The sequence below is a fragment of the Kitasatospora sp. NPDC004615 genome (assembly GCF_042873545.1).
In the GTDB taxonomy this organism is placed as follows: Bacteria; Actinomycetota; Actinomycetes; order Streptomycetales; family Streptomycetaceae; genus Kitasatospora.
On sequence record NZ_JBIALQ010000005.1, the window covers coordinates 505,091 to 690,135 of the forward strand.

The 185,045-nt window shown below is 72.1% G+C and carries 170 protein-coding genes, 6 tRNA genes, 2 rRNA genes, 3 pseudogenes and 2 riboswitches (1 of these 183 cut by a window edge); of the genes and pseudogenes, 54 read left to right on the forward strand and 127 right to left on the reverse strand.

Annotated elements, in window-relative coordinates:
* The 14 genes from ACFYS8_RS20240 to pyrR all read right to left on the reverse strand — a co-directional run.
* Positions 1-1,374 carry the 5' portion of a primosomal protein N' gene (locus tag ACFYS8_RS20240; RefSeq protein WP_387642879.1) on the reverse strand. The gene continues 723 nt to the left of window position 1, outside the view, so only the first 1,374 of its 2,097 coding nucleotides appear in the window; it begins with the start codon at positions 1,372-1,374; its stop codon lies off the left edge, out of view.
* Positions 1,375-1,439: 65 nt separating this feature from the next.
* Positions 1,440-2,651, reverse strand: coding sequence for a methionine adenosyltransferase (metK, locus tag ACFYS8_RS20245; protein ID WP_387642880.1), 1,212 nt, complete (start codon positions 2,649-2,651; stop codon positions 1,440-1,442).
* 236 nt (positions 2,652-2,887) lie between these two features.
* Complete coding sequence (gene coaBC / locus ACFYS8_RS20250) at positions 2,888-4,093, reverse strand: bifunctional phosphopantothenoylcysteine decarboxylase/phosphopantothenate--cysteine ligase CoaBC (protein ID WP_387642881.1); 1,206 nt, start codon at positions 4,091-4,093, stop codon at positions 2,888-2,890.
* A 307-nt stretch (positions 4,094-4,400) separates the two neighbouring features.
* Complete coding sequence (gene rpoZ / locus ACFYS8_RS20255) at positions 4,401-4,667, reverse strand: DNA-directed RNA polymerase subunit omega (protein ID WP_100835243.1); 267 nt, start codon at positions 4,665-4,667, stop codon at positions 4,401-4,403.
* A gap of 52 nt (positions 4,668-4,719) precedes the next feature.
* The gene (gene gmk, locus ACFYS8_RS20260; RefSeq protein WP_387642882.1) at positions 4,720-5,277 is read right to left on the reverse strand and encodes a guanylate kinase; all 558 of its coding nucleotides are present in this window, start codon (positions 5,275-5,277) and stop codon (positions 4,720-4,722) included.
* A gap of 48 nt (positions 5,278-5,325) precedes the next feature.
* Complete coding sequence (mihF, locus tag ACFYS8_RS20265) at positions 5,326-5,652, reverse strand: integration host factor, actinobacterial type (protein WP_030459182.1); 327 nt, start codon at positions 5,650-5,652, stop codon at positions 5,326-5,328.
* Positions 5,653-5,881: 229 nt separating this feature from the next.
* Positions 5,882-6,721, reverse strand: coding sequence for an orotidine-5'-phosphate decarboxylase (gene pyrF, locus ACFYS8_RS20270; protein ID WP_387642883.1), 840 nt, complete (start codon positions 6,719-6,721; stop codon positions 5,882-5,884).
* 56 nt (positions 6,722-6,777) lie between these two features.
* Entirely contained in the window at positions 6,778-7,875 is a 1,098-nt protein-coding gene (locus ACFYS8_RS20275; protein WP_387642884.1) for a quinone-dependent dihydroorotate dehydrogenase, read from the reverse strand.
* 82 nt (positions 7,876-7,957) lie between these two features.
* Positions 7,958-11,266 (reverse strand): carbamoyl-phosphate synthase large subunit, encoded by a 3,309-nt coding sequence (gene carB / locus ACFYS8_RS20280; RefSeq protein WP_387642885.1) that lies wholly within the window; start codon positions 11,264-11,266, stop codon positions 7,958-7,960.
* Positions 11,259-12,416 (reverse strand): glutamine-hydrolyzing carbamoyl-phosphate synthase small subunit, encoded by a 1,158-nt coding sequence (gene carA, locus ACFYS8_RS20285; protein ID WP_387642886.1) that lies wholly within the window; start codon positions 12,414-12,416, stop codon positions 11,259-11,261. The genes carB and carA overlap by 8 nt, the downstream gene beginning before the upstream one ends.
* A complete protein-coding gene (locus tag ACFYS8_RS20290) occupies positions 12,413-12,970 on the reverse strand; it encodes a hypothetical protein (RefSeq protein ID WP_387642887.1) in 558 nt (185 codons plus the stop codon). Before ACFYS8_RS20290 ends, carA begins: the two co-directional genes overlap by 4 nt.
* Positions 12,970-14,262: a dihydroorotase gene (locus ACFYS8_RS20295; protein ID WP_387642888.1), complete on the reverse strand. Its 1,293-nt coding sequence runs from the start codon at positions 14,260-14,262 to the stop codon at positions 12,970-12,972. The genes ACFYS8_RS20290 and ACFYS8_RS20295 overlap by 1 nt, the downstream gene beginning before the upstream one ends.
* Entirely contained in the window at positions 14,259-15,251 is a 993-nt protein-coding gene (locus ACFYS8_RS20300; protein WP_380488112.1) for an aspartate carbamoyltransferase catalytic subunit, read from the reverse strand. Before ACFYS8_RS20300 ends, ACFYS8_RS20295 begins: the two co-directional genes overlap by 4 nt.
* Positions 15,252-15,257: 6 nt before the next feature.
* Positions 15,258-15,869, reverse strand: coding sequence for a bifunctional pyr operon transcriptional regulator/uracil phosphoribosyltransferase PyrR (pyrR, locus tag ACFYS8_RS20305; protein ID WP_387642889.1), 612 nt, complete (start codon positions 15,867-15,869; stop codon positions 15,258-15,260).
* A 273-nt stretch (positions 15,870-16,142) separates the two neighbouring features.
* Here pyrR and ACFYS8_RS20310 point away from each other — a divergent pair, with 273 nt between their 5' ends.
* Positions 16,143-16,646 carry a transcriptional regulator gene (locus tag ACFYS8_RS20310; protein WP_380488108.1) on the forward strand — a complete coding sequence of 168 codons (504 nt, stop codon included), beginning with the start codon at positions 16,143-16,145 and terminating at the stop codon, positions 16,644-16,646.
* A gap of 252 nt (positions 16,647-16,898) precedes the next feature.
* Here ACFYS8_RS20310 and ACFYS8_RS20315 read toward each other — a convergent pair whose 3' ends face one another.
* Positions 16,899-17,783, reverse strand: a complete 885-nt coding sequence (locus ACFYS8_RS20315) for a hypothetical protein (RefSeq protein WP_387642890.1) — start codon at positions 17,781-17,783, stop codon at positions 16,899-16,901.
* A 289-nt stretch (positions 17,784-18,072) separates the two neighbouring features.
* On the opposite strand from ACFYS8_RS20315, the gene ACFYS8_RS20320 reads away from it, so the two are divergent.
* Entirely contained in the window at positions 18,073-19,137 is a 1,065-nt protein-coding gene (locus ACFYS8_RS20320; protein WP_387642891.1) for a 2,3-butanediol dehydrogenase, read from the forward strand.
* A gap of 22 nt (positions 19,138-19,159) precedes the next feature.
* Here ACFYS8_RS20320 and ACFYS8_RS20325 read toward each other — a convergent pair whose 3' ends face one another.
* From ACFYS8_RS20325 to ACFYS8_RS20340, 4 genes are all read right to left on the reverse strand, one after another.
* Positions 19,160-19,981: a thioesterase family protein gene (locus ACFYS8_RS20325; RefSeq protein ID WP_387642892.1), complete on the reverse strand. Its 822-nt coding sequence runs from the start codon at positions 19,979-19,981 to the stop codon at positions 19,160-19,162.
* 108 nt (positions 19,982-20,089) lie between these two features.
* On the reverse strand, positions 20,090-20,527 hold the full coding sequence (gene nusB, locus ACFYS8_RS20330; RefSeq protein ID WP_387642893.1) for a transcription antitermination factor NusB: 438 nt from the start codon (positions 20,525-20,527) through the stop codon (positions 20,090-20,092).
* A gap of 2 nt (positions 20,528-20,529) precedes the next feature.
* The gene (gene efp / locus ACFYS8_RS20335; protein ID WP_387642894.1) at positions 20,530-21,093 is read right to left on the reverse strand and encodes an elongation factor P; all 564 of its coding nucleotides are present in this window, start codon (positions 21,091-21,093) and stop codon (positions 20,530-20,532) included.
* A gap of 69 nt (positions 21,094-21,162) precedes the next feature.
* Positions 21,163-22,269, reverse strand: a complete 1,107-nt coding sequence (locus ACFYS8_RS20340; RefSeq protein WP_387642895.1) for an aminopeptidase P family protein — start codon at positions 22,267-22,269, stop codon at positions 21,163-21,165.
* Between the two features lie 132 nt (positions 22,270-22,401).
* On the opposite strand from ACFYS8_RS20340, the gene rpmG reads away from it, so the two are divergent.
* Both rpmG and ACFYS8_RS20350 read left to right on the forward strand, forming a co-directional pair.
* Positions 22,402-22,566 carry a 50S ribosomal protein L33 gene (rpmG, locus tag ACFYS8_RS20345; RefSeq protein ID WP_387642896.1) on the forward strand — a complete coding sequence of 55 codons (165 nt, stop codon included), beginning with the start codon at positions 22,402-22,404 and terminating at the stop codon, positions 22,564-22,566.
* Between the two features lie 57 nt (positions 22,567-22,623).
* Positions 22,624-22,866: a type B 50S ribosomal protein L31 gene (locus ACFYS8_RS20350; RefSeq protein ID WP_387642897.1), complete on the forward strand. Its 243-nt coding sequence runs from the start codon at positions 22,624-22,626 to the stop codon at positions 22,864-22,866.
* A 45-nt stretch (positions 22,867-22,911) separates the two neighbouring features.
* On the opposite strand, the gene ACFYS8_RS20355 is transcribed toward ACFYS8_RS20350, so the two are convergent.
* Positions 22,912-23,490 (reverse strand): XRE family transcriptional regulator, encoded by a 579-nt coding sequence (locus ACFYS8_RS20355; protein WP_387642898.1) that lies wholly within the window; start codon positions 23,488-23,490, stop codon positions 22,912-22,914.
* A 124-nt stretch (positions 23,491-23,614) separates the two neighbouring features.
* Here ACFYS8_RS20355 and ACFYS8_RS20360 point away from each other — a divergent pair, with 124 nt between their 5' ends.
* Complete coding sequence (locus ACFYS8_RS20360) at positions 23,615-24,460, forward strand: EamA family transporter (protein WP_387642899.1); 846 nt, start codon at positions 23,615-23,617, stop codon at positions 24,458-24,460.
* A 22-nt stretch (positions 24,461-24,482) separates the two neighbouring features.
* On the opposite strand, the gene ACFYS8_RS20365 is transcribed toward ACFYS8_RS20360, so the two are convergent.
* The 9 genes from ACFYS8_RS20365 to ACFYS8_RS20405 all read right to left on the reverse strand — a co-directional run bounded on the left by ACFYS8_RS20365 (position 24,483) and on the right by ACFYS8_RS20405 (position 33,429).
* A complete protein-coding gene (locus tag ACFYS8_RS20365) occupies positions 24,483-25,595 on the reverse strand; it encodes a HoxN/HupN/NixA family nickel/cobalt transporter (RefSeq protein WP_387642900.1) in 1,113 nt (370 codons plus the stop codon).
* A gap of 30 nt (positions 25,596-25,625) precedes the next feature.
* Positions 25,626-25,822: riboswitch (cobalamin riboswitch) on the reverse strand.
* Positions 25,823-25,902: 80 nt separating this feature from the next.
* Positions 25,903-26,595 (reverse strand): DUF6445 family protein, encoded by a 693-nt coding sequence (locus tag ACFYS8_RS20370; RefSeq protein ID WP_387642901.1) that lies wholly within the window; start codon positions 26,593-26,595, stop codon positions 25,903-25,905.
* 95 nt (positions 26,596-26,690) lie between these two features.
* Positions 26,691-27,497, reverse strand: coding sequence for an Fpg/Nei family DNA glycosylase (locus ACFYS8_RS20375; protein WP_387643038.1), 807 nt, complete (start codon positions 27,495-27,497; stop codon positions 26,691-26,693).
* Positions 27,498-28,286: 789 nt separating this feature from the next.
* The gene (locus ACFYS8_RS20380) at positions 28,287-29,123 is read right to left on the reverse strand and encodes an AAA family ATPase (RefSeq protein ID WP_387642902.1); all 837 of its coding nucleotides are present in this window, start codon (positions 29,121-29,123) and stop codon (positions 28,287-28,289) included.
* Positions 29,124-29,196: 73 nt separating this feature from the next.
* A complete protein-coding gene (aroQ, locus tag ACFYS8_RS20385) occupies positions 29,197-29,643 on the reverse strand; it encodes a type II 3-dehydroquinate dehydratase (protein ID WP_387642903.1) in 447 nt (148 codons plus the stop codon).
* The gene (aroB, locus tag ACFYS8_RS20390) at positions 29,640-30,728 is read right to left on the reverse strand and encodes a 3-dehydroquinate synthase (RefSeq protein ID WP_387642904.1); all 1,089 of its coding nucleotides are present in this window, start codon (positions 30,726-30,728) and stop codon (positions 29,640-29,642) included. Before aroB ends, aroQ begins: the two co-directional genes overlap by 4 nt.
* Complete coding sequence (locus ACFYS8_RS20395; protein WP_387642905.1) at positions 30,721-31,242, reverse strand: shikimate kinase; 522 nt, start codon at positions 31,240-31,242, stop codon at positions 30,721-30,723. Before ACFYS8_RS20395 ends, aroB begins: the two co-directional genes overlap by 8 nt.
* Complete coding sequence (aroC, locus tag ACFYS8_RS20400) at positions 31,239-32,423, reverse strand: chorismate synthase (protein WP_387642906.1); 1,185 nt, start codon at positions 32,421-32,423, stop codon at positions 31,239-31,241. The genes ACFYS8_RS20395 and aroC overlap by 4 nt, the downstream gene beginning before the upstream one ends.
* A 181-nt stretch (positions 32,424-32,604) precedes the next feature.
* Positions 32,605-33,429, reverse strand: coding sequence for a shikimate dehydrogenase (locus ACFYS8_RS20405; RefSeq protein WP_387642907.1), 825 nt, complete (start codon positions 33,427-33,429; stop codon positions 32,605-32,607).
* Between the two features lie 197 nt (positions 33,430-33,626).
* Between ACFYS8_RS20405 and ACFYS8_RS20410 the strand changes: the two genes are divergently transcribed.
* Positions 33,627-34,031 (forward strand): peptidoglycan-binding protein, encoded by a 405-nt coding sequence (locus ACFYS8_RS20410; RefSeq protein ID WP_387642908.1) that lies wholly within the window; start codon positions 33,627-33,629, stop codon positions 34,029-34,031.
* 113 nt (positions 34,032-34,144) lie between these two features.
* Here the strand turns inward: ACFYS8_RS20410 and ACFYS8_RS20415 are convergent, their stop codons facing one another.
* Both ACFYS8_RS20415 and mltG (ACFYS8_RS20420) read right to left on the reverse strand, forming a co-directional pair.
* Positions 34,145-34,957: an ABC transporter ATP-binding protein gene (locus tag ACFYS8_RS20415; protein WP_387642909.1), complete on the reverse strand. Its 813-nt coding sequence runs from the start codon at positions 34,955-34,957 to the stop codon at positions 34,145-34,147.
* A gap of 95 nt (positions 34,958-35,052) precedes the next feature.
* Entirely contained in the window at positions 35,053-36,432 is a 1,380-nt protein-coding gene (gene mltG, locus ACFYS8_RS20420; RefSeq protein ID WP_387642910.1) for an endolytic transglycosylase MltG, read from the reverse strand.
* Between mltG (ACFYS8_RS20420) and ACFYS8_RS20425 the strand changes: the two genes are divergently transcribed.
* Positions 36,409-37,059, forward strand: a complete 651-nt coding sequence (locus ACFYS8_RS20425; protein ID WP_387642911.1) for a hypothetical protein — start codon at positions 36,409-36,411, stop codon at positions 37,057-37,059. The genes mltG (ACFYS8_RS20420) and ACFYS8_RS20425 overlap by 24 nt on opposite strands.
* Positions 37,060-37,167: 108 nt before the next feature.
* Here ACFYS8_RS20425 and mltG (ACFYS8_RS20430) read toward each other — a convergent pair whose 3' ends face one another.
* The 5 genes from mltG (ACFYS8_RS20430) to ACFYS8_RS20450 form a co-directional block, all read right to left on the reverse strand.
* Positions 37,168-38,361: an endolytic transglycosylase MltG gene (mltG, locus tag ACFYS8_RS20430; RefSeq protein WP_387642912.1), complete on the reverse strand. Its 1,194-nt coding sequence runs from the start codon at positions 38,359-38,361 to the stop codon at positions 37,168-37,170.
* Between the two features lie 89 nt (positions 38,362-38,450).
* Positions 38,451-38,939: a Holliday junction resolvase RuvX gene (gene ruvX, locus ACFYS8_RS20435; protein ID WP_387642913.1), complete on the reverse strand. Its 489-nt coding sequence runs from the start codon at positions 38,937-38,939 to the stop codon at positions 38,451-38,453.
* Positions 38,936-41,602, reverse strand: a complete 2,667-nt coding sequence (alaS, locus tag ACFYS8_RS20440) for an alanine--tRNA ligase (protein ID WP_387642914.1) — start codon at positions 41,600-41,602, stop codon at positions 38,936-38,938. Before alaS ends, ruvX begins: the two co-directional genes overlap by 4 nt.
* Complete coding sequence (locus ACFYS8_RS20445) at positions 41,602-42,036, reverse strand: DUF6167 family protein (RefSeq protein ID WP_387642915.1); 435 nt, start codon at positions 42,034-42,036, stop codon at positions 41,602-41,604. Before ACFYS8_RS20445 ends, alaS begins: the two co-directional genes overlap by 1 nt.
* 6 nt (positions 42,037-42,042) lie before the next feature.
* The gene (locus tag ACFYS8_RS20450; RefSeq protein ID WP_387642916.1) at positions 42,043-42,519 is read right to left on the reverse strand and encodes a DUF948 domain-containing protein; all 477 of its coding nucleotides are present in this window, start codon (positions 42,517-42,519) and stop codon (positions 42,043-42,045) included.
* A gap of 263 nt (positions 42,520-42,782) precedes the next feature.
* Here ACFYS8_RS20450 and ACFYS8_RS20455 point away from each other — a divergent pair, with 263 nt between their 5' ends.
* A complete protein-coding gene (locus tag ACFYS8_RS20455; RefSeq protein ID WP_387642917.1) occupies positions 42,783-44,828 on the forward strand; it encodes an ATP-binding protein in 2,046 nt (681 codons plus the stop codon).
* A gap of 57 nt (positions 44,829-44,885) precedes the next feature.
* Here the strand turns inward: ACFYS8_RS20455 and rpsD are convergent, their stop codons facing one another.
* From rpsD to ACFYS8_RS20495, 8 genes are all read right to left on the reverse strand, one after another.
* Positions 44,886-45,500, reverse strand: a complete 615-nt coding sequence (gene rpsD, locus ACFYS8_RS20460; RefSeq protein ID WP_035860039.1) for a 30S ribosomal protein S4 — start codon at positions 45,498-45,500, stop codon at positions 44,886-44,888.
* A 306-nt stretch (positions 45,501-45,806) separates the two neighbouring features.
* Positions 45,807-47,156 (reverse strand): replication-associated recombination protein A, encoded by a 1,350-nt coding sequence (locus ACFYS8_RS20465; protein ID WP_387643039.1) that lies wholly within the window; start codon positions 47,154-47,156, stop codon positions 45,807-45,809.
* A 205-nt stretch (positions 47,157-47,361) separates the two neighbouring features.
* Complete coding sequence (locus ACFYS8_RS20470; protein ID WP_387642918.1) at positions 47,362-47,973, reverse strand: hypothetical protein; 612 nt, start codon at positions 47,971-47,973, stop codon at positions 47,362-47,364.
* Positions 47,974-48,046: 73 nt separating this feature from the next.
* Complete coding sequence (ppk2, locus tag ACFYS8_RS20475; protein ID WP_387643040.1) at positions 48,047-48,835, reverse strand: polyphosphate kinase 2; 789 nt, start codon at positions 48,833-48,835, stop codon at positions 48,047-48,049.
* A 150-nt stretch (positions 48,836-48,985) separates the two neighbouring features.
* Entirely contained in the window at positions 48,986-49,492 is a 507-nt protein-coding gene (locus ACFYS8_RS20480; RefSeq protein WP_387642919.1) for a GNAT family N-acetyltransferase, read from the reverse strand.
* 154 nt (positions 49,493-49,646) lie between these two features.
* A complete protein-coding gene (aspS, locus tag ACFYS8_RS20485; RefSeq protein ID WP_387642920.1) occupies positions 49,647-51,437 on the reverse strand; it encodes an aspartate--tRNA ligase in 1,791 nt (596 codons plus the stop codon).
* Positions 51,434-52,705, reverse strand: a complete 1,272-nt coding sequence (gene hisS / locus ACFYS8_RS20490; protein WP_387642921.1) for a histidine--tRNA ligase — start codon at positions 52,703-52,705, stop codon at positions 51,434-51,436. The genes aspS and hisS overlap by 4 nt, the downstream gene beginning before the upstream one ends.
* Before the next feature lie 11 nt (positions 52,706-52,716).
* Complete coding sequence (locus tag ACFYS8_RS20495; RefSeq protein WP_387642922.1) at positions 52,717-53,424, reverse strand: MBL fold metallo-hydrolase; 708 nt, start codon at positions 53,422-53,424, stop codon at positions 52,717-52,719.
* 225 nt (positions 53,425-53,649) lie between these two features.
* Here ACFYS8_RS20495 and ACFYS8_RS20500 point away from each other — a divergent pair, with 225 nt between their 5' ends.
* Positions 53,650-54,399, forward strand: coding sequence for a peptidylprolyl isomerase (locus tag ACFYS8_RS20500; protein ID WP_387642923.1), 750 nt, complete (start codon positions 53,650-53,652; stop codon positions 54,397-54,399).
* 205 nt (positions 54,400-54,604) lie between these two features.
* Entirely contained in the window at positions 54,605-55,834 is a 1,230-nt protein-coding gene (locus tag ACFYS8_RS20505) for a DUF349 domain-containing protein (protein ID WP_387642924.1), read from the forward strand.
* Positions 55,835-55,897: 63 nt separating this feature from the next.
* Here the strand turns inward: ACFYS8_RS20505 and ACFYS8_RS20510 are convergent, their stop codons facing one another.
* From ACFYS8_RS20510 to pgsA, 17 genes are all read right to left on the reverse strand, one after another.
* Positions 55,898-56,689, reverse strand: coding sequence for a hypothetical protein (locus ACFYS8_RS20510; protein WP_387642925.1), 792 nt, complete (start codon positions 56,687-56,689; stop codon positions 55,898-55,900).
* 89 nt (positions 56,690-56,778) lie between these two features.
* Positions 56,779-59,070 carry a RelA/SpoT family protein gene (locus ACFYS8_RS20515; protein ID WP_387642926.1) on the reverse strand — a complete coding sequence of 764 codons (2,292 nt, stop codon included), beginning with the start codon at positions 59,068-59,070 and terminating at the stop codon, positions 56,779-56,781.
* A gap of 202 nt (positions 59,071-59,272) precedes the next feature.
* Positions 59,273-59,827 (reverse strand): adenine phosphoribosyltransferase, encoded by a 555-nt coding sequence (locus ACFYS8_RS20520; RefSeq protein ID WP_387642927.1) that lies wholly within the window; start codon positions 59,825-59,827, stop codon positions 59,273-59,275.
* A gap of 26 nt (positions 59,828-59,853) precedes the next feature.
* Positions 59,854-60,954: a protein translocase subunit SecF gene (secF, locus tag ACFYS8_RS20525; protein WP_387642928.1), complete on the reverse strand. Its 1,101-nt coding sequence runs from the start codon at positions 60,952-60,954 to the stop codon at positions 59,854-59,856.
* A gap of 3 nt (positions 60,955-60,957) precedes the next feature.
* Positions 60,958-62,742 (reverse strand): protein translocase subunit SecD, encoded by a 1,785-nt coding sequence (gene secD, locus ACFYS8_RS20530; RefSeq protein WP_387642929.1) that lies wholly within the window; start codon positions 62,740-62,742, stop codon positions 60,958-60,960.
* A gap of 154 nt (positions 62,743-62,896) precedes the next feature.
* The gene (gene yajC / locus ACFYS8_RS20535) at positions 62,897-63,298 is read right to left on the reverse strand and encodes a preprotein translocase subunit YajC (RefSeq protein WP_387642930.1); all 402 of its coding nucleotides are present in this window, start codon (positions 63,296-63,298) and stop codon (positions 62,897-62,899) included.
* Between the two features lie 184 nt (positions 63,299-63,482).
* Positions 63,483-64,556: a Holliday junction branch migration DNA helicase RuvB gene (gene ruvB / locus ACFYS8_RS20540; protein WP_387642931.1), complete on the reverse strand. Its 1,074-nt coding sequence runs from the start codon at positions 64,554-64,556 to the stop codon at positions 63,483-63,485.
* Between the two features lie 83 nt (positions 64,557-64,639).
* Positions 64,640-65,251, reverse strand: coding sequence for a Holliday junction branch migration protein RuvA (gene ruvA / locus ACFYS8_RS20545; RefSeq protein ID WP_387642932.1), 612 nt, complete (start codon positions 65,249-65,251; stop codon positions 64,640-64,642).
* Between the two features lie 127 nt (positions 65,252-65,378).
* Positions 65,379-66,053, reverse strand: coding sequence for a crossover junction endodeoxyribonuclease RuvC (gene ruvC / locus ACFYS8_RS20550; protein WP_387642933.1), 675 nt, complete (start codon positions 66,051-66,053; stop codon positions 65,379-65,381).
* A 121-nt stretch (positions 66,054-66,174) separates the two neighbouring features.
* A complete protein-coding gene (locus ACFYS8_RS20555; RefSeq protein ID WP_014134592.1) occupies positions 66,175-66,930 on the reverse strand; it encodes a YebC/PmpR family DNA-binding transcriptional regulator in 756 nt (251 codons plus the stop codon).
* Between the two features lie 91 nt (positions 66,931-67,021).
* Positions 67,022-67,630, reverse strand: a complete 609-nt coding sequence (gene pdxT, locus ACFYS8_RS20560; RefSeq protein WP_387642934.1) for a pyridoxal 5'-phosphate synthase glutaminase subunit PdxT — start codon at positions 67,628-67,630, stop codon at positions 67,022-67,024.
* A 123-nt stretch (positions 67,631-67,753) separates the two neighbouring features.
* Positions 67,754-68,665 carry a pyridoxal 5'-phosphate synthase lyase subunit PdxS gene (gene pdxS, locus ACFYS8_RS20565; RefSeq protein WP_073817016.1) on the reverse strand — a complete coding sequence of 304 codons (912 nt, stop codon included), beginning with the start codon at positions 68,663-68,665 and terminating at the stop codon, positions 67,754-67,756.
* 159 nt (positions 68,666-68,824) lie between these two features.
* Positions 68,825-69,370: a hypothetical protein gene (locus ACFYS8_RS20570; protein ID WP_387642935.1), complete on the reverse strand. Its 546-nt coding sequence runs from the start codon at positions 69,368-69,370 to the stop codon at positions 68,825-68,827.
* 20 nt (positions 69,371-69,390) lie between these two features.
* Positions 69,391-69,753 (reverse strand): isomerase, encoded by a 363-nt coding sequence (locus tag ACFYS8_RS20575; protein ID WP_387642936.1) that lies wholly within the window; start codon positions 69,751-69,753, stop codon positions 69,391-69,393.
* Between the two features lie 27 nt (positions 69,754-69,780).
* Positions 69,781-70,953 (reverse strand): glycosyltransferase family 4 protein, encoded by a 1,173-nt coding sequence (locus tag ACFYS8_RS20580; RefSeq protein WP_387642937.1) that lies wholly within the window; start codon positions 70,951-70,953, stop codon positions 69,781-69,783.
* On the reverse strand, positions 70,950-71,855 hold the full coding sequence (locus ACFYS8_RS20585; RefSeq protein WP_387642938.1) for a phosphatidylinositol mannoside acyltransferase: 906 nt from the start codon (positions 71,853-71,855) through the stop codon (positions 70,950-70,952). The genes ACFYS8_RS20580 and ACFYS8_RS20585 overlap by 4 nt, the downstream gene beginning before the upstream one ends.
* Positions 71,852-72,508, reverse strand: coding sequence for a phosphatidylinositol phosphate synthase (gene pgsA, locus ACFYS8_RS20590; protein WP_387643041.1), 657 nt, complete (start codon positions 72,506-72,508; stop codon positions 71,852-71,854). The genes ACFYS8_RS20585 and pgsA overlap by 4 nt, the downstream gene beginning before the upstream one ends.
* A gap of 127 nt (positions 72,509-72,635) precedes the next feature.
* Here pgsA and ACFYS8_RS20595 point away from each other — a divergent pair, with 127 nt between their 5' ends.
* Positions 72,636-74,651 (forward strand): elongation factor G, encoded by a 2,016-nt coding sequence (locus ACFYS8_RS20595; RefSeq protein WP_387642939.1) that lies wholly within the window; start codon positions 72,636-72,638, stop codon positions 74,649-74,651.
* Between the two features lie 4 nt (positions 74,652-74,655).
* Here ACFYS8_RS20595 and ACFYS8_RS20600 read toward each other — a convergent pair whose 3' ends face one another.
* The gene (locus tag ACFYS8_RS20600) at positions 74,656-75,078 is read right to left on the reverse strand and encodes a thiol-disulfide oxidoreductase DCC family protein (protein WP_387642940.1); all 423 of its coding nucleotides are present in this window, start codon (positions 75,076-75,078) and stop codon (positions 74,656-74,658) included.
* Positions 75,079-75,243: 165 nt separating this feature from the next.
* On the opposite strand from ACFYS8_RS20600, the gene ACFYS8_RS20605 reads away from it, so the two are divergent.
* Positions 75,244-76,887 (forward strand): hypothetical protein, encoded by a 1,644-nt coding sequence (locus ACFYS8_RS20605; RefSeq protein ID WP_387642941.1) that lies wholly within the window; start codon positions 75,244-75,246, stop codon positions 76,885-76,887.
* 74 nt (positions 76,888-76,961) lie between these two features.
* On the opposite strand, the gene ACFYS8_RS20610 is transcribed toward ACFYS8_RS20605, so the two are convergent.
* Together ACFYS8_RS20610 and thrS are read right to left on the reverse strand one after the other, a co-directional pair.
* On the reverse strand, positions 76,962-77,519 hold the full coding sequence (locus ACFYS8_RS20610; protein ID WP_043908607.1) for an HIT domain-containing protein: 558 nt from the start codon (positions 77,517-77,519) through the stop codon (positions 76,962-76,964).
* A gap of 82 nt (positions 77,520-77,601) precedes the next feature.
* Positions 77,602-79,581, reverse strand: coding sequence for a threonine--tRNA ligase (gene thrS / locus ACFYS8_RS20615; protein WP_387642942.1), 1,980 nt, complete (start codon positions 79,579-79,581; stop codon positions 77,602-77,604).
* 257 nt (positions 79,582-79,838) lie between these two features.
* On the opposite strand from thrS, the gene ACFYS8_RS20620 reads away from it, so the two are divergent.
* Positions 79,839-80,612 carry an exonuclease domain-containing protein gene (locus tag ACFYS8_RS20620; RefSeq protein ID WP_387642943.1) on the forward strand — a complete coding sequence of 258 codons (774 nt, stop codon included), beginning with the start codon at positions 79,839-79,841 and terminating at the stop codon, positions 80,610-80,612.
* Between the two features lie 62 nt (positions 80,613-80,674).
* Here ACFYS8_RS20620 and ACFYS8_RS20625 read toward each other — a convergent pair.
* Both ACFYS8_RS20625 and ACFYS8_RS20630 read right to left on the reverse strand, forming a co-directional pair.
* Positions 80,675-80,746 (reverse strand) — tRNA-Val (locus tag ACFYS8_RS20625).
* A 213-nt stretch (positions 80,747-80,959) separates the two neighbouring features.
* Positions 80,960-81,031 (reverse strand) — tRNA-Val (locus ACFYS8_RS20630).
* A 399-nt stretch (positions 81,032-81,430) separates the two neighbouring features.
* On the opposite strand from ACFYS8_RS20630, the gene ACFYS8_RS20635 reads away from it, so the two are divergent.
* From ACFYS8_RS20635 to ACFYS8_RS20645, 3 genes are all read left to right on the forward strand, one after another.
* Positions 81,431-81,844 (forward strand): SsgA family sporulation/cell division regulator, encoded by a 414-nt coding sequence (locus tag ACFYS8_RS20635; protein WP_030056266.1) that lies wholly within the window; start codon positions 81,431-81,433, stop codon positions 81,842-81,844.
* A gap of 258 nt (positions 81,845-82,102) precedes the next feature.
* Entirely contained in the window at positions 82,103-82,684 is a 582-nt protein-coding gene (locus ACFYS8_RS20640) for a CGNR zinc finger domain-containing protein (protein WP_387642944.1), read from the forward strand.
* Positions 82,685-82,741: 57 nt separating this feature from the next.
* Positions 82,742-83,230 carry a DsbA family protein gene (locus ACFYS8_RS20645; protein WP_387642945.1) on the forward strand — a complete coding sequence of 163 codons (489 nt, stop codon included), beginning with the start codon at positions 82,742-82,744 and terminating at the stop codon, positions 83,228-83,230.
* A 55-nt stretch (positions 83,231-83,285) separates the two neighbouring features.
* Here ACFYS8_RS20645 and ACFYS8_RS20650 read toward each other — a convergent pair whose 3' ends face one another.
* From ACFYS8_RS20650 to ACFYS8_RS20660, 3 genes are all read right to left on the reverse strand, one after another.
* Positions 83,286-84,128, reverse strand: a complete 843-nt coding sequence (locus ACFYS8_RS20650) for a GNAT family N-acetyltransferase (RefSeq protein ID WP_387642946.1) — start codon at positions 84,126-84,128, stop codon at positions 83,286-83,288.
* 62 nt (positions 84,129-84,190) lie between these two features.
* A complete protein-coding gene (locus tag ACFYS8_RS20655) occupies positions 84,191-85,009 on the reverse strand; it encodes an aminotransferase class IV (protein WP_387642947.1) in 819 nt (272 codons plus the stop codon).
* A 20-nt stretch (positions 85,010-85,029) separates the two neighbouring features.
* A complete protein-coding gene (locus ACFYS8_RS20660) occupies positions 85,030-86,046 on the reverse strand; it encodes a chorismate-binding protein (protein ID WP_387643042.1) in 1,017 nt (338 codons plus the stop codon).
* Positions 86,047-86,348: 302 nt separating this feature from the next.
* Between ACFYS8_RS20660 and ACFYS8_RS20665 the strand changes: the two genes are divergently transcribed.
* The 4 genes from ACFYS8_RS20665 (at position 86,349) to ACFYS8_RS20680 (ending at position 86,779) form a co-directional block, all read left to right on the forward strand.
* Positions 86,349-86,421, forward strand: a tRNA-Gly gene (locus ACFYS8_RS20665).
* 65 nt (positions 86,422-86,486) lie between these two features.
* A tRNA-Cys gene (locus ACFYS8_RS20670) sits at positions 86,487-86,560 on the forward strand.
* 37 nt (positions 86,561-86,597) lie between these two features.
* Positions 86,598-86,669, forward strand: a tRNA-Val gene (locus ACFYS8_RS20675).
* 35 nt (positions 86,670-86,704) lie between these two features.
* Positions 86,705-86,779 (forward strand) — tRNA-Val (locus ACFYS8_RS20680).
* 240 nt (positions 86,780-87,019) lie between these two features.
* Here the strand turns inward: ACFYS8_RS20680 and ACFYS8_RS20685 are convergent.
* Positions 87,020-87,202 carry a hypothetical protein gene (locus tag ACFYS8_RS20685; RefSeq protein WP_387642948.1) on the reverse strand — a complete coding sequence of 61 codons (183 nt, stop codon included), beginning with the start codon at positions 87,200-87,202 and terminating at the stop codon, positions 87,020-87,022.
* Positions 87,203-87,673: 471 nt separating this feature from the next.
* Here ACFYS8_RS20685 and ACFYS8_RS20690 point away from each other — a divergent pair, with 471 nt between their 5' ends.
* The 3 genes from ACFYS8_RS20690 to ACFYS8_RS20700 all read left to right on the forward strand — a co-directional run bounded on the left by ACFYS8_RS20690 (position 87,674) and on the right by ACFYS8_RS20700 (position 90,631).
* A complete protein-coding gene (locus tag ACFYS8_RS20690; protein ID WP_387642949.1) occupies positions 87,674-89,578 on the forward strand; it encodes a serine/threonine-protein kinase in 1,905 nt (634 codons plus the stop codon).
* Positions 89,579-89,635: 57 nt separating this feature from the next.
* Entirely contained in the window at positions 89,636-90,193 is a 558-nt protein-coding gene (locus ACFYS8_RS20695) for a hypothetical protein (RefSeq protein WP_387642950.1), read from the forward strand.
* A gap of 69 nt (positions 90,194-90,262) precedes the next feature.
* The gene (locus ACFYS8_RS20700) at positions 90,263-90,631 is read left to right on the forward strand and encodes a hypothetical protein (RefSeq protein WP_387642951.1); all 369 of its coding nucleotides are present in this window, start codon (positions 90,263-90,265) and stop codon (positions 90,629-90,631) included.
* On the opposite strand, the gene ACFYS8_RS20705 is transcribed toward ACFYS8_RS20700, so the two are convergent.
* From ACFYS8_RS20705 to ACFYS8_RS20755, 11 genes are all read right to left on the reverse strand, one after another.
* The gene (locus tag ACFYS8_RS20705) at positions 90,628-91,389 is read right to left on the reverse strand and encodes a hypothetical protein (protein ID WP_387642952.1); all 762 of its coding nucleotides are present in this window, start codon (positions 91,387-91,389) and stop codon (positions 90,628-90,630) included. The two genes, ACFYS8_RS20700 and ACFYS8_RS20705, sit on opposite strands and share 4 nt — an antisense overlap.
* 64 nt (positions 91,390-91,453) lie before the next feature.
* Positions 91,454-92,257 carry a TrmH family RNA methyltransferase gene (locus ACFYS8_RS20710; RefSeq protein ID WP_387642953.1) on the reverse strand — a complete coding sequence of 268 codons (804 nt, stop codon included), beginning with the start codon at positions 92,255-92,257 and terminating at the stop codon, positions 91,454-91,456.
* Between the two features lie 162 nt (positions 92,258-92,419).
* Positions 92,420-93,652 carry a uroporphyrinogen-III C-methyltransferase gene (cobA, locus tag ACFYS8_RS20715; RefSeq protein ID WP_387642954.1) on the reverse strand — a complete coding sequence of 411 codons (1,233 nt, stop codon included), beginning with the start codon at positions 93,650-93,652 and terminating at the stop codon, positions 92,420-92,422.
* Between the two features lie 101 nt (positions 93,653-93,753).
* Positions 93,754-97,587 carry a nicotinate-nucleotide--dimethylbenzimidazole phosphoribosyltransferase gene (cobT, locus tag ACFYS8_RS20720; protein ID WP_387642955.1) on the reverse strand — a complete coding sequence of 1,278 codons (3,834 nt, stop codon included), beginning with the start codon at positions 97,585-97,587 and terminating at the stop codon, positions 93,754-93,756.
* A 405-nt stretch (positions 97,588-97,992) separates the two neighbouring features.
* Complete coding sequence (gene cbiE, locus ACFYS8_RS20725) at positions 97,993-99,231, reverse strand: precorrin-6y C5,15-methyltransferase (decarboxylating) subunit CbiE (protein ID WP_387642956.1); 1,239 nt, start codon at positions 99,229-99,231, stop codon at positions 97,993-97,995.
* A 179-nt stretch (positions 99,232-99,410) separates the two neighbouring features.
* Positions 99,411-100,037, reverse strand: a complete 627-nt coding sequence (locus ACFYS8_RS20730) for a GNAT family N-acetyltransferase (protein ID WP_387642957.1) — start codon at positions 100,035-100,037, stop codon at positions 99,411-99,413.
* A 153-nt stretch (positions 100,038-100,190) separates the two neighbouring features.
* Positions 100,191-101,030: a MetQ/NlpA family ABC transporter substrate-binding protein gene (locus ACFYS8_RS20735; protein WP_387642958.1), complete on the reverse strand. Its 840-nt coding sequence runs from the start codon at positions 101,028-101,030 to the stop codon at positions 100,191-100,193.
* 69 nt (positions 101,031-101,099) lie between these two features.
* Positions 101,100-101,870, reverse strand: a complete 771-nt coding sequence (locus tag ACFYS8_RS20740; RefSeq protein ID WP_387642959.1) for a methionine ABC transporter permease — start codon at positions 101,868-101,870, stop codon at positions 101,100-101,102.
* Complete coding sequence (locus ACFYS8_RS20745) at positions 101,867-102,892, reverse strand: methionine ABC transporter ATP-binding protein (RefSeq protein ID WP_387642960.1); 1,026 nt, start codon at positions 102,890-102,892, stop codon at positions 101,867-101,869. Before ACFYS8_RS20745 ends, ACFYS8_RS20740 begins: the two co-directional genes overlap by 4 nt.
* Positions 102,893-103,300: 408 nt before the next feature.
* On the reverse strand, positions 103,301-103,792 hold the full coding sequence (locus ACFYS8_RS20750; RefSeq protein WP_387642961.1) for a GNAT family N-acetyltransferase: 492 nt from the start codon (positions 103,790-103,792) through the stop codon (positions 103,301-103,303).
* 281 nt (positions 103,793-104,073) lie between these two features.
* On the reverse strand, positions 104,074-105,438 hold the full coding sequence (locus ACFYS8_RS20755) for an FAD-binding oxidoreductase (protein ID WP_387642962.1): 1,365 nt from the start codon (positions 105,436-105,438) through the stop codon (positions 104,074-104,076).
* 126 nt (positions 105,439-105,564) lie between these two features.
* On the opposite strand from ACFYS8_RS20755, the gene ACFYS8_RS20760 reads away from it, so the two are divergent.
* Positions 105,565-106,827 (forward strand): VanZ family protein, encoded by a 1,263-nt coding sequence (locus ACFYS8_RS20760; RefSeq protein ID WP_387642963.1) that lies wholly within the window; start codon positions 105,565-105,567, stop codon positions 106,825-106,827.
* Positions 106,828-106,874: 47 nt separating this feature from the next.
* Here the strand turns inward: ACFYS8_RS20760 and argH are convergent, their stop codons facing one another.
* The 8 genes from argH to ACFYS8_RS20800 form a co-directional block, all read right to left on the reverse strand.
* A complete protein-coding gene (gene argH / locus ACFYS8_RS20765) occupies positions 106,875-108,296 on the reverse strand; it encodes an argininosuccinate lyase (RefSeq protein WP_387642964.1) in 1,422 nt (473 codons plus the stop codon).
* 91 nt (positions 108,297-108,387) lie between these two features.
* Positions 108,388-109,581, reverse strand: coding sequence for an argininosuccinate synthase (locus tag ACFYS8_RS20770; protein ID WP_387642965.1), 1,194 nt, complete (start codon positions 109,579-109,581; stop codon positions 108,388-108,390).
* A gap of 109 nt (positions 109,582-109,690) precedes the next feature.
* Complete coding sequence (locus ACFYS8_RS20775) at positions 109,691-110,236, reverse strand: arginine repressor (RefSeq protein WP_387642966.1); 546 nt, start codon at positions 110,234-110,236, stop codon at positions 109,691-109,693.
* A gap of 25 nt (positions 110,237-110,261) precedes the next feature.
* Positions 110,262-111,479, reverse strand: coding sequence for an acetylornithine transaminase (locus ACFYS8_RS20780; protein ID WP_387642967.1), 1,218 nt, complete (start codon positions 111,477-111,479; stop codon positions 110,262-110,264).
* Positions 111,476-112,408, reverse strand: coding sequence for an acetylglutamate kinase (gene argB, locus ACFYS8_RS20785; protein WP_387642968.1), 933 nt, complete (start codon positions 112,406-112,408; stop codon positions 111,476-111,478). Before argB ends, ACFYS8_RS20780 begins: the two co-directional genes overlap by 4 nt.
* A 22-nt stretch (positions 112,409-112,430) precedes the next feature.
* Positions 112,431-113,585 (reverse strand): bifunctional glutamate N-acetyltransferase/amino-acid acetyltransferase ArgJ, encoded by a 1,155-nt coding sequence (gene argJ, locus ACFYS8_RS20790; protein ID WP_387643043.1) that lies wholly within the window; start codon positions 113,583-113,585, stop codon positions 112,431-112,433.
* 14 nt (positions 113,586-113,599) lie between these two features.
* Positions 113,600-114,628 carry an N-acetyl-gamma-glutamyl-phosphate reductase gene (argC, locus tag ACFYS8_RS20795; RefSeq protein ID WP_387642969.1) on the reverse strand — a complete coding sequence of 343 codons (1,029 nt, stop codon included), beginning with the start codon at positions 114,626-114,628 and terminating at the stop codon, positions 113,600-113,602.
* 120 nt (positions 114,629-114,748) lie between these two features.
* A complete protein-coding gene (locus ACFYS8_RS20800; protein WP_387642970.1) occupies positions 114,749-115,447 on the reverse strand; it encodes a hypothetical protein in 699 nt (232 codons plus the stop codon).
* An 87-nt stretch (positions 115,448-115,534) separates the two neighbouring features.
* Between ACFYS8_RS20800 and ACFYS8_RS20805 the strand changes: the two genes are divergently transcribed.
* Complete coding sequence (locus ACFYS8_RS20805; RefSeq protein WP_387642971.1) at positions 115,535-116,713, forward strand: hypothetical protein; 1,179 nt, start codon at positions 115,535-115,537, stop codon at positions 116,711-116,713.
* A gap of 11 nt (positions 116,714-116,724) precedes the next feature.
* Here ACFYS8_RS20805 and ACFYS8_RS20810 read toward each other — a convergent pair whose 3' ends face one another.
* Positions 116,725-117,159, reverse strand: a complete 435-nt coding sequence (locus ACFYS8_RS20810) for a hypothetical protein (RefSeq protein WP_387642972.1) — start codon at positions 117,157-117,159, stop codon at positions 116,725-116,727.
* Positions 117,160-117,319: 160 nt separating this feature from the next.
* Here ACFYS8_RS20810 and ACFYS8_RS20815 point away from each other — a divergent pair, with 160 nt between their 5' ends.
* Positions 117,320-117,625, forward strand: coding sequence for a hypothetical protein (locus tag ACFYS8_RS20815; protein ID WP_387642973.1), 306 nt, complete (start codon positions 117,320-117,322; stop codon positions 117,623-117,625).
* Between the two features lie 41 nt (positions 117,626-117,666).
* Positions 117,667-118,803 carry a hypothetical protein gene (locus tag ACFYS8_RS20820; RefSeq protein WP_387642974.1) on the forward strand — a complete coding sequence of 379 codons (1,137 nt, stop codon included), beginning with the start codon at positions 117,667-117,669 and terminating at the stop codon, positions 118,801-118,803.
* Between the two features lie 167 nt (positions 118,804-118,970).
* On the opposite strand, the gene ACFYS8_RS20825 is transcribed toward ACFYS8_RS20820, so the two are convergent.
* From ACFYS8_RS20825 to ACFYS8_RS20835, 3 genes and pseudogenes are all read right to left on the reverse strand, one after another.
* On the reverse strand, positions 118,971-119,426 hold the full coding sequence (locus tag ACFYS8_RS20825; protein ID WP_387642975.1) for a hypothetical protein: 456 nt from the start codon (positions 119,424-119,426) through the stop codon (positions 118,971-118,973).
* 123 nt (positions 119,427-119,549) lie between these two features.
* Complete coding sequence (locus tag ACFYS8_RS20830) at positions 119,550-120,092, reverse strand: substrate-binding domain-containing protein (protein ID WP_387643044.1); 543 nt, start codon at positions 120,090-120,092, stop codon at positions 119,550-119,552.
* Positions 120,089-120,259, reverse strand: a pseudogene (locus ACFYS8_RS20835) (LacI family transcriptional regulator); the annotation flags it as partial. The gene ACFYS8_RS20830 and the pseudogene ACFYS8_RS20835, both read right to left, overlap by 4 nt.
* Here ACFYS8_RS20835 and ACFYS8_RS20840 point away from each other — a divergent pair.
* On the forward strand, positions 120,212-120,658 hold the full coding sequence (locus ACFYS8_RS20840; protein WP_387643045.1) for a suppressor of fused domain protein: 447 nt from the start codon (positions 120,212-120,214) through the stop codon (positions 120,656-120,658). The pseudogene ACFYS8_RS20835 and the gene ACFYS8_RS20840 overlap by 48 nt on opposite strands.
* 176 nt (positions 120,659-120,834) lie before the next feature.
* On the opposite strand, the gene ACFYS8_RS20845 is transcribed toward ACFYS8_RS20840, so the two are convergent.
* Entirely contained in the window at positions 120,835-121,683 is an 849-nt protein-coding gene (locus tag ACFYS8_RS20845; RefSeq protein ID WP_387642976.1) for a universal stress protein, read from the reverse strand.
* Positions 121,684-122,002: 319 nt separating this feature from the next.
* Between ACFYS8_RS20845 and ACFYS8_RS20850 the strand changes: the two genes are divergently transcribed.
* The 4 genes and pseudogenes from ACFYS8_RS20850 to ACFYS8_RS20865 all read left to right on the forward strand — a co-directional run.
* A complete protein-coding gene (locus tag ACFYS8_RS20850) occupies positions 122,003-122,875 on the forward strand; it encodes a universal stress protein (protein ID WP_387642977.1) in 873 nt (290 codons plus the stop codon).
* Positions 122,876-123,026: 151 nt separating this feature from the next.
* Positions 123,027-124,043: an alcohol dehydrogenase AdhP gene (gene adhP / locus ACFYS8_RS20855; protein WP_387642978.1), complete on the forward strand. Its 1,017-nt coding sequence runs from the start codon at positions 123,027-123,029 to the stop codon at positions 124,041-124,043.
* Positions 124,044-124,097: 54 nt separating this feature from the next.
* Positions 124,098-124,646 carry a universal stress protein gene (locus tag ACFYS8_RS20860; protein WP_387642979.1) on the forward strand — a complete coding sequence of 183 codons (549 nt, stop codon included), beginning with the start codon at positions 124,098-124,100 and terminating at the stop codon, positions 124,644-124,646.
* A 73-nt stretch (positions 124,647-124,719) separates the two neighbouring features.
* A pseudogene (locus ACFYS8_RS20865) lies at positions 124,720-125,223 on the forward strand (cation transporting ATPase C-terminal domain-containing protein); the annotation flags it as partial.
* Between the two features lie 166 nt (positions 125,224-125,389).
* Here the strand turns inward: ACFYS8_RS20865 and ACFYS8_RS20870 are convergent.
* Positions 125,390-126,382, reverse strand: a complete 993-nt coding sequence (locus ACFYS8_RS20870; RefSeq protein ID WP_387642980.1) for a LacI family DNA-binding transcriptional regulator — start codon at positions 126,380-126,382, stop codon at positions 125,390-125,392.
* 209 nt (positions 126,383-126,591) lie between these two features.
* On the opposite strand from ACFYS8_RS20870, the gene ACFYS8_RS20875 reads away from it, so the two are divergent.
* From ACFYS8_RS20875 to ACFYS8_RS20895, 5 genes are all read left to right on the forward strand, one after another.
* A complete protein-coding gene (locus ACFYS8_RS20875) occupies positions 126,592-127,500 on the forward strand; it encodes a ribokinase (RefSeq protein ID WP_387642981.1) in 909 nt (302 codons plus the stop codon).
* Positions 127,501-127,590: 90 nt separating this feature from the next.
* Positions 127,591-128,937, forward strand: coding sequence for an NtaA/DmoA family FMN-dependent monooxygenase (locus ACFYS8_RS20880; RefSeq protein ID WP_387642982.1), 1,347 nt, complete (start codon positions 127,591-127,593; stop codon positions 128,935-128,937).
* A 110-nt stretch (positions 128,938-129,047) separates the two neighbouring features.
* Positions 129,048-129,596, forward strand: coding sequence for a flavin reductase family protein (locus tag ACFYS8_RS20885; protein ID WP_387642983.1), 549 nt, complete (start codon positions 129,048-129,050; stop codon positions 129,594-129,596).
* Positions 129,589-130,023, forward strand: coding sequence for a riboflavin kinase (locus tag ACFYS8_RS20890; protein ID WP_387642984.1), 435 nt, complete (start codon positions 129,589-129,591; stop codon positions 130,021-130,023). Before ACFYS8_RS20885 ends, ACFYS8_RS20890 begins: the two co-directional genes overlap by 8 nt.
* A gap of 392 nt (positions 130,024-130,415) precedes the next feature.
* Positions 130,416-131,096, forward strand: coding sequence for a nicotinamide riboside transporter PnuC (locus ACFYS8_RS20895; RefSeq protein WP_387642985.1), 681 nt, complete (start codon positions 130,416-130,418; stop codon positions 131,094-131,096).
* Positions 131,097-131,165: 69 nt separating this feature from the next.
* On the opposite strand, the gene ACFYS8_RS20900 is transcribed toward ACFYS8_RS20895, so the two are convergent.
* Entirely contained in the window at positions 131,166-132,329 is a 1,164-nt protein-coding gene (locus ACFYS8_RS20900) for a serine hydrolase domain-containing protein (RefSeq protein WP_387642986.1), read from the reverse strand.
* Between the two features lie 111 nt (positions 132,330-132,440).
* Between ACFYS8_RS20900 and ACFYS8_RS20905 the strand changes: the two genes are divergently transcribed.
* The 4 genes from ACFYS8_RS20905 to ACFYS8_RS20920 all read left to right on the forward strand — a co-directional run bounded on the left by ACFYS8_RS20905 (position 132,441) and on the right by ACFYS8_RS20920 (position 136,620).
* Positions 132,441-133,895, forward strand: a complete 1,455-nt coding sequence (locus ACFYS8_RS20905; protein ID WP_387642987.1) for a hypothetical protein — start codon at positions 132,441-132,443, stop codon at positions 133,893-133,895.
* Positions 133,896-133,937: 42 nt separating this feature from the next.
* A complete protein-coding gene (locus ACFYS8_RS20910; protein ID WP_387642988.1) occupies positions 133,938-134,438 on the forward strand; it encodes a GNAT family N-acetyltransferase in 501 nt (166 codons plus the stop codon).
* A 136-nt stretch (positions 134,439-134,574) separates the two neighbouring features.
* Positions 134,575-136,002, forward strand: coding sequence for a hypothetical protein (locus ACFYS8_RS20915; RefSeq protein ID WP_387642989.1), 1,428 nt, complete (start codon positions 134,575-134,577; stop codon positions 136,000-136,002).
* Between the two features lie 27 nt (positions 136,003-136,029).
* Complete coding sequence (locus tag ACFYS8_RS20920; protein WP_387642990.1) at positions 136,030-136,620, forward strand: hypothetical protein; 591 nt, start codon at positions 136,030-136,032, stop codon at positions 136,618-136,620.
* A gap of 19 nt (positions 136,621-136,639) precedes the next feature.
* On the opposite strand, the gene ACFYS8_RS20925 is transcribed toward ACFYS8_RS20920, so the two are convergent.
* The 3 genes from ACFYS8_RS20925 to ACFYS8_RS20935 all read right to left on the reverse strand — a co-directional run bounded on the left by ACFYS8_RS20925 (position 136,640) and on the right by ACFYS8_RS20935 (position 140,424).
* Positions 136,640-137,176 carry an SMI1/KNR4 family protein gene (locus ACFYS8_RS20925; protein WP_387642991.1) on the reverse strand — a complete coding sequence of 179 codons (537 nt, stop codon included), beginning with the start codon at positions 137,174-137,176 and terminating at the stop codon, positions 136,640-136,642.
* Positions 137,177-137,534: 358 nt separating this feature from the next.
* Entirely contained in the window at positions 137,535-139,052 is a 1,518-nt protein-coding gene (locus ACFYS8_RS20930; RefSeq protein ID WP_387642992.1) for a hypothetical protein, read from the reverse strand.
* 136 nt (positions 139,053-139,188) lie between these two features.
* Entirely contained in the window at positions 139,189-140,424 is a 1,236-nt protein-coding gene (locus tag ACFYS8_RS20935; protein WP_387642993.1) for an erythromycin esterase family protein, read from the reverse strand.
* A 79-nt stretch (positions 140,425-140,503) separates the two neighbouring features.
* Between ACFYS8_RS20935 and ACFYS8_RS20940 the strand changes: the two genes are divergently transcribed.
* Positions 140,504-141,298 carry a MerR family transcriptional regulator gene (locus tag ACFYS8_RS20940; protein ID WP_387642994.1) on the forward strand — a complete coding sequence of 265 codons (795 nt, stop codon included), beginning with the start codon at positions 140,504-140,506 and terminating at the stop codon, positions 141,296-141,298.
* Here the strand turns inward: ACFYS8_RS20940 and ACFYS8_RS20945 are convergent.
* Positions 141,289-142,203: pseudogene (locus tag ACFYS8_RS20945) on the reverse strand (amidohydrolase); the annotation flags it as partial. The gene ACFYS8_RS20940 and the pseudogene ACFYS8_RS20945 sit on opposite strands and share 10 nt — an antisense overlap.
* A 315-nt stretch (positions 142,204-142,518) precedes the next feature.
* Between ACFYS8_RS20945 and ACFYS8_RS20950 the strand changes: the two are divergent.
* Positions 142,519-143,739, forward strand: coding sequence for a beta-ketoacyl-[acyl-carrier-protein] synthase family protein (locus ACFYS8_RS20950; RefSeq protein WP_387643046.1), 1,221 nt, complete (start codon positions 142,519-142,521; stop codon positions 143,737-143,739).
* Between the two features lie 79 nt (positions 143,740-143,818).
* Here the strand turns inward: ACFYS8_RS20950 and ACFYS8_RS20955 are convergent, their stop codons facing one another.
* Positions 143,819-144,805, reverse strand: a complete 987-nt coding sequence (locus ACFYS8_RS20955) for a hypothetical protein (RefSeq protein WP_387642995.1) — start codon at positions 144,803-144,805, stop codon at positions 143,819-143,821.
* Between the two features lie 155 nt (positions 144,806-144,960).
* Here ACFYS8_RS20955 and ACFYS8_RS20960 point away from each other — a divergent pair, with 155 nt between their 5' ends.
* Together ACFYS8_RS20960 and ACFYS8_RS20965 are read left to right on the forward strand one after the other, a co-directional pair.
* A complete protein-coding gene (locus ACFYS8_RS20960; protein WP_387642996.1) occupies positions 144,961-146,130 on the forward strand; it encodes a methyltransferase in 1,170 nt (389 codons plus the stop codon).
* 180 nt (positions 146,131-146,310) lie between these two features.
* Positions 146,311-147,255 (forward strand): rhomboid family intramembrane serine protease, encoded by a 945-nt coding sequence (locus tag ACFYS8_RS20965; RefSeq protein WP_387642997.1) that lies wholly within the window; start codon positions 146,311-146,313, stop codon positions 147,253-147,255.
* Positions 147,256-147,306: 51 nt separating this feature from the next.
* Here the strand turns inward: ACFYS8_RS20965 and ACFYS8_RS20970 are convergent, their stop codons facing one another.
* The gene (locus tag ACFYS8_RS20970) at positions 147,307-148,716 is read right to left on the reverse strand and encodes a PLP-dependent aminotransferase family protein (protein WP_387642998.1); all 1,410 of its coding nucleotides are present in this window, start codon (positions 148,714-148,716) and stop codon (positions 147,307-147,309) included.
* Between the two features lie 163 nt (positions 148,717-148,879).
* On the opposite strand from ACFYS8_RS20970, the gene ACFYS8_RS20975 reads away from it, so the two are divergent.
* The 3 genes from ACFYS8_RS20975 to ACFYS8_RS20985 all read left to right on the forward strand — a co-directional run bounded on the left by ACFYS8_RS20975 (position 148,880) and on the right by ACFYS8_RS20985 (position 151,833).
* Positions 148,880-149,854, forward strand: a complete 975-nt coding sequence (locus tag ACFYS8_RS20975; RefSeq protein WP_387642999.1) for an EamA family transporter — start codon at positions 148,880-148,882, stop codon at positions 149,852-149,854.
* 82 nt (positions 149,855-149,936) lie between these two features.
* Positions 149,937-150,779, forward strand: a complete 843-nt coding sequence (locus tag ACFYS8_RS20980) for a polysaccharide deacetylase family protein (RefSeq protein WP_387643000.1) — start codon at positions 149,937-149,939, stop codon at positions 150,777-150,779.
* A gap of 61 nt (positions 150,780-150,840) precedes the next feature.
* Complete coding sequence (locus ACFYS8_RS20985) at positions 150,841-151,833, forward strand: ketopantoate reductase family protein (protein ID WP_387643001.1); 993 nt, start codon at positions 150,841-150,843, stop codon at positions 151,831-151,833.
* 31 nt (positions 151,834-151,864) lie between these two features.
* On the opposite strand, the gene ACFYS8_RS20990 is transcribed toward ACFYS8_RS20985, so the two are convergent.
* Entirely contained in the window at positions 151,865-152,683 is an 819-nt protein-coding gene (locus ACFYS8_RS20990; protein ID WP_387643002.1) for an SDR family NAD(P)-dependent oxidoreductase, read from the reverse strand.
* Between the two features lie 239 nt (positions 152,684-152,922).
* Here ACFYS8_RS20990 and ACFYS8_RS20995 point away from each other — a divergent pair, with 239 nt between their 5' ends.
* A complete protein-coding gene (locus ACFYS8_RS20995; protein ID WP_387643003.1) occupies positions 152,923-153,786 on the forward strand; it encodes a 3-hydroxybutyryl-CoA dehydrogenase in 864 nt (287 codons plus the stop codon).
* Positions 153,787-153,859: 73 nt separating this feature from the next.
* Here the strand turns inward: ACFYS8_RS20995 and ACFYS8_RS21000 are convergent, their stop codons facing one another.
* Positions 153,860-154,246, reverse strand: a complete 387-nt coding sequence (locus ACFYS8_RS21000) for a hypothetical protein (protein ID WP_387643004.1) — start codon at positions 154,244-154,246, stop codon at positions 153,860-153,862.
* A gap of 205 nt (positions 154,247-154,451) precedes the next feature.
* A complete protein-coding gene (locus ACFYS8_RS21005; RefSeq protein WP_387643005.1) occupies positions 154,452-155,276 on the reverse strand; it encodes a chitosanase in 825 nt (274 codons plus the stop codon).
* Positions 155,277-155,466: 190 nt separating this feature from the next.
* Between ACFYS8_RS21005 and ACFYS8_RS21010 the strand changes: the two genes are divergently transcribed.
* Positions 155,467-155,955, forward strand: a complete 489-nt coding sequence (locus ACFYS8_RS21010; protein ID WP_387643006.1) for a GNAT family N-acetyltransferase — start codon at positions 155,467-155,469, stop codon at positions 155,953-155,955.
* Here ACFYS8_RS21010 and ACFYS8_RS21015 read toward each other — a convergent pair.
* A complete protein-coding gene (locus ACFYS8_RS21015) occupies positions 155,936-157,174 on the reverse strand; it encodes an MFS transporter (protein ID WP_387643007.1) in 1,239 nt (412 codons plus the stop codon). The two genes, ACFYS8_RS21010 and ACFYS8_RS21015, sit on opposite strands and share 20 nt — an antisense overlap.
* A 152-nt stretch (positions 157,175-157,326) precedes the next feature.
* Between ACFYS8_RS21015 and ACFYS8_RS21020 the strand changes: the two genes are divergently transcribed.
* Positions 157,327-157,716: a hypothetical protein gene (locus ACFYS8_RS21020; protein ID WP_387643008.1), complete on the forward strand. Its 390-nt coding sequence runs from the start codon at positions 157,327-157,329 to the stop codon at positions 157,714-157,716.
* Positions 157,717-157,794: 78 nt separating this feature from the next.
* Here the strand turns inward: ACFYS8_RS21020 and pheT are convergent, their stop codons facing one another.
* The 7 genes from pheT to infC form a co-directional block, all read right to left on the reverse strand.
* The gene (gene pheT / locus ACFYS8_RS21025; RefSeq protein WP_387643009.1) at positions 157,795-160,305 is read right to left on the reverse strand and encodes a phenylalanine--tRNA ligase subunit beta; all 2,511 of its coding nucleotides are present in this window, start codon (positions 160,303-160,305) and stop codon (positions 157,795-157,797) included.
* Positions 160,305-161,426, reverse strand: coding sequence for a phenylalanine--tRNA ligase subunit alpha (gene pheS / locus ACFYS8_RS21030; protein WP_030464253.1), 1,122 nt, complete (start codon positions 161,424-161,426; stop codon positions 160,305-160,307). Before pheS ends, pheT begins: the two co-directional genes overlap by 1 nt.
* Before the next feature lie 129 nt (positions 161,427-161,555).
* Complete coding sequence (locus ACFYS8_RS21035) at positions 161,556-162,650, reverse strand: ATP-binding protein (protein ID WP_387643010.1); 1,095 nt, start codon at positions 162,648-162,650, stop codon at positions 161,556-161,558.
* Between the two features lie 50 nt (positions 162,651-162,700).
* A complete protein-coding gene (locus ACFYS8_RS21040) occupies positions 162,701-163,561 on the reverse strand; it encodes a TrmH family RNA methyltransferase (protein WP_387643011.1) in 861 nt (286 codons plus the stop codon).
* Positions 163,562-163,678: 117 nt separating this feature from the next.
* Entirely contained in the window at positions 163,679-164,065 is a 387-nt protein-coding gene (gene rplT / locus ACFYS8_RS21045; RefSeq protein ID WP_387643012.1) for a 50S ribosomal protein L20, read from the reverse strand.
* A gap of 104 nt (positions 164,066-164,169) precedes the next feature.
* Positions 164,170-164,364 carry a 50S ribosomal protein L35 gene (gene rpmI / locus ACFYS8_RS21050; RefSeq protein ID WP_030268653.1) on the reverse strand — a complete coding sequence of 65 codons (195 nt, stop codon included), beginning with the start codon at positions 164,362-164,364 and terminating at the stop codon, positions 164,170-164,172.
* Positions 164,365-164,497: 133 nt separating this feature from the next.
* Complete coding sequence (gene infC / locus ACFYS8_RS21055) at positions 164,498-165,208, reverse strand: translation initiation factor IF-3 (protein WP_387643047.1); 711 nt, start codon at positions 165,206-165,208, stop codon at positions 164,498-164,500.
* A 463-nt stretch (positions 165,209-165,671) separates the two neighbouring features.
* Between infC and ACFYS8_RS21060 the strand changes: the two genes are divergently transcribed.
* A complete protein-coding gene (locus tag ACFYS8_RS21060) occupies positions 165,672-166,046 on the forward strand; it encodes a DUF1844 domain-containing protein (RefSeq protein ID WP_387643013.1) in 375 nt (124 codons plus the stop codon).
* A gap of 589 nt (positions 166,047-166,635) precedes the next feature.
* Here ACFYS8_RS21060 and gcvP read toward each other — a convergent pair.
* Positions 166,636-169,506, reverse strand: coding sequence for an aminomethyl-transferring glycine dehydrogenase (gene gcvP / locus ACFYS8_RS21065; RefSeq protein WP_387643014.1), 2,871 nt, complete (start codon positions 169,504-169,506; stop codon positions 166,636-166,638).
* Between the two features lie 218 nt (positions 169,507-169,724).
* A riboswitch (glycine riboswitch) is annotated at positions 169,725-169,831 on the reverse strand.
* A gap of 153 nt (positions 169,832-169,984) precedes the next feature.
* On the opposite strand from gcvP, the gene ACFYS8_RS21070 reads away from it, so the two are divergent.
* Together ACFYS8_RS21070 and ACFYS8_RS21075 are read left to right on the forward strand one after the other, a co-directional pair.
* Entirely contained in the window at positions 169,985-170,998 is a 1,014-nt protein-coding gene (locus ACFYS8_RS21070; RefSeq protein ID WP_387643015.1) for a PRC and DUF2382 domain-containing protein, read from the forward strand.
* 158 nt (positions 170,999-171,156) lie between these two features.
* A complete protein-coding gene (locus ACFYS8_RS21075) occupies positions 171,157-172,632 on the forward strand; it encodes an MFS transporter (protein WP_387643016.1) in 1,476 nt (491 codons plus the stop codon).
* Between the two features lie 593 nt (positions 172,633-173,225).
* On the opposite strand, the gene ACFYS8_RS21080 is transcribed toward ACFYS8_RS21075, so the two are convergent.
* The 13 genes from ACFYS8_RS21080 to ACFYS8_RS21140 all read right to left on the reverse strand — a co-directional run.
* Entirely contained in the window at positions 173,226-174,638 is a 1,413-nt protein-coding gene (locus ACFYS8_RS21080) for a DNA polymerase IV (protein ID WP_387643017.1), read from the reverse strand.
* A 148-nt stretch (positions 174,639-174,786) separates the two neighbouring features.
* A complete protein-coding gene (locus ACFYS8_RS21085; RefSeq protein ID WP_387643018.1) occupies positions 174,787-175,506 on the reverse strand; it encodes a vancomycin high temperature exclusion protein in 720 nt (239 codons plus the stop codon).
* Positions 175,507-175,560: 54 nt separating this feature from the next.
* Entirely contained in the window at positions 175,561-176,238 is a 678-nt protein-coding gene (locus ACFYS8_RS21090; RefSeq protein WP_387643019.1) for a MerR family transcriptional regulator, read from the reverse strand.
* 313 nt (positions 176,239-176,551) lie between these two features.
* A complete protein-coding gene (locus ACFYS8_RS21095; RefSeq protein ID WP_387643020.1) occupies positions 176,552-177,025 on the reverse strand; it encodes a bifunctional nuclease family protein in 474 nt (157 codons plus the stop codon).
* Positions 177,026-177,113: 88 nt separating this feature from the next.
* Entirely contained in the window at positions 177,114-177,854 is a 741-nt protein-coding gene (locus ACFYS8_RS21100) for a MerR family transcriptional regulator (protein ID WP_387643048.1), read from the reverse strand.
* 65 nt (positions 177,855-177,919) lie between these two features.
* Positions 177,920-178,462 (reverse strand): FHA domain-containing protein, encoded by a 543-nt coding sequence (locus tag ACFYS8_RS21105; protein WP_387643021.1) that lies wholly within the window; start codon positions 178,460-178,462, stop codon positions 177,920-177,922.
* Positions 178,463-178,967: 505 nt separating this feature from the next.
* Positions 178,968-179,903 (reverse strand): DUF881 domain-containing protein, encoded by a 936-nt coding sequence (locus ACFYS8_RS21110; RefSeq protein ID WP_387643022.1) that lies wholly within the window; start codon positions 179,901-179,903, stop codon positions 178,968-178,970.
* 10 nt (positions 179,904-179,913) lie between these two features.
* A complete protein-coding gene (locus ACFYS8_RS21115; RefSeq protein ID WP_043908904.1) occupies positions 179,914-180,246 on the reverse strand; it encodes a small basic family protein in 333 nt (110 codons plus the stop codon).
* Positions 180,243-181,229 (reverse strand): DUF881 domain-containing protein, encoded by a 987-nt coding sequence (locus ACFYS8_RS21120; protein WP_387643023.1) that lies wholly within the window; start codon positions 181,227-181,229, stop codon positions 180,243-180,245. Before ACFYS8_RS21120 ends, ACFYS8_RS21115 begins: the two co-directional genes overlap by 4 nt.
* A gap of 195 nt (positions 181,230-181,424) precedes the next feature.
* Complete coding sequence (locus ACFYS8_RS21125) at positions 181,425-183,920, reverse strand: sugar phosphate nucleotidyltransferase (protein WP_387643024.1); 2,496 nt, start codon at positions 183,918-183,920, stop codon at positions 181,425-181,427.
* 125 nt (positions 183,921-184,045) lie between these two features.
* Complete coding sequence (locus tag ACFYS8_RS21130; RefSeq protein WP_387643025.1) at positions 184,046-184,657, reverse strand: CDP-alcohol phosphatidyltransferase family protein; 612 nt, start codon at positions 184,655-184,657, stop codon at positions 184,046-184,048.
* A 100-nt stretch (positions 184,658-184,757) separates the two neighbouring features.
* A 5S ribosomal RNA gene (rrf, locus tag ACFYS8_RS21135) occupies positions 184,758-184,874 on the reverse strand.
* A 78-nt stretch (positions 184,875-184,952) separates the two neighbouring features.
* Positions 184,953-185,045: ribosomal RNA gene (locus ACFYS8_RS21140) — 23S ribosomal RNA — on the reverse strand; the annotation flags it as partial.

The following is a 185,045-nucleotide window of genomic DNA, read 5'->3' on the forward strand; positions in this document are numbered from 1 at the left end:
CTCTGTCCCGCACCACGCGCACACCAGCGCCGCGTCCGCCGCCGGAGACTCCAGCGGCCCCCCGCACGCACGACACCGCGCCGGCTCGCGGCAGCGCCCGCACGCCAGCCGGGGCGCGTAACCCCGCCGCGGGACCTGAATCAGCACCGGGCCGCGCGAAAGCGCCTCGCGCGCCGTCTCCCACGCCACCGAGGGCAGCCGCGCGGCCTGCGCCGCCGCGTCCCGGCCCTGGTCGTGCTCGGTCACCGTCCGCACCCGCGGTGCGACCTGCCGGACGACCTCGCGCGGAGCGGCCAGCGGCCGCGCCCACCCACTGCGCAGCAGCTGCGCGGCCTCGACGGTCATCGAGACGCCGCCGAGCAGCATCGCGGCGCCCTCCTCGGCGGCCCGCAGCAGCGCCACCTCCCGCACGTGCGGGTACGGCGCGTTGGGATCGCTGTGGCTGCTGTCGCCGTCCGACCACACCACCACCAACCCCAGGTCACGGACCGGCGCGAACACCGCCGCGCGGGTCCCGATCGCGGCGTGCACCGAGCCCCGACTGACGGCCAGCCACCGCCGGTACCGTTCCTGCGGGCCCGCCTCGGCGGCCAGCACCGCGTGCCGGCCCTCCCCGAGCACGCCCCGCAGCGCGGCGTCGACCCGGGCGACCGAGCGCCCGTCCGGCAGCACCACCAGCGCACCGCGCCCGGAGGCGAGCGTCGCCGCCACCGCCCGCGCGATCTCGAACGGCCACTCGGGGCCGGGCAGCGCCGTCCACACCGCACGCGGCGCATGGCCGCCCGCCAGCGAGGCCAGGAAGTCCGGCCCGTGCGCGTACCGCTCCCAACTGCCCGCCGCCGGAGCGCCGGGCGGCGGCAGCGGCCGCGGCGAGTCCTCGCCCTCGGCCCCGGCGTGCCGCGGCGGGATCGCCAGCTGCAGCACATCGGCAAGGGTGCCCGCGTACCGGTCGGCGACGGCCCGGCACAGCCGCAGCAGCCCGGGTGTCAGCACCACCTCGGGCGAGAGCACCCGGGCCAGCGGCGCCAGCGGGCCCGCGTAGTCGGAGTCGTCCCGCCGTTCGACGATGAACCCGTCGTGCAGCGCCCCGCCCTCGCGCCGCCCGTGCGCGCCGACCCGCCCGCCGAAGCGAACCCGGACCCGGACGCCGGGCCGGGCGTCCTCGGACATCGCCTCGGGCACCGCGTAGTCGAAGTACTGGTCGAGGCTCAGCACGCCCTTGTCGACCAGCACCCGGGCCACCGGCTTCCGCTCCGCCAGGACGACGCCGCGCGCGGCCCGAGGCTTCGCCCGGCGCACTGTCTCCCGGATGAACGCCAACTGCTCCCCGGCCCCGTCCGCGCTGCTCACGCCCCCAAACCTAGCGGACCGCACCGACACAACGACAAAGCCGCCCGCCGAGGAGAATCCCTCGACGGGCGGCAGCGTCAACAGCGAGCTCAGGCGGCGACAGCGGCCTTCAGCGCGTCCACGCGGTCGGTGCGCTCCCAGGTGAAGTCCGGCAGCTCACGGCCGAAGTGGCCGTACGCGGCGGTCTGGGCGTAGATCGGCCGCAGCAGGTCCAGGTCGCGGATGATCGCGGCCGGGCGGAGGTCGAAGACCTTGCTGACGGCTTCCTGGATCTTCTGCACCGGAACGGTCTCGGTGCCGAAGGTCTCCACGAACAGGCCGACCGGCTCGGCCTTGCCGATCGCGTACGCGACCTGCACCTCGGCGCGGCCGGCGAGGCCGGCGGCGACGATGTTCTTCGCCACCCAGCGCATCGCGTACGCGGCGGAGCGGTCGACCTTGGACGGGTCCTTGCCGGAGAACGCGCCGCCACCGTGGCGGGCCATGCCGCCGTAGGTGTCGATGATGATCTTGCGACCGGTGAGGCCGGCGTCGCCCATCGGGCCGCCGATCTCGAAGCGGCCGGTCGGGTTGACCAGCAGGCGGTAGCCCTCGGTGGTGAGCTTGATGCCCTCGTCGGCGAGCGCCTTGAGCTCCGGCTCGACCACGAACTCGCGGATGTCCGGGGTGAGCAGCGACTCCAGGTCGATGTCCGAGGCGTGCTGCGAGGAGACCACGACGGTGTCCAGGCGGACGGCGCGGTCGCCGTCGTACTCGATGGTGACCTGGGTCTTGCCGTCGGGGCGCAGGTACGGGATGGTCCCGTTCTTGCGGACCTCGGTCAGGCGGCGGGAGAGCCGGTGCGCCAGGGTGATCGGCAGCGGCATCAGCTCGGGGGTGTCGTCGCAGGCGTAGCCGAACATCAGGCCCTGGTCGCCGGCGCCCTGCCGGTCCAGCTCGTCCTCGACATCGCCCTCGACCCGGTGCTCGTGGGCGGTGTCGACGCCCTGCGCGATGTCCGGGGACTGCGAGCCGATGGACACCGACACGCCGCAGGAGGCGCCGTCGAAGCCCTTCTTCGACGAGTCGTAGCCGATCTCCAGGATCTTCTCGCGGACGAGCTGGGCGATCGGCGCGTACGCCTTGGTGGTGACCTCACCGGCGATGTGCACCAGGCCGGTGGTGATCAGGGTCTCCACGGCGACGCGGGAGGTCGGGTCGTCCTTGAGGAGGGCGTCCAGAATCGTGTCGCTGATCTGGTCAGCGATCTTGTCGGGGTGGCCCTCGGTGACGGACTCCGAGGTGAACAGGCGGCGAGACACAGCGCTCCCTGGGGTTGCAGCGGCTGCTGACTGAATGCGCTCGGAAGTCCCGAGGCATCCGGAAAGACTTGATTCCTGCTGTGGAGTGTAACGGTCGGCTACCGATCACGGACACTCTCTGTGCGCCCCGAACATGTCCGCGATGTGAATCACATCCGGGTGAAACCGGCGGAAACACTCCCGGAACACCCCGAGCCGATCCCCAACTGCCCGGGCCGCTCGGGGTTTTGCAGAAGTCAGTCGGCGAGCCGGACGGCGACCTGGTCCCAGATCGCGTCGGCCAGCATCTCCTTCGGACCATCCGCGATGTGGACCTCCGAACCGTCCGCGCCGAGCAGCACCGCGCTGTTGGTGTCCTGGCCGAACGCCTTGCCGTCGCCGACCTCGTTGACCACCAGCAGATCGCAGCCCTTGCGGGCGAGCTTGGCGCGGCCGTTGGCGAGCACGTCGTCGGTCTCGGCGGCGAAGCCGACCACCAGCTGTCCGGGGCGGGCCCGGTCGGCGGAGATCTCGGCCAGGATGTCGGGGTTGCGGACCAGCACGATCGGCGCGGGCTCGACCCCGTCCACCTTCTTGATCTTGCCGGTGACGTACTCGGCGGGCCGGAAGTCGGCGACCGCGGCGGCCATCACCACGGCGTCGGCCCCGGCGGCGGCCTTCAGCACGGCGTCGCGCAGCTGCAGCGCGGTGCCGGCCCGGACCACGTCCACCCCCGCCGGGTCGGGCAGCGCGGTGTTCGCGGCGATCAGGGTGACCCGGGCGCCGCGGGCGGCGGCGGTGGCGGCCAGCGCGTAACCCTGCTTGCCGGACGAGCGGTTGCCGAGGAAGCGCACCGGGTCCAGCGGCTCCCGGGTGCCGCCGGCGGAGACCACCACGTGCCGGCCGGCCAGGTCCTGCTCCAGCGAACCGCGGGCCAGCACCCGCCGGCAGGCGGCGAAGATCTCGCCCGGATCGGGCAGCCGGCCCTTGCCAGTGTCCACGCCGGTCAGCCGGCCCACGGCGGGCTCGATGACGATCGCGCCGCGGCGGCGCAGCGTGGCCACGTTCTCCTGGGTGGCCGGGTGCTCCCACATCTCGGTGTGCATGGCGGGCGCGAACACCACCGGGCAGCGGGCGGTCAGCAGGGTGTTGGTGAGCAGGTCGTCGGCGAGGCCGTGGGCGGCCTTGGCGAGCAGGTCGGCGGTGGCCGGGGCGACCACCACCAGGTCGGCCTGCTGCCCGATCCGCACGTGCGGGACCTCGTGCACCCGCTCCCAGGTCTCGGTGGCGGCGGGCCGCCCGGACAGCGCCGCCCAGGTCGCCTCGCCGACGAAGTGCAGCGCGGCGGCGGTCGGCACCACCTGCACCTGGTGCCCGGACTCGGTGAACCGGCGCAGCAGTTCGCAGGCCTTGTACGCGGCGATCCCGCCGCTGACACCGAGGACGACACGGGGCGCGGTCATGGCGGTCGATTCTCCTAACGACGGGTCAACCAGCCCACCTTACGACCCGCCGCCGGACCGCTGCGACGTGTCTCCGCGCACACCACCGGCCCACCCGCGCACACCCCGGGGGAGGCGGCGGCTGTTCGCAAGTGATCGCACCCGGTCATAAGTGATCACGCGCCGGAGATTGTCTACGCGGAGATTATCTGCGCATAGACCAACTCCGCCCCGGCCATCCAGACGCCACCGGCCCGCCCGCGCACATGCCGAGGGCCCGCCCGACGCACATGGCATCGGACGGGCCCTCGAAGGAAATGCTGGGGGCTCAGGCGCCCTCGATCGCCTCGGCGGTGAGCAGGCCGGCGTTGATCTCGCGGAGCGCGATCGACAGCGGCTTCTCGTGCACGTGGGTGTCGACCAGCGGGCCGACATACTCCAGCAGGCCCTCGCCGAGCTGGGAGTAGTACGCGTTGATCTGGCGGGCACGCTTGGCCGCGTAGATCACCAGGCTGTACTTGGAGTCGGTGGCCTCGAGCAGCTCGTCGATCGGCGGGTTGATGATGCCCTCGGGCGCGGTCATCGAAGAGGACACGCTGAACCTTCCGAAGTGGTTTTCATGGATTGGCTGGATGCAGCCGATCCGGTCAGGCTACACCGAGCAAGGCTAGCAGTTCGGCCGCTACCTGCTCGACGGAGGTATTGACAAGCGTCGTGTCGAACTCCGCCTCGGCGGCGAGCTCGATCCGGGCCGCTGCCAGCCGCTCGTCGATGACGGCCTGCGACTCGGTGCCGCGGCCGGTGAGCCGGCGCACCAGCTCGTCCCAGCTCGGCGGGGCCAGGAAGACCAACTGGGCCTCGGGCATCGACTCCTTGACCTGCCGGGCACCCTGGAGGTCGATCTCCAGCAGCACCGGCTCGCCCTTGTCGAGCTTGTCGACAACGGCCTGCCGGGGGGTCCCGTACCGGTTGCCGGCGAACACTGCCCACTCCAGCAGTTCGCCGTTGGCGACCAGCTTGTCGAACTGCTCGTTGTCGACGAAGTGGTACTGCACTCCGTCGCGCTCACCCGGGCGCGGGTGGCGGGTCGTCGCCGACACCGACAGCCAGACCTCGGGGAACTGCTTCCTCATATGAGCGACGACCGTGCTCTTGCCGACCCCGGAGGGGCCGGAGAGCACGGTCAGCCGCGGACGCTCACTCATGTACCGATTATCCCGGATCGCGGAGGTTCCGCCGACACCGGCCTCCGTTCAGGAGGCGGCGCCGCCGAACTCCCGCTCCAGGGACGCGATCTGGTTCGTACCGAGGCCCCGCACACGACGGCTCTCGGAGATGCCGAGGCGCTCCATGATCTGCTTGGCGCGGACCTTGCCGACACCCGGCAGGGACTCCAGCAGAGCGGAGACCTTCATCTTGCCGATGACCTCGTCGTCGGACTTGCCGGCCTTGATGACGTCGTGCAGCGAGGCGCCCGAGTGCTTCAGCCGGTTCTTGACGTCGGCACGCTTCCGGCGAGCCTCGGCGGCCTTGGCGAGCGCGGCGGTGCGCTGTTCGGGAGTAAGGGGCGGAAGAGCCACGCCGTTCACCTCAGGTGTGGATGGAAGGGATGTTCCATGACTGGGTTGTGCCCGGACGCCACAGGCTCTGACCTGCGACGGTGGCCGGAACCACCGCCAACTGGCGTCCTACCGCCGGACACTACCCAACTTGGGCCGCCACGTCAGGAAAAGAACACGAAAAGTCCAGGTCAGCAGGGGCCGACCCGGGACTTTTCCGGGCAAATCAGCCGAGTTGGCCACCCCTGGGTCACGCGTTTGTGACGGCCCTCACATCATCGACGAACACCTGCGCGGCCTGTCGCAGTGCGACGACCGACGGTCCGTGCTTCAGCACGTCGCGGCTCACACTGGGCACCACGTTGCGCACCTGGTCGCCGAACACCCGCGGCAGGTCCTGCGCGGTGGCGCCCTGCGCACCCACGCCGGGGGCCAGCAGCGGGCCGTTGATCGCCAGGTCCACGCCCGCGTCGGCGAGCGTCGCGCCGACCACCGCACCGAACGAACCCAGCGGCGCCGCACCGGAGTTCTCCGCCGCGAGCCGCCGCAGCACGGCCTGCGCGACGCTCTCGCCGTCCGCGCCGATCGCCCGCTGCACCTCGTGGCCCTCGGGGTTGGAGGTCAGCGCCAGCGCGAACAGACCGCAGCCGTTGGCGTGCGCCAGGTCGACGGCCGGCTGCAGCGAACCGAAGCCCAGGTACGGGCTGACGGTGAGCGCGTCGGAGAACAGCGGGCTGTCCGGCGACAGGAAGGTCTCCGCGTAGGCGGCCATGGTGGAGCCGATGTCGCCGCGCTTGGCGTCCATCAGCACCAGCGCGCCCGCCTCCCGGGCCTCGGTGACGGTGCGCTCCAGCACCGCGATGCCGCGGCTGCCGAAGCGCTCGAAGAACGCCGACTGCGGCTTAAGCACGGCGACCCGGTCGGCCAGCGCCTCCACCACGGTGCGCGAGAAGCTCTCCAGGCCCGCGAGGTCGTCGTTCAGGCCCCAGGCGGTGAGCAGCGAGCCGTGCGGGTCGATGCCGACGCAGAGCTGGCCGCGGGTGTCCAGGGCGGTCCGCAGGCGGGTGCCGAACGGCGTGATGTCAGTCATCGGTGTCTTTCCTCAGTCTCAAGAATGTGGTCGGCTGCCCGTTTCGAGGAACAGGCTCAGCGGATGCCCTTGCCGACCGCCTCGCCGATGGACGCGTAGCCGGCGGCGCGCAGGCGCGCGGACAGGCCCTTGTGGACCTTGCGCATCCAGAACGGGCCTTCGTAGATGAACGCGGAGTAGCCCTGGACCAGGTCGGCGCCGGCCAGGATGCGCTGCCAGGCGTCCTCGGCGGTCTCGATGCCGCCGACCGAGATGATCGCCAGGCGGCCCTCGGTGCGCTTGCGCAGCCGCTCCAGCACCTCCAGCGAGCGGGCCTTCAGCGGGGCGCCGGACAGGCCGCCCATGCCGATCTCCTCGATCCGCGCGGCAGGGGTCTTCAGGCCTTCGCGGCCGATGGTGGTGTTGGTGGCGATGATGCCGTCCAGGCCGAGGTGCAGCGCCATGTCGGCGATCTCGTCGATGTCCTCGTCGGCGAGGTCGGGGGCGATCTTCACCAGCAGCGGCACGTGGTGGGTGGTGACCTCGTCGGCGGCCTTGCGGACGTCCCACAGCAGCGGGCCGAGGATCTGCACGGCCTGCAGGTTGCGCAGCCCGGGGGTGTTCGGCGAGGAGACGTTGACGACCAGGTAGTCGGCGTAGGGCGCCAGCGCCTTGGCGCTCTTCAGGTAGTCGGGCGTCGCCTGGTCCTCGGGAACGACCTTGGTCTTGCCGATGTTGATGCCGACCACGGGGGTGCTGCTGGTGCGCGCGCGGCCGGCCAGGCGGGCGGCGACCCGGGCGGAGCCCTGGTTGTTGAAGCCCATCCGGTTGATCAGCGCGCGGTCCTCGATCAGGCGGAACAGGCGCGGCGCGGGGTTGCCGGGCTGGGGCTCGCCGGTGATGGTGCCGATCTCGACGTAGTCGAAGCCGAGCATCGACAGGCCGTCGATGCCGATGCCGTTCTTGTCGAAGCCGGCGCCGAGGCCGAACGGGCCGGGCAGGTCCAGGCCGAGGGCGGTGGTGCGCAGCTTGGGGTCGCGCGGGGCGAGCACGGCCCGCACCAGCGAGCGCAGGCCGGGCACCGAGCTGGCCAGCCGGATCCAGAAGAACGCCAGGTGGTGGGCCTTCTCCGGGTCCATCTTCTTGAACAGCAGGTTGAACAGCAGCTTGTACACGTGGGGCCTCCGACGGCTGGCTGGGCTCGGGCATGGACGTGGGGGGCACCCGGCGTGCGGTGTGCCCCCCACGGTTGTCGACCTAGTTGCGGCCGGAGTTGATCAGCGCCGCGTGTTCCTGCAGCGACATCACGCCGACCTCGCCGCGGTGCAGCGCGTCGATGCCCTGCACGGCCGCGCCCATCGCCTGCACGGTGGTCAGGCAGGGGACGGCGCGGGAGACCGCGGCGGTGCGGATCTCGTAGCCGTCCATCCGGCCGCCGGTGCCGTACGGGGTGTTGATGATGAGGTCGATGCCGCCCTCGTGGATCAGCTGGACGATGGTCTTCTCGCCGTTCGGGCCCTCGCCCTCGGAGTGCTTGCGCACCACGGTGGCGGGGATGCCGGCCCGCTGCAGGACCTCGGCGGTGCCGGTGGTGGCGAGCAGTTCGAAGCCGAGCTCGACCAGCGCGCGGGCCGGGAAGACCAGGTTGCGCTTGTCGCGGTTGGCGACCGAGACGAACACCTTGCCGCTGGTGGGCAGGGCGCCGTACGCGCCGGTCTGGGACTTCGCGTAGGCGGTGCCGAAGACCCGGTCGATGCCCATGACCTCGCCGGTGGAGCGCATCTCCGGGCCGAGCACGGTGTCCACGCCGCGGCCGTGCACGTCGCGGAAGCGCGACCACGGCATCACGGCCTCCTTGACGGAGATCGGCGCGTCGGCGGGCAGCGTGCCGCCGTCGCCCTCGCGCGGCAGCAGGCCCTCGGCGCGCAGTTCGGCGATGGTGGCGCCGAGCGAGATCCGGGCGGCGGCCTTGGCCAGCGGCACGGCGGTCGCCTTGGAGGTGAACGGCACGGTGCGGGAGGCGCGCGGGTTGGCCTCCAGCACGTACAGGATGTCGCCGGACAGCGCGAACTGGATGTTGATCAGTCCGCGGACGCCAACTCCCTTGGCGATGCCCTCGGTTGCGGAGCGCAGCCGCTTGATGTCATACCCGCCGAGGGTGATCGGCGGCAGCGCGCACGCCGAGTCACCGGAGTGGATGCCGGCCTCCTCGATGTGCTCCATGACGCCGCCGAGGTACAGCTCCTCGCCGTCGTACAGGGCGTCCACGTCGATCTCGACGGCGTCGTCGAGGAAGCGGTCGATCAGCACGGGGTGCTCGGAGATCAGGCCAGCGTGCCGCTCCAGGTAGGAGGCGAGCGAGGCCTCGTCGTAGACGATCTCCATGCCGCGGCCGCCGAGCACGTAGGACGGGCGGGCGAGGACGGGGTAGCCGATCTCGTCGGCGATGGCCTTGGCCTCGTCGAAGGAGAAGGCGGTGCCGTGCTTGGGGGCGGGCAGGCCCGCGTCCTTCAGCACCCGGCCGAACGCGCCGCGCTCCTCGGCGAGGTGGATCGCCTCGGGCGAGGTGCCGACGACCGGCACGCCGTTGTCCTTGAGCGCCTGCGCCAGGCCCAGCGGGGTCTGGCCGCCGAGCTGCACGATGACGCCGGCCAGCGGGCCGGCCTGCTGCTCGGCGTGGACGATCTCGAGCACGTCCTCCAGGGTGAGCGGCTCGAAGTACAGCCGGTCGGAGGTGTCGTAGTCGGTGGAGACGGTCTCCGGGTTGCAGTTGACCATCACGGTCTCGTACCCGGCGTCGGCGAGCGCGAAGGACGCGTGCACGCAGGAGTAGTCGAACTCGATGCCCTGACCGATCCGGTTCGGGCCGGAGCCCAGGATGATCACGGCGGGCTTGGTGCGCGGCGCGACCTCGTTCTCCTCGTCGTAGGACGAGTAGAAGTACGGGGTCCTGGCGGCGAATTCGGCGGCGCAGGTGTCGACGGTCTTGAACACCGGGCGGATGCCGAGCGCGTGCCGCACCTCGCGGACCACGTCGGTCTTCAGGCCGCGGATCTCGCCGATCTGCTGGTCGGAGAAGCCGTGCTGCTTGGCGTGGCGCAGCAGCTCCGGGTCGAGCTTGTCGCCCTCGGCGAGCTCGACGGCGATCTCGTGGATCAGGAAGAGCTGGTCGACGAACCACGGGTCGATCTTGGTGGCCTCGAACACCTCCTCGGGGGTGGCGCCGGCCCGGATCGCCTCCATGACGGTGTTGATCCGGCCGTCGGTGGGGATCTGAGCCTTCTCCAGCAGCTCGTCCTTCTCCCCCACCTCGCCGACGAAGCTGAACTGCGAGCCCTTCTTCTCCAGCGAACGCAGCGCCTTGTTCAGCGCCTCGGGGAAGTTGCGGCCCATCGCCATGGCCTCGCCGACCGACTTCATGGTGGTGGTCAGCGTGGCGTCGGCGGACGGGAACTTCTCGAACGCGAACCGCGGCACCTTGACGACCACGTAGTCCAGGGTCGGCTCGAAGGAGGCCGGGGTCTGCTCGGTGATGTCGTTGGGGATCTCGTCCAGCGTGTAGCCGACGGCCAGCTTGGCGGCGATCTTGGCGATCGGGAAGCCGGTGGCCTTCGACGCCAGCGCCGACGACCTCGACACACGCGGGTTCATCTCGATGACGATGACCCGGCCGTCGACGGGGTTGACGGCGAACTGGATGTTGCAGCCGCCGGTGTCGACGCCGACCTCGCGGATCACGGCGATGCCGATGTCGCGCAGGATCTGGTACTCGCGGTCGGTGAGGGTCATCGCCGGGGCGACGGTGATCGAGTCACCGGTGTGCACGCCCATCGGGTCGAAGTTCTCGATCGAGCAGACGACCACGACGTTGTCGTGCTTGTCGCGCATCAGCTCGAGCTCGTACTCCTTCCAGCCGAGGATGGACTCCTCCAGGAGCACCTCGGTGGTCGGCGAGAGGGTCAGGCCCTGGCCGGCGATGCGGCGCAGGTCCTCCTCGTCGTGCGCGAAGCCGGAGCCGGCGCCGCCCATGGTGAAGGACGGACGGACCACGACCGGGTAGCCGCCGAGGGTGTCGACGCCGGCGAGCACGTCCTCCATGGAGTGGCAGATCACCGAGCGGGCGGACTCGCCGTGGCCGATCTTGGCGTTGACGGCCTCGACCACGCCCTTGAACAGCTCGCGGTCCTCGCCCTTGTTGATCGCCTCGACGTCGGCGCCGATCAGCTCGACGTCGTACTTGTCGAGGGTGCCGGCGCTGTGCAGGGAGATCGCGGTGTTCAGCGCGGTCTGGCCGCCGAGGGTCGGCAGCAGCGCGTCGGGGCGCTCCTTGGCGATGATCTTCTCGACGAACTCCGGGGTGATCGGCTCGACGTAGGTGGCGTCGGCGATCTCCGGGTCGGTCATGATGGTCGCCGGGTTGGAGTTGACCAGGATGACCCGCAGGCCCTCGGCCTTGAGCACCCGGCAGGCCTGCGTACCCGAGTAGTCGAACTCCGCCGCCTGGCCGATGACGATGGGGCCGGAGCCGATCACCAGGACGGACTTGATGTCGGTGCGCTTAGGCACGCTGGGCCTCCATAAGGCTGACGAAGCGATCGAAGAGGTAGGCGGCGTCGTGCGGGCCGGCTGCCGCTTCGGGGTGGTACTGCACGCTGAAGGCGGGGATGTCGAGTGCCTGCAGGCCCTCGACCACGTCGTCGTTGAGGCAGACGTGGGAGACCTCGACCCGCCCGAAGGGGGTGTCGCTCACCTTGTCCAGCGGCGCGTTCACGGCGAAGCCGTGGTTGTGGGCGGTCACCTCGACCTTGCCGGTGGTGCGGTCCTGCACCGGCTGGTTGATGCCGCGGTGGCCGTACTTGAGCTTGTAGGTGCCGAACCCGAGGGCCCGGCCGAGGATCTGGTTGCCGAAGCAGATGCCGAAGAACGGGGTCTTCTTGGCCAGCACCTCGCGCAGCACCTCGACCTGCCGGTCGGCGGTGGCCGGGTCGCCCGGGCCGTTGGAGAAGAACACGCCGTCGGGCTGCACCGCGTAGATGTCCTCGGCGGTGGAGTTGGCCGGCAGCACGTGCACCTCGATGCCGCGCTCGGCCATCCGCTGCGGGGTCATGCCCTTGATGCCGAGGTCGAGGGCGGCGACGGTGAACTTCTTCTCACCGATCGCGGGGACGACGTAGGTCTCCTTGGTGGCGACCTCGGCGCACAGGTCGGCGCCCTTCATCTCGGGGGCCTGCTGCACCTTGGCCAGCAGCGCGGCCTGGTCCTCGACGGCCGGGCCGGAGAAGATGCCGACCCGCATCGCGCCGCGCTCGCGCAGGTGGCGGGTGAGCGCGCGGGTGTCGATGCCGCTGATGCCGACGACGCCCTGGCGCTCCAGCTCCTCGTCCAGCGAGCGCTTGGCGCGCCAGTTGGAGGCGACCCGGGAGGGGTCGCGGACCACGTAGCCGGCCACCCAGATCTGCTGCGACTCGTCGTCCTCGTCGTTCCAGCCGGTGTTGCCGATCTGCGGGGCAGTCATGACGACCACCTGGCGGTGGTACGACGGGTCGGTCAGGGTCTCCTGGTAGCCGGACATGCCGGTGTTGAAAACCGCCTCGCCGAAGGTCTCGCCGACCGCGCCGTAGGCCTGGCCGCGGAACGTCCGGCCGTCCTCCAGGACGAGCACGGCAGGCACTCGCTCCCGCCTGGTGCGCGTGGTGGTGGGGGCAGGTGCGGTCATTTCGCGGCCTCTTCCGTCTTCTTCGTGCTCGTACGTGTTACCAGTGCCTCGACGGCCTCGACCCAGGCGTCGTGCTCGGCGGCGGCGTCCAGCCGGAAGCCGCTTTCCAACTCCCGCTCCCCGATCGTCCAGCCGACCACCAGCAGGCCCGAGGGGACCACCTTGCCGGCGATGCCGGAGTCGGTGCGGGCGCCGGTGAGGGCTTCGGCGGGGATCCACAGGTCGTCCGCGCCGGGGCGGCGGGCCAGCAGGCCGTGCTCGGTGAGGGTGAGCTCGGCCAGGCTGCGGGTACCCAGGCCGTGCGCGACGACCCGGTCCAGCCAGTTCCCGGCGGTGGTGGAGCCGTGGTACCGGCCGGGGGCGGCCAGCAGGGTCTCACCCGGCTGCGCGGGCACCGCGGGCAGTTCCGGCAGGTCGGACTGCAGGGTCCGGCGCCAGTTCCAGCCCTGGCGCATCAGCCAGTAGACCAGCGCGACCAGGATCAGCAGGCCGACCGTCGCACCGATGTACCCGGGCCAGTTGGTCACCTGGCCCTTCTCGGTGGCGAGCAGCATCAGCGCTCGACCAGTTCGCCCGCGAGGACGGTGGCCTCGCCGCGCAGGAAGGTGGCGTGCACCCGTCCGGGCAGGTCCATGCCCTTGAAGGGGCTGTTGCGGGAGCGGGTGGCGAAGGTGTCGGGGTTCACGACACCACGGTACGCGGGATCGAAGAGCACCAGGTTGGCGGGCTCACCCACCGAGACCGGACGTCCGTGGCCGGTCAGCCGCCCGATCCGGGCCGGGCGGTGCGACATCCGGTCCGCGACGCCCTCCCAGTTCAGCAGGCCGGTCTCGACCATGGTCTGCTGCACGACCGACAGCGCGGTCTCCAGGCCGACCATGCCCATCGCGGCGACCGCCCACTCGCAGTCCTTGTCCTCCGCCGGGTGCGGGGCGTGGTCGGTGGCGACGGCGTCGATGGTGCCGTCGGCCAGCGCGCCGCGCAGCGCCTCGACGTCCGCGGCGGTGCGCAGCGGCGGGTTGACCTTGTACACCGGGTCGTAGCTGCGGACGAGTTCGTCGGTGAGCAGCAGGTGGTGCGGGGTGACCTCGGCGGTGACGTTCCAGCCCTTGCCCTTGGCCCAGCGGACGATCTCCACCGAGCCGGCCGTGGACAGGTGGCAGATGTGCACCCGGGAGCCGACGTGCGCGGCCAGCAGCACGTCCCGGGCGATGATCGACTCCTCGGCGACGGCGGGCCAGCCGCCGAGGCCGAGCTCGCCGGAGACCAGGCCCTCGTTCATCTGGGCGCCGGCGGTCAGCCGCGGCTCCTGGGCGTGCTGGGCGACGACGCCGTCGAAGGCCTTCACGTACTCCAGCGCGCGGCGCATGATGACCGCGTCGTCCACGCACTTGCCGTCGTCGGAGAACACCCGCACCCCGGCGGCGGAGTCGTGCATCGCGCCGAGCTCGGCGAGCTGCTTGCCCTCCAGGCCGACGGTGACGGCGCCGACCGGCTGCACGTCGCAGTAGCCGTACTCCTGGCCGAGCCGCCAGACCTGCTCGACGACGCCGGCGGTGTCGGCGACCGGGAAGGTGTTGGCCATCGCGTGCACCGCGGTGTAGCCGCCCATGGCGGCGGACTGGGTGCCGGTCAGCACGGTCTCGGCGTCCTCGCGGCCGGGCTCGCGCAGGTGGGTGTGCAGGTCGACCAGGCCGGGCAGGGCGATCAGGCCGGTGGCGTCGATCTCGATGTCGGCCTGCACGTCGAGGTGCTCGCCGATGGCGGCGAAGACGCCGTCCACGAGGTGAATGTCCTGGGGGGCGCCGCCGAGGATCTGGGCGTTGCGGATCAGGTAGGTGGTCACTGGGCGGCCTCCGGGGTTTCGGTGGTGCGGGCTGCGTCGGCTGAGCCATCGGCGAAAACGGCGCCGCCGAGCAGCAGGTAAAGGACGGCCATCCGGACCGAGACGCCGTTGGCGACCTGCTCGACCACGGTGCAGCGCGGCGAGTCGGCGACGTCGGCGGTGATCTCCATGCCGCGGACCATCGGGCCGGGGTGCATCACGATGGCGTGCTCCGGCATGGTGGCGAGGCGCAGCCCGTCCAGGCCGTAGCGGCGCGAGTACTCGCGCTCGGTGGGGAAGAACGCGGCGTTCATCCGCTCGCGCTGCACCCGCAGCATCATCACGGCGTCGACCTTCGGCAGCACGGCGTCCAGGTCGTAGGAGACCTGGCAGGGCCAGGTCTCGATGCCGATCGGCAGCAGCGTCGGCGGGGCGACGAAGGTGACCTCGGCGCCGAGCGTGGTCAGCAGGTGCACGTTGGAGCGGGCGACCCGGCTGTGCAGGATGTCGCCGACGATGGCGATCTTCCGGCCGGCCAGGTCGCGGCCGGGGCCGGGGTTGAGGTGGCGGCGCATGGTGAACGCGTCGAGCAGCGCCTGGGTGGGGTGCTCGTGGGTGCCGTCACCGGCGTTGATGACGCTGCCGTGCAGCCAGTCGGAGCCGGCCAGCCGGGCGGCGGCACCGGAGGCGTGGTGGCGGATCACCACGGCGTCGGCGCCCATCGCCTGGAGGGTCAGCGCGGTGTCCTTGAGGCTTTCGCCCTTGGAGACCGAGGAGCCCTTGGCGGAGAAGTTGATGACGTCGGCGGACAGCCGCTTCTCGGCGACCTCGAAGGAGGTCTTGGTGCGGGTGGAGTCCTCGAAGAACAGGTTGACGACGGTGCGGCCGCGCAGCGTGGGGAGCTTCTTGACGGCCCGTCCGGAGAGCTGGGCGAGCTCCTCGGCGGTGTCCAGGATCAGCAGCGCGTCGTCGCGGCTGAGGTCGGCGGCGGAGACGAGGTGGCGCTTCACGCGGTTTTACTCCGAGAGCTGGGGATCGGCGGCAAGAGCCTGGGAACTGCGGGCGGCGTAGTCGCGGTCGCCGAGCAGGACGGCGTCGCGGCCGTCGGTCTCGGAGAGCTGGACCTGCACGGCCTCGCGCAGCGAGGTGGGCAGGTTCTTGCCCACGTAGTCGGCGCGGATCGGGAGTTCGCGGTGTCCGCGGTCGACCATGACGGCCAGCTGCACGGCGCGCGGGCGGCCGATGTCGCCGAGCGCGTCGAGGGCGGCCCGGATGGTGCGGCCGGAGAACAGCACGTCGTCGACCAGGATCACCAGCTTGCCGTCGATGCCGTCGGCGGGGATCTCGGTGTGTTCCAGGGCCCGGGCGGGCTTCAGCCGCAGGTCGTCCCGGTACATGGTGATGTCCAGCGTGCCGAACGGGATCTCCCGGCCGGTGATCTGGGTGAGCTTGGCGCGCAGCCGGCGGGCCAGGTGGACGCCGCGGGTGTGGATGCCGAGGAGTACGACGTCCTCGGCGCCCTTGGCGCGTTCCACGATCTCGTGGGCGATCCGGGTGACGACCCGGGCGACGTCGGTGGCGTCCAGCACCTGGTGCGGGGCGCGGGGAGCAGAACTGGGTGTGGTCATGCCGAAGCGGACCTCCTTCCCCGCCTCACTGGACGGGTCTTAAAGGATGTCGGGAAGGGTTTCCGGCCGCAGCCAGAACCTTGCTCATCGTAGCAGTGCGCTGATCTCGGCCCGTTCGGCACGCGTTCGCACGAGTGCCCCATTCGGCTTGACGCGCCACCCTCACTCTACGTAACCTCACAGTGAGTTACGAACGTGCTCCACTGCGGGCCTCGTGGCTCCCATTCAGCGTCCCATTCAGCGCACGCGAAGCAATCTCGTCCGGGGAGATCCATGTCCAGCGACTATGCAAAGCAGCTCGGGGCCAAGCTCCGGGCGATCCGCACTCAGCAGAATCTCTCCCTGCACGGTGTGGAGGAGAAGTCCACGGGCCGCTGGAAGGCCGTCGTGGTCGGCTCCTACGAGCGCGGCGACCGTGCCGTGACGGTGCAGCGCCTCGCCGAGCTGGCCGATTTCTACGGCGTCCCGGTGCAGGAGCTGCTGCCCGGCGGCACCCCGGGCGGCGCGGCCGAGCCGCCGCCGCGTCTGGTGCTCGACCTCGAGCGGCTGACTCAGGTCCCGTCCGAGAAGGCCGGCCCGCTGCAGCGCTACGCCGCGACCATCCAGTCGCAGCGCGGCGACTACAACGGCAAGATCCTCTCGATCCGCCAGGACGACCTGCGCACCCTCGCGGTCATCTACGACCAGTCCCCCTCGATCCTCACCGAGCAGCTGATCAGCTGGGGCGTGCTGAACCCGGACGCGCGGCGCGCCGTCCGCGAGGACGACGCGAGCTGATCTCCGCTCCCTGAGCGTTCGCACTGAAGAAACGTCACAGCGGGGCGGGGGGGGGGGGGGGCCGGCCCCCCCCCCCCCGGGGCCCCCCCCCCCCCCCGGGGCCCCGGGGGCGGCCCGCCCCCCCCGGGCCCCCGGCCACCCCCCCCCCCCCCGCCGCCCCGCGCCCCCCCCCGCCCGGGCGCCCCCCCCCCCCCCCCCCCCGGGGGGGGGGGGGGGGGGGCCCCCCCCCCCCCCCGCCCCGCTGTCGCACGCTCAGACCACGGTGCCCAGGCTGAAGCCCGGACCGGCCGGGACACCGTGCATCGCCACCTCCGCCGGCGTCCAGTCGAAGCCGGTGCTGCGCCAGGCCCAGGCGACCTGCCGGTACTCGCCGCACAGCGAGCCGGAGCCCTGCGTCCCGTGCAGCACCGCGGCGCCGGGCAGTTCGCCGTACAGACCCGCGCAGAGCACCGCCGTGATCAGGTCGAGGTCCTCGTCGTTGATCCGGACGGCGCCGTCCTCCCAGTGCAGCACCCGGGCGTGCGCCTCCAGCGCCCCGCCGGGGGCGTCCACCGCGACCCGGAACTCGTACGCCCCGCAGCCGGCGCCGACCATCACCCGGCGGAACACCTCGGACGCCTGCTGGTACGTCCAGCGCGCCCGCGGATCGGCGGCCGCCTTCCCCCAGCCCAGGGGGCTCGGAGGTACCCCCACGGCGGCGCACAGCGCGCCGTCCATCACCAGGTCCGCGTGCCGCAGCGTCAGACCGCCCTCGCGGGCCCGGACCAGCCGGGGCACGAAGTCGGCGAGCTCCTCGCCGCGGTAGGTGACCAGCTGGGTCTGCAGCGGCGGGTTGACCAGGTAACCGTCCCGGGCGGCCTGCTCGCCCGGGTCGACGCCGTGCAGCAGGCAGTAGTCCGCGAAGTCCGCGGGGTGGAACATCCGGGCCCGGACCGTCCCGTAGCACTCCACGGCCTCGGCCAGCAGGTCGGCGGTCTCGCGCAGGTAGGTCTCGTAGTCCGGCGCGTCGGTGAGCTGCCACTCCCGCGCCCGGGCGAAGTCGGCCTCGTCGGTCAGGATCCCGGTGACGAACGCCTCGTCGCTGCGGCGCGAGGACTCGGCACCGCAACGGCGCGGCCGACGGCTGTTCCTGGACATCGGTGGCTCCCGGGGATCTCGGTCGAGCAACTGCTGACCGACTTCTCCCCTCCCACACCCGTCCCACACACACGGGCTGTCACAACTCTGCAACTGACCGTCAAGTCCGGCGCGCGCCCCGCCGAGATGGGACCGCCGGGGCGCGGGGCGGCCCAGGAGGCCGATCCGGGCCCGATGGCGCAAGGTTTTGACTATTGACCGCATGGGGCCGCGCTGCGGCAGGCCCCGGCTCACGGCCGGGCGCGAGACCGCCGCAGTGAGCCGAAACCAGCCGAAGGAGCGGTTTCAAGTGAAGGCTGCACGCTACTACGACCGCGGCGACATCCGGATCGAGGACATCGCGGAGCCCGCCGTCCGGCCGGGCACGGTGGGCATCGACGTCGCCTACTGCGGGATCTGCGGCACCGACCTGCACGAATACCTCGACGGCCCGATCTTCGTCCCGCCCGCCGGCCACCCGCACCCGATCTCGGGCGAGAGCGCCCCCGTGACGCTCGGCCATGAGATGTCCGGCGTCGTGTACGCGGTGGGCGAGGGCGTCGACGACCTGAAACCGGGCGACCGCGTGGTCGTCGAGCCCTACATCCTGCGCCCCGAGGTCGACACCGGCGAGAACAACCCGGTCTACCACCTGTCGCCCGACATGAACTTCATCGGCCTCGCGGGGCGCGGTGGCGGACTCGCCGAGAAGATCGTCGTCGAACGCCGGTGGGTGCACCCCGTCGGCGACCTCCCGCTCGACCAGGCGGCCCTGATCGAGCCGCTGTCGGTCGGGTACCACGCGTTCCAGCGCTCGGGCGCGAAGGCCGGCGACTTCGCCCTGGTCGGCGGCGCCGGACCGATCGGGCTGCTCACCTGCGCGGTGCTCAAGGCGATGGGCGTCGAGGTCGCGGTCTCCGAACTCAGCTCGCTGCGGCGGCAGAAGGCGCTGGATTCCAAGGCCGCCGACCACGTCATCGACCCGGCCGCCACCGACGTCGTCGAGGAGGTCCGCCGCCTCACCGCCGGCCGGGGCGCGGACGTCGCGTTCGAGGCGACGTCCGTCAACGCCGTCCTCGACACGCTGTTCGACGCGATCAAGCCGGGCGGGGTGATCACCGTCATCTCGATCTGGGGCAAGCCGGCGTCGCTCGACATGCAGAAGCTCGTCCTCAAGGAGGTCGATCTGCGCGGCACCATCGCCTACGTCAACTCCCACCCGCAGACCATCAAGCTGGTGCAGGAGGGACGGATCGACCTGGCGCCGTTCATCACGAAGACGATCGGGCTGGACCACCTCGTCACCGAAGGCTTCGAGACCCTCATCCACCACAACGAGACGGCCGTCAAGATCCTGGTCGACCCGCGCCGCTGACCTGCCCCGAGCCGGCCCCCGGTCAGCGCGGGGTCTTGGCGAGCTGGCGGGACTGAGCGACCAGGCGGCCGTCCTCGTCCCAGATCTCGCAGTCCTCCTCGAAGTAGCCGCCGGCCAGGTTGCGGGTGGCGTGCGAGACCCGCAGCCAGCCGTCGGCGGGCAGGGCGCGCAGGTGGACGGTCAGTTCGATGGTGGGGGCCCAGCCGGGGCGGCCCAGGTCGAAGGTGACGGGGGGCAGCGCGTCGGCGGTGAGCAGCAGCGAGAGCGGGTCGGCGGGGCGGCCGTCGGCGAGCCGGAACCAGCCCTGGATGCGGCCCTCCTTGGACGGCTGGCCGAGCGCCCAGCCGACGGTGGCCGGGTCCAGGCGCAGGTCGAGGCGCTCCAACAGGGCGGCCTGGGCGATGAGTTCCCTGGGCGCGAGCTCGATGCCGACGCACTGATCGGGGGCGGGCAGCACGGGCGGCAGCGCGGTGGTGGCGACCTCGTCGTCGAGCGCGCCGAGGTCGGTGAACGCGGCGGTGACCCGCAGCCGCTCCTCGCCGTCCTGGGAGAGGATCGCGCTGCCGGTGGCCAGGGTGCGGCCGCGGCGCATGATCTCGGTGCGGACGGTGGCCGGCCCGGGGCGGGACGGCGAGACGTAGGTGCCGCTGACGGTCAGCGGGTGCGGGTGGCCGGGCCCGGCCTCCAGGGCGAGGGCGTGTGCGGCGAAGGCGAGCAGCAGTCCGCCGTTGACGCCGCCGCCGATCTGCCAGCCGTCGCCGAGTTCGCCGTCGTAGCGGCCGGGTTCGTCCGGGTGCGGGGTGAGCGCGATGCCCCGGTCGAACTCGCTGGTGGTCTCCGGCATGGCTGAGGCCCTTCTGCGCAGACGCCAAAACACATTACTAGCCGGTAGCTTACGCGCGAAGGCCGCCGGACCAACAGGTCCGACGGCCTTCGAACAGGCAGTGCGAGCTCAGCGACGAATGGTCGGCTTGAGCTCCAGGAAGCGGGCGAGCAGGCCGTTCACGAAGGCCGGCGACTCGTCCGTGGAGTACTCCTTGGCAATCTCGACGGCCTCGTCCAGGACGACCGCGTCGGGGGTGCCGTCTTCCCAGATCAGCTCGTACGCACCGAGCCGGAGCACGTTGCGGTCCGCGATCGGCATCCGGTCGAGCGTCCAGCCCACCGCGTAGGTGGAGATCAGGTCGTCGATGGTGCGCGCGTGCTGCGAGTAGCCCTCGACCAGCTGCATGGTGTACTCCGCGACCTGCGGAATACCCTCGTCCGGACGGGGGTCGCGCGAGCGCGCGACCCAGTCGGCGAGCACCCGCTCGGGGGCCACGCCGCGGTGGTCCGCCTCGAACAGGATCTGAAAGGCCCGGGTGCGGGCCTTGGTGCGAGCAGAGGCCACGATTACTTGACCCGGCCGAGGTAGCTGCCGTCGCGGGTGTCGACCTTGACCTTCTCGCCGGTGGTGACGAACAGCGGCACCTGGATCTCGGCACCGGTCTCCAGGGTGGCGGGCTTGGTGCCACCGGTGGAGCGGTCGCCCTGCAGGCCCGGCTCGGTCTCGGAGATGACCAGCTCGACCGCGGCGGGGAGCTCGATGTACAGCGGGACGCCCTCGTTCTGCGCGACCAGGGCCTCGAAGCCCTCGAGCAGGTACTTGGCGGCGTCGCCGACGGTGGCGGCGTCGACCGGGACCTGGTCGTAGGTGTCCATGTCCATGAAGATGAAGGTCTCGCCGTCGCGGTACGAGTACTGCATCGTCCGCTTGTCGACGTTGGCGGTCTCGACCTTGACGCCCGCGTTGAAGGTCTTCTCGACGACCTTGCCGGAGAGGACCTCCTTCAGCTTGGTGCGAACGAAGGCCGGGCCCTTGCCGGGCTTGACGTGCTGGAACTCGACGACGGACCAGAGCTTGCCGCCGTCCAGCTTGAGGACCATGCCGTTCTTGAGATCATTCGTGGAAGCCACGGGCGCACTTACTCCTGATATGTCCGCTGTCAAAGAACACCAAGCAGTGCGCCGCCGGAGCCCGTTGGGCTACAGCGCGAGGAGCTCCTTGGTGGTGATGGTGAGCAGCTCGGGCCCGCCCTCCTCGGGAGGCCGCACCACGAGCGTGTCCTCGATCCGGACGCCGCCCCGGCCCGGGAGATGCACTCCTGGACCGACGGTGACCGGCACGCGATTGTCCAGTTTACCCATGTCGGCGGGCCCGAGGCGCGGCGCCTCCCTGATCTCCAGGCCGATGCCGTGCCCGAGCGGGTGGACGGCGTGCTCGGCGTGGCCCGCGGCCTGCAGGATCGAGCGGGCCGCGTCGTCCGGGACGTGCTGCTCGACGCCCGGCCCGAGCGCCTCCCGGCCGGCCCGCTGGGCGCGGAACACCAGGCGGTGCAGCTCGACCTGCCAGGCGGCGGGGGCGGCCCCGATCACGAAGGTGCGGGCGGTGGAGATGCCGTAGCCGCGGTACTGCGCGCCCAGCGCGACGGTGAGGAAGTCGCCCTCCTCGACCCGGCGGTCGGTGGGCTGGTGGCGCTCCAGGCCGGAGTGGCTGCCGGTGCCGACGGAGACCGGGAAGGCGGCCCGGTCGGCGCCGTGGTCGATCATCCGGCGCTCCAGCTCCATCGCCAGGTGGCGTTCGGTGCGGCCGACCAGGATCGATTCGAGCAGCTCGCCGAGCGCCTGGTCGGCGATCTCGGCGGCGATCCGCAGGTCGGCGAGCTCGTGCTCGTCCTTGACCACCCGCAGCCGCTCCACCGCCCGGTCCAGGTCGAGCAGCCGGGCCGGCTCGACCTGCCGGGCGATGGCGCGGTGCCGGGCGACCGTCAGGTCGTGCTCCTCGACGGCGAGGTCCCGCACCCGCAGCCGGGCGGCGGCCTCGGCGGCGGCCACCGCGGCGTCCGTCTCGGCGGGCGCCGCCAGCCGGGTGACCTCCTCGTCCACCTCGCGCTCCACCGACTCCTCGGGCGGCACGTCCTGCGGCAGCGCCAGCACCGCGCGTTCGCGGGTGAGCAGCAGCGCGGCGCCGCACGGCGGGCAGCCGGTGAGGTAGCGGACGTTGGCGGCGCGCGTGATCAGCGCGGCGTCGGCTCCGGAGGCGCTGCAGTACTCGCGGAGGCGTTCGCGTCGGGCGGCGTGCGCGTCGGACATGTCTCCGAGCCTACGAACGGGGCCCGGGGGCCGCCCGTCGGAACGGGCCCGATCGGGGCGGGAATGCGGCGGGGCAGGGGCGTGTTGTGGCCACATGAAAACGGCAATCGTTGCCGAGAGTGGAGGTTCGAGATGGCGCGCAGCGAGCTGCGACCGGTGATCACGCTCCGGTCGGCGGCGGGCACGGGCTTCAGCTACGTGACCCGCAAGAACCGGCGGAACAACCCCGACCGGATCGTCCTGCGGAAGTTCGACCCGGTGGCCGGGCGGCACGTGGAGTTCCGCGAAACCCGCTGACCACAGGGCAGTTGAGGGCGTTCGAAGGCTGTTGAAGGCTTGGCGAAGGAGGAGCAGATGAAGCAGGGAGTGCACCCCGAGTACCGTCCGGTGGTGTTCCGGGACAAGACGGGCGGCCTGTCGTTCCTGACCCGATCCACGGCCACCAGCGGCCGGACGGTCGAGTGGACGGACGGGCGGGCGTACCCGGTGGTGGACGTCGAGACGTCCTCCGCGAGCCACCCGTTCTACACCGGCAAGGCCCGCCTGCTGGACACCGCGGGCCGGGTGGAGCTGTACCGGCGCAGGTACGGCCTCTGACAGACGTGCGGCGAAGGGCCCCGGGAGCTTCCCGGGGCCCTTCGCTCACTTGCCGGCCGGCGGGGGTACGGAGACCACCAGGGTGAGCCGGCAGTCGCCGGCGCCCTCGTTGCGGTAGCTGTGGGCGGTTCCGGCCTCGTAGGAGGCGGTGGAGCCGGCCGGGATGCGGTGGGCGCGGCCGTCGAGGACGAGGGTGAGTTCGCCCTCGTCGATCCGGGCGATCTCGACGGTGCCGGCCGGGTGCGGGTCCGAGGCGTGGGTCTCGCCGGGGCGCAGGTGCCAGGTCCACAGCTCCAGCGGGCCGGGGGCCTCGATGCCGTTCAGCAGGACGCCACTGCCGCCGTCCGGGCCGCTCCACAGCCGCACGGCGTCCTCGGCGGGGATGATCCGCACCACCGAGGTCTCGTCGTAGTCGAGCAGCCGGGCGATCGAGACGCCGAGGGCGTCGGCGAGCCGGACCACGGTGCCGACACTGGGGTTGGTGCGGGCCTGCTCGATCTGGACCACCATGCCGCGGCTGACGCCGGAGCGGGCCGCGAGGGCGTCCAGGGTGTGGCCGCGTTCGGTGCGCAGCCGCTTGAGGTTGCGGGCGAGGGCCTGGGTGACGAGATCGGGTTCCGGCACGCTGAGTCCAATATTTTAGTTGGGTCGGTTGAATGGGTTGAACTATGCTGCGGCAGCACGACAGATCCATCGACTGTACTGCGGAGTCCATCATGCTGCCCCCCGCTCACCGCCCGACGACCTCATGAGCGCCGCCTTCGCGCTGCTCGCCAGCCTGCTCTGGGGCGTCGCCGACTACGGCGGCGGGGCGATCACCCGCCGCCTGCCCGCGCTCGGCGTCGTGGTCCTCTCGCAGACCGCCGCCGCCCTGGTCCTCGTCCTGGCCGTCACCGCCACCGGCGGCTGGGCCGACGCGGGCCCCGCGCTCTGGTACGCCGTCGCGGCCGGCGTGATCGGGCCGATCGCGCTGCTCGCCTTCTACAAGGCACTGGCGCTCGGGCCGATGGGCGTGGTCTCACCGCTGGCCACCGTCGGCGTGCTGGTGCCGATCGGCGTCGGCCTGTTCCTCGGCGAACGGCCGGGCGCCGTCCAGGGGTTGGGGATCCTGGTGGCGATCGCCGGGGTCGCGCTGGCCGGCGGCCCGCAGCGCGGCGGACCGGCCGTGAGCCGCCGGGTCCTCGTCCTCACCCTCTCCGCCGCGTTCGCGTTCGGCGCGGTGCTCGCCCTGATCGCGCATGCCAGCGCCGGCGGCGGACTGCTGCTGACGCTGTGCGTGCAACGACTGACCAACGCGGTGGTCGGCATCGGCATGCTGGCCGCCGCCGCCCGCCGGGAGCCGGTCGAACTGCGCGGCGCGGCCCGTTCGTTGCCCTCACTGACCGCCGTCGGCGTCGCCGACGTGGCCGCGAACGGCCTGTACGCCGCCGCCACCCACCTGGGCTCGGTCGCGGTGGCGGCGGTGCTGGCCTCGCTCTACCCCGTGGTGACGGCGCTGATGGCGCGCGGCCTGCTCAAGGAACGGCTGCTGCGGGTCCAGGTGGTCGGCGCCGGACTGGCCGTCGCCGGAACGCTGATCCTGGCCGCAGGTTGACTTCCCGTCAGGCCGCGCGTTCTCAGGCCCCTGCCCCCGCGAAGGCCTTGGACCGCCGGGCGATCCGCCAGTAGCCGATCGCCGCCGCCCAGACCACCACGAACAGGCCGACGATCACGAAGCCGACGTTTTCCAGACCGAGTCCGGCGATCCAGCCGGACACCGGATCGTCCAGGCCGAACTTGTCGTGCAGCACCGCGACCAGCTCGATGGTGCCGATCACGAAGGCCACCGCGATCGACAGCCCCGTAATGGTCAGGTTGTAGTACACCTTGCGGACCGGGTTGGAGAACGCCCACTGGTAGGCGAAGTTCATGAACGTGCCGTCCAGCGTGTCGAACAGGCTCATCCCGGCCGCGAACAGCAGCGGCAGGCAGACGATCGCGTACCAGGGCAGGCCGGACGCCGCACCCGAACCCGCCATCACCATCAGAGTCACCTCGGTCGCGGTGTCGAAGCCCAGGCCCAGCACCATGCCCACCGGGAACATCTGCCCGGGCCGGGTGATCGAACGGGTCGCCCGGCCCAGGATCCGGGCCAGGAAGCCCCGCGAGTCCAGGTGCTTCTCCAGCTCGGCCTCGTCGTACTCACCGGCCCGCATCGCCCGGAACACCCGCAGGATGCCCAGCAGCGCCACCAGGTTGAGCGCCGCGATCAGGTACAGGAACGCCCCCGACGCGGTGGTGCCGATGGTGCCCAGCACCTGATGGGTCGTCGAACCCTCGTCCATCAGGGTGCCCGCCAGCGCCGCCCCGCCGGCCACCAGCGCAGCCATCAGCACCACCATCGAGGAGTGCCCGAGCGCGAACCAGAAGCCCACCGAGACCGGCCGGCGGCCGTCCGCCATCAGCTTGCGGGTGGTGTTGTCGATCACCGCGATGTGGTCGGCGTCGAAGGCGTGCCGCATGCCCAGCGTGTAGGCCGTGATGCCCAGGCCCACGCCGAACACCTGGGTACCCACCTGGTACTTCTCCGGCACCACCAGGAACAGCAGCGTCCCGAACGCCGCCACGTGCAGGGCCAGGATCACCGCCATCAGGCCGGCGGTGCGCAAGGTGTCCTCGCGCCGCCAGCGGAAAGCAGGAAGAGGGGAGCCCGGGACGTTTCCGGGCATGGTCGAATCGGACGCGGTCATCCGCGCATCACGCTCCAGCACCTCGTGGATCACTTCGTGAGATGCCGTGGCCGGTCTCCTGGCTGACGGGGTGTTCGGCGTCGGCGCCCGGCCTTCCCGGCCGCGAGCGGCCAGTGGCACGAGGTGGGAGCCGACGACTCCCCGATCACAGTGGCGAGGGCCGCTCCGGACTCCTGTGACGAGCACAGTGCACCGGCTTCCCGAACACCACGGCCCGCCCACCGTAGATCCGGCCACCACGCGGCGGCAAGAGCGTCACACCGCGCAGGTGTCGAAGATCACGCCCGCCCGGCGGGCTGACGGCGCGTCACGCCATCCAGAAGAACACGCAGGTCATCCGCTTCTCGTCCAGGGTGGAGCCGTAGTACTCGGTCGCGGTGTGCATCAGGTTGGCGGTGTACAGCAGCAGCCGGTTGTAGCGGTGCGGAACGGCCAGATCCTCGGTGAACGAGTCCGGCGGGACGAAACGGGTGCCCAGCGCGTCCACCAGATTGTTGTGCGGGGCGACCACGGTGTTCCCGCCGAGCCGGCCCCCCGGCAGGCTCTGCCGGTAGAAGCTCGTCCCGCACCGCTTCGGCACGTTCGGGTTGAGGTACAGCACGGCGGCGTACCGGCACAGCGACCGCGAATCGGTGTGCGGCCGCGGCTCGCACTCCCCCTCCCCCACCACCTGCACGCAGTTGTGGTTGAACGTGCCGCCCTCGGCCTCGCTCAACGCCCAGATCCGCGGCACCTGCACGGTCTCCCGCACCAGCTTCTCGACGTGCGCCAACTCCTCCGGCTCCAGCCCGGGCATCGCCCGCAACCCCGGCCAGGGCTCCGGCCTGTGCGGATACCCCTCGTCCCAGTCGGTACGCGCCAGATGCCGGGCCCGCACCGCATCCGGATCCGGCAGGACATCGTCCAGCACCCAGTAGTCACGCCCCTTGGTGGGCTTGCGGTACGGGAGGACCGGAAGGGCCGGAGTCGGGCGCGGGCCCTGGAACGGTTGCACGGGCATGGACCCGACAATAGGAGCGCGCCCCGAACCCCTCGCCCAAGGGCCGGTCAACCTTCCGTCAAGGCTTCCCCACTACCCTCCGTGATGACGACCCGTCATGCCTGCTGGCAGCGCGGACACCAGAACAGGTTCCGGGCCGCCAACTCCTCGGTCCGCACCGGGGTTTCACACACCAGACACGGCTGATCCTGCCGCCGGTACACGTACACCTCACCACCGTGGTCGTCCACCCGCGGCGGACGCCCCATCGCCTCCGGCGTGTGCTCCGGCCGCACGGTGTCGATCCGCCCCGCCGCGACACCGTCATGCATCAGCGCCACCAGATCCGCCCAGATCGCGTCCCACTCGGCCCGGCTCAGATCCCGCCCCGCCCGGTGCGGACTGATCCCCAACCGGAACAGCACCTCCGCGCGATACACGTTGCCGACACCCGCCAGCACCTTCTGATCCATCAGCAACGCGGCCACCGTCGTCCCGCTCCGCGAGATCCGCTGCCACGCCGCATCCCCCACCTCCCCCGGCCGCAACGGATCCGGCCCCAGCCTGCGATGCACCGCCGCCTTCTCCCCCGGCGTCAGCACCTCGCACGCCGTCGGCCCCCGCAGATCCGCGTACCCACTCCCGTTCTCCATCCGCAACCGCACCTGCCCGACCGGCTCCGGAGCCTCCCCCACCCCGAACTCGTACTTCCCGTACAACCCGAGATGCACATGCAGCCAGTCGTCGCCGAACCCCAGGAACAGATGCTTCCCGTGCGCCTCCGCAACCTCCAACACCCGCCCGTCCAGCAGCCCCGCCCCCTCCACGAAGCGCCCCTGCGGCGACGAAACCCGCACCGCCCGCCCCCCGAACAGCTCCCCGTTCAACCCGGCCAACCGATGCACCACATGCCCCTCGGGCACCCGCGCCACCTCCACATTCGTTCCCGTCCAACACCCCCATTCTCCCCGCCCCCACCGACACCCCGGCAGAGCCAAAGGTCCACCCCCACCACGGGCCAGAACGACACCAAGCCTGCGGCGGACGCCCGCACAAGGCGAACCTGCGCAGCGAAAGCCCGTACAGCGAAACCCCACGCAGTGGAGGCGCATACACCCGAAGCCCGCACAACGAAGCTCTCCCAGTGGAAACCCACATGACAAAGACCCGCGCAGCGAGGCCAGCGCCACCGAAGCCCGCGCCACCGAAGCCAGCGCAGCGAGGCCAGCGCAACGAGGCCAGCGCAACGAAAGCCCACACAGCGAAACCCCATGCAGCGGAGACCCGCGCCACAAAAACCCGCACCGCGAAAGGCGGCGCAGCGGAACCCCCTGCACAGCCCTGCCCGGCGAAGGCCCGCGCCGCCGACGCCCGCGCAGCTAGAGCCCCCCAGTGGAAACCCACTCACCGAACCCGGGCAGCGCAGTCCCGCGCAGTGGAAACCCGCGCGGTCAAAGACCGCGCAGCGAAGCTCCGCGCAGCGGAACCCTCCCCATCACAACCCACGCAGCAAAAACCCCTCCGCATCACGGCCCGCCCGGCGAGGACCACGCCGCCGAAGCCCCCGCAGCAAAAGTCCCCGCCGCCGAAGCTCCGCGCAGCGGAAACTCCTCACGCCCAAGCCCCGCGCAGCGGGTTGCCCCCGGCCTGCGCGCAGCGCTCGTCGCGGGTCGGGTTGCGCGGCGCGGGTGGAGGGAGCTCCCCGCAGGGGGTCAGCGTTGGTGGAGGCGGGAGAGGATCGCCTGGTCGAGCGCGGCGGCCGTCTCGGGGACGGTGAGGTTGGAGTTGTCGATGATGGGGAGGCCGGAGGTGCGCCAGCCGGCCATGCGGCCGTGGATGCGGGCCACTTCGTCGTCGGAGAGGCGGCGGTTGCCGGAGCGTTCGGCGTTGCGGGCGAGGACGCGGTCGAGGCCGGGGAGGAGGACGACGGGGATCATGCCGGGGCCGATGTGGCGCTTCCAGCCGCCGAGGCCGATCGCGGGTCGGTCGGGGAAGACGGCGTCGTCGATGATGCAGGAGATGCCGTTGGCGAGGTAGTTGCGGCAGGCGAAGCCGCAGGTGCGCCGGGCGAGGCGGTACTGGGCCTCGGAGGCGGTGTTCCAGCCGGACTGCGGGTTGGCGAACCCGGCCTGGACCCATTCGCGGACGTCGTCGAGGCTGATGTGCGCGGTGGGGGTGGGTCGGCGCTCGGCCCAGTAGCGGGCGACGGTGGTCTTGCCGGCGCCGGCCGCGCCGATCAGCAGGACGGCGATCGGTCCGACGGGCAGCGGGGCGGCCGGTGCGGGCATCGGCGGTGGCGCGGCGGGGAGTTGGACGGTGCCGCCGCTGGGGAGCAGGAAGTGCCCGGTACCGCCGGGCGCGACGGCCTTGAGCGGGACGGTCGGCCGGTCGGGGCGGGTGGCGATCGGCCCGAGGGTGGGTATGGCCTGGGTGGTGGCGGGCAGTACCGGTGCGGGGTACGGCTGTTGAGGGGCCGTCGGATACGGGGGCGTCCCCGGGCGGGGCGGCACCTGGCCCCCCGGATGGTGGCTCTGCGCGTACTGGCTCACCGTCACCTCCCTGCGCCGAATGTACACGTCGGCCCGGTGGCGGGCACAAGTCCGCCACCGGGCCGCGCGGTGCTCAGCGGGTGGTCAGCTGTTCGGCGAGTGCCCGCAGGGCGAGTTCGTACGAGCCGAGACCGAAGCCCGCGATGGTGCCGGAGGCGACCGCGGCGATGACCGAGGTGTGCCGGAAGGTCTCGCGGGTGTACGGGTTGGAGATGTGCACCTCGATGAGCGGGGCGGTGCGCTGTGCGGCGGCGTCCCGCATCGCGTACGAGTAGTGGGTGAACGCGCCGGGGTTGATCACCACGGGGGTCTTGGCGTCCGCCGCTTCGTGCAGCCAACCGACCATCTCGGCCTCGGAGTTGGTCTCCCGGACCTCGACCGAGAGCCCGAGCTCCGCGCCCAGGGCAGCACAGCGCGCAACGAGCCCCGCGTACGACGTGGAGCCGTACACGTCGGGCTCGCGGGAGCCCAGCCGGCCCAGGTTGGGGCCGTTCAGGACGAGCACCGGGACGGCGGTCATCCGGAGACCTCCGCGTACGCGGCGACCAGCAGCGACGGGTCGGGGCCTTCGAGGACGGAGGTCTTGGCGAGGCCGTCGAGGACGATGAAGCGCAGCAGGTCGCCACGCGACTTCTTGTCGATCTTCATGGCGTCCAGCAGCTTCGGCCAGGCATCCGCCCGGTAGCTGAGCGGCAGGCCGACCGAGGCCAGTACGGTGCGGTGCCGGTCGGCGGTGGCGTCGTCCAACCGCCCGGCCAGGCGGCCGAGTTCGGCGGCGAAGACCATGCCGATGGAGATCGCCGCGCCGTGCCGCCACTTGTAGCGCTCGTTGCGTTCGATGGCGTGGCCGAGGGTGTGGCCGTAGTTGAGGATCTCACGGCGGCCGGATTCCTTGAGGTCGCCGGAGACCACGTCGGCCTTGACCTGGATGGCCCGCCGGATGAGTTCCAGGGTGTGCGGGCCGGCGGGGGTGGTGGCGGCCGCGGGGTCCTGCTCGATCAGGTCGAGGATCACCGGGTCGGCGATGAAGCCGGCCTTGATCACCTCGGCCAGGCCGGAGACGTAGTCGTGCTTGCCGAGGGTCTCCAGGGTGCCGAGGTCGGCCAGCACGCCCGCGGGCGGGTGGAAGGCGCCGACCATGTTCTTGCCTTCGGCGATGTTGATGCCGGTCTTGCCGCCGACCGCGGCGTCCACCATGCCGAGCAGCGTGGTGGGCACCGAGATCCAGCGCACCCCGCGCAGCCAGGTGGCGGCGACGAAGCCCGCCAGGTCGGTGGTCGAGCCGCCGCCCAGGCCGATGATGACGTCGCTGCGGGTGAAGCCGGTCTGGCCGAGCACCGACCAGCAGTACGCGGCGACCTCGACGCTCTTGGCGTCCTCGGCGTTCGGGACCTGCAGGACGATCGCCTCGTAGCCCTGGTCGACCAGGTCCTCGCGGATCGCCTCGCCGGTGGCCTCCAGCGCCTCCGGGTGGATGATCGCCACCCGCTTGGCCTTCGGGCCGATCAGCGGGGCGAGTTCGCCGAGCAGCTGGTGCCCGATCAGCACCTCGTACGGGGCGTGGCCGTCACTACCAGCAACGGCAATCCGAACGATGTCACTCATGGGGGTTCTTCAGCTCCAGTGCTTCAAGTACGGCGTCGGCGACCTGCTCGGGCGTGCGGCCCTCGGTGTCGACCACGGCGGTGGCGACCTCCAGGTACAGCGGGCGGCGGGCCTCCATCAGTTCGCGCCAGCGGGCCCGGGGGTTGACCGCGAGCAGCGGGCGGGGGGCGTCCAGGCCGACCCGCTTGACCGCGTCGCCCAGCGCGACCTCCAGGAACACCACGGGCAGCGGGGCGAGCACTTCGCGCGTGGAAGGGGCCATCACGGCGCCCCCGCCGAGCGCGAGCACGCCCTCGAAGTCCGCACAGGCTGCCTCGACAGCTTCGCGCTCCAGCTGCCGGAAGTGCGGCTCGCCCTCGTCGACGAAGATCTCCGGGATGGGCTTGCCGGCCGTCCGCTCGATGTCCTCGTCGGTGTCGCGGAACGGCAGGCCGAGGCGCTCCGCGAGGACCCGCCCGACGGTGGACTTGCCACTGCCGGGCGGGCCGACCAGCACAACTACCGGGGCGCTCATCGGACGATCAGGTTGTCGAGGTACGACTGCACGTTGCGACGGGTCTCGGAGACGTTGTCGCCACCGAACTTCTCCGCCACCGCGTCGGCCAGCACCAGCGCCACCATCGCCTCGGCGACGATGCCGGCGGCCGGCACGGCGCACACGTCGGAGCGCTGGTGGTGCGCCTTCGCGGGCTCGCCGGTGCGCACGTCCAGCGTCTGCAGGGCGCGCGGGACGGTCGCGATCGGCTTCATCGCGGCCCGGACGCGCAGCAGCTCGCCGGTGGACAGTCCGCCCTCGGTGCCGCCGGAGCGGCCGGTGGCGCGCTTGACGCCCTCGGGGGTCGGCAGGATCTCGTCGTGCGCCTGGGAGCCGGGGATCCGGGCCAGTTCGAAGCCGTCGCCGACCTCGACGCCCTTGATCGCCTGGATGCCCATCAGCGCGGCGGCCAGCCGGGCGTCCAGGCGGCGGTCCCAGTGCACGTGCGAGCCGAGGCCGACCGGCACGCCGTACGCCAGCACCTCGACGACGCCGCCCAGGGTGTCGCCGTCCTTGTGGGCCTGGTCGATCTCGGCGACCATCGCCTTCGACGCGTCGGCGTCCAGGCAGCGCACCGGGTCCTCGTCCAGCCGGGCCTCGTCGGCGGGCAGCGGCAGCACCCCGGCCGGGGCCTTGGCGGCGGCCAGCTCGACCACGTGACTGACGATCTCGATGCCGCAGGTCTCCTTCAGGTAGGAGCGGGCGACCACGCCGAGCGCGACCCGGGCGGCGGTCTCCCGGGCGCTGGCGCGCTCCAGGATCGGCCGGGCCTCGTCGATCGAGTACTTCTGCATGCCGGCCAGGTCGGCGTGGCCCGGGCGGGGGCGGGTCAGCGGCTCGTTGCGGGCCAGGCCCGCGAGCACCTCGGGGTCGACCGGGTCGGCCGACATGACCTGCTCCCACTTCGGCCACTCGGTGTTGCCGACCATGATCGCCACCGGCGATCCCATGGTCTCGCCGTGCCGGACACCGCCGAGGAACGTCACCTCGTCCTGCTCGAACTTCATCCGCGCGCCGCGACCATAACCGAGCCGCCGGCGGGCCAGCGCGTCGGCCACCATGGCGGTGGTGACCGGCACTCCGGCCGGCAGGCCCTCCAGCGTCGCGACCAGAGCGGGGCCGTGCGACTCCCCCGCCGTCAGCCAGCGCAAGCTACCCACCGAAAAGCTCCTTCGTCAGCGGCCCGCTCGCCGCGAACGGCGGCCGGTCCGGCGTCTCGTGCTGCCCGGCCGCGGAGCGCGGCGGGGCAAGCACCGATCCTTTCACGTCCGGCGCGCCACCGGGGGCACGGTCCGCGTGGCGGACAGTGAACGTCCGCAATCGCCGTGCCGAAGCCGCAGCTCAGGACGCCAGCGCCGCCTCGCCCGCGGCCCGCATCTCAGCCAGCGGGCCCCGTTCGACGCCCGTGAACCGCTCGAACTGGAGCACCGCCTGGTGCACCAGCAGGTCCAGCCCGCCGAGCACCGTGCCGCCCCGCTCCTGGCAGGCCGCGGCCAGCGCGGTCGGCCACGGGTGGTACAGCACGTCGAACAGCACCCCGGGAGTACCGGTCAGCTGCGCGGCGAAGCCGTCGGTGGCCCCGACCGGCGTGGTGGAGACCGTCAGCGGCCCGGCCAGCGCCTGCGCCGAGTCCGCCCAGTCGGCGGTGCGCACCGCCACCCCGAGCTTCTCCCCCAACTCCCGCATCTCGGCGGCCCGTTCGGCACTGCGCACATACACGGTGACGTCACCGTCGCTGATCTGCCCGAGCGCCGCCAGCGCGGACGAGGCGGTCGCCCCGGCGCCCAGCACCGCCGCCGATTCCACCCGTTCGACGCCCCGCTCGCGCAGCGCGTTGACCAGCCCGGGAACGTCCGTGTTGTCACCGTGCCGCCGCCCGTCCGGCCCGAACACCACGGTGTTGACGGCGTCCACGGCCCGCGCGGTGTCGCTGACGGTGTCCAGCAGCGGCAGGATCGCCCGCTTCAGCGGCATGGTCAGCGACAGCCCCGCCCAGTTGGCGTCCAGCGCGATGACGAACGCCTCCAGCCCGGCCTCGTCGACCTCGTACCGGTCGTAGCGCCACTCGTCCAGGCCGAGCGCGGCATAACCGGCCCGGTGCAGGACGGGCGAGAGCGAGTGGGCGATCGGCGAGCCGAGCACGGCGGCCCTTCTGAGGTCGGTCACGCACCCGGCCCTTCCTGACTTGACGATGCGCTCGCGCCGATCTTCGCACGCGGCATCGACGGATATGAAGTGGATCAAGCCACTCCAGGCCGCAAACAGGCCACTTCGAACACAGAGCACTACCTCACCAACCACACAACCAACACACTAATGCCACTGGTCATACCAATCGCTCCAGAGTGCTCAAGGAGACCTTCATGCGCCGCATAGTCCCCGCTTCACTCGCCACAGCAGCCCTCGCCGTCGGCCTGCTCGGCATCGGCACCGGCACCGCGCAGGCCGCCACCGCCTCGTGCACCACATCCATGCTGGACATGGGGGTGATCGTGCCCGCCACCAGTTCCTACTCGACCGACTGCCTGCTGGGCCAAGGCAACCAGAGCGAGGCCGTCCAGGTGCTGCAGGGTGCCCTGAACGTCTGTTACGGCCAGAACATCTCCAGTGACGGAGTCTTTGGCCCGGCCACCAAGTCCGCGCTCATCGCCGTTCAGCGGCAAATCGGAGTAAGTGCGGACGGGACGTACGGACCCAACACTCGCGATCACATGAAGTTCATCAAGGGCAGCATCAACACCGGGGACTCCGTCTGCCGGGTCTACTGATCCGCGGCCCGGCTGCCCATCGGGTCACCGGCGGGCAGCCGGGCACATCGCTACCGCCTTGAGCTCGACCGGCGGTTCGAGGTCGGCAGCGGTAGCGGGGCGCAGCATCCGGGTCACTCGTGATCCCGGCGGGTGCGGGCGTGCCAGCGGCCCTCGCTGTGGCTGATCCGGATCGGGTGGCGGAAGCAGTCGGAGACCAGCTCGGTGGTGAGCACCTCCGCGGCCGGGCCCGCAGCGGTGACCAGTCCGTCGCGCAGCAGCAGCGCGTGGCTGGTGGTCTCCGGCAGCTCCTCCAGGTGGTGGGTGACCAGCACCGAGGCCACCTCGGGAAAGCGGCGACGCAGTTCGTCCAGGCTGTCCAGCAGCTGCTCGCGGGCGGTGAGGTCGAGCCCGGTTGCGGGCTCGTCGAGCAGCAGCAGCCGGGGCTCGGGCATCAGCGCGCGGGCGATCAGGGCCCGGCCGCGCTCGCCCTGGGAGAGGGTGGTCCAGGGGTTCTCGGCGCGGTGCGCGATGCCCAGGGTAGCGATCAACTCCTCGGCGTGGTCAAGCTGTTCGGCGGTGGGCTTGTGCCACAGGTCAGGCTCGATGGTCTGCGTGGTGCCGGTCAGCACCACCTGGCGCACGGTCAGCGGGGAGCGCAGCGGGTGCCGCGGGTTGACGTGCCCGAGATGCGCCCGCAACTCCCGCACATCGACCCGGCCCAACTGCCGCCCGAGCACCTTCACACTGCCCGCGGTGGGGTGCTCGACCGCACCCAGCAGCGACAGCAGGGTGCTCTTGCCGGCACCGTTGGCACCGAGCACCGCCCAGTGCTCCCCGGCCCGAACGGTCAGCGAGACGTCCCGTAGCAGGTACTGCCCGCCGCGCACCACGTCGACGTGCGCGGCCTCCAGCAGCGCGGGGTCCAGGTTCTGCAAGATCTCCATCCGGATCACGCTACTCGCACCCCCCACCGGCCCGGCAAAGCCGTTCCGCCCACCGGACACCCCTGATTCCGGGGACTCCGGTGGGCTGCACGCGGTCAGGACGTGCAGACGACGTGCTTGGCGTCGTACTTCATCCCGCGGGAGATGCACCAATCCTTGGTGTTCTTGGCGTGCTCGGCGTCCGTCACCGCGAACTTGGTCTCCCTCGGCGAGACGGCCAGCCAGTACGCCCAGTCGCCCGGGGTCGGGTTGAGGACGGCCCGGAGCGCCTCGTCACCGGGGTTGCCGATCGGGGTCGGCGGCAGGCCGGGGTTGAGGTACGTGTTGTACTTGTGCGAGCTGTCGTTGATCTCCTGGTCGGTCAGCTTGGTCCGGCCCAGCTCGTACTGCAAGGTCGTGTCCACTCCGAGCTTGTGCCCGGTGACGTTGGTGGTCAGACGGTTGTACATGGCCCGGGCCATCTTGCCGAAGTCCTCGGAGTTGTTGCCCTCGGCCTGCAGGATGCTGGCCTCGGTCACCACCTCGTACGCGTTCCTCAGGCCGATCTTCTGCGCCGCCTCGTCCAACTTGAGGTCGTTGTAGTGCTGGACCGAGTTGGTCACCATCTGCTTCAGCAGTTCCTCGGGCTTCATGCCGTCGGCGACCGAGTAGCGGGCCGGCCAGAGGAAGCCCTCCGGGTTGTTGTTGGCGTACGCGGGCAGGCCCAGGTTGCCGACCTGGTCCTTGGCGACCTTGGCGGTGGTGCCCTTGTCAAGCTTCAGCTTCTCGTCGATCTTGGCGTAGATGTCCGTGGACTTCAGGCCCTCGGGGATGATCAGCGCGTTGCCGCCGTTCGACTCCACCAGCTCCTTGAACGCGGAGGCGGCGGACATCTGGTGCTTCATCGTGTAGACGCCGGGCTGGATGCCCCGTCCTCGGGGGTCCTTCTCGTACGCGGCCCGAAACGCCTTGAGGCTCTTGACCACGCCGGCGTCCATCAGGATCTTGCCGATCGCGTCGCCACCGGCGCCGGGGGTGACGGTGATGTTGACCGAGCCGGTGCCGTCACCGGCGAAGTCCGGCGGCGGGCCGAAGCGCTGCTGGTACTGGCCGTAGCCCCACCAGCCGGCGCCGCCCGTCGCACCGAGCAGCACCAGGGCGACCACCAGGCAGGCGCCGCTGTTGCGGCGGCCGGACTTCTTGCCCTTCTCCTTGCGCTTGCGCTCGGCCTCGCGGGAGTTGTCCTGTTCGGAGAGGAACGAACCGCGCTCCTCCTCCTCGGCGTACTCGTCCTCGGCCCACTGCTCGGGCTCGCCCGCACGCTCGTCGAACGCGTCCGGCTCGGCCACAGCAGGCGCCCCCGGGTTGTCGAGCGCGGCGGCCTCCGCCTCCCAGTCGATGCCGTCCGGACCGGGCCCCCCGGCCGGCTCGGCCCGCCGGGCCTGCGGCTGAGCGCCCTGGGCCTGCACCGGTTGCGCCATGCCCTGCTGGGACATGCCCGGCTGCTGAACGACCTGCTGCTGCACGCCCTGCTGGGGCATGCCCTGCTGTATCGGCTGCTGCATGCCCTGCTGGACGAACTGCTGCTGACCGCCCTGGGTGCCACCGCGCTGCTGCGGGTAGCCCTGACCGCCCATCTGCATCTGCTGCTGAGGCACACCCTGCTGCGGCATCTGCTGTTGCGGCATCTGCTGCTGCGGAACGCCCTGCTGCGGCATCGCCTGCCCGGGCACGAAGCCCTGCTCCTGGCCGAACTGCTGCTGCACGAACTGCTGCTGACCGCCCTGCGTCATCCCCTGCTGGGGCATGACCTGCTGCGGATACCCCTGCGGCTGCTGCTGGACGAAGCCCTGCTGCTGCGAATAGCCCTGGCCACCCATCGGCGCCTGCTGCTGCGGTACCTGCTGCATCTGCTGCTGCGGCACACCCTGCTGAGGCATCTGCTGCTGCGGGAACCCCTGCTGCGGCACGCCTTGTTGCGGCACACCCTGCTGCTCGAGGTACCCCTGCGGGTACTGCTGCCCGAGGTCCTGCTGACCGTACTGCGGGGGCTGCTGCTGTTCTCCGGGGAACCACGCCTGGTCGCCCTGGGCACCGTAGCGCCCGCTCTGATCAGTCATTGATCCCCTTACCGCGTCCAGGGTGTCCGTCGAACGGGCGCGCTAGTAAACGCCCGTGCTGGGAGACGTTACCGTACCGCAGCGTAGCCAACGGGCGTCGCTCCCTGTTGATCAGGGGACGGAAGGTGCGGGGGCGGAGTCGGTCGGGGACGGGTTCTGTGCACGGTGTGCGTTGAACTCGTCGACGTTCTTCCGTTGTTGGTCGGAGCTGTCGGTGAAGCGGGTGTCGCCGGGTTGGACGGTCACGAAGTACAGCCAGTCACCGTCGGCGGGGTGGATCGCGGCGCGCAGCGCGTCCCGGCCGGGGTTGCCGATGGGGGTGGGTGGCAGGCCGGGGTGGGCGTAGGTGTTGAACGGGGAGTCGAGCCTGGTGTCGGCCACGGTGGTGGTGAGGGTGGAGCGGCCGAGCGCGTAGTTGATGGTGGAGTCGAGCTGCAGCGGCATGTTCTTCGCCAGCCGGTTGTAGACGACCCGGGCGACCTTGGCCATGTCCTCGGGGTTGTCGGCCTCGGCCTGGGCGAGGCTGGCGACGGCGAGCACGCCGTAGGGGGAGATGTTGTTCGCGGCGGCGGCGTCGGCGATCGCGCCGCCGCCGAGCTCGGTGTCGGCTTCCTTCACCATTTCCTGGAGCAGGCTGAGTGCCGTGGTGTCGCCGGTGACGGGGTAGGTCGCCGGGAACAGGTAGCCCTCGGGGTGACCGCTCGCGTCGGCGGGCAGCCCGAGTTCGGCGAGGTGCTCTTCGACGGTGGCCTTGGTGGTGCCGGCGGCCAGGCCGAGCCGGGAGTCGATGGCGGCGTAGACCTGGGTGGAGCGCCAGCCTTCGGGGATGGTCAGGGCGTTGGCGTTGGCGGGGTCGAGCAGCATGTTGAGTGCCGCGGTGGCCGACATCTTCTCCTTGAGGGTGTAGGTGCCGGGTTGGATCCGGTTGCTGGCCGGACTCTTGGCGGCGGCCTCGGTGAACGCCCTGGTGGAGGCGACGACGTGTTTGGCCGTCAGGGTCTTGCCGATCTGGGTGACGCTGGCGCCCTGGGCCACCGACACCTGTACCCGTCCGGTGCCGGCGCCGGCGAAGTCGGGGGCGGGTTTCTTGCCCTCGGGCCAGACCAGGAACAGCGCGACGGCGCCGGCGGTCGCCACCCCGAGCAGGCCGGCCACGCTGAGGCAGCAGGCGGCGCCGGTGCGCAGTCGGCCGGGGTCCGGCGGCTCGACGCCGTACGGCAGGCCGGGCGGGGCGCCCTCGGGTTCGAGGACGGGAGCGCCGAGGTGACCGGGGGTCAGTCCGGGGGCGGTGTACGGGTCGGTCACGGTGGGGCCTCCCGGCGGCGGGCAAACGATCGGGGCCCGTGCGGACGCGCGTCCGCACGGGCCCCGATCGGGAACCTAGACCTGGCCGGTCAGGCCACCGGCTCGACACTCTCGCCGGGTGCGCGTCCGCTCACCCGTTCGGTCTCAAGCGCGGACTGGAGGATCACCACGGCCGCGGCCTGGTCGATCACCGAGCGGCCCTTCTTCGAGGACCGGCCGGAGGCGCGCAGCCCGGCGGCGGCGGTGACGGTGGTCATCCGCTCGTCCACCAGCCGCACGCCGACCGGGTAGGTCAGCATGGCCAGCCGGCCCGCGTACTCGCGGACCTTGGCTGCGGCCGGGCCTTCCTTGCCGCTCAGTGAGCGCGGCAGGCCGACCACCACCTCGATCGCGTCGTACTCCTCGACGATCGCCTTGAGCCGGGCCTGCGAGCGGCCCCCGGCGGGGACGGTCTCCACGGGTGTGGCGATCAGCCCGTCGGGGTCGCAGACCGCGACCCCGATCCGGGCGTCACCCACGTCGACGGCGATCCGCCGGCCGCGCCGGAAGACCTTCTCTTCGGTGTGCTCCTCGCTCACGCGCGCTCGGCCACCAGTGCCCGGACGGCCTCGATCGCCTCGCCGACGGCGGCCGGGTTGGTGCCGCCGCCCTGCGCCACGTCGTCCTTGCCGCCACCGCCGCCGCCGAGCGTCTTCGCCGCGGTGCGGACCAGCTCGCCGGCCTTGATGCCGCGGGCGCGGGCGTCCTCGCTGGTGGCGATGACGGTCAGCGGGCGGTCATTGGCGACGGTGAACGCCGCGACCACGGCCGGGCGGTTGCCGAGCCGGGCGCGGACGTCCAGCACCAGCTTGCGCAGCTCGTCCGCACCGGTGCCGTCACCGACCCGGGCGGCGACCAGGGCCACGCCCTTGACGTCCTCCGCGCCCTCGGCGAGGCCCGCGGCGGCCTGCAGCACCTTCTCGGCGCGGAACTTCTCGATCTCCTTCTCGGCGTCCTTGAGCTTGGCGAGCATGCCGGAGATCTTCTCCGGGAGCTCCTCCGGACGGCCCTTGACCAGCTCGGTGAGCTGGGAGACCACCGTGTGCTCGCGGGCCAGGAACTTGTACGCGTCGACGCCGACCAGCGCCTCCACGCGGCGCACGCCGGAGCCGATCGAGGACTCGCCGAGCAGCTTCACCAGGCCCAGCTGGGCGGTGTTGCCGACGTGCGTGCCACCGCACAGTTCCTTGGAGAAGTCGCCGATGGTGACCACGCGGACCGAGTCGCCGTACTTCTCGCCGAACATCGCGATGGCGCCCTGCTTGCGGGCCTGGTCCATCGTCATGACCTCGGCGGTGACGTCCAGCTCGCGGGTCAGCACGTCGTTGATCTTCTGCTCGACGTCGACCAGCACGCTGCCGGGCACGGCGGCGGGCGAGCCGAAGTCGAAGCGGAAGCGGCCCGGCGCGTTCTCGGAGCCGGCCTGGGCGGCCGTCGGGCCGAGCGCGTCGCGCAGCGCCTGGTGGGTCAGGTGGGTCGCCGAGTGGGCGCGGGCGATGGCCCGGCGGCGCTCGGTGTCGATGGTGGCGTACGCGGACGCGCCGAGCACCACCTCGCCGAACAGCACCCCGCCGGAGTGCACGATGACGCCCGGCACCGGCTGCTGCACGTCGCGGATCTCGACGACCGCGCCGGAGTCCAGCCGGATCCGGCCGTGGTCGGCGAGCTGGCCGCCGCCCTCGGCGTAGAACGGGGTGCGGTCGAGGATCAGCTCGACCTCGTCGCCCTCGCTGGCGGCCGGCGACGGGACGCCGTCCACCAGCAGGCCGACCACGGTGGCCTCGCCCTCGGTGTGGTTGTAGCCGGTGAAGACGGACGCGCCGGCGCTGTCGGCGACCTCGCGGTACGCGGCGACGTCGGCGTGGCCCATCTTCTTCGCCTTGGCGTCGGCCTTGGCGCGGTCCCGCTGCTCCTGCATCAGGCGGCGGAAGCCGGCCTCGTCGACCTGGAGGCCCTGCTCCTCGGCCATCTCCAGGGTCAGGTCGATCGGGAAGCCGTAGGTGTCGTGCAGCTTGAACGCCTGCTCGCCGGAGAGCACCACGCTGCCGCCGGCCTTGGTCTCGGTGACGGCGGCGTCCAGCAGGTTGGTGCCGGAGCGCAGGGTCTGCAGGAAGGCGTTCTCCTCGGCGACCACGACCGTCTCGATGCGCTTGCGGTCGGTCTCCAGCTCCGGGTACTGCGGGGCCATCGCCTTGATCGAGATGTCGATCAGGTCCTTGGCGACCGGCCCGGTGGCGCCGAGCAGGCGCATGTTGCGGATCGCGCGGCGCAGGATGCGGCGCAGCACGTAACCGCGGCCCTCGTTGCCGGGGGTGACGCCGTCACCGACCAGCATCAGCGCGGTGCGGAAGTGGTCGGTGACCACGCGCAGCGAGACGTCCGACTTGTGGTCGGCGCCGTAGGTGTGGCCGGTGAGCTCGGCGGCGCGGTCGAGGATCATCCGGCTGGTGTCGATCTCGAACAGGTTGTCGACGTCCTGCAGGACGGCGGCGAGGCGCTCCAGGCCGAGGCCGGTGTCGATGTTCTTGCTCGGCAGGTCGCCGAGGATCTCGAACCCGTCCTTGCCGTCGCCGTGGCCGCGCTCGTACTGCATGAAGACCAGGTTCCAGATCTCCAGGTAGCGCTCGCCGTTGACCGCCGGGCCGCCCTCCTCGCCGTACGCGGGGCCGCGGTCGTAGTTGATCTCCGAGCACGGGCCGCACGGGCCGGGAACGCCCATCGACCAGAAGTTGTCCTTCATGCCCAGGCGCTGGATCCGCTCGGACGGGACGCCGATGACGTCACGCCAGATCTGCTCGGCCTCGTCGTCGTCCTTGTAGACGGTGATCCAGAGCTTCTCGGGGTCCAGGCCGTAGCCGCCGTCCGCGACGGAGCTGGTGAGCAGCTCCCAGGCGAACTTGATGGCGCCTTCCTTGAAGTAGTCGCCGAACGAGAAGTTGCCGCACATCTGGAAGAACGAGCCGTGCCGGGTGGTCTTCCCGACCTCCTCGATGTCCAGGGTGCGGACGCACTTCTGCACGCTGGTGGCGCGCGAGAACTGCGGCTTGACCTCGCCGAGGAAGTACGGCTTGAAGGGCACCATGCCGGCGTTGACCAGCAGCAGGGTGGGGTCGTCGGCGACCAGCGAGGCCGACGGTACGACGGTGTGGCCGCGCTCCTCGAAGAAGCGCAGCCAGCGGCGGCGGATCTCTGCCGACTCCATCAGTGGGGGTCCTTCCGATCGGTCGTGCTGCCCGGCAGCTCGCGCTGACGGGGCTTGGCAACGATTGTCTGGGGGGTGGTGCGGCGGGTGCCGCGGGACGTGGGCAGGGCGGCGGCCGGGGAGCCCGGGGCCGCCGAGATAGCTCGGCCACCGCTCGACCCGGCCGCGCCGCTGAGCGTGCGGCGGCGGGGCGGCTCGACGACCGCGGTGCCGTCCAGGCCGAGGTCGGCGCGCAGCTGCTGCTCGCGCTCGGCCATGCCGGCCTTCACGTCGCGGGCGAACTGCCGGGCGGCATCGCCGAGTTGGAGCGCGCCGCGGGCGGCGGTGCCGGACAGTGAGTCGGGCGTGAGGCGGTGCACCGCCTCGTTGGCCTTGTTCATGGCCCAGACGGTGGCGCCCGCGCCGACCGCCATCCAGAAGATTCTGCGCACCATCGCCGGTCAGCCCCTCACGGCCCGGCGGACCCGGGCCAGCAGCCCGCCGCGCGGCGCGGTCGCGGCCCGAACCTCGGCCCGGATCAGCCGGGCCAGCTCCTCGCGCTCACCGCTCTGCTGCGGCACCACGGGCCCGGCCTGCTGCCGGTTCACGGCCCGGCGCACGCCGTAGCTGAACGCGGCCAGCTTCACCAGCGGCCCGCCGACGGTGGCGGCCACCGTCGAGGACAGCGCCTTGGCGTCGGCCGCCGCGTCCTGGACGTTGGCGGTGATCTCGTCGACCCGCTCCAGCTGCTCGTGCGCGCTGCGGACGGCGGCGTTCGCGTCCTGCAGCAGCGGCACGGCCTGCTCGGTGACGGCGGAGACCAGGACGGTCGCCTCCCGCAGCACCTTGGACAGCCGGATCAGGACCACGGCGAGCAGGGTGACCAGGACCGCCCAGAAGACGGCGACCAGCAGCCCGGCCAGCTCTCCCACGGACACCTTCGCGCGCTCCCTCGCCTGTCGCTGCGACACTCTTGCAATCCGGGGTTGCGCAACTATCACAATCCCAGAGCTGAACCCTACCGTGGCGGCCGACCGCTCCCCGACCGGATATCGGCAGGTACGCCCGCCCCCGAACCGGTCGGATGTGCGAACACCGCGCGTAACCTACCGCCCGGTCACCTCGTTGGGGAGTTGGCTCGCGGAAGCGCGCGCCCACCGGTGAACGGGTTCCTAGCGACGGGGGCGTCCCTATGGATGGCATGGCGGCAGCGCCGAGAGAACCGGGCCGACTGCCCGCCGAAGCCACCCCGTTCATCGGCCGGGCCGCCGAACTCGAGGCCCTGACCGCCCTGTTGGGCCGCTCCCGGCTGGTCACCGTGACCGGCCCGGGCGGGGTCGGCAAGTCCCGGCTGGCGCTGCGGGCCGCCGCCCGGCTCGCCCCCGACTTCCCGGACGGCACGCGGCTCGCCGACCTCGCGCCGGTCCGTGATCCGCTGCTGCTCGGCCCCGCCGTACGGGCCGCCCTGGACCCCACCGGCCGGTTGCCGCTCGCCGACCGCCGCGTGCTGCTGGTGCTGGACGGCTGCGAGCACCTGGTCGACGCCTGTGCCGAACTGGTCGACTCGCTGCTGCGCGCCGCGCCCGGGCTGCGGGTGCTGGCCACCTCCCGCCAGTCGCTGCGGGCGGCCGGCGAGCACCTGCTGCCGCTGGCCCCGCTGCCGGTCGAGCCGGGAGGCGGCGGGGCCGACTCGGAGGCGATGCGGCTGTTCGCCGACCGGGCCGCCGCCGCCCGGCCCGGCTTCCGCCTGGCGGGCGCCAACCGCGCCGAGGTGGCGCTGCTCTGCCGCCGCCTGGACGGCCTCCCGCTGGCCCTGGAGCTGGCCGCCGGCCGGTTGCGCGCGCTGTCCGTGGAGCAGCTGCTGGCCCGGCTGGACGACCGCTTCCGGCTGCTCACCGGCGGCGGCCGCACCGCTCCGTCCCGGCACCGGACGATGCGCACGGCGATCGGCTGGAGCCACGAACTCTGCACCATGCAGGAACGTTTACTCTGGGCCCGCCTGTCGGTCTTCGCCGGCGACTTCGACCTGGACGCCGCCGAATACGTCTGCGGCGGCCACGGACTGGACCTCGACGACGTCCTCGCCCTGCTCGACTCGCTGGCCGACAAGTCCGTCCTGGAACGCCACGACGGCGAACCCGCCCGGTTCCGGATGCTCGACACCCTGCGCGACTACGGCGGCCACTGGCTGCGGGCCGGCGACGACCACCGGCGGCTGCTGCGCCGCCACCGCGACTGGTATCTGGGCGTCGCCACCTGGGGCGAGGTCGAGTGGTTCGGCCCCCGGCAGGCCGAGACCGCCGAACGCACCCGGCTCGCCCACCCGAACCTGCGCGCCGCCCTGGAGTTCTCGCTCACCGAACCCGGCGAGGAACAGCCCGCCCTCACCCTGGCCGGCGCCCTCTGGTACTTCTGGCTCGGCACCGGCCTGCTCGGCGAGGGCCGCCACTGGCTCGACCGCGCCCTCGCCCGCGCCCCCGAAGCGACCGAAGCCCGCGCCAAGGCCCTCTGGGTCACCGGCCACCTCGCCACCCTCCAGGGCGACCCGGCCCGCGCCCGCCCCGCCCTCGACCGGTGCCACCGCCAGGCCCTGGCCACCGGCGACCGCCGGGCCCTCGCCCACGCCGTCCACCGCCAGGGCTGCGCCGCCCTGATCGGCGACGACCCGGCCCGCGCCGCCGAACTCCTCGACGAGGCCCTGCGGCACTACACCGCCCTCGGCGAGCTCGACACCCACGTCCTGATGGCCATGGCCGAACTCGCCCTGGCCCACCTGTTTCTCGGCGACGACCCGGGCGCCGCCGCCTGGGCGGAACGCGTCCGGCAGACCTGCGAGGCGCACGGCGAGCAGTGGGCGCACGCCTACGGCCTGTACACGCTGGCCCACGCCCGCCGGCAGTCCGGCGAACCGCGGGCCGCCCGGGGCTTCGCCCGCGACTCGATCCGCCTCACCCACCCGCTGGGCGACCCGCTCGGCCTCGCCCTCGCGATGGACCTGCTGGCCCTGCTCACCACCGAGGACCCCGCCCCCGACCCGTACGAGGCACGCGTCCTGCAGGGCGCCGCCCACCGGCTCTGGACGGCCCTCGGCACCCCGTTCCTCGGCTCCCGCACCTTCCGCGGCCCGCACCGCACCTGCGAGCAGCGCGCCCGCGCCGCCCTCACCGCGCAGCAGTACGAGGAAGCGTTCCGGCTCGGCACCCGCCTCGACCTCGACACCGTCGTCCACCGCGCCCTGAACACCTGACCGGAAACGGGAAACGCCCCCGCGGTCCGAAGACCGAGGGGGCGTTCCGCTCGCGGGTCAGCGCGAGTAGTACTCGACGACCAGCTGCTCGTCGCAGACAACCGGAACCTCGCGGCGCTGCGGCGCGCGGTCCAGGCGGAAGGCCAGGGCCTTCAGGTTGACCTCGAGGTACTTCGGGGTCTGGCCCTCGCCGGCGTTGCCACCCTCGCGAGCCACCTGGAAGGGGACCTTCTCCTTGGACTTTTCCTTCACCGTGACGACGTAGCCCGGCTTCATCTGGAACGACGGCTTGTTGACCTTCGAGCCGTTGACCTCGATGTGACCGTGCACGACCATCTGGCGGGCCTGGTAGATGGTGCGGGCGATGCCCGAACGCAGAACCAGGGCGTCGAGGCGGACCTCCAGCAGGGCGACGAGCGCCTCACCGGTCTTGCCCTCGACCTTCTTGGCGGCCTCGAAGGCACGCGCCATCTGCTTCTCGCTGAGGTCGTACTGCGCGCGCAGACGCTGCTTCTCGGTCAGACGGACCTTGTAGTCAGAGTTCTGCTTGCGGCCACGGCCGTGCTGGCCGGGCGGGTACGGGCGGGCCTCGAAGTACTTGACGGACTTCGGGGTCAGCGGAACGCCGAGAGCACGGGCGATCTTGACCTTGGGGCGCTTCTGGTTCGCCATGTTTCCTTTTCCTGTTCAGATACGGCTGTCACCAGGTGTTGACGGAGGACGCTTCTCGCGGCCCGGAGAAAAACCGTCCGTCGCCGGATGGTCAGCCGCTCTCCGCGACCGGGCACTATGTGCTTGCACACGAGACGCCCACCGACCGGGAAAGGTGGCGGGCTGCCCGCGACACCGAAAACCGGTGCGCGCCGCTCCTGGAGAACTCCCTTGCGGGAGGCCTCCGTTGGTTGCCCCGCTGGTGCGGCCGGTCGTTCCTCGCGGAACCCCGGGCCCGGGACACACTGCGGACAGTCTACAGGCTGTTCACTCGCCCTTGAGCCGGGCCCTGGTCCACTCCGCGATCTCCGCGTACCGGGCCTCGCCACCCCGCCTGGTCGGCTTGTAGTACTCCTTGCCGTGCACCGCGTCCGGCGCGTACTGCTGCGCCGCGATGCCCTCCGCCAGGTCGTGCGGGTACTGGTATCCCTTGCCGTGCCCGAGCTTCTTCGCCCCGCCGTAGTGCGCGTCCCGCAGATGCGGCGGCACCGCGCCCGCCAGCCCCTGCCGGACGTCCGCCAGCGCGGCGTCGATCGCCAGGTACGCGGCGTTCGACTTCGGCGCCAGCGCGAGCGCGATCGCCGCCTGCGACAGGATGATCCGCGCCTCCGGGAACCCGATCAGCGCCACCGCCTGCGCCGCCGCGACCGCCGTCGACAGCGCGGTCGGATCGGCCAGCCCGATGTCCTCGCTCGCCGAGATCATCAAGCGGCGCGCGATGAACCGCGGGTCCTCCCCCGCCTCGATCATCCGCGCCAGGTAGTGCAGCGTGGCATCCACATCACTGCCCCGGATCGACTTGATCAGCGCACTCGCCACGTCGTAGTGCTGATCGCCGTCCCGGTCGTACCGCACCGCCGCCTTGTTCACGGCCGTCTCGGTCGCCGCCAGCGTCAGCACGCCCCCGCCCTGCTCCAGCGCCGCCCCCGCCGCCGCCTCCAGCATGGTCAACGCCCGCCGGGCATCACCCCCGGCCAACCGCACCAGGTGGTCCTCCGCCTCCTCCGCCAGCTCCACGCTCCCGCCGAGCCCGCGCTCGTCGGTGGTCGCCCGGCGCAGCAGGACGCGAATGTCCTCGTCGGTCAGCGACTCCAGGGTCAGCAGCAACGACCGCGACAGCAGCGGCGAAATGATCGAGAAGTACGGGTTCTCGGTGGTCGCCGCGATCAGCGTCACCCACCGGTTCTCCACCGCCGGGAGCAAGGAATCCTGCTGTGCCTTCGAGAACCGGTGGATCTCGTCCAGGAACAGCACCGTCTCCCGCCCGGTCATCCCGACCGCCCGACGCGCCCCCTCGATCACCGCCCGGACTTCCTTGACCCCGTGCGTGATCGCTGAAAGCTCGACGAACCGCCCCTCCACCGCCTGGCTGATCACATGCGCCAGCGTGGTCTTCCCCGTCCCCGGCGGCCCCCACAGAATCACCGAACTCGTCGCCGCCGGCCCCTTGGCCCCCGCCACCAGCCGCCGCAACGGCGACCCGTCCTTCAACAGCTGCTGCTGCCCCGCCACCTCGTCCAACGTCCGCGGCCGCATCCGCACCGCCAGTGGGGCGCGCCCCGGCTCGGCACTCTGGCGTTCCTCGGCTGCATGCGTGAAAAGGTCGGGCTCGTCCACGGAACGCAACCCTATACGGTGCGAAATCAGGGGCGCGGGGAACTGCGCGAAGGGGAACGCACCCGTCAGCCAGATCGCGACGCAGGACAATGACCTGCACGTGATCGCGACCTTGCGGACATGATGTGCGCTTGTCACGCAGTCCCCCTGCGCCCCTGTTCTCACGCCCCTCCGCTCGCGCAGGTCTCCCCGCGCCCGCCTGCTCTCAGCCCTCCGACGGCCGGTGCAGCAGGACGACGTCGAACTCCTCCATCCCGTAGATCACCGTCCCGGAAGCCTTGCTCGCCGCCCCCCGCACCGCCGCCTGCGCCCCGCGCGAGGCCTCGAACGCCCCCCGGTCCGCGAAGATCGTCCCGACCACCCCTACCGACCGCCCGCGGTCGATGAGCATGGCGGCGCCCACATACCCGTCGATCTCCCTGATCGCCGGGAGGCCGCTCTCCTCGAAGCCCTTCACCACCCCGTCCAACCCGGCCGCGTCGTACGCGAAGCGAGTCAGCCGGAAGCCCCCGTTCTCCACCGCGGGCCCGGGCTCCGCCGCGACAACGTCCCAGCGGTTGACGGCAACGGTCGCGGCGAACGGCACCAGCAACGTGTCCCGCCGGTCGGCCAACGCGGTGTCACTCGCGGCTTCGTGTTCGGGGCTGTCCCACCAGGAGCCCATGGTGAGCGTGCCGAGCGCCCGGTTGGCGAACAGCCCGTAGCCGCGGTAGCCGGGCTGGGCGGAGAGGAGTTCGACGGACTCGCCGCGCAGCGCGTCGAGGCTGTCCTCCAGCAGGGCGGGGTCTCCGGTGGCGTAGACGGTGCGGACATACATGGGAGTGCCTCCAGCCGTTGCGGGATCCCCTCCATCGCACGCCCGCCCCCTCGGCCGGGTCAACCGGGGGCGGTCACCGGGCGAGCAGTGTCGCGGTGTGGTCGAAGACGTACTTCTGGAGGTCGCGCGGCGGCCGCTGGTACCCGCGTGGTTCGGGCCGGGCCGGAAGTGTGATCGCCGGGCGGACCACCTCGTGGTACGGGACGGAGGACAGCAGGTGGGCGATCATGTTGAGCCGGGCGCGGCGCTTGTCGTCGCTGTCGACGACGTTCCACGGGGATTCGGGGATGTCGGTGTAGACGAACATCTCGTCCTTGGCCCGCGAGTAGTCCTCCCAGCGGGTGATGGATTCGACGTCCATCGGGGAGAGCTTCCACTGCCGCATGGGGTCGTCGAGGCGGTCGCGGAAGCGGCGTTCCTGTTCGATGTCACTGACCGAGAACCAGTACTTGCGCAGCACGATGCCCGCTTCGATGAGCATCCGTTCGAAGGTGGGGCACTGGTGGAGGAACTGCCAGTACTCCTCCTCGGTGCAGAATCCCATCACCTTCTCGACGCCGGCCCGGTTGTACCAGGACCGGTCGAACAGCACCATCTCGCCGGCCGCCGGGAGCTGCTCGACGTAGCGCTGGAAGTACCACTGACCGCGCTGGCGTTCGGTGGGGGCGGGGAGGGCGACGATCCGGGCGATGCGGGGGTTGAGGTATTCGGTGACGCGTTTGATCGCGCCGCCCTTGCCGGCGGCGTCCCGGCCCTCGAAGATCACGACCATCCGGATGCCCTCGCTGCGCACCCACTCCTGCATCTTGACCAGCTCCTGCTGGAGCCGCAGCAGTTCGGGTTCGTAGATCCGCTTCGGGATGCGCGGGGCGCTCTTGGCGCCGCGGGGCTTCCTGCCTCGCTTGGGGTCCGCCACTTCATGTGCCTTTCTCACCGTGCCGCCGACGAGCACTCACGCTACGGGCCGCCGGTGGTCGACGCAGGTCGGCCGACGGCCAGTGGCGGGCGTCGGTCAGATTTCGTCGAACGGCGCCGCGTAGCGGCAGACGCCGTGCGGGGCGCTGTCCGCGCCGGACAGCAGGAGTACCTGGAAGTACACGTCAGGGACGTCGTACGGGCCGCTGATGCGGTGTCCGGAGGCGGGCGCGAAGCCGAACCGCCCGTAGTAGCCGGGGTCGCCGAGGACCACCACGACGCGCTCGCCGGCTTCCGCGGCGGCGGTCAGCGCGGCCCGGACCACGGCGGTGCCGACGCCCTTGCGCTGCCATTCGGGGGCGACGGCGACGGGGGCGAGGGCGAGTCCCTTGCCGTTGCCGATCTTCAGCCGGGTGAGCAGGGCGTGGCCGATGACGACCTCGCGGTCGTCGACGGCGACCAGGGAGAGTTCCGGCAGCCAGGCGGGGTCACGGCGCAGCGCGTCCACCAGGTCCGCCTCTTCGGGGCCTGGGAAGGCCGCCATGTGCACGCGCCGGGTCTCGGCGGTGTCGGTGGGGAGTTCAACTCTGGTTCGTACGGTCATCCTTGACCCCTCTTGCGCCCTGCACCCCGTCGTGCAGCGTTCCGGCCCCGGGCGGTGCGAGCCTACTCCTGGTAGGCGGGCACCGGCCGGGGCCGGAACGAATCGTGATCTTTGTGATGTGCCGTCAGTTTTCGACGGTGCGTCAGACGGTGGGTCAGGCGGTGGGCTCGGCCTCCGCCTTGGCGCCGTCCTTGGCCTTCGGCTTGGCGTCCACGCCGGCCTCCCGGCGCTGGGCCGGGGTGATCGGGGTGGGGGCACCGGTCAGCGGGTCGCCGCCGGTGGAGGTCTTCGGGAAGGCGATGACGTCCCGGATGGTGTCGTAGCCGCCCAGCAGGGTGACCACGCGGTCCAGGCCGAGCGCGATGCCGCCGTGCGGCGGCGGGCCGTAGTTGAAGGCGTCCAGCAGGAAGCCGAACTGCGAGGCGGCCTCCTCCTCGGACAGGCCGATCGCGTCGAACGCCCGCTTCTGCACGTCGCGCTGGTGGATACGGATCGAACCGCCGCCCAGCTCCGAGCCGTTGAGCACCAGGTCGTACGCGTTGGAGAGCGCGCTGCCCGGGTCGGTGTCGAAGGTGGCGAGCGACTCGGCGGTGGGCGCGGTGAACGGGTGGTGCACCGCGTGCCAGCCCTGGAACTCGCCCTTGTCGTCCTCGATCGGCTCGAACATCGGGAAGTCCACGACCCAGAGGAAGGCCCACTGGGACTCGTCGATCAGGTTGCAGCGGCGGCCGATCTCCAGGCGGGCGGCGCCGAGCAGCTCCTGCGAGGCGGTCTTCTTGCCGGCCGCGAAGAACACCGCGTCGCCGGGCTTGGCGCCGGCGGCGGCGGCCAGGCCGGCCAGATGCTCCTCGGACAGGTTCTTGGCGACCGGGCCGCGCAGCTCGCCGGTCTCGGCGTCCACCAGGACGTACGCGAGGCCGCGGGCGCCGCGGGCCTTCGCCCAGTCCTGCCAGGCGTCGAGCTGCTTGCGGGGCTGCGAGGCGCCGCCGGGCATCACGACCGCGCCGACGTACGGCGCCTGGAAGACCCGGAACTCGGTGCCCTTGAAGTACTCGGTCAGGTCGGTGAGTTCCTGGCCGAAGCGGACGTCCGGCTTGTCGGAGCCGTAGCGCGACATGGCGTCGACGTACGTCATCCGCGGCAGCGGGTTGGGGATCTCGTAGCCGTGCACCTCGCGCCAGATCGCGGCGATGACCTTCTCGCCGAGGGCCAGGATGTCCTCCTGGTCGACGAACGACGCCTCGATGTCCAGCTGGGTGAACTCCGGCTGCCGGTCGGCGCGGAAGTCCTCGTCGCGGAAGCAGCGGGCGATCTGGTAGTAGCGCTCCATGCCGGCCACCATCAGCAGCTGCTTGAACAGCTGCGGGGACTGCGGCAGGGCGTACCAGTGGCCGGGCTGGAGGCGGACCGGGACCAGGAAGTCGCGGGCGCCCTCGGGGGTGGAGCGGGTCAGGTACGGGGTCTCGATGTCGAGGTAGTCGTTCTCCTCCATCACCGTGCGGATGATGTGGTTGACCTTCGAGCGCAGCCGCAGCGCGCGGGCCGGGCCCTCGCGGCGCAGGTCGAGGTAGCGGTAGCGGAGCCGCACCTCCTCGTTGACCGAACCGGGCTCGTACTCGGCGACCTGGAACGGCAGCGGCGCGGCCTCGGACAGCACCTCGATGGACTCGACGACGACCTCGACGGCGCCGGTCGGGATGTCCGGGTTCTCGTTGCCCTCGGGGCGGACCCGGACGTCGCCGATCACCTTCACGCAGTACTCGGAGCGCAGCCCGTGCACCGACTCCAGGTCGCGGACCACGACCTGCACGGTGCCGGAGGCGTCCCGCAGATCGATGAAGGCCACGCCGCCGTGGTCACGGCGGCGGGCCACCCAGCCGGCCAGGGTGACGGTGGTGCCGGCGTGCTCCGGTCGGAGCGTGCCCGCGTCGTGCGTGCGGATCACAGCTGCTTCTCCTTCAGGGTGGTGACGAGCGCCTCGAGGGCGACGGGGGTCTGCTCGCCGGACTCCATGTCCTTGAGCTGGACCACGCCCTCGGCGAGGTCCCGGTCGCCCGCGATCAGGGCGAAGCGTGCTCCGGACCTGTTCGCGGACTTCATGGCGTTCTTGATGCTCTTGACGCCGAACGCGAGGTCGGTGGCGACGCCGGCCCGGCGCAGCTCGACGGTCTTCGCGAACAGCACGTTCTTGGCTTCCTCGCCGAGCGCGACCGCGTACACCTCGGTGGTGACGGGCAGGTCGAGCTCGATGCCTTCGGCCTCCAGCGCGAGGAAGGTGCGGTCCACACCCAGGCCCCAGCCGACCGAGGGCAGCGCCGGGCCGCCCAGCATCTCGGACAGGCCGTCGTAGCGGCCGCCGCCGCCGATCGCGGACTGCGAGCCGAGGCCGCCGTGCACGAACTCGAAGGTGGTGCGGGTGTAGTAGTCCAGGCCGCGCACCAGCTTGGGGTCGTCGACGAACGCGACCCCGGCGGCGGTGAGCAGCTCGCGGACCTTCTCGTCGTACGCCTTGCAGTCCTCGCACAGGTAGTCGCGCAGCATGGGCGCGTCCACCAGCTGGGCCTGCACCTCGGGGCGCTTGTCGTCGAGGACGCGCAGCGGGTTGATCTCGGCGCGGCGGCGGGTGTCCGCGTCCAGCTCGAGGCCGGTCAGGAAGTCCACCAGCGCGGTGCGGTAGACCGGGCGGCACTGCTGGTCGCCGAGCGAGTTCAGCAGCAGCTTGTACTCGCGCAGGCCGAGCGAGCGGAAGGCGTCGTCGGCGAGGATGATCAGCTCGGCGTCCAGCGCCGGGTCCTCGGCGCCCAGCGCCTCCGCGCCGACCTGCGAGAACTGCCGGTAGCGGCCCTTCTGCGGGCGCTCGTAGCGGTAGAAGTTGCCGGAGTACCAGAGCTTGACCGGCAGGTTGCCGAGCTTGTGCAGGTTGGCTTCCAGCGTGGCGCGGACCACCGACGCGGTGCCCTCGGGGCGCAGCGCGAGGTCCTCGCTGCTCTCGGGGCGCTTGGCGAGGGTGAACATCTCCTTGGTGACGATGTCGGTGGACTCGCCGACGCCGCGGGAGAACAGCTTGACGTCCTCGAACACGGGGGTCTCGACGTAGCCGTACCCGGCGCGGCGCAGCGGCGCGGACAGCCGCTCGCGGATCGCCAGGTAGGCCGCGGAGTTGACCGTGGGCAGCAGGTCGTAGGTGCCCTTGGGGGCGGTGAAGGTGCTCAACTTCTCTTCCGTCACATTCCTCGTCGCGGGAAAGCCTGGGCGCCGACCGCCCCTGCTGCCTGCTGGAGGTAGGGGTTGGTGGCGCGCTCTCGGCCGATGGTGGTCTGCGAGCCGTGGCCGGAGAGCACCACGGTCGCGTCGTCGAGGGGCAGGCACACCCGGGCCAGTGAGCGCATGATCGCGCCGCTGTCTCCGCCCGGGAGGTCGGTACGCCCGATGGAGCCGGCGAACAGCAGGTCGCCCGAGAACAGCACCGGAGGGATGTCCTGTGCGGCGGGCGTCCTGAACGTCACCGACCCCTTGGTATGGCCGGGGGCGTGGTCGACGGTGAGCCGCATGCCCGCGAGTTCCAGCACGCTGCCGTCGGTCAACTCGCGGACGTCGTCCGGTTCGCCAACGGTGATCGAGCCCATCAACTGCTGCCCGAGGGAGCGCCCGAGACCCTTCTCGGGGTCGGCCATCATGTACCGGTCCTCGGGGTGGATCCAGGCCGGGACACCCTGCGCGCCGCAGACCGGGACCACCGAGGCGATGTGGTCGATGTGCCCGTGGGTGAGCAGGACCGCGACCGGCTTGAGCCGGTGCTCGCGGATCAACTCCTCGACGCCGCTTGCCGCTTCGTGCCCGGGATCGACGATCACGCACTCCTCACCTGCGGCGGGAGCGACCAGGTAACAGTTGGTGCCCCAGGCCCCGGCGGGGAATCCGGCGACGAACACGCGAGTCCTTCGTTTCGTAACGGTGGCGGTCTTGTTTCCCCCGCAGCCTACCGGCGGCACCGGGCCGCGGGCGAACCGGTTCCCGCGCGCGTTCAGGCCTTTCTCATGTGGCACTGATCCCCTGCTGACGCGCGGGGTCCCTACACTTGGCCGCCGACGGGTGCGACGATGCGCACACGACAGTCACAAGTCCCTCGCCCCACAGCGCATTAGGAGACACGTCCGGTGGTCAGCAGCGAACAGCGTCGGCGACAGCTCGCCCGCGAGAAGTACGAGCGCCAGATGCAGGCGCGCGCCGAAGCGGCGACCAAGCGCAAGAAGCGCAACGTCGTGGTGGCCTCGGTGGCGGCCCTGGTGGTGCTGGCGGGCATCGGAGCGACCGCGGCCGGTGTGTTCAGCTCGGACAAGAAGGACGACAAGAAGGCGTCCGCCGCGCCGACTCCGTCCGAGAGCGGCAAGAAGTGGGCGGCCGAGCCGGCCATGTCGATCGACGCCGCGTCCCCGTACACCGCGACGCTGGACACCTCGGCGGGCAAGGTGACCCTCTCGCTGGACGCGAAGAAGGCGCCGCACACCGTCAACTCCTTCGTTTTCCTGGCGGGTCAGCAGTACTTCGACGGCTCCACCTGCCACCGGCTCACCACCGACGGCATCTTCGTCCTCCAGTGCGGCGACCCGACCGGCACCGGCCGCGGCGGCCCCGGCTACCAGTTCCAGGACGAGAACCTGACCGGCGCGACCTACCCGGCGGGCACCGTGGCAATGGCCAACGCCGGCGCCAACACCAACGGCAGCCAGTTCTTCCTGGTCTACAAGGACACCCAACTGCCGCCCCAGTACACCCCGTTCGGCAAGATCACCGGCGGCCTGGACGTGCTCCAGAAGGTCGCCGAGGCCGGCGTCAAGGGCGGCAAGACGGACGGCCCGCCGGCCACCCCGGTCGACCTCAAGGCCGTCACCGCGACCAAGGGCTGACCCGCCGCGAAAATCGACCGGCGCCGGATGCGGACAGCACCGGCGCTGGTCGCCTATGTTGCTGTTGTATAGGGTGCCCAGACCGTCGGCCGTCACCCTCGGCACGACAACGACGGCTCGGGACGGCGGACTCCATCGGTCCGCCGCACATCAACTGTGGACGACGCTCCCGCCCGTGGGCGTGGCGTCATGTGGAGGAGGCGCTGTGAGCAGCGACCCGTGGGGCCGTGTCGACGAGCAGGGGAACGTCTACGTGAGGACGGCCGACGGCGAACGCCAGGTCGGCTCCTGGCAGGCCGGCTCTCCCGAGGAGGCCCTCGCCTACTTCGAGCGCAAGTTCCAGGGCCTGGAGGCGGAGACCGCCCTCCTGGAGCACCGGGTGCGCAAGACCGACCTGGCCGCCAAGGAGGCGCAGGCCGCGCTGGAGCACCTGCGCGCGCAGGTCGTCGAGGCGCACGCGGTCGGCGACCTGGAGTCGCTGGCCAAGCGCCTGGACACGCTGGCCGGCGAGATCGAGACCCGGCAGACCGAGCGCAAGGCCGCCCGGGCGAAGGCCCAGGAGGAGACCCGCACCGCCAAGGAGGCGCTGGTCGCCGAGGCCGAGCAGCTCGCCGACTCCAACCAGTGGCGGGAGGCCGGCGACCGGCTGCGCGCCCTGGTCGACAGCTGGAAGGCGCTGCCGCGCCTGGACCGCAAGAGCGACGACGAGCTGTGGCACCGTTTCTCGCACGCCCGCTCGGTGTTCTCCAAGCACCGCAAGGCGCACTTCGCGGCCCTGGACTCGGAGCGCGACCACGCCCGCGCGGTCAAGGAGAAGCTGGTCGCCGAGGCCGAGCAGCTCGCGAACTCCACCGACTGGGGCCCGACCGCGGCTGCCTACCGCGACCTGATGACCCGCTGGAAGGCCGCCGGCCGCGCCCAGCGCGAGGCGGAGGAGGAGCTGTGGGCCCGCTTCCGCGGCGCCCAGGACGTCTTCTTCCAGGCCCGGTCCGCGGTGTTCACCGAGCGTGACGCCGAGCAGGGCGAGAACCAGAAGGCCAAGGAGGCGCTGCTGGTCGAGGCCGAGGCGATCCTGCCGATCACCGACCTGAAGGCCGCCAAGGCCGCGCTGCGCGAGGTCTCCGAGCGCTGGGAGGCGATCGGTCACGTCCCGCGCGACGCCCGTCCGAAGCTGGACGGCCGGCTGGCCGCGGTGGAGCGCGCCGTCCGCGAGGCCGAGGAGGCCGAGTGGCAGCGCTCCAACCCGGAGGCCCGCGCCCGCGCCACCGGCATGACCGCGCTGCTGCAGTCCGCCGTCGACAAGCTGCAGTCCGACCTGGACAAGGCCCGCTCGGCCGGCAACGCGTCGAAGGCCGCCAAGCTGGAGGCCGAGCTGGCGGGCCGTCAGGCACTGCTCGACCAGGCGCAGAAGTCGCTGCAGGAGTTCAGCTCCTGACGCTTCGTCGAGGAAGGGGCCCGGTCGCCGTCACGGCGGCCGGGCCCTTCTGCGTGCGGGCGCTCAGACGGTGGTCGGGCTGGCCTCGGGCTGGAGCTGGTCGATGTCCATGCTCTGGTCGGGGCCGGGGGTGGCGGAGGGCACCGGGGTGCCGAAGTCGCTGAAGTCGACCGCGCCGACGGACTGTTCCAGCCGCAGCGGCACCGGCGGGCCGGAGGTGGCCACGTACAGGGTGGCGGTGCCGCTGTCGGTGCTGCGGGTGAGGGCGACCGCCGGGCGGCCCTGGACGGTGCTGGTGGCGCCCTTGGCGAGGTCGCTCGCCGCGCTGCCGAGCTGGTCGGCGAGGGCGCCGAGGTCGCACAGGCCGGCGATGTCGCCGAAGTCGGGGTCGTCGCTGGTGGTCTTCAGGTAGCGGTCGCCGACGGCGTCGGCCAGCGCGGCTCCGCCGTGGCTCTGCCAGAACGCCTGGTCGGGTTTGACCCACAGCTGCTGGCCGGCCTTCACCACCTGGAAGCTGCCCACGCCGCTCTGGCCCAGCGTGCCGGTGCAGTTGCCCGCGGTGTCCAGGCGCAGGTCGATGGTGATCGCCGGGCCGTCGCCGCCGACCGTGCCGACCGCCCGTACCGCGTGGGCGTCGGTGAGGGCCTGGACGGACTGCCGGAGGATTTCGTCGGCCGGTCGGCCGGCCACCCCGTTGTCGGTGCCGGGTGCGGGGGCGGTGGCGGTCGCGGTGGCCGCCGCCGGGCTGCCGGCGGCGCCCGGTCCGGTGGAGTGGCCCGAGCCGCAGCCGGCCGTCAGGGCCGCGACGGCCGCCGCCGCGCCGGCCATCGCCGTCGTCGTCCGAATCGCGTGCACGGTGCCTCCGGGAATGAGCGGGCCGCCCCCACCCGGCCAGTGTCTGCGGGGTGGGGGCGGCCTGCACCCGGAGGGCCGGGCGCGGAGGGCTACTTGTTGCGGGCCGAGGTGACCCGGTAGACGTCGTACACGCCTTCGACGCCGCGGACGGCCTTCAGGACGTGGCCGAGGTGCTTCGGGTCGCCCATCTCGAAGGTGAACCGGCTCATCGCCACCCGGTCGCGGGAGGTCTGCACCGCCGCGGACAGGATGTTGACGTGCTGGTCGGAGAGCACCCGGGTGACGTCCGACAGCAGTCGGGAGCGGTCCAGCGCCTCCACCTGGATGGCCACCAGGAACACCGAGGACTGGGTGGCCGCCCACTCGACGTCGATGATCCGCTCGGGCTGCTGCTGCAACGACTCGACGTTGACGCAGTCCGCACGGTGCACCGAGACGCCGTTGCCGCGGGTGATGAAGCCGACGATCGGGTCGCCGGGCACCGGCGTGCAGCAGCGCGCCAGCTTCACCCACAGGTCGTCGACGCCCTTGACGATGATGCCCGGGTCGCCCTTGGCCCGGCGGCGCATCGAGCGCGGCTGGTGGGACGGGGTGGTGGTCTCGACGAGGTCCTCGACCGCGCCTTCCTCGCCGCCCATCGCCTGGACCAGCTTCTGCACGATGGCCGGCGCGGCGACGTGGCCCTCGCCGATCGCCGCGTACAGCGAGGAGATGTCCGGGTAGCGCATCTCATGGGCCAGCGTGACCAGCGAGTCCCCGGTGAGGATCCGCTGGATCGGCAGGCCCTGCTTGCGCATGGTCCGGGCGATCGCCTCCTTGCCCTGCTCGATCGCCTCCTCGCGGCGCTCCTTGGAGAACCAGGCGCGGATCTTGTTCCGGGCCCGCGGCGACTTGACGAAGTTCAGCCAGTCCCGGGACGGGCCGGCGTTCTCCGCCTTCGAGGTGAACACCTCGACCGTGTCGCCGTTCTCCAGCGTCGACTCCAGCGGCACCAGCCGGCCGTTCACCCGGGCGCCGATGGTCCGGCAGCCGACCTCGGTGTGCACCGCGAACGCGAAGTCCACCGGGGTGGCCTTCGCGGGCAGCGCTATCACGTCGCCCTTCGGGGTGAAGACGAACACCTCGTTGCTGGACAGGTCGAAGCGCAGCGACTCGAGGAACTCGCTGGGGTCCTCGGTCTCCTTCTGCCAGTCCAGCAGCTGGCGCAGCCAGGCCATCTCGTTGACCGCGTCGGCCTTGTCGTGCTGCCGCTTGTGGGTCGGGGTGTCGGTGCGCACCTTGGACGCGCCGGCCACCGCCCGCTGCTTGTACTTCCAGTGCGCGGCGATGCCGTACTCTGCACGGCGGTGCATGTCGAAGGTGCGGATCTGGAGTTCGACGGGCTTGCCGCCGGGACCGATCACCGTGGTGTGCAGCGACTGGTACATGTTGAACTTGGGCATCGCGATGTAGTCCTTGAACCGCCCCGGCACCGGGTTCCACCGCGCGTGGATGGTGCCCAGTGCCGCGTAGCAGTCGCGGACGGTGTCGACCAGGACCCGGATGCCCACCAGGTCGTAGATCTCGGCGAAGTCCCGGCCCCGGACGATCATCTTCTGGTAGACCGAGTAGTAGTGCTTCGGGCGGCCCGTCACCTGCGCGGTGATCCGCGCCCCGCGCAGGTCGCCCTGCACCTGGTCGATCACGGTCGCCAGGTACTCGTCGCGCTTCGGGGCGCGCTCGGCCACCAGCCGGACGATCTCGTCGTACATCTTGGGGTAGAGGATGGCGAACGCCAGGTCCTCCAGCTCCCACTTGATGGTGTTCATGCCCAGCCGGTGCGCCAGCGGGGCGTAGATCTCCAGCGTCTCGCGGGCCTTCTTCTCCTGCTTCTCCCGCTTCAGGTAACGCATGGTGCGCATGTTGTGCAGCCGGTCGGCGAGCTTGATCACCAGGACCCGCGGGTCCTTGGCCATCGCGACGACCATCTTGCGGACGGTCTCCGCCTGCGCCGCCTCGCCGAACTTCACCCGGTCCAGCTTGGTGACGCCGTCGACCAGCAGCGCCACCGAGTCACCGAAGTCGTGCCGCAGCGTCTCCAGGCCGTAGTCGGTGTCCTCGACGGTGTCGTGAAGCAGCCCCGCCATCAACGTCGGCGCGTCCATCCCCAGCTCGGCCAGGATGGTCGCCACCGCCAGCGGGTGCGTGATGTACGGATCGCCGCTCTTGCGCTTCTGCCCGCGGTGCCACTTCTCGGCCACCGCGTACGCCCGCTCGATGTCCTTGAGCAGGGCCGGGTCGGCCTTCGGGTCGTTGGCCCGGATGGTCCGGAACAGCGGTTCCAGCACCGGGTTGACCATCGAACTGCGCTGTCCGCCCAGCCGAGCGAGGCGAGCCCGCATCCCGCCGGGGGAAGGGCGGGAACTGGCAGTCGCAGCCGTGGGCACAACCTCGTCGGGCAAGGACACTCCTACGTGCAGACGGATCAATCTTCATCGTACCGGCGGCGCGACGGGCTTCCGCGCCCGGCCGACCCCACCTGTGCGAAAAGCCGCCCGGGAACAGGATCTGTTCCCGGGCGGCTTCCGAAAGCGGTCTTCCCGCTCAGACCACGACCAGGGTCTCCAGCGGCGCACCGTGCAGGTGCGGCTCCAGGCGCTCACGCCCAGTCAGGAACCCGAGCTCCATCAGCACCACGACGCCCACCAGCTCGGCGCCGGCCTCCTGGACCAGGTCCAGCGAGGCGGAGATGGTGCCGCCGGTGGCCAGCACGTCGTCCACCACCAGCACCCTCTCGCCGGGGGCGAACGCGTCGCACTGCACCTCCAGCGTCGCCGACCCGTACTCCAGGTCGTACGAGCGGGAGAACACGTCGCCGGGCAGCTTGCCCTTCTTGCGGATCGGGACGAACCCGAGTCCGGCCGCGACCGCGGCGGGCGCGGCCAGCACGAACCCCCGCGCCTCCAGGCCGACCACCTTGGTGGCGCCGAGTTCCTTCGCCCGCTCGGCCAGCGCCCGGGTCAGCGCGCCGAACGCCTCGGCGTCGGCCAGCAGGGGGGCGATGTCCTTGAACAGGACGCCCGGCTTCGGGTAGTCCTGCACGTCCCGGATCCGGCTGTTGAGCAGCTCGGACAGGGCGGGGTCGGTGGTGGAGGTCACGGGGGTTCCTTAACTGACAGCGGGGTTCAGCGCTTGCCGGACGGCCGTCCCTTGCCCCGGGAGCGGCTGGTCGGCTGGTTGCGCTGTCCGACCATACCTGCCGCGAGCTCCTCGTCGATCATCCCGTCCTCGCCCCGGGCCTCGGCCTCCTCGGCCGCCTTCGCCTCGGACGCCCGGCGCTGCAGGACCCGCTTGGCGAGCGCCTTCATCTCCGGGGTCTGCTCCTTGAGCTGCGCGAGCAGCGGGGTGGCGACGCAGATCGAAGAATAGGCACCGGCGGCGAGACCGATGAACAGCGCCAGCGAGATGTCGTTGAGGGTGCCCGCGCCGAGCAGGCCGCCGCCGATGAACAGCAGGGCGGAGACCGGCAGCAGCGCGACGACCGTGGTGTTGATGGAACGCACCAGGGTCTGGTTGAGGCCGTGGTTGGCGGCCTCGCTGTAGGTCCGGCGCGACTGCTTGGTCAGGCCGTTGGTGTTCTCCTTCACGGTGTCGAAGACGACGACCGTGTCGTAGAGCGAGTAGCCGAGGATGGTCAGGAAGCCGATCACGGTACCCGGAGTGACCTCGAAGCCGACCAGCGCGTAGACACCGATGGTGATCAGCAGGTCGTGGATCAGCGCGACCAACGCGGCCAGCGCCATCCGCCACTCGAAGGCGATCGCCAGGTAGACGGTGACCAGGACCATGAAGATGACCAGGCCGGTCAGCGCCTTCTTGGAGATGTCCGAACCCCAGGAGGGGCCGATCACCTGGGCGTTGATGTCCTTCTCCTCGACGCCGACGGCCTTCGAGAACTCCTTGGTGAAGGTCGCGGCCGGCACCGACTCCTCGGCGCTGATCTGGACCCGGACGTCGCCCTTGTCCGTGGTCTGCACCAGCGCGGTGTTGGAGCCGGTGATCTTGTTCGCGACGTCCTTCGCCTGGGACACCGTCAGTCCGGGCTTGTGCACGGTGTAGACCGAGCCGCCCTTGAACTCGATGCCCAGGTGCAGGCCCATGGCCAGGCCGATCGCGGCCACCAGGACGATCACCGCGGAGATCGAGTACCAGATCTTCCGCTTGCCGACGAAGTCGAACGAGACCTCGCCCTGGTAGAGGCGGTGACCGATGTTGCGGAGCGACATGGGTCAGACCTCCTGGGTCTGCTGGGAGGGGGCGGGACGGCGGCGCGAGCCGCGGATCGGCGGACGGGCGCCGAGCCGCTTCGGGTCCAGGCCGGACCACGGGTGACCGCTGGAGAAGAACTTCGTGCGGGCCAGCAGGGTGATCAGCGGCTTGGTGAACAGGAAGATCACCACGACGTCCAGCAGGGTGGTCAGACCCAGGGTGAAGGCGAAGCCCTGCACCTTGCCGACCGACACCAGGTACAGCACCGCGGCACACAGGAAGGACACGAAGTCCGACACCAGGATGGTCCGCCGGGCCCGCGGCCAGGCACGCTGCACGGCCGGACGCAGCTGGGCGCCCTCGCGGACCTCGTCACGGATGCGCTCGAAGTACACGATGAACGAGTCGGCGGTGATACCGATCGCGACGATCGCGCCACAGACCGCGGGCAGGTTCAGCGCGAAGCCGACGCCGGCACCCAGCAGGCTCATGATCGACCAGGTCAGGACCGCGGAGACCACCAGGCCGGCGATCGAGACCAGGCCCAGGCCGCGGTAGTAGACCAGCGAGTAGACGACCACCAGGACCATGCCGATCAGACCGGCGATCAGGCCGGCCTTCAGCTGGTCGGAGCCGAGCTGCGGGGAGACGGTGGTGACGTCGCTCTTCACGAAGTCCAGCGGGAGCGCGCCGTAGCTCAGCACGTTGCCCAGCGACTTGGCGTCGGCCTGGGTGAAGGTGCCGGAGATGACCGCGCTGCCACCGGTGATCGACTCGGAGACGTACGGGTGCGAGACGACCGCGCCGTCCAGCACGATGGCGAACTGGTTGCCCGGGGACTGCTGGGTGGCGAGCTTGCCGGTGGTGGCCGCGAAGGCCTTCGAGCCCGCGTCGTTGAACGACAGGTCGACCATCCAGCCCTTGGCGCTCTGGGTGTCGTACACGGCCTGCGCCTTGGTGACGTCCTGGCCGTTCACGGCGACACCACCGAGCGCGAACTTGTACCAGAGGCCCTGCTCGGCGTCGTACGAGCAGGCCACGGTCGGCTGGGCCGGGTCGCTGGACTGGTAGTTCTTCCGCTGCTCCTTGACCGAGCAGTCCAGCGCGGTGAACTGCTTCTGCAGCTCGGCCGGGGCAGTGCCCTGAGTCAGCGCGGCAGTCATGTCGGGCTGGTCGGCCGGGGCGCTGGCGCCGGCGCTCGGAGCGGCCGAGCCGGTGGCCGGGGCCGAGGCGGAGCCGCTCGCGGCGGAGGTCGGGTCGGCCTGCAGGGCGCCGGAGACGGCGCGGCCGGCCTTGCTCGCCGAGGAGCTCGGCGAGGCGGGCGCGGAGGCGCTGCCCGAGGCGGACGGGCTGGCCGAGCCGCTGGGCGCCGACGACGGCGACCCGCTCGGCTGCGGCTGGGCGCTCACACCGCTCGGCGCGGCGGCCAGGACCGGGCGGAAGTACAGCTTCGCGGTGTCACCGACCTTGTCGATGGACTCCTGCGTGTTACCACCGTCGGGGATGTTGACGATGATGTTGCTGTTGCCCTGGGTCTGGACCTCGGCCTCGGAGACACCCATGCCGTTGACGCGCTTCTGGATGATGCCGACCGCGGTGTCAAGGTTTGCCTTGTTGATCGCGGAAGGATCGTCCGACTTGGCGGTCAGCGTGACGCTGGTGCCACCGGCGAGGTCGATACCGAGACGCGGCTTGGTGTAGCCCGTCCCGAACATGAGGGCCACCAGGCCGACGGTGACCACCAGGATGAGCGCCAGCGCCCTCCCCGGGTATCCGTCGCGCGACCGCGACTTGGGTGTTGCCACCTTGTTCGTTTCTCCCTGTCCATGCCGCCCGGCGGCCGGCCCCGGACCCCGCACAGGGCGGGGTCCGGGAGAGACGGACGCACGGCGGCCCAAGAGGTCCTGTGGGCTTGCGGCGGATGCCGCTGGTCGGGGAAGAGAGGCCCCCCCGGCCGTACTACTTGCTCTCGGGAGCCTCGGCGCCGACCTTCGCCTCGTCCTTGGACAGGCTCAGCGGCTTCTCGTCGGCGTCCGTGCCCTCGGCGGCCTCGACCACGTCGTCCTCCGACTCGTCCTCGGCGGGACGGCCGTTGATGATCGCCTCGTACTCGAGCGGCTCCAGGACCGCGGCGATGGCGCCCTTGGTGTAGTGCGCCACCACACCGGGAGCGACCTCGAGCTCGACCGTCTCATCGTTGATCGCCTTGACCAGCGCGTACATGCCGCCGATGGTCCGGACACCCGAACCCGGCTGCAGCGCGGACTGCATGGTCTGCATCTGCGCCTGCCGCTTCTTCTGCGAGCGGAACATCAGGAAGATCGCGAGGAGCGGGAGGACAAGAATGATGTATTGAGACACAGCCAGGGTCCTTAGTCGGTCACCGGTCAGGTGGCCAGTGCGTGTACGTCGGCCCGTCGGGCGAGAGGGGCGGTCCGGCGGAGTCTAGGCGACCCGCACTCAACGGACAACGCCAAGCATGCCAGTGCGGCGCCGAAAGTGGCGAGCCTTGGCATGGACATAAACCCCCGATAAGGCAGCCCGGTCAGGCCTGGCCGTCCGCCCACAGTTCGGGCTGCGCCCCGCGCGGCGCCCGGGCCGGCTGCGGCGGAGTGAGACCCAGGTGCTGCCAGGCCGCCGCCGTCGCGATCCGCCCGCGCGGGGTGCGCGCGAGCAGCCCTTCCCTTACCAGGAAGGGCTCGGCGACCTCCTCGACGGTCTCGGACTCCTCCCCGACGGCGACCGCCAGGGTGGACAGGCCGACCGGTCCGCCGCCGAAGAGCTTCAGCAGCGCCTCCAGCACCGCGCGGTCCAGCCGGTCCAGTCCGCGCGCGTCAACCTCGTACACCTCGAGCGCCCGGGCGGCGATTTCCCGGGTGATCAGACCGTCGTGACGGACCTGGGCAAAATCCCTCACCCGGCGCAACAACCGGTTGGCGATGCGGGGCGTACCACGGGAGCGGCCGGCGATCTCCGCCGCGCCCGCCGGGTCGATCTCGACGTCCAGCAGCCCCGCCGAACGGTGGACCACCCGCTCCAGCTCGGCGGGCGCGTAGAACTCCATGTGGCCGGTGAAACCGAACCGGTCGCGCAGCGGCGGCGGCAGCAGACCGGCCCGGGTGGTCGCCCCGACCAGCGTGAACGGCGGCAGCTCCAGCGGGATCGCGGTCGCCCCCGGCCCCTTGCCGACGATCACGTCGACCCGGAAGTCCTCCATCGCCATGTACAGCATTTCCTCGGCGGGCCGGGACATCCGGTGGATCTCGTCGAGGAACAGCACCTCGCCCTCGGTCAGCGAGGACAGGATCGCCGCCAGGTCGCCGGCGTGCTGGATCGCCGGGCCGGAGGTGATCCGGATCGGCGCGTTCAGCTCCGCCGCGATGATCATCGACAGCGTGGTCTTGCCCAGCCCGGGCGGGCCGCTCAGCAGCACGTGGTCCGGCGCCGCGCCGCGCTGACGGGCCGCCTGCAGCACCAGCGACAGCTGCTCACGCACCCGCTCCTGACCGATGAACTCCTCGAGCATCCTCGGCCGCAGCGCCGCCTCCACCGCCTGGTCCTCGCCGTCGGCGGACGCCGTCACCAGGCGGTCAACGGGCTCGGACTCGTACGGATTCATCGGAAAACGGCTCCCCATCGGCTGGTCGTCGGTCGTGTCGATTGTCGACTTGGTGACGGATCGTCAGATTGCTTTGACGCCGGTCAGCGGGCGCGGTTCAGCCCGCGCAGCGCGAGGCGCAGCAGCGCGCCCACGTCCGGCGTGCCCTGCGCGTCGGCGTCCGGCGTCACCCGGGCCACCGCCTCGTCCGCCTCCCGCGGAGCGTAGCCCAGGCCCACCAGCGCCGAATGCAGCTGCTCGTGCCACGGCGCCGGGCCGGTCGCGACCGGCTTCTGCGCCGGCACCGTCCCGTGCGGGGCGCCCAGCTTGTCCTTGTACTCCAGCAGCAGCTTCGCCGCCTTCGCCTTGCCGATCCCCGGCACCGCGATCAGCGCCTTCTCGTCACCGCCCGCCACCGCGACCCGCAGCGCCTCCGGCGAGTGCACCCCCAGGATCGCCTGCGCCAGCTTCGGCCCCACGCCCGGCGCCGCCTGCAGCACCTCGAACGTCGCGCGCTCGTCGTCGTCCGCGAAACCGAACAGCGTCAGCGAGTCCTCACGGACCACGAGAGACGTCGCCAGCCGGGCCACCTCCCCCACCCGCAGGGTCGCCAGCGTGTTCGGCGTGCACTGCACCGCCATCCCCACTCCCCCGACCTCCACCACGGCCACCCCGGCCCCCACCACCGCGACGGGCCCCTGCACAAAGGCGATCATGGCGCCACACTGTCCTTTCGATGGTTGGAGGTACGAGCTCCGAAAGTCGTTTTTCGGAGCTCGCCGACGGGCCTGGCCGCGCGAAACACTTGCGCTTCTCCGCGCGCGGCGAACATCCTGCGCCCCGTCAGGGGCGCGTGGAAGTGCGCGGCCGGCCAGGCACTCTGCCGTACGCCGCCCGGGGTGCAACTGGCTGCTGCTCGGGCGGATCTTGCCCGATGCCGTCTTCCGCTTCGCGCGGTTCCCCGCGCCCCTGACTGCGCACCCCTCCGCCGCTGTGCCACTTTCCGCTCTCGTGCGCGCGGATGGCCGCCGTCAGACGGTTGGTGGTACCGCCGCGCCAGATGTGGCAGATGGCGAGGGCGAGGGCGTCCGCCGCGTCGGCGGGCTTGGGTGGGGCGTCGAGCCGGAGGAGGCGGGTGACCATGGCGGTGACCTGGGCCTTGTCGGCCCGGCCGGAGCCGGTGACGGCGGCCTTGACCTCGCTGGGGGTGTGCAGGGTGACCGGGATCCCGCGGCGGGTCGCGCACAGGACGGCGACGGCCGAGGCCTGCGCGGTGCCCATCACCGTGCGGACGTTGTGCTGCGCGAAGACCCGCTCGACGGCGACGAGTTCGGGCGAGTAGCGGTCGAGCCACTCCTCCAGCCCGCGTTCGACGGCGAGCAGTCGCGGCCCGAGGTCGTCCCCCGGCGGCGTCCGTACGACGCCGACGCCGAGCATCGTCAACTGCCGCCCGGGCAGCCCCTCGACGACTCCGACGCCGCACCTGGTCAGCCCAGGGTCCACACCCAGTACTCGCACGAGCCCTGCCCCACCTCTCTCCGACCCGGGAAGGCTACCCCTGGCCACGGACAACCGTCCCCGGACACGCTTCCGCCCGGCGGCCGCGAGCAGCCACCGGGCGGGGAAAGCGGAGCGGGACTCAGGCGTCCAGCTCGGCCATGATCTCGTCCGAGACGTCGAAGTTCGCGAAGACGTTCTGCACGTCGTCGCTGTCCTCCAGCGCGTCGATCAGCTTGAAGATCTTGCGGGCGCCGTCGGCGTCCAGCTCGACCTGCATGCTGGGAACGAAGTTGGCGTCGGCGGAGTCGTAGTCGATACCCGCGTCGACCAGGGCGGTGCGGACCGCGACCATGTCGGTGGCCTCGGACATCACCTCGAAGGCCTCGCCGAGGTCGTTGACCTCTTCGGCGCCGGCGTCCAGCACGACGTCCAGGATCTTGTCCTCGTCCACGCCGTCGGCCTTGGGGACGATGACGACGCCCTTGCGGTTGAACAGGTAGGACACCGAGCCCGGGTCCGCCATGTTGCCGCCGTTGCGGGTCATCGCGACGCGGACGTCGGAGGCCGCGCGGTTGCGGTTGTCGGTGAGGCACTCGATCAGGACGGCCACGCCGTTCGGGCCGTAGCCCTCGTACATGATCGTCGAGTAGTCGGCGCCGCCGGCCTCCGCACCGGAGCCGCGCTTGACGGCCCGGTTGATGTTGTCGATCGGGACGGAGCTCTTCTTCGCCTTCTGGATGGCGTCGTAGAGCGTCGGGTTGCCCGCGGGGTCGCCGCCGCCGGTACGAGCCGCCACCTCGATGTTCTTGATCATCTTGGCGAAGAGCTTGCCGCGCTTGGCGTCGATCGCGGCCTTCTTGTGCTTGGTGGTAGCCCACTTAGAGTGGCCGGACATCGCCAGCTCCTTTTCGTCGCCAATGGGAAATGAACAGGGGAGATCTTACCGGTGCCGCACGGGGAGGTGGCACACGGTCACCACGTCGCGCCTAGCGCGCGGCGGCCTCGACCATGCGGACGAAGTACTCGTGGACGCGGTGGTCGCCGGTCAGCTCCGGGTGGAAGGAGGTGGCCAGCAGGTTGCCCTGGCGGACCGCCACGATCCGGGCGTCCGGGCCGTCGGCGGCCGGCACCTCGGCCAGCACCTCGACGCCCGCGCCGACCGACTCGACCCAGGGGGCGCGGATGAAGACGCCGGTGACCGGCTCGGCCATTCCGGCGAACGGGATGGCGGTCTCGAAGGACTCGTTCTGCCGGCCGAAGGCGTTCCGGCGGACCGTCATGTCGATGCCGCCGACGGTCTCCTGGTCGTCGCGGCCGTCCAGGATCTTGTCCGCCAGCATGATCATGCCGGCGCAGGTGCCGTAGACCGGCATGCCGGCCCGGACCCGCTCGCGCAGCGGGTCCATCACGTCGAACAGCACGGCCAGCTTGGAGATGGTGGTGGACTCTCCGCCGGGCATCACCAGGGCGTCGACCTCGGCGAGCTCCTCGGGGCGGCGGACCGGCCGGGCCAGCGCGTCGGCGGCGGCCAGCGCCACCAGGTGCTCACGGACGTCGCCCTGCAGGGCGAGGACACCGATGGTGGGGGTGCTCACGGTTTGTCACTACCTCTTCATCTCGAACAACGGGCCGCAAAAGCCCACGGAGCGGCCCGCCGCGCCGATTGCTCGCGCGGCGGGCCGGAGCCGGGAGGCACGGGCCGGGCAGGCCCGCGAGTCTTACCAGCCGCGGTTGGCGTAGCGCTCGGACTCCGGCAGGGTGTCGCAGTTGATGCCGACCATGGCCTCGCCCAGGTTGCGGGAGGCGTCCGCGATGATCTTCGGGTCGTCGAAGAAGGTGGTGGCCTTCACGATGGCGGCGGCGCGCTTGGCCGGGTCGCCCGACTTGAAGATGCCGGAGCCGACGAACACGCCCTCGGCGCCCAGCTGACGCATCAGCGCGGCGTCGGCCGGGGTGGCGACGCCACCGGCGGAGAACAGCACGACCGGCAGCTTGCCGAGCTCGGCGACCTCGCGGACCAGCTCGTACGGGGCGCGCAGCTCCTTGGCGGCGGCGTACAGCTCGTTGTTGTCGAAGCCGCGCAGCTTGGCGATCTCGTTCTTGATCTGGCGCAGGTGGCGGACGGCCTCGACCACGTTGCCGGTGCCGGCCTCGCCCTTGGAGCGGATCATGGCCGCGCCCTCGGCGATGCGGCGCAGGGCCTCGCCCAGGTTGGTCGCGCCGCAGACGAAGGGGGTCGTGAAGGCCCACTTGTCGGAGTGGTTGATCTCGTCGGCCGGGGTCAGCACCTCGGACTCGTCGATGTAGTCGACGCCAAGCGACTGCAGGACCTGGGCCTCGACGAAGTGGCCGATGCGGGACTTGGCCATCACGGGGATGGAGACCGCGTCGATGATCTCTTCGATCATGTTCGGGTCGGACATCCGGGCCACGCCACCGTCCTTGCGGATGTCGGCGGGCACGCGCTCCAGGGCCATCACGGCGACCGCGCCGGCGTCCTCGGCGATCTTCGCCTGCTCGGCGTTGACCACATCCATGATCACACCGCCCTTGAGCTGCTCGGCCATGCCGCGCTTGACCCGGGCGGTACCGATCTGCGGCTGGTCTGCGGTGGTGGGGGTGGTGGACACGTAAGACCTCACTCAGAGATGAACCGGTGCTATCGACCTATCGTAGGCCCGAGGGGGTCCGGACCCATACGCCACATGGTCCAGCGCCAAACACGGCATACGACAAACAGGCCAGAGCACGACGGGCGGGTAACAGTGGGGGTATCAGCGCCACCCAGCCTACGCGGGAGCCCCCTCCGGGGTGAGCGCGGTCGGCGGTTCGTCGTCCATTTCGAAGGCCATCGGGAACGGCGCCCGGCCCGCCAGCCGGAAGTAGCGCACCAGCCGGTGCTCGCGCACCGCGCGGGCCGCCCGCACCGCGTCGTTGTGGAAACGCCGCGCCATCGGCACCCGGCGCACCGCCTCCACCAGGTCGCGCACCGCCTCCTCGCCGCCGGGCGCCGCCCGCAGCGCCGCCACCTGCGCCGGCTCGTCCAGCACGGCGCGCAGCGCGATGCTCAGCTCGCTCTCGGCCACCTCGCGCTGCTCGTCCTGCGCCTGCCGCGCCCCGTGCGCGGCCTCCAGCAGCAGGATCGACGCGGCCGGGTCGAGCAGCGAGGAGGTGGCCAGTTCCATCGCCACCGAGGCCCGGCGCAGCAACTGGGCGTCCAGCGAGGCCCGGGCCGCGTCGATCCGGGCATGCAGGCGGTCGAGCCTGCCCGCCGTCCAGCTCAGGTAGACGGCGAACAGTACGACGGCCGCGAGGCCCCAGATCCAGTTAGTCACGGGGCGTTACGGTACCCGGCTCAGCCGCCGAAGACCGCCGAGCGGTAGGAGTCCGAGTCGGTCTCGGTGACCGACACGGCCGCCTGCACCGCCCCCGGATCCGCCCCCAGGTACTCGGGCAGCGCGGCCACCGCCGCCTCGGCGAGCGCCGCCTTGGCCTGCGCCGAACGCCCCGGGAAGATCTCGAACTCGATCACCACCAGCGCGAACGTCTCGGCGTCCGCGCCGACCACCGCCTCCTCGGTCCGCCGGAAACGGGTCTTGCAGGCCTCCGGCTTGGCGTCGATCAGCTTCACCGCAAGCCGGTTCAGGGCCAGCCCGAAGCCGCGCCGGTCCAGGCAGTCGGCGAGCCGGTCGGTGTAGTCGACGGTGATCAGCGGCATGGTGGTACCTCTCGCGAGCAGGGTGGTTCAACGACCAAGACGCGAACGCCAGCCGGACGGTTCGGCCTCGGCGACCGGCGGACGACCGTCCGTGACCGTCTCGTACACCGACAGCACCTCCGCGCCGACGGTCTCCCAGTCGAAACGCCGCACGTGCCGGGACGCGGCCTCGCGCAGCGCCGCCAGCCGTTCCGGACTGCCGAGCAGTTTGAGCGCGGCGGCGGCCAGCGCGTCCGCGTCCTCCACCGGGAACAGTTCACCGGCCGCGCCGCCGTCCAGCACCTGGCGGAACGCGTCCAGGTCACTGGCCAGCACCGGCGCACCCGCCGACATCGCCTCGACCAGGATGATGCCGAACGACTCGCCGCCGGTGTTCGGCGCCACGTACAGGTCGACACTGCGCAGCAGCCGGGCCTTGTCCCGGTCGGAGACCATGCCGAGGAACTCGATCCGGGCCCGCACCTCGGCGGGCAGACCGGCCACCGCCTCCTCCTCGTCGCCCTTGCCGGCCACCAGCAGCCGCACCCCGGGGCGCTCGGCGAGGATCCGCGGCAGCGCCGCCAGCAGCGTCGGCAGGCCCTTGCGGGGCTCGTTGATCCGGCCGATGAAGCCGATGGTGCCCGGCCCGCCGTCGGCCGCGCCACCCTGCCACTTCGGGTCCGGCTCGGCGTCCGCGAAGAACCGCACGTCCACACCGTTCGGAATCACCACCGCGTCGCCGCCCAGGTGCTCCACCAGGGTGCGCCGCGCGTACTCCGACACCGCGATCCGGCCCGACATCTTCTCCAGGCCCGGCTGCAGGATCGGCGAGGCCGCCAGCATCGCCCGCGAGCGCGGGTTCGAGGTGTGGAACGTCCCGACCATCGGCCCGGACGCCGCCCAGGCCGCCAGCATCGACAGCGACGGCGAGTTCGGCTCGTGCACGTGCAGCACGTCGAACCGGCCCTCGCGCAGCCAGCGCCGCACCCGCGCCGCCGACAGAATGCCGAAACTCAGCCGCGCCACCGACCCGTTGTACGGCACCGCGACCGCCCGCCCCGCGGACACCACGTACGGCGGCAGCGCCTCCTCGTCCTCCGCCGGAGCCAGCACCGACACCTCGTGACCGAGCCGGATCAGATGCTCCGCCAAGTCCCGGATGTGGAACTGCACACCGCCCGGCACGTCCCAGTCGTACGGGCAGACCACGCCGATCCTCACGACTCGGCCCTCCGCGGCCTCAGATCCGACAGCCACAGCTTCTGCAGCATGTGCCAGTCCACCGCGTGCTCACGGATCGACTCCGCCCACACATCGGCCATCGCCTGCGTCATCACCGCGACCTGCTCCTGCCGCTCCCCCTCGCCGGACGGCACCACCTCCGGGTGCACCTCCGCACGCAGCATCGGCCCGTCGTACCAGAGCGTCACCGGGAACAGCGCCGCACCCGTACGCTGCGCGAGAGCCGCCGGGCCGGCCGGCATCCGGGTCGGCTCGCCGAAGAAGTCCACCTGGATCCCGGCATCCGACAGATCCCGGTCACCGACCAGGCACACCAACTTGCCCTCGCGCAGCCGCCGCGCCAGTGTCCCCACCACCGACACGCTGGAGCCGGTCAGCGCCAGCACCTCCATGCCGAGGCTCTCCCGGTACGCCACGAAACGGTCGAACAGCGACTCCGGCTTCAACCGCTCCGCGACCGTGGTGAACGGGAACCCGCCCGCCGACGCGATCCACGCGCCCGCCAGGTCCCAGTTCGCCATGTGCGGCAGCGCCAGCACCGCGCCGCGGCCCGCCGCCATCGCCTCGTTCAGCTGATCCAGGTTCTTCACCGTTATCGCCTGCGAGACCCGCTCCCGGCTCCAGGTCGGCAGCCGGAACGACTCCATCCAGTACCGCATGTACGACCGCATCCCGGCCCGGGACAACTCCCGCAGCAGGGCCGCGTCCGCACCCGGCCGGACCCGGGCCAGGTTGGCCTCCAACTGCCGGACCCCCTTGCCCTGCCGCCGCCACGCCACATCGGCAATGGTGTTGAACAGGCCGCGGGCCATCGGCTCCGGCAGATGCTTCAGCCCCGCCCAGCCGGCCGCGTAGGCCGCGTCGACCAACCGCTCCTTCATTCGCCCCCCTTGACGGCGCCCGCCGCCTCCAGCTCCGCCGACTCCCGGCGCACCGTCAGCATCCGCTGCGCCACCGTCACCAGGCTGCCCACCGCGACCACCCACAGGGCGACCGGCAGCAGCCACTCGATGTACGGCACCCCGAACTTGTGCAGACCCGCGAAACCGGCCGCCACCAGGCTGATCACCAGCCGCTCGGCCCGCTCCACCAGCCCCGACACGTTCACCGGGAAGCCCAGCGACTCACCGCGCGCCTTCGTGTACGACACCACCTGGCCACTGGCCAGACAGAACATCGCCACCGCGCACAGCACGTTGTTGTCGCCCTTGCCGGCGTACCACATCGCCAGACCGCCGAAGATCGCCGCATCGGCGACCCGGTCGAGCGTGGAGTCCAGGAACGCACCCCACTTGCTGGACCGGCCCGCCTGGCGGGCCATGTTGCCGTCCACCAGGTCGGAGAAAATGAAAAGGGTGATGGTGACCGTGCCCCAGAAGAACTCCCCGCGCGGGAAGAACACCAAGGCACCGGCCACCGAACCGGCCGTTCCGATCAGCGTGACAGCATCCGGACTGACACCCCACCGCAGCAGCATCGCCGCGAACGGGGTGAGGACACGTGTGAAGAAGCCACGCGCGTACTTGTTGAGCATGGCCTTCCGGTCCGCTCCGCTCTTCGGATTGGCACCCGCGAGCCGCTTGCCCGCCGGGCGGCCGCGCGGATGGCCCCGCCCGGCTGGACAATGGTATCCACGCTGATCGAGCGGCAGGAGGCCAGCCATGCCGGACCGGACAGCCCACTCCCCCACTACGCCCGCCGACCGACCCGGCCGGCTCCGCAACCTCGCCCTGGTCGGGGCGGCCGGAGCCGGCAAGACCACCCTCGCAGAAGCCCTCGCCGTCACCGCCGGCGCCCTGACCAGGCCCGGAACCGTCCCCGACGGCACCACCGCGGCCGACTGGGAGGACATCGAGCACCAACAGCAGCGCTCCGTCCAGTTCGCGCTGCTCCCGCTCCCCTGGCAGGACCTCACCGTCAACGTGCTCGACACCCCCGGCTACGCCGACTTCGCCGGCGAACTCCACGCCGCCCTGCGCGCCGCCGAAGCCGCCGTGTTCGTCCACTCCGCCGCCGACGAGACCGTCGCCCGCCCCGTCCAGGCCCTGTGGCAGCAGTGCGAGGCCGCCCACCTGCCGCGCGCCCTCGCCCTCACCCACCTCAACACCACCCGGGTCCGCCTCGACGACGTCCTGCGGATGCTCCAGGACACCCTCGGCACCCCCGACACCGTCCGCCCGCTCCACCACCCCGACCTGCGCGACGGCCACCTGCACGGCACCACCGAGCTGCTCACCGGCCGCACCTACGGCCGCCCCGACGACCCCGGCGACCTCACCGCCGAACGCGCCCGCCTGGTCGAAGCCCTGGCCGGCGAGGACGACGCCCTGATGCAGCGCTACCTCGACGGCGCCGACCTCGACACCGCCGCCCTCACCGCCGGACTGCGCCGCGAATTCCTCGCCGGCACCCTGCACCCCGTTCTCGCCACCGCCCCCGACGGCACCGGCTGCGACGCCCTCCTCGACCTGGTCGCCACCGCCTTCCCCACCCCCGCCGACCGCGCCGACGACCTCCCCGCCGCCGACCCCGACGCCCCCTTCACCGCCCAGGTCGTCCAGACCGGCGAGGACCCCTACCTCGGCCGCCTCAGCCTGCTGCGGATCTTCACCGGCACGCTGCGCCCCGACACCACCGCCCACCTCCCCGACGGCACCGACGAGCGCCTCACCGCCCTGCACAGCCCCTTCGGCCACCAGCTGCGCCCCGTCCCGCAGGCCGTCGCCGGCGACCTCGTCACCGTCGCGAAACTCGGCACCGCCCGCACCGGCGACACCCTCGGCACCGACCACACCGTGCTACCGCCCTGGCCGCTGCCCGAAGCCCTGCTGCCCACCGCCGTCCAGGCCCGCTCCAAGGCCGACGAGGACAAGCTCTCCCAGGCCCTCGGCCGGCTCACCGCCCAGGACCCGGCACTGCGCGTCGAACAGAACCCCGACACCCACCAGCTCGTCCTGTGGTGCACCGGCGAGGCCCACCTCGCCGTCACCCTCGACCGGCTCGCCGGCCGGCACGGCGTTCACGTCGAGACCGTCCCCTACGAGGTCGCCCTGCGCGAGACCTTCGCCGCCCCCGCCAGCGGCCACGGCCGGCACGTCAAACAGTCCGGCGGCCACGGCCAGTACGCGATCTGCGACCTCACCGTGGAACCCCTGCCCGGCGGCGGCTTCGAATTCGTCGACCAGGTCGTCGGCGGCTCCGTCCCGCGCAACTTCATCCCGTCCGTCGAGAAAGGCGTCCGCGCCCAACTCGCCCACGGCCTGCACGGCCACCCGATGACCGACGTCCGGGTCACCCTCACCGACGGCAAGGCGCACTCCGTCGACTCCTCCGACGCCGCCTTCCAGACCGCCGCCGCACTCGCCCTCAAGGAAGCCGCCGACCACACCGACGTACGGGTCCTGGAACCCGTCGACGAAGTCCGGGTGCTGCTCCCCGACGAGTACCAGGGCGCCGTCCTCACCGACCTGTCCGCCCGCCGCGGCCACGTCCTCGGCACCGAGATCGGCGGACCGGGACTCAGCCTGGTCCGCGCCGAAGTCCCCGAACTCGAACTCACCCGCTACTCGCTCGACCTGCGCTCGCTGTCGCACGGAACCGGCCAGTTCACCCGCAGCTACCTGCGCCACGCCCCGATGCCCACGCACCTCGCGGCCCAGCTCGCCACCACGGGGTGACGACTCAGGAACGGCGCGGCAGCGCGCACGCCTTGGTGCCGCCGGGCATCTGGTGCCGGTGCCGCGCCACCCAGCGGTACGCCACCTCCGCGAGCGGCCGCACCGGGGCCAGCGCCAGCAGGCCGCCCGCCCAGGCCCACAGCCCGCCCGACCGCATCAACAGCCGCGCCACCGCCTGCGCGCCGCCGTACACCTTGCGGTCCGGCGTGATCCACAACACCTCGCGGGTGGCCCGCTCCTCCGTCACCTGCCCGCCGGTGAACTCCGACAGCGCGTCCAGATCCGCGAACTGGAACGCCACCGCCTCCCACCCGGCCGAGGACAGGCTCTGCCGCGGGTAGCGCTCGGCCCACCGCACACAGCTCGAGCAGAACGCGCAATCACCGTCGAAAACCAGCACCGGCTCCGGTGCGAAGGCACTCGTCATGGCGCGATCCTAAACCCGTGCGTCGAAGTCCCCGCTGCGGGGCAACATCTCCCCGAAACCGGCTTTCGCGGCCGAGATGTGACCCAGGATCAGTTGATGATCCGCACGGGCAGGCCGCTACGCGGTAACCTGCCGCAGACCATCAGGGGAGGAGGAGCTGCTCAGGTGACTCAGCTCGACATGACGCCGGGCGCACAGGTACCACGGACGGACGTCGGTCATCAGACCGCGGTCACCCAGGCGTTCTCCTCCGCCGCCTACCGCACCGGCGACTACAACGAACTGGAAGCGCTCGCCGGAGTCTCGGTCAAGCCGGGCAAGTTCGCCCTGTTCCGGCCAAGTGCCGGCGAGGCGTTCAGCCGCGCCCTGATCGACCGCACCCTCGGTGGCGGCCGCAAACCGATAGTGCCCTCGCACGGCACCGATGTCCGCATGGTCGTCGAGCACTGCCTCGCCGCCCAGGACCTGCGCGAGGCCCGCGACCGCCGGCTCGCCACCCTCACCGCGGTCTGCGGCCTGCTCTTCCTGCCCGGCACGCTGGTCTGGCTCGCCGCGTACCAGGCCCGCGCCTGGCTCGGCACCAAGAAGTCCGCCGCCAAGGACGGGCTGATCGGCACGCTCGCCCTGCTGGTCGCCGCCGGTCTCACCGTGTTTCTGGCGATCCGACCGCCGGCCCACGGCCTGCTCGGCCTGTACTGCCGTGTGGTGATGATCGGCCCGGTCCTCGGCTGGTACCTCGCCAGGCGCACCGTGATCACCTCCGTGATGCAGCAGCGCGCTCGCTGGGGCGACCTGGTCGGCGGCAGCGCGGTGGCCGCGATCGTCCCCAAGGCCGTCCCCAAGGACGACCTCGACAAGAAGGCCAACGAGCTCCGGGCCGGCCTCGAGCGCCTCTCCCGCGAACAGAACACCAACGTTCAGCACTACGCCGGCCCCAAGGGCATCCTCGGCATCGGCGCCCGCTGGGCCGAGTGGTCGCTGCGCGAGGACCTCCGCCCCGCCGAGGGCCACCCCGACTTCCGCACCTTCCACGTCTGGGACCTCGCCCGCCGGATCACCGACCGCCTCGGCGCCCTCAGCGGCAGCGACGTCCCCAACGGCGGCCTGCCCAAGCCGCAGATCAGCCACTGGGTGGTGCTCGACACCGGCGAGGGCGCCGACGAGATCGGCCGCCCCTCCGGCGCCGAGATGGACGGCGACCGGATGCGCGACTTCGCCGTCTCCGAACTCGCCAACAAGCAGAGCGTCGGCAACGACACCCGGCACCGCATCGCCGTCCAATTCGTGCTCCACAAGGGCCAGCTGGTCACCACCGTGGTGGTCAGCATCATGGTCCTCTCGCACAGCCTCCAGGTCACCGCCACCGCGCACGCGCTCGGCCCGATCGCCGGCTACTTCGGCTCCAAGCCCAAGACCCCGGAGAAGGACGTCCCCAAGACCCTCCGGTTCTGGGAGAACCGCACCGTCCAGCTCCCCGTCGTCACCGACGACGAGATCGTCCGGCAGGCCGTCCGCGCCCCGTTCCACAAGATCCCCAGCCTGCAGAAGTGGCTCGGCGGCTCCATCGGCCTCCCCGAACCCCTGTGCCTGCGCCAGGCCTGGGCCGACCCGGCCTGGAACAGCCGCTTCAAGTCCGACGACGCGCTGTACATCCCCACCCCCGTGGTCGGCCTGATCCACGCCGCCGTCGTCGAGTTCCTCGACGAGCACGACGTCGCCACCGACCGGATCGCCGGCCGCTCCAACATCATCCGCGCCGAAATGCAGGGCACCCGCCCGTTCCGCGCGGACAAGTACGACGCCGGATAACCCCGGACCCACAGACGGCAGGGGCCGTGCGGGAGTTGCTCCCGCACGGCCCCTGCCGTTCGTCCGTCACCGCATCAAACCGGCCACACCTCGGCCAGCACCTTCCGGGTGTCCGCCAGCAACTGCGGCAGCACCTTCGTGTGCCCCACCACCGGCATGAAGTTGGTGTCCCCACCCCAGCGCGGCACCACGTGCTGGTGCAGGTGCGCCGCGATCCCGGCCCCCGCCGCCGCACCCTGGTTCATCCCGATGTTGAACCCGTGCGCCCCCGACGCCGCCCGCAGCGCCGTCATCGCCTTCTTGGTGAACTCCCCGAGCTCCGCCGTCTCCGGCCCGTCCAACTCGGTGTAGTCCGCGACGTGCCGGTACGGCACCACCATCAAGTGCCCACCGTTGTACGGGTACAGGTTCAGCACCGCGAAAACCGACTCGCCGCGCTGCACGATCAGCCCGTCCTCGTCGCTCAGCTTCGGGATCGAACAGAACGGGCAACCGTCGTCCGGAGCCGGCCCGGTGGGCTTGTTCTCCCCCTGGATGTACGCCATCCGATGGGGTGTCCAAAGGCGACGGAAGCCGTCCGGCTCCCCCACGCCCCGCTGCAGTTCCGGCTCACTCGTCATGCCCGCCAGCATATGCTCCGCACCTCGCGAACCAAGCAGTACGGGGCAGACTCCCGAAGGAGACTGCCCCGCAGGTCACATCGGCTTACCAGTATCAGACCTGGACCCGGCTCCGCACCGCTTCAACGATCTCGGCGATCGCTTCGTCACGCGGCACGCCGTTCTTCTGCTCACCGTTGCGGTACCGGAACGACACCGCGCCCGCCTCGACGTCGTCGTTGCCCGCGATCAGCATGTACGGGACCTTCGACTTCTGGGCGTTGCGGATCTTCTTCTGCATCCGGTCGTCCGAGGTGTCGACGTCCACCCGGATCCCGTGCTTCTTCAACTCGGCCGCCACCTCCAGCAGGTACGGCACGTGCTCATCGGTGATCGGGATGCCGGTCACGGTGACGGGGGCCAGCCACGGCGGCATGGCGCCCGCGTAGTGCTCCAGCAGCACCGCGAAGAAGCGCTCGATCGAACCGAACAGCGCACGGTGGATCATCACCGGCCGCTGCCGCGAGCCGTCCGCCGAGGTGTACTCGAGCTCGAAACGCTCCGGCAGGTTGAAGTCCAACTGGATGGTGCTCATCTGCCAGGTGCGGCCGATCGCGTCCCGCGCCTGGACCGAGATCTTCGGGCCGTAGAAGGCCGCGCCACCCGGGTCCGGCACCAGCGGCAGGCCCTGCTTCTCGGCCACGCTCGCCAGAACTGCGGTCGCCTCTTCCCACGCGTCGTCGCTGCCGACGAACTTCTCCGGGTCCTTGGTGGACAGCTCCAGGTAGAAGTCGTTCAGACCGTAGTCGCGCAGCAGGTCCAGCACGAAGGTGAGCGTGCGGTCCAGCTCGTCGGCCATCTGCTCGCGGGTGCAGTAGATGTGCGCGTCGTCCTGCGTGAAGCCGCGGGCGCGGGTCAGGCCGTGCACCACGCCGGACTTCTCGTACCGGTACACGGTGCCGAACTCGAAGAGGCGCAGCGGCAGTTCACGGTAGGAGCGGCCGCGCGCGTCGAAGATCAGGTTGTGCATCGGGCAGTTCATGGGCTTGAGGTAGTAGTCCGTGCCCTCGTCGAGCTGCATGGGGGGGTACATGCCGTCGGCGTACCAGTCGAGGTGGCCGCTGGTTTCGAACAGCTTCCCCTTGGTGGCGTGCGGGGTGTAGACGAACTCGTAGCCCTCTTCCTCGTGCCGCTTGCGCGAGTAGTCCTCCATGGTGCGGCGGATGATGCCGCCCTTGGGGTGGAAGACGGCGAGGCCGGAGCCGATCTGCTCGGGGATGGAGAACAGGTCGAGCTCGGTGCCGAGCTTGCGGTGGTCGCGCTTGGCGGCTTCCTCGAGGAAGTCGAGGTGGGCCTTCAGCTCTTCCTTGGTGGGCCACGCGGTGCCGTAGAGGCGCTGCAGCATGGGGTTCTTCTCGCTGCCGCGCCAGTACGCGGCGGCGGAGCGCATCAGCTTGAACGCCGGGATGTGCCGGGTGCTGGGCAGGTGCGGGCCGCGGCAGAGGTCGCCCCAGCAGACCTCGCCGGTCTTCGGGTCGAGGTTGTCGTAGATGGTGAGTTCGCCGGCGCCGACCTCGACGTCGGCGCCCTCGCCGGCGGTGGCGGCGGAGCCCTTGAGGCCGATCAGCTCGAGCTTGTAGGGCTCCTTGGCGAGCTCCTCGCGGGCGGCCTCGTCGGTGACCACGCGGCGGGAGAACTTCTGTCCCCGCTTGATGATCTCCTGCATGCGCTTCTCGATGGTCTTGAGGTCGTCCGGGTGGAACGGCTTCTCGACGTCGAAGTCGTAGTAGAAGCCGTCGCGGACGGGCGGGCCGATGCCGAGCTTGGCCTCGGGGAAGACCTGCTGGACGGCCTGGGCCATGACGTGCGCGGTGGAGTGGCGCAGGATGTCGAGGCCGTCGGGGCTGGAGATCTCGACGGCCTCGACCTCGTCGCCGTCCTGGACGGCGTAGGCGAGGTCCTTGAGCTGGCCGCCGACGCGGGCGGCGATCACGGCGCGGTCGTCGGCGAAGAGCTCGGCGGCCGTAGTGCCCGTGGTCACCACGCGCTCTTCCCGATCGGGTTCGCGGTTGATGATGATCCGGACGTCCGTCACCGGTCTCTCCTGACGTTCTGGCTATGGGGCGCAGCACAACCGCTGCGTTGTGCATGGTACCGAGCCGGGCCGGGTCCCTGTCGCCGAGGCCCGTGGCGGCCGCGGTGATCGTTCGATCACTTTCTGCCACAAAGGGGGCGTCCGGGACGGTTGACTTTCCGTCAACTGCGGTATCACTTGGACACGGCGCGGCGCTCCGCTGGTCCTCGGTGGCAGCGCCGCCCGGCAAGGGTTCGCGCGGCGTCTGAGGGGGCGTCATGCAACAGCTCCGTTCCTGGTTTCACGGTCCGCTGGCGTCCTTCGACACCGAGACCACGGGTGTGGATGTCGAGCGGGATCGGATCGTCTCGGCCGCCCTGGTGGTGCAGTCCGCCCCGGGCGGGGCGGCCGCCGTCCGCAGCTGGCTGGCGAATCCGGGTGTGCCCATCCCGGAGCAGGCCCGGGCCGTGCACGGCATTTCCGACGACCGGGTACGGGCGCACGGCCGTCCGCCGCGGACGGTGGCGGTGGAGGTGGCGCTCGCGCTGGCCGAGCAGTCCCGCGCGGGGGTGCCGCTGGTGGTGATGAACGCCCCGTACGACCTGACGCTGCTGGACCGGGAGTTGCGTCGGCACGGGGCGGGTTCGCTGACGGAGGTGCTGGGCGGAGCGGAGCTGCTGGTGCTGGATCCGCGGGTGCTGGACAAGCAGGTGGACCGCTACCGCAAGGGCCGGCGCACGCTGACTGACCTGTGCGGGCATTACGGGGTTTCGCTGGTGGGTGCGCACGACGCGGCGGCGGACGCGTTGGCGGCACTGGAGTTGGTGCGGGCGGTGGCGTCCCGGCACTCGGAGCGGTTGGGCGGGCTGTCCCCGGCGGAGCTGCATCTGCGGCAGGCGGTGTGGCACGCGTCGCAGGCCCATGGCCTGGAGCGCTGGTTCGAGCGGGCGGGTACCCCGGAGCGGGTGGACACGGCGTGGCCGTTGCGGCCGGCCCGATGCCGGTGCGGCGAGCGCCTGGAGCCGGGCCACGCCTGCGAGTTGGCGGCCTGACGGGACGACAGCAACGCGGAAGGCCCCGACCTGGTGGTCGGGGCCTTCCGCGTTGTGCTCGGTGGGCGATACTGGGATCGAACCAGTGACCCCTTCGGTGTGAACGAAGTGCTCTCCCGCTGAGCTAATCGCCCGGGCAACGAGATGAACAGTAGCACCACTTGGGCCCGGGTATCCAATCCGTTCCCCGACGGCCCCCCAGATCCCGTGCCGGGCACGTCCGTTGAATGGCTTCCGTGCCGGGCGGGCCAGTTGAATGCCCGTCAGAACTCGGGCCGGGGAACGCGGAAAAGGCGCGGGGCCCCGACCTGATAAACAAGTCGGAGCCCCACGCCTTTGCATTCCGGTGGGCGATACTGGGATCGAACCAGTGACCCCTTCGGTGTGAACGAAGTGCTCTCCCGCTGAGCTAATCGCCCGGGTGCAGAAAGAACATTACCCCATCTGCGCGGGTGCTCCGACCACCCCCGCCCCCCGTCGCGCCCGGTCCGCGTCCCGGGCCCCGACCAGCGGAGTCGGCGGGCCGGCCGGTGGAGGTCGTGGACGGGGCGGTGCTCCGGGCGGGTCCGGCGGCAGCAGCTTCGTGTGTTCCTCCAGCCGTCCGGCCGCAGGTCCGGTGCGACCGCCGGTAATCCGTGCCGTTACCGGGCCGGTCGGCAGCCGGTCGGGCCGTTCGGGGGATTCCGCAATGCGCCGGAAGGGGTACGACTCGCACCGGAATCGGGACAGACGGGTTTACACCGGGCTTTCAGGTGGGATGGTCCGTTCGCCGACGTGCGATTCCCCGAGCGCACACTGAGCGAAAGGCCCTGGCGCTTATGAACACCACGGTCAGCTGCGAGCTGCACCTGCGCCTCATCGTGTCCAGCGAGTCCTCACTGCCCGTCCCCGCGGGCCTGCGCTACGACACTGCCGACCCCTATGCCGTGCATGCGACGTTCCACACCGGAGCAGACGAGACCGTGGAGTGGGTGTTCGCCCGCGACCTCCTCGCGGAGGGGCTGCACCGACCGACCGGTACCGGCGACGTCCGGGTGTGGCCGTCCCGCAGCCATGGTCAAGGCGTGGTTTGCATCGCCCTGAGCTCTCCGGAAGGAGAGGCACTGCTGGAGGCCCCGGCCCGGGCGCTTGAGTCCTTCCTCAAGCGGACGGACGCCGCGGTGCCGCCCGGCACCGAACACCGTCACTTCGACCTCGACCGGGAGCTGTCCCACATCCTCGCCGAGAGCTGAACCCGAACGAGTTACGGCCCGCCGTCGCGCGGCGGCGGGATCGCCTCGATGCGCACCGTCCTACTCGGGGGCACGGTCGCAGTTCGCTGCCGCCCGCCGGCGGCCTCGGGGCCCGGCCCCGGGCGTTCCCTCCCACCGGAGCGGACGTCCGGGGCTAAGCCGCGTCCCGGCCCGAACGGCGGCCCGGGCCGGTAGAGTCGGGCCCCGCGTTGACCGACGCGGCGGTCCACGGGCCGCCGCCGCGTGAGGAGTTCCCACGTGCTGATCACCCATGACACCGAGTGCGCGCTGAGCATCCTGGTGGAGCTGCTGAACACCGCGCCGGAGGCCTGCGGCAGCGAGCAGCTACCCGATGTGGCGGCTCTGAGCGGCTTCGTGGTCCGGCAGGAGATCAGCGAGATCGACTCGCTCGGTCCGGCCGACCTGGCCTCGGTGCACGAGCTGCGCGACCGGCTGCGCGAGGTGTTCTCGGCCGGCACGGTCGAGCAGGCCGCGGAACTGGTCAACGCGCTGGTCGCCGACGCCGGGACGACGCCGCGGCTGACCAACCACGACCACCACGGCTGGCACATCCACTACTTCGCGCCGCACGCCGCGGTCGGCCGGCACCTGGCCGCCGAGCTCGGCATGGCGCTGGCGTTCATCGTGATGGCGGGCGAGCTGGAGCGGCTGCGCCGCTGCGAGGCGCCGGACTGCGCCCGGGTCTTCGTCGACCTGTCCCGCAACCGCTCCCGCCGCTACTGCGACAGCCGCACCTGTGGCAACCGGCTGCACGTGGCCGCGTACCGGGCCCGGCAGCGCTCGGCGGAGGCCGGGGCGGTGGCGGCGGCCGGACGCTGACGTCCGTCCGGGCTGGTCGGGGCCGGGGTCGGAGTGTGGACCTGGGAGACTTGTGGCATGAGCGATTCTCCCCTGCCCCGTGTCGAATTCTGGTGCGACCTGCTGTGCCCCGACTGCCGTACCGCGCTGGCGGACATCCGCGCGCTGCGTGACCGCTTCGGTGACGCGCTGACCGTCGAGCTGCGGCACTTCCCGCTGGAGAAGCACAAGTTCGCGTACCCGGCGGCGGAGGCCGCGACCGAGGCGTTCGAGCAGGGGCGCGGCTGGGAGTTCGTCGAGGCGCTGCTGGCCCGGATCGAGGACGTGGAGCGCGGCGGGGCGCAGGTGCTGGTGGAGATCGCCGGGTCGGTCGGGCTGGACGCGGACGAGGTCGACACCGCGCTGATCGACGGCCGTCACATGCTGCTGGTCGACTCGGACGTGGCCGAGGGCCGGGCGATCGGCGTTTCGGGCACCCCGACGTACGTGGTGGCCGGCAAGCGGCTGGACGGCGGCAAGTCCCAGGACGGGCTGCGCGAGCGCATCGTCGAGCTGCTGGGCGGCTGACCGCCCGCCGATCACCAGGACGGCGGGCGGTCGGCCCCTTTGGAAGTGATCGGGCTCAGAGCAGTGGCTTGCTGAGCCTGCGCAGCATGACCCGGTAGCCGAGCGATTCGTAGAGCGCGACCGCCACGCCGTTGTCGGAGAACACGTTGAGCCCCAGGTCGTGAACGCCTGCGGCGAGGCACTCGCGTTCGGCAAGGCGCATCAGGGTGCGGCCGTGGCCGTGGCCGCGCTGTTCGGCGGCGACCTCGACCAGCATCACCCAGGCCAGCGGGCGGCCGTCCGGCAGGCTGTTCAGGCGGAGGGCGACCCAGAGGCAGCCGAGCACGTTCCCGTCGGCGTCGAGGAGTTGGCGCAGCGCGGTGTCCGGGGTGTCCGGGCCGTCCGGCAGGGCGCGCTGGTGGTCGTGCTCCGATTTCGCGGTGGCTTCGGCGGCGCCGAGACCGGAGTCGATCAGCTCCTGCCGGTAGCCCGCGACCGCGGCCCGCTCCCAGGCGGGGTACTGTTCCGGGCCGATCCGGCGGTCCGTCAATCCTGCTGGCAGCTGCGGGAGTTCGGCGAGCGGCTTGATCATGTTGCGCATCCGCTCGGTGTAGCCGAGGGCGTGGGCCAGCCGCAGGCCGGCCTCCGCCTCCGCGGGCACCGTGATGTCGACCCGGGTGCAGCCCCAGGAGCGCAGCACTTCTTCGGCGGCGAGCGCGGCGACGGTGCCGCGGCCGCGGCGCCGGCCTTCGGTGACCTCGAGTTCGCTGATCTCGCCCGGGCAGAACCCTTCTCCGGGCCAGGCGGTCGTCCGCAGGCCGCCCACCGGATGTCCGTTCACCATGATGTGCCAGCGCCGCGTCCGCCCGTCGTTGGCCGCGGCCTCCTCGGCCCCGTCCGGTCGCAACGTGGTTGTCATACCAGCCCCCTTCCCTCCCCCACTGGGCTTCTACCGTCCCACACTGCCCGCCGGGAATGTGCTCAGACGGGGTCGGTGTTCCGGGCTGCGTGGTCGGCGAAGATCTCCATCGCCTTGCGGGTCACCGGGCCGATGGCGGGGAGGGTGCGGGTGTCGACGCGGGTGACGGCCTGGACGTCGCGGAGGGTGGAGGTGAGGAAGACCTCTTCGGCCTCGGCGAGGGCCTCGAGGGGGACGTCGGTCTCTTCGGCGCCGGTCCAGTCGATGACGAGTTGGCGGGTGATGCCGGCCAGGCAGCCGGAGGAGAGGGTGGGGGTGAGGAGGCGCCCATCGAGGACCAGGAAGACGTTGGAGCCGGTGCCTTCGCAGAGTTGGCCGGCGGTGTTGGCGAGGAGGGCTTCGCTGGCGTCGGCGCGGTGGGCGGCGGCGAGGGCGATGACGTTCTCGGCGTAGGAGGTGGTCTTCAGGCCGGTGACGGCGGAGTGTTCGTTGCGGCGCCAGGGGACGGTGACGACGGCGGTGGTGTCGGGGCGGCGCTCGGCGGAGCCGAGGGCGACGACCAACGTCGGTGCGCCGCCGCCGCGTTCGGAGCCGAGTGGGGCGCGGCCGCCGGTGTAGGTGATGCGCAGGCGGCCGAGCGGGAGCGGCTTCGCGGCGAGGACGGCGGCGCAGGCCTCGCGGACCTGGTCGTGGTCGGGGTCGGGGAGGCCGAGGCCGCGTGCGGAGCGGGTGAGGCGGTCGAGGTGGCGGGTGAGTGCGAAGAGTTGGCCGTGCTCGGCCTTGACGGTTTCGAAGACGCCGTCGCCGACGGTGAGTCCGTGGTCGAGGACGGAGAGGGTGGCCTCGTCCTCGGTGGTGAGGGTTCCGTTGACCCAGATCATCGGCGTCGTACTCCTTGCGCTCAGGCGGGGCTGCCGGTGGAGGCTATCGCCACCAGCCTGGCGGCTTTGAGCTCGGTTTCGTGCCATTCGCGGTCCGGGTCGGAGTCCCAGGTGATTCCGGCGCCGGTACCGAATTTGAGGACGGGCCGGCCGCTGTCCCGTTCGATCCAGAACGAGCGGATGCCGACGGCGAGTTCGGCCTCGCCGCGGTCGGCGTCGACCCAGCCGATGGCGCCGCAGTAGGGGCCGCGGGGGGCGGTCTCCAGGTCTCGGATGATGCGCAGCGCGCTGCTCTTGGGGGCGCCGGTGACGGAGCCGGGCGGGAAGGTGGCGTCGAACAGTTGCGGCCAGCCCGCGTCGGCGCGCAGACGTCCTTCGACGGTGGAGACGAGGTGGACCAGGCCGGGGTGCTTCTCGACGGCGCACAGGTCGGGGACGGTGACGGTGCCGGTGTCGCAGACCTGACCGAGGTCGTTGCGGACCAGGTCGACGATCATCACGTTCTCGGCGTGGTCCTTGTCGAGCAGGTCGTGTTCGGTGCGGCCGGTGCCCTTGATCGGGCCGGAGCGGACGGTGCGGCCGTGCCGGCTCAGGTACAGCTCGGGTGAGGCGGTGGCGATTTCGATGCCGTGCTCGGGGAGCCGGATCGTTCCCGCGTACGGCGCGGGGTTGTGAGCGGCGAGCAGGCCGGTGAGGGCGTCGATGTCGGTGCGCCCGGGGTCGGGCAGGGGTGCGCTCAACACCCGGCAGAGGTTGGCCTGGTAGACCTCGCCGGCGGCGATGTGTTCGCGGATGCGGCGCACTCCGGCGCGGTAGGCGTCGGCGTCGAGGGAGGTGTGCCAGCTGTCCGGGGCGGGGCCGTGCCAGTTGTGGGTGGCCGGCGGGGCCGGGTCGGGGCGGACGTCGTCGAACCGGGCGCAGGTGAGGCGGCCCTCGAAGTCGTGGGCGACGGCCCAGAATCCGCCGCGGTCGAGGGCGGTGGGGTCGTGGGTGACTTCCCGCAGGCCGGTGGCGAGGCGTCCGGCGAAGCGGGCCATCGGCTGGTGGGGGCTGAGCGGGGCGGTGCGGCCGGACACGGTTCTCCTGCGCGGATTGCGGTGCTGCCCGTTGCGCCCGCGCGGGCGCGGGCGTGGGCGCCGGGGGATCGCCCCGGTACCGAAAGTCTAGGTCGGAGGCCTGCTGGAACGTTCCGGCCGAGCCCGACGCTTGGGCATCCGGCGGCCACCCCCGCGCCACGCTGCGGGAACGGATTTTTCAGCTGGGCCGGGGATCCGCTAGAGTTCAACACGTCGCCAGGGAGCGCAGCCGGGAAAAACCGGAAGAGCTTCCAGGGAGACAGGCGGACGTGGCTCAGTTGGTAGAGCATCACCTTGCCAAGGTGAGGGTCGCGAGTTCGAATCTCGTCGTCCGCTCGACGGAGAACAGGTAAGGTCGTTCTCCAAGAGGAACAGGTAAGATCGTTCCTCGCATGTTGCCTGGTGGAGTGGCCGAGAGGCGAGGCAACGGCCTGCAAAGCCGTGTACACGGGTTCAAATCCCGTCTCCACCTCCAAGAGGTATCGCCCGGTTTCGACCGGGTGGTCCTCCCTGCGCGATTAGCTCAGCGGGAGAGCACTACCTTGACACGGTAGGGGTCACTGGTTCAATCCCAGTATCGCGCACTGATCTTCGGATCTTTGATCTTCGGATCATCCCCGCGCGATTAGCTCAGCGGGAGAGCACTACCTTGACACGGTAGGGGTCACTGGTTCAATCCCAGTATCGCGCACCAGACATGAGAGCCGCCGTCCGATATTCGGACGGCGGCTCTCGGCATTTGCGGCAGCGGGCAGGTGCGGCAACAGCCGGGCGTGGCAGCGGACATGGGAATGGCCGGGAACAACACGCCCTCACCGACGTGTTGTTCCCGGCCACCGGGTGAGCCGGAGCTGCAGCCTGCGCCACTCATTTCGTCCGTCCACGACTTGATGAGGGTTGCTCCGGCCGGCGAAGACCCCTACCCCATTGGGGGTCAGCGCCCGATCAGGTCGGCGACCGCTTGGGTCTGCGTCGCCAGTTGGTCCCACGCCCCGAACAGGGCCATCAGCAGGATCGCGCAGGGCAGGGCGATGGCAAGGGCGACCATCGGGTGCCGGGTCTCCGCGGGGTGCGGGGACAGGGGCCGGCGGCGAGGGGCTCTGTTGAGCGGTGCCATGTCTGCTGTGCTCCTGCCGGGCTGCGGTGCTGCGGTCGGGTCGGGGACGGGTGGTGCTGCTTGGCAGCGAGGACGGTCATTCTCGGGGGACGAGCGGGGCCGTCCTCGCTGTGAACAACGGTAGGCGGGACGGCTTTCCGGGTCGTCATGCCGTCGTACTGTTCCGATCGCCTCCGCTGGTAGGAGGAGGGATGGGGCGGTGTACGCCTGGAGGCGGAGACGGGAGTACGCCGACCCCTTAGGCGACCCTGACAGCGCCCCTTGGGGGACGGCCGGATTGCCGGTGGAGCAAGGGATTTGGGGGTGCGCCAGCGACCCTGATCTGACAATCCGACCGGCGGTTCCAGTGTTGCGTGTCGGCACGGGGCCGCTACCAGTCCGTAAGCTGTGCCGAGACAGTTGTCTGACGATGCCCCAAATCCGACGGGGCCTCACCCCACAGGCTGACGGAACGGGAACGGGTACGGGCAAATGGCAATGATGCGGCTGCGGCGTGAGGACCCCCGCATCGTCGGCCCGTACCGGCTGCACCGGCGGCTGGGTGCCGGCGGGATGGGCGTGGTCTTCCTCGGTTCGGACCGGAAGGGGCAGCGGGTCGCGCTGAAGCTGATCCGCGCCGAACTCGCGGAGGACGCCGAGTTCCGCACCCGGTTCGCCCGGGAGATCGCGGCGGCCTCCCGGATCCGCGGCGGCTGCACGGCCCGGGTGATGGGCTCCGACATCGAGGCCGACCGACCGTGGCTGGCCACCGCGTACGTGCCCGGGCCGTCGCTGTACAAGCAGGTCTCCGAAGAAGGCACGCTGGCCTGGCCGGACGCCGCGCGGATCGGCGCGGCGCTGGCCGACGGGCTGGTGAAGGTGCACGAGGCAGGGGTGGTGCACCGCGACCTCAAGCCGTCGAACATCCTGCTCTCCCCCAAGGGCCCGCGAATCATCGACTTCGGCATCGCCTGGTCACGCGGCGCGTCCACCCTCACGCATGTCGGCACCGCCGTCGGCTCGCCGGGCTTCCTGGCGCCCGAGCAGGTGCGCGGCGCGGCCGTGACACCCGCCACCGACGTGTTCGCGTTCGGGGCGACGCTGGCCTTCGCGCTGACCGGGGAGTCGCCGTTCGGGTCGGGCGCCTCCTCCGAAGTGATGCTGTACCGGGTGGTGCACGAGGAACCGGACCTGACCGGGATTCCGCCGGTGCTGGCCCCGGTGGTGCGGGCCTGCCTGGCCAAGGAGCCGTCCGAACGCCCGCCTGCGGCCGCGCTGCACGAGCGCCTGAGCGAACTCGCCGCGCGCGGCCCCGGCGGCCGGGCCGCCCGGGCCGCGGCCCTGGCCGAGGAGCAGGCCGCACCCGCGCCCGCCGCCCCGGCCGGAAACCCGGCGGGCGGACGGCCGGACGGTGCGCCGGTGCGCCGCGCGGCCGGCCCGCAGGGCGTCCCGGTGCCCGGCGCGGGCCGGCGGCCCGCCGACCCCGCACGTGCCTCGGCCGGTGCGCCGCCCGTCCGCCCGGCGCCCGTCCCGGCGCCGAATGCGGACGGTGCGGCAGTAGCGGCCGCGATGCCCCGGCCGGAGGTGCATCCGGACGCCCGCACCGAGCGGGTGCGGCGCCCGGTCCGGGACGGCGACACGGTGCGCGAGCGCCGGCCCGCCGCCCCCGCCGGGCGGGAGCGCACCCCCGTGCCCGGCCGCGACCGCACTCCCCCGCCCGGGCGCCCCGCGGGCCCCGCCCGGCCGACCGCGCGTCAACGGCTGATGCGCCAGCGGCTGGTGGTGTTCGTCACCGTGACGCTCGGGGTCGCGCTGGCCATCGCGGTCGCGCAGGGCTGCGAGAGCCGCGCCACCCACAGCCTCGGGCCGACGCCGACCGCGACCGCCCCCGTGAAGCCGACCTCGGGCGCGACGCTGTCGGTGGACGGCGTGAACACCGTCGGCCACAGCGGCTCGGGTCTGGGCCCGGCGCTCGGCAGCCCGCCGCCCGTGGACTGGCTCAACCGCAGCTACCAGGACCCGTCCGGCGGCCCGGGGATCCAGCTGCGCGACGGCCACTCGACCGACGCGGGCGCGCCCGTCACGCTGACCGCCGTGCTGCCGGCCCGCTTCCGGGACGCCCAGGCGACGCTGGTGGTGCTGCGCCGGGGCGAGGGCTCCGTCCCGACCGACCTGGTGCAGCTGTACGGCTTCACCGGCGACGCCCCGGTGCTGATCGCCGGCCGGACGTCCGCCGCCAACCCGGAGGCCGGGGCGGTGTGGCGGGTGGAGAACGGCGCGCTGATCCGCGAGGAGCGGGTGGACCGCACCGGCGCGGTCTCCTCGACCCGGTACACCGTCCGCCCGGACGGCAGCCTGGAGGAGTCCTTCCCGGGCGCGGGCGTCTCCGGGAACTGAAGCCACCGCTCAACTGCCGGTGACGGTCTGTCAGTGCCCGGCGGGAGCATGTGCCGCATGATGTGGACGACCGACGCGATGCATGTCGCGTACTGCCAGTATTTCCTGTACGGCCCGGAACTGCCGGACGGCTGGGACGCGCACGCGCTGGCCCGGCTGTTCCACGGCAACGGGGTGGCGGCCGGATGCCCTGACCACCTGACGGTGCTGTGCGGCACCCACACCGGGCTGATCCGGCTCGGCGTCGAGCGCGCGGTCGAACGGCCCGCGGAGCCCGGGCCGGAGTGGGAGAGCGCCGTGGAGCTGTCGCTGTACAGCAGCGGCGAGCTGCGGCTGCGGGCCTGGGACGGCGTGGACATCGCCGAGGCCGGCAATCTGGCGCACGCCGGCCGCGGCTGGTACCGGGTCCGGGTGCAGACCCGGGGCCGCGACCGCGGCCGGGAGACCGACACCGCCGCCCGCCCCGTCGAGGAACACCGCCTGACGATCTGGCCCGCTCCCCCGGCCCCCGACCTGGTGCTGCGGGTCGGCGACCTGACGGGCCGCCGCCACCACAGCCCGCGGCGGCCTGCGCCGCAGCCGATATCGCCTCCGGCGGCGCGTCGTGCGGCCTGACCGGTCATCGGGCGGCCGCGGCGGATAATGATCCGCGGAAATCGGGCGAGACCGGGAGGTACGGGAGCAATGGCGCTGGTCGCGGGTGTGCGGGTCAAGCTGGTGACGGAGCTGGCGCTGGGAGACGCGTCCGGGGACGGGGAGACGGTGGGTCTGCTCCTGCTGGGGGCGGGCATCGAGGGCACCGTCGAGCGCGTGGTCGGGGAGGTGACGGCGCCCGAGGAGGTCCGCGAGTACGAGCGGCTGCGGGCGCTGCACGACGACTACGGGCACACCATGCCCACCGAGAGCCTCAAGCAGTTGGAGAACGAGATCGCCAAGCTGGTACCGCACTGGGAGGCGTTCCAGGTGCGGGGGCCGCGCTCGTCGGTCCGGGTCCGCTTCGACAACGGGTTCGTGCTGGACGGGGCCGACGAGGCGGTGCTGACGGCTCTCTAGAACCGGTCGTTCTCCTCCCAGTCGTACCAGCCGTCACCCATCGGGATGTAGTGGCCCTTCTTGGCGGGCGGGGTGGTACCGGGCGGGAAGTACGCGTAGCCGTGGGCGGCGAACGTGCCGCTGCCGCCGATGGCGAACTTCACGCCGCCGCCGACGAATTCGGTCCCGATGACGCGGTAGCCCGCGACCCAGCCCCGGTCTGCCGTGCCGGTGGCCAGGGCGTGGTCGGCCCAGTCGGTGAGCGCCGGGCGGGCCAGCGCGAAGCGGGCCTCGGCCGGGTCGGTCTGGGTGACCGTCAGCGCGGTGGCGGCCACCAGCAGCGGAGCCACCGCCCAGCGCCAACGGCCGGCCGGGCCTCCGGCGGGCCCGGCAACGGGCCACTGCTGCCACAGCAGCCAGGCGAACGGCAGGCCGATCAGGGTTAGCACGCCGACGCTGAGCAGCGCCAGGTCCTGGCCGGGGACGCTCATGCCCAGCACGACGGCGGCGCAGCCCAGCGCGACGCCGAGCAGTGCGCTGGTGCCGGGGCGACGCAGCCGGGTGAGCGGCCAGGACACCGTCGCGCCGACCACCACCACGCCGATCAGCAGCAGGGGGAAGATGAGCGCGATCATGAACAGCGGGAGCAGCGTGAACTGGTTGCGCAGTCGCCCGTCCGGCAGCGCCACGACGGCGGTCAGCATGGCCGCGACCAGGATCGGGCCGCGGAAGCCCGGGAACGTCAGGCGGCGGAGCGCGGCGGTGCCGTTGGTGATCATGGCGCTATGTCTACCGTAGATCTGCCCGGCGCGGAACCCTCAACTTCCGTTGTAGCGGCGGTAGTCAGCCGTGGTTGACCGCGTAGAACGCGATCGCGGCGGCGGCGCCGACGTTGAGGGAGTCGATGCCGTGTGCCATCGGGATGCGGACCCGCTGATCGGCGGCGGCGAGGGCCTTCGGGGTGAGGCCTTCGCCCTCGGCGCCCAGCATCAGGGCCGCCCTGGGGAGGAGATGGGACTTGGCGACCGTGAAGTCCTCGGCGCCGGACGGGGTGAGCGCGAGCAGTTCGAAGCCGGCCTCGCGGACGGCAGCGAGAGAATCCGGCCACGGGTCGAGGCGGGCGTACGGGACGGAGAACACCGCGCCCATGGACGTCTTCACGGCGCGGCGGTAGAGCGGGTCGGCGCAGTCCGGGGAGAGCAGCACGGCGTCCATGCCGAGAGCGGCCGCCGAGCGGAAGATCGCGCCGAGGTTGGTGTGGTCGACCAGGCCCTCCAGCACCGCGACGCGGCGTGCGCCGTCGAGGACTTCGGCGGCGGTCGGGAGGGGCTTGCGTTCCATCGAGGCGAGGGCGCCGCGGTGCACGTGGTAGCCGGTCACCTGCTCGGCGAGGGCCGGCTCGACGAGATGGACGGGGGCGTCGGTCTCGGCGATCACGTCGCCCATCACGCCGAGCCACTTCGCGGTGAGCAGCATCGACCGCATCCGGAAGCCGGCGGCGAGGGCGCGGCGGATCACCTTCTCGCCCTCCGCGATGAACAGCCCTTCGGCGGGTTCGCGGCGGCGGCGCAGCTCGACGTCGGTGAGGTCGGTGTAGTCGCTCAGCCGGGGGTCGGCGGCGTCGGTGACGGTAATGGGCTCGGACATTGAACGATTTTCGCATGTGGGAGAGCGTCGGCGGTTCGGGGGCGGGCGGGGAGGGGGACCAGAGACGGCGGAACGCAAAGCGCCCCGTTGATCACTCGCAGACTTGGCCCCGCCGTTCCCCGGGCCCCTGGTTTCGCACCCATCAGCCCCCTGAGGGGGCTCTCACTCCCCCAGGACGTTGACCACGTCGCCGATGACGATGACCGCCGGGGGCTTGATGCCCTCGGTGTGGACGGTTTCGCCGATGGTGGCGAGGGTGGCGTCGATGCGGCGCTGGGCGGCGGTGGTGCCCTCCTGGACGACGGCGACCGGGGTGTCTGCGGGGCGCCCGTGCTTCAGCAGCTCCGCGGCGATCTTGGCGATCTTGTCGACGGCCATCAGGAGGACCAGGGTGCCGGTCATGCCGGCGACGGCCTGCCAGTTGGTGAGGGAGCGTTCGCCGGGGCCGACGTGGCCGGAGATGACGGTGAACTCGTGGGTGAGGCCGCGGTGGGTGACGGGGATGCCCGCGGCGGCGGGGACGCTGATCGAGGAGGAGATGCCGGGGACGACGGTGACGGGCACGCCGGCGTCCAGGCAGGCGAGGAGTTCTTCGCCGCCGCGGCCGAAGACGTACGGGTCGCCGCCCTTGAGGCGGACCACGAACTTGCCGGCCTTGGCGTGTTCGATCAGCGTCGCGTTGATCGCCTCCTGGGCCATGTAGCGGCCGTAGGGGATCTTGGAGGCGTCGATCACCTCGACGTGCGGCGGGAGTTCGGCGAGGAGTTCGCGCGGGGCGAGCCGGTCGGCGACGACGACGTCGGCGTCGGCGAGGAGGCGGCGGCCGCGGACCGTGATCAGGTCGGGGTCGCCGGGGCCGCCGCCGACCAGGGCGACGCCGGCGCCGCGGGCGCGGTACTGGCGGGCGGCGAGGGAGCCGTCGCGGAGGCCGGCGACGATGGAGTCGCGCAGTGCGGCGGAGTGCCGGGGGTCGCCGGTGAGGACGGCGACGGTCGCGCCGGCGTCGTGGCCGGAGGCGGGCGTCCAGGCGGTGGCGGCGGAGGCGTCGTCGCTGCGGGAGCAGAACACCCGCAGGCGCTCGGCCTCGGCGGAGACGGCGGTGTTGACGTCCGGGTCGTCGGTGGCGACCAGCACGTACCAGGTGTCGGCGAGGTCGCCGTCCGCGTACGGGCGCTGGTGCCAGGTGAGTTCACCGGCGTCGGCCATCGCGGAGACGGCCGGGGTGGTGGCCGGGGATATCAGGTGCAGGTCGGCGCCGGCGGCGATCAGCGCGGGCAGGCGGCGCTGGGCGACCTGGCCGCCGCCGATCACCACGACGCGGCGGCCGGCCAGTAGCAGCCCGACGGGGTACGGGGTGAGGCCCTGGGTGGACGGGTGCGGGTGCGGCGCGGTCATCGGCGGAGCTCCTGGGTGGGCGGCGGTGCGAGTCCCGTACCGGGCCGGGGTACGGGCCGACGGGCCGCCCCCTGGGTGCGAGGGGCGGCCCGTCCGGTGGATCAGGCCTTCTCGGTGACTCCGGCGGAGTCGAAGGTGGCTACATCGTGCATCGCCCGGGCGGCGCTCTGCACCAGCGGCAGGGCGAGCAGGGCACCGGTGCCCTCGCCCAGACGCAGGTCCAGGTCGATCAGCGGACGCAGGCCGAGCCTGGCGAGCGCGGTCTGGTGGCCCGGCTCGGCGGAGCGGTGGCCCGCGATGCAGGCGGACAGCACCTCCGGCGCGATGGCCTTGGCGACCAGCGCGGCCGAGCCGGCGATCACGCCGTCCAGGATCACCGGGATGCGCAGCGAGGCCGCGCCGAGCAGGAAGCCCGCCAGCGCGGCGTGCTCCAGCCCGCCGACGGCGGCGAGCACGCCGATCGGGTCGGCCGGGTCCGGCTTGTGCAGTTCCAGGGCCTGCCGGACCACCTCGACCTTGCGGGCGTGGGTGGCGTCGTCGATGCCGGTGCCGCGCCCGGTCACCTCGGCCGGGTCGGTGTCGGTGAACACCGAGATCAGCGCGGCGGAGGCGGTGGTGTTGGCGATGCCCATGTCGCCGGTGATCAGCACCTTGTTGCCGGCCGCGACCAGGTCGCGGGCGGTCTCGATGCCGACCTCGATCGCGCGCACCGCCTCGTCCCGGCTCATCGCCGGGCCCTGCGTCATGTCGTCGGTGCCGGGCTTGACCTTGCGCGGCAGCAGGCCGGTGGTGCGGCCCTGCTGGATGGCGTCCGGGAGTTCGGCCGCAACGCCGACGTCCACCACGCACACCTCGGTGCCGACCTGCGCGGCGAACGCGTTGACCACCGCTCCCCCGGCCAGGAAGTTCCCGACCATCTGCGCGGTGACCTCCTGCGGCCACGGCGTCACGCCCTGGGCGTGCACCCCGTGGTCACCGGCGAAGATCGCCACGCAACCCGGCTCCGGGATCGGCGGCGGGCACTGGCGGGCCAGGCCGGACAGCTGCGCCGCGATGATCTCCAGCACGCCGAGCGACCCGGCGGGCTTGGTCATCCGCTTCTGCCGGTCCCACGCCTCGCCGAGCGCCTTGGCGTCCAGCGGACGGATGTTGCGCAGCGTGTCGGACAGCAGGTCGTGCGGCTCCTCGCCGGGCAGCGCGCGGTTGCCGTACTGCTCCTCGTGCACCACCCAGGACAGCGGGCGCTTCTTCGCCCAGCCCTGCTGCTGCAGTTCCGGCTCGTCCGGGAACGCGTCCACGAAGCCGACGCACAGGTAGGCGACGACCTCCAGGTGCTCGGGCAGGCCGAGCTCGCGGACCAGCTCCTCGTCGTCGAAGAAGCTCACCCAGCCGACGCCCAGCCCCTCGGCGCGGGCCGCCAGCCACAGGTTCTCCACCGCCAGGGCCGCCGAGTACGGGGCCATCTGCGGCTGGGTGTGGCGGCCCAGCGTGTGCCGGCCGCCGCGGGTGCGGTCGGCGGTCACCACGATGTTGACCGGCGTCTCGAGGATCGCCTCGATCTTGATTTCCTTGAACTGCTTCGCCCGGCCCTTGGGCAGCGAGTCCGCGTACGCCTCGCGCTGACGCTCCGCCAGCTCGTGCATCTTCCGGCGGGTCTTCGCGGACCGGATCACCACGAAGTCCCACGGCTGCGAGTAGCCGACGCTCGGCGCGGTGTGCGCCGCCTCCAGCACCCGGATCAGCACCTCGTGCGGGATCGGGTCCGGCCGGAAGCCGTTGCGGACGTCGCGGCGCTCGCGGATCACCTGGTGCACGGCCTCGCGGCTCGCGTCGTCGAAGCCGGGGGCGGCGGGGCCGCGGGGCTCCTCCGGGACGGGGGTGACATCGGCGTCGGGGGTGGGGGTGGAGTCGGTTTCCGGGGCGGGGGCCTCGACGGCGGATTCGGCGTCGGGGGCGGGGTCCGCGGTGGGCTCGGCCGCTGCTTCGGCGTCGGCCGGGGCCTCGGGGGCTTCGGCGGCCTCCGGGGCCTCCTCGGACTTGGCGGCCTCGGGAGCCTCGGCGGGCTCCGGCGCGGTCTCCGGTTCGGCGGCAGGCTCGGCGACGGGCTCGGCGACGGGCTCGGCGACGGGCTCTGCCTCGGCGGCGGGGTCGGGCTCGGTAGCGGGCTCGGCCTCGACCTCGGGGGTCGGCTCGGCGGCCGGTTCAGGGGTCTCGGCGGCCGGCTGCTCGGCAACGGCCGGGGTCTCGGCCTCCGCAGCCGCCTGAACGGGCGCGGCAGGCACCGCTCCCTCGGTCGGCGCGGCGGCCTCGGTGGCCTCCGCGGTCTCGGCAACCTCGGCAGCGGGCTGCGGCTCGGCCGACGGCGTCTCGGGGGTCAGCAGCGGCAGACCGGCGGGCGCGGCGAGGAACGCCGAGATGCGGCGGTGCGCACCCCGTCCGGCCGACTTGGTGGCCTGCGCGGGGATCGGCTGCTCCGCGGCCTCGCCCTCGGCAGCCTCCGCCTGGGCGGCCTGCGGCGCGGGCTCCTCGGTGGTGGCGGCTTCCGGCTGCTCGGCCGACGGGGTTTCGGCAGCGGCGGCCTCGGCCTGCGGCTCCGACGGCGCGTCAGCCGCCTCGGCCACGACCGGCTCGACGGCGACCGGCTCGACCGCAACGGGCTCGGCGGACACAGTCTCGGCAGCCGGCTGGGCCTCGGGCTCGGCGGCGGGCGCCTCAGCAGCCGGGGCGTCCGCGGCCGGTGCTTCGGCAGCCGGTTCCTCGGCAGTCGGCGTCTCCGCCGGGGCCGCCTCGGCAGCGGGCGCCTCGGCGGCGACCGGCTCGGCGGCGGGCTGCTCGGCGGCGACCGGCTCGGCGGCGGGCTGCTCGGCGGCGGGCTGCTCGGCGGCAGCCGGGGCCTCGGGGGCCGGGGTGGTCTCGGCGGTGGGCGCCGGGGCGTTCGCGGGTGCGGTGGGCTCGACCGGCTCGACGAACACGGGCGTCAGGTTGGCGGCGGGCGCGGGGATCGCCACGGCCTCCGGCGCCGGCTGTGCGGGGGCCTCGGCGGCAGCGGGCGCTGGCTCGGTGACGACCGGTTCGGCCGCGACGGGGGCGACCGCGATCGGTTCGGCGGCCACCGGCTCGACGGCGATCGGCTGCGCGGCGGCGGCCTCCGGCTCGGCGGCGGGCGCTTCCTCGGCGGGGGCGACCGGCTCGGCGACGGCTGCGGCAGCGGCGGCCTCCACCACGTGCGGCTGCACGGACGCGGGCACCTGCGCAGCGGTCGGCGCGGGTGCGGTCGCCTGGGCGGGCACTGGCACCGGCTGGGCCTGCACGGCCTGCGGCTGGACCGGTTGCTGCACCGTTTCGGCGTTGACCACGGGCACCCCGAAGGCGGGCGTGCCGCCGGGGGTGGACGGGCCCCGGTCGGCCAGCGAGCGGACCGGGACCTGGCCGGTCATCAGCGACGGGTCCGGGATCGGCGGGCCGGCGTGCAGCGGGCGGCGCTGGTGAGGAGGGGTCAGCAGTGGGGCCGCGGCGGGCTGCGCCTGCGGGGTACCGGCTGCGGGGGCGCTCTCCGCCACGGGCTCGGCGGTGAGCACCGGCGGGGCGACCGGCGGCCAGGACGGCGCGACGGGGGTGCCGGGCGGCTGCTCGGCGACCGGCTCGGCGACGGCGGCCTCGGCGGCTGCCGGGGCGTCAGCGGGCCCGGCAGCCGCCTCGGCGGTGCCGTTCACGGCGTCGCCCCAGGCGGTCTGGGGGCCGGGCATCAGCAGGACGTCGTCGTCCTCGTCGCCGTCGGGCTGGTCGAGGAAGGTGTAGGCGGGCCGCTGCTCGCCGTGCCATCCGGCGGCGGCAGGCGGAAGGGGCGCGCCGAGGTGGTGCTCCGGGGCGGACCCGCCGGGCCCGGGTTCGGGCGCGAGGGGACCGGCGTGGGGGGCGTGGCCGCCGTCGGTCATGTCAATGCTCCTTCCAGGCCGCTTGCGCGTCCTTGGCGGGTGTCCCGGAGGTCCCGCCCACTTCGCCGGGGCGGAGCCGCACCGACCCGTCCCTTACTCCATCGGTCGTCACCCTCAGGGGTGGCGTGCCATCAGAAACAACGACAGCCCCGGGCAACCGGCACGACGGCACGGCCGCTTTCGGACGCTCACGGCATTCTTCCGGGCTGGTGCGCACCGCGTCGAATGCCCGCGAAGCGGGCTGTTCGGGTTGCAGTGCGTCAAATCGGCAGTAATCATGCCTGATCGGACACGGTGCTGCCGTGACGAATTGCGCCCCGGGGAAACCCTACCGGCCGCGACCGAACCGTTCTCGAAACCTTGTCCGGATGCGACGGGGATCACCGTACCGTCCGGGTCTGACGGTCAGTCGCGCGGTTCGGCCCAGATCAGCAGGGTGTAGTCGCCGCGCCCGAAGGAGGGTCCGGCGCCGCCGGCCGGTTCGGCGCGCAGCGGGGCCGATTGGAGCAGCAGTCCGTCGGTGCGGTAGCCGGCGGTGTCGAGGATCTGCCGGGTCTCGCCGGCTTCGGCGAGGCTGCGGGCGACGGCGACGACGCGTTCGGGTCGGCGGTCGACGACGGCGCGGACCATGACGGGTCCGCCGTGTTCGACGGCGACGGCGTCGGGTTCGGGGAGGGCGCCGAGGACGTCGGGTCCGGTGCCGGTGGCGGTTTCGATCTCGACGCCGGCCTTGCGGGCGTTGGCGGCTATCCGGGCGCAGTCGGAGGGTTCGGCTTCGACGGCGACGACGGCGGCGCCGAACCGGGCGGCTTCGACGGCGAGTGCGCCGTCGCCCGCGCCGACGGTCCAGAGCAGGTCGCCGGGGGTGGGTGCGAGGCGGGCGAGGGCGAGCGCGCGGACGTGCGGGGGCAGTGCGCGGGGGCGCCTGGTGTCGGCGTCCGCGCCGGCGTACGCCCGGTTGGGAAGCGCCCAGCCGCGCTGCGGTCCGGGGTGGTCGAGGGGTTTGCCGGCCAGCCAGCCCGAAGCGGCCTCGGTGGGCGGGACGTTGCCGATGACCAGGACGACGGAGGGGTCGCGCCAGTCGTGGTCGGGGACGCGTTCGGAGGTGAGGACGGTGACGTCCTCCTCGGGGGTGCCGAGGGCTTCGCAGACCACGAAGGTGCGGGGGACGCCGCGCAGCATCAGGGCGAGTTCGCTGGGTCCGGCACCGGCGGTGGTGAGGACGGCGACCTTGGGGTGGGCGCGGCAGACGTTGGCGGCGCGGCGCAGTCGTCCGCCGTGGGCGGAGACCACCTGGGCGTCCTCCCAGGGCATGCCGGCCCGGGCGAAGGCGGCGGCCACCGAGGAGACGGCGGGCAGCACTTCGAGTTCGAGTCCGTATTCGGGGCGGCGCAGGGTGCGGACGACGCCGAAGAAGCCGGGGTCGCCCTCGGCGACGACGACGGCGGTGCCGCGGTGGTCGGCGAGGCGGCGGGCGGCGGCCCGCAGGTCGGCGAGGCCGATGCGTTCGGCGCGTTCGGGGACGGGGAGTGCGGCGAGCTGGTAGCCCGCTCCGGCGACCAGGGTGGCGGCGGCGAGTGCGCCGGCGGCTGCCTGGGTCAGTGGGGTGCCGTCCCACCCGATGACCGTGATCCGGTCAGCCATCTGCGGCTGTTCTCCCTATGCCGTGTTCCGCCCCTGGTGGGTGCGCCGGTGGCGGATTCCGCCGTCGGTGTTCCCTGGGCAGAGGCTACCGCCTGCCGGGGGTGTGCGGAGCAGGGGCACGCGCCCGGGAGCGCGTTCAGTGGCGCAGGGCACAGAACGCGTCGGTGGCGCGGCGCGGGTCAGTGGCGCAGCGCGTGGTGCTGGTCGGCGGGGTGGGCGGGTTCGGGCGGGTCGAGGTCCTCGGGGAGGAGGCTCCACACGATCAGGTCGGTGTGTTCCTCCGGGCCGGGGCCCCATTCGCCGCCGCGGACTATCGCGGCGTTGCGCAGGACGCCTTCGCTGATCGCGCCGGTTTTCTGGGCGACCTGCTGGGCGGCGGTGTTGCCGGCGGCGGTGCGCAGTTCGAGGCGTTGGAAGCCGCGGTCCTCGAACAGCCACTGGGCGGTGCCGAGGACGGCTTCGGGGGCGTAGCCCTCGCCGCGGGCCCAGGGGGCGGTGATGTACCGGACCTCGGTGGCGCGCAAGTGCCAGTCGGTGCGGTCGAGTTCGAGGAGTCCGACCAGGCGCTGGGTGAGGTGTTCGGTGACGGCGAAAACGATTCCGCGTCCCCCGGTGCGGCGCTCGGGTGCCTGGCGGGTGATCAGGTCGTGGGCGTCGGCCTGGGTGTAGGGCCGGGGGTACTCGGACCAGATCTGGACGAGTTCGTCGGAGAGCATGGTGATCAGGCCGGGGGCGTCCTGGTCCTCAAGGGCGCGCAGCAGCAGCCTTTCGGTGCTGATGGCTGTCTCGGGGAAGTTCGCAACCATGCCGTCTCTCCTCGCCGGGTCGTGGACACACCGTACGCCCCGCCCTTGTCGGGCGTGTCAGCGTACCTGTTCCGCTCCTGACAGCTGGTCGGCACGGTGCCCCCGGCGGGGAGGCCGGGGGCACCGTGGGAGCCGATCGGGTCAGCGGGTGGTTCAGAACGCGGGGATGACGGCGCCCTGGAAGTTGTCGTCGATGTACTTCTTGACGGCGTCGGAGTGCAGCAGCTCGGCGAGCTTCTTGACCCGCGGGTCGCTCTCGTGGCCCTTCTTGACGACCAGGATGTTGGCGTACGGGTTGCCCTGGGCCTTCTCGACCAGCAGCGCGTCGCTGGACGGCTTGAGGCCGGCGCCGAGCGCGTAGTTGCCGTTGATGACGGAGGCGTCGACGTCGTCGAGCGAGCGCGGCAGCTGGGCGGCCTCCAGCTCCTTGATCTTCAGGTGCTTGGGGTTGGAGGCGATGTCGTCGGCGGTGGCGGTGGTTCCGGCGCCGTCCTTGAGGGTGATGATGTTGTTGTCGGCCAGCAGCTTGAGCGCGCGGCCCTCGTTGGTGGCGTCGCTGGGGACGGAGACCACGGCGCCGTCCTTGAGGTCCGCGAGGTTCTTGACCTTCTTGGAGTAGACGCCGAGCGGCTCGAGGTGGACGGTCCCGACGGAGACCAGGTCGGTGCCGTTCTTCTTGTTGAAGTCGTCGAGGTACGGCTGGTGCTGGAAGAAGTTCGCGTCCGCGGATCCGTCCTGGACCGTGGTGTTGGGGGTCACGTAGTCGCTGACCTCCTTGACGTCCAGCTTGAGGCCGGCCTGGGCCGCCAGGTTGTCCTGCACGAACTTGAGGATCTGCGCGTGCGGGGTGGCGCTGGCGGCGACCACCAGGGGCTTGTTGGGGTCGGCCGAGGCGCCGGAGTCGGAGCCGCCGCCGCTGGAGCAGGCGGTGAGGCCGACGACGAGTCCGGCGGCGGTGGCGGTCAGGACGGTGGTCTTCAGAAACTTACGCACGAAAAGTGCCTTTCTGCGGGTGCGAACGGCCCGGGTGGGCCGGGGACCGCTCCGGGTGGGGAGCGGTGGTCAGTGGGAGGAGACGAGGTCCTCTTCGACCGCCTCGGCGGTCTTCTGGGCGCGCGGCGCGGCCTTCGTGGCCTTCGCGGCGCGCAGCAGGCTCAGTCCGCTGCGGTAGTTGCCGCGGTGGCCGAGCCGGCGGGCGATCAGGTCGCCGAGCAGTTGCAGCGCGGTGACGATGATCACGATTTCGGCGACGATGACCCACATGAAGGTGGTCTCGAAGCGCTGGTAGCCGTAGCGGATGGCGAGGTCGCCGAGTCCGCCGCCGCCGACCACGCCGGCCATCGCGGAGTATCCGATCAGGGCGATCAGCGTGGTGGTGAAGGCGGAGACCAGCGAGGGCAGGCTCTCCGGCAGCAGGGTCTTGCGGACGATGGTGCCGGTGCCGGCGCCCATCGCCTTGAGCGCCTCGACCAGTCCGCCGTTCACCTCGCGTACGGCGGTCTCCACCAGGCGGGCGAAGAACGGGATCGCGCCGATGGCGAGCGGGACGGTGGCGGCCTGCCAGCCGAGCGAGGTGCCGCCCGCGACCACCTTGGTGAACGGGATCACCGCGACGATCAGGATGACGAACGGGATGGAGCGCCCGACGTTGACGATCGCCCCGAGCACCCGGCTGACGGCGCGGTTCTGCAGCAGGCCGCCCTTGTCGGTGAGTACCAGCAGCAGCCCGATCGGCAGTCCGACCACCAGGGTGGCGAGGCCGGCGAGGCCGACCATGCTGAGGGTCTCCCAGGTGGCGGGCCACATCAGTTCCTGCATCCGGTCCCAGGTCATGCCGCCACTCCGTTCGACAGGTCGAGGACGTCCACCTGGAGTCCCTGTTGGCGCAGGTAGCCGATCGGCACCACGTTGTCGGTGTGGCTGCCGGGCAGTTCGACCCGCATGCGGCCGACCAGGCGGCCGGCGATGGTCTCCACGGCGGCGCCGAGGATGTTGATGTCGATCTGGTAGGTGCGGGCCAGCTGGGAGACGAACGGCTGGGCGGGTGCGTCGCCCTGGAAGGTGATCTCCAGGACGGTGCGGTCAGGGTTGCCGGAGCCGAAGTCGCCGAGCGGGAACAGGTCGCGGGCGATCCGCGAGTGGCCGTCGGCGAGCAGGTCGGTGAGCTGTCCGCTCTCCACGACCTTGCCGCCGCGCATCAGGGCCGCGGAGTCGCAGACCGACTTGATGACGTCCATCTCGTGGGTGATCAGCAGCACGGTGAGGCCGAGCTGCTGGTTGAGGTCGCGCAGCAGGGCCAGGATCGAGCGGGTGGTCTCCGGGTCGAGGGCGCTGGTGGCCTCGTCGGAGAGCAGCACCTTGGGGTCGCCGGCCAGGGCGCGGGCGATGCCGACGCGCTGCTTCTGGCCGCCGGAGAGCTGGCCGGGGTAGCTGCGCGCCTTGTCGGCGAGGCCGACCAGGTCGAGCAGTTCGGCGGCCTTGCGGCGGCGGTCGTGCCGGTCGAGGCCGATGATCTCCAGCGGGAGTTCGACGTTCTGCTGCACGGTGCGCGAGGACAGCAGGTTGAAGTGCTGGAACACCATGCCGATCCGGCGGCGGGCCTCGCGGAGTTCGCGGCCGGCCCGGTGTTCGCTGCCGGCCAGCGCGGTCAGCTCGACGCCGTCCACGGTGACGGTGCCGGAGGTGGGCCGCTCCAGCAGGTTGACGCACCGGATCAGGGTGGACTTGCCGGCGCCGCTGGTGCCGACGACTCCGAACACCTCGCCCTGCCGCACGTGCAGGTCGACGCTGTCCAGCGCCAGGACGTCACGGCCCCGGGAACGGTAGACCTTGGTCAGGTCCTTGGTGGTGATCACAGCTGCTTCCGTTTGTTCGTCAGCGGACGACCTTTGGGGCATCCGCGCCAATGGAACGGCACCTGGTGCCGGGAGGAAGATCGGGGGCTGACGTCTTGTCGATCACGGCCGCCGGCCGGACGGACCGCGCACGGGCGCGGCCTGTCGGGACATCGGAGGACGGAACGTCAGCGGGCGCTGGGCAGAGCTCTCAGCGACAACACATTCGACGGCACATGCGTCGCTCACCTGCCGGCGTCGCGCCGGTGGGGATGCATGTCGTCGTCATGGTCATGGAACCCAGTAAATCAGACAATTGGTGAACGTCCCAACTTCCAGGACTCACTGTCCAACATGCGGACACGCCCCTTGCGGGACAAGCACTGCGGCACCCGACCGGTGTCCGGTTCGGGTGCCGCAGTGGGTGGTTCAGGCCGCCAGCGAGGCCGCGCCGGGCTTGGCCAGGGTGACGATCGACAGCCGGCGGGAGACCTCGCGCACCTCGGTCTCGCGGTAGCCGAGGCTCTGGTAGAGCCGCAGGTTGCCGAGGCTGCGGTGGCCGCTGAACAGTTCGAAGCCGGTGGCGCCGTCCTCGGTGAGCTGCGCCTCCAGGGCGGTCAGCAGGCGGCGGCCGAGGCCGTGCCGCTGCATCCGCGGGTGCACCACCAGCTTGCCGATCCGGCCGGTGCCGGTCTCGTCCACCGAGCCGCGCACCGAGCCGACCACCTCGTCGCCCAGGCGGGCCACCAGGACGCGGTGCCCGGCGAGTTCGGCCTTCAGGCTCTCCAGGCTCTGGGTCAGCGGCTCGAGGGTCCAGTCGCTGTACAGCTCCGCCTCGCTCTGGTAGCCGAGGTACTGGAGCTTGAGGATCTGCTCCGCTTCATCAGGTCGTGCCGCTGCGATGATCACACTCATGCCCATGTGCGGGGGCCTCCATCGTCAATCGCCCGGCGCGCACGAGTGAGGGTCTGGCACCGGCCTTGTCCGAGGTGTGCCCGGACGGGGATCGGCCCGGCCCGGGAAAAGCGCGACACGTCCCGCCGGACGGTGGCCCGACGGACCGGAACTGACGCGCTCACGCTCAGTATCCGGACGGTCGGACTACGGTCAAGAGAGACGTTCGCCACCGCTCTACCCAGCCGACCACTGTTCTCAACCTCCTGGACGCCCCGACGTGGCGAGCGTCACGCCAACCCCGGCTGTCACCCGTTCGGACGGATGTTCTGGTTCACCCGGAACAGGTTCCCCGGGTCGTAGCGGTCCTTCAGCGCCACCAGCCGCTCGTACTTCGCCAGCCCGTACGCCTCCACCACCCGCCCCTGGCCCTCCACGCCCATCAGGTTCACGTACGCCCCGCCCGAGGAGAACGGCCGCATCGCCTCCAGGCACCCCCGCACCCACGCCACCTGCGGCTCCGCCGGGCCGGTGGTCCACCGACCCACCGCGCTCAGCAGGTACGGGGCCTGCCGGTAGGTGTACGCACTGTCCTCCGCGCCCACCCGGGCCACCGCGCCGCCCAGGAACGCCAGTTGGGCGTGCGCGTCCGGCGAGGGCAGCGCGGCCGTCTGCTCCGCCAGGCAGCCGATCGCCGCGTCGTCCAGCACCGACAGAAACTCCGACCGGCCGAACACGCCCGCACCCGGGCCCCGGCCGGTGTCCAGCATCTGCTGCCACAGCGTGTACGGGCGGGTCTGCACGGTATCCGCCACCACGCCCGGCAGAGCACGCAACGGCGCCAGCACCTCCCGGCCGCGATCGGCCCGGCCGGCCCAGCACAGGCCGATCCGCACCGCCGCCCCCGCCGGCAGCTCCGGCACCCCGCGCGGGTGGCCGAACTCGCACGCCACCGTCAGCCCGTCCGGGGCCTGCGCCATGAAGTCCCGCACCGCCGCCACCGTCTCCGCCAGCGCCTCCCCCGGCAGGTACAGCGCCCCGCACAGCACGTGCGGGCCCACCCGGTGCAGCCGGTACGTGAACGAGGTGACCACCCCGAAGTTCCCGCCGCCGCCGCGCAGCCCCGCGAACAGCTCCGGGTGCGAGGCCGCGCTCGCCGTCAGCAGCCGGCCCTCGGCGGTCACCACGTCCGCCTCGACCAGGTTGTCGCAGGTCAGCCCGTACGCCCGGGTCAGCCAGCCGATGCCGCCACCGAGCGTCGTCCCGGCGATGCCCGCCCCCGAGTACGGCGCGCCCGGCGTGGCCAGGCCGAACGCCTGTGTCTCGTGGTCGAAGCCGCCCCAGGTCGCGCCCGGCTGCGCCCGGGCGGTCCGCCGCTCCGGGTCCACCCGCACCCCCGTCAGGCCGGACAGGTCGATCAGCATCGCGCCCTCGCCCGTCCCGAGCCCCGCCAGGCTGTGCCCGGCGCCGCGGACGGCCACCGGCAGGCCGTGCTCGCGGGCCACCGCGACGGCCTGCAGCACGTCCGCGACCCCGGTGCAGCGGGCGATCACCTCGGGCCGGCGGTCCACCGCCGCGTTCCACACCCCCCGCGCCCGGTCGTAGTCCACGTCCCCGGGCACCACGATCTCGCCCCGGAACCCTTCGGCAAGCGCCACGGCTGCGTCGGCCATGGATCCAGCGTAGGCGGGCTGACCGCCGCCCGCTCCGGCGCGGACCGGCCATCGGGTGACGCACGTCACCGGCAGTTCCCGCCGATTCCGGCCGCCGGACGCGGGCGGACGGCATGCTCGGAACCGATGATTCGCGCGATCTTCAACGGGAACCCCGGCCTGCTGCCCGCGTTCCTGGTCACCGCCCTGCTGCTCGGGGCGCTCTCGTTATTCGTCGGAAAGGCCCGCGGGTGGCCCCGCTGGTCGGCGGTGCTCGGCGGGGTGTCGCTGGCCGGGGTGCTGACGGCCACGCTGTACCCGACCGGCGGGGCGCGGGCGGCCTCGCAGATGTGCCTGTACAGCCGGGACTTCGCGGCGGCGTTCGAGACCCAGCAGGGGCTGATGAACGTCGCGCTGTTCGTGCCGTTGGCGTTCTTCGCGGCGCACGCGACGCGGCGGCCGGTGCCGGTGCTCGCGGGGTGCGTGGGGTGGTCGGCCGTCACCGAGACCGTGCAGTCGCTGACGCCGGGGATCGGCCGGGCCTGCGACTCCGGCGACTTGGTGGCCAACTCGGTCGGCGCGCTGCTGGGCGTGGCGCTGGCGGTGGCGCTGCGGCGGGCGTGGCCGGGGCGGCGGGAGTGGTCGGTGGGCACGGTCGTGCTGCTGGTCCTGGTGGTGCCGGTGGCCGTCGTGCAGCGGGCGGCGGTGACGCCGACTTGGAATGACGCCGCGCTGTCCCCCGCCCACGACAGTGACCAGCTCGAAGCCGCCCGCCGCAACGCGGAGTTGCTGTTCGGACCTGGCACGGCGGTGATCAGCGTGAAGCACTCGGCGGCGATGGGCGAGACGCCGGAGCAGCTCTACGTCACCGCCGGCGACGGTTCGTTCCATCTGGAGTGGCCGTCGGGCCGGCTCGTCTACGGGTCGCTGATCCCGTTCGCCCCCGCGACCGGCGGCAGCGACGAGGAGGCCCGGGCGGCGGCGGATGCGTTCGCCGCTACGTGGTTCCCCGGTGTCACGAGCGGCGCCAACGTGGACGTCTACCAGGCGAACCCGTCGACGGCCCGGCGTACCGTGCAGTACCGGCGCTTCCGGGCCGACGGGCTGCTGCTGCCGATGCGCCTGGACATCGACGTGGACCCGGGCGGCCGGGTCGCGCAGGTCAGTTCACGCATCGTCGCCGACCCGGAGCTGCCCGCCGTAACGGTCACCAAGGACGCGGCGATCGCGGCGGTGACGTCCCGCCACTCCGGGGCCGTCAAGGACGCGTTCCTTCTGGCCGCGCGGACCCGGGACAGCTGGCGGGCGTGCTGGGCGGTCACCGTTATGGTCGACCCCGCCGGGCCAGGGGTGCCGTACACCGTTGACGCGCTCACCGGCGAGGACGTCGTCGCCGACGCGAGCCGCTGACGAGAACGGGGGCCGGACAGTTCGTCCGGCCCCCGTCGATTGCGGTCTCAGCCGATCCAGGCCTGCTGAACGGCCAGGTCCTGCTTGATCTCGGCGAGCTGCACGGCGACGGCCGAGGGGGCGGTGCCGCCGCGGCCGTTGCGGGAGGCGATCGCGCCGTGGACGGACAGGACGGTGCGGACGTCCGGCGTCAGGTGGGAGGAGATCGCGGCGAACTGCTCGTCCGTCAGGTCGGACAGTTCGATGCCCTCGGCCTCGCAGACCTTGACGCAGGCGCCGGCCACCTCGTGCGCGACGCGGAACGGGACGCCCTGCTTGACCAGCCACTCGGCGATGTCGGTGGCGAGCGAGAAGCCGGCCGGGGCGAGCTCCTCGAGGCGCTCGCGGTGCACGGTGAGGGTGGCGATCATGCCGGTGAAGGCGGGGAGCAGGACCTCGAGGGTGTCGCAGGAGTCGAAGACCGGCTCCTTGTCCTCCTGGAGGTCGCGGTTGTAGGCCAGCGGCAGCGCCTTGAGGGTGGCGAGCAGGCCGGTCAGGTTGCCGATCAGGCGGCCGGACTTGCCGCGGGCGAGCTCCGCGATGTCGGGGTTCTTCTTCTGCGGCATGATCGACGACCCGGTGGAGAAGGCGTCGTGCAGCGTGATGAAGCCGAACTCCTTGGTGTTCCAGATGATGATCTCCTCCGCGATCCGCGAGAGGTTGATGCCGATCATCGCGGTGACGAAGGCGAACTCGGCGACGAAGTCGCGGGACGCGGTGCCGTCGATGGAGTTGCCCACCGAGCCGCGCTCGAAGCCGAGTTCGGCGGCGACGGCCTGCGGGTCGAGGCCCAGCGAGGAACCGGCCAGCGCGCCCGAGCCGTACGGCGAAATGGCCGTTCGGGTGTCCCACTGGCGCAGCCGCTCGGCGTCCCGGCCCAGCGACTGGACGTGGGCGAGCACGTGGTGGGCGAACAGCACGGGCTGGGCGTGCTGGAGGTGGGTGCGGCCGGGCATCGCGGTGTTCGGGTGCGCCTCGGCGAGGCCCACCAGGGCGTGCTGGAGGTCGAGGATCAGCGCGCCGATGGTCTTGGCGTGGTCGCGCAGGTACATCCGGAACAGGGTGGCGATCTGGTCGTTGCGCGAGCGGCCGGCCCGCAGCTTGCCGCCGAGGTCGGCGCCGAGGCGCTCCAGCAGGCCGCGCTCCAGGGCGGTGTGCACGTCCTCGTCGGCGACGGTGCCGACGAACGCGCCGGACTCGACGTCGGCCAGCAGCTGGTCCAGCCCGCCGAGCATGCCGGTGAGCTCGTCGTCGCTGAGCAGGCCCGCCTTGTGCAGGACCCGGGCGTGGGCCTTGGAGCCGGCGATGTCGTAGGGGGCGAGCCGCCAGTCGAAGTGGACGGAGGCGGAGAGCTTGGCGAGGGCCTCGGAGGGGCCGTCGGCGAAGCGCGCGCCCCAGAGGCGGACGTCTGCGGGCTGGTTTGCGGTCATCGCGTGGACTCCTTCGAGGGTGGGTCTGAGTGTGGAGATGCCCCGGCCGCCGTGGCGGATACGGCGGGCCGGGGCAGGTACTGCGGGTGGATCAGGCCAGGTCGCGGCGGGCGGCGATCTTCGAGGACATGCCGAAGATCTCGATGAAGCCCTTGGACATGGACTGGTCGAAGGTGTCGCCGGTGTCGTAGGTGGCGAGGTTGAAGTCGTACAGCGACTGGTCCGACTTGCGGCCGTTGACGACGGCGCGGCCGCCGTGCAGGACCATCCGGATCTCGCCGGAGACGGCCTGGTTGGCCTCGTTGACGAAGCCGTCCAGGGCGCGCTTGAGCGGGGAGAACCACAGGCCGTCGTAGACCAGCTCGGCCCAGCGCTGCTCGACCTGCCGCTTGTAGCGGGCGAGTTCGCGCTCGACGGTGACGTTCTCCAGGGCCTGGTGGGCGGTGATCAGGGCGATCGCGCCGGGGGCCTCGTAGATCTCGCGGGACTTGATGCCGACCAGGCGGTCCTCGACCATGTCGAGGCGGCCGATGCCCTGGGCGCCGGCCCGCTTGTTCAGCTCCTCGATGGCCTGCAGGACGGTGACCTTGCGGCCGTCGATGGCGACCGGGACGCCCGCCTCGAAGGTGATGACGACCTCGTCGGCCTCGCGCGGGGTGGCCGGGTTCTGGGTGTACTCGTAGACGTCCTCGATCGGGGCGTTCCAGATGTCCTCGAGGAAGCCGGTCTCGACGGCGCGGCCGAAGACGTTCTGGTCGATCGAGTACGGGTTCTTCTTGGTGGTGACGATCGGGAGGTTCTTGGCCTCGGCGAAGGCGATCGCCTTGTCGCGGGTCATCGCGTAGTCGCGGACCGGGGCGATGCACTTCAGGTTCGGGGCCAGCGACTGGATGCCGACCTCGAAACGGACCTGGTCGTTGCCCTTGCCGGTGCAGCCGTGGGCGACGGTGGTGGCGCCGTGCTTCTGCGCGGCGGCGACCAGGTGCTTGACGATGACCGGGCGGGACAGCGCGGAGACCAGCGGGTACTGGCCCTGGTACAGGGCGTTGGCCTTGAGAGCAGGCAGGCAGTACTCGTTCGCGAACTCGTCGCGGGCGTCGGCGACCTCGGCCTCGACGGCGCCGCAGTCGAGCGCGCGCTGGCGGATGACGTCGAGGTCCTCGCCGCCCTGGCCGACGTCGACCGCGACGGCGATGACCTCGGCGCCGGTCTCCTCGGCGATCCAGCCGATGCAGACGGACGTGTCCAGACCGCCCGAGTAGGCGAGTACGACGCGCTCAGTCACGGCTTTCTCCTTCAGTACAGGTTTCATGCGGCGTTAGGCATAAGTATGCACGAGTGCGTATGCATTGCCAAACCGGTGGCACTCAGTGAGACGGATAAGGGGTGGAGGGCTACTGCGACTTGGCCTGGGCGAGCTGCATCAGGTGGTCGGCGAGCGCCTGGCCGCCGGCCGCGTCGCGGCTGATCAGCAGGACGGTGTCGTCGCCGGCGATGGTGCCGATGATCTCGAACACCTCGGCGGTGTCGATCGCGGAGGCCAGGAACTGGGCGGCACCGGGCGGGGTGCGCAGCACGACCAGGTTGCCGGAGGCGGTCGCGGAGACCATCAGCTCGCCCGCCAGCCGGGCCATCCGGGCCTCGCTGGCGGACTCGCCCATGGGGGCGCGCGGGGTGCGGTCGCCGCCCTCGGCCGGGACGGCGTAGATGAGCGCGCCGTCCCGGTTGCGGATCTTCACCGCTCCGAGTTCGTCCAGGTCCCGGGAGAGGGTGGCCTGGGTGACCACCAGGCCGTCGTCGGCGAGCAGCTTGGCCAGCTGGCTCTGCGAGCGGACGGGCTGACGGGTCAGCAGGTCCACGATCCGGCGGTGGCGCGCGGTGCGGGTCTGCGGGACCTGCGGCGTGGGCGCCGTGGTCGACTCGGGGCGGGGTTCGGTCATAACTGAAGATTCTCCTGAAAGACGCTCAGCTGTTCGCGTCGGGGGCCGTTTCGCGGACCGTTCGGAGGATCGCGGGCAGTGCGGCAAGGAACCGGTCGGCCTGCTCCTCGGTCAGGATCAGCGGCGGAACCAGCCGTACGGCGTCCGCGACGGCCGCGTTGACCAGGAAACCGGCGTCCTGCGCGGCGGCCTGGACCTGGGCGGCGACGGGCTGCGTGAGCACGATACCCAGCAGCAGGCCCTTCCCGCGCACCTGTGCGACCAGCGGATCGCCGATCGCCTCGATGCCGTGGCGCAGCCGCTCGCCGATCTTGGTGACGTGCTCCAGCAGGCCCTGCTCCTCGATGGTGCGCAGCACGGCGAGGCCGGCGGCGGCGACCACGGGGTTGCCGCCGAAGGTGGTGCCGTGCTGGCCGGGGGCGAGCAGTTCGGCGGTGTCGCCGAAGGCGAGCACGGCGCCGATCGGCAGGCCGCCGCCGAGGCCCTTGGCGAGGGTGACGATGTCCGGGTCGGCGCCGTCCTCGGCCTGGTGGGCGTACCAGTGGCCGGTGCGGCCGATGCCGGTCTGGATCTCGTCCATGACCAGCAGGGTGCCGGTGGCGCGGGTGATCTCGCGGGCGGCCTTCAGGTAGCCGTCGGGCAGCGGGACGGCGCCGTTCTCGCCCTGGATGGGCTCCAGGAAGACGGCGGCGGTCTCGGTGGTGACGGCCTGGCGCAGGGCTTCGATGTCGCCGAGCGGGACGTGCGTGACGTCGCCGGGCAGCGGCTTGAAGGGTTCCTGCTTGGCGGGCTGGGCGGTGAGCGCGAGGGCGCCCATGGTGCGGCCGTGGAAGGCGCCCTGGACGGAGACCAGGTGGGTGCGGCCGGTCAGCCGGGAGATCTTGAAGGCGGCCTCGTTGGCCTCGGCGCCGGAGTTGCAGAAGAACACCCGGGCCGGGCGGCCGGCCAACTCGACGAGCTTCTCGGCGAGTTGGATGGTCGGCTCGGCCATGAACAGGTTGGAGACGTGGCCGAGGGTGGCGATCTGCTCGGTGACGGCGGTGACGATCGCGGGGTGCGCGGTGCCGAGCGCGTTGACGGCGATGCCGCCGACCAGGTCGAGGTACTCGTTGCCGTCGGCGTCCCACAGCAGGGCGCCCTCGCCGCGGACCAGCGGGATGCGCGGGGTGCCGTAGTTGTGCATCAGGGTGTGCCGGTACCGCTCGGTGATCGACGCGTTGCTGATGGCTTCGTGCTCGCTCATGCCAGGCCCCCCAGGACGGTGGTGTCGTCGTCGGGCACGACCATGGTGCCGATGCCCTCGTCGGTGAAGATCTCCAGCAGCAGGCTGTGCTGGACCCGTCCGTCCAGGACGCGGGCGGTGCCCACGCCGGAGCGGACGGCGCGCAGGCAGCCCTCCATCTTGGGGAGCATGCCGCTGGCCAGGGTCGGCAGCATCTCCTCCAGTTCGGAGGCGTTGAGCTGGCTGATCACGTCGTCGGAGTTCGGCCAGTCCTTGTAGAGGCCCTCGACATCGGTGAGCACGACCAGCATTTCGGCGCCGAGCGCGACGGCCATCTCGGCGGCGGCGGTGTCGGCGTTGATGTTGTAGATGTGGCCGTCGGCGCCGCGGGCGATCGAGGAGATCACCGGGATGCGGCCGTCGGCGATCAGTGCCTTGACCGCGCCGGCCTCGATGTTGACGATGTCGCCGACCAGGCCGATGTCGACCTGTTCGCCGTCGACCACGGCGTAGCGCTTGACCGCGGTCATGGTGTGGGCGTCCTCGCCGGTCATGCCGACGGCGAACGGGCCGTGCGCGTTGAGCAGACCGACCAGTTCGCGCTGGACCTGCCCGGCGAGCACCATCCGGACCACGTCCATGGTCTCGGGGGTGGTGACACGCAGGCCAGCGGTGAACGAGGACTCCAGGCCGAGCTTGTCGAGCTGGGCGCTGATCTGCGGGCCGCCGCCGTGCACCACGACGGGGTGCAGGCCGGCGTAGCGGAGGAAGACCACGTCCTGGGCGAAGGCGGCCTTCAGGTCCTCGTCGACCATGGCGTTGCCGCCGAACTTGATGACGACGGTCTTGCCGTGGAAGCGCTCCAGCCAGGGCAGCGCCTCGATCAGGGTGCGGGCCTTGGGCAGGGCGGCGTTGCTGCGGGCCTGTTCGCCCTTGGGTGCGATCTGCATGGCGTGTGTCGATTCCCCCGGGTCAGCTGGAGTAGGCGCTGTTCTCGTGCACGTATTCGGCGGTCAGGTCGTTGGTCCAGATGCTGGCGGAGGCCTGACCGGCCTTCAGGTCGGCGGTGATGACGACCTCGCGGCCCTTCATCGAGACCAGGTCGCGGTCCTCGCCGACGCCGCCGCCCCGGCACACCCAGACGCCGTTGATGGCGACGTCCAGCTGGTCCGGGTCGAAGGCGGCGGAGGTGGTGCCGATCGCGGACAGCACCCGGCCCCAGTTCGGGTCCTCGCCGTGGATGGCGCACTTGAGCAGGTTGCTGCGGGAGATGGTGCGGGCGACGTCGACGGCCTCGTCCTCGGTGGCGGCGTTCACGATGTCGATCCGGATGTCCTTGGACGCGCCCTCGGCGTCGCCGATCAGCTGGCGGGCCAGGTCGGCGCAGACGGTGCGCACGGCCTCGGCGAACTCGGCCTGCTCCGGGGCAAGTTCACTGGCGCCGGAGGCGAGCAGCAGCACCGTGTCGTTGGTGGACATGCAGCCGTCGGAGTCGACCCGGTCGAAGGTGGTGCGGGTGGCGTCGCGCAGCGCGGCGTCCAAGGCCTCCGCATCTACCACCGCGTCGGTGGTGACCACGACCAGCATGGTGGCCAGGCCCGGGGCGAGCATGCCCGCGCCCTTGGCCATGCCGCCGACCGTCCAGCCGGCCGGGCTGGTGACCTGGGCGGTCTTGTGCACGGTGTCGGTGGTCTTGATGGCGATCGCGGCGCTCTCGCCGCCGGTGGAGCTGAGCGCCTCGGCGGCCTGCTCGATGCCGGGCAGCAGCTTGTCCATCGGCAGCCGGACGCCGATCAGGCCGGTGGAGCAGACCGCGACCTCGATCGCGCCGACGCCGAGTTCGGCGGCGACCTTCTCGGCGGTGGCGTGGGTGTCCTGGAAGCCCTCCGGGCCGGTGCAGGCGTTCGCGCCACCGGAGTTGAGGACGACGGCGGTCAGCTCGCCGTCCTTCAGCACCTGCCGCGACCACTTCACCGGCGCGGCGTGCACCCGGTTCGAGGTGAACACGCCCGCGGCGGCGTGCAGCGGGCCGTCGTTGACGACCAGCGCCAGGTCCGGGGTGCCGGACGCCTTGATGCCGGCGGTGACGCCCGCCGCGCGGAAGCCCTTCGCCGCGGTGACGCCGATGTTCTGGGTGTCCGTCATGGTGCGACTCCGTTCAGCGGGAGGCCGAGCTCCTCGGGGAGGCCGAGGGCGATGTTCATGCTCTGCACCGCGCCGCCGGCGGTGCCCTTCACCAGGTTGTCGATCGCGCTGATCGCGATGATCCGCCCGGCGTGTTCGTCCAGCACGACCTGCAGCACGGCCGCGTTCGACCCGTACACGGACGAGGTGTGCGGCCACTGCCCCTCGGGCAGCAGGTGGACGAACGGCTCGTCGCCGTACGCCTCCTGGTACGCGGCTTTGATTTTCGCGGCGGTGGTGCCGGGCTTCGCCTTGGCGGAGCAGGTGGCGAGGATGCCGCGCGGCATCGGCGCGAGCGTCGGCGTGAAGGAGACGGTGACCGGCTCGCCCGCGAGCGGCGTCAGGTTCTGCGCCATCTCCGGGGTGTGCCGGTGGCCGCCGCCGACGCCGTAGGGGCTCATCGAGCCCATCACCTCGCTGCCCAGCAGGTGCGTCTTGGTGGCCTTGCCCGCGCCGGACGTACCGGACGCGGCGGTGATCACCGCCTCCGGCTCGGCCAGGCCCGCGGCGAACATCGGGAACATCGCGAGCGTCACTGCGGTCGGGTAGCAACCCGGCACCGCGATCCGCTTGCTGCCCTTCAACGCGTCACGGTGGCCCGGCAGTTCGGGCAGGCCGTAGGGCCAGGTGCCGGCGTGCGGGGAACCGTAGAACTGCTCCCAGTCGGCCGACGACCTCAGCCGGTGATCGGCGCCGAGGTCGACCACCAGGACGTCCTCGCCGAGCTGGGCGGCGATCCCGGCGGACTGGCCGTGCGGCAGACCGAGGAACACGATGTCGTGCCCCGCCAGCGTCTGCGCGTTCGTCGGCTCCAGCACCCGGTCGGCCAGCCCGATCAGGTGCGGCTGCAGCGCGCCGAAGCGCTGACCCGCGTTGGAGCCGCCGGTCAGCGCCCCGATCTCCACCTCCGGATGCCCTTGCAGCAGGCGCAGCACCTCACCGCCCGCATACCCGCTCGCTCCGGCGACGGCAACTCGCAATACCATGGCATTCCCTCCTGAAGCCCAGCATGAATATACGCAGCGCAGCAAAATCATGCAACAATGCTTACTGTCGTACCAGGCCGTGGATGGTGGTTGCAGCTACCGCTCCGGACGGTGTGCCGCCTACTGCCCTTCTCGTCGGCACTCGCCCGCCGCAGTCAGCCTGGCGGCCGCCACGCGGCGGACCTCGGCGGTCTCCAAGAGGTCGTCACGCAGCGCTTTCAGCCGAGTGACCGCCCGCCGGCCCAGCGGCACCAGGGTGGCGGCCAGCAGGCGGACGCCGGACTCGCAGTCCCACAGCCCCTGCGTCAGCGCCCGCCGACTGGCCACCGGGGCGACGGCGGCGATGGCCCGCAGGACGGCGGCGCGTTCGGCCGAGTGCGGGGTCCACTTCCACAGCGCGCCCAGAGCGGGCAGCGCTTCGGCCGCCGCCGGCCCGTACCGGGCGATCGCATCGGCCAGCGGGGCGAAGCCGCACCACTCGTCGGCCTCCCACTTGCGCCTCCACGCGGCCAGCAGATCGGGCAGCGGCGCGTCACCCGGGCCGGCCGGCAGCGCGCCCACCTCGGCCGTCGGCGGGGCGCAGACCGGGCGGATCGGGCCGGTGGCCTGCGCACCGTCCGCAGGTGGGTCCGGCGCCCAGGTCCGCCACGGCTCGGCGGCACCGGGCTCCGTCATGGCGCGGATGGCCCCGACGCCGTGCCCGTTCTGCAGGGAGCCCAACAGGTCGTCGGGGTGCGCGTAGCGCCGGCCCGGCTCGTCGTCGTTGTACCAGTCGGGTTCGGGGGCGCCCTCACCCGTGGGAGCGTTGCCGGTCGTCATCGGGCCCCACCTTGACCCACGGCGCGTCGGTGGGGCCGGCGCATTTCTTCGGCGCCGGCTGTCGGATGCGCGCACTAGCCTGCCGTCATGACCGAACTCGCAGTACTGGCCCGCCTGTCGGACGACGCCGACCACCCGGTGGAACGGCTGACCTGCCACCCGCGCCTGCCGCTGGCGGTCGGTACGGCGACCGAGGGCCGCACCGTGCGCGTCTACGACTGCGGCGAGGGGCAGCTGCGTGAGCTCGCCTCGCTCGACGTCGAGCCGGGCAGCACCCCCTGGGGGGAGGACGCGCCGCCGGCGGTGGCCTGGCATCCGGAGGAGCCGCTGCTGCTGGTGGCCGACGGGGAGTCGCTGCTGCGGTGGAGCCCTGACGGCCCGTCCGATCCGGTGCGTCTTCCGGCCGCGGCCGCGTACGAGGTGCTGGCGTTCAGCCCGGACGGTCGGCACCTGTGGGCCACGCCGTCCGCCGAGGACGAGTGGGCGGGATCGGACGTCCTCGACCCCGCGACCGGCGCGGTGACCGGCCCCGCCCGGCCCTGGGACACCGGCGTCGCCACCCACCCCTCCGGCGCGCTCGTCGCCACCCTGGCCAGTGACCAGGGCGCCACCTTCTGCCTGTTCGCCCAGCCGGACGGCGGTGCGATGCGGGTGCAACGGCACACGCTGGTCCTGGACTGCGACGGCTACGGCACCCCGCTGTTCAGCCCCGACGGGCGGCTGTTCGCGATCCGCGGCAACGCGTACACCGAATCGGTCGACGTCTTCGCCTTCCCGTCCCTGCGCCGCGTGCTGCGCACCTCCTTCCAGGAGCCCGAGAGCGGCGGCGAGTGGTCGCGCCACAATCTCGCCTTCGGCGCCGCTCCGGGCCTGCTGTGGATCGGCACCCCCAACGGGACGCTGCTCGAACTGGACGTCGAGGCCCGGTCGGACGTCGAACACGACCTGCGACTCGGCGCCCCGCTCACCGCGTTGGCCGCCACCGCGAACGGCGAACTGCTGCTCGCCCTCGACAGCGGCGAACTGGTCCTCCTGTCGGCGCTCCACGACCCGGCGCCCGCCACCGGGTCCGCGGCCGAGGACGTCGCAAGCTTCCTCGCCGCGACCGAGGAGGCCCCCGAGGACAGCGACCTGCTCCTCACCGACGGCACCCGCACCTGGACCGACGACGACCTCACCACCGTCACCGAGGCCTCTCCCGCCGACCCGACCTGGCTCCAGATCCAGGCCAACATGAACCAGTTCCGGGGCGCACAGACACCCTGAGGACGGCGGTCTCAGGGAAGCTCGACCGGTTGGTACGGCTGTTGATCACGGCTCAGGTGAAGGGACTGGTCGACGAGCCGCCAGGAGATGCTGTGCCTGCTCAGCGCCCAGGCTTCGGACCCGTGCCGGGCCTTGTCCACCCACTCCCGGAGTGCGGGGAGTGCCTGCTCGCGCAGGATCCGGCGGGCGGCGGCCCGTTCTCCGCTCGGGACGGTGGCGATGGTGATCCAGACGCTCGACCACATGTCGGGGCACAGGCCGGTGCCGTAGTTCGAGCCGATCGGTGGCATCCACGACGCCCGGAGGAGGGTTCCATCCGTCCGGGGAACGTTGTCGAAGTGGAGCATGAGGGCGTTGGACGGCGTCTCACCGAGGGCGGAGCAGACGTCCGTCGAGGTGAGCGGCCACGACAGGTGCCGCGGCAGGCGGCGGTTACGGGCTGGCACGCGCCCGAGGATGACAGACGGCCCGGTCAGAGCGCCCGGAAAATTTGAACCGGCGGCGGCGGGCGGTTGCGCGAACTCACTCCCGTGGAGGACGGGTTGGCGCCCGAGTTCGACCCGGCCGACCGCAGCGCTCTGACGCCGGTCCGCCATAATGGCGCTCATGACTGGTGAGCCCTTGTCCATCTCCCTCGCCGACCTGCGCAAGTCGTTCGACGTGCTGCTGAGCCGCGTGGAAGCCGCCGCGGCGGGTGATTCCGTCCTCCTGGACAAGGAGTACTTCTGGTCCGTCCCCTCGGACGCGCTGTACGACGTCGCCAGGGATCCGGAGATCCTGACGATCGGGCAGCTCTCGGAGTCATGGCAGCATCTGACGGCCCTGCTGGCGGACCAGGATCGCGCGACGGGGCACCACTTGGTGTGGCTCGCCGATGTCCTGCGGGCGATGGGCCATGACCTTCCCGCGTAGCACGCCGTGTTGGTGTCACGCCCGGCCACTACGGTGCCGCTATGACCCAACTCGCCCTGCTGGCCCACCTGTCGGCCGACGGCCGGCGCCCCGTCGAGCAGCTCGCCCGTCACCCCCGGCTCCCACTGGTGGCCGGTACTGCCCGGGAGAGCCGGCTGGTCCGGATCTGGGACTGTGACGGCGGGCGGTTGCGTGAACTCACCCCGGTGGACCTCGGGTTGGCGCCCGAACTCGACCCGGCCGACCGGTGGCGCGCCAACGTCCCTCCCCCGCTGGCGTGGCATCCCGAGCAGCCGCTGCTCGTCGTCGCCGACGGCTCCACCCTGACGCGCTGGACGCCCGACGGGCCGTCGGCACCCGAGCAGGTCACGGCCGTCTACCACCACCTGGCGTTCAGCCCGGACGGCCGCACTCTGTGGGCGAAACCGTCCGGCGACACCTCGGACGTTCTCGATCTCGCCACCGGCGCCACCGCCAAGGGCCCGTACTGGGACACCGGGGTCGGCGCGCACCCGTCCGGGGAGCTCCTCGTCACGCTGGTCAGCGACCAGTCCGCCACCTTCTGCCTGTTCGCCCGGCCCGGCGGCACCGACGGCGGCATGCGGGTGCAGCGGCACGCGCTGATCCTGCACGTCGACGGCTACGACACGCCGCTGTTCAGCGCGGACGGGCGGCATCTCGCCGTCCGGGGCAACGCGTACGTCGAGTCGCTGGACGTGTTCGCGTTCCCCTCGCTGCGGAACGTCCTGACGACGACGCTCGCCGAGGACCCGTCCGAGGCGTGGCCGCACCACAACCTCGCCTGGGACGCCCGGCCCGGTGTGCTGTGGATCGGCACGCCCACCGGTTCGCTGCTCGAACTCGACGTCGAGGCACGGGAGTCCACCGAACACCCGCACCCGGACGGCGTCCCGGTGTCCGCGCTGGCCGCCACCGCGAGCGGTGAACTGCTGGTCGCTCGCGCGAACGGTGAGTTGGCACTCCTGTCAGTGCACCCCGTCGGCGCCGCGCCCGCTCCGAACGACGACGTCGCGGTGTTCCTGGCGGGGACGGAAGAGGCCTCGCCGGAAGGGGAGTTGGAGGAGAACCTCGTGTTCACCGACGGCACCGCCGGCTGGGACGCCGAGTCCCTGGACGTGGTGACCGAGGCCGCCCCCGCCGCCCCGATGCGGCTATGAGCCCGATCCGCCGGCCGGACGAGGGTGCATAACTGACTGACGTGCCGTCACGTCGGGCTCGCTGCACGCCGGTTGACGGTCGGCCCGGCGATCCGGTGGCCGGGAGCAGACGGCCCGGGCGCCGGGCCGCGCCGAAGCTGGAGTTCGGTGCGGCCCGGGTGGCCGGGTCAGGACTCCGGCTGTGCGACCGTCAGCCCCCAGTGCACGTCGGGGGCCGAGGTCAAGACCCCGACGTAGAAGGCCCGGCCCTGTTCGGCCGTGACCACGACCGAGCCGCGGCCGACGGTGTCGACGGGGCAGGGCACGGTGAACTTCACGGGGGTGGTGTCGCCATACTCCGGCCGGTAGGTGACCTGCACTTCACCCGCGCCGTCGCTGCCACCCTGGCAGCCGACCGTGACGACGACCGGCAGGCCGTTGGGGCTGGCGCCGCCGGTGACGGCTCCACCGTTGCCGATCCAGTCCGGGATCCAGATCAGGCCGTCGGGCCCCGGGTGCGGCAGGATCTCGCCCGTGCCGGGCATGCCGTGGTCGGGTTCCCCGTCCTGTCCGGCGGCCGCCGGGCCCGCCGCCACCACGAGTGCCGCCACTGCAGCGACCCACGCGAAAGTCGTACGCTTCATGATTTCCCCTCCGAGACCGTCGGGTTCCGAAATCCCGACGTGCCCGAACAGTTTCGTCCTCCCCCAACCGGCCCTGCCTGAGTACGGATACTCAAGTCCCCTACCCAGGGCCGGAGCAGGCCGTCAGGCGTTCGCGTCGGCGGAGGCCCGGACGACCAGTTGGGGGGCGAAGCGTTCGACGTCCTCGGTCCGTTCCCGCGCGGGGGACGGCAGGAGGGCCAGGGTGCGTTCGGCCATCGCGGCGAGCGGGTGGCGGATCGAGGTGATCGGCGGGTCGAGAAGTTCGAGTATCTCGGTGTCGTCGAAGCCGGTGACGGCGATCTCCCCGGGCACCGACACCGCCGAACGCTGCAGCGTGCTGACCAGGCCCACGGCGAGGACGTCCGCGCCGCAGACGACGGCGTCGATGCCGTCGCGCTGCTCGGCGATCCGCCGCCCGGCGGTGCGGCCGGCATCGGTGGTGAAGCTGGGGAGCAGGACGGTGGTGGCGTCGGCGCCCCGGGCGGCGGTGAAGGCGGCGAGGCGTTCCGCGCCGGAGGAGGAGGCCTGGTCGGCGCGACCAGGGCGATGCGGTGGCGGCCGAGGGTGTCGAGGTGGTCGAGGAGCAGGCGCATCGCGGCGGCGTTGTCGAGGGTGACCGCGACCGTCCCGGAGCCGCCGGCCCAGCGGTCGAACAGGACGAGGGGTGCGCGTTTGGCGGCGGCCCGGACGGCGGGACCGGAGGCGGCGGCCGAGACGGGGACGACGACCAGGCCGTCCACCCGTCCCCCGAGCAGGGTTTCGATCTGTTCGGCCTCGATCTGCGTCGAGTTCGCGGCATCGGAGACGACCAACTGCCCGCCGGCGGCGCGGACTTGCTGGGCGACGGCCGCGGGCTGGAGTTCGTGTTGACCGCGGCGGGGAAAGACCCGCGCTTCGCCGAGCTGCTCACCATGGTGGCGTCCTGCCACGCGTCGCACCGTCTGGGCATCGAGCACAGCTTCCCGATCGGTGAGCCGTGGCTGCCCGGTTCGGCCTGCGACCACCTGCTGCGGAGCCTCCCGCACCTGCACGGCCCGGCCCTGGAGCACTGCCCGCAGCCGGGTGGCGGCGAGGCCCGCGTGCTGTGGCTGCCGCCGGTGACGTCCGCCGAGATCGCGTTCCGTCGCGCGCACGGGCACGAGGCGCTGGAGCAGCTCTTCGACGAGCACGCGATCGACCCGACGGACCCGCGCCGACCGTCGATGGTGTGATTCAACCAGGGCCAGGGGACAGCAAGTTGACGCTCCGTCAGGCAGTTACGCTGATAACGGGCATCGTCGACGAGGCCCGGGCCCGACCGGCGGCCGGGCAGCGAAAGCGCCCCGCACGGCGGTTGGCCGAGCGGGGCGTTCTGCTGTCCGGACACCCGCCGGGCGGGTGGGGCGAGTCAGTCGTGGGGGACGATGGCGACCGGCGACTTGGCGTGGTGGCTGACCGCGTGGGCGACCCGGCCCAGGCGGTGGCGGCGGCGGCCGACCACCACCAGGGCGGCGCCGGCGGAGGCGTCCACCACTGCCCCGGCACCGCTGCCGATCCGGCTGTCCTCGACCACCGTGACCTGCGGGTACTTGGCCCGCCACACGCCGAGCGCCTGAGTGAGCAGCTCCGCCTCGAGGACGCGGAACTGCTCGGCCTCGGTCGCCGGCGCCACCCCGCCCGCGTAGCCCCAGACCGGGGGCGGAGTCCAGCCGTGGACGGCGCGCAGCACCGCGCCGCGGGCCTCGGCCGCGCGGAAGGCGAATTCGACGACGGCGTCCGCCGGGGCGTGGGTGTCGATCCCGACGACCACCTCGCCGGGGGCCTCGCCCGGCTGCGGCTGCGCGGCCCGTACCAGCACGACCGGCACCTCGCAGCGCGCCGCGACGTCGAGGCCGATCGACCCCACCAGCAGGCCCTCGAAGCGGCCCAGGCCCAGCGAACCGACGGCGAGCAGCTCCGCCTCGGCCGCCGCGGCGGCCAGGTCGGCGGCGGGCTCGCCGCCGGTCAGCAGGCCGGTGTGCAGTTCCAGCCCCGGGTGGGCCTCGCGCACCTGCTGCGCGGTGTCGGCCAGCATCCGCTCCGCCAGGGTGCGCACGGACTCCGGCTGGCTGGGGTCGGCGTGCAGGTCGTCCTCCCAGGTCCAGGCGTGAACGAGGCGCAGGGCGAGGCCGCGGCGCAGCGCCTCGTCGGCCGCCCAGTGCGCTGCGGCGGTGCTCTCGGCCGAACCGTCGGTGCCGGCCAGAACGAACGTGCCCATGGCGGTGTCCCTGCTCTCCGTTGCTCGGGGCGGCCCCGGGCGTGGTCGCCGGGGGTCCATGATCATCCTGGCCGAGGTGCACCCTCCGAGTCCAATGCCTGCCCGGCCCCCGGGCCGGGCCCATGGTCCCGCCCGGTCGGGGGCCGGTGCGGGCGGTCCGGCGAGGCCGTCCCGGACGGGCGACGGCCTGCGGGACCTTCGGGACCCGCCGGGGGCTTCCGACCCCTGTCCGGACGGCCGGGGCCGCGGCGACGCTGACGGGAGCACGAGGCCGGGCGGACCGCCGCCCGGACCATCCGCACCCCCTGGAGGTCCTCCCATGTGCGATTCCGTCGTGGCCGGTGTCGACGGCTCTGCCGAGAGCGCCGCAGCGGCCCGCTGGGCGGCGGCCGACGCGCTCCGGCGCGGCGTCGCCCTCCGGCTGCTGTACGTGGCGTCACCGTCGGGCAGCGCCTTCGGGCACCGCGAACCGGCCGGGCACGCGCTGCCGGAGTTCGCGACGACGCTCCGGGCCGAGCTCGTGCACGCCCTGCCGGGGCTGGACGTCTCCTGCGAGGCGGTCCCCGGCGAGCCGTGGTCCGTGCTGGCCGCCGCCGGTGAGAAGCAGTGGCTGCTGGTGCTCGGTTCCGGGGGATCGGGCCGGCTCGCCGGGCGGCTCCTCGGTTCCGTCGCGCTGCGCACGGCCGCGGAGGCGCGGTGCCCGGTCGTCCTGGTGCCGGGAGGCGCCGCGGACCCGGACGGCCCCGGCGAGGTCGTGGTCGGCATGCGGGGCGAGCAGCCGTCCGGCGCCGTCCTCGGGTTCGCCTTCGAGGAGGCCGCCCGGCGCGGGGCCGTGCTGCGGGCCCTGGAGGGCGGGGCCGAGCCGCACGGGCCGCTGCGGACCGACGCCCCGATCGAACCGGCGGAGATCCGGCGGTCGCTGGTGGAGGCGAAGACCGTCCGCCTGCAGGACGCGCTGGCCCCCTGGCAGGAGAAGTTCCCCGAGGTGCGCACGGTGGCGGAGGTGACCGGCTGGGGCGCGTCCCGGGCCCTGCTGGAGGCCTCGCGCGGCGCGGCCCTGGTGGTGCTGGGCCGGCGCGCCCCCGCGCATCCGCTGGCCGCGCCGCACCTGGGGCATCTGGCACACGCGGTCGTCCACCACGCCCACGGCCCGGTGGCGGTCGTCCCGCACGACCCGGCGCAGCCCCGGTAACCAGCGGCCCTCGGCGGCCGGGGACCTTCAGCCCGCCGCGAGTGCACCGCTCGACCCCTGTGAACGGCGGGCCCGGGCGGTGGGATGGAGACACAGCAGAACCGGCGCGGACCGGAAACCGCCGCCGTTCCGTACGAAGGGCAGGAACACCATGAAGGCCGCCGTCGTCCGCGACTTCACCGCACCGCTCGTCATCGAGGACCGGCCGGTGCCGGCCCCGGCACCGCACCAGGTGCTGGTCCGGCTGGAGGCCTGTGGGCTGTGCCACACCGACATCCACGCCGCCCGCGGCGACTGGCCGGTCAAGCCGAACCCGCCGTTCGTCCCCGGGCACGAGGGAGTCGGCATCGTCGAGGCGACCGGCGCGGACGTCCGGCACGTCCGGGTCGGCGAGCGGGTCGCCATCCCCTGGCTCGCCGAGGCCTGCGGCCGCTGCGACCACTGCGTGGACGGCTGGGAGACCCTCTGCACCCGCCAGCAGAACAGCGGGTACTCGGTGGACGGTGGCTACGCCGAGTACGCCGTCGCCCACGGTGACTACGTCGTCCCCGTCCCCGACGGGGTCGACCCGCTGGACGCCGCTCCGCTCACCTGCGCCGGCGTCACCACCTACAAGGCGCTCAAGGTCTCCGGCGCCCGGCCCGGCACGCGCGTCCTGGTCTCCGGCATCGGCGGCCTCGGCCACCTGGCGCTGCAGTACGCCCGGATCTTCGGCGCCGAGACCGTCGCGGTCGACGTCACCGACGACAAGCTGGCCCTCGCCCGCGAGCTCGGCGCCGACCACGTGATCGACGCCCGGGTCCAGGACGTCGCCGCCGAGGTGCAGCGGCTCGGCGGGGCGGACGCGGCGATCGCCCTCGCCGTCAGCAACGACTCCTTCCGCGCCGCGTACGGCGCGCTGCGGCGCGGCGGCACCCTCGTCCTGGTCGCGCTGCCCGCCGAGGGCGAGCTGACCCTGCCGGTGTTCGAGACGGTGCTGAACGGCACCAAGGTGGTCGGATCCATCGTCGGCACCCGCCAGGACCTCGCCGAGGTGTTCGCCCTGCACGCCCTCGGCCGCACCCGGGTGATCCGGGAGAGCCGCCGCCTGGAGGACGTCAACGCCTGCATCACCGAGGTCCTGGACGGCAAGGTCGCCGCCCGCCTCGTCTTCGACCTGCGCGGCTGAACCGCACCGCGCAACCACGCAACCCGACAACCCACCGATCGGAAGGACACCAGCATGAACGGGACCGGCAGCACGGCGCAGCGGCGCATCGTGGTGGGAGTGGACGGCTCGGAGTCGTCCCGGGCCGCCCTGCGCTGGGCAGTACGGCAGGCGGCCCTGACGGGTGCCGCCGTGGAAGCGGTGATCACCTGGGAGTTCCCGGCCATCTACGGCTGGGGAATGACGCTGACCGACGCGGACTTCACCACGGCCGCCGAGCAGACGCTCGCCCAGGTCACCGAGGAGGAGAAGGACCCGGCCCACCCGGTCGAGATCAGCCGCCGGGTGGAGCGCGGCAACGCGGCCCGCGTCCTGCTGGACGCCGCCAAGGGCGCCGAACTCCTGGTCATCGGCAGCCGGGGCCACGGAGGCTTCACCGGGGCGATGCTCGGCTCGGTCGGCCAGCACTGCGTCCACCACGCCACCTGCCCGGTCGTCGTCGTCCGGGACACCGAGTACCAGGACACCGCCCGCGACACCGAGCACCGGGACACCGCCCGCGACACCGAGCACCGGGACACCGCCCGCGCCGAGCACGCCGACGTGCCGACCGCCGGTCACTGACCCGCAGCCCCGGCTGACAGGGGTTCCAGCCGGACGCACCGGACCCTCACCCGGCCGGGCCCGGTGCGTCCGGCTGCCGGGCAGCAGGACGCCGCCGCCGGGATGCCCGCCCGCCAGGCCGCCACGCAGGACGCCGAGCAGGTGCTCGCCCGCCTGGGCAGCACCTGCGCCGGGCTGTCCGGCGCGGAGGCCGGGCGGCGGCTCGCACTGGGACATCGGCTTCATCCGCCGCTTCATGCTGTGCTTCGGCCCGGTCAGCTCGCTCTTCGACTTCCTCACCTTCTGGGTGATGCTCGGCGTCTTCCACGCCGGGCCCGAGCTGTTCCGCTCCGGCTGGTTCGTGGAATCCCTCGCCACCCAGACGCTGGTGATCTTCGCCATCCGCACCCACCGGATCCCGTTCCTGCGCAGCCGCCCGAGCATCCCGCTGCTGGCCGCGTCGCTCGGCGTGGTGGCCCTGGGCGTCGCGCTCCCGCTCTCGTCCCTGGCCGCGACGCTGGGATTCACGGCTCCGCCGCCCGCCTTCTTCCTCGCCCTTGTGACGATGGTCGTCGTCTACCTCGTCCTGATCGAGGGCGTCAAACGGTGGTTCTTCTCCCGCCCCGCCACCGTCGCGGTACCGCGCACACCCCGCCACCGGCAGGAGGCCCACCGCATCCACCGCAGGGCCAGCCGTTTCAGCCGCCCCGGCCCGCTGACCTGCGCCGGCCCGCTGACCTGGGCCGGGCCCGCCCGGCGCGCCGTCAGGCGTTCGCGTCGGTGGAGGCCCGGACGACCAGCTGCGGAACGAAGCGCTCCACGGTCTCGGTCCGTTCCCTGGAAGGGGCCTGAAGAAGCGTCAGGGTGCGTTCGGCCATCGCGGCGAGCGGGTGGCGGATCGAGGTGATCGGCGGATCGAGGAGTTCGAGTATCTCGGTGTCGTCGAACCCGGTGACGGCGATCTCCCCGGGCACCGACACCGCCGAGCGCTGCAGGGTGGAGACCAGGCCCACGGCGAGGACGTCCGCGCCGCAGACGACGGCGTCGATGCCGTCGCGCTGCGCGGCGATCCGCCGCCCGGCGGTGCGGCCGGCGTCGGTGGTGAAGCTGGGGAGCAGGACGGTGGTGGCGTCGTCGCCGCGGGCGGCGGTGAAGGCGGCGAGGCGTTCCGCGCCGGAGGAGGAGGCCTGGTCGGCGGCGACCAGGGCGATGCGGTGGCGGCCGAGGGTGTCGAGGTGGTCGAGGAGCAGGCGCATCGCGGCGGCGTTGTCGAGGGTGACCGCGACCGTCCCGGAGCCGCCGGCCCAGCGGTCGAACAGGACGAGGGGTGCGCGTTTGGCGGCGGCCCGGACGGCGGGACCGGAGGCGGCGGCCGAGACGGGGACGACGACCAGGCCGTCCACCCGTCCGCCGAGCAGGGTTTCGATCTGTTCGGCCTCGATCTGCGTCGAGTTCGCGGCGTCGGAGACGACCAACTGCCCGCCGGCGGCGCGGACTTGCTGGGCGATGGCGTCGGCGAGCTGGACGAAGTAGGGGTTGGCGAGGGAGGGGACGACCACGCCGACGGTGCCGGTGGTGCCGGTGCGCAGCGCTCTCGCGGAGTGGTTGGTGCGGTAGCCGAGTTCGCGGGCGGCATCCTCGACGCGGCGGGCGAGTTCGGGGTCGACGTTGCGCGGGGTGCCGGCCAGGACGCGTGACGCGGTCGCGCGGGAGACGCCGGCGGCTGCGGCCACGTCGAGGAGTCGGGGCGCTGTCACGTGGGGGTCCTCCCCGGTCGGGAATGGTGTCGGCGGTGGGCGCCGACGATTTCGGTGTCGAAACGATGTCGGCGCGGTCTCGGATCGGGCGGCCGCGGACCGGTATGTCCGAGCTGGCGGAATGCGCAGCACGAGGGTACTTGACGGTCGGCGAGGGCTGGGCCAGAGTGTGGGAAATCGATCTCCCAAGGAGCTCCCAAGGAGCGCAGATGCCGTCCATCACCGTCGTCGGTTCGGTCAACCGCGATCTTGTGCTGACCGTTCAGGACCTGCCGCGACCTGGCGAGACCGTGCTCGCGGAGGGCTTCGTGGAGGGTGTCGGCGGCAAGGGCGCCAACCAGGCCGTGGCGGCCGCCCGGCTCGGTTCGCGGGTGCGGCTGGTGGCCCGGGTCGGGGCGGACGCGGAACCGATCCTGCGGGCGCTGGCCGCCGAGGGTGTGGACGTCGCGGCGGTGCTCCCGGCCGAGGACGCCAGCACCGGGATCGCCTCGGTGGTGGTCGACCGCGCGGGCGAGAACACCATCGTGGTCAACCCGGGCGCGAACGCGGCACTCGCCATCGCCGACCTGCCGGAGCAACTGGCAAGCGCCGCAAGCGATGTACTGCTTCTCCAGCACGAGATCGCCCCCGAGGTGGTCGCCGCCGCGGCGCTCCGGGCCCGACAGCAGGGCGGCACGGTCGTCCTCAACCCGGCGCCGGCCCGCCCGGTGGCGCGGGAGGTGCTGGCGGCAGTAGACGTCCTGGTCCCCAACCTGGGCGAACTCGCCTCGCTGCTGGGCGTCGAGCGTCCGACCGGCCCCGACGGCGCCCGCGAACTGCTGGAGAACGCCGAACTGCCTTGCGGGGCCGTGGTGGTGACGCTCGGCGCGGACGGGGCGCTGGTCAAGCAGCCCGGCCGGCCCGCCGTCCATCTGCCCGCCCCCGAGGTGGAAGCCGTCGACACCGTCGGAGCCGGCGACACCTTCTGCGGGGCACTCGCCGACTCCCTCGCCCGCGGCACCGACCTGCTCGCCGCAGCCGAACGCGCCGTCCGGGCGGCCTCGCTGGCCGTCACCGGGCTCGGCGCGCAATCCTCGATGCCGTACGCGGCGCAGCTCGACTCCCCCACTGCGCCCTGACACCCCCACGCCTTCCTGATTTACCGTCACTTCACTGACGTCCCACAGACTTTCCTGTCACCCGCAGCATCAGTTCAACGGAGAACACCCATGCGCAGCCTCAAGCTCGGACTGTTCGAGAACGCCCAGACCAACGCGAGCGGCACCGCCACCTGGCGCCACCCCGACAGCCGTCGACACCTGTTCGACACTCTCGGCTACTGGCGCGAGGTCGCGCAGCTCTGCGAGGACGCCAAGCTGGACTTCCTGTTCCTGGCGGACGCCTGGGGCTGGTCGGAGATCAACGGGGTGCGCCCGCCGATCGCCACCGAGGAGACCCTCGACCTGCCGCGCCTGGACCCGTTCGTGATCGCCTCGGCGCTGCTCGCCTCGACCACCGACCTCGGCCTGGTGGTGACGGGTTCGGTGCTGGTGGAGCCGCCGTACGGGTTCGCCCGCCGCCTGGCCACCCTGGACCAGCTGTCCGGCGGCCGGCTGGGCTGGAACATCGTCACCACCGGCACCGCCGACACCGCCGTGAAGGCGTTCGGGATGGACATGGTGGCGCACGACGACCGGTACGCGATGGCCGAGGACTTCCTCGACCTGGTCTACAAGTACTGGGAGGGCTCCTGGGAGCCGGACGCCCTGGAGAAGGACAAGGCCGGCCGGTTCGCCGACCCGGCGAAGGTGCACCTGGTCGAGCACGAGGGCCCGTACTTCCGCTCGCACGGCTACGGCAACACCGCCCGCTCCCCGCAGGGCACCCCGGTGCTGTTCCAGGCCGGCGCGTCCCCGGCGGGCCGCCGGGTCGGCGGGCGGCACGGCGAGTGCATGTTCGTCGGCAGCGGCAGCGTCGCGCAGCTGGCGGGCCACACCAAGGCGATCCGCGAGGAGGCCGTGAAGGCCGGCCGCGCCGCCGACCAGGTCAAGATCATGTCGGCGTTCTCCTGCGTGGTCGGCGCGAGCACCCAGGACGCCGAGCGCCGCTGGCAGCGGATCCTGGACGCGCAGCGCCCGGAGGTCACCGTCGCCTCGTACGCGATGTTCACCGGCCTGGACCTGTCCTCGTACGCGCCGGACACCCCGATGAGCGAGCTGTCCACCGAGATGTCGCAGACCCAGGTCGCCCGGTTCGCCGACAAGACGGTCGGCGACGTGCTCGCCGACTGGCACACCCACGGCGTCGGCGCCCGCCCCGTGGTCGGCACCGCCGAGGAGATCGCCGACGAGATCTGCGCGCTCGCCGAGGGCGCGGACCTGGACGGCTTCCTGCTGTCGCCGCCCGTGCAGCCGGCCTCCACCGTCGAGTTCGTCGAGTCGGTCCTGCCGATCCTGCGCAAGCGCGGCGTGTTCCGCGGCGAGTACACGGACGGCGAGTCGCTGCGCGAGCGCCTGACCGGTGCCGAGGACCGCGCCCTGCCGGCCAGCCACCCGGCCGCCCGCTACCGCCGCTGACCCTCCCCGCCCGCACACCCACGCCACCCACGCCATTCGCGCCATTTAGCGACGAGAGGACGACGACGGCCATGGCCACTCCTGCCCACCACCCCACGACAGCCGGTGACTTGAGCACGGCCGCTCGGCCGAGCACGACAGGCGACCTGAGCGCGGCCACGCTGCCCGGGCCGACCGGCGACCTGAGCGCGGCCACGCTGCGCCAGGCCTTCGGGGCGTACCCCACCGGCGTGGTCGCGATCGGCGCACTGCGCGACAGTGCGCCGGACGGGTTCGCGGCGAGCTCGTTCGTGTCGATATCGCTGGAACCGCCGATGATCGCGGTCAGCGTGGCCCGCACCTCGACCACCTGGCCGCGCCTCGCCGACCTGCCGGTGCTGGGGCTCAGCGTGCTCAGCCACGGCCAGGGCACGCTCTGCCGCCGGCTGGCCGCCCGCTCGGGCGACCGCTTCGAGGGCACCGACTGGCAGGCCACGCCGGACGGCGCGGTGCTCATCGAGGGCGCCGCGCTGTGGCTGACCGCCCGGGTCGGCGCGGTGTACGACGGCGGCGACCACGAGATCGTCCTGATGGAGCTGCTCACAGCCGAACTGTTCCCCGGCGTGGAGCCGCTGGTCTTCCACACCAGCCAGTTCCGCGAGCTGTCCCCCCATGCCTGACCCCTCGCCCTCGCCAACCCGCCTGTCCGGCACCGTCGTTCACGGTGCCGGACGGGGCCGGGGCCTCGGCTTCCCCACCGCCAACATCTCCCCCGACCCCGACGCGGACGTCCCGCCACCGGCCATCTACAGCGGCTGGCTGGCCCGCCCGGCCTCCGGCGCCGTGCACCGCGCGACGATCAGCATCGGCACCAACCCCACCTTCGAGGACGGCCCGCGGATCCACACCGAGGTGTACTGCCACGACACCTCCGACGACCTGTACGGCGAGCACGTCGCCCTCTGGTTCGTCGCCCGGATCCGGGACACCGTCAGGTTCGCCTCGGTGGACGAGCTACTGCTCGCCGTGAAGGCGGACGTCCGCCGCTCGGAGGCGCTGCTGGACTCGGCGCACGGCTGCCGCGTTCGGGCCGCTGCGCTCAGCTGACGTTTCGTCAACTTCGTTATTTTTCAGGTACGCACGGCCTCGCGGCCCGTACCCCACAAGCCGGTCGGCCCCGCCCCCGCTTCCCCCGATGCGGGGCCGACCACCCCCTCTTCCCGCTGCACGGCACGCACCCTCCCCCCACACCCACGTCTGCACCCAACGCCCGCGTGCCCGGCCGGCCCCGCCCCCGCATCCTCCCTCGCAGGGCCCGGCCGCTCTTCCCCCTCCTCGCGCCCCCTCCCCCCTTCCCATTGCACGGCACGCACCCTCACCCCCACACCCACGTCTGCGCCCAACGCCCGCGTGCCCGGCCGGCCCCGCCCCCGCATCCTCCCTCGCAGGGCCCGGCCGCTCTTCCCCCTCCTCGCTCCGAACGAACAAAGGTGTGAGCAATGAGCGCATTCAACTGGTTGAACGAGCAGTTCAGCTTCTTCGGACTCCCCGTCTACTGGTCCGACTTCCTGGGCAACATCCTCGCGCTCGCCACCGTCTGGCTGGCGCTGCGCCGTTCGCTGGTGGCCTGGCCCGTCCAGATTCTCGGCTCGGTCTTCCTGTTGATCGCCAGCCTGAACGTGCACCTCGGCGGCAACGCCGCCCGGCAGGTCGTGATCATCATGTCGGCCTCCTGGGGCTGGGCGACCTGGAAGCGCAGCCGCGAGCAGGAAGGCGTCATCAACGTCCGCTGGGCGACCTGGACCGAACGCGCCCTGCTGATAGGCGCGATGGTGCTCGGCACTGCCGCGTTCGGCGCGGTGCTCAACTGGAAGGACGCCTCGTTCTACCCGGGCGCCCCGTGGTGGATGATCCTCGCCGACGCCTGGATCTTCATCGGATCGATTCTCGCCATGTACAGCCAGGCCCGCCGCTACATCGAGTTCTGGTTCGTCTGGCTGGCCGTGGACCTGGTCGGCGTGCCGCTGGCCATCCACTCGGAGCTGTACTTCTCCGGCATCGTCTACGGCATCTTCTTCGTCATGGTCCTGATGGGCATCCGCGACTGGGCGTCCCGCAGCAAGCCCCAGGACATCGCCTCCCCGCTGGAGCCCGCCGTCCAGGTCGAGAGTCGCTCCTGACACTCCCCCGCAACCGCGACAGGCCGGCCCCGCCCACGGGAGCCGGCCTGTTGCGCTTCTGATGCTGCGTCAGTTTGCCTGAAGCGCCCGGTAAACGGCCGCGATCAGCTTGTGGTTCTCCGGGCCCGCGCCGTAGCGGGACGGGAAGCCGAAGCGGCGGCGGGTGTAGGCGTAGGCGAGGCCGCTGCCCGGGTCGGCGAAGCCGAGGGAGCCGGTGGCGCCGCTGTGGCCGAAGGCTTCGGGCCCCAACGGGCGGAACAGGGCGGTGAGTTCCTCGAAGCCGAGGCCGAAGACGTCCTCGTTGCCGGTGATCACGTCGGTGCCGTGGAACTGCGGGCGGGCGAACTCGGTGATGGTCTCCGGCTTCAACAGCTGGGCCCGGCCGTCCACTTCGCCGATCGCCGCCGAGTACATGCCCGCCACGCCGCGGGCGGTGCCGACGCCGCCGGACGAGGCCGGCCCGAGGGCGCGCACGGTGGGGTTGTTGGCGAAGTCCACCAGTTCCGTCTTGTGTGGCCCGTTCTGGTTGCCGGCGACGGCGAGGATGCTGTTCGGGTCGAGCTTGCGGGCCGCGAGCCGCTCGGCCTCCTCCGGCGTCGGCAGGTGCGGCAGCGTCTCGGCCCGGCGCGGCTCCAACTCCTCGGGCAGGCCGAGGTAGAGGTCCAGCCCGTACGGTGCGCGGATCCGCTCCTCGAAGATCTGCTGGATCGAGCGGCCGGTCACCCGCCGCACCACCTCGCCGGTCAGCGCGCCGATCACGAACGCGTGGTAGCCGTACGCCGATCCCGGCTCCCAGAACGGCCGTTGGGCCGCCAGCCGGGCCGCGACCACCCGGTCGTCGGCGATTTCCTCGTCGGTGAAGCCGCCGTCGGCCCCGGGCACGCCCGAGCGGTGCGCGAGCAGCTCGCGCAGCGTCAGCCGATCCTTGCCGTGCGCGCCGAACTCCGGCCAGTACGAGGACACTTCGCGGTCCAGGTCGAGCACGCCGTCCTGCACCAGCAGGGCGACGACCAGGTGCGCCGCGCCCTTCGAGATCGAGAACACGTTCATCAGCGTGTCCGGCTCCGTCCCGTCGCCGGACCACAGGTCGACCACCCGGCGCCCGTTGACGTGCACCACCAGCTGCGCCTCCGGCGAGGCGTTCATCTCGCCCAGCGCGGCGGCGAATTCGTCCCGCACGCCCTCGAAGCCCACCGCCACCGTGCCCTGCACCGCACCGCCCTGGTACGCCATGGCCGTCTCCCCCGTCCACTTCGATCATCCGGCCGCATGTCGACCCGGAGTCCCCAACTACCGTTCCCCCACGAAGATTCCCGCTCCGGACGATCTTCTAGGATCACCTCCGTGACCAGCACTTTTCGCATCGAACGCCGCTTCGCCGACCGGCCGTTCGCCGAGGCCGGCGACCCTGCGGTGGCGGTGACGGACGAGCGCCGCGCCCTGCTCGCGGTGGCGGGCCTGGCCCGCCACGGGCGGCCGGCGCCGGTGGCGGTGTACCGCACCGGCGACCTGGCCTGCGTCGCCCTGCTGCGCTCCGGCTACCCCGTGCACGCGCTGGCGTTCCACCCCGAGCTGCCGCTGCTGGCGATCGGCACCGGCCGGTACGACGGCGGGCACTCCTTCGAGGGCGAGCTGCTCCTGCTGGATCTCGAATCCGGCGCGCACGTCTCGCTGTTCGAGGACTGGATGGGTCGCGAGGTGCTCGGCCTGGAGTGGCTGGACGGGCAGTCGCTGCGGCTGCTGCTCGCCCCGCCGGACGACTGGCAGGACCGCGCCGCGTGGCAGGACGGCCACCGCGCCGTACTGCACCGCCCCGACTGGCGCACCGTCGCCCCCGGGTCCGTCACGCCGGCCGAACTGGCCGGACCGCGTCTTCCCGTCCCCCGCCCGGACGGCGCCGAGGCGGCCCGCCACCTGCTGGACGACCTGCACGGCGGATGGGCGCCGCGCGGTCCGGTCAGCGCCGTCGAGGAACTCCCGGACGGGCGCCTGCTGGTGGCGCTGCCCGGGGTGCTGGAGTGCCGCACACCATCGGACGCCGTCGCCTGGTCGGCGGAACGGGTGGACCGCGCAGGCGAGTTCGCGGTCGCCCCAGAGCGGCAGTCGGTCTTCGTCCGCAGCGCCGAACCGTGGTCGGTCACCGAGCTCTCCCTCGCCGACGGCTCCCGGCTCGCGCAGTATCAACCCCGGCGCAACACCGGGCTGTTGGCGTGCGCGGACGGCCTCCCGGTGATCGTCCCGTTCTGGCACCGCGATCTGCGGATCCGGCACAGCCGCCTGGTGTACACCTCGCCGCACCCGCCCCGGCCCGACCGGTGGGTTGCGACGGCCGACCCGTCGCGCCTGCGCGCCGCCGAACGGCCCTTCCGCACGGTCGGCCGGCTCGAACAGCGCTTCCCGCTGTCCTGGGACCCGACCGAGACCCACCTGCCCGGCCCCGGCGTCGAACTCCCCGACCGCGACCTGCTCCACGCCGGAACCGTCCACCACGGCCAGGGCCTGCAACCGGGCGGCTCCTTCGTGGTCCGCCGTGACCCGTCCGACGGCACGCCGCGCTGGGTCTTCCGCACCGACCGCCCGGCCCTCGCGCTGGACGCCGACTTCGACCGTGGAATCGCTCATGTCGCCTACGACGACGCCGAGTTGGTGACCCTCTCGGCCACCGACGGCACCGTCCTGCGACGCGCCCCGCTCACCGTCGGCCGGGTCACGGCGGTCGCGACGGCACTCACCGTCCCCGGCCCCGGCCGCCTGCTGATCGGCACCGCGGACGGCCGCCTGCTCGCCTGCACCACCTGACGCGGGCCGGTCCGCCGCGCCGGCCTGTGCCATGATCGGCCCATGCCCGAACCCGTGATCCGCCCGCGACGTGACGACGATCTGCCTTCCTGCGTACGGGCGTTGGCCGGCGTGTACGAGTCGGACGGGTATCCGGCGTACTGGCCGACCGAACCGGAACACTGGCTGACGCCAACGGAGTTGCTCGGCGTGTGGGTCGCCGCCGACGGGCCGGAGGTGCTCGGCCACGTGGCCCTCACGCACAGCGGGCCCGTCCTGGCGGCGGCGGTCGGACTCCCGGAGGACCAACTCGCTGCCGTGGCACGGCTGTTCGTCGGGGTTCCGGCGCGGCGGGGTGGTCTGGCCGGCGCGCTGCTGGAACGGGCGGCGCAGGCGGCGATCGAGGGCGGGCGGCGGCCGGTGCTGGAGGTGGAGTCCGGCGCTGCGGGTGCGATCGCGCTGTACGAGCGGGCCGGCTGGCAGTTCGTCTCCACCGCCACCGCGAACTGGCTGACGCCCGCCGGGGAGCCCGCCGTGGTGCACACGTATCTCGGCCCGGCCTGACCCTCTCTCAGGACCTCCCGCCGCTCGTGGGACGATACGAAAATCGGTTCGCTTACCGGCCGCGATTCACGGGAGACTGCCTGGTCGCGATCGGCGTGCCCGATCACCGCCGTCCCGAAGCCCAAGGTGCTGCCGCATGACCGTCCCCACCCCGCCCGACCGCCCCGAAACTGCTTCCGGGCCGGCGCCCGAAGCTGCTGCCGGGCCGGTGTCCGAGGCCACGCCCGCGCCCGTCTCCATGGCAAAGCCTGAGCCCGAGGCCGAGCCTGTCTCCGCGCCCGAACCGGACGCCGAAGCCAAGTCCGAGCTCGTCTCCATGGCGAAGCCTGAGGCCGAGGCCGAGCCTGTCTCCACGCCCGAACCGGAGGCCAAGGCCAAGTCCGAGCTCGTCTCCATGGCGAAGCCTGAATCCGAGGCCGAGCCTGTCTCCACGCCCGAACCGGAGGCCAAGGCCAAGTCCGAGCTCGTCTCCATGGCGAAGCCTGAATCCGCGCCCGCGCCTGCGGCCACGGCCGAGCCCGCGCCCGCCTCCGAGGCCATGGCCGAGCCCGCACCCGCGCCCGCCTCCGAGGCCATGGCCGAGCCCGCACCCCCGTCCGCAGACACCCCGCCATCCGCCAACCCGTGGGCCGCACCGAACCCCAACACGGCACCGCCCACGCCGTATCCGGCACCGACACCGACTCCGACTCCGACTCCGGTCCCCGGCCCGCCCCAGGCCCCTGGCGCCACCGGCACGTACTGGCCGCCGTACGCGCCTCCGGCCCCGCAGCCGCGGAACGGCATGGGCGTGACGGCCCTGGTGCTCGGAATCGTCGGGCTCGTGCTCAGCCTGCCGCTGATCCTGTTCTGGCTCGCCTGGCTGCCCGCCCTGCTCGCGGTGATCTTCGGCTTCATCGGCCTGAGCCTGTCGCGCAAGGGTCTCGCCACCAACCGGGCGATGGCGCTCACCGGCACCATTCTCGGCCTCATCGGCGTGGTGGCCTCCCTCTGCGTCGGCGGACTCGCCATCGTCGCCGTGCAGGCCGGCGTCCGCGAGGAACACCGCCGCGTGCAGGAGCAGCGGCGCGACGACACCGAGAGGCAGCGCCTCGTGGACGAGCGGGCGAGGCAGCGCGCCACCGAGCAGGAGACGAAGGCCGCGGACGAGCGGGCCCGCCGCCTGTCGTTCGGCGGTTCCTACACGTACCCGGACGGCCTGAAGGTCACCATGTCCGAGCCGACCCTCGTCACGCCGAGCCGGAGCGGCGGCGCCCCGCTCCCGGAGGACGCGACGTTCGTCCAGGTCCGGGTCACCGTCGTCAACACCACCAACGCCCAGCTGTCGCTGTACGGTTCGGGCCTGCTGATCGTCAAGGACTCGCACGGCACTCTGCTCCACCCGCTGTACGGCGGCAGCCAGTACAAGGCTCTCCCGCAGAACCTCGACCCCGGCCAGGAGGCCACCGGGCAGGAGACGTACGGGCTGCCGAACGCCTCGGCCAACCCGTTCAGTCTCCAGTTCACCCACGGCACCCGGATGGAGCGCAAGGACGTCATCTGGACCGGCGCCCCGCCCCACTGACCCAGCCCGCCAACGGAGTTCACCCGCATGACCGCCATTCACGAGCTCGCCGCCCTCGGCGAGCCCGTCCTCGCCGTCGCCGACCCCGCCCGCCGGCTGCTCGCCGTGGCGTGCGCGGACAAGTACGGCAAGGCCCTGACGCTCGGCCTGTTCGAGACGGGCGAACGGGCCCGGCTGCTGCGCCGGATCAAGTGCGAGCACCACGTCAGCGCGCTGGCGTTCCACCCGAGCAGCCCGCTGCTCGCGGTGGGCCTCGGCGAGTACGACGGCGGCTACTTCTTCGTGGGCCAGCTACTCCTGGTGGGACTCTTCAACAACACCCGGCGGTCGATGTTCGCCCACTCCTGGGGCCGCCAGGTCATCACCGCCGAGTGGCTGGACGACACCCGGCTGCGCATGCACCTGGCCCCGCACGACGACGACAACGACGACGCCGCCCACCACGAGGCCCACGTGGTCGTCCTGGACCGCCCCGACTGGACGTCCGCCCTCGGCCGCACCATCCCCGACAAGCACCCCCAGGGCCCGCGCATCCCGTTCCCCCGCCCGGTCCACGACCCGTCCGACGCCCGCCAGTTGGCGACCCGCCTGCTCGACCCGCCGGTCCACAACCGCTGACAACCTGCTGCCCGCGGCCTCAACGGCAGAGCTCGGCCACGGTGTCGTCGAACTCGGGGAACTCCAGGGCCGCTTCCTCGATCACCGCGGTGGGCGACTGCCGCCGCTCCCCGGCGAACTGCTCGGCGACAGCCAGCAGCTCGGCCCGCGGCCGGGCCGTCCACTCCCGGCGCCGCGACGGGTCGGCGGCCTCGCCCGGGCCGTACCCGCCGGCCAGCAGCCACACGAACGCGCCCAAGTCGCGGGCCACCACGCCGGTTTCGCCCTCGGATCCGAGGAACACCACGGGCTGCTCCACGACCGGACGCCCCGGCCGGACCAGCCAGAACGCCGCGTGCCCGCCGCTGCCGTCCTGGCCGAACACCCGGAACTCGTCACCGTCCAGTTCGGCGTTCCCGGTCCAGGCCCGGAACCAGGACGTGGTGTCGTCGGCGCACTCGAAAGCCGGGAACGGCTCGAAGTCGATCCCGCAGTCACCGTCGTAGTCGCAGTCGAGGACGAGTGCCAGCGCGGCAGCGAGAGCGGCGGGGAACTGTCGGTCATCGGTGTGGTTCACGTGGGCGAGGCTAGTACTCCAGTGTGACTCCGCGATCTTGATGATCACGCGGTGGCCGCTGCCGTTCCCACCGGCTCCGACCCGAGATCGCGAAGCCTGGAGCACTGAGCCGCCGGCAGTGGGCCGAGTTCGGCGGCCCACTCCGGGTCCGCGATTCCCACGCAGTAGGCGTGGGTGAAGCCGTCGGTGTCGTCGCGGACCCCACCGCCCGGCTCAGCCCGGAGCGCTCGGGCAATTTCCCGCACCACGGCCAGGTACAGGCGACGCTTCGACGTGCAACGCACGGGCCAACTGCGCTCCGCACGTTCGCCGTTGCAGATCCCGGCCTCGAACCACTCGGCCCCCTTGATACGGCCCGTCAGTCCACCTCGTCCGGCGGCATCAGCCGCAGCATCTCGGCCACCGGCAGCGCCGGATTCGCGGCGGCGCCCTGGACGGTCGCCGGGTCCGAGTCGTCCAACAGGGGCAGGAGTTGGGCGAGCGGCAGCGCCGGATGGGCGGCGGCCTTGCGGCGGGCACGTCGATCGCGCAGACAGGCGGTGAGGGTGGGGCCGTCGGCGGCAGGGTGGTCGGCCAGGGCACGCAGGGTGGCGACGTTGTGGTCGGCGCGGACGAGTTCGGCCAGCAGCGCCGTACTCGCGTCGGGGTTGGCCGCGATTCCGGCCCCGACGGCGCGGCCGTGGCGCCGGTGCATTGCTCTCAACTGCCCGTCGTCCAGGCCGGGATGGGGCGCGACGGCGGCAGCGACCTTGGCCACGGCGTCGTCGGCGAGCCGGTCGCGGACGGAGGCGGGCAGGTCGCGGCGGAGTGCGGTGAGGCGGCGCAGTTCGGGGTTGGCGGAGCCGGCGAGCGCGTCCAGTTCGGCGGGCGTGGCGGCGGCGATCCGCGGCAGCAGCAGCGGACCGAGCCAGTCAGTGGCGCACAGCCGGCCCAGGACGTCCAACGGGAGCAGCGGGTGCTGGGCGGCGCTGCGTCGCACCTCCACGGACGGGTCCTCGGCGAGTTGCCGGAGCAGCTCCTCCCCGATCGCGGGGTTGCTCGCCAGCGGCTCCCGCACCCAGATCTCCGGAGCGGCGGCGAGCACGGCGTACGCGGACGCGGGGAGGTCGGTGCGCGAGGCGAGTTGCTCGCGCAGAAACGGCGACGGGGCGTCCAGGTACCGCATCACCTCGGCGACGGGCGCGGCCGGATTCCCGAGCGCGGTCCGCAGAATCGTATGCCGCGCGTACTGGTGACTCCCGTCGCAGGCCGCCCCGCCGGGCAGGGTGCACTCCGGGTCCGGGCAGTCCGGCGGATGGACCCATGGGACGGCGTGGCGCACGCATACGTCACAACTGACCAGCGGCGGACGGTCGTTGATCAGGTCGGCGAGGACGGCGGGCGGCACGTCCCGGTTGAAGCCGAGTTCCGCCCGGACGTGCTGCGACGGGTGCGCGGCCAGCAGCGCGGCGATCTCCGGGTCGTCCGTCTCCTCGGCGAGCGCGAGCGGGACGGCAGGATCGGAGTCGCCCGCCAGCCGCCGCGCCACCTCACGCGGCAGCGCCCGGCACCCGGCCAACTCCTCACGCAACTCGGCCCGTTCGACCAGCACGTGCGCCCATTCGACGGGCGCGAGCCCGGCCCGCAGCAGAGCGAGCGCGGCGACCGGCTGTTGCACCGGGTCGATCCGCTCCACAGCCAACTGCTCACTCTCAACGAGGCCCCCCGCGACCGCGACACCCCGCTCGGCAAGGACCAATCTCTGACGCTCCGTCAGATCAGTGCGCTCCGCGAGCTCCAGCGACAGGTCCGGCTCGCCCATCGCCAACAGCCGGTCCACCGCCTCGACCGGCAGCAACGGATTCTCGGCCAGCCCGGCCCACACATGACGACGCATCCCGGCATCCTCCCCGAATCGCCCGCACCCCGCCGCGAATTACGCCCCGCCCCCGCCCAAGCCGCACCCCGCCGCGAATTACGCCCCGCCCCCCGACTAAGCCGCAGCCTGCCCGCCGCAAGCCGATCGTCCCGCCTCACCCGCCCCCGAACACCCCTGCCTGCCGCGGGATCTCCCGCACGAACACCACCCCGTCCAGCAACTCCAGCGCCTCCGGATCGAGCCCGAAGTACGTGTGATCAGCCGGAACCCGCCGCTTCACCCGGCCGGCCGTCGCGGCGGCCAGCAGCCCAGGGTCCAGGACCGAACGGGCCTCGGGCAGGGTGGCGAGGTGGCCCTCGAGGGTCTCGGGGGCGGGGTGGTCGTCGGCGGCGCGGTGGCCGAAGGCAGTGGCGACGAAGGCGTAACCCTCACCGAGGCGGGCGGCGAGGAGGGAACCGGCGCTCCAGCTGAGCAGGTGGTGGGTGCCGAGCGGGATGCGGGCGGCCTCGCGCTGGAGGTGGAGGTTGTGGGCGAAGACCAGTGTCGGACCGCGCCGCGCCTCGCGGCGTGTGATCGCTTCGAGGTTGTCGGCCATCATCAGCCCCCGTTGCCGCATCAGCGCGTTGAACCGGTCCGGCCCGGTGTCCGCCATCGCGGCGTGGAATCGCAGCAGCCCGCTCGCGGTCCGCGCGTCCAACTGCGCCCGCCAGTACGTCTCGGGGTCCGCCTCGGCCGCGAACTGCGGCCCGTGCGCTGCGAGCAGCGCCGCCAGATCGTCGGCGATCAGCCGTAGTTGCTCGGCCTCGGCCGTCCGCCCGACGGACCGCTCGGGCTCGAACGCCGCCGCCGGGTCGGTCCACCTCTCGTCCGGCCCGCACAGCCGCCGCAACTCGCCCTCCGACACCACGAGTTCGGCCGGAAGATGCGCGGCCAGGAAGTCGCGCAACCGGACCAGCGAGGGCCCGGGCGCCGCCGCTCCCGTCATCTCCAGCGGCCCGTCCGCGCCGTAGAACCGCAGCCGCTCCTCCCCCTCCCCCAGCCCATCGTTGAACTCCCGCATCCAGCGCACCAGTTCAAGGTTCCCGGCGAACTCGCCGAAACCGTGGCTGAACCCCTCCCGCACCAGGTCCGCAAGCTCGCCCTCCCCGCCGCCGCCCACGTAGGCGTCCACGGCGAGCGCCGCCAGACAGTCGCTCTCCACGGCGATCGACCGGTAACCGTGTTCGGCGACCAGGTGCCGGAAGAGTTCGTTGCGGATGTCGAGGAACGCCTCGACGCCGTGGGTGGGTTCACCCAGCGCCAGCACCCGGGTGCCGGGCGGGATCAGGTCGGTGACGGCGGACGGGGAGAAGGGACGGGAAGCGTCCCGGAGCGAAGACCAGAGAGTCATGACTTCCACCGTATCCCTGAATTCTCGTTGTAAAGTTTTCTGCTCTCAGCCCGCGAATCCAGTAGAAAAGTTTCAAATCATGGCGCTGCGGCCGATCGATCTGGCCCGGGAGCACGGCCTGTCCACCCAGGCGGTGCGCAACTACGAGGAGGCGGGCATCCTGCCGCCCGCCGAGCGGTCCCCGTACGGGTACCGGCAGTACGGGGAGCGGCACGCCGTCGCGCTCCGCGCGTTCCTGGCCCTGCTGCCGGGGCACGGCCACCGCGCGGCCGGCGCCATCCTGTGCGCCGTCAACACCGGGGAGCCGGAGGAGGCGCTGCGGCTGATCGACGAGAGCCACGCCCTCCTCGCCGAGGACCGCCGCACCCTGGACGCGGTGCGCACCGCACTCGATCACCTGCCCCCGCGCCAACCGGCCGCCACCGAACCGGCCCAACCGGCCGTCGCCCAACCAACCGTCGCCCAACCGGCCGCCACCGAACCGGCCCGACCGGCCCAACCGGCCGTCGCCGAGAGCGAATTCACCCACATCGGCCCGCTCGCCCACCGCCTCGGCCTGCGCCCGGCCACGCTGCGCGAGTGGGAACGCGCGGGGCTGGTCACCCCGTCCCGCGACGCCCGCACGGGCTACCGGACGTACACGCCGGACCAGGTCCGCGAGCTGCTGATCGCCGAGCAACTCCGGCGCGGCGGCCACGGGTTGGCCCGGACGGCCGAGATCCTGCACCGCCTGCGCTCGGCGGGCCACCCGGATGCCGTCCGCCCCACCCTGGCCGCCTGGCAGGACCGTCTCACCGCCCGCGGCCGCGCCCTGCTCTCGGGCGCGGCCGCCCTGCACACCTACCTCAACCACCCACAAGAGCCTCAGATCTGACGGTTCGTCACCACACCACCGGACATGGTCAGCGGCACGGCAGTACCGGCGAACTCATCGGCCGGCGCGGTCAGCGGGTCGAGTGCGAAGGCGGTGAGGTCGGCGCGCAGCCCGGGCACGATGCGGCCGGTGCGGTCGAACTCGCCTGCGGCGCGGGCCGCGTGGGTGGTGTAGCCCTCCAGCGCCATCAGCCGGGTGAGCGCCTGGCAGGGGGCGACGGGCGCGGTGTCGGTGCCGGCGTGGCGGCGCAGCTGCGCGTAGGCGAGGACGCCGCGCGGGTCGTGGTGGGCGATGGGCCAGTCGGAGCCGAGGGCGAGGGTCGCGCCGCTGTCGCGCAGGGTGCGGCAGATCCAGGCGCGTTCGGCGCGTTCGACGCCGAGGCGGGTGGACCAGGTGTCGGTGTGGTCGGCCCGGGTGTACGCGGAGTGGGTGGGCTGCATGGACGCGGGGACGCCCAACTCGGCGAAGCGCAGCGCCTGTTCGTCGCTGAGCGTCTCGATGTGCTCGATGCGGTGCCGGCCCCGGGCGGTGTACGGCAGTGCGGCGATGGTGTCGAGGACGTGTCGCACACCCGCGTCGCCGATCGCGTGAGTCGCGGTGCGCACCCCGTAGGCGTCCAACTGCCGGACCACGTCGGTGTATTCGGCGGGGTCGAGCCAGAGCGCGGCGGTGCCCTCGCCGTGGCAGTCGGGGCGTTCCAGCCAGGCGGAGCCGCCTTCGACGGTGCCGTCCATGAACAGCTTCACCCCGCAGACCAGCCAGTTGCGGCCGGACTCGCCCTGCAGGTCGGCGAGTTGGCGCAGGTCGGCGGCGCTCGCGCCGGGCATGCACCAGGGGGCGATGCGCAGCCGCAGCGGCAGGGGGCGGTCGGACTCGATGGCGCGGACCAGTTCGAGGATGTCGCCGCCGGCCCGTCCCGCGCCGACACCGCCTTCGAACTGGCCCTCGCCGCCCTCCTCACCCGGGCCCGCACCCTGCTCCCCTGCTCCCCTGAACCCCTGAACCCCTGAGCCCCTGAGCCCCTGAGCCCTCGGACTCTTCCCGGCGAACCGTCGACTCAATCTGTCCGGTCCCTCCAAATTCGCCGGACGCGAATCAGTCCCGTCCAGTACCCCAACTCCCCATCCCCCCTTGGCAGAGTGGCCATCACCGAACGACCCGGCCGACCGCCGGGGCGGAACTTGTTGTGCCCTCACTACAAAGGGAGCTGCACCGTGCGCATGGAATCCGACAGCGTCACCGACCCCGTTCTGGTTACCGGCCTGGGCGCCACCACCCCGCTCGGCGGCACCGCCCCCGCCACCTGGCAGGCCATGCTGGAGGGCCGCAACGGCATCCGGGCCATCGAGCGGGAGTGGACGGCCGAGATGCCGATCCGGATCGCCGGGCAGCTCGCCGTCGAACCGTCCGAGGTGCTCGACCGCATCGAGGCTCGACGCCTCGACCGCAGCGAGCAGTTGGCGCTGATCGCGGCCCGCGAGGCCTGGGCGGACGCGGGCCGGCCCGAAGTGGACGGGGAACGTCTGGCGGTGGTGATCGGCACCGGCACCGGCGGCGCGGTCACCATGCTGGAGCAGGACGACGTGCTGGAGCGCTCCGGTGTCCGCAAGGTCTCGCCGCACACCGTGCCGATGCTGATGGCCAACGGTCCGGCCGCCTGGGTGTCGATCGACCTCGGCGCCAAGGCCGGCGCCCACACCCCCGTCAGCGCCTGCGCGTCCGGCGCGGAGGCCGTCGCACTCGGCCTGGACCTGATCCGCCTCGGCCGCGCCGACGTGGTGATCGCCGGCGGCACCGAGGCCTGCCTTCACCCCCTCCCGCTGGCCGGCTTCGCCCAGGCCCGCGCACACTCCCTGCGCAACGACGACCCGGCCCACGCCTCCCGCCCCTTCGACCTCGACCGGGACGGCTTCGTCATCGGCGAGGGCGCGGCCGTCCTGATCCTGGAACGCGCCTCACTCCGCCCCGGCCGACGCGCCTACGCCACCCTCGCCGGCGCCGCCGTCACCTCCGACGCCCACCACATCACCGCCGGCCACCCCGACGGCCAGAGCCGCGCCATCCGCCGCGCCCTCGCCGAGGCCCGCATCGCCCCGGATCAGATCGGCATGGTGCACGCCCACGCCACCTCCACCCCCAAGGGCGACCTCACCGAAGCCGAAACCCTGGCCCGCGTCTTCGGCCCCCACCGCCCCGCCGTCACCGCCACCAAGTCCATGACCGGCCACCTCTTCGGCGCGGCCGGCGCCCTCGCCGCCCTCGCCACCGCCCGCTCCCTCCACACCCAACTCGTCCCGCCCATCCGGAACTTGACCACCCCCGACCCCGCCGCCGACCTCGACCTGGTCACCACCGCCCGCCCCGTCACCACCACCGCCGCCCTCACCAACGCCTTCGGCTTCGGCGGCCACAACGCGAGCCTGATCTTCACCACGGCCTGACGCCCGGCCCGGCCCTCGCCGGAAACGGCCCGGCCCGACCCGCCCCGAAAGCCGCCCGCCCGCGCCGGAACCCGCCCGGCTATCCGGCCCGCAGGGCGCGGCGGCGCAGCCGCTTGTAGGCGGTGCCCCGGCCGAGGCTGGTGAGGGAGCGGAGGTAGGCCCAGGGATGTTCGCTGGCGTAGCCGTTGAGCGCCCTGAAGTGCGGTGCGGCCAGGGCGTGTTCCTCGGCGAGTCCGAAGACGGCCGCGAAGAGGCCGTGGGCCTCGATCGCCGAGTAGCCGCCGCGGAACTCGGGGTGGAGGACGGATGCCCGTGCGGCGTCGACGAGTTCGGCGACGACCTCGGGCCGGCGTAGGTGGGCCGGGTCCTTGTCGCCGCCGACGTTGAGCCAGCGTTCGAGGTGCGCCTGCGCCACCAGGACCGGGTCGAGGCCGCCGGGATCCGCGACGCCGCGGCACTCCCGGGCGAAGGCGAACGCGGCATCCCAGGATCCGCCCCACTTGGGCAGCAGCTGCTGGAGCAGCTGGGACTGGCCGGCGTAGTCGTGCGGCTGGTGCGCGGCGAGCCGCTCGTAGCGGGTCCTGGCCCGGGCGATGCCGAGTTCGAGGCCGCGGGCCGTGGTGAGCCGGAGCCGCCACGCGTCGGCGTTGCCCGGTTCCTCCGCGACGACCTCGGCGAGCAGCTTGTCGGCGATCTTCAGGCGGCGGTGGAAGAGCCCGAAGGACTCGGCATCGACGTTCTTCGCCCGGGCCGCACCGCGCGCCTCCCAGGCCTGGTGGACGTAGTAGCAGCCGTGCAGCACCCGTGGCAGTGTGCTCCCGGGGTGCTCGGCCGTCATCCGTTGCAGGAACGCGCCCGCGTCCGGCGTCTCGGCGACGACGTACGCGGCGGTGGCGCGGTCGGCCGGGTCGGTCAGCCCGCCCAGGAAGGCCGCCACCTGCTCCCAGCGCTGCTGCTGGACGGATTCGCGCAGCGCCGCGAGTTCGGGGAAGGCCTTGAGCCGGTCGAACTCCGGGGACCGGGCGGGCGGTGCGGCTGGTATGGACGGCGGCGGGGTCGATGACATGCGGGGGATCTTAACGATCATCCTCGCCCTCGCGATCGCCCCGTCCACCGCCGTTACTGCCCCGACCGCCCCTCCCCCGCCGCCGCATGCTGCCGTCCCCTCCCCCGCCGTCACCGTCCGGTGACCCTCGCCCCCTCCGATAGCCTGGGGGCACGATGAACAACTCTTTCACCACCGCCTGGGGCACCTTCGAGCTGGCCCGATTCCCGGAGAACCCGCGCGAGCAGCTGCGCGCCTGGGACGCCGCCGACGAGTACCTGCTGCGGTACCTGAAGGAGGGGCCGGAGAACGGCGGCCCGGTGCCGCTGGACGGCGCGGTGGTGGTGCTCGGCGACCGCTGGGGCGGCGTCTCCACGGCACTCGCCGCGACGGCCGGAACGCTGACGGCGATCACCGACTCGTACCTGTCCGGCCGGGCGATCACCGCGAACCTGACCCGCAACGGCCTGGACCCGGCGCTGGTGGACGTCCGCACCACCCAGGACGCACCCCCGTCCCGCATCGACGTCCTGCTCGTCCGGGTGCCCAAGAGCCTGGCGCTGCTGGAGGACCAGCTGCACCGCCTGGCACCCGCCCTGCACGAGGGCACCGTAGTGGTCGGCACCGGAATGGTGACCGAGATCCACACCTCCACCCTCCAGCTGTTCGAACGGATCCTCGGCCCGACCCGCACCTCGCTGGCGGTCCGCAAGGCCCGCCTGATCCACACCACCCCGCAGCCGGAGCTTGCTCGCCCGGCCAACCCGTGGCCGCTGCGCTACAACCTGCCGGACGGCATCGGCGTGCTCTCGGGCCGCCAAGTCGCCAACCAGGCAGGCGTGTTCTGCGCGGACCGCCTCGACATCGGCACCCGGTTCTTCCTCCAGCACCTGCCCGACCTGCAGGACGCCCGCCGGGTCGTCGACCTCGGCTGCGGCAACGGCATCGTCGGCACCGCGGCCGCACTGACCGCCCCGCACGCCGAACTCCTCTTCGTGGACGAGTCGTTCCAGGCGGTGGCCTCCGCCGAGGAGACCTTCCGCACCGCCCTCGGCCCGGACGCCCGCGCCGAATTCCTGGTCGGCGACGCCCTCGCGGACATCCCGGACGCCTCGGTGGACGTCGTCCTGCTGAACCCGCCGTTCCACTCCCATCAGGCCACCACGGACGCCATCGCCTGGCGGATGTTCACCGGCGCCCGCCGGGTGCTGCGCCCGGGCGGCGAGCTGCGCGTGGTCGGCAACCGGCACCTGGGCTACCACGTCAAGCTCCGCAAGCTGTTCGGCAACTGCCGTACGGTGGCGGGCAGTCCGAAGTTCACCATCCTCAGCGCAACCCGCCGCTAGGACCCGAAACGCCCCCGCCCGAACACCCTCGCCCGCGCCCGCCCCCGCCCCCGCCGGGAGCCCGGGCAGGGCTGACCTCCCACCCGTTCGGGCCGTGCTCTAGGGTGAGCGCCGATTCGCCGTGGATCATCGCCGTGGACGCCCCGCGGCCGAGCACCACCGCCCAGGGGAGGCCCGTTCATGGACGCCGCAGAACCCGCCCCGGGAGCCCCCGCTCCCGAGGCGCCGTCACCGACCTGCTTCCGGCACGCCGACCGCGAGTCGCACGTCCGCTGCACCCGCTGCGACCGCCACGTCTGCCCGGACTGCCGACGCGACGCCGCAGTCGGCTACCAGTGCGTGGAATGCGTCAAGTCCGGCCACCAGAGCGTCCGCCAGGCCCGCACCGCGTTCGGCGGCCGGATCACCTCCCGGCCCTACGCCACCATCGTGTTGATCGCGCTCAACCTCGCCGCGTACGTCCTCGAACTGGTCCGCCCGGAGACCATCCAGCGGTTCGGCATGCTCGGCTCGGCGCTGATGCTGCGCAACCCGGGCGAGGACCCCACCGACATATCGGCGTTCTACCAGGCCGGCGTGGCCCACGGCGAGTGGTACCGGCTCCTCACCGGCGCCTTCCTGCACCTCTCCCCGACCGCGGACTCCTCCTTCGGCCCGTTCGCGATCGCCCACATCGTCTTCAACATGTACTGGCTCTGGTCACTCGGCTCGGTCATCGAGGACCGCCTCGGCGCCCTCCGCTTCACCGCCCTGTACCTGCTCTCCGCCCTCGGCGGCGACGTCCTGGTCTACCTGATCGCCCCCAACAGCCTCGCCATCGGCGCCTCCGGCGCGATCTTCGGCCTGGCCGGCGGCTACTGGATCCTCAGCCGCCGCCAGGGCTACGACCCCCTCGGCGGCAACCAGATGCTGATCACCATGGTGATCTGGATGGCCGTCTCCGCGAGCTTCACCTCCTGGCAGGGCCACCTCGGCGGCCTCCTCACCGGCCTCGCCTCCGGCGCCGCCATCGCCTACGCCCCCCGCCACCAGCGCGGCGTGGTCCAACTCGTCCTGCTGACCGTCGTCCTGCTCGTCCTCGTCTTCGCCGCCGTCGCCAACACCTACCAGCTGCTCACGACCTGACGCTCCGTCAGCTTTGCCGCCGCCGAGGTACAACCCGGCGGCGGCACCCCGTCAACCCACCTCCCGCGCCGCCTCCCCGAGCAGCGCCGCCGCCTCCCACAGCCGCTGCTCCGCAACTCCCGCATACCCCAACGCAATTGCCGGCCGCCCTGGCCCCAGCCGCCCCGGCGCGACCGTCGCCACCCGCACCCCGCGCCGCAGCGCGGCACCCGCCACCGCACCCTCCTCCACGCCGTCCGGCAGATCCGCGTACAGGTGCAACCCGGCCGCGACGCCCCGCAGTTCGGCCTGCGGAAGGTGCTGCCTCAGCGCGGCCGCCAAGGCATCGCGGCGGGCCCGGTAGCGGGGGCGGACGGAGCGCAGGTGACGGTCGTAGCCGCCGCTCTCCAGCAGGGCGGCGAAAGCGAGTTGGTCGATCGCACCGGTCCCGAGATCCGCGTACCGCTTGGCGTCCGCGAACTCCCCCACCAGGTACTCCGGCAGCACCGCCCAACCGAGCCGCAGTCCGGGCGCCAAGGTCTTGCTGAGCGAACCCAGATACACCGTCCGCTCCGGCGCCAACCCCTGGACGGCGCCCAGCGGTTCACGGTCGTAGCGGAACTCCGCGTCGTAGTCGTCCTCGATCACCAGCCCGCCGGCCCGCGCCCACGCGGCGAGTTCACTCCGCCGACGCGCCGACAGCACCACCCCGGTCGGGTACTGGTGCGCCGGGGTGACCAGCACCGCGTCCGCACCACTGGACGCCAACTCCCGCACCACCAAACCCTCTTGGTCCACCCGCACGCCCACCGGCCGCGCCCCGTGCGCCCGCAGCAACTCCAGCGTGCCGGGCGAACCGGGATCCTCCACCGCGATCCGCCGCCGCCCGCCGGCGGCCAGCACCTGCAACAGCAGCGCCAGCCCCTGCCCCACCCCGCTCACCACCGCCACCCGCTCCGGCCGCGCCACCACCGCCCGCACCCGGGCCAGGTACGCCGCCAACTCCCCACGCAGCTGCGGAAGTCCGGCCGGATCGGAGTACCCCAGCTCGCTGTTCGCCGCCCCCAGCAACGCCCGCCGCACCGCCGCCGCCCACGCCGCCCGCGGAAACACCCCGAGATCGGGCGTCCCGGGCTTCAGGTCGTACCGCACCTCGGCCGGCGCCGCCCGCTCCACCCACCCCGGCCCGGCCGCCGCCACCCCCGCCGCGACCCGCGTCCCCGACCCGCGCCGCCCCACCAGGTAACCCTCCGCCGCGAGTTGCTCGTAAGCCTCCACCACCACCCCCCGCGACACCCCCAACTCCGCCGCCAGCACCCGACTCGCCGGCAACCGCTCCCCCGCCGCCAACCGCCCGTCCCGCACCGCCGCCCGCAACCCCCGCGTCAACCGCCCCGCCAGATCCCCCGCCCCCTCCCCCCACTCGACCAACAACTCCCGCACCCCACCGGAAGACGCCCCCGACCCCACCAGATAACCCATACCCGCCATCATGCGGCAGGCCCCAAGTCTGCTGGCGATCAACGGAGCGCGAAAAGGCCCCGAAGTTTCTGGTCCCCATCTCCGACCCGCGCCAAAGTGGTCCTCTCCACCAGCCCACAGGTGGCCCTGGGAACCAGACCACCCCGCCCCTAGCGTCACAACCATGCCCACCACCACCGCCCCAGCCGCAACACCCCCGCACACCGCGCACACCGCAAGCTCGCGACTGCCGGGTTCCCTCCAAGCCGCCGCCGCCATGACCCTCCTCGGCTGCTCCACCGGCGTCACCGCCGCCCTCTCCTCGTACCCGCTCGCCGCCGGCCAGGCCCTCCGCTACGCCCTCGCCGCCGCCGTCCTCCTCCCTCTCGCCCGCCGCCAGGGCCGCCTCACCAGACGGCTGACGGCACGCGAACTGGCGCTCCTCCTCGCTCTCGCCGCCACCGGCCTCTTCGCCTTCAACCTCCTGATGGTCACCGCGTTGCGCCACACCGACCCGGCAGTGGTCGGCAGCATCGTCGGCTGCACCCCGCTGCTGCTGGGCGTCCTCGGACCGCTCCTCGCCCGCCGCCGCCCCGCCGCCCGGCTGCTCGCGGCGGCCGCCCTGGTGGTGGTCGGTGCGGCTCTCACCCAGGGTTTCGGCTCCGGCGACACCGTCGGGTTGCTCTGCGCCACCGGCACCTTGCTCTGCGAGGCCGCGTTCTCCCTCCTCGCCGTTCCGCTCCTGCCCCGTCTCGGACCGGTACGCGTCTCGGCGTACACCGTCGCCCTCGCAGTCCCGCTGTTCGCCGCGACGGCCGCCCTCTCCCCCACCTCCCCGCGTCTGCCGACCGGGACCGAGCTGCTCGCCTTCCTCTACCTGTCGCTGCTGATGACGTGCGTCGCCTTCCTGCTCTGGTACTCGGCCCTGACCCGGCTCACCCCGGAGCACGCCGGCCTGTTCGGCGGCCTGATCCCGCTCACGGCCACCCTCTCGGGCGCCGTCCTCACCGCCACCGCCCCCACCTCGCTCCAACTGCTCGGCGCCACCCTGGTCACCGCCGCGCTCCTCCTCGGCCCACCCCGCCCCACAAAGCACTCGCCCACCACAAAGCACTCGCCCACCACCGAGCACCCGGCCCCCGAGCACCCAACTCCCTGACCCGCCACCCGAAACCGAAACCCCACTCGTCCGGACGGCAGCCGCTGTCACACCCCGAGGGCTCTGCGTAGGGTGGGCCGCGATGACACTCGACCGCCGCAGTGTTCTGCGTTCCTCCGCCCGGCTGGCTGCTCTCACCGCCACCGTCGGCCTCACCGCCACGTGCAGCGCCGGCACCGACGGAAACCGCAACGGAGCCGCCTCCGTCGCGGCCCGCCCGCAGCCCTCCCACCTCGCGGAGGACCCGAGCCCGAGCCCGAGCCCGTCCCCGTCCGCCGACCCCGAGACCGAAGAGGCCCCCACCCTCCCCCCGCTGGCTCCGGACACCCCGCAGGAAGTGGTCACGGGGCCGCACAGCCGCCCGCAGCTCGCCCTGACGTTCCACGGGCAGGGAGACCCGGCGGTCGCGACGGCGCTGCTGACGGCGGCCGAGCAGCGCGGGGCGCGGCTGACCGTCCTGGTGGTGGGCAGTTGGCTGGACGAGCAGCCGCAGATGGCGCAGCGGATCCTCGACGGCGGCCACGAACTGGGCAACCACACCCAGAACCACCTGGACATATCCGCGATGCGCCCGGACCAGGCCCGCGACGAGATAGCCCAGTGCGCCGAGCGCCTGCAGCGCCTGACGGGGTCGATAGGCCGCTGGTTCCGGCCGTCCGCGGCGCAGTACGCGACGCAGATGGTGAAGGACCAGGCGCAGCAGGTCGGCTACCAGCACATACTGTCCTTCGACATCGACCCGCTGGACTACACCGACCCGGGCTCGGACATCGTCACCCAGCGCGTTCTGAAGTCGGCGGCGGCCGGTTCGGTGGTCGCCCTGCACATGGGCCACCAGGGCACCGTGACGGCTCTGCCCGCCATCCTCGACGGACTCGACGCCAAGGGCCTGCACGCGGTGACAGCCTCCGAACTCTGCTCGTAGCAGACGCCCCCAAAAGCACCGGGCCTCAACTCCCGCTCCCCGCCCGTGCGATGCTCACCCCATGCGCTATCTCTTCCTCGGCGCCGGCGCGGTCGGCGGCACCATCGGCGGACGTCTGCACCAGAGCGGCCACGACGTGGTCCTGGTCGCCCGCGGCCCGCACCTCACCGCCCTGCGCAAGGACGGCCTGCGCCTGACCACCCCGGACGGCACGCACCACCTGCCCGTCCCGGCGATCGGCGGGCCGGACGAGATCGACCTGATGCCGGACGACGTACTGGTGCTGGCGGTGAAGACCCAGCATTCGACGGAGCTGCTCGACCAGTGGGCGCCCCGCCCGGTCGCCGGCGGCGGCACGGCGGGCGAGCGCCTGCCGCTGGTGTGCGCGCAGAACGGGGTGGAGAACGAACGGATCGCGCTGCGCCGCTTCGCCCGGGTGTACGGGATGTGCGTGTGGCTGCCGTCCACGCACCTGGAGCCGGGCCGGGTCTCGGCGGCGGGCTCGCCGCGCTCGGGCATGCTGCACCTGGGCCGCTACCCGCAGGGAACCGACGGCCTCGCCGACCGGATCGCCGCCGATCTCACCGCCTCGTTCTTCGACGCGCCGGTGACCGACCGGGTGATGGAGTGGAAGTACGCGAAGCTGCTGGGCAATCTCGGCAACGCACTGGAGGCGGTGGCCGGACCGATCGACGGCGACCTGCGCGAGCAGGTGTGGCAGCGCGTCCAGGCGGAGGGCCGGGCGGTGCTGGCGGCCGCCGGGATCACCCACCCGTCCTCGGACGAACAGCGGGCCACCCGCGCCGACCGCGTGACGCTGGTGCCGCTCAACGGCGAGCAGCGCGGCGGCGGCTCCTCCTGGCAGAGCCTGATGCGCGGCACCGGCGACATCGAGGCGGACTGGCTGAACGGCGAGATCGTCCTGCTCGGCCGCCTGCACAACATCCCGACCCCGGTCAACGCGGCCCTCCAGCGGCTCGCCGGCGCCTTCGCCCGAGAGGGCCGCCCGGCCGGCTCACTCCCGGACGCCGACCTGGCCGCACTCCTCCTCTAAAACGTCCTCCTCTGAAACGCTCAGCACACCGTCACGCCATCGGATCATCGGGCCCGTACGGCCGCAGCCGCAGCGTCCGCGCGTCCGCCTCCCGCATCGCCTCGGCGGACGCGACCAGCGTCTCCAGGTTGTCCCGCCCGGCGTGCAGGAAGCGTCCGTGCAGCGCGTCGAAGCGCCCGCGGGCGGCGTCCACCGTGACGGCCACCATGTAGGGAATGGAGCCCCACTCGCTCCGGTCCCGGAACATCGGCATGTCAGCGGTCATGTCCGTCCGGACGGCGCCGGGGCTGATGTCCAGCACCACGATGCCGTGCTGCCCGACCGAGTCGGCGATGTTGTCGGACAGTTGCAGCAGCGCGCCCTTGGAGGTGGCGTAGGCGGTGTAGTTGCCGTCGGGGCGCAGCGCGAATCCGCTGTTGAGGTTGACGACCCGGCCGCGGCCGCGTTCCACCATGCCGGGCAGGACGTGGCGCAGCAGGTTGTAGGGGCCGCGCAGGTTGGTCTCGACGACCTGCCACCACTGCGCGGGGTCGGTCTCCCAGATCGGCACTTCGGCGCCGTCGACCTGCCCGGCGTTGTTGACCAGCAGGTCGACGGGGCCGAGGTCGTGTTCGACGGCGCGGACGGCTTCGCGGACGGCGCCGGGGTGGCTGACATCGGCGACGACGGCGACGCCGCGCGATCCGTGCCGGACGCACTCCTTGAGCGTGGCGATCAGCGTCTCCTGGGTGCGGCCGATCAGGCCGACGGCCATGCCCTCGGCGGCGAGGCCGATGGCGATCTCCCGTCCGATGCCGCGCCCGGCACCGGTGACCAGCCCGACCTGCCCGGCAAGTGATCCGGTTCCCATCTTCCTGCTCCCTCCTACGGCTGAACGTTCGCATTCTGGTGCCCGGCCGCGAAGCGCGAACGGGCGCACCGCCGATGCTCACCCGTTCGGAAGAGCGAAGCCGGGCACAGGTCCGGGGTGAACGAGCGTTAAGCCAGGTAGTACCGTCGTCCGGGCGGACTCGCCGGGCCCCGACCGGGGCGCGGTGGCCGTGACACCACCGGCTGGGTGACCCCCAGCTCCACGTGAAGGGCATCTGAGTGAGTGACATCGCGCGTGTCGGAGTAGTCGGCTGCGGCCTCATGGGGTCGGGCATCGCCGAGGTCTTCGCCCGTTCGGGCCTGGACGTGCTGGTCTCGGAGGCCAGTGGCGAGGCGCTGGAGCTGGGCCGGACCCGGCTGACCAACTCCCTGGAGACCGCGGTTCGGCGCGGCAAGCTGACCGAGGAGCAGCGCGACGAGGCGCTGTCGCGGCTGGCGTTCACCACCGAGCTGGCGGACTTCCACGACCGGGACCTGGTGGTCGAGGCGGTCGCGGAGCGCGAGGACATCAAGATCAAGATCTTCCAGACGCTGGACCAGGTGGTGAGCCGCCGGGACGCGATCCTGGCTTCGAACACCTCCTCGATCCCGATCGTGAAGCTTGCTGCGGCGACCAGCCGCCCCGAGCAGGTGATCGGCCTGCACTTCTTCAACCCGGCGCCGGTGCAGAAGCTGGTCGAGGTCATCCCGACGCTGACCACCTCGGCGGAGACCACCACCCGGGCCGAGCAGTTCGCCGTCGAGGCGCTCGGCAAGGAGCCGATCCGCGCCCGCGACCGGGCCGGTTTCGTGGTCAACGCGCTGCTGGTGCCGTACCTGCTGTCCGCGGTGCGGATGTTCGAGTCCGGCGTGGCCACGGCGGCGGACATCGACAAGGGCATGGAGGCCGGCTGCGCCCACCCGATGGGCCCGCTGCGCCTGTGCGACCTGATCGGCCTGGACACCATCGTCTCGATCGCCGAGTCGATGTACGACGAATACAAGGAGCCGCTGTACGCGGCCCCGCCGCTGCTGTCGCGGATGGTGGACGCGGGCCTGCTGGGCCGCAAGTCCGGCCGCGGCTTCTACGACTACACCGCATAACTCCGACCGCCCCCTTCGGCCGCCCCTTCTGCGAACCGGCAGGGGCGGCCGAAGGCGTTTCAGTGCGCGGCTCTCAGGGCGTGGCGTAGCGGGCGATGTCCACGACCCGGCAGCTGACCGGGCCTTTCGGGTCCGCGGTTCCCTGGGCCTGCTCGACGGCGTCCTGCGCGGGGGCGAGGGAGCTGGCGGCGGCGACGCCCTCGGTGATCTGGCGGCCGGCGTTGTCCAGGAAGGCGATCTGCACCACGTAGTTGCTGATGGTGGCGGTGTGATTGGTGATCCGGACGGTGGCGGCGGGCCAGTGCAGTTCGTCGTCGACGGCGCAGGCGGTCAGCTCGACGTCGCCGGTGCCCCGGTCGATCTCGTAAGCGAGTCCGGGCCCGCCACGGGCCGGTGCGCAGCCGCTCGCCGCGAGAACGACGGCCAGGCAGGTGGCGGTGACGGTCGCTCGGATGCGCATGGCTCCCCCTCGGAAACGGGCGCGGGTCGAGGCCGACGCTACCGACCGACCGGGGCACGGCGTCCCAGTTGTGTCCGAGTTGTAATAACAGTGCGCATTACGTGTGTTGACGAACCATCGACAACACCGTCGACAGCACCCGACGGCCCGGCCCCCGCAGCACCGCACGGAAGCCGGGCCGTCAACAGCCGCCCCTACGACCCGATCAGCTGTTGATCTGGTACGAGTCGCCGTACACCTTCCACTTCAGCGGCGGGTTGAGGTCGAAGTTCTTGGCGTTCAGGAACACCCGCTGCTCGGTGTCGACCCGGCTGGTGTCGGCGTGCGCCTCCTCCTGCTTCATGATCACCTTGCGGACGTCCAGGAAGGCGTTCAGGTAGGTCGCCTCGTCGCCGCCCTGGGCGGGCGTCTTGGCCTTCTTCATGGCTGCGGCGCGGATCCCGCCGAAGGAGTCGGAGCTGCTACCGGGGCCGTGCATCACGATGGCGTCGTAGTAGATGAACTGGCCGAGCGCCCGCAGCCCGTCGGACTTGGCCTGCTTCACCGAGGGGTTGAAGTACACCCGGTCGCGCTCGTCGTTCTGCGCGGTCTGGAAGACGGTGTCCTTGGCGGCGGTCTTCCAGTCGTTGACGAAGGCGGTGCCGAGGCCGGAGTGCGAGGAGCTGCCGTTGACCTTCTTCAGCGCGGGCAGGTACTTCGCCAGCACGTTGCCGGCCTTCAGGTCGGTGTAGTGCTGCACCAGTTCCAGCATGTCGCCGGTGCCGGAGCAGAAGCCGATGATCCCGGCGGTGTAGCCGCGGCCGTCGCCGATGTCCTCGATGTACTGGTACTGGGCCTTCCAGTCCAGCGAGGAGTTCTCCGCCGAGGAGACCAGCTGCATGGCGATCTCCTTCTTGTGCGCGTCGTCCAGCCCCACGGACGCCGCGGCGGCGGTGCCCGCCCCCGCGGTGGCCAGGGTGAGCGGGATGGCGGCGAACAGGACCGCGAGGGCGGCGCGGGTGGTGCGGTGCTTGGTCTGCATCTGACGCATCTGACACTCCGTCGGCCGGCTGCGGGCATGGGAGGACCCACAGGAGAGGGTTAGGAAAGTTTCCTAACAGGGATTGAAGCGTCCACCTCGCGGCCCCGCAAGACGTCCGGCAGCATCTGACGGGTACTCGCCAAAGAATGCGGCGGAAAACCGCTCGCCACCGTCGGCAAGCACCGCCATGCTGGCCCGAATGATGATCCGCGACGCCAACTCCGAGGACTGGCCGGCCATCTGGCCGTTCTTCCACCGCATCGTCCGCGCCGGCGAGACGTTCACCTACCCGGTCGACCTCACCGCCGACACCGCCCGCGACTGGTGGATGCTGACCGCGCCGAACCGCACCGTCGTCGCCGTCGACGACGACGGCACGGTCCTCGGCACCGCCAAGATGAACAACAACCAGTGGGGCAACGGCGCGCACATCGCCAGCGCCAGCTTCATGGTCGACCCCGACCACGCCGGCCGCGGCACCGGCCGCGCCCTGTGCGAGCACACCCTCGACTGGGCCCGCCAACAGGGCTACCGCGCCATGCAGTTCAACGCCGTCGTCGCCAGCAACGCCCCCGCCGTGCACCTGTACGAGTCACTCGGGTTCACCGTCCTCGGCACCGTCCCCGAGGGCTTCCGCCACCCCACCCTCGGCCTCGTCGGCCTGCACATCATGCACCGCCCGCTCTGACCCCACCCGCCGCCTCCCGCCGCACCGCCCGGCGGGAGGCCACCGTCACCACCAGCGAGAGCGCGGCCAGCAGCCCGATCGCCCACCCTGGCTCCACCACCTGCGCGAGCGCGCCCCCGACGGCCGCGCCGATGCCCTGCCAGGTGATCCGCCCGGCCGACTCCACGCCCTGCACCTGCCCGCGCTCCGCGTCCGGCGTCAACGCCAGCAGCCGTTCCTGCAACGGCAGCGTCGCCGCGAACCCCACCCCGGCCACACCCACCGCGAGCACCGCCACCGCCACCGGCGGGCGCGGCGCCAGCAGCAGGAACGGCCCCGCCAGCAGCAGCCGCAGCGGATACGCCCACCGCGCCCGCCCGGCCTCGTCCAGCAGCCGGCCCACCACCAGGTCGCCCAGCAGCATCCCGGTCGAACCCGCCGCCAGCAGCAGGCCGGCCGAGGCGGGCGCGTACGGCAGGAACAGCGCCTCGCAGCCCACCACCAGCCCGTTCGGCACCCACAGGTTCAGCAGCAGCGCCCGCCGCCCCGGCCGTCCCAGCAGCGCCACGTTGCCCTGCCAGGTCTCCCGCAGGCCCGGCCGGCGCGCCGTCCGCACCGAACGCTCCCGCACCGTCGCCGCCACCACTGCGGTCGCCAGCGCCGCCAACACCCCGGCCAGCACGAACACTTGGGACGGGCTCAGCACCGCCAGCAGCGCCCCGCCGAGCGCGAACCCGAGCACCGCCGCGCCGCCCGCCGTGATGTTCATCAGCGACCGGGCCGGCGCGTAACCGGAGGCCGGCACGATCTCCGCCAGCAGCCCCATCCGCGCGCCCGTGCCCAGCGACTGGAAGAACCCCACCACCAGCAGCAGCCCGAACCGCGCCACTAGCGGCAGCCCGGGCACGGCCTGCGCCGCCACCGCCACCAGCGACAGGCCGTGCAGCGCCACCAGCGTCCGCCGCGGCCGCCCGCCGTCCGCGACCGACATCAGCGTCAACGCGCCCGCCACCGCCGCGAACGACGACCCGAACATGCTCAGCGCCGTCAGCAACGGCGACCCGGTCCGCGCCTGAACCAGCGAGCCCAGCGCGAAACCCGACAGCGTCCCCGACGCCGCCGTCAGCGAGAAACTCGCGTACAGCCCGGCGAACTCGCGCTGCCGCAGCAGCGCCAAGTACCCCACCGGGCCGGACGATTCAGCGGCACTCCCCGCACCCCACACCGTGTCAGAAGTCATGAAAAAAGCCTCCGACGCTGCCGCGGGGGCGCGTTCGAAGGCTGTCAGGGGGAACATACCAGCCCGGCCGGCCGGTTCGTCAACCGTGTTGTCCCGCACACCTTTTCGGTACCGGCCGCGCCCCGCGCCGCTGTTCTGGCACAGTGTCCCCCATGCGATCCGTCATCACCCGAACCGCCCTTGGCTGCCTGGCCCTCGGCGTCGCCCTCACCCTCACCTCGTGCGACTTCCCGGGCTCCAAGAGCAGCGACAAGAAGCCCGCCGCCGCCGCGTCCCCCTCGGACGACAACTGGGACCAGGCCGTCGACGCCGAGATCAACATGCTCAACGGGCTGAAGGATCTCGACCCGGACCTGATCAAGGACCAGCAGACGGCGATCGACGCCGCCGGCGAGGTCTGCAAGGAGATCAAGAAGTCCAAGGGCAACGACGCCGGCCTCGGCCAGGTCGCCGCCACCAAGTTCGCCGAGGCGAAGAGCGGCCTCACCGCCGCCGAGGGCGACAAGATCGTCACCGTGCTGAAGGACACCACCTGCAAGTAGCGCACACACGACGGAGCCCCGCCGCGCCGAGACCCGAAGGTCCCGGCCCGGCGGGGCTCCCGTCCGTAGCGGTAGCCGTCAGGCCCCGCGCAGCACCGCGCCGGTGCGCTCCGCGGCCACCGCGACGGCCGACTCGCGGGCCGCCGACGCCTCGTCCGCGGTCAGCGTCCGGTCCGCGGCACGGAACCGCAGCGTGTACGCCAGCGACTTCTTGCCCGCACCGGCCTGCTCGCCCGTGAACACGTCGAACAGCCGCAGCGACTCCAGCAGTTCGCCAGCGCCCTCGCGCAGCGCCAACTCCACGTCCGCCGCGTGCACGCCCGCGTCCACGATCAGCGCCACGTCCTGCGTCGCCACCGGGTACGCCGAGACCGGCGGGCCGGACACCCGGCGGCCGTCCTCGAACACCAGGTCCAGGTCGATCTCCATCGCGCTGGTGCGCTCCGGCAGGTGCAGCGCCTTGATGACCCGCGGGTGCAGCTCACCGGCGTGGCCGACGACCTCGTCACCGACCAGCAGCTCGGCGCAGCGGCCCGGGTGCCACGGCGCGTACTGCGCCTGGCGGACCGTCAGCTCCACACCGGCCGCCGCGGCGACCGTGCGGGCCGCCTCGATGGCGTCCGCCCAGCCGGACGGCGCGCCCTTGCCCCACCAGCCCGACGGCAGCCGCTCACCGGTCAGCGCGACGGCGACCCTGCGCGGCTGGTCCGGCAGCGCCGCGTTCAGCTCGGCGAGCTGCTCCTCGGTCGGACGGCGGTCCACCGGCAGCCGCGGCGCGACCTTCGGCTCGGCCTTCGGCAGGAACACCGTGCCGGTCTCGAACAGCGCCAGGTCGGTGTTGCCGCGGCCCACGTTGCGGCGCAGCGCGCCCAGCAGACCCGGCAGCAGCGTGGTGCGCAGCGCCGGCTCGGCGTCGTTCAGCGGGTTGACCAGCTTGACGGTGCGACGGCGGGCGTCGTCCTTGTCCAGGCCGAGGCCGTCGAACGCGGCCTCGCCGACGAACGGGTACGCGTTGATCTCCACGTAGCCGGCGCCGGCCAGCGCCACGCCGACCCGGCGGTGGAAGCGCTGCGCCTCGCTCAGGCCGCGGCCCGGCGGGACGACCGGCATCCGGGCGGGGACGTTGTCGTAGCCCTCGAGCCGGACGACCTCCTCGACCAGGTCGTACGGGTCGGTCAGGTCGGGCCGCCAGGACGGCGGGGTGACCTCCAGGACGTCCGCTCCGGCGACGCCGCAGCCGACCTCCTGCAGGCGGCGGGTGACGGTCTCGCGGCCGTACTCGGCGCCGGCCACCCGGTCGGGCAGGTCGGCGTCGATGGTGATGGTGCGCACCGGGCGCGGGGCGGCGATGTCGGTGACACCGGCCTCGGCGGTGCCGCCGGCGATCAGCACCAGCAGGTCCACGGCGCGCTGCGCGGCGGCCCGGGTGGCCTCGGGGTCGACGCCGCGCTCGAAGCGCTTGGACGCCTCGGAGGGCAGCTTGTGGCGCTTGGCGGCGCGGGCGATCGCGACCGGCTCGAAGTGCGCGGCCTCGATGATGATCTCGGTGGTGCCGGTGACGGCGCCGGTCTCCGGGTCGGTGACCGGCTCGAGGATCTCGGTGGCCGCCCCGCCCATCACACCGGCCAGGCCGATCGGGCCGGAGTTGTCGCAGATCAGCACGTCCTCGGCGGACAGCTTGCGCTTGACGCCGTCCAGCGTGGTCAGCGTCTCGCCCTCGGTGGCGCGGCGGACCAGGATCGGCCCGTCCACCCGCTCGCGGTCGTACGCGTGCAGCGGCTGGCCGACCTCCAGCATCACGTAGTTGGTGATGTCCACGGCCAGCGAGATCGGGCGGATCCCGGACTTCTGCAGGCGGCGCTGCAGCCAGATCGGCGACTTCGCGGCCGGGTCGACGCCGGTGACGGTGCGCGCCACGAAGCGGTCGCAGCCGATCGGGTCGGCGACCTTCACCAGGTAGCCGTAGGAGTTGGCCGGCGGCACGTCCAGCAGCGCCGGGTCGGCCAGCGGCAGGCCGTACGCGGCGGCGGCCTCACGGGCCACGCCGCGCATCGACAGGCAGTAGCCGCGGTCCGGGGTGACGGCGATGTCGAGGACCTCGTCGGCGAGCTGGAGCAGCTCGATCGCGTCGGTGCCGGCCTCGTACTCGGGCGGCAGCACGATGATGCCGTCGTGGTCGTCGCCCATGCCGAGCTCGCGGGCGGAGCAGATCATGCCGGCCGAGGTGTGGCCGTAGGTCTGCCGGGCGGAGATCGGGAACGGCCCGGGCAGCACGCCGCCGGGCAGGATCACCACGACCTTGTCGCCGACCTGGAAGTTGGTCGCGCCGCAGACGATCTCCTGCGGCTCGCCGGTGCCGTTGGCGCTGCCGACGTTGACGAAGCAGTGCCGGATCGGCTTCTTGAAGCCCGACAGCTGCTCGATCGACAGCACCTCGCCGACCACCAGCGGGCCCTTGATGTCGGTGCCGAGCTGCTCGACCGTCTCGACCTCGAGACCCGCGCGGACCAGTCGGGCCGCGACGTCGCGTCCGGTCTCACCCGCCGGCAGGTCGACGTACTCACGCAGCCAGGAAAGCGGGACGCGCATCAGATCTCCATCCCGAACGGGAGGGTGAAGCGGACGTCACCCTCGACCATGTCGCGCATGTCGGCGACGTTGTGACGGTTCATCAGGATCCGCTCCAGGCCCAGGCCGAACGCGAATCCGCTGTAGCGGTTCGGGTCGATGCCCGCGGCGACCAGCACCCGGGGGTTGACCACGCCGCAGCCGCCCAGCTCGATCCAGCCCTCCGAGGAGCAGGTCCGGCACGGGCGGTCGGGGTTGCCCACCGAGGCGCCGCGGCACACGAAGCACTGCAGGTCGATCTCGGCGCTCGGCTCGGTGAACGGGAAGTACGAGGGCCGCCAGCGCAGCTCCAGGCCGCCGCCGATCAGCTTCTCCACCAGCACCTCGATGGTGCCCTTCAGGTGGCCGAAGGTCAGGCCCTCGTCCACCGCAATCGCCTCGACCTGGCGGAACACCGGGGTGTGCGTGGCGTCCAGCTCGTCGGTCCGGTACACCCGGCCCGGGCTGACCGCGTACAGCGGCGGCTCGCCGGCCAGCATCGCCCGGATCTGCACCGGCGAGGTCTGGGTGCGCAGCACCATGCCGGAGTCGGCGGTGCCGTCGGGGGCCTCGACGAAGAAGGTGTCCTGCATCGAGCGGGCCGGGTGGTCGGCGTGCAGGTTGAGGGCGTCGAAGTTCAGCCACTCCGCCTCGACCTCGGGGCCGGACGCCACCTGGTAGCCCATCGCGACGAAGGTGTCCTCGATGCGCTCGGCGAGCGTGGTCAGCGGGTGCCGGGCACCGCGCGGGACGCGGCCGTAGGGCAGCGTGACGTCCACTGCCTCCTCGACCAGCACCCGGGCGTCGCGCTCCGCCTCCAGCTCGACCTGCCGCTTGGCGAGGGCCTGGTTGACCGCTCCGCGGGCCTGGCCGATCAGCTTGCCCGCCGCGGCCTTGGCCTGCGGGGGCAGCGCGCCGATCTCACGGTTGGCGAGCGAGAGCGGGGAACGGTCGCCGGTGTGCGCGACCTTCGCCTGCTTGAGCTCGTCGAGGTCGGCGGCGGCGGCGAAGGCGGCGATCGCCTCGTCCCGGGCCTGTTCCACCACCTCGGGCTTGAGGGCCTCGACCTCGACCGGGTCGTACGACTTGTTGGGTGCCGACATCTCTATGCTTCCCGTGCTCCTGCTCGTGATCAGGTCTGCTGCCTCGCCGGGCGTCCTCGAGAACGCCAAGGGTCGAGTGTAGTCGCAGGCCGCGACCGCCCACGGCGGCCGACCACGCAGCGGAACGGCTCAGAGCATGAAGTCGGGAATGCCCGCAGGCAGCACGAACCGGAAGCGGGCGCCGCCGCCCTCCGCCCGGCTGATCCGGATCACCCCGCCGTGCGCCTCCACGATGCCCTTCACGATGTACAGCCCGAGGCCCGTCCCGCCCCGCTTGGAGCCCCGCCAGAACCGGGTGAACACCCGCGGCATCGCCTCCTCCGCGATGCCCGCGCCCTGGTCGCTGACGGTGACGGCGGTGCCCTCGATCATCCGGGGCGGCGAACCGGCCGCCTCCACCACGTCGTTGGCCGGTCCCAGCTCGATCGTCACGGTGCCCTCGCCGTGCCGCACCGCGTTCTCCAGCAGGTTCGCCAGCACCTGGTCGATCTTGTCGGGGTCGCCCCACTGCTCGCCCAGCGGCGCCGCCACCCGGATGTCGAACCGCTCCTCGGGGATGCCCGCCGCGACCTTCCCCTCCACGTGCCGACGCACCGCCGCCGCCAGGTCCAGGCGCTGGCGGCGGATCTCGAGCCGGCCGGCGTCGATCCGCGAGATGTCCAGCAGCTCCGCGATCAACCGGGTCACCCGGTCCGCGTCCGCGTCGACGGTCTCCAGCATCACCCGCTTCTGGCCGTCGTTGAAGCGCTCCCACTTCGCCAGCAGCGTCGCCGTGAACCCCTTCACGCTGGTCAGCGGCGACCGCAGCTCGTGCGCGACGGTCGCGATCAGCTCGGCGTGACTGCGTTCGGTGCGCCGCCGCGCCTCGGTGCCGCGCAGCGTCACCACCACCCGCCGCACCGGCCCGCCCGGCCGCTCCCGCAGGTAGCGGGCGCACACCAGCACCTCGCGGCCCCCGGGCAGCAGCAGGTTGCGCTCCGGCTGCCCGCTGCGCACCGCCAGGCCCCCGTACGGGTCGGTCAGCTGCCACCAGCGCCGGCCGTCCAGGTCCTCCAGCGGCAGCGCCTGTTCCAGCGCCACGCCGATCGCGCAGTGCGCGGAGCGGCCGGTGATCCGTTCGGCGGCCCGGTTGAAGACCACCACCCGGCCCTGTGCGTCCGCGACCACCAACCCGTCCGGCAGGTCGTCCGGTTCCAGGGTCGCCAAGCCGTCGTCGCCGCCCATGGGTGTCCTCCCCCGCCCCGTACCGGCTATGGGGATCGACCCTAGCGCGCTCAGGCCGTGCCGCGACACCCGCCGGGGGAGCGCTGGGCGCGCGCGGAGGCGTACAGGCACACGGCGGCGGCCGTGGCGAGATTCAAGCTCTCCGCGTGCCCGTGGATCGGGACGCGCACCACCTCGTCCGCCAGCGCCCGGGTCTCCTCCGGCAGCCCCCACGCCTCGTTGCCGAACACCCAGGCGCACGGCCCCTCGAGGGTGCCCTCGTCCAGCTCCTGGTCAAGGTCGCGCTGCCCGGCCCCGTCCGCGGCCAGCACCCGCACCCCGGCCTCCCGCAGCCGCGCCACCGCCTCCTCCACCGGCACCCCGGTCGCGAACGGCAGGTGGAACAGGCTGCCCACGGACGCCCGCACCGCCTTCGGGTTGTACGGGTCCACCGACGCGTCGGTCAGCACCACCGCGTCCGCACCCGCCGCGTCGGCGGTGCGCAGCACGGTGCCCGCGTTCCCGGGGTCGCGCACGTGCGCGAGCACGGCGACCAGCTTCGGCCGGGACGCCAGCACCTGCTCGAACGGGGTGTCGATGAACCGGCACAGCGCGACGATGCCCTGCGGGGTGACGGTGTCGCAGATCTCCGCGATCACTTCCTCGGTGGCGGTCAGCACCGGCAGGCCCTCGGCGTGCGCGGAGGCCACGATCTCGGCGTGCCGCTCGGCGGCCTCCCGGGTCACGTACACCTCCACCACGGCGTGCTCCCCGCCGGGCAGCCGCCCGAACGCCACGGCCTCCCGCACGGCCTGCGGGCCCTCGGCCAGGAAACGCCGGTCCTTGCTCCGCTGGTTGCGCTTGGCCAGCCGGCGGGCGGCGACGACGCGCGGGGAGCGCAGGGAGGTCAGCAGGGGGGTCTCGGTGCTCATGCTCACGTTCTTCGTCACGGAGGGGCGGGCGGACAAGGGCCTGTCCGGAGGCACAACGCACGGACCCGCAGGCCGGGCGGCCTGCGGGTCCGGGAAAGCATCAGGGCACGGCCTGGATCAGGCGGCGACCTTGGGGGCGTTGACGTCCTCCGGCAGCGCCTTCTGGGCAACCTCGACCAGCGCGCGGAACGCGACGGTGTCGTTGACCGCGAGCTCGGCGAGCATCTTGCGGTCGATCTCGACGCCGGCGGCCTTCAGGCCCTGCACGAAGCGGTTGTAGGTCATGCCGTTGTTGCGGGCAGCGGCGTTGATGCGCTGGATCCACAGCTGACGGAAGTCGCCCTTGCGCTTCTTGCGGTCGTTGAAGTTGTAAACGAGCGAGTGGGTGACCTGCTCCTTGGCCTTGCGGTAAAGGCGCGAGCGCTGGCCACGGTAGCCGGAGGCGCGCTCCAGGATGACCCGGCGCTTCTTGTGGGCGTTCACTGCCCGCTTGACGCGTGCCACTTCATTACTCCTTGGTTCCGGACCCCCGGTTCGTGCCGCCGGTCCGTTATTCGATTCGGTCGGAAAGGATCAGCTGTGCCCGCAGCCTGGCCGCGGGCGGGCGATCACTTGCCGAGAAGCTTCTTGATCTTCTTGGCGTCGCCGGGGGCCATCTCGGCGTTGCCGGCCAGCTTGCGGGTCAGCGTCGAGGGCTTGTGCTCAAGCAGGTGGCGACGGCCGGCACGCTCGCGCAGCACCTTCCCGGAACCAGTGATCTTGAAGCGCTTGCTGGCGCCGCTGTGCGTCTTCTGCTTCGGCATGTCGCCGTATCTCCTCGTCGGTCCGTTCGCGGCCCGCACCCCGGGGGTGCGGGCCGGAACTGGATGGATCTCGTCTCCGGGACGGACGCCCCGGAACCGGTGCCGATCCCGCCCGGAATCTGAACCCGAAGGCTCAGGCGTCCTGGGCGGTCTCGGCGGGCTGCTCGACCTCGGCGGTCTCGGCAGCGGGCTCGACCTCGGCGGTCTCGGTCTCCTCGACCTGCTCCACCTCGTCGACCTCGTCGTCCGCCTGCTCCGCGGCCGGGCCGCGACCGAGCCGCTCCGCCTTGCGGGCGTCAGCGGCGGCGCGGGCCTCGGCCATCGCCTCGGTCTTCTTCTTGTGCGGGCCGAGAACCATGATCATGTTTCGGCCGTCCTGCTTGGCCGCGGACTCCACGAAGCCGAGCTCCTGGACGTCCTCCGCGAGCCGCTGCAGCAGTCGGAAGCCCAGCTCGGGGCGGGACTGCTCACGACCGCGGAACATGATCGTGATCTTGACCTTGTCGCCCTGCTTGAGGAACCGGACGACGTGACCCTTCTTGGTGTCATAGTCGTGCGGGTCGATCTTCGGCCGGAGCTTCATCTCCTTGATGACCGTGTGCGCCTGGTTCTTGCGCGCCTCACGGGCCTTCATGGCCGACTCGTACTTGAACTTGCCGTAGTCCATGAGCTTGCACACCGGCGGACGCGCCGTGGCGGCGACCTCGACCAGGTCCAGGTCGTACTCCTGGGCAAGCTCCAGCGCCTTCGCGAGCGGGACGATGCCGACCTGCTCGCCGCTGGGACCGACGAGTCGCACCTCGGGGACGCGAATCCGGTCGTTGATGCGGGGCTCGGTGCTGATGGGGCCTCCTCGGTTGCACCTTCTTCGATGCGGCCGTCGGACGGCGGTCGCACGTAGTGGCTTTCGACCACTGGGCGGGGCTTCATTCATGCTTCGCTGCCCCTCTGCCGTCTGGCAGAAGCACCGAACGCACGAAAAAAGCCCCGCACGGTACAGGCGGGGCTCCACACGTTCCGGGATGCCCTGTCGGACACCACTGGCAGCAAGCATTCCTTGCGGCGCTCGCCACGGACCGGACCCGTCGGCCCTTCGGCCGCTCGGGTGGGAGACTGTCGCGGTTGCCCTCTCGGGCCTCCTGAAGTGGAGCCTCCACTTGCTGGCCTGGCTCCCGAATCGGGTTCCTGGCCGGTCAGTCTCGAAGCATACCAGCGTTCCGGGGCCGACCGGTATTCCGGTCCGCCTCCGCCCGCCTTGTACCCTCCCTTTGTACTGCGCTTTCGCACCAGCATCCCGGAGTGACACCGTGACCACCCAGCCCGACCACTCGCCCGAGTCCGACGAGGCCCTCGGCTTCGACGACCTGACCCGCGACATCGCCGAGGTCCCCGCCGTCGAGGTGATCACCACCGTCGCCGTCCACCTGATGAGCGCCGCCGCCGTCAAGTGCGGCCTGGCCGAGGGCGGCGAGGCCGACAAGGACCTCGACGAGGCCCGCAAGCTGATCACCGCCCTGGCCGGCCTGGTCACCGCCGGAGCCCCCGAAATCTCCAACTTCCACGCCGCCCCCCTCCGCGACGGCCTCCGCTCCCTCCAGCTCGCCTTCCGCGAAGCCTCCCTCATCCCCGACGCCCCCGGCTCCGGCCCCGGCGAAAAGTTCACCGGCCCGGTCTACTCCTGACCCCAGGCCCACCCGAAGGCGCCTCCCGCCCCCTGCCCCGCAGGGCCCCGCCGGAGGCGCCTTCGCCTTTCCCCCTCGCCCCGCCCTTCCCGCACCCCTCGCTTCTCCCGCGCCCCGTCAGGGGCGCGAGGCTGCGCGAAGCGGAAGACCCCAACGCCAAAGCCGCCCGCCGGCAGAACTCCGCCCACGGGCGGCTTTCGCTACCCGTCCCCGCCCCGCCGAAGGCACCCTCTCCTCCCTCCCACCCTCCCTCTTCCCCGCCCCGCCAGGGGCGCGAGGAACTGCGCGCAGCGGAAGGCCCCAAGGCCAAAGCCGCCCACCAAGGGAACTCCCCCCGACGAGCGGCCTTCGCTATACGCCCCCCGCCGAAGGCACCCTCTCCTCCCTCCCGCCCTCCCTCTCCCCCGCCCCGCCAGGGGCGCGGGGAACTGCGCGCAGCGGAAGGCCCCAAGGCCAAAGCCGCCCACCAAGGGAACTCCCCCCACGGGCGGCTTTCGCTATGCCTTCCGGCCCCTGCCGCAGGCGCCCACGCAAAAGCCGCCCGCCAGGGGAACTCCCCCGACGGGCGGCTTCGCCGTGCAACTGCAAACTACGCGTCGTACTCGTCCAGCGGCGGGCACGAGCACACCAGGTTCCGGTCCCCGTACGCCCCGTCGATGCGTCGCACCGCCGGCCAGTACTTGTCCGCCGGGTTGACGCCCGCCGGGAAGACCGCCTCTTCGCGGGTGTAGGGGTGCGCCCACTCCCCGGCCATCATCGCCGCGGTGTGCGGCGCGTTGCGCAGCGGGTTGTCGTCCGCCGCCCACTCGCCCGCGCCGACCTTCTCGATCTCCCCGCGGATAGCGATCATCGCCTCGCAGAAGCGGTCGATCTCGTGCAGGTCCTCGGACTCCGTCGGCTCGATCATCAGCGTGCCGGCGACCGGGAACGACATGGTCGGCGCGTGGAAGCCGTAGTCGATGAGTCGCTTGGCGATGTCGTCGACGCTGACGCCCGTCTCCTTGCTGAGCGGACGCAGGTCGATGATGCACTCGTGCGCGACCAGCCCGCCGGGGCCGGTGTAGAGCACGGGGAAGTGCGGGGAGAGCCGCTTGGCGATGTAGTTGGCGTTCAGCACGGCCACCTGGGTGGCGCGCTTGAGGCCCTCGCCGCCCATCAGGCGGACGTACGACCAGGAGATCGGCAGGATCGCGGCGGAGCCCCACGGCGCGGCCGAGATCGGTCCGACGCCGGTCGCGGGGCCGGCCTCGGCCTGCAGCGGGTGGTTGGGCAGGTAGGGCGCGAGGTGCTCGCGCACCGCGACCGGGCCGACGCCGGGGCCGCCGCCGCCGTGCGGGATGCAGAAGGTCTTGTGCAGGTTCAGGTGCGAGACGTCCGCGCCGAACTTGCCGGGCTTGGCGAGGCCGACCAGCGCGTTCAGGTTGGCGCCGTCGACGTACACCTGGCCGCCGGCCTCGTGGACGAGGGCGCAGATGTCGGTGATCTGGGTCTCGAACACGCCGTGGGTGGACGGGTAGGTGACCATCAGCACGGCCAGCTGCTCGCGGTGCTGCTCGATCTTGGCCTTGAGGTCTTCGACGTCCACGTCACCGTCGGCCAGGGTCTTCACGACCACGACCCGCATGCCGGCCATCGCCGCCGAGGCCGCGTTGGTGCCGTGCGCCGAGGACGGGATCAGACACACGTCGCGCTGGGTGTCGCCGTTCGCCCGGTGGTACGCCCGGACGGCCAGCAGACCGGCCAGCTCGCCCTGCGAGCCCGCGTTCGGCTGGATCGACACGGCGTCGTAGCCGGTGACCTCGACCAGCTGCTGCTCCAGCCCGCGGATCAGCGTCAGGAAGCCCTCGGCCTGGTCGACCGGCGCGAACGGGTGCAGCTGGCCGAACTCGGGCCAGGTGATCGGCTCCATCTCGGTGGTCGCGTTGAGCTTCATGGTGCAGGAGCCCAGCGGGATCATGCCGCGGTCGAGCGCGTAGTCGCGGTCCGACAGGCGGCGCAGGTAGCGCAGCATGGCGGTCTCGGAGCGGTGGCTGTGGAAGACCGGGTGGGTGAGGTACTCGTCCTCACGCAGCAGCCCGGCGGGCAGCGCGTCCGCGTCCTCGACCACCTCTGCCGTCACACCGAACGCGGCGAACACGGCCGCCAGGTGCTCACGGGTCGTCGTCTCGTCACAAGAGACCGAGACCTGGTCCGCGTCCACCCGGAACACGTTCACGCCACCGGCCAGCGCCGCGGCGACAACCTCGTCCGCACGCCCCGGAACAACAGCGGTCACAGTGTCGAAGAACGCCTCGTGGGCGAGCTCGACGCCGCCCGCGCGCAGGCCGGCGGCGAGCGCGGCGGCGTAGCGGTGGGTGCGGCGGGCGATGTCGGCGAGGCCGGCGGGGCCGTGGTAGACGGCGTACATGGAGGCCATCACGGCGAGCAGCACCTGGGCGGTGCAGATGTTGGAGGTGGCCTTCTCGCGGCGGATGTGCTGCTCGCGGGTCTGCAGGGCCAGCCGGTACGCGCGGTTGCCGTCGGCGTCGACGGAGACGCCGACCAGGCGGCCGGGCAGGTTGCGGGCGTACTCGGCGCGCACGGCGAGGTAGCCGGCGTGCGGGCCGCCGAAGCCCATCGGGACGCCGAAGCGCTGCGAGGTGCCGCAAGCGATGTCGGCGCCGAGCTCGCCGGGCGAGCGCAGCAGGGTGAGGGCGAGCAGGTCGGCGGCGACGGCGACGACCGCGCCGAGCTGGTGGGCCTGCTCGATGACGGGCTTGATGTCCCGCACCGCGCCGGACGCGCCGGGGTACTGGATCAGCATGCCGAAGACGCCGCGTTCGGCGATCTCGGCGGGGATGCCGTTCGACAGGTCCGCGGTGACGACCTCGACGCCGGTCGGTTCGGCGCGGGTCTCGATCACGGCGAGGGTCTGCGGCAGGGTGTCGGCGTCGACCAGGAAGACGCCGCCCTTGACCTTGGTGACGCGCCGCGTCAGGGCCATCGCCTCAGCGGCGGCGGTGCCCTCGTCGAGCAGCGAGGAGCCGGAGGTGGCCAGGCCGGTCAGGTCGGCGACCATGGTCTGGAAGTTGAGCAGGGCCTCCAGGCGGCCCTGGGAGATCTCCGGCTGGTACGGGGTGTACGCGGTGTACCAGGCGGGGTTCTCGAGGACGTTGCGCAGGATGACCGGCGGCGTGAAGGTGCCGTAGTAGCCGAGGCCGATCATCGAGGTGAGGACCTGGTTGCGGCCGGCGAGCTCGCGCAGTTCGGCGAGCACCTGGGCCTCGCTGCGGCCGGCGGGCAGGCCGAGCGCGGTGAGGCTGCGGATGGCGTCGGGGACGGCCGCGTCGGACAGTTCGTCCAGCGAGGTGTAGCCGACCTGGGCCAGCATCTTCTGCTGGGCGTCGCTGTCGGGGCCGATGTGGCGGTGCTCGAAGGGGCTGGCCTGCTCAAGCTCGGTGAGCGTCGGCTGGGCGTTCATGGGGGTCAAGCCTCCTGGTCGCGGACCGGCGGTGGGACGCACGCCGGCCGGCCGCTGTGGAAGCGTCCGGGCGTACGAACCCGTCAGCCTCCCCCTCTGTCATCGGTACCTGAGAGCTTCGCGCGCCCGGGGTGGTTCCCGGTCGGCTTGCACCGTCGGCGAGGACAGCGTCCGGCGGCTTCGGTGCCGACGTTCCTGCCCTGCTTTCCAGAGTGACCTGATCCCGTTCGGTACGGATGCCTGAGAGATTCCGGGGAGGGGTTGCTCCTTCGGCGTCCCGCATCCCCGCTTTCCAACGGGTCCGGGACTCTCCCGAGCGGGCTCGGCGGTCGCCGCCCAGGGTACCAGCGCCGACCTGGACGATCACCGCTGCGGCCGCACGATCCGCCCCGGACGGAGGCACCCGGAGTGACACCGTCCGGAACGTGCCTTTTGGTGTGAAACAGCGGCCCGGCACGCTCCTCCGACCGCTCCCCCGATGTTCCCTCAGGAGCAGCAGCTGGAGGACAGCGTGCAGACCGATATCGATCCGCGCGACCTGATCGGACACAAGGCGGTCGACCGGAACGGTGACAAGATCGGCACGGTCGACGAGGTGTACCTGGACGACACCACCGGCGTACCCGAGTGGGCGGCCGTCCGAACCGGAATCTTCGGCCGGGACGCCTTCGTCCCGCTGACCACCAGCGAATTCTCCGGCGACGAGCTGCACGTCCCGTACGACAAGTCGCTGATCAAGGAGTCCCCGGACTTCGGGGTGGGCCAGCACCTCTCCCCCGAACAGGAACTCGAGCTCTACCGCTACTACGGCCTCGACACGGCGAGCCCCGACGAACCCGTCCGTTTCGACCCGGCCCCGGCCCCGGCCCCGGCCGCCGCCGCCTCCCCCGGCCCCGTCCACGGCCCGGACCCCGCGCCGCCCGGCTTCACCGCCCCGCAGGCCGCACCCGAACCGCCGCCCCGCCCCGCCGAGCCGCCGACCGCCCGGGCGGACCGAGCGGAGCGGGCAGAGCGGGCGGACCGGGCGGAGCGGGCGGACCGGGCGGAGCGGCAGAAGCCGGTGGAGATCACCTGCCGCGAGGAGCGCCTGGACATCACCACCCAGTGGCACAACATCGGCACCACCCGGCTGCGCAAGTACGTGACCACCGAGGCGGTCGTGCGACGGGTGTCAGTGGTGCGCGAGCGCGTGCGGGTGGAGCGGATCCCGGTGTCGGAGGCGGAGCGGGCGGCGCTGAGCGACCTGGAGATCGCCGAGGCGGTGGAGGAGGTCACGCTGCGCGAGGAGCGCCCGGTGGTCCGCAAGTACCTGGTACCGGTGGAGCGGGTGCGGCTGGTGGTGGAGCAGTACACCGAGGAGCAGGTGGTCCGCGAGGAGCTGCGCCGCGAGCAGGTGGAGGTGCACGGCGCGACCACCGGCGCGGACGGCGAGGCCTCGCAGCGGCAGCCGTGGGACTCTCATCCGCAGTCCCCGGCCACCTCTCCGGTCTGACGATCCGACAACTCCCGGCCCCGGTCCGCCTCCGCGGACCGGGGCTTCGACTTTGCCAAAGTTTCACCTTTCGATATTTGACATAGTGAAGCATCTCCCGACATCGTTGCTTCAGTTCCTGCACTATCGCCCCGCCTGAAGCAACCCGGAGGATTCCCGTGAGTGAGGCACCACAGCCCACCGCCGCGGCCGCCAAGCCCACAAGCGCCAGGGTTCTGCCCGCGCTGATCCTCGCCATGCTGGCCTACAGCGTGGTGCAGACCGCGGTCGTCCCGATCCTTCCGAGCCTGGCCGCCGAGTTGAAGGTGTCGGGCTCCGACATCACCTGGCTGATGACCGCCAACCTGCTCTCCGCAGCGGTCCTCACCCCGCTGCTGGGCCGCTTCGGCGACCTGCGCGGCCGCAAGCCCGTGCTGCTGATCTCGCTGGCCGGCCTGGTGCTCGGCTCCGGCCTCGCGGTGTGCACCCACTCCTTCGGCCTGCTGGTCGTCGCCCGGGTGCTCCAGGGCGCGGGCGGCGGCGTGCTGCCGCTGGCGATCGCCATCGTCCGTGACGAACTGCCCAAGCAGAAGGTCACCGCCGGCGTCGCCGCCATCTCCGCCTCGATGGGCGTCGGCTCCGGCCTCGGCCTGGTCGCCACCGGCCTGCTGCTGGAGCACTGGGACTACAAGTCGATCTTCTGGATGGGCCTGATCTTCGGCCTGGCCGCCGTCGCGCTGGTGATCCTGCGAGTGCCCAGCGACCCGGTCGTCGACAAGAACGGCGGCGCCGACCCGCTCGGCGCGCTCACCCTGGCCGGCTGGCTCTCCGCCCTGCTGATCGCCGTCAGCCGCGGCAACGAGTGGGGCTGGGGCTCCACCCGCACCCTCGGCCTGTTCGCCGTCGCCGCGGTCGTCGCCCTGCTCTGGCTGCTGGTCGAGTCCAAGGTCGCCCACCCGCTGGTCGACCTGAAGATGATGGCCCGCCCCGCCGTCGCCTTCACCAACATCTCCGGCCTGCTCATCGGCTTCGGCATGTACGGCTCGTTCATGGTGATCAGCAACTTCGCGCAGACCCCGGAGAAGCTCACCCACTACGGCTTCACCGCCACCGTCCTGCACGCCGGCATCATGCTGCTGCCCTCCGCGATCGGCTCCATGGTCGCCGCCCCCGTCGGCGCCCTGCTCATCGCCCGCCGCGGCCCCCGCCTCCCGCTGGTCCTCGGCGGCCTGCTCGGCGCCGTCGCCATGGCCTACCTGGCGCTGCGTCACGACGCCGAGTTCGACATCTACCTCTCCTCCGCCGTCTTCGGCCTCGGCGTCGGCCTCGCCTACGCCGCCATGCCCGCCTACATCAACGGCGCCGTCCCCGCCGAGCAGTCCGGCATCGCCAACGGCATGAACGCCGTCCTGCGCACCGTCGGCGGCGCCATCGGCACCGCCGTGATGGCCGCGATCCTCACCGGCGACACCCTCAAGCTCCCCATCCCGGTCCACCTCCCCACCCTGAACGCCTACCAGCACGCCTTCTGGGTCGCCGGCGCCATGTGCCTGGTCGCCGCCGTCGTCCCCTTCGCCATCCGCCACACCAAGACCCCCACCACCCCCACCGAGCAGCCCGCCCCCCAGCCGGCCCGCACCAAGACCGACGCCTAACGGCGTCCCCCCTCGCGTACTGGACACACGCGAGTCACTCCGGACACCCCCCCGCCACGGGCATCGGCGGGGGGTGTCCGTCATTTGCCCCAGGCGGGTGCGAAACCAGGCGTGCGAACCCAGACGGTTGCGAAACCAGGCGTGCGAAACCAGGCGGGTGCGAACCCCAAGCGGGTGCGAAACCAGGGGCGCGAGGAACTGCGCGAGGCGGAAGGCATCCACCCCCAAGCTCGCGCCCCTCTCCATCCCCCACCCCACAAGGCGCCCCGTGCGTAAGGGTGCGGAACCACGGGCGCGGGGAACTGCGCGAAACGGAAGGCATCCACCCCCAAGCTCGCGCCCCTCTCCAGCCCCCACCCCACAAGGCGCCCCGCGCGTAAGGGTGCGGAACCAGGGGCGCGGGGAACTGCGCGAAACGGAAGGCATCCACCCCCAAGCTCGCGCCCCTCTCCAGCCCCCACCCCACAAGGCGCCCCGCGCTAAAACGGCACCCAGCCAGGGGCGCGAGGAACTGCGCGCCCAACCACCCCCACCCCCAAACTCGCACCCCGCGCCCAACCCCCACCCCATCCAGCGCGCCCCAGCAGCACGGCCTACCCCTCAACCGCCGGAGGCCTGAGCGGGAGCGCCCCCGAAGCCACCAACTCCTCGTCGTCCACCGAAAACGTCCGCACCCGCCCGGGCCCCGAGTACGGCGTCTCGAACCGCACCGTGACCCGCCCCACCCCGCTGCCCTGCACCCACCCGGGCCCGAACTCCGAGTGCGTCACGTCCTGCCCGGGCCACCACCGCCGAGCCACCGGCTCACCGGCCACCTCAGCCGCCTCAACCACACCCTCCCTCTCCCCCTCCCCAAACTCCCCCTCCTCCGCCTCCCGCTCCTCCGCCTCCCGCTCCTCCGCCTCCCGCTCCGCCTGCGCGAACAGATCCTCCTGCGTGTAGTCGGCCAGCTGAGCAACGCCCACTCCCAGCAACCGCACACCCCCCGTGGTGTCCACCTGCTGCGCCAGCCGCCGCGCCGTCGCCGCGATCACCGCAGGATCGTCCGTCGGCCCACCCAACGTCTCGGACCGGGTCAGCGTCGAAAAGTCGAACCGCCGTACCTTCAGCACCACCGTCCGCCCGGACCGCCCCGCCGCCCGCAACCGCCGCACGCACCGCGCGGCCAACTGGTCGACCTCACGCAGAATGCGCTCCCGATCGGCCAGGTCGACCTCGAACGTGTCCTCCACCGACACCGATTTGGCATCCCGATCCGGCACCACGGGCCGCTCGTCCCACCCCAGCGCCATCTGGAACACGCCCGCGCCGTGCGCCTTCCCGAGCAGCCCGACCAGCTCCTCGAACCCGGCCTCCGCAAGATCCGCAACACTCGTAAGCCCGGCCCGTCGCAGCGCCTGCTCCGTCGCGGGCCCGATGCCGGGCAGCGCCCGCACCGGCATCGGCGCCAGCACGGCCCGCTCCGAGCCTGGTTCGATCAGCACCAACCCGTCCGGTTTGGCCTGCTCGGAGCCGATCTTCGCCATCAACTTCGAAGCCGCGGCACCCACCGACGCGGTCAGCCCGGTGCGTTCCACGATGTCCGCCCGCAGGTCCTCGGCGAGCGCCAGCACCAGCTGCGCTCCTTCGGCGGGCGTCGCGGCGGCCAGCGCCGGCCCGTACGGCCCGGCCTCCAGGTCGACGAACGCCTCGTCCAGGCTGAGCGGTTCGACCAGTGGGGAGCGTTCCCGCAGCAGGCCCATGACGATCTCGCTGTTGGCCCGGTACGCCTCGAACCGGCCGGTCAGGAACGCCGCGTTCGGGCACAGCCGGCGCGCCTGCGCCATCGGCATCGCCGAGTGCACACCGAACTTCCGCGCCTCGTAGGACGCGGTGGAGACCACCCCACGCCCGCCGAGCCCGCCGACGATGACGGGCTTTCCGCGCAAGCTCGGCTTCGACGCCTGCTCCACCGCCGCGAAGAAGGCGTCCATGTCGAGGTGAATGATGCTCGGCACCGATCGCACGCCCCATCTTCCCGCGCACCACCGACAAACCCCACTCCCCCTACCGGGGGGGACCCGCAAACAGCCCTCACCCCCACTCCCCCTACCGGGGACCCGCAGACAGCCCTCACCCCCACCCCCGCGCCCCCAGGGGGCCTCGCGGCAGCCCTCACCCCCGCGCCGCGTCGGCCAGCGCCCGCTCCACCCCGTCCTCGTGCCGGCCGAGCAGCGTCGGGTCGGGCCGCACCAGCACGTTCAGGAACGCCTTCGCCGCGCTGCCGATCTCCCGCACCTCGCCGTAGTGCCAGGTGGTGTCGTGCCACTCCTCCACGCCGACCCCGGACGACTCGATCCCGGCGGCCCGGCACAGCGCCAGCGCCCGCCGCACATGGAAGGTCTGGCTGATCAACACCGCCTTGTCGACGCCGAAGATCCGGTGCGCGCGGGTGCAGGAGTCCCAGGTGTCGAAGCCCGCGTAGTCGCCGACCACCCGGATCTCCGGCACGCCGCGCTCGATCAAGTAGGTACGCATCGCGTCGGTCTCGTCGTACTCGACGGTGCCGTTGTCGCCGGTCACCAGGATCGCCTGCACCTTGTTCGCCCGGTACAGCTCCAGCGCGGCGTCCAGCCGGTGCGCGAGGTACGGGGAGGGCTTGCCGTTCATCAGACCGGCTCCGAACACGATGGCGACCGGCGCGGCCGGCACGCTCTGCACGGTGCCGATCTTGTGGGACTGCGTCACGAACAGCCAGGCGTTCGGGGTCAGCGCCAGCACCGAGCACGCCAACAGCGCCTGGAACCAGCGCCGCTGCCCACGCCGACTGCCCCACCCGGGCGGCCGCCGCTTCAGCAGCCACCGCCCGCGCCGCCCGAGCCCCTGCATGATCATTCGCACACGGGAGTGGACGAAACGCCCGCCCGGCCGGTTCCCGCGGGGAGATCGTCAGACGGCCCGGTTGCGGCGCTGCGCCAGCTCGTCCCCCGGGTCGTGGCCGACCAGCGTCTCGCCGGTGTCGGTGCGCTCGCCGTGCAGCCGGCCGAGGGTGGCCTCCAGCTCCTGCCACACCGCGCCGACCGCGATGCCGAACACGCCCTGGCCGCCGTTCAGCAGATCGACGACCTGCTGCGGGGAGGTGCACTCGTAGACCGTCGCGCCGTCGCACATCAGGGTCAGCCCGGTCAGGCCGGCCTGATCGGCGGACTGCAGGTGCGTGACGGCGACCCGGATGTTCTGCAGCGAGACTCCGGCGTCCAGCAGCCGCTTGACGATCTTCAGAAGCAGGATGTCCCGGAAGCTGTACAGCCGCTGCGCACCGGCCGGATAAGTGGAGCGCACCGAGGGCTCCAGCAGCCCGGTGCGGGCCCAGTAGTCGAGCTGGCGGTAGGTGATGCCGGCGGCGGCGCAGGCCGTGGGGCCGCGGTAGCCAACCAGGGCCGAGGTGGGGGTGAGCCGTTCGATCGCGGGCTGCCCGGGCTGGACAGCCGGGAACCGGCCGAGTCGGGGCAGCTCCTCACCGTCCGGTTCGGGCCGCCAGGGCCGCCCGATCGGACCGCGGCCGGCGCGCGGCACGTGCACCGCGCACAGGGCTCCGGAACGCGTCTCGTCGCCGGTGCCGCTCATCGCCAACCTCCGTCCATTCCGCCTCAAGGCCCCCGTGGCCCCGCACGGACCCGACGGGCCCAGGCTGCGGGCGGCCCGTCCGGCGGGCCATCACCTGACGGTAGGCAGTCGCCCAAGCACCGTCAACGATCGCCACGCCGGGGCCTCGCACAAACTTCACCCCATCGAGTGGTTATTCGTGCCCCATGCGCGGGTAGCGAAATGGATTTCTACCACAGCCGAGTTGCGGCCCACGGCCCGCCCCGCTAGCAGAGCGTCCGCCCCAGGTGACCGACCGCCACCGAAGAACGCCATCAACCGCCGCGATTACGGCCTACTGCGGACCACCGCCGAAGTCCTCCGGCGAGACCTGGTCCAGGAACTCCCGGAACTTCTCGACCTCGTCCTCCTGCTCGTCCGGGATCGAGATACCGGCCTCGGCCAGCACCTCCTCGGTCCCGAAGATCGGCGTGCCGGTACGCAGCGCCAGCGCTATCGCGTCGGAGGGGCGCGCACTCACCTCGGCGCCCCCGGAGAACACCAGGTCGGCGTAGAACACCCCGTCCCGCAGGTCGTTGATCCGCACCTCGGTCAGCTGCTGGCCGAGCGCCTCCAGCACGTCCTTGAACAGGTCGTGCGTCAACGGCCGCACCGGAGTCATGCCCTGCTGGGCGAAAGCGATCGCGGTGGCTTCCCCCGGCCCGATCCAGATCGGCAGGTAGCGGTCCCCGCCGACCTCCCGCAGCAGCACGATCGGCTGGTTGGAGGGCATCTCCACCCGGACACCCACGACGTCGAGCTCATTCACACCAGCAACCCTATGGCGCGAGCCCCCGATAGGAAAGCGCAGCAGGCAGCGACCACCGTGATCCGGACGCCGCCCACCGCCCACCCGCTCAGGACCGGGCCCGCAGCCCGGCCTGAACCATCGCCGCGTGCAACCGCACCGACAGCGTCGCCAACTCCCGGGCCGTCGCCTCCGCGTGCGCCCGGGTCTGCGGATTGCGGTGCCGCCTCAGCGGCGCCACCACCTGCTCCACCAGCGAAACCTCGCGGTCCGCCGCCGCCTTCATCGCCCGCAGGTGCCGAGGCTCCAGGCCGAACCGGCCCAGCTCCGCCACCAGCCGCGCGATCTGCAGCGCCTCCCCGTCGTACCCGCCGTCCGGCCCCGCCTGCACCAGGCCGTACGACTCCCACTCGACGAGCTCCCGCTCCTGGGCCTCCGCCGCCGCGATCAGCTCGGCCCGGCCCAGCCGCACCCCGCCCACCGCCGACGACCCCGCCAGCTCCCGGTCCGCCTCCTCCAGCGGCCCCGGACGGGCCTCCGCCGCCGGAAGCGCCGGCGGCTGCTCGCCGCGCTCGATCGCGTCCAGGTGCTCGCGGATCACCCGCAACGGCAGGTAGTGGTCGCGCTGCATCCGCAGCACGTACGCCAGCCGCTCCACGTCCGCCGCCGAGAACTTCCGGTAGCCGGACGGAGTGCGCTGCGGCTCGACCAGGCCCTCCGCCTCCAGGAAGCGGATCTTCGAGATCGTCACCTCCGGGAAGTCGTCCCGCAGGAAGGCCAGCACCGCGCCGATGGACAGCAGTTCGTCACCCCGCCGGCGCGCCTCGCCCGCGCGGCGCGAAGCCGGCACGGGCGAGGACCCGAGGGACGGGGTCGGAGTCTGTGGGGTCACTCGGGCTCCAAACGGAGAAGTGGTCAGTACCCCCGGTGGTGACTGGCGAAGAACACCAGCCGGTACTTACCGATCTGCACCTCGTCGCCGTTGTTCAGCAGCACCTCGTCGATCCGCTCCCGGTTCACGTAGGTGCCGTTCAGGCTGCCCACGTCCGCGACCGAGAAGCCACCGTCGGGCTGCCGGCGGAACTCCACGTGCCGACGCGACACCGTCACGTCGTCCAGGAAGATGTCCCCCTGCGGGTGGCGACCCGCCGTGGTCACGTCCGAGTCCAGCAGGAACCGGCTCCCCGAGTTCGGGCCGCGCTGCACGATCAGCAGTGCCGAGCCCGGCGGCAGCGCGTCGATCGCCGCCATCACCTCGGCCGACAGCGCCGGAGTGGCGCCCGTCGACGTCGCGGTCGGGTCGTACGACTCGATGCCGGAGATCGAAATGGTCGACGTGGTCTCCACCGCGCCCTCCGGGAAACCGCCGCCACGCAGCTGAGTACCGCAGTTCGAGCAGAACCGGGCCTGCGCCGGGTTCTGGTTCCCGCACCGCGGGCACGGGCTGGTGCCAGCCATGTTCACAGCCTCCTGGCGCGGCACACCCGACTGGGGGTGCCCGGCGTAGGTGTCCGGGGCAAACCCTCCACCGGAGGTTGAGGGTCCTGCCGGGAAACCTATGCGCGGCCCGCCCGACGAATCAACCGACGCGCCGTAGCCCGCGTCAATCTGCCCGGTCGGCACGCCGGCCCCCTGGGTCACGTCCTCCCGGTACAGCGGACGCTGCCCGTCCGGCGCCGGACGGGCCGACGGCACCCCGCCGTCCTCCTGCCGGTACCGGGCGGTCGGTGCCTCCGCCGCCGCCTGCTTGTTACGGCCGAAAAGCTTCGAGAAAAAACTCACGGGCGAATCCCCTTGCGTGTGACAGAACCGCCCGCGGGGCAGGGTTCAGGGCTCGGTGTGGCGGTAAGCCCGGCATCCGGCCGGAAACTGACGATCGACAAAACCAAGTGTCGCCGACCCCCTGCGGGCACCCACCACCGGGGGCGACCCGCAGCTGACGAACCGTACGGAGCGCGCCCCGTCACTTCGCCGCCGGCTTGCCGTACTGCAACGGCCGCGGGGTGGCCAACACGTCCACCACCACCTTCGGCTGCGGGACGATGGTCGCCCGCGCCTGCTGCTTCTCCAAGCTGCGCACCACACCGCCGGGAATGTTCAGTGCCGGAGTCAGATCCTGCGGGTTTCCCACCACGGTGAAACGAAACGGCTGCGACACGTTCTTCCCGTCGATCCGCACACCGCCGCCCGACGCGTTGTCGGTGAAATACGTCCCGGCCACCACGCGCACGTCGTTGATCTGAATCGCCTCCGCCCCCGCCGCTCGGAGTTCCTGCAGGGTGTCCAGCAGCATATCCGCCTTCACCTGCCCTTGGGGATCATCGATCGTCAGCACGATCCCCGGGCCGGTCGCCTTCTCCGTCCCCGCCAGCACGCCCAGCTCGCCGGCCTTCTTCCTGGTCTGCTCCTGCGCCTCCTTGGCCTGGTTGGACGAGTTCTCCAACTGCGCCAAGGACTGCTCCAGCTGCGTCTTCTCGAACTGAAGACGCTGCTGGCGGCCGTCCAGTTCGTCCAGGATCCGCACCAGGTCCTCCTGTCGCGCCCCGCGCAGCTGGCTGTGGTCGTTCGTCGACCGCACCTGGATCGCCAGCGCCAGCCCCAGCGCGAACAGCAGCAGCGCCACCACGAACTGGCCGCGCGACACCCGCGGCGGCCACAGCGCCGCCTTCAACCGGGTCCGCCCGTCCGACGGCAACGCCACCGGCACCGGCGCGGCCTGCCGCGCCACCACCGGCTCCTCCGCCACCGGCTCGGCCTCGACCTCGGGCTCCGCCGCCGGGGCCTCCTCGACCTCCGACTCCGGCTTCTCGACCGGCTCCTCCGGCTTCTTCGGCTCCGCCTTCGGCTCCTCCGCCGCGGCCGGCTGCTCCGGGCCCTTCGGCTCCTTCTCCTCGCTCACAACCGCTCCCCTAGGCCCTGAACACGTGCCGACGGATCGCCGCCGCGTTCGAGAAGATCCGGATGCCCAGCACCACCACCACGCCGGTGGACAGCTGCGAGCCCACGCCCAGCTGGTCGCCCAGGAACACGATCAGCGCCGCCACCACCACGTTCGACAGGAACGACACCACGAAGACCTTGTCGTCGAAGATCCCGTCCAGCATCGCCCGCACGCCGCCGAACACCGCGTCCAGCGCCGCCACCACCGCGATCGGCAGATACGGCACCACCGCGTTCGGCACCTCCGGCTGCACGAACACGCCGACGACCACGCCGATCACGAGTCCCAGTACGGCAATCACGGTGTAGCTGCTCCTGTTCCGGAGGGAGTGGACTTCACGGTCGAACCCGCCGACCTGGACGGCCCCGACGAGGACGGCGACTTCGGCTTCGCGGTCGGCGACGACGGCGGCTGCGACGACGAATGCGATGCGGACGACTGCGACGGCGCGGGCGACGGCGTCGGCGACTCCGTCCCGGCCACCCGCAGCGTCACGCCCAGCGCGGCCGGCAGCGTCAACGACTTCTGCGCGGACACCGTCGAACGGATCCCGTAGCTGTCCTGGATGACCTTCAGGTAGTGGCCGCCCTCGTTGTCCTGGAACGCCTGCGCCAGCCGCGGCCCGTCCCCGATCGCCAGCAGCGTGTACGGCGGCACCAGCGGCCGGTTGTCCACCAGGATCGCGTCACCGGCGGCCCGGATCGCCGACAGCGCGGTCAGCCGCTGCCCGTTCACGGACACCGCCTCCGCGCCCGCCAGCCACAGGCCGTTCACCGCGTACTGCAGGTCGTGGTCCTGGACCCGGCCCTTGTTACCGAAGCCCTCCGCGTTCCGCGGATCGCTCACATTGCCGCCGCCACCGCTGCCGGACGCTTCCTCGATCACCAGCTTCACGCCCGGACCGCTGATCTCCCCGGTCCCGGCCTGCGCCGCCAGCCGGGCCAGCCCGCCGTCGTCCCCGGACTGCAGCGCCTGCGCCTGGGCGTCCTCGACCCTGTCGCGGTCCTGCTCGACCTGCCGCTGCAACGCGTCCGCCGCCTTGTTGGCGTCGTTCACCCGGCTCACCAGGGCGTCCCGCTCCTTCGCCAGGACCGGCGCCGCCTCCTGCGTGTTCACCGCCCCGACCGTCACCACCGTCGCCGCCAGCGCCAGCCCCAGGGCCAGCACCAGCCGACCCTTCGCCGTCGCCGGCAGCCGCGACCGGCCCTCCGCCCCGCGCGCCCGGGCCGCCTCCGCGTACCCGTCGTCCAGCGAGTGGTCCATCACCGTGGTCAGCAGGGACATCGATGCGTCCGGACGGCGGAATCGCCCGTCCGGGTCATTCGGCGTCGACGTTGCTGGCATGCGCCACATCGTTTCACGACCATGACGCGGCCCACGACCAGCCCCCGGGCCTGCAGGACGGTATCGGCACAGGATCGTGACAAACGTCCGGAGGGGACGGACCCGAAGGCCCGCCCCCACCAGAACATCTCCGCATTACCTCCCGGCACCGTCCACGACTGCGGCCCATTCGTCCAACAACCGCTCCGTCGCCTCGTCGTCCGGGCCCTCCGCCCACAGGTGCGTCACGGCCTCCGCCGGGTCCGGCAGCACCAGCGTCCACCGGCCGTCCGCCTCGACCACCCGCACCCCGTCCGTGGTATCCAGCTTGCGGTTGCCCGCCGCCTCCACCACCGAGCGCATCACCATGCCCTTCGCGGCCCACGGCGTCGCGATGTCCCGCTTCTGGATGTGCGCCTGCGGGATCCGCGCATCGATCTGGCTCAGCGTCAGCTGCGTCCGTGCCACCAGACCCACCAGCCGCACGAACGCCGCCGCGCCGTCCAGCACCCCGGAGAACTCGGGCACCACGAAACCGCCGCGCCCGTCACCACCGAAGATCGTGCCGTCCGCCGCCGCGGCCTTCGCCAGGTCGTCCGGCGTGGTCGTGGTCCAGATCACCTGGGTGCCGTGGTACGCCGCCACCTGCTCGGCGATCCGGGTCGTCGTCACCGGCAGCGCCACCTGCCCAGCCCGGCGCTCCGCCGCGACCAGGTCCAGCAGCACCAGCAGCGCCCGGTCGTCCTCGATCACCCGGCCCTGCTCGTCCACGAAGGACACCCGCTCGCCGACCGGGTCGAACCGCACCCCGAACGCGGCCCGCGAGGACGCCACCAGCTCACCCAGCCTGGCCAGCGCCGCCCGCCGCTCGTCCGCGCCCTCGGTCGGCCGCGCCTCGTCCAGGCCGCCGGCCACCGTCAGCGTCTCCACCCCGAGCCGGCCCAGGATGCTCGGCAGCACCAGCCCCGCACTGCCGTGCGCGGCATCCACCACCACCTTCAGCCCCGCCTCCCGCACCCCGCTGGTGTCGACCGCCCGCAGCAGGTTCGTCGCGTACGAGTCGAAGACGCTCGCCGGGTGCAGCAGGTCGCCGATCTCGCCCGGGAACGCCCGCCGGAACTCCTGCCGGGCGTACACCCGGTCCAGCTTCCGCTGCCCGGCCTGCGACAGGTCCGCGCCGCGCTCGTCGAAGAACAGGATGTCCAGCGAGTCCGGCACTCCCGGCGTGGTCCGCAGGAAGATCCCGCCCGCACTCCCCCGCGCCGTCGCCTGCCGGGCCACCGGCATCGGCACGTTCTCCAAGTCCCGGACGTCGATCGCACTGGTCTGCAACGCCGAGATCATCGCCCGCTTCAACGCCCGCGCACCCCGCGAGTGGTCACGCGCGATAGTGACGGTGGCTCCCTTCTTCAGCGTCGTCGCGTACGCCCCCGCCAGCCGCACCGCCAGCTCCGGCGTGATCTCCACGTTCAGGATCCCCGACACGCCCCGCACCCCGAACAGGTGCTCCTGGCCGCGGGACTCCCAGATCACCGAGGTGTTGACGAACGCGCCGGCCTCGATCGTCTTGAACGGATAGACCCGGACGTTGCCCGCGATGATCGACTCCTCGCCGATCAGACACTCGTCACCGATCACCGCCCCCTCGTCGATCCGCGCCGCCTGCATCACGTCGGTGTTCTTCCCGACCACGCACCCGCGCAGATTCGACTGCGGCCCCACGTACACGTTGTCGTGCACCACCGCCTTGTGCAGGAACGCACCGCGCTTCACGACCACGTTCGAGCCCAGCACGGTGTGCTCACGCAGTTCCACGCCGGCCTCGACCTTGGCGTAGTCACCGATGTACAGCGGCCCCCGCAGCACTGCCTCCGGGTCCACCTCCGCACCTTCGGCCACCCACACGCCCGGCGAGATCTCGAACCCGTCCAGCTCGACCTGGACCTTCCCCTCCAGCACGTCCGCCTGTGCCTTCAGGTAGCTCTCGTGAGTACCCACGTCCTCCCAGTAGCCCTCGGCAACATAGCCGAACACCGGCTTGCCCTCCTTGAGCAACCGCGGGAACACATCGCTCGACCAGTCGACCGACTCCCCCGCCGCCACGTAGTCGAAGACTTCCGGCTCCATCACGTAGATGCCGGTGTTCACGGTGTCCGAGAACACCTGTCCCCAGGTCGGCTTCTCCAGGAAGCGCTCGACCCTGCCCTCGTCGTCCGTGATGGTGATACCGAATTCCAACGGGTTCGGCACCCGGGTCAGGCACACCGTCACCAGTGCGCCCTTCTCCCGGTGAAAAGCAATCAGCTCGGAAAGATCAAAATCCGTCAGCGCGTCACCGGAGATCACCAGAAACGAATCGTCCCGCAACGCGTCCTCGGCGTTCTTGACGCTGCCGGCCGTCCCCAGCGGTGTTTCCTCGTTGGCATAGGTGAGGTGCATCCCCAGTTCCTCACCGTCGCCGAAGTAGTTCTTCACCAGTGACGCCAGGAACTGCACGGTCACCACGGTGTCATTGAGCCCGTGCCGCTTCAGCAACCGCAGCACGTGCTCCATGATCGGCCGATTGGCGACCGGCAACAGTGGCTTGGGCATGCTGGAAGTCATCGGGCGGAGTCGAGTGCCCTCCCCGCCCGCCATCACAACGGCTTTCATTACGGGTGCGTCCTCCTTCGCGGTGGTGAACCCCTGCGGGTCCATCAAACCGGTCCGACGCATGTCTACCCGGAAGAAATGATCCGACTCACCGTGGAGGCCGTGTGAAACGTCTCAGGCTGATCTCAAACAGCAGCCGGACGCTCCGCCTGCAGGATCTGCCGGGCCTGCACGGCATACATCGCGCCGGCCCACCAGTACAGCGTCGTCCCCCACCAGATGAACGCCCAACTCACCGCTTCCGCAACCTGGTGCACCCACCCGTCACCGACACCCAGCAGCAGAAGCGGAAACGCGTACATCAGATTGAACGTGGCAGCCTTCCCCAGAAAACTCACGTTCAACGGCCCGTAGCCCGCCCGGTTGAGCCGCAACAGCACCACCCCGACGAACGCCTCCCGGGCCACCAGCAACGCCGTCAGCCACCACGGCAGAATCTCCCGCCACGTCAGCCCCACCAGCGTCGACACGATGTACAGCCGGTCCGCCGCCGGATCCAGCAACTGCCCCAGCCGGCTGATCTGCCCCCACCGCCGAGCCAGCTTCCCGTCCAGATAATCGCTGACCCCACTCAGCATCAGAATGACGATCGCCCACCCGTCATTCTTCGGCCCCCCGAAGACCGGCCACAACACCAACCAGAGGAAGATCGGTACGCCCACCAGCCGAGCCATGCTCAGCAGATTGGGGATCGTAAAGATCCGGTCGGTCTGGACGCGCGTCTCCTGAACCTCCACTGTGCGGAGCCTCCTGTGGTACCAACGACAAGTGTGCGGAATTGACCCTACAACAGAAAAGCCCCCTGACATCCCGTCAGGGGGCTTCTCCAGAATGATTGTTCGGCGGCGTCCTACTCTCCCACAGGGTCCCCCCTGCAGTACCATCGGCGCTGTGAGGCTTAGCTTCCGGGTTCGGAATGTAACCGGGCGTTTCCCTCACGCTATGACCACCGAAACACTATGAAACTGTGCACCACCCACCCGTATCGGCGGGGGTCGTTGTTTCAGAACAACACAGTGGACGCGAGCAACTGAGGACAAGCCCTCGGCCTATTAGTACCGGTCAACTCCACCCCTCACAGGGCTTCCATATCCGGCCTATCAACCCAGTCGTCTACTGGGAGCC

What these genes read in the sequence shown, in the direction of transcription:
- coaBC (WP_387642881.1), bottom strand. Translation starts at nt 4,093, where the DNA reads ATGACCGCGCCCCGTGTCGTCCTCGGTGTCAGCGGCGGGATCGCCGCG.
- gmk (WP_387642882.1), bottom strand. Translation starts at nt 5,277, where the DNA reads ATGAGTGAGCGTCCGCGGCTGACCGTGCTCTCCGGCCCCTCCGGGGTC.
- pyrF (WP_387642883.1), bottom strand. Translation starts at nt 6,721, where the DNA reads ATGACTGACATCACGCCGTTCGGCACCCGCCTGCGGACCGCCCTGGAC.
- carA (WP_387642886.1), bottom strand. Translation starts at nt 12,416, where the DNA reads ATGACCGCACCTGCCCCCACCACCACGCGCACCAGGCGGGAGCGAGTG.
- ACFYS8_RS20290 (WP_387642887.1), bottom strand. Translation starts at nt 12,970, where the DNA reads ATGCTGCTCGCCACCGAGAAGGGCCAGGTGACCAACTGGCCCGGGTAC.
- pyrR (WP_387642889.1), bottom strand. Translation starts at nt 15,869, where the DNA reads ATGACCACACCCAGTTCTGCTCCCCGCGCCCCGCACCAGGTGCTGGAC.
- ACFYS8_RS20310 (WP_380488108.1), top strand. Translation starts at nt 16,143, where the DNA reads ATGTCCAGCGACTATGCAAAGCAGCTCGGGGCCAAGCTCCGGGCGATC.
- ACFYS8_RS20315 (WP_387642890.1), bottom strand. Translation starts at nt 17,783, where the DNA reads ATGTCCAGGAACAGCCGTCGGCCGCGCCGTTGCGGTGCCGAGTCCTCG.
- ACFYS8_RS20325 (WP_387642892.1), bottom strand. Translation starts at nt 19,981, where the DNA reads ATGCCGGAGACCACCAGCGAGTTCGACCGGGGCATCGCGCTCACCCCG.
- ACFYS8_RS20340 (WP_387642895.1), bottom strand. Translation starts at nt 22,269, where the DNA reads ATGTCCGACGCGCACGCCGCCCGACGCGAACGCCTCCGCGAGTACTGC.
- rpmG (WP_387642896.1), top strand. Translation starts at nt 22,402, where the DNA reads ATGGCGCGCAGCGAGCTGCGACCGGTGATCACGCTCCGGTCGGCGGCG.
- ACFYS8_RS20350 (WP_387642897.1), top strand. Translation starts at nt 22,624, where the DNA reads ATGAAGCAGGGAGTGCACCCCGAGTACCGTCCGGTGGTGTTCCGGGAC.
- ACFYS8_RS20360 (WP_387642899.1), top strand. Translation starts at nt 23,615, where the DNA reads ATGAGCGCCGCCTTCGCGCTGCTCGCCAGCCTGCTCTGGGGCGTCGCC.
- ACFYS8_RS20365 (WP_387642900.1), bottom strand. Translation starts at nt 25,595, where the DNA reads ATGACCGCGTCCGATTCGACCATGCCCGGAAACGTCCCGGGCTCCCCT.
- ACFYS8_RS20370 (WP_387642901.1), bottom strand. Translation starts at nt 26,595, where the DNA reads ATGCCCGTGCAACCGTTCCAGGGCCCGCGCCCGACTCCGGCCCTTCCG.
- aroQ (WP_387642903.1), bottom strand. Translation starts at nt 29,643, where the DNA reads ATGACCGCCGTCCCGGTGCTCGTCCTGAACGGCCCCAACCTGGGCCGG.
- aroB (WP_387642904.1), bottom strand. Translation starts at nt 30,728, where the DNA reads ATGAGTGACATCGTTCGGATTGCCGTTGCTGGTAGTGACGGCCACGCC.
- ACFYS8_RS20395 (WP_387642905.1), bottom strand. Translation starts at nt 31,242, where the DNA reads ATGAGCGCCCCGGTAGTTGTGCTGGTCGGCCCGCCCGGCAGTGGCAAG.
- ACFYS8_RS20410 (WP_387642908.1), top strand. Translation starts at nt 33,627, where the DNA reads ATGCGCCGCATAGTCCCCGCTTCACTCGCCACAGCAGCCCTCGCCGTC.
- ACFYS8_RS20415 (WP_387642909.1), bottom strand. Translation starts at nt 34,957, where the DNA reads ATGGAGATCTTGCAGAACCTGGACCCCGCGCTGCTGGAGGCCGCGCAC.
- mltG (WP_387642910.1), bottom strand. Translation starts at nt 36,432, where the DNA reads ATGTCCCAGCAGGGCATGGCGCAACCGGTGCAGGCCCAGGGCGCTCAG.
- alaS (WP_387642914.1), bottom strand. Translation starts at nt 41,602, where the DNA reads ATGGAGTCGGCAGAGATCCGCCGCCGCTGGCTGCGCTTCTTCGAGGAG.
- ACFYS8_RS20445 (WP_387642915.1), bottom strand. Translation starts at nt 42,036, where the DNA reads ATGGTGCGCAGAATCTTCTGGATGGCGGTCGGCGCGGGCGCCACCGTC.
- ACFYS8_RS20455 (WP_387642917.1), top strand. Translation starts at nt 42,783, where the DNA reads ATGGCGGCAGCGCCGAGAGAACCGGGCCGACTGCCCGCCGAAGCCACC.
- rpsD (WP_035860039.1), bottom strand. Translation starts at nt 45,500, where the DNA reads ATGGCGAACCAGAAGCGCCCCAAGGTCAAGATCGCCCGTGCTCTCGGC.
- ACFYS8_RS20470 (WP_387642918.1), bottom strand. Translation starts at nt 47,973, where the DNA reads ATGTATGTCCGCACCGTCTACGCCACCGGAGACCCCGCCCTGCTGGAG.
- ACFYS8_RS20480 (WP_387642919.1), bottom strand. Translation starts at nt 49,492, where the DNA reads ATGACCGTACGAACCAGAGTTGAACTCCCCACCGACACCGCCGAGACC.
- ACFYS8_RS20515 (WP_387642926.1), bottom strand. Translation starts at nt 59,070, where the DNA reads ATGCGGGCTCGCCTCGCTCGGCTGGGCGGACAGCGCAGTTCGATGGTC.
- secF (WP_387642928.1), bottom strand. Translation starts at nt 60,954, where the DNA reads ATGTCGCTCCGCAACATCGGTCACCGCCTCTACCAGGGCGAGGTCTCG.
- ruvB (WP_387642931.1), bottom strand. Translation starts at nt 64,556, where the DNA reads ATGAATCCGTACGAGTCCGAGCCCGTTGACCGCCTGGTGACGGCGTCC.
- ruvA (WP_387642932.1), bottom strand. Translation starts at nt 65,251, where the DNA reads ATGATCGCCTTTGTGCAGGGGCCCGTCGCGGTGGTGGGGGCCGGGGTG.
- ACFYS8_RS20555 (WP_014134592.1), bottom strand. Translation starts at nt 66,930, where the DNA reads ATGTCCGGCCACTCTAAGTGGGCTACCACCAAGCACAAGAAGGCCGCG.
- ACFYS8_RS20575 (WP_387642936.1), bottom strand. Translation starts at nt 69,753, where the DNA reads ATGCCGCTGATCACCGTCGACTACACCGACCGGCTCGCCGACTGCCTG.
- ACFYS8_RS20585 (WP_387642938.1), bottom strand. Translation starts at nt 71,855, where the DNA reads ATGAAGGAGCGGTTGGTCGACGCGGCCTACGCGGCCGGCTGGGCGGGG.
- pgsA (WP_387643041.1), bottom strand. Translation starts at nt 72,508, where the DNA reads ATGCTCAACAAGTACGCGCGTGGCTTCTTCACACGTGTCCTCACCCCG.
- ACFYS8_RS20595 (WP_387642939.1), top strand. Translation starts at nt 72,636, where the DNA reads ATGCCGGACCGGACAGCCCACTCCCCCACTACGCCCGCCGACCGACCC.
- ACFYS8_RS20600 (WP_387642940.1), bottom strand. Translation starts at nt 75,078, where the DNA reads ATGACGAGTGCCTTCGCACCGGAGCCGGTGCTGGTTTTCGACGGTGAT.
- ACFYS8_RS20610 (WP_043908607.1), bottom strand. Translation starts at nt 77,519, where the DNA reads ATGCTGGCGGGCATGACGAGTGAGCCGGAACTGCAGCGGGGCGTGGGG.
- ACFYS8_RS20620 (WP_387642943.1), top strand. Translation starts at nt 79,839, where the DNA reads ATGCAACAGCTCCGTTCCTGGTTTCACGGTCCGCTGGCGTCCTTCGAC.
- ACFYS8_RS20635 (WP_030056266.1), top strand. Translation starts at nt 81,431, where the DNA reads ATGAACACCACGGTCAGCTGCGAGCTGCACCTGCGCCTCATCGTGTCC.
- ACFYS8_RS20645 (WP_387642945.1), top strand. Translation starts at nt 82,742, where the DNA reads ATGAGCGATTCTCCCCTGCCCCGTGTCGAATTCTGGTGCGACCTGCTG.
- ACFYS8_RS20650 (WP_387642946.1), bottom strand. Translation starts at nt 84,128, where the DNA reads ATGACAACCACGTTGCGACCGGACGGGGCCGAGGAGGCCGCGGCCAAC.
- ACFYS8_RS20655 (WP_387642947.1), bottom strand. Translation starts at nt 85,009, where the DNA reads ATGATCTGGGTCAACGGAACCCTCACCACCGAGGACGAGGCCACCCTC.
- ACFYS8_RS20660 (WP_387643042.1), bottom strand. Translation starts at nt 86,046, where the DNA reads ATGGCCCGCTTCGCCGGACGCCTCGCCACCGGCCTGCGGGAAGTCACC.
- ACFYS8_RS20685 (WP_387642948.1), bottom strand. Translation starts at nt 87,202, where the DNA reads ATGGCACCGCTCAACAGAGCCCCTCGCCGCCGGCCCCTGTCCCCGCAC.
- ACFYS8_RS20690 (WP_387642949.1), top strand. Translation starts at nt 87,674, where the DNA reads ATGGCAATGATGCGGCTGCGGCGTGAGGACCCCCGCATCGTCGGCCCG.
- ACFYS8_RS20695 (WP_387642950.1), top strand. Translation starts at nt 89,636, where the DNA reads ATGATGTGGACGACCGACGCGATGCATGTCGCGTACTGCCAGTATTTC.
- ACFYS8_RS20700 (WP_387642951.1), top strand. Translation starts at nt 90,263, where the DNA reads ATGGCGCTGGTCGCGGGTGTGCGGGTCAAGCTGGTGACGGAGCTGGCG.
- ACFYS8_RS20705 (WP_387642952.1), bottom strand. Translation starts at nt 91,389, where the DNA reads ATGATCACCAACGGCACCGCCGCGCTCCGCCGCCTGACGTTCCCGGGC.
- ACFYS8_RS20710 (WP_387642953.1), bottom strand. Translation starts at nt 92,257, where the DNA reads ATGTCCGAGCCCATTACCGTCACCGACGCCGCCGACCCCCGGCTGAGC.
- cobA (WP_387642954.1), bottom strand. Translation starts at nt 93,652, where the DNA reads ATGACCGCGCCGCACCCGCACCCGTCCACCCAGGGCCTCACCCCGTAC.
- cobT (WP_387642955.1), bottom strand. Translation starts at nt 97,587, where the DNA reads ATGACCGACGGCGGCCACGCCCCCCACGCCGGTCCCCTCGCGCCCGAA.
- cbiE (WP_387642956.1), bottom strand. Translation starts at nt 99,231, where the DNA reads ATGGCTGACCGGATCACGGTCATCGGGTGGGACGGCACCCCACTGACC.
- ACFYS8_RS20730 (WP_387642957.1), bottom strand. Translation starts at nt 100,037, where the DNA reads ATGGTTGCGAACTTCCCCGAGACAGCCATCAGCACCGAAAGGCTGCTG.
- ACFYS8_RS20740 (WP_387642959.1), bottom strand. Translation starts at nt 101,870, where the DNA reads ATGACCTGGGACCGGATGCAGGAACTGATGTGGCCCGCCACCTGGGAG.
- ACFYS8_RS20750 (WP_387642961.1), bottom strand. Translation starts at nt 103,792, where the DNA reads ATGGGCATGAGTGTGATCATCGCAGCGGCACGACCTGATGAAGCGGAG.
- ACFYS8_RS20755 (WP_387642962.1), bottom strand. Translation starts at nt 105,438, where the DNA reads ATGGCCGACGCAGCCGTGGCGCTTGCCGAAGGGTTCCGGGGCGAGATC.
- ACFYS8_RS20760 (WP_387642963.1), top strand. Translation starts at nt 105,565, where the DNA reads ATGATTCGCGCGATCTTCAACGGGAACCCCGGCCTGCTGCCCGCGTTC.
- argH (WP_387642964.1), bottom strand. Translation starts at nt 108,296, where the DNA reads ATGACCGCAAACCAGCCCGCAGACGTCCGCCTCTGGGGCGCGCGCTTC.
- ACFYS8_RS20775 (WP_387642966.1), bottom strand. Translation starts at nt 110,236, where the DNA reads ATGACCGAACCCCGCCCCGAGTCGACCACGGCGCCCACGCCGCAGGTC.
- ACFYS8_RS20780 (WP_387642967.1), bottom strand. Translation starts at nt 111,479, where the DNA reads ATGAGCGAGCACGAAGCCATCAGCAACGCGTCGATCACCGAGCGGTAC.
- argB (WP_387642968.1), bottom strand. Translation starts at nt 112,408, where the DNA reads ATGCAGATCGCACCCAAGGGCGAACAGGCCCGCAGCAACGCCGCCCTG.
- argC (WP_387642969.1), bottom strand. Translation starts at nt 114,628, where the DNA reads ATGGTATTGCGAGTTGCCGTCGCCGGAGCGAGCGGGTATGCGGGCGGT.
- ACFYS8_RS20800 (WP_387642970.1), bottom strand. Translation starts at nt 115,447, where the DNA reads ATGACGACCGGCAACGCTCCCACGGGTGAGGGCGCCCCCGAACCCGAC.
- ACFYS8_RS20805 (WP_387642971.1), top strand. Translation starts at nt 115,535, where the DNA reads ATGACCGAACTCGCAGTACTGGCCCGCCTGTCGGACGACGCCGACCAC.
- ACFYS8_RS20815 (WP_387642973.1), top strand. Translation starts at nt 117,320, where the DNA reads ATGACTGGTGAGCCCTTGTCCATCTCCCTCGCCGACCTGCGCAAGTCG.
- ACFYS8_RS20820 (WP_387642974.1), top strand. Translation starts at nt 117,667, where the DNA reads ATGACCCAACTCGCCCTGCTGGCCCACCTGTCGGCCGACGGCCGGCGC.
- ACFYS8_RS20825 (WP_387642975.1), bottom strand. Translation starts at nt 119,426, where the DNA reads ATGAAGCGTACGACTTTCGCGTGGGTCGCTGCAGTGGCGGCACTCGTG.
- ACFYS8_RS20845 (WP_387642976.1), bottom strand. Translation starts at nt 121,683, where the DNA reads ATGGGCACGTTCGTTCTGGCCGGCACCGACGGTTCGGCCGAGAGCACC.
- ACFYS8_RS20850 (WP_387642977.1), top strand. Translation starts at nt 122,003, where the DNA reads ATGTGCGATTCCGTCGTGGCCGGTGTCGACGGCTCTGCCGAGAGCGCC.
- adhP (WP_387642978.1), top strand. Translation starts at nt 123,027, where the DNA reads ATGAAGGCCGCCGTCGTCCGCGACTTCACCGCACCGCTCGTCATCGAG.
- ACFYS8_RS20860 (WP_387642979.1), top strand. Translation starts at nt 124,098, where the DNA reads ATGAACGGGACCGGCAGCACGGCGCAGCGGCGCATCGTGGTGGGAGTG.
- ACFYS8_RS20875 (WP_387642981.1), top strand. Translation starts at nt 126,592, where the DNA reads ATGCCGTCCATCACCGTCGTCGGTTCGGTCAACCGCGATCTTGTGCTG.
- ACFYS8_RS20880 (WP_387642982.1), top strand. Translation starts at nt 127,591, where the DNA reads ATGCGCAGCCTCAAGCTCGGACTGTTCGAGAACGCCCAGACCAACGCG.
- ACFYS8_RS20890 (WP_387642984.1), top strand. Translation starts at nt 129,589, where the DNA reads ATGCCTGACCCCTCGCCCTCGCCAACCCGCCTGTCCGGCACCGTCGTT.
- ACFYS8_RS20895 (WP_387642985.1), top strand. Translation starts at nt 130,416, where the DNA reads ATGAGCGCATTCAACTGGTTGAACGAGCAGTTCAGCTTCTTCGGACTC.
- ACFYS8_RS20900 (WP_387642986.1), bottom strand. Translation starts at nt 132,329, where the DNA reads ATGGCGTACCAGGGCGGTGCGGTGCAGGGCACGGTGGCGGTGGGCTTC.
- ACFYS8_RS20910 (WP_387642988.1), top strand. Translation starts at nt 133,938, where the DNA reads ATGCCCGAACCCGTGATCCGCCCGCGACGTGACGACGATCTGCCTTCC.
- ACFYS8_RS20915 (WP_387642989.1), top strand. Translation starts at nt 134,575, where the DNA reads ATGACCGTCCCCACCCCGCCCGACCGCCCCGAAACTGCTTCCGGGCCG.
- ACFYS8_RS20920 (WP_387642990.1), top strand. Translation starts at nt 136,030, where the DNA reads ATGACCGCCATTCACGAGCTCGCCGCCCTCGGCGAGCCCGTCCTCGCC.
- ACFYS8_RS20930 (WP_387642992.1), bottom strand. Translation starts at nt 139,052, where the DNA reads ATGCGTCGTCATGTGTGGGCCGGGCTGGCCGAGAATCCGTTGCTGCCG.
- ACFYS8_RS20935 (WP_387642993.1), bottom strand. Translation starts at nt 140,424, where the DNA reads ATGACTCTCTGGTCTTCGCTCCGGGACGCTTCCCGTCCCTTCTCCCCG.
- ACFYS8_RS20940 (WP_387642994.1), top strand. Translation starts at nt 140,504, where the DNA reads ATGGCGCTGCGGCCGATCGATCTGGCCCGGGAGCACGGCCTGTCCACC.
- ACFYS8_RS20950 (WP_387643046.1), top strand. Translation starts at nt 142,519, where the DNA reads ATGGAATCCGACAGCGTCACCGACCCCGTTCTGGTTACCGGCCTGGGC.
- ACFYS8_RS20955 (WP_387642995.1), bottom strand. Translation starts at nt 144,805, where the DNA reads ATGTCATCGACCCCGCCGCCGTCCATACCAGCCGCACCGCCCGCCCGG.
- ACFYS8_RS20960 (WP_387642996.1), top strand. Translation starts at nt 144,961, where the DNA reads ATGAACAACTCTTTCACCACCGCCTGGGGCACCTTCGAGCTGGCCCGA.
- ACFYS8_RS20965 (WP_387642997.1), top strand. Translation starts at nt 146,311, where the DNA reads ATGGACGCCGCAGAACCCGCCCCGGGAGCCCCCGCTCCCGAGGCGCCG.
- ACFYS8_RS20970 (WP_387642998.1), bottom strand. Translation starts at nt 148,716, where the DNA reads ATGGGTTATCTGGTGGGGTCGGGGGCGTCTTCCGGTGGGGTGCGGGAG.
- ACFYS8_RS20975 (WP_387642999.1), top strand. Translation starts at nt 148,880, where the DNA reads ATGCCCACCACCACCGCCCCAGCCGCAACACCCCCGCACACCGCGCAC.
- ACFYS8_RS20980 (WP_387643000.1), top strand. Translation starts at nt 149,937, where the DNA reads ATGACACTCGACCGCCGCAGTGTTCTGCGTTCCTCCGCCCGGCTGGCT.
- ACFYS8_RS20985 (WP_387643001.1), top strand. Translation starts at nt 150,841, where the DNA reads ATGCGCTATCTCTTCCTCGGCGCCGGCGCGGTCGGCGGCACCATCGGC.
- ACFYS8_RS20990 (WP_387643002.1), bottom strand. Translation starts at nt 152,683, where the DNA reads ATGGGAACCGGATCACTTGCCGGGCAGGTCGGGCTGGTCACCGGTGCC.
- ACFYS8_RS21000 (WP_387643004.1), bottom strand. Translation starts at nt 154,246, where the DNA reads ATGCGCATCCGAGCGACCGTCACCGCCACCTGCCTGGCCGTCGTTCTC.
- ACFYS8_RS21005 (WP_387643005.1), bottom strand. Translation starts at nt 155,276, where the DNA reads ATGCGTCAGATGCAGACCAAGCACCGCACCACCCGCGCCGCCCTCGCG.
- ACFYS8_RS21010 (WP_387643006.1), top strand. Translation starts at nt 155,467, where the DNA reads ATGATGATCCGCGACGCCAACTCCGAGGACTGGCCGGCCATCTGGCCG.
- ACFYS8_RS21015 (WP_387643007.1), bottom strand. Translation starts at nt 157,174, where the DNA reads ATGACTTCTGACACGGTGTGGGGTGCGGGGAGTGCCGCTGAATCGTCC.
- ACFYS8_RS21020 (WP_387643008.1), top strand. Translation starts at nt 157,327, where the DNA reads ATGCGATCCGTCATCACCCGAACCGCCCTTGGCTGCCTGGCCCTCGGC.
- pheT (WP_387643009.1), bottom strand. Translation starts at nt 160,305, where the DNA reads ATGCGCGTCCCGCTTTCCTGGCTGCGTGAGTACGTCGACCTGCCGGCG.
- pheS (WP_030464253.1), bottom strand. Translation starts at nt 161,426, where the DNA reads ATGTCGGCACCCAACAAGTCGTACGACCCGGTCGAGGTCGAGGCCCTC.
- ACFYS8_RS21035 (WP_387643010.1), bottom strand. Translation starts at nt 162,650, where the DNA reads ATGGGCGGCGACGACGGCTTGGCGACCCTGGAACCGGACGACCTGCCG.
- ACFYS8_RS21040 (WP_387643011.1), bottom strand. Translation starts at nt 163,561, where the DNA reads ATGAGCACCGAGACCCCCCTGCTGACCTCCCTGCGCTCCCCGCGCGTC.
- rpmI (WP_030268653.1), bottom strand. Translation starts at nt 164,364, where the DNA reads ATGCCGAAGCAGAAGACGCACAGCGGCGCCAGCAAGCGCTTCAAGATC.
- gcvP (WP_387643014.1), bottom strand. Translation starts at nt 169,506, where the DNA reads ATGAACGCCCAGCCGACGCTCACCGAGCTTGAGCAGGCCAGCCCCTTC.
- ACFYS8_RS21070 (WP_387643015.1), top strand. Translation starts at nt 169,985, where the DNA reads ATGTTCCCTCAGGAGCAGCAGCTGGAGGACAGCGTGCAGACCGATATC.
- ACFYS8_RS21085 (WP_387643018.1), bottom strand. Translation starts at nt 175,506, where the DNA reads ATGATCATGCAGGGGCTCGGGCGGCGCGGGCGGTGGCTGCTGAAGCGG.
- ACFYS8_RS21090 (WP_387643019.1), bottom strand. Translation starts at nt 176,238, where the DNA reads ATGAGCGGCACCGGCGACGAGACGCGTTCCGGAGCCCTGTGCGCGGTG.
- ACFYS8_RS21105 (WP_387643021.1), bottom strand. Translation starts at nt 178,462, where the DNA reads ATGGCTGGCACCAGCCCGTGCCCGCGGTGCGGGAACCAGAACCCGGCG.
- ACFYS8_RS21120 (WP_387643023.1), bottom strand. Translation starts at nt 181,229, where the DNA reads ATGTCCCTGCTGACCACGGTGATGGACCACTCGCTGGACGACGGGTAC.
- ACFYS8_RS21125 (WP_387643024.1), bottom strand. Translation starts at nt 183,920, where the DNA reads ATGAAAGCCGTTGTGATGGCGGGCGGGGAGGGCACTCGACTCCGCCCG.